The organism is Candidatus Aalborgicola defluviihabitans, from assembly GCF_016705985.1.
GTDB classification, from domain to species: Bacteria; Pseudomonadota; Gammaproteobacteria; order Burkholderiales; family Burkholderiaceae_C; genus Allorhodoferax; species Allorhodoferax defluviihabitans.
In genome coordinates, this window is sequence record NZ_JADJKN010000006.1 from 113434 (window position 1) to 344119 (window position 230686).

Genomic DNA, 230686 nt, shown 5'->3' on the forward strand with positions numbered 1-230686 from the left:
TAGCTGTGACGTCTCCACCACCGAGCGCCCTTCAAGCTTGACGTGCACTATGGGCAGCCGCTGCCGGTCGGGCAGACTGGCAAGCATTTGACCCAGGTCCTTGCGGGCATCTGACGCATCGGTGTCGGATGCGGCAAAGACTTCCAATTCGTCATCCAGCGGATCAGTCAGTGCCTCGCGCGTGGCACGGGCGCGCAGCAAATCCACCAGTTTGTAGCGCGCGATGGCATGCACCCAGGCTGTGAGTGGCTGGTCGCTGCGGTAAGTATGGCGCTGGTTGTGAACCGCCAGCAGTGTTTCTTGCACTAGATCCTCCACGTCGTCGGGTCGTTGAAAAAGCCTCTTTCTGTAGTAGGCCCGCAGGTGCGCGCTTAAGGCTTTCAGAAAACAGTGGTAGGCCGCAGCATCGCCCTGCAAACCTTGCAGTAACGACTCGCGCAACAGTCTCTCGCTTTGCGCGAACCGGTCATCCATTACTACTGTTCGTTCCATGCGGGCATTGGGTTACAGGAAGCGCAAAAAAAATATTTTTTGCAAATTGTTGTTCCAACTGTAACCGGCGGGCCGTGTGCGGCGAAGTACCTAGCAATTGGAACGCAAATCATGAATACAGACCGTTCAGTTCACAAACATGGCTTGGCGCTTTACACGGAATATCAATGAACCATCTCACACAAACCATTCACCCAGCGTGGCTGCGCGCCATGCACTGGCTCAATGCCGTGGCGGTGGTAGTGCTCATGATGAGCGGCTGGAGAATCTACAACGCCACCGCGTTCCTCGGCTTTGCGATCCCGAAGGACATCACGCTGGGCGGTTGGTTGGGTGGCGCCTTGCAATGGCACTTCGCGGCGATGTGGCTGCTGGCGGCCAATGGTTTGCTGTATTTGTCCTTCAATCTGGGAACCGGTCGCCTGTGGCGCAAATTCTTCCCCCTATCGGGCGCCGCCCTGCTGGCGGATGTTCGGGCGGCGCTTCAGGGCAGGCTGGCCCATGCCGACCCCCGCCACTACAACATGGTGCAAAAGCTGGCCTATTTGCTGGTGATCGCCGACAGCGTGGCGCTGGTGCTCTCCGGGCTGGTGCTCTGGAAGTCTGTGCAATTCCCTCTGCTGAGGGAACTGGTAGGCGGCTATGAAGGCGCGCGGCGGGTCCATTTTTTCGCCATGGCCGTGCTGGCCGCCTTTGTGCTGATCCACCTGCTGATGGTGGCGCTGGTCCCGCGCACTTTGCGCACCATGGTTCGTGGTTATTGAAAAAGTCCAAAGTATGAATATTAAGAACCCTGTGTGCCTGGCAGTCGATGGAGATCTGGTGCGCAAAGAAGCGGCCCGACGCAACTTTCTGCGCCACTCGCTCACGCTCGGCGGTCTGGCCATGCTAACGGGTTGTTCGCTGGTCGATGAGGCCAGTGTGGACACCGCCCTGAGCCGGATTTCACGCATCAATGACGATGTGCAGGGATGGCTGTTCGATCCCACCCGGCTGGCCCCGACCTATCCCGAGTCGATGATCACCGGCCCTTTCCCTTCAATGCCTACTATGGTGAAGACGAGATACGGGAAATTGAGGAGAGCAGCTACCGCCTGGAAGTTACTGGCCTGGTCGCCGACCGTCGCCAATGGACTCTGCGCGAGCTGCGCGCCATGCCGCAGATCGAGCAAGTCACCCGTCATATTTGTGTGGAAGGTTGGAGCGCGATTGGCAAATGGGGCGGTGTCTCGTTTGCCAGCTTTCTGCGTCGCGTGGGCGCCGATCTCAGCGCCAAATACGTAGGCTTCAAGTGCGCCGACGACTACTTCACCAGCATTGACATGGCCACCGCACTGCACCCACAAACCGTGCTGGCGCTGACCTATGACGGACAACCGCTGCCGCCCAAGTATGGATTCCCGATGAAGCTGCGCATGCCGACCAAGCTCGGCTACAAGAACCCGAAGCACATTCAAGCGATTTTTGTCACCAACACCTACCCCGGGGGCTACTGGGAAGACCAGGGGTACAACTGGTTCGGCGGCAGTTGAGCCTGACCGCCCGACTGCCCTGAAAACTCTGGCAATTCCGCCAATTCACCATCACTTCAATGGAATTCACTATGAAATCGATCACTACCGCCCTCTTGTCCGCCGCCCTGTTGATTTCGGGAGGCGCGGCATTCGCCCAAGACGCCATGCACAAGGACGCCATGTCCAAGGACGGCATGCAGAAAGACGCGATGGCCAAAGATGCCATGCACCAGGATGACATGTCCAAGGACGGCATGAAAAAGGACAGCATGAAGAAACCAACCGCCAAGAAGGACAATATGAAGAAAGACAGCATGGCCAAGGATGGCATGAAAAAGGATGCAATGGCCACCGACGCGATGGGCAAAGACGAGATGAAGAAATAGGGAGCGCCGCCATGCATGGTCGGTCTCCCCCAACCAGGCTTGGCCAGTTCGCCGCAGTCGCGGCGCTGGCTCTGACGACTTTGGCCCCGGCCTGGGCCAACCCCAGCTTGCCGGAAATACAAAGCAGTGCGCCCGTGCGACCGGCAAGCAATTTGCAGACTGCCGTCTTCGCGGGCGGCTGCTTCTGGGGCGTCGATGCCGTGTTCAAGCACGTCAAAGGCGTCTCAGACGCGGAGTCGGGCTATGCCGGGGGTCGCTCAAACACCGCGGATTACGAACAGGTCAGCGGCGGTGCAACCGGCCATGCGGAGGCGGTGCGCGTGCGCTTCGATCCGTCACAGGTTTCTTACCCGCAATTGCTGCAAGTATTTTTCAGCGTCGCGCACGACCCCACCCAGCTCAACCGACAAGGCCCGGACACCGGCACGCAATATCGTTCAGCAATCTTCTACACCAGCGCTGAACAGAACATGGCGGCGCTGGCCACCATCCGCCAGCTTGACGGTGCACACACCTTCGCCAGACCCATCGTCACGCAGCTGGCACCGCTTGCGCAGTTCTACCGGGCCGAGGAGTATCACCAGAACTACCTGGCATTGCATCCTCAACAACCGTATATCGTCTTCAACGACATGCCCAAATTGAAACAGTTGCGTCAACAATTTCCAGCCTTGTACAGATAAAAGAACCAACCCCTTTGGCGGGACAGTATGGAAAGGCATCCGCACCCTGTTCTTGCCCAGGTGCCGCGCTGGCACCATTTCAACACGCGCTGTAGGCACCTTCAATTGCACCGCAGCTTTGACAATGGCTTTGGCATCCTGCCCAAAGTCGCCGCGCAAGACCGCCCGACTATCGCGATGGCCTGCAGACAGGCGGCTTCATGGGTATCCCGGTACGGAGTCTGGTGATGGAAGGCGCGAGGTGCGAGATGCACCGCACGGTGCTTGTGGCCTATAACTTGGGGCCATGCGCGTTCTTGACCGGGCTTAACAACAAACTCCCTACTTCTGTGGCTGCTTTTGTCTAAGTCGGCGCAGCAATCGAAATATTGCCAAGCCCAGGCCGGCAACCAGCAGCAAGGCTATCAATGAAGCCAAGATCGCATGCTGAAGAATCCAACCAGCCGAACCAATGGCAACATTGAGCCAACGCGGAAGGAAATTGAGCGGCGTGCCATGCACTTGATGCAGAAATATCGCACCGTCGAAGTCATGGGACAGGGCGGTGTGCATACGCCCGGATGTCTCAAGGCGACTGAACCCGGGCTGCCCCCACGCAACAGGCGCTGACTTCAAGTCGATGAAAAAATCGGATGTTGACAGCCCTGCCAGTGCGCGCTCTACGCTGAAACGCGCATCATCTGGAAGCGGCTTGGCGGCCAGTGCCGTCACGACGGCCAGACCCTGGGCAGCGTCGGCTTCCGAAGTATCCATGGCGGCGCCGTCCAATGCGAATACGCCAATGGTGTAAAGCTGGTCCCCTAACGCGCTATGGAGGTGTTGACCCATTGAAGGAATCGATTCGCCCAATGAGTTGTAATGAAGGTGACTGTGATGAGCCCACAGGATCATCTTCGGAAAATGGCCTAGCAACGCCAATGCTAGTTTGGCATTGAGCGCATCGGGGGATTGCTGGTACACCTTCATGGACTTGTTGGCAGCCAACCAATCGCTGCATTGCTGCAGCCGGTAGCGCAACATCGTGGGCACGAGTTGGAGGGCGGCGACATGCCTTGCCGGTCGACGAGCGCCGACAGCGGTTGCTGCCGAGTCAACAATCCAACGCTCGATTTCCGACAATGCCTGCGTAACGGTTTGACTGCTTTTGCATTCGAGCGATGGACTCAAAATCTTGGTCCACTCGCGAATCTTCTGATCGCTGACGCTCGGATCGAGCGCCTGCACCGACGCGAGAAATGCACCTAGGCTTTTTTCCGCCGAACCACCATACGCGCGCGCCATACCGGGCTGCAGATCAAAACTGGTGAGGTAGATTGCCGGTGCGCCGGATTGTGGTTGCAAAGCTTCAGCAATCACCGCTTCCATTGGTGCGGTCTGCCACAGGCCGAACAACGCCTCACGGGTAAACAACTCCGCGACGGCGGCACCCGAAACGCCATTTGCATAGACATGTTCCTGGGCAGTCCAGGCATCAATTAGCGAACCTTCCAACGCGAGCACGTCGAATCCCTTGCGTTCGTGCAGATAACGCACAAACCTTTGACGGACCAGTGGCATTTCCTGCGTAACATGAATCGATTCGCCCAGGGCAACTGCCCTGCGCGATCCGACCGCTGCATCAAGAAATGAGTAGTCGTCTGTTCGATAAGGTTTGTCGAGGTCCAATGGTTGCACCTGCGAATCGGCCGCGCAAGCTTGGGTGAGGATGGCCAAGCCGAGCAAGCACGCACACTGGCAAACCAGCGATCTACCCATGCGCATGATTCTCTTCCCCTCAATTCCTGTGTATGAATGGCTGCATGACCCAGAGAACTCCGACGAGCCCCATCAGTGCGACGCAGATGGTGGCGACTCCAAGCTTATGCGAACGCATCCAGCCCCCGATGCCAAAACTGAAGAGCGTCAGGACGATGCCTAGTAGAAACAACGTTGTGAGAGGTTCCTGTTGCGCCTGAAGAGCTTCTGGCAGCGTCGCGGTGTTCAAAGTAACCGTCACCGAGAAGGTAGAGCCCAACGTGACAATCAGAAAACAGATACCTGCGCAGGCCGCCAACAGGGCCGCCCAGCTGCCAATCCGGCGCGTTGACTGAGAAATCAGCAACGTCCCGTAGAAAGCAAACGCAAAACCGGCGAGCACTGAACTGACGAAAGCGAGCTGTTGATATCCTGTCATGGTCGTCACTTCAACGTTGGGAGGCTGGGCACCGGATCATTACTTTGCGTTCGACGAGTAGGCTAACTGCCTGTGCAAAAGTATCGCACCCTGGAACCATCCTGATACAACGGGTTTCCCCTGAGATGAATATCTGGTTTCCCAAGAATTTGCGTCACATCGGCTCAAATCACCGTGCGCATGCTGCGCGGCCACTCGTCCGGCTTGCCTGGCACCGATTGCCGCAACAGTTTTACCTTCGAGCCAATGCCAAGCTACGCCGACGACATGCGCCAAGCGCTAGCGTCTGTGCAGCTAAAACATCTGCCGGGCGAAATGGCGGTGTATTGCAACGACGGCGTCACCTCAATCGAACTGCTGGTGGCTGCGGTCACAGGCCGCCAACGGTGGCCGAAATGGGTCGCGATCAGACCACCAACTTGCCCTTCAGCTCAGCCCCGGGGCAGCACTACCTGGTCAACCAAGTAGCACCAGGATTCGGGCATTATCTCCAGGCAATGCCAACAGGGCAAAAGATCGAACCAGGGTCACCGCTGACGGGTCCGTGGCAGGCACGGGTGGGACACGTTTCTCCATCGACGCCGCCCCCGGCCTGCCTGGCTATATCCTGGCCAATGGGCAGATCGTTGATCCAGCGGCCAGCGATACCGTGGCAAACCTGTTCCTGAAAATAGAACAGCATGGAAAGGAAGAATGGCTGCGCTTCGGTAGCCAGCTTTATCGTCCGCAGGCGACGGTTATGCGCAATAGTACAAGCTGCCCGCCAGCGGTACGGTCTGCATCAACGGTGCAATTTCTTGCATGCCCAAACGGCTAGCACCTTAGATCGTTTGGCGCGGCACGCTTGGTCGAACTTGTATCGGCTTTTCTCATTGACCTGAGGCAGTACCGAAAACGCCCCGTCGCCATTGGGGCGACGCGCGCTGCTGTGCCGCAACTGGCCTACCTACTGCCAGGTCTAGCAGCCGAGTGAACCGGCCACCACCAATGCCAAATTCTGCAGTGACATTCACGCACTTATGACTGGGTCATCGGCAACTGCGAGGCAGCTTCTCATTTTGCAATCGCTCCCGAATCGACACAAATTCGGGAACTCATTTTTAAGCACCCGGGGACACTGCTTCTTCCACCCGATTGCGGCCCATTTGCTTGGCGCGATACAGCCCCGCATCGGCTCGCCCAATCAAGGCAGTCAGACTATCCGTCTGTGGGTCACCCAAGCACGCAACGCCCACACTAACGGTACAAACAGGCAAGCCAGTTTCGCTTGTATTGCATTGCCGGATCCGCTCAGCCGCCAGCAGCGCGTCCTCGCGGCCGGTGTCGGGCAGCAACACTAGAAACTCCTCTCCCCATAGCGTCCCAGAATGACAGGCCGCCGCAGCACGCCCTGTACGCGTTGTACAAAATCAATCAACACCTTGTCGCCTACTGGGTGTCCATGGGTGTCATTGATGCGTTTGAAATGGTCCAGATCCAGCATCAAAGCGGCTAGCGCTGTACCATGGCGTTTGCAGCGTGCGATCTCGCTTTCGCCCAGTTCAAACAAAGCACGGCGGGTGTAGGCGTTCGTCAGACTGTCTTTGCTGGCCAGCTGACCCAGTTCAATGTGCAGCCGTTCTGAAGCCATGAGGATTGCGCCAATGGCAGACAACAACAAACCAAAATTCAAACTACCCAGGTAAATGGCTTGCATGGGGGAGTTGGCGTACAGCCCAATCGGCAACGGTGACGCAACTGCGGTGTATGCGCGCAACAGCATAACGGCACTCAGTCCAACCAAAACCACCAGGCTCAAGTTAGCCCCCAGCTTTCGGTCACCAAATCGCCCGATGATTACGGCCTGCCATAGCAACATGGCAGGCAGGGCTACGCAAATGATGGTCAAACGGTAGTGGTAATAGGTGCGGTCGGTACTGAGCCAGGCAAATGCCGGCACCGAAAAGCACAACAGTGCCGGAAATAGCCAGCTCGGCAAAACTCGACCGTGTAGCGCAGCAGCGCCTGCCAACGCATAGGCGCCAGTCAGCAACAGCAGCACATTGGCCAAGCCGACGGTAATCAAGGGATGCAAGGTGTTCTGCAAGCCACAGTACGGTTGCAAAAAACGCCAGAAGATAAGCGGTAGCCCATTCCCGGAGGCCGTGAATGGACTTGGGATACGAACGGGATTGGGAATACAAGACCAATGCCATCAAGCATCCCATGACGCCGTTGATGAGGATGAACACCCGCAAATCCAACGCAGACCTAGTCATTCTTGTAAGCCCTTGCTTCCGCAAATCATAGTGTAAAAGTATTATTCACACGCTTTTTCAGAGGAAAGCGATCTGTTTGGGGTTCGGATTTGGACTGTGAATTGGGTTCAGTCACCTGCGCAATGCTGACCGCATCCACCCCAAAGTACCCCCGCAAAGCCGCCCGTGTATCACTACGCCCAAAGCCGTCGGTGGCGGCGATGATGGGGCCGGAGCCTAAGAGCGTAACTTCCTTAAGAAAATTAGGGATGTAGCCCTCGTCGAATCTACATAAATAGCTATCACAATTATAGCAAACCTTCACCACATCCGCCCCTGCACCCGCTGGCAAATCCGGCTGGGTGTAGTTCTCGTTCATCAACGTGATGTAGTAAAAACGTCTTTTTGCTCCACCAACATTTCGCGCGCACCGTAGTCGACGATGAAGGCCATCTCGCCCGCTAAGGCCAGGTCATAGGCCTTGCATTTACGCCTTTTTTACACCGCCAGCTTAAAACTCATCCCCATTTTTACGCCCCGTTAACCACACTCCTTCATCAATGTGATGCAGGAGAGAATGATGGAAACAGTGAACACACTTCACGTGGTGTATGGCTTGGGCGGCATGTGTGCTGCCTTGTTGCTGGCGTATTTGGTCTATGCGCTGATCCGCGCGGAGGAGTTTTAATGAGCAGCTCGGCTTGGGGCTGCTGGCCCTGTTTTTAGTCTTGCTCTTGGCCGTATCGTGGCCTTTGGGCATTTGGATCACGCGCATCTGCAATGGGAATCTGCCCGGTTGGATGCAGCGCACCGAAGCGCCGCTGTACCGCTTGGCAGGCGTATCACCCGACCAGTCCATGGGCTGGGCCCGCTACGCGCTGGCCCTGCTGGCGTTTAACGTCTTGGGCTTCCTGGTCCTTTATCTGTTGCAGCGCTGGCAAGCAGTGTTGCCGCTTAACCCGGCGGGTATGTCTGCGGTGTCGGTGGATTCGTCCTTCAACACGGCCATCAGTTTCGTTACCAATACCAATTGGCAGGGCTATGGCGGCGAGACCACCATGAGCTACCTGACCCAGATGCTGGGCTTGGCGGTACAGAACTTTCTGTCAGCCGCCACGGGTATTGCGGTGATATTCGCGTTGGTCCGCGGGTTTGTCGCACGCTCTACCAGCGTGATTGGCAACTTTTGGGTGGACATGACGCGCATCACCGCTTGGTTACTGGTGCCGCTGTCACTGGTGGTGGCCTTGCTGTTTGTGGGTCAAGGTGTGATCCAGAATTTTGACGCCTACAAAGACGTCAACACGCTGGAGAGCACCAGCTACCAGATCGCCAAAAACGGCCCCGATGGGCAGCCGCTCGTGGACGCAAAAGGCAACCCCGTCATGGAGGATGCCAAAACCCGCACGCAGACCTTGGCCATGGGCCCCGTGGCATCGCAAGAGGCCATCAAGATGCTGGGGACCAATGGCGGTGGTTTCTTCAATGCCAACTCATCCCACCCGTATGAAAACCCCACGGCGCTTGCCAACCTGCTGCAGATGCTGTCAATTTTTCTGATCCCGGCTGCGCTGTGTTTCACCTTTGGCCGTGTGGTGGGTGACCAGCGCCAAGGCTGGGCCGTGATCGCCGCGATGACGGTCATGTTTGTGGTGTCCGTTATGGTCGTTACCCCCGCTGAACAGGCTGGCAACCCCTTGCTGACACCGCTGGGCGTGGACCAGACGGCCAGCGCCCTGCAGTCGGGCGGCAACATGGAAGGCAAAGAGACACGCTTCGGCATCAACGGCACCAGCCTCTTTGCTGCGGTGACCACCGGCGCGTCATGCGGTGCGGTGAACGCTATGCACGACTCTTTCACCCCGATCGGTGGAATGGTCCCACTGGTCGAGATGCAGCTCGGGGAAGTCATATTTGGTGGCGTAGGCACCGGCCTGTATGGCATGTTGATCTTCGCCATCTTGGCCGTGTTCATTGCCGGCTTGATGATTGGCCGCACGCCAGAATACCTGGGCAAAAAGATTGAGTCGCATGAGATGAAACTCACCTCGATTGCCATTCTGGTCACCCCCATTGTGGTGTTGGCGGGTACCGCCATTGCGGTGGTGAGCACCGCCGGCCAGGCGGGCATTGCCAACCCGGGCGCCCATGGCTTCTCGGAGATTCTGTATGCGTTCACGTCGGCCGCCAACAACAACGGCAGCGCCTTTGCAGGGCTGTCGGCTAACACGCCGTTCTACAACATCATGTTGGGCTTGGCCATGGCGCTGGGGCGCTTTGGCGTGATCGTGCCAGTGCTGGCCATTGCCGGTTCGCTGGCGGCTAAGAAGCGCCTGTCGGCCAATGCCGGCACCTTCCCGACACACGGCCCGCTGTTTGTGGTGCTGCTGATTGGCACCGTGCTGCTGGTGGGGCTGCTGAACTATGTGCCATCTCTGGCGCTGGGTCCGGTCGTTGAGCACCTGATGTTGTGGATCACGCGTTGAGCCGTCGGCACCGCACGCCCCTATTGAGTGAGTAACTTATGTCAAACAAAAATTCTTTGAACCTGATGGATCCGGTGTTGGTAAAGCCCGCTGTGCTGGCTGCCTTCACCAAATTGAACCCTGCTGTTCAGTTGCGCAACCCGGTGATGTTTGTGGTCTACATCGGCAGCATCGTCACCACGCTGCTGGGCTTTGCGGCCCTGAGCGGTGACGGGCCTGACCGCCCCGCTTTTATTCTGGGCATCTCACTGTGGCTGTGGTTCACCGTGCTCTTTGCCAACTTTGCCGAGGCGTTGGCCGAGGGCCGCAGCAAGGCCCAAGCCGATTCGCTCAAGGGCTTGAAGAAAAGCACCTGGGCCAAGAAGCTCAAAGACCCGGTGCACGGTTCTACTTGGCTACCTGAGCAGGCCGAAAACCTGCGCAAAGGCGATGTGGTGCTGGTGGAAGCGGGCGATATGATTCCTGTCGATGGTGAGGTCATCCAAGGCGTCGCCACCGTGGACGAAAGCGCCATCACCGGCGAATCGGCACCCGTGGTGCGCGAATCGGGCGGCGACTTCGGCTCGGTCACTGGCGGCACCCGCGTGCTGTCCGACTGGCTGGTGGTGCGCATCAGCGTGAACCCCGGCGAGTCATTTTTGGACCGCATGATTGGCATGGTGGAAGGCGCCAAACGCCAGAAGACCCCTAATGAAGTAGCGTTGACGATTCTGCTGGTGGCATTGACCATCGTGTTCTTGGTGGTGACCGTCACACTGCTGCCGTTCTCTATCTTCAGCGTGCAGGCCGCCGGCAGTGGCGCGGTGGTGGGCATGACGGCGTTGATTGCGCTTTTGGTCTGCCTGATTCCCACCACCATTGGCGGCTTGTTATCGGCCGTGGGGGTGGCCGGTATGAGCCGCATGATGCAGGCCAATGTGATTGCCACTTCGGGCCGCGCTGTAGAGGCTGCGGGCGATGTGGATGTGCTGCTGCTGGACAAAACCGGCACCATCACCCACGGCAACCGCCAGGCCACTGTTTTTATTCCCGCACCCGGCGTGTCACCCGCACAGTTGGCCCAGTCCGCCATGCAGGCCTCGATGGCCGATGAAACGCCCGAAGGCCGCAGCATCGTGGCACTGGCCCAGCGCCAAGGCGTTACCGAGCCACGGCTGGCCCACAGCACAGAAGTGGCCTTTACCGCCCAAACCCGCATGAGCGGTATGGACGTGCAAAACGACGATGGCAGCACCCGTCCGTTGCGCAAGGGCGCGGTGGACGCGATTCGCAAATACGTGGAACCCATGGGCAGCACGATGCCTGCAGAAGTGCTGCGGGCGCCCGACGACGTTGCGCGCCGCGGCAGCACGCCGTTGGCCGTGGCAGCCGGCAGCGTGGTGCTAGGCGTGGTAGAGCTCAAAGACATCGTCAAGACCGGTATCAAAGAGCGCTTTGGCGAGCTGCGCCGCATGGGCATCAAAACGGTGATGATCACCGGCGACAACAAGCTCACCGCAGCCGCCATTGCGGCCGAGGCCGGCGTAGATGATTTCTTGGCCGAAGCAACGCCCGAAGACAAGCTCAAACTCATCCGCCAGTACCAAGCGGAAGGCCGCCTGGTGGCGATGACCGGCGACGGCACCAACGACGCGCCCGCCCTGGCCCAGGCCGACGTCGCGGTGGCCATGAACAGCGGCACCCAAGCTGCCAAAGAGGCCGGCAACATGGTGGATTTGGATTCAACCCCACCAAACTGTTGGAGATTGTGGAGACCGGCAAGGCGCTGTTGATGACACGCGGCTCCCTCACCACCTTCTCCATCGCCAATGACGTGGCCAAATATTTCGCCATCATTCCGGCGATTTTTGTGAGCACCTACCCGCAGTTGGGTGTACTGAATGTGATGCGTTTGGGTAGCCCCAACTCGGCCATCCTGTCGGCGGTGATCTTCAACGCGTTGATCATCATGTTCTTGATTCCGCTCGCCCTCAAAGGCGTGAAGTACCGGCCGGTGGGCGCTGCAGCCTTGCTGCGCCGCAACCTAGCCATCTACGGTCTGGGCGGTTTGATCGTGCCGTTTATCGGCATCAAGCTCATCGACATGGTACTGGTCCTCGCCAGACTCGTTTAATCATCCGAAGGAACTACAAACCTTCTGTTTCCCGGTGCCCCCCGCCCCGCGCGCCCGCCCGCCACTCCTTCGCCGGCGAAAGGGCCGATTTTGCGCAAAACGTTTTACGTGGCTCGGGCTCCACTACTTGGATTGGACTATTTGGGTGCACTGACGGATCGACCGGGGGGGGACCGCGGGGAAAAAAAAAAGGGGGCCCCGACGGGGGTTGAGCGTGGCTACCGGTCTGGCCAACCAGCGGACGTGGGGATGCCACACTAGGCGCGCTAACGTTTGGCATTGTTACGGCGCAAGCCAGCCAGGGCCCCCCCCGCCCCGGGAAGACGTTTGATCTGGGCAATGGTTTGGTACTGCGTGATGGCAAGCCGGTAGGCTCCCACCGTTGGAGCGAGGCAAACCGACTGGTGTGACCTGACCAAGGACTTTGGCCCTGAGGGCTCTGGGGCCGCCCCTCGGCCACCTGGGCACAATGCCCTAAACGCAGCAGCCTCTGAAAGCGGCTCCAACCAGGACCGCCGCTGAACCGCTGCGCTGATCGCGCCTGATCGTCAGGCGCCGACAGGTCTTGTTTCCGCATCGCATGGCATTTGCGCGTTGGCAACCAGTTGCACCCTCAGCAATACGGCCTGAAAATTTGGGGGCGCCCCCCCCCGGGGCCGGCCCGGGGCCCGGGGGGGCGGGGGCCCGGCGGGGGGGGGGGGGGGGGGGCCGCGCTGGTTCCTACGGACCTGGTGACCGCGTCGTCTAGCGGATTAGACCCGCACATCAGCCCCGCAGCGGCCAACTACCAAGTGGCCCGCGTAGCGCGCGCCCGCAAGCTGCCAGCAGACCAGGTGCAGGCCCTAGTCGCGCAGCACACGCAAGCACCCCTGTGGGGAATTTTGGGCGAGCCGCAGGTCCATGTTTTGCAACTGAATCTGGCGCTGGCCGCTTTGCGTTAACAATGCAGCATGGCAAGCACTTTTGACTCCCGGCAAGACCCTGATGCGCTGATGGCGCGCCTGAAGGAAGAAAGCCAGGCCGGCGCACGCGGCAAGCTGCGCATCTACTTTGGCGCCAATGCCGGCGTCGGCAAAACCTACGCCATGCTGGCCGCTGCGCAGCGTGCCCAACACGCTGGCCAGCGGGTGCTGGTGGGCGTAGTGAAACCCATGGCCGCAAAGACACCATGGAATTGCAAGCCGGTTTGCAGGTGCTGCCCTTGCAGAGATTGCATACCGTGGCCAGGTGCTGTTGGAGCTGGATATTGATGCCGCACTGGCCGCCAAGCCGGATGTGCTGCTGGTCGATGAACTGGCCCACAGCAACGCACCGGGTTCGCGCCACCCCAAGCGCTGGCAAGACGTGCAAGAGCTGCTAGATGCCGGCATTGATGTGTGGACCGCACTGAACGTACAGCACCTAGAAAGCCTGAACGGCACGGTGTGTGGCAGCACCGGTGTGCGCGTGACTGGAACCGTGCCCGACACCGTGCTGGACAACGCAGATGAGATTGTGTTGGTGGATGTGACCGCCGACGAGTTGCTGGCCCGCCTCAAGGCCGGCAAGGTCTACATCCCCGCGCAGGCCGAGCGTGCCACTCAAAATTTCTTTCGCAAAGGCAACCTGATTGCACTGCGCGAGATTGCCTTGCGCCGCACCGCCGAGCATGTGGGCGACGATGTGCGCAGCTACCGCCAGCACATGATGCAAAGCTCCCGCCAGACGAATGGTGCCGACCATTCCGCCTGGAATACGTCGGGCGCCCTGCTGGCCTGTGTGGGCCCACAGGCCGGGGCAGAGCACGCCGTGCGCACTGCTGCGCGCCTGGCCGGGCAGCTCAACGTGCGCTGGCACGCCGCTTATGTTGAAACCCCCGCGCTGCAGCGGCAAGCGCCCCAAAGACCGGGACCGTACGCTGGCCGTGCTCAAGCTGGCCGAAGAACTGGGTGGCAGCACGGCGGTGCTGACCGGCGACAACATTGCCCAAGCGCTCTTGCAGCACGCCCGCACGCTGAACTGCGCCACGTTGGTGCTGGGCCGTCCAATACCGCGCCCCTGGAGCGGCCTGTGGCGCGTGCTGATCCCGACGCTGACACGGCAGCTGGCCACGCTAGCACCGGCACTGGATGTTATGGAGGTGGGTTTTACCGAGAGCGTGCGCAAGTTGGCGCAGCCTTTAGGACGTTTGGCAGAAGAGGCCCCCGTCACGTCTGTCTGGGAGTCGCAATGGGCTCGCTATGGCGGCGCAGTCGCAGCCTGTTTGCTGACCACGGTATTGACGCAACCCATGCTTCCCCGGTTTGATCTGGCCAACATCGTCATGCTGTTTCTGCTGTGCGTGGTGCTGGTTGCCGTCAAGCTGGGGCGTGGCCCGGCCAGCTTGGCTGCGGTGCTGGCGGTCGCGTCGTTTGATTACTTTTTTGTGCAACCGCGCATGTCGCTGGCCGTGAGTGATGTGCAGTACCTGGTCACCTTTGGCGTAATGCTGGTGGTGGGTTTGTTGATCGGTCAGCTCACGGCCAATCTGCGTTTTTCGGCCAATGTGTCGGCCAGTCGAGAGCAGCGCGCACAGGCCCTGTTTGAACTTTCGCGCGAGTTGTCGGCTGCGCTGCAGTGGGAGCAAGTCGTTGGCATGGGCGAGGCCGCCGTACAGCGCACCTTTGGCGGTCAGGCCAAGGTGCTGCTGCCAGATGCCCACGACCGGCTCATCTTGCCAAGCGATCTGCCGGCGGACCTGGACAGCAGTGTTGCAGACTGGGTGCTGCGCAACGGCCAGCGTGCGGGTATGGCGACCTCGACTCTGCCGTCCAACGCGTGGCACTATGTGCCGCTGCAAGCGCCCATGCGTTTGCGTGGGGTGTTGGCGCTGAAGCCCGCTCAGCCACGCTGGTTGCTGATTCCCGAGCAGGTGCAGCAGTTGGACACTCTGGCGCGGCAAATCGCCATTGCGCTAGAGCGTGTGCACTACGTCGAGGTGGCGCAGGGCGCTGTGGTTCAAATGGAATCCGAACGCCTGCGTAACACCCTGTTGGCGGCTATGTCGCACGATGTTCGCACGCCGCTCACCGCATTGATCGGGCAGGCCGAATCACTGGCCAACTCTTTGCCACTCACGACAGACCAGCACGCTTCAGCCAATGCCATCAGCCACGAGGCCCGCGAGCTCAGTACCTTGGTGGGTAACTTGCTGGAAATGGCCCGGCTGGAGAGTGGCCAGGTTGAGCTGCACCTAGAGTGGCAATCGGTGGAGGAGGTGGTGGGCAGCGCCATTCGCGCCGCGCGCCACGCGTTGGGCGCGCTGTCGGTGCATACCGTCATTGCGGCCGACCTTCCTTTGGTGGAGTTTGACGCCGCTTTGATGGAGCGCGTGTTGGTTAATCTGTTGGAAAACGCCGCAAAGTATGGCGTGGGCACCCTGCTCCATGTGCCCGCCATTGAGCTGACCGCGCAGGCCAAGCCCGATGCACTGGAGCTGCGGGTGCGCGACTACGGCCCCGGCCTGCCACGCGCCAGTTCGGGCAAAGAAGTTGATCTCTTTGAGAAATTCACCCGCGGCAAGAATGAATCATCCACCCGGGGGGTCGGCTTGGGCTTGGCTATTTGCAAGGCCGTGGTAGATGCGCACAGCGGCCGCATCAGTGCCCGCAATGCCGATGGCGGTGGTGCAGAATTCACCATCACGCTGCCACGGCGTGCACCGCCCTTGCACCTGACGAATCTACCGAACCTGTCGAAGCCTGAGCCCATGTCCACCCCATCGCCCGTTGCTGTACTGATTGAAGACGAGCCCCAAATTCGCCGCTTTGTGCGTGCGGCACTGGAGGCCGAGGGTTGGCAGGTGTTTGAGGCCGACACCGCGCAGCGTGGCCTGACCGAAGCGGGCACCCGCAAGCCCGACCTGCTGGTGCTGGACCTGGGCCTGCCCGACGGCGATGGTCTGGAGGTGATCCGCGATGTGCGCGGCTGGTCGGCCGTGCCTATCGTGGTGCTGTCAGCCCGCAGTGATGAAGCGGACAAGATCGCCGCGCTGGATGCCGGTGCCGATGACTACCTGACCAAGCCCTTTGGCGTGGGCGAGCTGCTGGCCCGCGTACGCGCCAACCTGCGCCGCCCACGCGCCGCGAGTGCCGATGGCAAGGCCGACGAATCGCTGTTCTCGTTTGGCGACGTAGTGGTAGACCGCAAAGCACGCTTGGTGCGCCGCGCCGGCGTAGAGGTACACCTGACTCCCACAGAATACCGGCTGCTGCTGGTGCTGGTGGCCAACGTGGGCCGCGTGTTAACGCACCGCCAGTTACTGCGCGAGGTGTGGGGCCCGTCGCATGCGGACCAAAGCCACTATCTGCGTATCTACTGGGGCACTTGCGGCAAAAGTTGGAATCGGATCCCGCACAGCCGCAATATTTATTGACAGAAACAGCTGTTGGGTATCGACTGGTTGTGCTCTAAATTGCGCTTATTGCAGTCGCCTGAATCGCTGCGGGCGGTACCAAGACAATCTGCAAGCCTTTTCGGCCGCTTCGGCCAATGGTGCAACTGGATGCGCCAACCGCTGATGTGGGTAAGCACACCGGAAGCGGTACACGTCGGTTTTCAAAAAGCCAGGTGCCTTTGAAAATTCTGCGCGTGTCGGCCAGCAGGTCAGGCCATTTTGTCCCAAAGCCGCACGCGCAATGCTGGCCGAATCAACCCCAAAGTAGCCGCGCACGGCGCTGGACGAGCCCACGCTTGATCAGACACCGACGATGGTCGATGCTGCTGGCGCGCTCCAGCTTCATTTCGTGAGCGTCGGGACGACAGGCAAGACGAGAACACCGCAGGCCCTTGAGGCGACACGTGACCGGGTGGCGCCGGTCACGATCTGAGCCAAATTTTCTATTTTTCAGTCAAGGAGTAAAAAAGTCAGATATGTCCATGCTAATCAATGGCGTCAAGGTTTCAGCCAATTTATTGCTCTAGTGCACTAGGCGGTTTTTAAAGTTGAAACGCCAGCCATCGCACCATGCCCTCCACGAAAGCATAGGCTATGCCAGGTTGGCGGGCAATATAGCGCTTGGCACCCGCACGCTGGCGCGCGACCCATTGTGAGAAATCTTTTGACATCGCCTGGGGCAAAAAAGGCCACCATCATTTCGTAATTCAGGAACAGGCTGCGTTCATCCAAATTGGCCGAGCCCACCAGGGCTAAATCTTCGTCAAACAAAACCGCTTTGGCGTGAACCATAGCGGTACAGAGCCAAATATCTGCACCAGCAGCTGCCATGTCTCGCAGTGAAGCGTGACGCGCGATGTCTGCCAGCCGGTGATTGGAGCGGGCGGGCAGCACCACATCCACCGCCACCCCACGGCGCGCCGCCAGGTCAGCGCCATCAGCAACGTGGCGTCTGGAACAAAATACGGCGTCACGATGGTGATACGTCGCTGCGCGCCAAAGCAACTGGAGATTAGTAGTGAGTAAAGTGTGTCATCGGCTTGGTCGGGGCCGCTGGGTAGAAACTGGGCCACAGGACGCGCGTCAATCGTGGCCCCGAGTGGTGTAGGCGTGGACTTTACCGTGGACGCAGCAGTGACCTGGCCAGTCTTGGAGAACTGCCAGTCTTGGTCAAATTGTGATTGCGTCTGGGTCGCAAGCGCGCCGCTACACAAAGGTCAAATCAACCCATGCCGTTTTGGGCGGAAGGGCAATGGGATCACCCACAAAGTACTCTGCTGCCAGATTACGCCCACCCATCCATACGGTCTGGCCATCGGCGATGGCCATTTTTCGGTGGTTGCGTAAATTGGTACGCCCAGGCAGTACGGAGCGCAGAGGCGATACAAACAACTCGACCACTACGCCCGCTCGACGCAAGTGGCCCAGCGCTGCAACGCCGCCAAAATAGACACCAACCCCGTCAATAAGCAAACGCACCTGCACGCCCGCTTGTGCACGCTCCATGAGGATGGCGCTCAACTCGGCTCCCAGCGCATCACGACCCAACAGAAAGGTACTGACATCCAGCGTACGGGATGCCTGGTACATCAATTTGCGCAGAGCATCCAGAGATTCGCGTCCGTCCTCGTGAATATCGAGTCCGTCATAGGTGGCTGCAGGTGGTAGCCCCATTGCGGCCGATAGTTGCCGAAACTTCTCTGCCAGCGTCGTGCAAGCCATTCCCATTCCGAGGGCATCAGGCCTTTTAGCCACCGCTGCTGTACTAAGGGACTTGCGCCCGCCAAAAAGCAAATACAAGGGCAGCGCCAAGTACGGCAGCATGGCAAGCGAGACCACCCAGGTCAGGGCCGCCGCAGGGTGGCGACGTTGTTTTCGGGCATGGGTTGTCACGCCATAAATGACCAGGCCCACCGTCACCAAGACGCTGTGCAGCGAAAACCAGTGTTGGGAAATAAGTTGCTCGAACATTTTGAACTGCCACAGCGTATCGCACTTCGGTTAGTCTAAGCCGGTTCAGATTGAAAGCCGCGCCATGCAAACACCAACCCAGAGTCCCTCCACCGAAAAGGTCAAATCCGGCGTGGACCACTTGCGATTTCATCGACCCAATGCACATTTGGCGTCCACCTTCGGCAACGATGCATTTGCCCTGCGTGCAGAGGCGTTTGCCCGATTTTTCGGCACACCGCTATTCTTGGGTGCACAAACACTCATCGTCGCGGTATGGATTGGGCTCAACGTAGCCGGCCTAACGACCTTTGACGTCTACCCTTTCATTCTCTTGAATCTAGCGTTCAGCTTGCAGGCGGCTTATGCGGCCCCATTGATCTTATTGGCCCAGACCCGACAGGCAGCGCGCGACAAGGTCCAAACCGAAGCCGACGCTTTGCACCGCGAAGCACTGGCCATTACCAACGAAAGACGGCAGGAAGATGCAGCGCGCAATACAGCGCAGGTGATGTTGCTATTGGAGCAAAACACCCGCCTGACCGAGCTCACCAAGCAGTTGACGGAGCGGATTGAGATATTGACGGTGGAGATGCATGCGCACTTCACGGCAAGCGTGAAAGGTACCCAGTAACACGTGACTTTTGGATGTTGGCGCTGAATGTGATTGAGACGATGATGCCCATCTGGCCCCCGCAACACCGCCTGCATATCGCGGTAGCAAAAGCCGTCGGTACCCAGCGTGAGGTAGCCAGGCTCTGCCGGCAGGCGCGGACTTGATGATCTCAGTCAAGTGGGCAACGGAGCCTGACAGCGTAACTTCTTTAAGAAAATTCAGGTTGTAGCCCTCGTCGGATTTACGTGAGTAGCTAGCAAACTAATAGCAACCCTTCACCATATCTGCCTCTGTGCCAGCTGGCAAATCCCGCTGGGCGTCGTTCTCGTTCATCAGCGTGACGTAGGCCTTGCAGTTGGGGATGGTCGCCCCCAGCAGGAAGCCGCGCGAGCGCTGGCCGACGCTGCTTGAACAAATTGGCCAGGCCAGGCGCTCAAGAATCATCCACAACCTGAAGGGCAGCAGCCTGTGGCCACTGTGCCCATCTTCACTACCCAGTCATGGGGGTTAGCGGTTGAAAGGAATTCTGATTTGTCGGCGGGGGGGAGGACGTTTACCGAGCCATTTCAACCCTGACTGGTTGTCAACAAAAAAGCTGGTTGACACGGCCAACGGCTATCGGTTATACCGAGCTCAGGGAGGACAAAGGCTCACCAGAATACTGAGGCACTTTGTTGCAATGTCTCGTTGGGTCAGACGCAGGCCCAACGGGAGCGGTGATAGAAAAAAAATTGACCGGCTTTGGTTATGCAAACTTCAACACGTCCTTTCCATCCAACGCGCTGGCTCACGCCCCTGCGCGCGACACTGCTCTATGCCGCGCTTGCTGCGTTGTGGATCGTCGCATCCGGCTACCTGCTGAGCCTGACCACCGCCGATGCAGCGCTGCTTGCGCACTTCGAACAGTTGAAGGGCCTGGCTTTCGTCGTCGCCACCAGCATCCCGCTCTATCTGTTGCTCCGGTTCCATGCCGCCCGCTCTGTCCGTCTAAACGAAGCCGCCGAACAGTTCCCCGGCAAGCCCCGTTTTGGAGCTATTTTCCTCGCCCTCGCATTGATCGCGCCACTCATCGGTTTCGGCATCGTCAGGCTGTACGGCCCACACATTGAACAAGAGACCTTCGATAACTTGCACAGCATCGCCGAGCTAAAAACCAAACAAATCGAAAACTGGGTTAGCGAGCGCATCGGCGACGCAAAAACATTGTCCGAGAGTAAAGGATTCATCATTGCTGTCGCCGACCTGCAACACGACGGCAGTGCGAAGCATGCCGAAGTCGTCCGCAACCACTTGGAACTTCCGATCAAAATTTTTGACTACGGGTCGGTGGTTCTACTCGACGCTACCGGTCGGCCGCTGGTGAGCCTGGGTAAGCCACATCTCCTTAACGATGCAACCCTGCAGCAACTGCATGAAGCCTTGACGATCGGCAAAGTACAACATGGCCCGTGGCGCTCCGACAGCGGCGGTGAGCAGCACATGGACTTCATCGCGCCTTTAACGCTTGACGCGGATGGGCAAAGCAAGCCCATCGGTGCTGTGCTGCTGCATGTCGACCCTTTGCGTTTTCTGCAGCCCTACATTGACAGCTGGCCGGGGGTGAGTACGAGCGCGGAAACCCTGTTGGTACGCCAGCAAGGGGACCGGCTGGATTACTTGAACGAGCCGCAGCGCCGAGCGGGAAAGAACATAGTCGCCGGTGTCGCCGGTGTCGCCGGTGTCGCCGGTGTCGCCGACTGATAGTGCACTGCCAGCGGCGATTGCATTGCACGCGGGCCACTCTGGGAATGTTAGCGGTGTCGATTACCGCGGCGTACCGGTGCTCGCCGCCTATCGCCCGGTCAAGGGAACCGACTGGTATCTTGTTGCCAAGATTGACCGCGACGAGGCGTTCGCGTCCGTGCGCGCGCTGGCCATCTGGATCAGCCTGGTCGTCTTCATCGCCGCTGCTTCCATCGGCGTGACGGTGCTCTTGCTGTGGCGACAGCAACAGCAGGCAAACCAGCTGAAACTTCAGCTCAACACTTCGGCGCTCGTGCGACAAAGCGAAGCCCGCTATCGCGCGGCGACCGAGTCGGTGGTAGATGCCATCGTCAATGCCGACTCTGCGGGCAACATCATCAGTTGGAATCGCGCGGCGGCACGTCTTTTTGGCCACACCGAAGCTGAGGCACTTGGCCAGCCGCTGACCCTGCTCATTCCCGCACCGCTGCAACACCGCTGTGTTGATGGGCTGACACGTCTGCGCACGGGTGGCACACCCCACGTCATCGGAAAAACGGTTGAGCTGACCGCGCGACACAAGAATGGAACCGAGTTTCCTGTCGAGCTGTCACTCGCACGCTGGCAAACCGATGAGGGCGTTTTTTATACGGGCATCCTGCGTGACATTGCCGAGCGTAAGCGCGCGGACCTTTTGCTGCGGCGGCAAAAGGATCTTTACAACATGCTGTCGCAAACCAACCAAATGATCGTGCGCTGTGACAGCCCGGAGTACTTGTTCGAGAACACTTGCCGCGTCGCCGTTGAGCAGGGCGGTTTCCGCTTCGCCTGGATCGGCCAGTACGAAGCCAAGAGCAACCAGGTAAAGCCAGTAGCCCGATTTGGTGAGGACCACGGATACATCGATAAGGTGCATGGCAGCGTCGCTGCAAATGAAGTGGACCAACGCCGATTGGCCTCTGACGTTATGCGCTCCGGCACGTACATCATCATCAACGATTTCCTGGCGGATTCCACTGTCACACCATGGCTTGATGTTGCCGCGTCGGCGGGCGTGGGTTCTGCAGGCGCTTTTCCCATTCGTCACGGCGACAAGGTGGTTGGCGCACTGAGTCTGTATGCTGCTGAACCGGGATTCTTTAGCGCTGATGTTCTGAGCACACTCAGCGAGATGGCCTCCGATATCACCTTCGCCCTCGACAACCTGGATCGATCGGCAGCAATGGCCGCAGCCGCTCAGGTGGTAGGGGCGAGCCCGGTGGTGGTGTACCGTCTGGTACCAGAGGATGGCGGCCGAATAGAGTACATCTCGGAGAACGTCAGCCGCTGGGGCTACACCGCGGCGGAAATACTGTCTGGTGCGGTCAATTACCAACACATCGTGCATGCCGACGACATGGTACTGCTCAGTGCTGAACGCGAGCGACATGCGCGTGAGGGGCATGATAATTTTACGCAAATCGGCCGTATTGTTACTGCCACAGGGGACACGCTGTGGGTCGAAGTCCATGTACACATCGCGCGCAATGCCGACGGGCAGGTGCTGTGCTACGAGGGCACTGCAACCGACGTTTCCGAGCGCGAGCAAATCAATGCCACGCTGGCGCAGCGCAATGTGCTCATTGAAACCATTCTGGAGCACGCTCCTATCGGTTTCGCTGTAAACACCATGGATGACGGCAAGGTGCTCTTCGTCGGCCATAACTTCGAGTCTTTTTACGGCTTGCCGAAAGGGGGCTGAGTGAAGTATCGGATTTTTTGATAAGGTTTATCTTGACCCGGATTTGCGAGAACGGCTGCGTACCCGCGTGATGGAGGATATCAACTCCGGTGATCTGACACGTATGCACTGGGACAATATCGAATTCAAGGGCCTTGATGGCAAGAAGCGCGTGGTCAACGCCATGAATATTCCGCTGCCAGAACAAAACCTGACGATTTCGGCGGTACAGGACGTGAGCGCACAGTTTGAGGCACAGGCAACGCTGCGTGCGGCCGAGGAGCAGTTTAGAGGATTGGTTGAGCAGGCCATCGCCGGCATCTACATCATGCAAAACGGCCACTTGGTCTACGTCAATCAGCGCTGTGCTGAAATCTTCGGGTATGCCACAGCTGAGGCCCTCAGGGGGGTTGATCCTCTTACGCTGGTAGTCGAATCCGACCGCGCCAAGACGCTGGAGCACATGCAACAACTGGCCGATGGTACGGTGCAGCATATGGCTTTTGAATTCACCGCCACGCGGCAGGATGGCAAGATGATGACCATTGGGCTGCATGGCGCCCGCGCCACGCATTGCGGGCGGCACGCGACGATTGGCCTGTTGCAAGACATTTCTGAGAAGAAGCGTGACGAAGAGCAAATTGCACGTTATGTGAAACAACTCGAAGGCGCCGTCATGCGCACCGTGGAGGTGGCCACCACGCTGAGCGAGATGCGCGACCCCTACACAGCCGGTCATGAAAAGCGCGTGGCGCAGATCGCCGTCGCCATCGGCGCCGAGATGGGCTACAACGGACAACGGCAAGAGGGGTTGCGCGTCGCCGGCTACCTGCACGACATCGGAAAAATTACCATTCCTACCGAGATACTCTCCAAACCAGGGCGCCTGAGCACCATCGAGTTGGAGCTAATCAAGGGGCATGCACGGGCCAGCTACGAAGTTCTAAGAAATGTAGAGTTCCCCTGGCCGGTGGCCGAGATCGCCCTGCAACACCACGAGCGCATGGACGGCACTGGCTACCCGCAGGGTCTGAAGGGAGAGGCAATCCTGCCCGAGGCCAGAATCATGGCTGTTGCGGACGTGATCGAAGCGATGGCTTCCCACCGGCCTTATCGTGCTGGGCTTGGTATCGAGGCAGCGATGCAGGAAATCTCGCGCGGGCGCGGGACGGCTTACGACGTTGCGGTAGCTGATGCCTGCCTGCGGTTGTTTCGGGAGAAGGGATACCAAATACCCGCCTAATTGGTGACCAGTTCCCATGGCTGCGCATCGATAGTGTCACTTGCGCACTGGCGCCGTATCAACATGCTATCAAATCGTCGTCATCTGCACAGCAGCGATGTTGGGGCCGCTGCTGGCTTGCAATTGCTGCGTGATAAATGGCATCGGCGCGGTTGTGTCACCGGCCAGTTGGCGCTGATGGCAGGCGCGTCCACGATGACCGCCGCCTGCTCCGTCACGATAATATTGCTACTAATTGAATAGCAATAAATCTTTATTTCCAGAGGGCTATAGTCACCTCTTGCAATCGGGGCAAACTTATCCTCTGACTGAAGGCACCTCTTTAAGAAACCGCTGACATAGGACTATCACCATGACCCATGCACTTGCAGCCCCTGAATGGGACATCTCCGAGTGGCTCAACACCGCCCAACCCCTGCAACTCTCGGGCTTGCGTGGGCGGGTGGTAGTCATTCATGCCTTTCAGATGTTGTGCCCCGGTTGCGTCTCTCACGGTATTCCGCAGGCGACCGAGATACACAACACGTTTGCATCCGACGACTTGGTGGTGGTTGGTTTGCACAGTGTGTTTGAACACCATGCAGTCATGGGGCCTGAGGCCCTGAAGGTATTTGTGCACGAGTATCACCTTCAATTTCCCATCGGCATAGACCGGCCCGTGCCGGGCAGCGCCCTACCCAGCACCATGCGCAGCCTGGGCCTCAAAGGCACACCAAGCCTGATCGTTGTTGATCGACAGGGTGTGATTCGGTTGCACCACTTTGGTCGCGCCTCGGATTTGGGGGTCGGTGCGTTGCTGGGCAGATTACTGGCTGAGGACGCTGCGCCGGTGGCGGGCGTGCAAGCCATGTCGGCCCAAACGCACCCGCAATCCGGCCAACCGTGTTTACCCGACGGATGTCCGGTGGGGCGCTAGGTTGTAGTGCGGGTAGGCAACAGCGACTCCTCGATCTTGACCGCCTGCAGAAGAACGCCAAGTGCGTCGCGCACCAGGTCGCCCGGACAGACGCCGCACCATGGTGTGGTACGCGTTGCGATGCGCGAGCCCCAAGAGACGAGGGCGTGGTCGGAGTGATCGCCAGCGTGGTTGATCTGGTCACCGGTGCGGCACGAATCATGCCGTACAGCAGGGTGCGCTCGGGGTGGCGAGGCATGCTGGTGCCCACACGGGTGCAGGTGAAAACGCTGTTGTGATGGATGGGGCGGACCTTGCACTGGGACAGCCAGTTCGGTGGAGACCGCCACTGCCACTATAGCTGTGTTTGTATGCAGCTTTCCACTATAAGCGCCTGTCTGTCGGGGTTTGTCCGGAATCAGACTGTTATCTCAGCGCAAGCCCGTTTTGTCAGGATGATCCACCGGTCCGCCATTGTCAACGCCCGGGTGATCGCCACCGTCTCGCGAGTCATGCGCGGCCAGGCCAGTGTGAAGATCAAGGGCTGCCCCGAAAACCTGGCGGTAAGCCGCCCGTTCTCCCCTCTGTTCTAGTAGATTTTCAAGCAAATGTAAGCACGGTTTGCGGGCTGAGTACACTTATCGCCCATGTCCACACAATTTCACATGCACAAGGCGCGCCTGGAGACTCTGGTCGATGGAGTCTTTGCGATTGCCATGACGATTTTGGTCCTGGAAGTCAAAGTTCCCGAGATTACGGATGGCCGATCGACCGACGCCTTGCTGCATGCCTTGGCACACCACGGCTACGTCATTGGCGCCTATTTTTTTAGCTTTGCCATGCTGGCGTTGTTTTGGGTCTGGCACCACCGCCTGGTCGAAAAGATTCGCGAGTTTGACCTCCCCTTGCTGGTCTGCACGCTCGTATTTTTGGCGCTGGTCTGCTTCTTTCCTTTTGCCGCCGCCTTGCTCGGCCGCTATCCACTGAACCTTGGCGCCCTGTTGGTCTACGTTCCCTTGACGGGCATGATCGTCTTGCTACAGACCTTGTTGTTCGCATTGGCCGTGCGAAGACAGCTCTTGGTGGACAGCGTTTCGGCCGACGACGTGCTGGCCACGCAAAGGCGCAACTTTCGCGGCTCCGCCATCTTCTTTTTTGCCAGCATTCCCACCGCCTTGCGCGTGCATGTTGCATGGATTGGCGTGTGTGTCGTTTTGGGTGTGTTCTTTTTGTGGTTGGCACGCGCGCGCGTCAAACACACCCAGAAGGCTGCCTGACTCCAGGGCCGCAGGGCGTCTTTGCTCGGCCAGGCGATGGTCTGAATCCCCAAGAATCAGCGCCCCGTCGTCGCAAACCACGCGCCGGGCTGCCGAAGAACACAGCCCTACCCCCAAGGCGGACGGGTGATTGGTTTGCCAGATCACAGTCTGGCCCGCCCCCCCCCCCCCCCCCCCCCCCCCGCCGCCCCCCCACCAGCGGTGGCCCGCGTGCCGGGGCGATGCGGGGGAGCTTGCGTCTCGACTCCGATGTGATCCAGTATCTTTGGATGTCGGCACTGAAGGTGATGAACGCGATGATGCGCATCTGCCCTCCGCAACGCCGCCTGCATATCGCTGCAGCCACAGCCATCGGCACCCAGGGTCAGATAGCTACGGTCAACTGGCAAATCCGGCTGGGCGTAGTTCTCTTTCATCAGCGTGACGTAGTAGAAAGCGTCCTTCACTGCCCAGCGTGGTGCGCCCAGATGTGGCGCCTAGCTGGAAGCCGCACAACCGTTGGTCGGAGGATGCCCAAGGCTTCGCGGTAGCTCAGGCCTCCGTGTGCGTGCAAGCGCGTGCGCCGTCGTACATTTGGCGGCTGGCGTGGGGATGCATCTGCCTTTTCGGGATGCTCGTGCTGGCTATATGTCGCGGGTAGTTCCGCCCTGCGCGCTGGCCTGACGGTTCATCTGTGCCGACAACGCATCCCGACTAGACTTAACCAGGCAGTTCAATCCTTAGCCGTCACAATTTTGGAGCCAAGTCATGAAATCGAAAGCTCTCCTCGTCGCCGCACTGTTGTTCATGGCCATACAAGCATGCCATGCGGCTGATCATCCCATCGACCAGTATCAAAGCAAATGCATAGCCAAAGACTCAACCACCTCTGGAATGACGAACTGCACCAATGGCGCGATCTCTCGATGGGATAAGGAGCTAAACAGCGTCTACGCCAATTTGATTTCGTCGCTTGCACCGAGCGAGCAACAGGCCCTTCGCGCGGCGCAGAGGCAATGGATTTTGTATCGAGACGCCGAGTTCAAGCTAATCGATGAGATGTACAAAACCAAGGACGGCACGATGTATATCCCGATGCGCGCAGCGGATCGTCTTGAAATTATCAAGACGCGCGCCTTGCAATTACAGGCCTATCGTGATCTGCAAGGCCTCTAACGCGAGCCCCTGGCAACTACGACTGTTCCCCACCCACATCTCCACTATCCGTTTGACGATCTACAGGTAAAAACCTTGCCACTTACAGTGCAGTTTGAACGTTCTTTTGGTGGATATGCTTTCCATGGTAGATACCCATTATTGAGAAGATAGCCACACATCAGTTCGGTAGTTGATCCATTGACATTCACTTGGGCTGTTGCGAAATTAATGGTGAACTTTCCACCGTCTGGAGCCTTAAATCCGTTTACAACCTCTTGATCTGCTGTAAGAGAAACCGAGTTTGGACATGTATAAATGACTGACTGAGCATTCGTAACATTTGGAGCTAATGTGGTCATTGCTCCACCAATTTTTGAAGTTCCCACATCCGCCGAAACCCCACTCCGTTTCATTACTGATTGTGCGTATCCGACACTTGTAAACATCAAAGCGATTGCGCAGACCATGGAGTAATTAGAAAAGGATTTCATAAGCTAGATCTTCCATTTCAACTATTAGATCTATAAACTGGGGTTCACTTTAAACACGGATAGGCGTTTCAACCTCATGAAGCCAAGTATCACAACCCAAACCATTAGAAAAATGCGGGTTTTCCCTAGTATGACAATTTGAATCCGCCAGAATTTGCGCCCTGTCATCGCAAACCAGGCTCTGGGCTGCCGATGGACACAGGCTTCTCCAACTCCTGCGCAGAGAAGTCATCCCACAACGATGGCCGACTTGCTTGCGGAATGCGCGGAGCTTCCGGTTCGACTCCGATGTGATCCAGCATCTTGTGGATGTCAGCACTGAATGTGATGAACGCGATGATGCTCATCTGGCCCGCACACCGGGCACTGGACCGGGAACACCTCGTAGATGCGGGCGATTGGCGTGGCGCGCCAACTAGTCGCTCAGGCCAGCTGCTCCAAGGCTGCACGCACAATGCTGGCCGCATCCACCCCAAAGTACCCGCGCAGCGCAGCTCGCGTATCGCTGCGGCCAAAGCCGTCGGTACCCAGGGTCAGGTAGCTACGGTCAGCGGGCAGGAACGCGCGCACGCTTTCCGGCACGGCGCACACATAGTCGGTGGCGGCGATGATGGGGCCGCTGCTGGCTTGCAATTGCTGCGCGATGAACGGCATGGGCGCAGATGCGTCACCGGCCATTTGGCGATGCAGGCAGGCGCGGCCTTCGCGGGCCAGTTCGCTCCAGCTGGTGACGCTGTACACAGTCACATTCACGCCCTGCTCGGCCAGTAGTTGCGCGGCCTCGACGACCTCGGTCAGGATGGCGCCAGAGCCCAGCAGCGTGATTTCCTTAAGAGAATTCAGGCTGTAGCCCTCGTCGGATATACATATATAGCTAGCAAACTTATAGCAACCCTTCACCACATCAGCCTCTACGCCTGCTGGCAGATCAGGCTGGGCGTAGTTCTCGTTCATCAGCGTGACGTAGTAGAAAATGTCTTTTTGCTCCACCAACATCTCGCGCATGCCGTGGTCGATGATGACCGCCATCTCTCCCGCAAAAGCCGGGTCGTAGGCCTTGCAGTTAGGGATGGTGGACGCCACCAGGTGGCTGGTGCCGTCCTGGTGTTGCAAGCCCTCACCGCCCAGCGTGGTGCGGCCAGACGTGGCACCCAGCAGGAAGCCGCGCGAGCGCTGGTCGGCGGCGGCCCAGATGGCATCGCCCACACGCTGGAAACCGAACATGGAGTAGTAGATATAGAACGGCAGCATGGCCAAGCCGTGCACGCTGTAGCTGGTGGCGGCTGCCGTCCAGCTGGCGATGGCGCCCGCCTCGGAGATGCCCTCTTCTAATATCTGGCCGTCCATGGCTTCGCGGTAGCTCAGCACCGAGCCAATGTCTTCGGGCGCGTAGCGCTGGCCGACGCTGCTGTAGATGCCCACCTGTTTGAACAGATTGGCCATGCCAAAGGTGCGCGCCTCGTCGGCCACGATGGGGACGATGCGCGGGCCAAGTTCTTTGTCCTTCAACAGGTTGCCGAGCATGCGCACAAAGGCCATGGTGGTGGACATTTCTTTGCCCGCCGCAGCGGTGGCAAAGGCTGCATAGCTGGCCAAGTCCGGCACCGGCACCACATCGGCTGTCGTCTCGCGGCGTGGCAGGTAGCCGCCCAACTGCGTGCGCCGCTCAATCAGGTAGCGCATCTCGGCACTATCTTGCGCTGGCTTGAAGAATTCAAGGTTGGCGGCCTGCGCGTCGGTGAGCGGCAGGTTGAAGCGGTTGCGAAACTCGATCAGCGCCGCCTCGTCGAGCTTCTTCTGGCTGTGCGTGGTCATCTTGCCCTGCCCGGCCTGGCCCATGCCATAGCCCTTTTTGGTGTGGGCCAGGATGACGGTGGGCTGGCCAACGTGTTGGGCGGCGGCGGCATAGGCGGCGTGGATCTTGACGATGTCGTGGCCGCCGCGCTTGAGGCGGTCGATCTGCTCGTCGGTCATGCCCTGCGCCAGCTTCTTCAGTTCTTCGTTCTGGCCAAAAAAGCTATCACGGTTGAAGCGCCCATCCTTGGCAGCAAAGGTCTGCATCTGGCCGTCCACCGTGTTGGCAAAGGCCTTGACCAGCGCACCGGTGGTGTCGCGTGCAAACAGGCCATCCCAATCGCTGCCCCAGACCAGCTTGATGACGTTCCAGCCTGCGCCACGGAAGAGCTTTTCCAGCTCGTCGATGATGCGGCCATTGCCGCGCACCGGGCCGTCCAGGCGCTGCAGGTTGCAGTTGACCACCCAGACCAGGTTGTCCAGCTTTTCGCGGCTGGCCAGCGTCAACGCACTCATGCTCTCGGGCTCGTCCATCTCGCCATCGCCAAACACGCCCCACACTTTTCGGCCAGCACAGTCTTGCAACTGGCGGTGCGACAGGTAGCGCATGAAACGCGCGTGGTAGATCGAGCTGATCGGGCCAATGCCCATGGAGCCGGTGGGGAACTGCCAGAAGTCCGGCATCAGCCAGGGGTGCGGGTAGCTGGAGAGGCCACGAGCGCCTGCGCGGGGGCCGTAATCTCTTGGCGGTAGTGGGCCAAGTCAGCCTCATTCAAGCGCCCTTCCAAAAACGCTCTGGCGTACACACCGGGTGCACTGTGCGGCTGGAAGAACACCAAGTCACCACCGCGTGATCCTTTGAAGAAATGGTTAAACCCCACCTCAAACAAATCGGTCGCGCTGGCATAGCTGGCAATATGGCCGCCCAGCTCACCATAGGCGCTGTTCGCACGGGCCACCATGGCCAGCGCGTTCCAGCGCATCAGGGATGCCAGCTTTTCTTCAATGGCCAAATCACCGGGGAAGCTGCCCTGTTGGTCCACCGCAATGCTGTTGACATAGGGCGTGGCCAGTTCGGGCGACCAGCCTATGTGTGCCGTGTTGGCCGCACGCACCAGTTGGTCCAGCACAAAGCGGGCGCGCTCGGGGCCTTGCGCAGCCACCAGGGCGGCAAAGGCGTCCGTCCATTCGGTGGTTTCTGTGGGGTCGGGATCGCCAGCGGGCGTGGAGAGGTGCGTAGAGTTCATGGAGCGGTTTATACCGCCAATGCAATGTCCAGCGCCTGGGTGATGTCCGCCAGCACGTCCTCTATGTCTTCCAGACCGACCGACAGGCGCACCAGACCTTCGCTGATGCCATGGGCAGCGCGCTCTTCGGGCGTGTAGCAAGAGTGCGTCATGCTGGCGGGGTGTTGTGCCAGCGACTCGGCGTCGCCCAGGCTCACAGCACGGGTTACCAGTTGCAGTGCGTCCATAAAGCGTATGCCGGCCTCCATGCCGCCTTTGAGTTCGAACGCAATCATGCCGCCAAACTGGCGCATCTGGCGTTTGGCCAGATCGTGCTGGGCAAAGCTTTTCAAGCCGGGGAAATGCACCGTAGCGGTGGCAGCGTGGGCCTGCAGAAGTTCGGCCACGGCCTGGGCGCTGCTGCAATGGCGGTCCATGCGCAGGGCCAGGGTTTTGAGGCCGCGCATGACCAGTTGCGCGTCGGGCGCGGACATGACGGCACCGGTCATGTCCTTGAGGCCAACCAGGCGCACGTGCTGCGCCAGCTCGGCATCGGCAAAGATGGCCGCACCCGCTGTCAAATCACCATGGCCGCCCAGGTATTTGGTCATGGAGTGCACAGACACATCGGCACCCAACAGCAAAGGTTGCTGCAGATACGGTGTGCAGTAGGTGTTGTCCACAATCAACTTGGCACCACCTTGGTGGGCGATTTGGGCCACGGCGGCAATGTCTACCAGGCGCATATTGGGGTTGGCCGGGGTTTCGCAGTACACCACCTTGGTCTTCGGGCCCATGGCAGCCTGCACCTGCGCGGGGTCGGTCATGTCCACATGGCGCACGGTCACGCCAAAGCGGGTCAGGCCGTGGTTCATGAAAGCATAGGTGCAGCCATAGAGCGTCATGTCGGCCAGCACCTCGTCGCCCTGCTCCAGCATGGACCACAGGGTGGCGGTTATGGCACCCATGCCAGAACCAAATACCACCGCACCGGCGCCTTGCTCCAGACTGGTCAGGCGGGCTTCCAGCAAGGCCAGAGTGGGGTTGGCAACGCGGGTGTAGAAGTAGCCCGGCTCGGTGCCGGCAAAGCAACGCGCGCCATAGGCCACATCGGGAAAGGCAAAGGTGGACGTGGCGTAGGTGGGCGGCACCAGTGCGCCTTGGTGATCAGCCGGGTTGTAGCCCCAGTGGATGGCTCGTGTGGCAAAACCGCCAGCCTTGTGCTTGGCTGCTGCGGGAATGGAATCGAGTGGCAAGTCGTTGGCTTTCATGGCGTTGTCTCCTACTGGTGTTATGTAGAACAATTTTTGTCCACATGCATCAGAATATTTTGGCAAAATTGCGGCTTCAATCGACAACAAATGATTAAATTAACCAAAATTATTGAATTTGTCGGCAAAATTCACCCATGAAACCATTTGACTCCATTGACCAGGCCATTTTGCTGGCCCTGCAACGCGACGCCCGCCAGACCATGGCCGAGTTGGCCGAGCAGGTATCACTCTCGCAATCGCCATGCTGGCGACGGGTGCGGCATCTGGAAGAGTCGGGCGTCATACAGGGCTACCACGCCAGTTTGAGCCGCAAACACCTGGGCTAGGCGTCACCGGGCTTTATCCACCTGCAAATGCAAAACCACACGCCAGAGGTAACAGCAGCGTTTGAACGCGAGGTCGTCGCGCTGCCCCAAGTGGTGTCTTGCCACAACCTGTCCGGCAATTACGACTTTTTGATCGAAGCCGTCGAGGTGGATTTGGAAAGCCTTTTCGGCACTGGTGCGCAACAAGATCCGCAGCCTGCCCGGCGTGAAAGAAATCGCCACCAGTTTTTCGCTCAAAGAGGTCAAGGCGGCGGGCATTTTGCCGGTGGGTGGCTAGCGCAGCAGTGTTCGCGCCCACACCGCGATTTGGCTCAATACACCGGCCGGGTGCCGAAGCGCGTGGTCTTCGCTCTTGCCAGTAACTTGACCAGTTTCATTTTCGCTTTCATGGCCTTGAACTCAACCCTGGCGATGGTTTCGCGGTCCATCGTGTCAGCGTCCCGGATGATGCCGATGAAGCAGGATGCCACTTTGGGCAGACGCTCGCCCATCACCCAAGAGTAGTCGTCTTCCGCATTGAGCAGGTACACCGGATTGCTGATCATGTTGATCAGCGGCACACCGGCCTCATACCAATCACCGCCGTCGGTTGGCGGGAAATCACCCAGCGGGCCTTCCGCAGGCAGGATGAATACGCGGTGCACATCGTTCTCTTCCAGATTCTTCAGAATGCTGCGCACCATATCGCCATTGAAGGGGGCAAATACGCCAGTTCCTTCAGGCAAACCGCTCTCAACCAGGTTGCCCGCGCTGTCTTCCACGGCTTCTTTCGCTACATGTTCAACGGTCATTTCCAGAACCACTCTGGGTACCACATCGTCCTTGTGATCCCGAATGAATGTCCGGGTGCCGATGGAGCCATAGAAGTGCCCTGCAGTGAGCAGGATGGTCAGGTTTCTTTTCAACTCCTTGCTGGCCGCAAAATGCTTTGCCACGGCCAGCACCACGGCGCACCCGGACGCGTCTTCGACCGGTGAGACAAAAGGGGAATCGTGGTGACTGTGCATGACCATCACTTCCTCGCCAGCGCCTGCGGCATTGCCACGAATTTCGCCCACAATATTGTGGGTAACACCGGGCTTGCGGGTTCCGCACAGCGTCAGTTTGGCGGTCGCGGCTCCAGAACGCGCCATCTCGATCAGGTCAAGCCTGTCCTTGCGGCTCACCCAGCATCCCGGCAGGGGCTTGTCCAGAATGTTCTTTTCCTTGAATCCATACGGTGCGTACATCTTGCACGATCCCCCCGGTTGGTCTTTGAGTATTCCGATAAAGCCCACCGCGCCTTTCTCGCGCGCCATTTTGTAGAAATGCCATCCCATGCGGACCCAGGTCGCGGGGTGATTGACCCGCATGATCGTGTCGTGGGGATCGTATGCACCCAGTGAAAACCTTTGCAGCAACTTGAGGTCGAGATCCGGAAAACTGATATCCGTCACCACAATCTTGCCTTTCCAGTCACCCCCCTGGAACAGCTTGCCGGGGTCGGCATAGACCAGCGCAGCGGTCAGCCCGGCCTCCGGGGTAAATGCGCAATGCGGAATCCACTGGCCTTCGATTTCCCGGTATCCGCCACCGTTATTCACTTCGAGTGAAAAACGGTTGACCTCGTACACCTCGACCGGGATGGCTTCCTTGCGCACATCCGTAATGCCAAAGGATTGCAGCTTGCTCACCAGGTAATCTTCGCACTGGTGTCCCGCTTGCGATCCGGCACGCCGCGGACCCCAGGCCGTCATCTCGTGTATCCATATGGTCATGGCGGCTTCGTCGAAGGCCCCATCGGCTGCGCTGGAACTGTCTTTCATTTGGATTTCCCCTGGTTGGTGATGAACGGCAACGCTGCTGATGCGGCGACAACATGACGGAACATAACAGTTAGTGGCCCGGCCTTGGGCGTTAAATGGACCTCAGTTGCGGCCAAGCCCGCCTGCCTACAATGCAGGCCTTGCCATCGGCCAAGCGCCATGGCCCCGAAAGACTTCACATGACCGACCAGCCCACCCCCACCGCAGCACCTGACGCATCCGACCCTTCCGACGCAGTGGATGCACCCGTCAAGCCCTTCATGCGCACCATCAAGAGCTTTGTGAAGCGGGCCGGGCGCACCACCACCGGTCAGGCCAAGGCGTTTGAAGAACTCGGTCCCAAGTTTCTGGTTCCCTACCAGCAAAACGCTATTGATTTCGAAGCGCTTTACGTAGATTCCACGAGGGCTAGCGGCCGAAAAGACTTAAACATTTCACCCATCGTGCTGGAAATCGGTTTTGGCATGGGCGAGGCCACGGCCCACATTGCCGGTGTGCTGCCCGACACCCGCTTCCTGTGCTGCGAGGTGCACGAGCCCGGCGTGGGCGCGCTGCTCAAGCGCATTGGCGAGCAAAACCTGACCAACATCCGCATCTGCGCCCACGACGCGGTGGAGGTCATTGACCACATGCTGCCGCTGCAAAGCCTGGACGGGGTGCACATCTTCTTTCCCGACCCGTGGCACAAAACCAAGCACAACAAGCGCCGCCTGATCCAGTCGCCCCTGGTGGCCAAGCTGGCGCGCCGGCTCAAGGTGGGCGGCTACCTGCACTGCGCCACCGACTGGGAGCCCTATGCCCAGCAGATTCTGGAAGTGCTCAGCGCCGAACCGCTGTTGAAGAACCGCGCTTTGGCAACCCACCCCGAGCTGGCCGGCTACGCACCCAAACCGCATTACCGCCCGCTAACCAAGTTTGAAAACCGGGGCATCAAACTGGGCCACGGCGTGTGGGATGTGGTGTTTGAACGCATCTAGCTTCACCTGCAGCGCTGCATGAGCCTGTACCGCCCCAACCCACCGCCTGCGCGCAACGGCGTGGGTGCCAGTTGTGTGGTCTTGGCGCCTGGCCCCTGGGCCACCATGCTGGACTATCTGGTGCAGCGCTTTCCCGGCGTGGCTGCCGCCACCTGGGCACAACGCCTGAACAACGGCGACGTGGTGGACGACCACAGCCAGGTGATAACGTCCGATACCGCGTTTGAAGCCGGTCGGCGCCTATACTACTATCGCGCCGTACCCAGTGAGCCACCCATTCCCTTTGAAGCCGTGGTGCTGTGGCAGGACGCGCACCTCATGGTGGTGGACAAACCGCACTTTCTGCCAGTGATGCCGTCCGGCAAGTATCTACAGGAAACCGTGCTGATCCGGCTGAAAAATGCGCTGGGGCTGGACGCCCTGTCGCCCATCCACCGCATCGACCGCGATACCGCCGGGCTGGTGCTGTTCTCCAAACAGGTGGCCAGCCGTGCGGCCTACCAAAACCTGTTTCGCTCACGGCAAGTGGACAAAACCTACGAATGCATTGCCCCCTGGAACCCGGACCTGCCCTGGCCCGTCACCCGCCAAAGCCGCATCGAGCCCGCAGCGCACTTCATGCAACAGACCGAAGTGGATGGCGCACCCAACGCCCTGACCCACATCACCCCAATCGAGGTGCAGGGCGCACTGGCCCGTTACGCACTCAAACCCGTAACCGGGCAGCGCCACCAGCTGCGGGTGCACATGGCGGCACTGGGCCTGCCCATTGTGGGAGACGGCATCTACCCCACGCTCACGCCCGAAGGCAGTGCCGACTACAGCCAGCCCTTGCAACTGCTGGCAAAGTCCATTGCATTTACCGACCCGTTGACGGGTGAGCCACGCCAGTTTGAAAGCGCCAAAAAACTGCGGGGGCTGGCCGAAGTCTCCTTAGAAACTACCTTCCTGCCCCCGTGAAATGGCGACGATACGCTACTGATTCTGCAGCATTCCGGCGGACAACCCGTGCATCCTGTTGTTGATGGAGCATTGTAAGATTCCGGCTTCGCTGCATCGATCATCCACCGACACAATCTGCCATGCATATTCCGCCACGCGACGTCAAACTGGAAGACTGTGATTTTTACCATTCGTTCACACTGGGTGGGCGTGACGTAATCGGACATTGGGACCTGCGTGACAACTGGGAGCCCTATCTGGGGCACGTCAATTTTTCCGGGCGCTCAGTGCTTGAGATCGGACCCGCCAGCGGATTCCTATCATTCTGCATGGAAAGTGCCGGCGCACAGGTAACCGCTTTAGAACCGCCGATGTCGCATCTCTGGGATGTGGTGCCGTCGCAAGGCATTGACCTCGTTGCCTGGCGCAACGGGTTTTCCAGACAGATCGAACGTGTGCGCAACTCGTTCTGGTACGCCCACGCCGAATTGAAGTCGTCAGTTCGCATGATTGAGGTGGATCCGTACCAAATGACAGACACCATAGGAAACTTTGACATTGGTCTGCTGGCAGCTGTGCTGCTGCATTGCAGGCGACCATTTGACCTGCTCGAAAGCGTCGCTGCACGAACCCGTAAAACCATCATCGTGACCGAGGTCTACAACGCGTCACTGGGAGAACAGGCTGCCTGCGCATTTCTGCCGCATCGCGGTGTTGATCAGGTGGACACCTGGTGGCATTTCACACCGCAATTTTTTGTCTCCGCACTGGGGCTTTTAGGTTTTACCGAAGCACGGGTTATTTTTCACACCCAGCGACAACCTTCTGTAGAGGGTCGGATTGTTGAACTTTTCACCGTCGTTTGCGAAAAACCGGGTAATACCTGACGACAACTTGTCAACCAGGCTCGCCACCACCTGGGGTGTCCAGCTGGACGGGCGAACCGCGCCAGTTTCAAGGCGCCAAAAACTGGGGGACTAGCCGCAGTTTCAACAGAAACGAGCGTCCAGCCCCCGTGAAATGGGCTATCAAGCCCACTGCACCTTGCCCTTGCCGGAGTACCAGGTTTCGACCTTGGTATCCACATCGCTCTCGATGCGGCTGCGCTTGATCTTCATGGTGGGCGTGAGGCACCCGTTTTCGATGGACCAGGGTTCGCGGGCGATAACCAACATCTGCAGCTTCTCGTGGCTCGGCAACGTGGCGTTGACGTCAGCCAGCAGTTCGGTCATCGCGGCCTCGACCTGGGCACGCACAGCGGGGTCTTTCTGCTTGGGACGCAGTTCCTCGTTGAGCACCACCAAGGCGTAGGCAGCGGAATGCCCCGCACCAGAGACCATGCAAGCCTCAATCATGGGGTGGGCATTGAGCTTGTTCTCAATCGGCGCGGGTGACACGTATTCGCCCTTGGAGGTCTTGAAGATTTCCTTGACCCGCCCGGTAATCTTGAGCAGGCCGTCCGCACGGCGCTCACCACGGTCACCGGTGCGGAAAAAGCCATCCTCGGTAAACGATTCGGCATCCAGGTCGGGGCGTTTGTAGTAGCCCACCAGCTGTCCGGGCGATTTGATGAGGATCTCGCCCTCTTTGCTGATGCGCACCTGAACGCCAGGCAGCGGGGCACCCACTGCGCCCGGCGCATTGACTTTGGGTGTGGACATATGGGAATAGGCCATGTCTTCCGACATGCCGTAACCTTCCATCAGGTTCAGCCCCAGACGGCGATACCAGGAAATCAATTCGCCCGGAATGGGCGCAGAGCCACTGCCAGCCAGCAGGACCTGATCCAGGCCTAGACCCTTGAGAACCTTGCGGCCAACGATCTTGCCAAGAATGGGAATGCTGAGCAGGCGGTCAAGCTTTTTGGGCGGCATCTTGGTAAAGACACCTTGCTGAAACTTGAGCCACAAACGGGGCACCGAAATAAACACATTGGGCCGTGCCCGGTTCAGATCCGCCAGGAAGGTGTCCAGCGAATCGGCGAAATACAAATGGGCATTGCCGCTGATCATCGTGCTGAACTCCAGCCACGCACGCTCAAATACGTGCGCCAACGGCAGGTACGACAACGCACGAATCTCAGTGTCGGCACCAATGTAGGTCTTCAACTCCTGCAGCATCCCCTCTCCGACTTTGGTCACACGCTCAAAGCTGTGCATAACGCCCTTGGGCGTGCCGGTGGAGCCCGAGGTGTAAAGCAGGACGGCAATATCGGTGCCAACACGACCCACGCGACCAGTGAGCGGCTTGGTTTTCTCAACAATAGCGTCCCAGCTGTCGTAGCTGGTTTTGGGGGCCAATGGGAAGGCAATGCAAGGCAAGTCGCTTGGTACACCTGGCTTTTGCGCCGGCCAGATATCGAGCTTGCCAACAAACAGCAGGCTGGCACCGCTATGTTCCAGCACGTAGCTGATAGTCTCTGCGGTCTCGGTGGGGAAGATGGCCACGGTGGTGCAGTCGGCCATCCAGATGGCCAGCTCGGCGATGACAAAGTGGGCACAATTCTTGGACAGCACGGCAACACGTGCACCCGGCTCCAGTTTCATGGCCTTGATGTGGGCGGCCATGCGGCGCGCCTGATCCACTGTCTGGCGCCAGGTGTAATCGACGACCTGCCCGCCTCCCACGGGCTGGGTCATGTAGACCTTGTCCGCCTGCTTGGCTTCGTTATCGTAGATGTAATCCAGTATCAGTTTGGGTTTGGCCACCGCAGATCTCCTTCTTGTGTAGAAGTCGAAGAATACCGCAGCAGGGGTCCAAACCACCTAGGGGAAAGTCCCCAATGAAACTAGGTTCAAACCTTTAATTCCTGCGCCGTGATCTGGTATTTGAAGCTGTCTGGCTCGTGGGAGTCGAATCGCCCCTCGGAATCTTCAGCCACGGGGTACATAAAAAAGCCCAGCTGGGGGCCCTTGGCATGCGGCAAAGACACGTCGTGCGCCACGTTGTAGCCAATCCAGTTGCCTTCCCAGCCGCCAAAAAGGTGCTGGTTTACGGGTGCAACCAATGGGTTTTGAGCGGATTTAATCCATTCAGACGTCTCCTGGCGCATGACCTTGGCTACGTCGGCCGGATCCATGGCCACCCAGCCATAACCGGCCAGATAGACTTCACTGCGGCAATGCTGCGCACCCTTGAGGCTGGCCGGGTTGCCACCCAGCTCACGGTAGCCAAAGGCACTGGGGCCACACGCAAGCCATACACGTCGCGTGCGGGTACACCCACCGCGCGGCACAGGCCCACAAACAGCGCGTTCAAATCGGCACACTTTCCGCCCAGGTTACCGGTTTCCAGCATGGTGGCAATATCGCCCGCGCCGCAGCCGCGCACCTTGGGTTCGCGAAAGGTGTTAACCACAATCCAGTCGTAAATCTTCTTGACCTTTTCCACATCGGTATGCGCGCCACGGGTTGCAGCCAGCGCGGTCTTGCGCACCAGACCATCGGTGGGCAGCAATTCGGTCGGCTGCGTCCAGAATTTCAGCGTAGCGGGGTCTTGCGGGGTGGCGATCTTGTGGGCCCAGTTTTGGGCACGGTTCTGGGTGCGCACCTGGCTGGTCAGCTCCACATAGGGCGCGGCCTGGTTGGCGGCAAATTCCACACAGAGCATGCGTGCACCGTAGTGGCCATCGTCTTCAAGGCGGGTGGTGCCGTTGCTGGCGTAACTGCTGACAAGGGACTCCTGCCAGTCCGTGTTAACCGACGGAATGGGCACCCACAGGCGAGTGGCGCCCTTGGCTTTCTGAATATCGACCCGGGTGGTGACTTCAAACGTGCGCCAGGTGCCAGGCTCGGGGTTGAAGCGGCGCGGGGATTGCGCCGTAGACTGTGCAAAATTAATAGCGGGAAACGTAGTTCCGACGAGGGCTACAGCCGAATTTTTCAAAAAAGTTCGGCGCGAATCGGCACACGCGGTGGCGCAAACGGTGGTCATACAGAGAACTCCGGATTAGATAAAAAAACGGGCGCAATCGGCGTAGGTCAAAATACCCCGAAGTTGGCACAGGCTGCTGCCGCATGAACCGGCAACGGCCACCCATTATCGCCCGCCCCTATCTGGAACCTTGCTTTTGAGCTCTGATGCATTGGCCGACCTGTCGCTGGCCGTTTTTGAAAAAGTGGTGGGCTCCACCCCTGGCTTTCGCCCCCGCGCAGGCCAGCATGACATGGCCGCCTGCGTTGCCACCACCCTGGCCCAAGGCGACCTGGGTGAGCACTCCACGCCCACCAAAGCCATCGCCGTCATCCAAGCCGGCACCGGCGTGGGCAAATCGGCCGCGTATGCGTCCACGGCTATCGCGCTGGCGTTGGAACGCAAAACCCGGGTGCTGATCTCCACTGCCACGGTAGCGCTGCAAGAGCAGCTCATGGGTAAAGACCTGCCGGCGCTAGCCCAAACCATGGACAAGCCCTTTGTATTTGCCCTGGCCAAGGGCCGTGGGCGCTATGTGTGCAAGCTGAAGCTGGAGCGCCTGGTGGGCAGCGGCGGCAGCCCCGACGACCTGTTTGATGCCGACAACGACGCCCCCAAACCGTCCCCCTTTGCAAAAACCCTGTCGCAGGAAGAGGCTGAAGAGCGCCGCATTCAGTTGTACGAAACCATGGCCACCCTGCTGGCAACCCAGCAATGGGATGGCGACCGCGACAGCTTGCCTGAGGCGCCCGACCCGCGCGACTGGTCCACGGTAGCGGCCGAGCGCCACACCTGCACGGTGCGCCACTGCCCGCGCTTTCGTGACTGCAGCTACTACGAGGCGCGCACCCGCCTGGGCGAAGCCAACGTGATCGTGGCCAACCACGACCTGGTGCTGGCCAGCCTGGGCATGAAGACCCTGCCCGAGCTGGACAACTGCCTGGTGATCTTTGACGAGGGCCACCACCTGCCCGCCGTGGCGCTGGATCAGTTTTCCAGCAGCATGGACCTGTCCAACCTGCGCTGGATGGACAAGTGCCCCAAGATTCTGCAAGAGGTGGCCAGCACCCTGCAACTGCAAGTGGGTGAAGATGTGACCACCATCACCAGCCAGCTCAAAGGCGTGCTCACCCAGCTGGCCCGCATGGCCATGGAGATGATGTGGGAGCATACCGGCCGCAATGCCGATGGCGCAGGACAAGACGGCACCCTGCGCTTTGCCCATGGCGTTCTGCCCGAGGCGTTGGTGGAACCCCTCACACAGATTTTGGCGCAAGCCACGGGCCTGTCCAAAGCGCTGGAGGCGCTGGGCCTGGAGGTCAAGGCGGTTGCCAAGGAAGACCCCTCGCAGGCTGTGCTGTGCGCCCAGCTCTACGCCAAACTGGGTAGTCTGGCGCCCCGGTTGGGGAGCCTGGTATCCACCGCCGCCCTGTTACTGGAACACGGCGAGCAACCGCTGGCCAAATGGCTGCAGGCCCAAAGCGAGCACGGCTACCTGACCATGACGGCACACGCCTGCCCCATCGTGCCCGGCGACTTGCTGCGCCAGTTTTTGTGGAGCCAGGTGCGGGCGGCGGTGGTGACATCGGCGTCACTCACCAGCTGCGGCAGTTTCGACTACTTTTTGCACGAGGCGGGGCTTTACAACAACCCCAATGTCACCGCGCTGGAAGTGGCCAGCCCCTTTGACTACGCCAAGCAGGGCACGCTGACCGTGGTGCACACCCGCGCCGACCCCAAGCAGGCCGAGGCCTACACCCGGGAGATGGTGGCCGAACTGATGCAAGACCTGGCACAGGTGGAGCATGGCGCCTTGGTGCTGTTCACCTCACGCGCCCAGATGCGCACCGCCACCGAGACGCTACCGGCCAAGCTGATGGAGGTGGTGCTGGTGCAAGGCACGCAATCGCGCACACGCCTGCTGGCCTCGCACATGGCGCGGGTCGAGGCCGGCTTTCCCTCGGTCATTTTCGGCATGCAGTCCTTTGGCGAAGGGCTGGATTTGCCCGGCACGCTGTGCGACACGGTGTTCATCACCAAGCTGCCCTTTGCTCCGCCGTCTGACCCAGTGGACGAAGCACGGGCCGAATGGCTGCGCACGGTGGGGCGCGACCCATTCAACGAGCTAGTGATTCCGGCCACCGGTATCAAGCTGCTGCAATGGACCGGCCGCGCCATCCGCACCGAAGACGACCACGCCGCCGTGATTTGCTACGACAAACGCCTGTTGCTACAGAGCTATGGCAAACGCATGCTGGCGGGCCTGCCGGCGTACCGGCTGGAGCAACGCAAAAGTCGCAGCGATATTTAGTCCGGAGTTGGCTCCTGATCTGCCGTGTTTCTTAACGCGTGTGCTGCAGGAAGCCGGCCTTGATGTCGGCCACGGTCTGCTTACTCAAGCGATTGCCATACTGACTCACCACGCGGCCTGCCGCATGGTTAGCCAGCCAGGCGGCCTGCGCATGGCTGTGTCCGTGGGTCACTGCATACAAAAAGGCACCGGCAAACATGTCGCCCGCACCATTGGTGTCCAGCGCTTTCACGGGGGCGGATGGCACTTCGGTGCGTTGGCCGTTTTCCAGCACCAGGCAGCCCTTGGCGCTGCGGGTCAGGCACACGGTGCGCGCCAACTGGCCCATCTGGCGGCAAATGGCGTCCAGATCTTGCGTACCACACCAGACCTGTGACTCTTCTTCATTGCAAAAGAGAAAATCCAGACCGTTACCCACCATGGCATCCAGGCCAGCACGGCAGAAGTTGATCATGCTCATGTCGCTCAGGGTGGTGGCCAACGCCACGCCCGCGTCCTTGGCCATGGCACGCCCTTGCAGCGCGGCATCGAGCCCGGTGGGTGAAGCGGCCAGGTAGCCTTCCATGTAATAGATTTTAGAGCGCGCTATGTCGTGCGGATGCAGGGCGGTGTGGTCAAGGTCGGCGGTGGCACCCAGAAAGGTACTCATGCTGCGCTCAGCATCGGGGGTAACCATCACCATGCAGCTACCGGTTTGTCCCTGGGGCGGCTGGGTGTGGGTCAGGTTGGTGGCCACACCGTTGGCCATCAGGTCTTCACGGTAGAAGGCACCCAACTCGTCATCGGCCACACGGCAGGAATAAAAAGCACTTCCACCCAACTGGGCCAGCGCCACCACGGTGTTGCCGGCCGAACCACCGCCGGTGCGCCGCGCGTGCAGTCCCTGAACATGGGCCAGCAGGTCCGTTCGGCGGGGCGCGTCGATCAGCGTCATGTGGCGCTTTTCCACGCCCATGGCCTGCAACTGCGCGTCGCTCACCTCGTATTCAGAATCTACCAGGGCATTGCCGATGGCGTACAGGTCGTAATGGTGTGTCATGCAGCTGGTTATTGTTCAACAAAAGCGCGCTCGACCACATAGTCGCCAGGCGTTGTGGTGCTGCCCTCGACAAAGCCGCGTGCATCCAGCAGTTCGCGCATGTCCTTGTTCAGCGCCGGGCTGCCGCAAATCATGATGCGGTCACGGGCGGCATCCAGCTTGGGCAAGCCCAGATCCGCCTCCAGCTTGCCGCTGGCCAACAGGTCGGTAGCGCGACCCCGGTTCTTGAAAGGTTCGCGTGAAACACAGGGGTAATACAACAACTGCTCTTTGACGAATTCGCCAAGGTATTCATGGTTGGGCAGGTCTACCGTGATGTATTCGGCGTAGGCCAGTTCATTGACCTCGCGCACGCCGTGGAACAGCACCACTTTTTCGAACCTCTCGTACGTGGCCGGATCGCGGATGAGGCACATGAAAGGAGCCAAGCCGGTGCCGGTGCCGATGAGGTACAAGGTCTTGCCAGGCAGCAGGTAGTCAATCAGCAAGGTGCCCGTGGGCTTGCGGCCTACAACGATCTTGTCACCCACCTGGATGTGCTGCAGCTTCGAAGTCAAGGGTCCATCCTGCACCTTGATGCTCAAGAATTCCAGATGCTCTTCGTAGTTGGCGCTGACGATGCTGTAGGCCCGCAACAGTGGTTTGCCGTTTTCCTGGCGCAGGCCAATCATCGTGAAATGTCCGTTGGAAAACCGCAATGACTGGTCCCGCGTGGTGGTGAAACTGAACAGACGGTCTGTCCAGTGGTGAACGCTCAATACGGTTTCGTCCTGAAATGCACTCATGGGGGGCCCTTGCAAAGATTTAAAACAGACTAGGGGGAAACCCCTTAAGTGTAAATCGTTCGCAAGGGGCCTCATTCACCGCGTGAATGTGCTCCATTGGCCACGGCCAAGGCCGTCATATTCACCACCCGGCGCACCGTTGCCGAGGGCGTCATGATGTGGGCAGCGGCCGCAGCACCCAGCAAAATGGGCCCCACCGTGACGCCATGGGCGGATGTCATCTTGAGCACATTGAACAGGATGTTGGCGCTGTCCAGGTTGGGGCAGATCAGCAGGTTGGCCTCGCCGTGCAGCGTGGTGTCGGACAAGGCCGAGCGGCGCACCGTCTCAGACAATGCCGCATCGCCCTGCACTTCACCATCACACTCGATATCGGGTGCCATTTGGGCGAACAGCTCGCGCGCCAGGCGCATCTTGCGCGCCGAGGGGCGATCGGACGAACCAAAGTTGGAATGCGACAGAAACGCCACCTTGGGTGGCATACCAAAACGACTGACCTGGTGCGCAGCCATCAGGGCGATGCTGGCCAGTTGCTCGGCGTTGGGGTCTTCGTTGACATAGGTGTCAGCGATGAACAGGGCATACCGGTCCAGCATCAGGGCATTCATGGCGGCCAGGCCGGGCGCACCGGCTTTGAGGCCGATGATGTCACGCACATGTTGCAGATGGGTGTCGAACCGTCCAACCATGCCGCACAGCATGGCATCGGCATGGCCCAGCTTCACCGACAGCGCGGCAATCGTGGTGTTGGAGCGACGCACGGCGGCCTTGGCCGCTTCGGGCGTCACGCCATGGCGACCCATGATCGTGTGGTACAGCTCCCAGTACTGGCGAAAGCGCGGATCGTCCTCCGGGTTCACGCAGTCCACATCGCGCCCCAACTGGATACGCAGCCCAGCCTTGGCCAAGCGAGCCTGAATCACTGCTGGGCGACCAATCAGGATGGGATAGGCCAGGCCTTCGTCCACCGCCACTTGCGCAGCACGCAGCACGCGTTCGTCTTCACCCTCGGCATAAGCGATGCGCTTGGCAGTTGCAGGCACGGCCTTGGCAGCGCCAAACACCGGGCGCATGAACATACCGGTCTGGTAAACAAAGCGCGAGAGGTGCTGGCGGTAGGCGTCCATGTCTTTGATGGGACGGGCCGCCACCCCCGACTCCGCCGCTGCCTGGGCCACGGCCGGGGCAATGCGCAAAATCAGGCGCGAATCGAACGGTGTGGGGATCAGGTAGTCCGAGCCAAACACCAGCTCTTTGCCGGCGTAGGCGTTGGCCACTTCCTCGCTGATGTCGGCCTTGGCCAGGTCGGCAATCTGGCGCACGCAGGCCAGCTTCATCGCCTCGGTGATCTTGGTAGCGCCACAGTCCAGTGCGCCGCGGAAGATGTAGGGAAAACACAGGACGTTGTTGACCTGGTTGGCGTAGTCTGATCGACCCGTAGCGATGATGCAGTCCGGGCGCACGGCCTTGGCCAATTCGGGACGAATCTCAGGCTCGGGGTTGGCCAGCGCCAGAATGATGGGCTTATCGGCCATCGTCTTGACCATGTCCTGCGTCAGCACACCAGCGGTGGAACAGCCCAGGAACACATCGGCGTCGCGCACGATGTCGGCCAAGCTACGGGCATTGGTCTTTTGTGCAAAGCGGGCCTTGGATTCGTCATAGCCACCGGGGCGGCCTTCATAAATCACGCCCTTGGAGTCGCAGGCATAGACGTTTTCTACGCGCACACCCAGCCCCACCATCACACCCAGGCAGGCCAACGCTGCAGCACCGGCACCCGAGACCGCCACCTTCACATCCTCAATGCGCTTGCCCACCAGTTCCAGGCCATTGATCAATGCCGCGCTGGAGATGATCGCCGTGCCGTGCTGATCATCATGGAAAACGGGAATGCCCATGCGTTCGCTGAGCTTTTTCTCGATGTAAAAACACTCGGGCGCCTTGATGTCTTCGAGGTTGATACCGCCCAGCGTGGGCTCCATAGCGGCGATGATTTCCACCAGCTTGTCAGGGTCGTTCTCGGCCAGTTCGATGTCGAACACATCCACACCGGCAAATTTTTTGAACAGACAGGCCTTGCCCTCCATCACCGGTTTGCTCGCCAGGGGGCCAATGTTGCCCAGGCCCAGCACGGCTGTGCCGTTGGTGATGACCCCCACCAGGTTGGCGCGCGACGTGAAATCCGCTGCCAAACTGGGGTTGGCCTGAATGTCCAGGCAGGGGTAAGCCACGCCGGGCGAATACGCCAGCGACAGGTCACGCTGGTTGGACAACGCCTTGGTCGGGGTGACCGAAATCTTGCCGCGTGTGGGCATACGGTGGTATTCGCGGGCTGCTTCGCGCAGAGCCAGTTCGGCAGGGGACAGTTCGTTCATGGTGGTGTTCTCCAGATCATTCGTTAATGGGCAATGCGCGCCAATTCAGTCGCCAAGGCAAATGCCCAGATCGCGTGCAGTTTGCAGCGTGTCGCTGTCCATGGGCACTGCCTTCATGCGACCGGCCACCTCTTCCAGAGGAATGTAATTCACATTTGGAAAGGCCAGTGCAACCATGACGCCAGTCAGGCCTTCATCCAGCGCACGAACCGCCGCTGCACCAAAACGCAAGGCCGCCAGGCGGTCAAAGGCGGTGGGGCTACCACCGCGCAACAGGTGCCCCAACACCACGACGCGCGCATCTTTTCCGGTACGTTCCTGCAGGGCCTTGGCCACATGTTCGCCCATGCCACCCAGACGCTCAGCATGGCCGATTTCGGCAGGAGCCAGCAGCTCGGTGTGGCCATTGCGGGGGGCGGCACCTTCGGCCACGACGACCACAGAATAGGGATGCCCCTGAGCCTCACGCGCCAGAATATGGCTGGCAACTATGTCCAGATCAGATGGAATTTCCGGCAGCAGGATGGCATGGGCATTGCCAGCAATGCCGCTGTGCAGGGCAATCCAGCCAGCGTAGCGACCCATCACCTCTACCACCATCAGGCGGTGGTGGCTCTCGGCCGTGCTGTGCAGGCGGTCCAGGCAATCGGTGGCAAAAGACACGGCCGTATCAAAGCCAAAGGTGGTCATGGTCTTGTCCAGGTCGTTGTCAATGGTCTTGGGGACACCCACCACGCGCAGCCCTTTTTTGTGCAGTGCGTCGGCAATGGTCAGGGAACCATCGCCCCCCACTGACACCAGGGCGTCAATTTCTTTCTTGCCAAAGTACTCCAGAATTTCATCGGAGCGATCCAGATCGCGCACGCTGCCGTCGGGCATACGGGTTGGAAAATGGAAGGGATTGCCCTTGTTGGTGGTGCCCAGCATGGTGCCACCCAAGTGCCCAATGCCGTGCACCCTCTCCCGAGTGAGGCGCAACACACCGCCGTCAACATAGCGCTCTGGGAACAGGATGCCGTTAAAGCCATCACGGATGCCATAGCACTCCCAGCCCCGGTTGACGGCAGCAATCACCACCGCCCGGATCACCGCGTTAAGACCTGGCGCATCACCGCCACCGGTACAAATGGCGATACGTCGAATGGGGGTGCTTGGCATGGTGGCTCTTTCATCAATACTCTTGGATGCAAGCATTATGGCCACTTGGTCTGGCCTGTAATTCCCAATCGTTGCACCCATCGTGGCATCTGCGATCATTGGGCCATGGTCCACGAATTTTCCGCTACCGACAACACCCTGCTGGTGGCTTGCCTGTGCGCCGATTGGTGCGGTACCTGCCGCGAATATCAGCCACTATTTGAGCAATTGCAAATCCGGTTTCCCGGCACCCGCTTTCTATGGATCGACGTCGAAGAATCGTCCGAATTGATGGGCCCCATTGAGGTGGAGAACTTCCCCACCGTGTTGATAGCGCGTGGCGCTCAGTCCGTATTTTTTGGCACCGTCACACCGCACCTGCAGACACTGGAGCGGTTGCTACGCAACGCCATGGAGCCGGGCGCGGCCACATTGGCTTCAGAGTCACAACGCGACGGCTTGGTGCAGCGCCTGTGGCTGCATAATTTTTAGATAAATAGATCTCTAGCCCTCGTTGAATATACGTAGGCAGCTATGAATTTTGTAGTGAATCATGGGTGACCCATTCACTTACAACTTACCAGCCACCCAGGCCTGAACACTGGCCAGCGCAGCGGGCAGCTTGGCAGGCTCTGTACCACCGGCCATGGCCATATCGGCTTTGCCGCCGCCCTTGCCACCCACTTGCGCGGCAATGAAGTTGACCAGTTCACCGGCCTTGACTTTTGCCGTGGTGTCGGCAGTGACGCCAGCAGCAATCTGAACCTTGTCACCATCGACCACACCGAGCACGATGACCGCAGTCTTGAGCTTGTCCTTGAGCTTGTCCATGGTTTCGCGCAGGGTCTTGGTGTCGGCACCGTCCAGGCGTGCCACCAACAGCTTGACACCGTTGATATCCACTGCCTGGCTCAGCATTTCGTCGCCCTGGGCGGATGCCAGCTTGCCCTTGACGGCGGCCAGCTCTTTTTCCAGATCGCGCACCTGGGCCTGCATGGCTTCCACCCGGGCATGCACCTCGGAGGTGGTCACGCGCAAGGTACCGGCCACACCACCCAGTGTGGTTTCCATATTCTGCACATAGGCCAGAGCGTTCATACCGGTCACCGCCTCTACGCGGCGCACACCAGCAGCCACTCCGCCTTCGGCCAAGATGCTGAAAAAGCCAATGTCGCCCGTGCGTGCCACGTGGGTGCCGCCGCAGAGTTCGCGGCTACTACCAATATCGAGCACGCGCACCGTCTCGCCATACTTCTCGCCAAACAACATCATGGCACCGGTCTTTTGGGCCGATTCAATGTCCATGACACGCGCTTGTGCGGCGGCATTGGCCAGAATCTCTGCATTGACGCGGTTTTCGATCTCTCGGATTTGTGCATCGGTCACCGGGGCGTTGTGAGCAAAGTCGAAACGGGTGCGCTCGGCGTTGACCAAGCTGCCCTTTTGTTGCACGTGGTCACCCAGCACCTCGCGCAGGGCTTTGTGCATCAAGTGGGTGGCGGAGTGGTTGCGCACGGTGGCTGCGCGCTGCTCGGCATTCACTTGGGCGCGAACCTTGTCGCCCACCTTCAGGCTGCCGCTTTGCAGGACGCCGTGGTGGCCAAACACGTCAGACTTGATTTTTTGCGTGTCGCCCACGGCAAACACACCGGCAGCCGCAGTTAGCAGGCCCTCATCGCCCACCTGGCCGCCGCTCTCGGCATAAAACGGCGTGCTATCGAGCACCACCACACCGGTCTGGCCGGCCTGCAGGGCTTGCACGGGCGTGCCTTCAGCGTACAGCGCTACGGTGCTGTCATTGTCCAAATGCTCATAGCCCACAAAGGTGTTGGCCGCGCCGGTGTAATCGAGCGCCTTGTCCATCTTGAACTTGCCGGCTGCGCGGCCCTTGGCCTTCTGTTGCTCCATGGCGGCAGCAAAACCTTGCGCGTCCACTTCCACACCGTTTTCACGGCACACGTCGGCACTCAGGTCCAATGGGAAGCCAAAGGTGTCGTGCAGCTTGAATGCCACTTCACCGGGCAGTACTTTTACGCCGCCGGCCAGCGCTTCATCCAAGATTTGCATGCCAGTGGCCAGCGTCTCAAAGAAACGCTCTTCTTCCACCCGCAGCACCTCGGTGATGCGCGCTTCTTGCGAGGCCATGTGCGGGTAGGCGGCACCCATCACCTGCACCAGGTCTTTCACCAGTTTGTGGAAAAACGGTGTCTTCTTGCCCAGCTTGTAGCCGTGGCGAATGGCACGGCGGATGATGCGGCGCTGCACATAGCCGCGGCCTTCGTTGCTGGGGATCACGCCGTCGCTCACCAGGAATGCGGTGGCACGGATATGGTCGGCAATCACGCGCAAAGACTTATTGTCCAGATCGGTGCAGCCAGTTTCGCGCGAAGCGGCCTTTATGAGCACTTCAAACAGATCAATCTCGTAGTTGCTGTGCACATGCTGCAGGATGGCGGCCAGGCGCTCCAGACCCATGCCGGTGTCCACGCAGGGGGCGGGCAGCTTGTTCACGCTGCCATCGGGCTGCATGTCGAACTGCATGAACACGTGGTTCCAGATTTCGATAAAGCGGTCGCCGTCTTCACCAGGGCTGCCGGGTGGGCCACCGGGGATGTGCTCGCCGTGGTCGTAAAAAATTTCGCTGCAAGGGCCGCAAGGCCCGGTGTCGGCCATCATCCAGAAGTTGTCACTTTGGTATTTCTTGGCACCCTTTTTGTCGCCAATGCGGATCACACGCTCGGGCGGCAGGCCAATCTCTTGTGTCCAGATGTCATAAGCTTCCTGGTCGTCGATGTAGACGGTGGCAGTGAGCTTGTCTGCGGGCAGCTTGTAGACCGTGGTCAGCAGCTCCCAACCCCACTTGAGCGATTCGCGCTTGAAGTAGTCGCCAAAGCTCCAGTTGCCCAGCATTTCGAAGAAGGTGTGGTGGCGGGCGGTATAGCCCACGTTTTCCAGGTCGTTGTGCTTGCCACCGGCACGCAGGCAGGCCTGCACAGACGCGGCGCGCACATAACTGCGCTTGTCAGTGCCCAAAAACACGTCCTTGAACTGGACCATGCCCGAGTTGGTAAACATCAGCGTGGGGTCGTTACCCGGCACCAGCGGGCTGGACGCGACCACGGTGTGACCCTTGGAAGCAAAGAAGTCGAGGAAGGTCTTGCGAATGTCAGCGACACTCATTACGGCTTGGGTCATGGCAGTGCTACTCAGTACAGATTCAATACAGCCGACTATTATCGCTGGCCCTGCGAAGCCTAACCGGCGGCTCGGTTGGCGTCGCGCTGGGCTTGCAGGAAGGCAAAAACGGCTGGATCTTCACAAAAAGCCACGTTAAAGCGCGTCCACGGGCTGGGCGCCAGCGACGAATCCAGAGTGAACAGCGCGCCAGGGCCCAGCAAAATGTCGTGCTCGCCGCCCTTGTAGGCCAGTTCAGTGGCATTGGGTATGTCTGGATGACGCGCCCACAAGAACACCCCGGCCTTGGGTTCGCAGAACAACTCGAAACCGATCTTGAGCAGCCCGGCCGCCGTGAGCTCATGGGCACGCGCCAAGCGCTCGCGCAGGCCCTTGATGTGCTTGCGCCAACGCCCGTCGATCAGCGCGCCGTAGGCCAGACGCTCGTTGAACTCGGAGGATGTGAGGCCGGAGATCATCTTCAACTGCGCCAGATCTTCTAGCAGGTCCGGGTTGGCGGCCAGGTAGCCGACCCGAATATTGGGCGAAATGGTCTTGGAAAAACTGCTGATGTACACCACGCGGTTGAGCTGGTCTAGGCTGGCCAGTGAAGGGCGTGGCTCCGGGTCCAGGTCGGCATAAATATCGTTTTCCACCACTACAAAATCGTACTTGTCGGCCAAGTGCACCACCCGGTGCAAGTGGGCCAGCTGCGCCACCGACCCCGTGGGGCTTTGCAGACGCGGCTGGGTGAAAAACACCTTGGGCTGGTGCTCGATGATCAGGCGTTCCAGGGTCGCCAGGTCGTAGCCGCTGGGCGTTCGCGGCACACCCAACAGGCGCGCACCCAGAAAACGCAGTGAATACTGCAGGTTGGGGTAGCCGGGATCGTCCACCAGCACCGCGTCACCGGGGCGCACCAGCCGACGTGCCGCCAGGTCCATGGCCTGGCTGGAGCCGTGGGTGAGCAGTACATGCTCGGAGGTAAGGGCAATCTCCTGTTCGGCCAGCATGTCGCGCACCAGCTGGCGCAGGGGCAAGTAGCCCTTAGGCTCGCCGTAGCCGCCCAGGTCCACGTTGTCGTTGGCCAGAGAACGCAGGCTGCGGCGCACGCCCTCGCCAAACAGCCATTCGCCTGGAATCCAGCCACAGCCAGGTTTGAGACGTAAGGCACGGTTCTCGAAAATGCGGCGCAGGTACCACATGGAATCGAAGTTGAAATTCGGCCCAGCACCGGTTGATACCAAAGCCGATACGCGCCGTTGCCGCACGAAGAAGCCCTGGTGCGGGCGCGATGCGAAATACCCTTGCGCTACCAGGCGGTCATAGGCGTCCACCACCGTGTAGACACTGACGCCATGGGCATGGGCGAACTGGCGAATGGACGGTGCCTTGGAGCCCGCGCGCAACCCGCCTTCGTCCACCAGCTGGCGAAAACCATCGACGATTTGCTGCACCAGGGGAATGGGGCCATCCGGATTCAAGGAGAACATGGTTGTTCCAACGAAACCGTACTAGGGTTTCTCTGTAGTGGGCGGCGCAACTGCACAGTACACCCGCAAACCGCACTGTGTGTATATGGTAGCTGCGCCGAGCGGGCCCTACAGTTGCGAGCAAGTGGCCTGCGGGCCTTTTTATCGCAACGACACAGAAGCCAACCACCATGCAACGCGAATCCAACCTTAAAAACGCCGCCCTAATGGCCCGCCGCCAAGCCGCCCTGCCCAAGGGCTTGGGCCAAACCTTTGAAATTTTGTGGACCGTGCCGAAAACGCCGAGGTCTGGGACGTGGAAGGCCGCCGCTACATCGACTTTGCCGGCGGCATTGCCGTGCTCAACACCGGGCACCGCAACCCGGTTCTGGTCCAGGCCATCACCGAACAACTGGGCCGCTTTACCCACACCTGCTTCCAGGTGTTGGCCTACGAGCCCTATGTGGAACTGGCCGAGCGGCTCAACGCTCTGGCACCGGGCAATTTCCCCAAGAAGAGCTTTTTTATGACCACTGGCGCAGAAGCTGTGGAAAACGCTATCAAGGTGGCTCGCGCCTACACCAAACGTTCCGGCGTGATCGCCTTTGGCGGCGGCTTCCATGGCCGCACCATGATGGGAATGGCACTCACCGGCAAGGTGGCCCCTTACAAGGCGGGCTTTGGTCCGTTCCCGGCCGAGGTGTACCACGCCAAGTTCCCTTGCGCCCAGCACGGTGTGAGCGTGGACGATGCCATTGCTTCCATTGAAGCCCCTGTTCAAGTACGACGTGGAACCGAGCCGCGTGGCGGCCATCATTCTGGAGCCGGTGCAAGGCGAAGGCGGCTTCTACATTGCGCCGCCCGATTTCGCCCGCCGTCTGCGCGCCCTGTGTGACCAACACGGCATTGTGTTGATTGCTGACGAGGTACAAACCGGTGCCGGGCGCACTGGCACCTTCCTGGCGTGCGAACAGTGGGATGTGGCGCCCGATGTGATCACCATGGCGAAATCGCTGGCCGGTGGCATGCCCCTGGCGGCCATCATCGGAAAGGCCGAGATCATGGACGCTGCAGCGGTGGGTGGCCTGGGCGGCACCTATGCGGGTAACCCGCTGGCCTGTGCCTCGGCGCTGGCGGTACTGGATGTGTTTCAAAGGACAATCTTCTGCAACGCAGCCGCGATCTGGGCGAACGTCTGATGGCCAACCTGAAAACACTGGCCGCCAAGAACAACGCCGTGGGTGACGTGCGCGGCCTGGGCTCCATGGTCGCCATTGAGCTGTGTAAAAACGGCGACCTGCACCAGCCCGATGCCGATTTGACCAAACGACTGTGCGCCCAGGCCATTCAGCGCGGCCTGGTGTTGCTGTCTTGCGGCACGTACAGTAACGTCATTCGCATTTTGGTGCCATTGACGGCCAGCGATGCACTGGTCGACGAAGGCCTGGCCATCATCGAAGCATCCCTGGCTGCGGCACAGGCTGCGTAATTTCACCCCTGAAACGGATAGCCATGGCCACCAATTCCCTTGTAAAGTTTGCGGGGGTTCAGAAGACCTACGACGGCATTGCCCTCGTGGTGCGTGACCTGAACCTGGACATCCAGAGCGGCGAGTTTCTCTCGCTGCTCGGGCCCTCGGGCTCGGGCAAGACCACCACACTCATGATGCTGGCCGGATTCGAGTCACCCACAGCCGGGGAGATCTTTCTGAGTGGTGCCTCCATCACGCGCACCCCACCACACAAACGCAACTTTGGCATGGTGTTTCAGAACTACGCCCTGTTCCCGCACATGACCGTGGCCGAGAACGTGGCCTATCCGTTGATGGTTCGCAAGAACCTGGCCGCTGACCGCGATGCCAAGGTCAAACGGGCGCTGGAGATGGTGCAAATGGGAGGCATGGGCAGCCGCTATCCGGGCCAAATGTCGGGCGGCCAGCAGCAACGCGTGGCACTGGCCCGCGCCCTGGTATTTGACCCCCAATTGGTGTTGATGGACGAGCCACTGGGTGCCCTGGACAAGCAGTTGCGCGAACATATGCAGATCGAGCTCAAGGAACTGCACCGCCAGTTGGGGTTGACCTTCGTGTATGTGACGCACGATCAGTCCGAGGCGCTGACCATGTCGGACCGTGTGGCCGTATTCAACGACGGCGCCATTCAGCAAATCGACGTGGTGACTGCGTTGTACGAAGCGCCAGCCAACCGTTTTGTGGCCAACTTCGTGGGCGACAACACGGTCTTCAACGGCACCGTCACCACCACTGTGAATGACCGCTGCGAGGTGCGCCTGCCCTGCGGCACCCAATTGCAAGGGCTCAACGTGAATGGCGTGCACACCGGCACGGCCGTTCAGGCCTGCTTGCGCCCCGAGCGCATTGTGGTTCACACCGTGGACGAGAAGCCCTGCGACAACAGCATCCGCGCCGTGCTCAATGACGTGATCTATTTTGGCGACCACCTGCGACTGCGTTGCGCGCTGATGGACCAGGTACAGGCCACCGTGAAGATTCCCCTGTCCAGTATTGAAGTGCCGCAATCAGGGCAAGCCCTGTGGCTGCACTTGCCACCCGAGCATCTGCGTGTCTACCGCTGACGCGCCTGCAAATCCCAGCAACGTTATTCATAATTTCCCCCGGAGACAAACCATGAAACTCAAACCCATCGTCGTTGCAGCCACGCTGCTGACGTCCCTTGCCGCCTTCGCACAAACCCAGATCACCGTGGTGAACTTTGGTGGCGCAAATGGCAATGCCCAGAAGAAGGCGTACTTTGAGCCGTATGAGAAGGCGTCTGGCAACAAGATCGTCAGCGTGGAGTACAACGGCGAGCAGGCCAAGATCAAGGCCATGGTGGAAGCCAAAAACACCACCTGGGATGTTGTGGAAGTGGAAAGCCCGGACGTGACCCGTGGCTGCGACGAAGGCCTGTTTGAGAAGTTGGACTACAGCAAGATTGGCAACAAGGCCGACTTCCTTCCCGTAGCGGTGCACGAATGCGGTCTGGGTGCCTTTGTCTGGTCCACCGTGATGGCCTACAACGCCGACAAACTGAAGACTGCTCCCGTGACCTGGGCTGACTTTTGGGATACCAAAAAATTCCCCGGCAAGCGCGGCATGCGCAAAGGCGCCCGCTACAACCTGGAATTTGCCTTGATGGCCGACGGCGTCGCCGTGCAGGATGTCTACAAGGTGCTGGGCACCAAAGAGGGCGCAGAACGCGCCTTCAAGAAGATGACCGAACTGAAATCCAGCATCCAGTGGTGGGAAGCCGGCGCGCAGCCGCCCCAGTTCCTGGTGGCGGGTGATGTGGCCCTGACCACGGTGTACAACGGCCGTATCGACGCTGCACAACGCGAAGGCAAGAACCTGGCTATTACCTGGACCGGCGGCATTTATGACCTGGACTACTGGGTCATGCCCAAGGGCGGCAAGAACCGTGAAGCGGCGCTGAAGTACATCTCCATGGCGGCCAGCGCCAACGAGCAAAGCGAATACGCCAAGCTGATTTCCTACGGACCAACCAACACCAAGGCCCTGGCCAAACTGGACGCCAAGACACTGGCTCTGTTGCCCACATCACCAGCCAACTCCAAGACCGCACTGCAATTCAACGTGGGCTTTTGGGCTGACCAGGGCGAGGCGCTGGAAAAGCGCTTTGCCGCCTGGGCTGCCCAGTGATGTGAGCTGAATACGAGATCGCGAAGACCATGACGTCCACGACCGCCCTGCCCGCCTCTGCCGTTGTGCCCTCGGCTGGCACATTGCCCGCCAATTTGGCGAGCCAGTTGAAACGGGCCGAGCGCCGCAAACGTCTCTTCTCGATCTCGCTCACCCTGCCCTTGCTGGTGTTTTTGGTGGTCATCTTCATCGTTCCCATTGGCGCGCTGCTGATTCGCGCCGTGGAGAACCCGGAGGTGGCCAACACCCTGGGGCGTACCGGTGCCGCACTGGCACAGTGGGACCGCAAGTCTGCGCCGCCAGATACGGCTTATGCATCTTTGGCGCAGGACCTGGCCGGTATCCAGGAGCAATCTGACGCCGGTGCCCTGGCGCGTCGGCTCAACAGCGAAATCAGCGGTGCGCGATCGTTGGTGATGAAAACCTACCGTGCCATGCCACTTGCCAGCGGGCTTACCGCACCCCAGGTGCACCAGAGCTTGGTAGAAATCGATCCGCGTTGGGACGACATCACCTACTGGCAGGCAATCGCCAAAAACAGCGCGCGCTGGACACCAGACTACCTGCTGGCCGCCGTGGACTTGCAGCGCAACGCCCAAGGCTCCATCGAACGCGTGCCCCCTGACGCCGCCGCCTTTGGCCGCATTTTGCTGCGCACCTTCGAGATCAGCGCCGTGGTCACCCTGTTCTGCTTGCTGCTGGGTTACCCGCTGGCCTATTGGCTCTCCACGCTGTCGGCTCGCAAGGCCAATATGCTGATGATTCTGGTGCTGGTGCCGTTTTGGACCTCTATTTTGGTGCGCGTGGCCGCCTGGATCGTGCTGCTGCAATCCAACGGGCTGGTGAACCGCGCGCTGATGGGCATCGGGGTGATCGACGAACCACTGCCCCTGCTGTTCAACCGCCTGGGCGTGATCATTGCCATGGTGCACATTCTGTTGCCCTTCATGATTTTGCCGCTGTACAGCGTGATGAAAACCGTACCGCAAACCTATCTGCGCGCCGCCGTGTCGCTGGGCAGCGCGCCGCTGGCAGCGTTCTTCAAGGTGTATGTGCCGCAAACCTACCCCGGCGTGGGCGCGGGCGGCCTGCTGGTATTCATCCTGAGCATCGGCTACTACGTCACGCCAGCCCTGTTGGGGGGCGCCGACGACCAGATGTTGAGTTACTACGTTGCCCAGTACACCAACGTCACCGTCAACTGGGGTATGGCTTGTGCCTTGGGTGCGGTCCTGCTGTTCACCACGCTGGCCCTGTACGGTGTGTACCGCAAGGTGGTCAAGTCGGAATTGAGCCTAGGGTAATTGAACGAGGACTATGCCCAAATGTTGAACGCTTTCTTCCCCGTTTTCCCCGCCTACGCCACCTGGCTCGACAAGCTGGGCTGGTACGCACTGCGCCTCGTGTGCGTGGGTGTGCTGCTGTTTCTGTTGTTGCCCATTTTGGTCATCATCCCGCTGTCGTTTAGCAACAGCACATTTCTGTCGTACCCCATACCCGGCTGGTCGATGCGGTGGTACGACAACCTGTTCTCGTCGGACGACTGGGCCCGCGCCACCCGCAACAGCTTCATCGTCGCCCCACTGGCCACGCTGCTGGCCACGGTGTTGGGCACCATGGCGGCGGTCGGTCTGGCTCGCGTCAACTTTTTGGGCAAAAGCACACTCATGAGTTTGCTGATATCGCCCATGGTGGTGCCCATTGTGGTGGTGGGGGTCAGCACCTACTTGTTCTTTGCCAAGATTGGCCTGGCCGATACCTACACCGGCCTGGTCCTGGTACACGCCGCCTGGGCGCACCCTTTGTGCTGACTACGGTGCTGGCCACCTTGCAGGGCTTTAACCACAACCTGGTGCGCGCCTCCCTGAGCCTGGGCGCCGGGCCGCTGGAGACCTTCTTTCGCATCACACTGCCCATCATTGCGCCGGGGGTCATCTCGGGTGCGCTGTTTGCATTTGCCACGTCGTTTGACGAGTGGTGGTGACACTGTTCATTGCCGGCCCCACCCAGGTCACGCTGCCGCGCCAGATGTTCACCGGCATTCGCGAAAACATTTCACCCACCATTGCCGCAGTCGCCACCCTGCTGATCATCTTCACCACGCTGTTGATGCTGGGTCTGGAGTGGCTGCGCGGACGCCGCCGCTGAAACGCGGCAAGGAGTTCACATGCCCATGAAGAACCAACCCCTTTCGGGTAACGCCATGCCACGTTTTGGTGGTATCGCCAGCATGATGCGCCTGCCAGTGGTCAGCTCCGCACAGGGACTGGACGTGGCATTTATCGGCATACCGCTGGATACGGGAACCTCGCACCGACCAGGCGCACGCTTCGGTCCGCGGCAGATCCGGGCCGAATCCAGCCTGCTGCGGCCCTACAACATGGCCACGGGTGCCGCCCCGTTTGACGCCCTGCAAGTGGCTGACCTGGGTGATGTGCCGATCAACACCTATTCACTGACAAAGTCGCTGCCCATCATCACCGACTTCTACGATGAGGTCCTGGCCAGCGACTGCATTCCGCTCACGCTGGGTGGCGACCACACCATTGCCCTGCCCATCTTGCGCGCCATGGCCGCCAAGCACGGCCCGGTGGCCCTGGTGCACGTGGATGCCCATGCCGACGTCAACGAGGACATGTTTGGCGAGTCCATTGCCCATGGAACGCCCTTTCGCCGGGCAGTAGAAGAGAACCTTCTGGTCTGCGACAAGGTGTTCCAGATCGGTCTGCGCGGCACCGGGTATGCGTCGGATGACTTTGACTGGCCACGCAGCCAGGGCTTCACCATCGTACCGGCGCACGAGGTCTGGTACCAGTCCCTGGCGCCGTTCATGGCTCAGGTGCGCGAACGCATTGGCAACACGCCCTGCTACCTCAGCTTTGATATCGACGGCATCGATCCCGCCTATGCCGGCGGCACCGGAACACCTGGAAATTGGGGGCTTACGGTGCCGCAGGCGCTGGAGATCGTGCGCGGCTGCCGTGGGCTTAATATCGTGGGTGCGGACTTGGTGGAGGTGTCACCGCCCTACGACCCGTCGGGCAACACCGCGCTGTTGGGTGCCAACCTGCTGTTTGAGATGTTGTGCGTCCTGCCCGGAGTACTCATCCGCTAAGTTGTTACCGTATAGCTACTGTTTTAATAGCTAACTACGCTTATTCGACGAGGGCCAGAGCCCTATTTTTCTTATACGATTAGGAGTTTTCATGTCTGCATCGCCTCTCTCCCTGCTCAAGGACCCGAGCCTCCTCAAGACCGACGCCCTGATCAACGGCCAGTGGCTCAAGGGTGCCAGCCGCTTTGACGTGCTGGACCCGGCCACCGGCCAAAAACTGGCCGACGTGGCCAACCTGACCGCTGCCGATGCGCAGACCGCCATTGCCGCCGCCAACGCCGCCTGGCCAGCCTGGAAGGCCAAGACCGCCAAAGAGCGCTCCACCATTTTGCGCAAGTGGTTTGACCTGTTGATGGCCAACCAGGAAGACCTGGGCCGCATTCTGACTGCCGAACAAGGCAAGCCTTTTGCAGAAGCCAAAGGCGAGATCGCCTACGGCGCCAGCTTTGTCGAGTGGTTTGCCGAAGAGGCCAAGCGCCTCAACGGCGAAACCCTGCCCCAGTTTGACAACAACCGCCGCCTGATGGTCTTGAAGCAACCCATTGGCGTGTGCGCGGCCATCACACCGTGGAACTTCCCAATGGCCATGATCACCCGCAAGGTAGCGCCCGCCCTGGCCGCTGGTTGCCCGGTCATCATCAAGCCGGCAGAATTGACACCGCTGACCGCACTGGCAGCGGCCGAGCTGGCCATCCGTGCCGGCATTCCTGCTGGTGTGCTCAACATGCTCTGCGCCGACAGCGCCAATTCCATCGCCATCGGCAAGGTGCTGTGCGAAAGCGATGTGGTGCGCCACATCAGCTTCACCGGCTCCACCGAAGTGGGCCGCATTCTGATGGCGCAGAGTGCGCCTACGGTCAAAAAGTTGTCGTTAGAGCTGGGTGGTAACGCGCCTTTCATTGTGTTTGACGATGCCGATATTGACAGCGCGGTCGAAGGTGCCTTTGCCAGCAAGTACCGCAACGCTGGCCAAACCTGCGTCTGCTCCAACCGCTTCTATGTGCAGGAAGGCGTGTACGACCAGTTTGTGGAGAAGTTCGCAGCCAAGGTGCGCACCGCCAAGGTCGGCAACGGCTTTGAAGACGGCGTCAACCAGGGCCCGCTGATTGAAGAAGCCGCGCTGGAAAAAGTGCAGCGCCATGTGGACGACGCACTGGCCAAGGGTGGCCGTGTGCTGGTGGGCGGCAAGCGCCTTTCAAGCATGGGTTCGGGTCAGTTTTTTGAGCCCACGCTGGTGGCCGACGCCACACCCGACATGCTGTGCGCCAAGGAAGAAACCTTTGGCCCGTTTGCGCCAGTGTTCAAGTTCACAACGGAACAAGAGGCCATTGATGCGGCCAACAATACCGAGTTCGGGCTGGCCAGCTACTTCTACAGTCGCGACATAGGGCGCATCTACCGCGTGGGCGAGGCGCTGGAGTACGGCATGGTGGGCATCAACGTGGGCATTCTGGCCACCGAGCACGTGCCCTTTGGCGGCGTCAAGCAATCCGGGCTGGGCCGCGAAGGTTCGCACTTTGGCATGGATGACTATGTGGAGATCAAGTACCTCTGTATTGGAGATATTCAACGCTAGAATTCACCCAATGCGGGCGTCGTTCAATGGTAGAACTGTTGCTTCCCAAGCAAATAACGTGGGTTCGATTCCCATCGCCCGCTCCAAGCCGTTCATGTCAACGGCTTCAATCTATGGAGATGATCTTTTGTCCTATCGCCCACTCATCCTGATCGCCTGTCTACTGGCGCTGGTTGCCTGCAGCAAGGTCAACCAGGACAATTACGCCAAGCTGCAATTTGGCATGGCTAAAAGCGATGTCGAAGCTCTGCTGGGCGCGCCTAAAGAGTGTTCGGGCGCGCTGGGCATGGCTAGTTGCACCTGGGGCAATGAGGCACAGACCATCAGCGTGCAGTATGCGGGTGACAAAGTCATCTTGTTTTCCGGCAAAGGCCTGAAGTAGCCGGATCGATCCGATCTAGTCCCGATTACCTTTGCCGTGGCCTCGCCCACGGTCATGGTCATCGCGGTCATGGCCGCGGTCATTGTCCCGGTAACCACGCCTCTGGTAACCACGGCGTTCTTCGTAGCGTTCCCGCACCCATTGCTCCTGCACAAAGTAAACCGGCTGGCCGCAGGCGTTGTAGCGCGCGCAGTGCTGGGCCCAGTTCTTCTGGTGCCCGGGTGGTACATACAAATAGATGGGTTGCTGGTACACCGCGATAGGCGACTGCCGAATCACCATCGGTTGCGGATAGATCAATCGCGGTTGGGGAAAACCGCCAATGTCAATGCGGCCATACACACCCGGCTGATTGATGCCGATGGACATGCCTACTGAGGTTTGCGCCAGCGCCAGCGCTGGCACCAGGGAGCCGGCCATCAGCGCCAAAACCACAAATTTCTTCATCTCGTTTCTCCAGTAGAGTGAGTCTACTTAACGTCCGCACCTGCCTGCGCGACGACCCGCCAGAGAATTTGAGGTAACCAAAGGTAGCCAAGCCGCCATTGACCCAGTCACGGTGGGTGCGTGGCTGCTATTGACAGCCCAGCCTGTCCATCCTAACTGGGCAATCCAGGTAGCGCTCCAAAATCTGTTTGTAGGTGCCATCCGACACCATGGATTCCAGGGCGCCGTCAAAGCGTTTGACAAAAGCGGCGTCATTGGTTGCCTTGCTGAAAGCGATGCGGTCTGCGTCCTCGGAGACAACTACCTTGCTGCGTTTTATGCTGTCTTTTAGCCCCATTCTGTGGACGCGGTCAAAGCCCGACAGTTCGTCACCCAGAAATCCTTCCACACGGCCTGCCGACAGCATCCGCACGGCGGATTCTTGCGAAGTAACAAAGGTGAGACGTTGGACGAACTCGGGCTTTTTCAGCAGAATGTCGTAAACGGGGCCATAGGTGGAACCGCGCTGAACCGCCAAGCGAAAATCGGTACCGATGATGTCGGCCAGCGCATTCGGGTTGTAACGGGCCTCCACCTGGGTAGCTATGAAGAGCACATTGCGGGCGCTGTTGGTGGGGCGGGAAAACAAGGCAAAGGCGGCGCGCTCTTGCGTGTCTGCGGTACCTGGCAGCAGGTCCAGACGCCCCCTTTGCAGTTCTACTACCGCCCGCACCCAGGGCATTTCTACCAAGCGCACATCACAGCCCACGCGTTTAAGCGCCACTGTTGCCAACTCAACATGCAAACCGCGGATCTCGCCGTCAGAGTCCTTGAACGCGTAGGGAGGAATATCCACCCAACGCAGCGACTTCACACAAGTCGCAGCCCATGCGCCAGAGCCAATCAGGCCGCTGCACAACCCAATGATTGTCAACACGCGCACGCGAAATGGGGCGAAATGCATGCACTTATTATCAACGAAGCGTTGTCAATGTACCGGCTCTGTGCCCGCCACAATGGCCTCGTCGCGGGCGATGCGGCCATCGACCAGTTCAACCAAGCGGTCGCAGCGAACGGCCAGACGCGGGTCGTGCGTGACGACGATAAAGCTGGTGCCGCGCTCTTCGTGAATGCGGCGCAGCAGTGCAAATACATCCGATGAAGTTGCGGTGTCGAGATTGCCAGTGGGCTCGTCGGCCAGCACCAACGGCGGCTCCAGCACCAGCGCACGGGCAATGGCCACGCGCTGCTGCATACCGCCAGAAAGCTCGCCCGGACGCTTGTCCATGGCATTGGCAAGGCCCACAGCATCGAGCAGGCTGCGGGCGCGTTCATTCTGCACGCTGTTCACACTGCCCTCACTCATCAGCGCAGGCAAGGTGACGTTCTCCAGCGCCGAGAACGCCGGCAGTAAATGGTGAAACTGAAACACAAAGCCCAGTGTCTGCCGGCGTAACAACGTGAGCTGGGCGTCATCCAGGTCTTGCACCGCCTGGCCTTGCAGCAGATATTGCCCCGCCGTGGCGTGCTCAAGCAGGCCAAGGATGTTGAGCAGCGTGCTTTTACCCGAACCAGACGGCCCCATGAGCGCAATAAATTCGCCCGTAGCTATTTGCAGGTCCAGCCCATGCAGCACCTCAGCTTCGCTGGGGCGGCCAATGTTGTAGCTCTTCTTGATGCCCGACAAATCTATCAGGCCACCGCCAGTTGGGGGTGCAGGCATGGCCATTCTCAAATGCGAATGGCCTGCGCCGGATCGAGCCGGGCAGCGCGCCGTGCAGGCGCAATGGCAGCCAGCACGCCACACACCGTTGCAACCAGCGCAACCTGCAGCGCGGTGCCCGGCGGCAGGCTGATGTCAAACAGCGGCAGGCCGTCGGACCCACGCACATAGCGGGTGAACAAAAAGATCAGCACCACCGCCAGCAGAATCCCCAGCGCCGAGCCTACCGCGCCCACCACGGCGCCCTGCACCAAAAACAGCCGCATCACCTGCCCGCGCGTGGCGCCCATGGCGCGCAGGATGCCGATCTCGCGCTGCTTTTGCACCACCGACACCACCAGCACGCTGGCAATGCCCAACACCACCACGGCCAACACCACACCGCGAATGATGCTGGTACTGACCGACTGAGCGTTGAGTGCGGAGACCAACTGGGCATTACTCTCCTGCCAGCTCTCGATCTTGTAGGGAAACTGCGCACGCAGATCGCGCGCCATGGTCTGCGCCACCCACACGTCATTCAGCGTCAGGTCCAGGCTGGTGGCTCCTCCGGGCAGCGCCAGCAGGTTTTGCGCCGCGCGCAGCGGCACGATGACGGTGCGGCGGTTCAAGTCTTTCACGCCGAGGTCCACCAATGCGGTCACGCGCAACGACTCACTGCGCTGCCCCGTCTGCACCGTGAGCCGGTCGCCCACACGCACGCCCAAGTCTTGCGCCAGCTCGCGCCCCAGAATAGATTCGCCGGGCTCCAGCCGGGCAGTACCGCTGACCACCTTGCTGCGCAGGCCCACCACCCGGTCGTAACGGTCCAGGTCCACACCCATCAGTGCGATGGCCTGCACCGCTTCGCCGCGCAACGCCAACCCTGCGCCCGAAACCATGGGCGACACGCCAGCCACATTGGGTAGCTTTTCAAGGAGCGGCAGCAGCGCCTGCCAGTTGGCGATGGAACGCAAGCGCTGGGCGCGCGGCTGGGTTTCGCTCAGAACCGTGGTGCCCGGCAGCAATACAGCAGCGGGCAAGACCAAATCGTCGGGCGCCTTGAGCGTGATGTGCGCTTGCGCGCCCAGCGTCTTGGCCAGCGTGTTGGCCTGCAGGCCGTTGATCAGCGCCGAGATATAGGCAATCACCGCCACACCAGCGGCAACGCCCACAATGATCAGCACCGTCTGCATGCGCCCCTCGCGCAGAAAGCGCAGCGCCACGCGGAATTCAAAGCCAGGCCAGAGCATGGGATTCAACGCCCCATGGCGTTGGCCATAGCCCCGCCAGCATCTTCCGCTTTGGCTGCCAGTTGCGTGGCGGCTGGATGCCAATCCACCACATGGGGACGCACACGCCCACCCGCTGCCGCGCCGCCACTTTGCAGCACGGCATCACCCTCAGTCAAACCTTCTTGTACTTCCACAGCGCCAAGGGTGCGCAGACCCAAGCGCACGCTGCGCGCAACCGCACGACCATCCTGCACCACCAACACCTCGGCCTGATTGCCTTGCGCAGGCGCACGCAGCGCCGATTGCGGCAACACCAGAGCGGCATCCACCCGGGCAGTTTCAACCTCTACGGACAGCGTCATGTCTTCCCGCAGAAAAGCTGGCACATCGCCGGTGAGCGCAAATTTCACTTCGATGGCGCCGCGCTGCGCGTCCACAGCAGGCGCCAAACTCAGCACGCGTGCCGAGAAGCGCTGGGCAGGAAAGGCGTCTGCCAGCACGGTGGCGCTCTGGCCGGGCCGCAACTGCTCCAGGAACCGTTCGTCCACTTGCGCAACAAGTTGCGTCGGCCCGACCAACGCCAGACTCAGCAAGGCCTTGCCAGGCTGCACGATCTGGCCCGGCTCTACGGCGCGAATCAGCACGCGGGCATCGGTGGGGGCGCGCAGTGTGGCCTGCGCAAGGCGCGCCTGCGCCGCTGTCTTGGCCGCGTGGGCGGCTTCCAACTGGGCCTGCGCTTGTACCAGGTCGGTGCCCCCATCGGCATTGGCCTGCACCTGGGCACTGGCGCTGCGCACCTGCTCCTGCGCCACGGTCGCAGTGCGGCGTACCTCGTCGAGCTGCGCGGGGCTGTAAAAACCCTGACTTACCAGTTGCTGCGCCCGCGTCAAGGCCGCCTGGGCGGTGCGCTCGGTGGCTTGGGCTTGTGCCAAAGTTGCTTGGGCCGTTGTGCGGGCGCTGCTGCGCAACCCGGCCAGGCGCGCACGCGCTTGCTGCTCTGCGGCCTCGGCCTGCGCCAGCGCGGCGCGTCCTTCCTGGTCTTCGAGCTGCACCAGCACATCGCCTGCGTGCACGGTGGCGCCTTCCATCACGCGTACCTCGGCCGCGCGCCCCGTCACGGTGCTACCAACGTCCACGCGCGAGAGTGTGGCCACACGGGCAGAAAACTGCAGGGTGCGCACCAAGGGCGCGCGGTGCACTTCAATCACATCGACCTGCGGGCCGCGCAGCCAGACCACTGCGGCCAGTGCCAATGCGCCCAGCACTACTGCAGCGGCCACCGCCAGAATCTGGCGACGGCTGTGGTGGTTGGTTTGTGGGTTCACGAGACGTAGTGTAGTGCCGGCCCAGCACCAAGCAGAAGCCAAAGGTCTTGGGCGAATTGCGTAAAACTCGCTACCTTCTTTCTAGCATTCCTATTGGACGTAGGGGTTGTTCGGAGCGCGGTCCTTGCCGTTGCGCACGCCGTCGTGGTCATTGTCGCCACGGTTCCAGTGCCCACGGCGCAGTTCCCAGCGGTCGCCATTCTGCGTCCAGGTGGGTTGGTTCATGTAATAGCCACGGCGGGCCCGTTCCCAGTGGCCTGCACGCCAGACGTGCCGATGGCCGCGGAGGTCCCAATAGCCGGCAGACCAGACATAACCACGGCGTGGCGCGGGAACCACTTCATAGCGGGGTTCCGGAGGTGCATTATTGAAATAGACGCGCACTTGAGCGGTGGCAGTCAGCGGCGCGCCGATGCCCACAAGCAATCCAACGCAGATGGCGGCGAGCATGGTTTTGCGAAATTTCATCATGGAGTTTTCCCTTTTTCCGAAATAGTTACCGTGGCCTGCACGCGTTGCAAATGGAAACGCACTGACCTGGATCCCAAGATAACGGACACCACCGCACCAGTCTGTGCGGCACGACACGCAGCCTAGACAGTGGGATCCGGTTGATTTTGACCCTTCAGAAACATCTGAAGGAAAGTCGGCCTCTAGCCCTCGAATAATATGAATATATTGCTATATTTTTAATAGCATTCAAGCGACTTGATCACTGGCACTGGCCCCGCTCTCATGGGAGCCAACACCTTGATTGGCAATGATGTCTACAACGGAAAAGGTGAAGACCTGGGCGACATCAAAGAAATCATGCTCGACACACGCACAGGCCGCGTCGCCTATGCCGTGTTGTCATTCGGCGGATTTTTGGGAATGGGCGAGAAATTGTTTGCAGTGCCATGGAGCGCATTGACCCTGGATACAACCAACAAGCGCTACACAATGAACGTCGAAAAAGAGCGTCTCAAAGACGCACCCGGTTTCGACGCCGACAATTGGCCCAACATGGCTGACTCTACCTGGGAAAAGAACATCCATGACTACTACGGCGCAACGCCGTATCGTGCCTAAAAAACCGCATTGTTATGCGCCGTATTGATCATTTCAAATACGACGGGCCCTGGGCGTTCAGTCTTCTACTGTGATTAGCTCAGGGTCGTCCGCGTGGTCGATCAACATGGCGCGCACCCAGCCTTGCCAGGTCTGCCCAAAGGCATCAATCTGGGCGGTGGTTGCCTGGGGTGCCAGCGCGGCCTGCATCTGCATCCGCAATTCCGCCGGGCGTGCCGCTGCCTCGGGGTGGTGCGACACCTCGACACTCTGGCCGTTGTCCAACCGCGTGAAGCGCATCTCGCCACGCATTGGCACGCCGTAAGTCATCAGGTCCCGCCGCGTATGGCGACCGGCCAAGCCCTGAAACCCTCCGCTGCCGGCTGCGCCGGTAACCAACCCGGCCACGCTGGCGATCACGCCGACTACACCCTCGTCTTGCGGCCCGCGCATGGCAACGCGCACTTCACCACGGTGCGGCGTCTGTCCGGGGTAAAGTCGGGCCAGCGCCACGCGCGTCATCAACCAGGCACCTGCCACAGTCGGGCACGAATGCCCAGCCAGCTTGACGGCGTCCAGGTAGCAGTATTCGATGACGCCGCCTTGCGCAGCGCCCAAGGTCCGCGCCAGCGCGTCGACCATGACGATGGATGGCGCCTGGTCGAAGAATTCCGGCGTCTGCATCAACGACGCGGTCACGTCGCCACCCTGTGATCGGTGCACTGCAAAGAGAACGGGTTGGTGAACTTCATGATCTGCTCCTTGTGATTTCTTAACCTGTCGCATTGGACGGTCCCAGCTTACACAAGTCCAGGCACCGCGTCTGCGCGTTGACAGGCAATTTGCCGATGCAAAGCAAACAGTTGCTCCTGCCCCCGTTCTGTGCAAAGATCATCCTGCAAACCAGTTCGCACTTGTCCCTAAGCCCGACGTGAAGCACTTAATCGATTCATTGCGGCCGCAACGCCCCATGTTTCTGAACCTGACGCAGATCGCAATGCCGGTCGGCGCGCTGACTTCTATTGGGCACAGGATCAGCGGCGTCATTCTGGCGATGACCGTTCCGGCGGCGATCTATCTGTTTGCAATGTCACTGGGTGACGAGATCGGTTTTGCGCGTGTCGCAGAGCTATCGGAGCACTTCGCTTTCAAGGCTGCGGTGGTGATTGCCGTCTGGGCGCTGGCACACCACCTTCTCGGTGGTGTGCGGCACCTGCTCAGCGATTTCGATATAGGCTCTCCATTGCGTTCGGCGCGTAAGAGCGCCCTGTTCGTGAATCTGGCGGGCGTGGCAGTGGCACTACTCGCTGTCGTGGTGGTGTGGTGAAGGGCATGTCAGCCAGCCCAAACCACCGTTCGCGCAGTCGGTTCACCGGCCTGCGCGCCTGGTGGGTGCAGCGTGCAAGCGCTGTCTGCATGCTGGTCTTTCTTATCTTTGTCCTGGTATCCATGGCTGTCCATCCGCTGGCAGGCCATGCGCAGTGGCGGGCTTGGGTCGCGCATCCGGGCATCACGCTCGCTTTTCTTCTCTTTTTTGCTGCTTTACTCAGTCACATGTGGGTTGGCCTTCGCGATGTTCTGCTCGACTACGCCAAACCGACCGTCGTGCGCAACGTGTTGCTTGCGCTGGTCGCCTTGGGCCTGTTCGGTCTTGGCGTCTGGGCTTTGGTGATCCTGCTTCGCTTGCATAGCTGACCCGCAACGGCCTAACGGAAAAGCCTCCCATGAAATTTTCGATTTCCCGCTATGACCCTGACCACGACGAGCGCCCCTACTTGCAGGACTTCGACATCGTGCTTGCCGACTCCGATCGCATGCTCCTGGACGTTTTGCTGCGCCTGAAGGAACAGGACAACTCACTTTCCCTCAGAAAGTCCTGCCGCGAAGGCGTGTGTGGGTCTGATGCGATGAACATCAACGGTCGCAACGGTTTGGCATGCATCACGCCCGTGCGCGGATTGCACGAGCCAGTCGTTATTCGGCCACTGCCAGGTTTCCCGATCATTCGTGACCTGATTGTCGACATGACGCAGTTCTTCAAGCAGTACGAATCGATCACGCCCTATCTGATCAACGATGAGCCACCGCCCGAGAAGGAGCGCTTGCAGTCGCCGGCCGAGCGCGAGAAGCTGAACGGCGCCTACGAGTGCATCCTCTGCGCATGCTGTACCAGCCAGTGCCCGTCGTATTGGTGGAACCCTGAGAAATTTGTCGGCCCGTCGGGCCTGCTTCAGGCTTACCGCTTCATCTTCGACAGCCGCGACCGGGGCACCGAGCAGCGGCTTGCCGACCTCAACCACGACCCCTACCGACTGTTCCGCTGCCGCACGATCATGAACTGTGCCGAGGTTTGTCCGAAGGGGCTAGAGCCCGTGCACGCTATCGAGCGCATTCGCCTGAAAATCGCCGGTATTGAGGAAGGTGCTGGCGGCCTCGATGTCCATCCGCCGATTTCGCCAAAATGAAATGACCCGGAGGTCTACATTAGGAGCACACCGCCATGCCTGTCAAAAAAACAGCCACGTTCAAGGCCATTCCCAAGGGCACTTCCGTAACCTGGCATTACCGCAGTGCAATCGGCCACGGCACCGTCACCGGTGTTCACAAGCTGGGCACCAACGCTGACAACACCATGTATTCGATCGCCGAACACGACCACCATCCAGGCGAGCCCGATATCGTTTTTCATTCGAAAGGCTGCTGCGGCAAAGTCAACCGAAGGAGGCCTACATGGCATCTGCTGCAAGTAGCCCGGCGAAAGCAACAAGCTTCCGCGATCAAAGCGTGTTCGTCCAGCAACTGCTACCGGCATCGCGTGCGCGGCTGGTGACAATTTCGGACAAGGCGCCGTTGCATGAAGCAGCCCGGCTGCTTTGCGCAGGAACCGATCTCGTCATCGTCTGTGGGGAAAATGGTGCCATGGTTGGCGTCATCACAAAGACTGATGTCGTAGCCCGAATCGGGGAGTGCCAAGGCGCCGCCTGCACGACTGCAGCCGCCTTGGTGATGAGCACTGAGGTCTTGCAGTGCGCTCCGGGCGACCTCGTGCACGAGGTGTGGGCGAAGATGAAATCACGCAATTTGAAGAACATTCCGATTGCTGACGCGGATGGCCAACCGGTCGGTGTACTCAATGCGCGCGACGCACTTGGCGTTCTTCTGCAGGAGGTCAAGATCGAGGAGTCGCTGCTACGCGACTACGTGATGGGGGTTGGATACCACTGATCGCTCTGACCAACGCCGGATTCTAGGTATACGCTCCATCAAAGCTGCGGAACTAATGGCTGTGCTGGTGGTGGATGTCCGGGTAATGCGGATGTCTATGGTTGACGGTGGCATGCCGATGCAAGTGCATATGCGGCGTATCGCCATCCCAGGCAAAGGCGTGCGTGTGCTGGTGGTGCGCATCATGCACATGTGAATGCAAATGCTCCATCGGTTCATGGGTATGGACATGTTCATGGTTTTCGGTCAAGTGCAAGACCACGCCAATGGCCATCAGCAGCGCAGCCACCCAGAAAGCGGGGGAAGCAGACTCTCCAAACACGACAAGCGCAACCATGGCACCCAAAAACGGCGCCGTCGAAAAGTAGGCGCCCGTGCGCGCCGTGCCCAGGCCGCGCAGGGCCAACACAAACAGCACCAGACTGACCCCATACCCCAACAGGCCTACCGCCATGGTGGCCAGAGTGATGGAAATTTCCGGCAGGCTAGCGCCCTGACTAAGGGCCAATACCGTGTTCACCAGCCCCGCAATCATCCCCTTGCTGGCGGCGATGAACAGTGCATCCGACGCCGATACCTTGCGGGTCAGATTGTTGTCGATTCCCCAGCACAGGCAGGCCAGTGCGACCAGCAGCGGGCCACTCCAATTCGATGACGAGGATGCAGTGCCGGGCCACGCCAGCAACAGGCCACCCGCCACAATGGCAGCCATGCCAAAAATCATGCGGCGCCCGGCGTTCTCACGGAAAACCACCCAGGCAATGACTGCGGTCAGCACCGCCTCCAGATTCAGGAGCAGCGACGCGGCAGACCCACTGGTGGTGCGCAGACCCCACATCATGGCAACCGGGCCTACAACACCACCCAACAAAATGGCGCCCAGTAACCAGGGCCATTCCGATCGGTGCAAACGCGGTGATTGCCAACCGCCATCGCGAACAATTCGCGCAATCGACAGCCCAACGCCACTACCCAAATACAACAGCCCAGCCAGTAAGACCGGCGACATCTCTCCATCCAAGCGCTTTGCAAACGGCGTGCTGGCGCCAAACAGCGCAGCAGCAGCCAAGGCATAGAAAATAGTGCGGTTCATGGTCCAATTGTCGACGTTCTACATGACTACAATTGCTATCATTTAAATAGCTTTATACGTCTATTCGGCGAGGGCTACAGGCTGATTACGTCTCGATCAGTGAATCCAGCGCGCAACTAGCCCCCACCAAGGCTGGCGTGGACGCTGTAATGACCCACACCGGAATGTCGACCAGCATCTGCCGGTAGCGGCCCTTGTCCTCAAAGCTCTGGCGAAACAGCGCCTCGTCAAACGCGGCACCCAGTCGGGGCACGATGCCCCCTCCAACGTAGACACCACCCAGTGCCCCCAGCGTCAACGCCAAATTGCCGGCTACTCCGCCCAGAAATTGGGTGAAATAACGCACGGTTTGCACACACTGCTCGTCCGAAGCGGTGATGGCGCAATCGGTCACATCGGCGGGCTGCAGGTCCCGCGTCGCGCAGCCGTGCAACGTGCACAGCGCCTGGTACAGGTTCACCAGCCCTGCGCCCGACAGTACCCGCTCAGCGCTGACATGCGAAAACCGCTGACGCAGAATGCCCAGCAGTTGGGCCTGCTGCGCATCCATCGCCGCAAGGGTGGCGTGCCCGCCTTCGCCGCTCAGCGCGGTATAGCCGCCGCCTGCACCGCGTACCAAACCGGATATCCCGAGGCCAGTACCAGGACCCAGCAATGCAATCGCAGCCCCAGGCATTGCCACACCCCCACCCACAGCCCGAAGGTCCACCGGTTTGAGGGCTGGCAAACTCAACGCCAACGCCGTGAAATCATTGATGACTAGGCAGCGCTCCAGCCCCAGCGCCTCCTTAAATTCCGAAATCGAAAAACGCCAACTGCTGTTGGTCATGTGCACAGCATCACCCGTAACGGCCGCTGCAATCCCAATACAGGCCCAGCGTGGCTGCTTGCGCCCATGGGTAAGGAGATAGCTCGAAGCCGAGTCTTGTAGCGAAGCGTTGGCCTCACAGGGTTGCACCGAAATGTCTTCCAGATCGGCACCAGCAGACTCCTGCCACGCCCAGCGCGCATTGGTGCCGCCAATGTCTCCCAACAACCTCGGGTAACCCTGATTCATGCCCAATATCCTTATCATCAGCCGGCAGGGCTTTCGCCACCCGGCGTCACATGGGTCACGCCTGCGTGAACAGCGGTAGCGCGATGCGCTCCGCTTGCACGACTAGACTTAAACCAGCGGCACACCCGTCTTGGCTTGCAACTCTTCACGGGTCACATCAGGCGCCAGTTCCACCAGCTTGAGGCCCAGCGGGGTCACATCCATCACCGCCAGATCGGTAATGATGCGGTCCACCACGCCCACGCCGGTCAGTGGCAAGGTGCATTGGGGCAAAATTTTCAGGTCGGTGCTGCCGTCTTTCTTTTTGGCCACGTGCTCCATCAAGACGATGACGCGCTTGACGCCCGCCACCAGATCCATGGCACCACCCATGCCCTTGACCATCTTGCCGGGAATCATCCAGTTTGCCAGGTCGCCCTGCTCGCTCACCTGCATGGCACCCAGAATACTGAGGTTGATCTTGCCACCACGGATCATGGCAAAGCTTTCGTGGCTGCCAAAGATGCTGGAGCCCTTGAGTGTGGTCACGGTCTGCTTGCCGGCGTTGATCAGGTCGGCATCCACTTCGTCTTCGGTTGGGAACGGGCCAATGCCCAGCATGCCATTCTCGGATTGCAGCCACACCTCTTTGTCGGCGGGTACAAAATTGGCGACCAGCGTAGGAATGCCAATGCCCAGGTTGACGTAGAAGCCGTCTTCCAGCTCCTGAGCAGCCCGGGCCGCCATTTGGTCTTGTGTCCATGCCATGATCAAAATCTCCTAATCAGTTGGGGACAGAGCTAAAGGTCTGTCCCGCAAAGTTATTTGTTAGCGGTAACTGTGCGCTTCTCGATGCGCTTCTCGGGGTGGGGGTTGTGCACGATGCGGTGCACGTAAATACCGGGCAGGTGCACCTGATCGGGCACCATGTCACCCACTTCCACCACTTCTTCGACTTCCACCACACAGATCTTGCCGGCCATGGCCGCAGCAGGGTTGAAGTTGCGTGCCGTCAGGCGGAACTGCAGGTTGCCCGACTTGTCGGCCCGGTGCGCCTTGACCAGCGCCACTTCGGGCACCAGGGCGTGTTCCATGACATACATCTCACCGCCAAACTCGCGCAACTCTTTTCCATCCGCCACGATGGTGCCCACACCGGTCTTGGTAAAGAATGCGGGAATGCCGGCACCACCGGCGCGCAGTTTCTCGGCCAGCGTGCCCTGGGGCGTAAATTCCAGCTCCAGTTCACCTGCCAGGAATTGGCGCTCGAACTCTTTGTTCTCGCCCACGTAGCTGGAAATCATCTTCTTGATCTGGCGGGTTTCCAGCAGCTTGCCCAGGCCAAAACCATCCACGCCGGCATTGTTGGAAATCACCGTCAGGTTTTTCACGCCCGTGTCCTTGAGCGCCTCAATCAGCGCCTCGGGTATGCCACACAGACCAAAACCACCAACCGCCAGCATCTGGCCGTCTTTGACAATGCCCTCAAGCGCGGCGGCCGCGCTGGGATATACCTTGTTCATTACACCTGTCTCCTGTGAAGAATCAATTACCGTACGATACTACTTATCTGTCTACGTAGTTTTTCGTAAAGCCCAACCCGTATCAGTTGAGTCAGAGCATGTCGTTGCACGAGTGGTCTGACCCGCATTGCCCATGAACATTGATTACCGCATCGCCTTTGATCTGGCCCCCGTGGGGCTTGCCCTTTCGCGCAACCGCACCATCATGGACTGTAACCAGCGCCTGTGTGAGATGTTTGGAACCACACGCGAGCAGCTCATTGGACAATCATTTTTGGTGCTCTACCCCAGCGCAGACGAGTTCGAGCGCACGGGCGCACGCATCATTCCCATTATCAACCGCAACGGCACCTATGCGGATGACCGCATCATGCGCAGGGTCGACGGACGCCTCAAGGGCGAGGCCTTTTGGTGCCACGTGACCGGCAGCGCTCTGAACCGCGATGAACCACACGAGTCCGGTATCTGGTGTTTTGAAGATCTGAGCGAGCGCCGCCCGGTCAAGGCAGAATTGACCGCCCGCGAACGCGAGGTAGCCGCCTACCTGATGCAGGGCCTGACGTCCAAACAGATAGGCAAAACTCTGGACATTAGCCACCGCACCGTGGAAATCTACCGTGCCCGATTGATGCGCAAGTACAAAGCCGCCACCGCCGCCGATCTGGTCCACAAATTGCTTACATTTTGAGTTACACAACCATGCGTTTTAGTCACACTGCAGCCTTCATCATCACCCTGCTGCTGGGTACAGCCGTCACCCACTCTTCCCTGGCCCAACAACCACCAGCTTCTGCTGCTGGCAACAGCGCCGCCAAGCCGTCGTTGACGGTAACCGCTGCGCACCCCGCCCTGAGCACGCTGCCACTGCGCCTGGCGGCCAACGGCAATATTGCAGCCTGGCAGGAAGCCAGTGTGGGATCTGAAGCCAACGGATTGCGCCTGTCTGAGGTACGCGTCAATGTGGGCGACCCAGTGCAACGTGGCCAGGTGCTGGCCGTGCTGGCGTCAGAAAGCGTAGCCGCCGATGTGGCGCAGGCCAAGGCCGGCGTGGCAGAGGCGCAGGCCATGGCCGCCGATGCCGCAGCCAACGCCGAGCGAGCCCGCGCGTTTGAAGCCAACGGCATGATGAGTAAACAGCAAATCAGCCTATTGCTCACCGGCGAGCAAACTGCCAAAGCACGGCTGGCAAGCGCCCGCGCGCTGCTGGCCGTGCAGCAAATTCGGCTCAAAAACACCCAAATTGTGGCGCCAGACAACGGCATCATTTCCGCCCGCATGGCCACCGTTGGCGCGGTGGTCGGTGCCGGTACCGAGCTGTTTCGACTGATCCGCCAGGGCCGCCTGGAGTGGCGGGCCGAAGTGATCTCCAGCGAACTGGCACGCATCAAACCCGGCACGCCGGTGAGCGTGACAGCCGCCAGCGGCACCAAAGTGGAAGGCAAAGTCCGCACTGTGGCACCCACAGTTGATCCAGTGAGCCGCAACGCGCTGGTTTACGTGGACCTGGCGACAACACCTGCCACTGCAGCCACCGTCAAGGCTGGCATGTTTGCGCGCGGCGAGTTCGAATTGGGCTCATCGGCTGCGCTAACCGTGCCACAGCAGGCGGTGGTGGCGCGGGATGGCTTTAACTACGTGTTCAAGGTCGACGCCAACAACCGCATCAGTCAGCAGAAGGTCGAGGTGGGTCGGCGCATTGGCGAACAGGTGGAAATCAGCCAGGGCCTGACGGCGGATACCACCATCGCCGTGGTCGGTGCCGGTTTTCTCAACGACGGCGATACGGTACGGGTTAATAACGCTCTAGCCCTCGTCAAACCTGCGCAAGCTGCTACAAAGTAAGGAGCACTTGCCATGAATGTTTCTGCGTGGTCGATCAAAAACCCGATTGCCGGGGTGATGCTGTTCGTGATGCTCACCTTTGCGGGCATCCTGTCCTTCAATGCCATGAAAGTACAGCAGTTTCCCGATCTGGACCTGCCCACCATCGTGGTGGTGGCGTCCCTGCCTGGTGCTGCGCCAGCGCAAATGGAGACCGAAGTGGCGCGCAAGCTGGAAAACAGCATTGCCACGCTGGAAGGTCTCAAACACATTTACTCCAAGGTGCAAGACGGTGGTGTCACCGTCACTGCCGAGTTCCGGCTGGAGAAGTCCGGCCAGGAAGCGCTGGATGATGTGCGCTCGGCTGTTTCCAAGGTGCGTGGCGACCTGCCGGCGGACCTGCGCGACCCCATCGTCAACAAGCTCAACCTCTCGGGTCAGCCAGTGCTTGCCTTCACCGTGGGTTCCAAGCGCATGGACGATGAAGCCCTGAGCTGGTTTGTGGACAACACCATCACCAAACGGCTGCTCTCGGTGCGGGGCGTGGGCGCTGTCAACCGCGTTGGCGGTGCCGATCGCCAGGTGCAGGTGGCGTTGGACCCGTTGCGCCTGCAAGCGTTAGGGGCCACGGCTGCCGATATCTCGCGCCAATTGCGCCAGGTGCAGCAGGATTCCACGGGCGGTCGCACCGATCTGGGTGGCAGCGAACAACCCGTGCGCACGCTGGCTGCGGTGTCCTCCGCCAGTGAACTCGGCGCGCTGGACCTGGCCCTGAGTGATGGCCGCCACGTGCGCCTGGACCAAGTGGCCACCATCATCGACACCATTGCCGAGCCACGCTCGGCCGCCCTGCTCAATGGCCAGCCGGTAGTGGGCTTTGAAGTGGCCCGCAGCAAAGGCTCCAGCGAGGTCGAAGTGGGTGCCGCCGTGCAACAGGCGCTGGCCGAATTGCGGCTGCAGCACCCCGAGATCGACATCACCGAGGCATTCAATTTTGTGACGCCAGTGGAAGAGGAATACACCGGCTCCATGCACCTGCTGTATGAAGGCGCCGCGCTGGCGGTGCTGGTGGTGTGGCTGTTTCTGCGCGATTGGCGCGCCACCTTTGTATCGGCTGTGGCGCTGCCGCTGTCGGCCATTCCGGCATTCATCGGCATGAACTACCTGGGTTTTTCCATCAACGTGATCACGCTGCTGGCGCTATCCCTGGTGATCGGTATTCTGGTGGACGATGCCATTGTGGAGGTTGAAAACATCGTGCGCCACCTGCGCATGGGCAAGACGCCCTACCAGGCGGCCATGGAAGCGGCCGATGAAATCGGCCTGGCCGTGATTGCTACCACCTTTACCCTGATTGCCGTGTTCCTGCCCACCGCCTTTATGAGCGGCATTGCCGGCAAGTTCTTCAAGCAATTTGGCTGGACCGCTGCGTTGGCGGTGGCGGCATCCCTCTTGGTGGCGCGGGTGCTAACGCCCATGATGTCCGCCTACATCCTGCAGCCCATCGTCACAACTCCGAAAGAGCCGCGCTGGATGACGCTCTATATGCGCGGCGCCGCCTGGTGCGTGAAGCACCGGCTCATCACCTTGCTGGCTGCTGGCGCTTTCTTCATTGGCTCGCTGATGCTGATTCCCCTGCTGCCCAAGGGCTTCATTCCGCCCGACGACAACTCGCAAACCCAGGTCTACCTGGAGCTGGCCCCTGGCGCCACGTTGGCCCAGACCCAAGACACTGCCGAAGCCGCGCGCCACCTGATAGCTGCCGTGCCCCATGTGCAAAGCGTCTACACCACCATTGGCGGCGGCACGGCCGGTGGCGACCCGTTTGCACCCCAGGGCGCGGCAGAAACCCGCAAGGCCACGCTGACCATTCTGCTGGATGAGCGCGGCAAGCGCCCCCGCAAGCAGGGCATTGAGCAGGCACTTCGCACGGCACTGGAACCCTTGCCCGGCGTGCGCAGCAAGGTTGGCCTGGGCGCCTCGGGCGAGAAGTACATTCTGGTGCTCACCGGTGACGATGCCGCCACACTTGCCACAGCCGCACTGGCAGTGGAAAAAGACCTGCGCACCATCCCCGGCCTGGGCAACATCGGAACCAGTGCCAGCCTGGTACGCCCGGAAATTGCCGTGCGCCCCGACTTTGCCCGCGCTGCCGACAGCGGGGTTACCAGCACCGCCATTGGCGACACCTTGCGCATTGCCACAGTGGGCGACTTTGATGCCGCCTTGCCCAAACTCAACCTGAGCCAGCGCCAGATACCCATCGTGGTCAAGCTCGACAGCGCAGCTCGCACCGATCTGGACCTGCTGGGCCGCCTGGCCGTGCCCGGTGTCAAAGGCCCGGTAATGCTCAGCCAGGTTGCCACGCTAAGCCTGTCCAGTGGGCCAGCCGTGATCGACCGCTACGACCGTTCGCGCAACATCACCTTTGAGATCGAGCTCTCCGGCATGCCGCTGGGCGACATCACCACCCTGGCCCAGAACCTTCCGTCCATCAAAAACCTGCCCCCCGGCGTGAAGGTTGTGGAAGTGGGCGACGCCGAAGTCATGGGGGAACTTTTTGCCAGCTTCGGCCTGGCCATGCTGACCGGGGTACTGTGCATCTACATCGTGCTGGTGCTGCTGTTCAAGAGCTTTTTGCACCCTGTCACCATCCTCACCGCCCTGCCGCTGTCGTTGGGCGGCGCCTTTGTGGGGCTGTTGCTGGCGGACAAGAGTTTTTCCATGCCATCGCTGATCGGGCTCATCATGCTCATGGGTGTGGCCACCAAGAACTCCATCCTGCTGGTGGAATACGCCATTCTGGCGCGCCGTGAACACGGCCTGAGCCGCCTGGACGCCCTGCTGGATGCTTGCCACAAGCGCGCCCGACCCATCATCATGACCACGCTGGCCATGGCCGCCGGCATGATGCCCATTGCGGCCGGATTTGGCGCCGCCGACCAGAGCTTTCGCTCGCCGATGGCGATTGCGGTGATTGGCGGCCTGATGACCTCGACCGTGCTGAGCCTGTTGGTGATTCCGGCCGTTTTTACCTATGTGGACGACGTCGGCCAGTGGTTCGCCGGCCTGCGCAAACGCCAAGGGCCTAAATAATGACCCGCCATCTTGCAAACGCCGGCGCGACCGCTACACTGAAACGACCCATTTCAACCAACCAGAGAGGAATCGTGGATGTTTGAATTTCTTGGTCGCCACAAAAGCAAAGGGGGCAAGACTGCTCCAGACCATGGCCCATCGACCATGCCCCAGACCGTGCAGTCTGATGTCACACAACGGGACTTGGCCCGGCTGACGCTGCACCACATCCTCAAAGGCCACGGCATTCCGGCCGACTGGGTGACCGCAGACCTGGCACCTGTCCACGTCCCCGGTCAAGGTGACGCCCTTTTGATGCAGCTGGAAATCATGCATTGGCACGATGCCTTGGTACTGCATGCCCCAACCCTGCAACAGGAAATGCTGGACGGCCTGCTCCGTTTCGACCCAACATCCAATAGCGCGCACTACCTGTTCACCTGGAAGTTTTCGCCCGATTGCGGCTGCCCCCATACCCACATGCCTGATCCGGATTTTTGGATCAAAGAGGGTGCATTACAAGCCGCGAAGACTGCACCGGCCGCCAACATTCCAGTTGAGCTGCCAACGTCTGATGAAAATGACGATGACGACCATGGCTTTGCACCAACGCAAATCCCCGATCCCGGCTAATTGGCTCTACAACACCACTATGTAATTCATAGCTGCTTACGTATATCCGACGAGGGCTAGAGGCCAATTTAGCTTTGAATGTTGGGCGTAACCACCTCATTGGCGGTGCGAAAAGCTTCCACCGCTGCCGGCACGCCGCAATAGATGGTGGCGTGCAGCAAAACCTCTTGCAACTCTTCCACCGTAACGCCATTGTTGAGTGCGCCGCGCACATGGCCTTTGAGCTCGTTCTGCTTGCCAAGGGCCGTGAGCATGGCCACCGTGATCAGGCTGCGGGTTTTCAAGTCCAGCCCAGGGCGCTGCCACACATCACCCCAGGCGGCACGGGTGATGTGCTCCTGAATCGGTTGGGTAAACGGCGTGGCATTGGCCAAGGCAGTGGCCACAAAATTCTCGCCCATCACGGCCTTGCGCGTGGCCAGGCCTTGCTCATATGGTGTGCTCATGAAAACTCCAAATCAAAGAACGACAGCCGCAAGGATAATGGCTGTAAACCACCCACAGGAGACCCCATGGCCCGCTACCCTCTACCCGATCTCAACACCCTGCCCGCCGACATCCAGGCCAAAATTCTGGAGGTGCAGGAAAAGGCGGGCTTTGTGCCCAATGTCTTCTTGGCCTTTGCCCGCCGGCCCGCCGAATGGCACGCTTTTTTTGCCTACCACGATGCGCTGATGCTGCGCGAGGGCTCCGGCCTCTCCAAAGGCGACCGCGAGATGATCATCACCACCACCAGCGCCGCCAACCACTGCCTGTATTGCGTGGTGGCGCACGGTGCCATCCTGCGCATTTACGAAAAGAAACCGCTGGTGGCCGACCAGGTTGCCGTCAACTACCGCAAGGCCGACATCACACCGCGCCAGCGCGCCATGCTGGATTTTGCGATGAAGGTCTGCCTGCACTCCGGCACCATTGAAGACGCTGATTTCACCGCCCTGCACGTCCATGGCTTCAATGACGAAGACATCTGGGACATTGGCGCCATTACCGCCTTCTTTGGCCTGTCCAACCGCATGGCCAATATGTCGGGCATGCTGCCCAACCCCGAGTTCTATTTGATGGGCCGCGTGCCCAAGCAAAAATAGGCCTTCCTGTGCGCCCACTGCTCCTTGCCCCGCTGCGCTTAGCCACGCTGCTAGCGGCCACATCCCTGTGCCTGCTGGCCTGCACCAGTCCGCCACCGCAACCCGAAGGTGCCAGCGGCTGGGTACACAAGCCCGGATGGGCCACCCACACCTACGCGGTAGCCGCAGCCAATCCTTTGGCTACCCAGGCAGGCCAGCAGATGCTGCAAAAGGGTGGCAGCGCGGTGGATGCCGCCATTGCCGTGCAAATGGTGCTGGCACTGGTAGAACCACAAAGCAGCGGCCTGGGCGGTGGCGCCTTTCTGTTGCACTTTGATGGTCATCGGACCCAGGCTTTTGATGGCCGCGAGTCGGCGCCTTCGGGCGCCACGCCCGGGCTGTTCCTGGGCCCGAATGGCAAGCCCATGGCATTCAACGACGCCGTGGTGGGTGGACGCTCGGTCGGCGTGCCCGGCACGCTGCGCATGCTGGCCCTGGCGCACCGGCAGCATGGGCGCCTGCCCTGGTCCGCGTTGTTTGAACCCGCTATCCGCCTGGCGACGATGGGCTTTGCCATAAGCCCGCGCATGGCCACTTTGTTGGCTGACGAGCCGGCGCTAAAAGCCGATCCGGTGGCCGCCGCCTACTTCTTCAACCCACATGGCCAGCCCTGGCCGGCCGGCCATGTGTTGCGCAACCCTGAATTGGCAGCAGTGCTAACCGATATTGCCCAACGGGGCCCAGATGCGCTGATGACCGGCGCCGTAGCCCGATCTATCACCAGCGCCGTACAGCACCACTCCAGCAACCCGGGCACGCTCTCGGAGCACGACTTGGCCACCTATAGCGCCGTGGTGCGCGAGCCGCTGTGCTTTGACTACCACGCCCCCATCGAGCAGCGGGACTACCGCCTGTGTGGCATGCCCCCACCCAGTTCGGGTGCCATCGCCATCGGTCAGATTTTGGGTCTGCTGAACCACACGCCGGCTGCCACACTGCCCCTGCAAAGCGGCCTGCCTTCCGGCGACTGGCTGCACTTCTACACCGAAGCCTCCCGCCTGGCCTTTGCCGACCGCGCCCAATTTGTGGCCGACCCGGACTTTGTGCAACCCCCTGCGGGCGATTGGAATAGCCTGCTGGACCCCAACTATCTGGCCGAGCGTGCCGGTCGCATCGACAACAGTCCCGCCGCCAAGGCCATGCCATTTGCGCCAGCGGGCCAACCCGGGGGGCTGAGCGTGGGCTACGCACCTATGCCCGATCAGGTGGAGCACGGCACTTCCCACATCTCGGTGGTGGACGCCTATGGCAATGCCCTGGCCATGACCACCACCATCGAAGGCGGCTGGGGCGCGCATCTGATGGTCAACCGGGGCCAAGGCCTAGTGGGTGGCTTTTTGCTGAACAACGAGTTGACCGACTTCAGCTTTCAACCCTTTGACGCCAGCGGCAAGCCCATTGCCAACCGGGTAGAGCCGGGCAAACGCCCCCGCTCCAGCATGTCTCCCACGCTGGTGTTCGACAAGGCCACCGGGCAACTGCTGGCCAGTACAGGCAGCCCGGGGGGTGCATTCATCATCCACTTCACGGCCAAGACGCTGGTCGGCATGCTCAATTGGGGCCTGAACGCCCAGCAGGCGATCAACTTGCCCAATTTCGGCACGCTGGGTGGCCCACTGATGCTGGAAGATTCGCGCTTTGCACCCGCCACCGTGCTGGCCCTGCAGGCACGCGGCCATACGGTCGTGCAAGCACCGCTGCCCAGCGGATTGCAGGCGATTGAGCGCACGGAAACTGGCTACTTTGGCGGCGCCGATCCCCGGCGCGAGGGCGTGGTACTGGGGGACTGAGTTCCTACAATCACCTTATGGCCATCCCGCAAAGCTTTCTCCAGGAACTCCTCGCCCGCGCGGACGTGGTGGAGATTGTGGGCCGCTACGTGCAGCTCAAAAAAGGGGGCGCCAATTTCATGGGGCTGTGCCCGTTCCATGGCGAAAAATCGCCTTCGTTTTCGGTCAGCCCGACCAAACAGTTCTACCACTGCTTTGGCTGCGGCAAAAACGGCAACGCCATCAGCTTTTTGATGGACCACGCCGGCATGACCTTTATCGAGGCTGTGAAAGACTTGGCGCAGCAATACGGCATGCAAATCCCTGAGGATGAAGCCTCGCCCGAAGACCGGGCCCGCGCCCAGGAACAAAAGCAAAAGCAAACCACCCTGACCGATGTACTGGAAAAGGCCGGCGAAGCCTACCGCAAGCACCTCAAGGATTCACCCCGCGCCGTGGCCTACTTCAAGGGGCGCGGCCTGTCGGGCCAGGTTGCCAAGCAGTTCGGCCTGGGCTATGCACCGGAAGGCTGGCGCAGTTTGGCCAGCGTCTTCGCGCACTACGACGACCCGCTGCTGGTGGAGAGCGGTCTGGTCATCAGCAATGTTGAAGACGGCAGTACCGAAGAGAAACGCTACGACCGCTTCCGCGACCGGGTGATGTTTCCGATCCGCAACATCAAAGGTGAATGCATTGGCTTTGGCGGGCGCGTCCTGGGTGATGACAAACCCAAATACCTCAACTCGCCAGAAACCCCGGTCTTCAGCAAAGGCCGCGAGCTGTACGGCCTGTTTGAAGCGCGCAACGCCCTGCGCGAGGCCGGCTATGTGCTGGTGACCGAAGGGTATATGGACGTGGTGGCACTGGCGCAACTGGGCTTTCCCAACGCGGTAGCCACCCTGGGCACAGCCTGCACCGCCGAGCATGTGCACAAACTGTTTCGTTTTACCGATGCCGTGGTGTTCAGCTTTGACGGCGACAGTGCAGGGCGACGCGCTGCCCGCAAGGCGCTGGACGCCGCCCTGCCATACGCCACCGACGTGCGTTCCATAAAATTCCTGTTCCTGCCCGACGAGCACGACCCCGACAGCTTTATCCGCGCCCACGGCAAGGAGGCTTTTGCGCAATACGTGAAAGAGGCCACACCGTTGTCCCGATTTTTACTGGAGGCCGCGCGTGAGGACTGCGATCTGGACAGCGCCGAGGGCCGCGCCCACATGGCCAGCAATGCCAAGCCGTTGTGGAACCTGCTGCCCAGCGGCGCCCTCAAGCTGCAGCTGCTCGGCGAGATCGCCAACCACGTTCAGCTTGGCAGCCAAGAACTCGGTGCCCTATGGGCCCAAACTGGCCCACCCACCAAGGCCTCCCCTGCCGCGGGACGGCATAGCGATGTCCCACCCGATCACTACGACGACTATGCATCCGCTGGGGAGACCTGGGGCCACCCACTCGACGGAGCGTCACCTGCATCCTGGAACCATAGCGGCACTCGCAAATGGGAAGGGAAAGGCAAGTGGCAGGGCAAAGGTAAATGGGAGAGCACGCGCCCCGTTCGCCCGCCCTTGCGCGGCCCACTGGCCACCCGTGCCGACCACGCCACGCGTATCCTTTTAGCGCACAGTGGCCTGTGGGAGACCCTGAGCGGCGAAGACCACGCCTTGCTCTGCGAACTACCTGCCCCCCATGGCCCGTTAATGGCCTGGCTGGAAGGCCAATTGCACGAGCACGGCCCACTGGCGTGGGGCGCCCTGCGCGAAGAGTTGATCGGCCATGATGCCGAAGATCTGGCGCTGCGTCTGATGGCCGATCCGACGATAGCCAGCACACCAGCGAGTGAGGTATTGGGCGAGTCCGACGCGGAGCTGCGTGGTTTGCTGAACCGTATGTTGGTAGACCGCATCAAGGAGCAGGAGACGCTGGCCATTGCCGCCTCCACCACCGACCCGACGGCGCTGGAGCGCTACCGTGCACTGCACGCGCGGCTGTTGCAACTGGAACTGGCGATCCGCCCTGTCACCTGACGACGTGCTGCACGGGTACAGTAAAAACTGGAAATTTTGTAAATTCGCGGTATAATCCAAGGCTGTTTCGGCAAGAGCGACAGCAGCACCTCCGGGCCAGGCCAAGCGTTGAAAAAAGTACAACCGGCCACCTTACCGCAAGGACTGCATCCCAAATGATCGCCCTCCCATCTTGCCAGCATGGGGAATAGTCTTTTGTATTCCCTGCCATGCCAACTGCCCGCACCACCTGCGGTGTAGACGGCACCCGCTCTGTTCGCCTGTTTTTTTTGATGTCCTGAGGTTCTCGCATGCCTGCTCAAAAATCTGTCAAAGCTGTTCAGTCTCCGTCCAAGTCCGATAAGAAAGCCAAGCCTGTGCCAGCATCCAAACCTCCCGTCGCCAAGTCCAAGGCTCAACTCCTGAAGGAGTCCGCCGACGCCCTGCTTGCCACCAGCGCAACCGCCAAGAAGAAGCCCGGTCGCCCCCCCAAGGCTGCCGCAGCAGCGACTGAGTCCAGCGCACCCCCAAAAACGGGCGCCAAGCGCGGTCGCAAGCCCAAGGTAGCCGCTGAAGGCACCAGTGACGAAATGGACATGTCGGACATTGAGGCCGACTTGGTGGGAGAACCCGAAGCCGCTGCAGCCCCGGGCGAAAAGGTCAAGCCGCTGCGCATGAAGATCAGCAAGGCCAAAGAACGCGCCTTGATGAAAGAGTTTGGACTGGACGAAACCGTTCTATCCGAAGAAGACATTGCCAAGCGCCGCCAGCGCCTCAAAGCCCTGATCACCCTGGGCAAAACCCGTGGTTATTTGACCCACGGCGAAATTTCTGACCACTTGCCCGACAAGCTGGTGGATGCCGAGACACTCGAAGTCGTCATCTCCATGCTCAACGACATGGGTGTGGCCGTCTACGAACAAACTCCGGACGCCGAGACCCTGTTGCTCAACAACAATGTCTCGACCGCCGCCACGCCTGAAGAAGCCGAAGAAGAGGCCGAAGCCGCGCTCTCCACTGTAGACAGCGAGTTCGGCCGTACGACCGACCCCGTGCGTATGTATATGCGCGAAATGGGCACCGTCGAGTTGCTGACCCGTGAAGGCGAAATCGAAATTGCCAAGCGCATCGAAGGCGGCCTGATGGCCATGATGGAAGCGATCAGCGCCTCACCCGCCACCATTGCGGAAATCCTGCGTCTGGGCGAAGACATCCGCGAAGGCAAGGTGGTCATTACCACCATCGTGGATGGATTCTTCAACCCCAACGAGGCCGACGACTACGTGGCCGAAGAAGACTTTGACGAGTTTGATGCCGATGACGACGACGACGGAAAAGGCGGCTCGAAAGCCCTGACCCGGAAGCTGGAAGAACTCAAGAAAGAAGCCCTGTCCCGTTTCGATCGCCTGCGTGAACTGTTCGAAAAGGTCCACAAGATCTACGACAAGGAAGGTTACGGCACGCCCCACTACGTTGCTGCGCAGCGCTCCCTGAGCGAAGAGCTGATGTCCATCCGCTTCACCGCCAAGGCGATTGAAAAGCTGTGCGATATGGTGCGTGGTCAGGTGGACGACATCCGCAAGAAAGAGCGCGAACTGCGCCGCATCATCGTGGACAAATGCGGCTACCCACAAGAGAACTTCATCGCTGATTTCAGCGGCCGCGACAAAAATGGCAACAAGGTTGCAAGCCAGTTACTCAACCTCAAATGGATCGAAAAACAGGCCGCATCAGGCAAATCCTGGGCATCAGTCATGGGACGCAATATTCCGCCCGTGCAGGATTTGCAGCAAAAACTAACCGATCTGCAGTCTCGCGTTGTCGTGCCGCTGGATCAACTCAAAGACATCAACAAGCGCATGAACGCAGGCGAATACGCCTCACGCGCCGCCAAGAAGGAAATGATCGAGGCCAACTTGCGCCTGGTGATCTCCATCGCCAAGAAGTACACCAACCGTGGCTTGCAGTTCCTGGATTTGATCCAGGAAGGCAACATCGGTTTGATGAAGGCAGTGGACAAGTTCGAATACCGCCGCGGCTACAAGTTTTCGACCTACGCTACGTGGTGGATTCGCCAAGCTATCACCCGTTCCATTGCGGACCAGGCGCGCACTATCCGTATTCCGGTGCACATGATCGAAACCATCAACAAGATGAACCGCATCAGCCGCCAACACTTGCAGGAGTTTGGTTTTGAGCCCGATGCATCCGTCTTGGCCGAGCGCATGGAGATTCCGGAAGACAAGATCCGCAAGATCATGAAGATCGCCAAGGAGCCGATCTCCATGGAAACGCCCATCGGCGACGATGACGACAGCCACCTGGGCGATTTCATCGAAGACGGTGCCAACACCGCCCCTATGGAAGCCGCGATGCAAGCTGGTCTACGCGATGTGGTCAAGGACATTCTCGACAGCCTGACCCCACGCGAAGCCAAGGTGCTGCGCATGCGTTTTGGTATCGAGATGACTTCCGACCACACCTTGGAAGAAGTGGGCAAGCAGTTTGACGTAACGCGCGAGCGCATTCGCCAGATAGAAGCCAAGGCGCTGCGCAAGCTCAAGCACCCAAGTCGTTCGGACAAGTTGCGCAGCTTTACTGACAACCTGTAGTCTGTGGCCCCCACGCTCCACCGCTGCGCGGGTCGCTGCCCCCCGAGGGGGCTGAATGCGCTTGGGGCGGCCCGGCGCGGATTTGTGGCCCCCACGCTATGGCAATAGAGACCCACTACAAATTGGCAGGGGTCATGGGCTGGCCGGTGGCGCATTCGCGCTCACCGGTCATCCACAACCATTGGATAGCAGAACATGGCCTACGCGGGGCCTATGTGCTGTTACCGGTACAGCCAGACCAACTGGCACAGGCGCTACGCGCCCTGCCGGTGCTCGGCTTTGCTGGTTGCAACCTGACCATTCCGCACAAAGTGGCGGCCCTGGATCTGGTGGACCGAGTCGACCCGCTGGCGCGGCGCATCGGCGCCATCAACACCATTGTCGTGGAGGCCGACGGCACTTTGGTCGGGCGTAATACTGACAGTTTTGGCTACATACAAAGTCTGCTGCAATCCCAGCCCGATTGGCGCGCCACACACGGACCTGCGGTGGTCGTGGGTGCCGGTGGTGCATCGCGTGCTGTGATTGTGGGCCTGATGGACCAGGGCGTTCCCGAAATTCGTCTGACCAACCGCAGCTGGGCCAAGGCCCATGACCTGGCGCAGGAGTTTGGTGGGCCGGTTCAGGCAGTTCCCTGGGCAGAACGGCATGCAGCATTGGCCGGCGCTGCCCTATTGGTCAACACCACCAACCAGGGTATGTACGGAGAACCGGAACTGGACCTGTGTTTGGACGACTTGCCAACCCATGCATTGGTGTCGGACATCATCTATGTGCCGCTGGAAACACCCATGCTGGCGGCTGCGCGCCAACGCGGCAACGCCACCGTCGACGGACTTGGCATGCTGTTGCACCAGGCCCGAGCGGCCTTTGAAGCCTGGTTTGGTGTATTGCCGGCAGCGACTCCCACGCTGCGCGCGAAGGTGCAGGCCACGCTGATTCCATAGCACGCCTTCCCGCAGCCTTGGTATCTCCACCGCATGCTGACGAGCGACTGGTAGTTGTAACTCCAAGCTATGAAACTTGTAGCAAGATAAAAACTACGATATAGTTTCGCCTGATGTAATATTCGGTGAGCCGGATTGCGATGTCGGCCAATGTGGCCGAGCAGTGGGTCACCTAGAAAAACCGAATCGAGGAGAGGTAATCAATGAGTTCGAAAGAATCTGTCGCCATCGGCCAGCTGCTGAGTCTGCTGGAATCACGCTATGCCATGCGCGTACTGTGGGCCTTGCGCGACGGCCACGCCCAGACATTCCGTCTTCTGCAAGACAGTGTTGGCAGCATCACACCGAATACCCTCAATACCCGCATCAAAGAACTGCGTGAAGCCGGCCTGATGACGCATGGCAGCGATGGCTATTGCGTGACGACCGCCGGCGCCGATCTGCTCAAACGCCTAGCCGACCTGCAAGCCTTTGCCGGAAAATGGGCCAGCAGCCAAGCCAGAAAGGCCAGCTAAGACGCTTTTCGACGACCTTTCGGTCACCCAGGAACGAGACAGGCGCTGCCTGTCTTTTTTTTGTCTGCTGGCATAATGCCAGCCTTTGCCGTTGAGCAAGTTCCCAATCGAACTGCCCCAGTTGGCGATGCTTCGCGATGCCGGCCAATGAATTTTTAACTTGAAGGAGCTTCCATGATCACCACCTCCACCGGTTTGCAATACGAAGACACCACCGAAGGCACCGGCGCGGTTGCTGCCAAAGGCCAGAGCGTGAAAGTGCATTACACCGGCTGGCTGTACAACGACGGCGTGCAAGGTGCCAAGTTTGACTCCAGCAAGGACCGCAATGATCCGTTTGTGTTCCACCTGGGTGCCGGCATGGTGATTCGCGGCTGGGACGAAGGCGTAGCTGGCATGAAGGTCGGCGGCGCCCGCACCCTGATCATCCCCGCCGATTTAGGCTATGGCGCCCGTGGTGCTGGCGGTGTCATTCCCCCCAATGCCACCCTGAAATTTGACGTGGAATTGCTGGGTACTCCGAGTTGATTTAGGTCAAAAACATGGGACCAAACCCAAAGAGTCCCTCAAAAGCCCTTGAAAAGCAGGAATGAGCCCCACCTACTGGGCTCATCCTCTTGAACCAGAAGCCCGTACTTCACTCACTTCATGTCCGACAAGCCCACTACTCCCCCAAGCGACGCCTTCGACGCGGCCTACCAAAGCACCGACGACATGGCATCACCAACCGACTCTGACGCCAACACCCTAAACCAGGTTCAGGCAGATCTGGCGGCACTTCAGGCCAAGAGCGCTGAATTGGCCGACCAATACCTGCGCGCCAAGGCCGACGCTGAAAACGCCCGTCGCCGCGCCGAGGACGAAATCAGCAAGGCCCGCAAGTTTGCAGTCGAGAGCTTTGCCGATAGCATGCTGCCGGTTGCGGACAGCCTGGAAGCGGGTTTGCTCATCAAGGACGCCACTGCAGAGCAGATCCGCGAAGGATCACAAGCCACCCTGCGCCAACTGATCGCCGCCCTGGAACGCAACAAAGTGATTGCCATTGCGCCAGCCGCTGGTGACAAGTTCGACCCGCACCAACACCAAGCCATCAGCGTGGTGCCCTCCGAGCAGGAAGCCAACACGGTCGTTGGACTGCTGCAAAAAGGCTACTCCATTGCGGATCGCATCCTGCGCCCCGCCCTGGTGACCGTGTCCGCTCCCAAATAAGCGCTGCACAAAACCCCTACAAAAGCACTTGAAATCCGAAAAACCGGCTTCAAGTGACGTTCATCTGAATTTTTAAAATAGCAGGAGTAAATCATGGGAAGAATTATCGGTATTGACCTTGGCACCACCAATTCATGTGTGGCCATCATGGAAGGCAACACGCCCAAAGTGATCGAGAACGCCGAGGGCGCGCACAACCCCGTCCATCATCGCCTACCAGGAAGATGGCGAAGTATTGGTCGGCGCATCCGCCAAGCGTCAGGCCGTGACCAACCCCAAGAACACGCTGTACGCGGTCAAGCGCCTGATTGGTCGCAAGTTTGCGGAGAAAGAAGTGCAAAAGGACATCGACCTGATGCCCTACAAGATTACCGCAGCAGACAATGGCGATGCCTGGGTGGAAGTGCGGGGCAATCGCATGGCGCCCCAGCAGGTCAGCGCCGACATTCTGCGCAAGATGAAGAAAACCGCCGAAGACTACCTCGGTGAAGAAGTGACCGAGGCCGTGATTACGGTACCTGCCTACTTTAACGATGCCCAGCGACAAGCCACCAAAGATGCAGGTCGCATTGCCGGCTTGGACGTCAAGCGCATCATCAACGAGCCTACTGCTGCGGCCCTGGCCTTCGGCATGGACAAAAACGAAAAGGGCGACCGCAAGATCGCCGTGTATGACTTAGGCGGCGGCACATTCGACGTGTCCATCATCGAAATCGCGGATGTCGATGGCGAAAAGCAATTTGAAGTGTTGTCCACCAACGGCGACACCTTCTTGGGCGGCGAAGACTTCGACCAACGCATCATCGACTTCATCATCACCGAGTTCAAGAAAGAACAAGGCGTTGACCTGTCCAAGGACGTGCTGGCTCTGCAACGCCTGAAGGAAGCCGCTGAAAAGGCCAAGATCGAGCTCTCCAGCAGCGCGCAGACCGACATCAACCTGCCTTACGTGACCGCTGATGCATCAGGCCCCAAGCACTTGAATATCAAGCTGACCCGCGCCAAGCTGGAAAGCCTGGTCGAAGAGCTGATCGAACGCACCATTGCCCCGATCCGCACCGCCTTGAAAGACGCTGGCGTGACCGCTGCTGACATCCATGACGTGATTTTGGTCGGCGGTATGACCCGCATGCCCAAGGTGCAGGAAAAAGTTAAAGAACTGTTCGGCAAGGAGCCGCGCAAGGACGTGAACCCGGATGAGGCCGTTGCCGTGGGCGCAGCCATTCAAGGCCAGGTCTTGAGCGGCGACCGCAAGGACGTGCTGCTGTTGGACGTGACACCGCTGTCTCTGGGCATTGAGACCATGGGTGGTGTGATGACCAAGATGATCACCAAGAACACCACCATTCCAACCAAATTTGCACAGACCTTCTCAACGGCTGAAGACAACCAGCCGGCTGTGACCATCAAGGTGTTTCAGGGTGAACGCGAGATTGCTTCGGGCAACAAGATGCTGGGCGAATTCAACCTGGAAGGCATTCCACCCTCATCGCGTGGTACACCCCAGATCGAAGTGTCGTTTGACATTGACGCCAACGGCATTCTGCACGTGGGCGCCAAAGACAAAGGCACCGGCAAGGAAAACAAGATCACCATCAAGGCCAACTCCGGTTTGTCCGAGGCTGAAATCCAGCAAATGGTGAAAGACGCCGAGCTCAACGCGGAAGACGACAAGAAGAAAGTGGAACTCGTGCAGTCTAAAAACCAGGCTGATGCCAGCGTGCACAGCGTGAAAAAGAGCCTGACCGAGTACGGTGACAAGCTCGAAACCGGCGAAAAGGAAAAGATCGAGGCGGCCATCAAGGACCTGGAAGACGCCATCAAAGGCGACGACAAGGCAGCGATCGATGAAAAGAACACAACGCTGATGACGGCCAGCCAGAAGCTGGGTGAGAAGATGTATGCCGACATGCAGGCCAAGCAAGGTGCCGAAGGTGCATCAGCAGACGGTGCAGAGCAGGCACACCCCGGTGGCGGCGCATCGTCTGCCGGCCATGCTGCTGACGATAACGTGGTAGACGCAGAAGTCAAAGAAGTTAAAAAAGGCTAATACAGGCTGCTCGGCACGCACGCCGCGTGCTGATTTGGCGCGCCGCGCCCGAACGATTCGTCCAGAATCATCGGCGCGGCGTTTTGCATCAAGTTTGCGCAACGAATCAAAGACCTACACAGTCTTGCTACCATGGCAAAAAGAGATTTTTACGAAATTCTGGGTGTCACCAAGAACGCCTCTGACGAAGACATCAAGAAGGCCTATCGCAAGCTCGCGATGAAGCACCACCCCGACCGCAACCAGGGCGACTCGGGCAAAGCGGCCGAAGATAAATTCAAGGAAGCCAAAGAAGCCTACGAGATGCTGTCGGACCCGCAAAAGCGTGCGGCCTACGACCAGCATGGCCACGCCGGTGTGGACCCGAATATGCGCGGCCCCGGTGATGGCTACGGCGGTTTTGCCGAAGCCTTTGGCGATATTTTTGGCGACATGTTTGGCCAACAGCGTGGTGGGCGCCCCGGCGGCGGTGGCCGCCAGGTGTTCCGTGGCAGCGATCTGAGCTACGCAATGGAAGTCACGCTGGAAGAAGCGGCCAGTGGCAAAGATGCGCAAATCCGCATTCCCAGCTGGGACTCCTGCGAGGTCTGCAAAGGCACAGGTGCCAAACCGGGCACCCAGGTCAAGACCTGCAGCACCTGCAGCGGCTCTGGCTCGGTGCAGATGCGCCAAGGCTTCTTTAGCGTGCAGCAAACCTGCCCTACCTGCCGCGGCACTGGCAAGGTCATTCCCGAGCCCTGCAATTCCTGTCACGGCCAGGGCAAGGTCAAGAAGCAAAAGACGCTCGAAGTCAAAATTCCAGCTGGCATCGACGGCGGCATGCGCATACGCAGCACCGGCAACGGCGAACCTGGCACCAATGGAGGTCCGGCGGGCGACCTCTACATCGAGATTCGCCTCAAGAAGCACGACATCTTCGAGCGTGACGGCGATGACCTGCACTGCTCCGTCCCCATCAGCATGGTGACGGCGGCGCTGGGTGGCGAGATTGATGTACCCACGCTGGCAGGCAAAGCCGCCATCGACATCCCCGAAGGCACCCAAACTGGCAAGCAGTTCCGTCTGCGCGGCAAGGGTATCAAGGGCGTTCGCGCCAGCTATCCCGGCGATCTGTACTGCCACATTACGGTGGAGACACCTGTCAAGCTCAGCGAGCACCAACGTCGCCTGTTGCGCGAACTCGATGAATCCTTTAAAAAGGGCGGTAACAAGCATTCCCCCTCGGGCGATAGCTGGACCGACAAGTTAAAGAGCTTCTTCAGTTAAACCCCTTCACCACACATGAGCGTCAGCATTACTTTCTTGGGCGGCGCCGACACTGTCACCGGCTCCAAGTATCTGGTACGCCAGGGGGATCAATGCCTGATGGTCGATTGCGGCCTGTTCCAGGGCTACAAACAGCTGCGCCTGCGCAACTGGACACCCTTGCCGATTGCACCCAACACCGTCAATGCCGTGGTTCTGACTCACGCCCATCTGGACCACAGCGGCTATTTGCCGCTGCTGGTGAAGGAAGGCTTTACCGGTCGAGTGTATGCATCGCCGGGCACGCAGGATTTGTGCAAGATTTTGTTACCCGACAGTGGTCATATCCAGGAAGAGGACGCGGCCTTTGCCAACCGCCATGGCCTGTCTAAACACACACCCGCCTTGCCCCTGTACTCTCGCCAAGACGCGCTGGACTGTCTGCCGCAAATCAAGACGATGGGTCTGGGCAAAATTTTTGAGCCCATTCCCGGCTGGAAAGTAACCCTGAGTACTGCCGGGCACATCCTGGGCGCCTGCAGCGTGCTGTTGGAAGTGGCCGGGCGGCGCATCCTGTTCTCTGGCGATTTGGGGCGCCCGGACGACTCGCTCATGTACCCGCCGGACCCGCCTCCCGTTGCGGACACAGTGCTGATCGAATCCACCTACGGCGACCGCCAGCACCCCCCTGAGGACTTGATGGCAGAGCTCGGCCCGGCATTGCATCGCCTGGCCGCACGGGGTGGTGTGGCGGTAGTACCGGTGTTTGCGGTGGGGCGCGCCCAAGCGGTGCTCCACGCCATTGCGCAACTCAAAGCCAGTGGACAGGTGCAGCGTTCGCTGCCGGTGTTTCTGGACAGCCCCATGGCGGTGCACACCACCCACTTGTTTGAGAAGCATATGGGCGAACACCGTCTGACGGCCAAAGAAGCCCATGCACTGACCCACAGCGCCGTCATGATCAACAGCACCGACGAGTCCAGGGCCCTGTCCGCCCGCCACGGCCCGATGGTGATCCTCTCGGCCAGCGGCATGGCCACCGGTGGGCGCGTACTGCACCACCTGGAGCAGCGCGCCGGCGATCACCGCAACATGATCATCCTCACCGGTTACCAGGCACCCGGAACCCGGGGTGCCAAACTGGCCAATGGCGACAAGTCCATCCGCATCCACGGGCATGATGTGGACGTTAAGGCCGAAGTGGTGCAACTGCAATCGGCATCTGCCCACGCCGATGCCGATCAACTGCTGAACTGGCTGCGGTCCATGCCGGGTCGCCCAGACCAGGTGTACGTGGTGCATGGTGACCAAAAGGCCTCAGACACCCTTCGGGGGCGCATTGAGCACGAGCTGGACATGCGCGCCATGGTGCCCGAGCACGGTTCAACCTGGCCCAGCTAGGGAAATTCAGGCACGGCACAATGCGCGCATGCCCAGTTCCCGTTACCTGACCGCCGCCTTCTACAAATTCGTTGCCCTGCCTGATTACGTGCAGCGCCAGGCACCACTGCTGGAGCTGTGCCAGCAGCGCAATGTCAAAGGCACCATTTTGCTGGCCGCCGAGGGCATCAACAGCACCATTGCCGGCGCGCCAGACGACATCCATGCCGTGCTGGCCTATTTGCGCCAAGACCCGCTGTTGGCCGATCTGGAACACAAGGAGTCCTGGGCTAAAAGACCCCCGTTTAACCGCATGAAGGTACGCCTCAAGCGCGAAATCGTCACCATGGGCGTGCCCGGCGTAGACCCCACGCGCATGGCCGGCACCTATGTCAAACCGCAAGACTGGAACGCCCTGATTGCCGACCCCGACGTGGTGTTGATTGACACACGCAACGACTACGAAGTGGCCATCGGCACTTTTGCGGGCGCCATCGATCCCCACATTCGTACCTTTGGTGAACTGCCGGCGTGGGTGGAGCAGGCGCAGGCCCTGCAAGCGCAGAACGGCAAAAAGCCCAAGGTGGCCATGTTCTGCACCGGTGGCATCCGCTGCGAAAAATCGACCGCTTTCATGCGTGCCCAAGGCTATGACGAGGTCTACCACCTGGAAGGCGGCATTCTCAAATACCTGGAAGCCGTGCCACCCGAGCAAAGCCAGTGGCAAGGCACCTGCTTCGTGTTCGACGAGCGGGTCTCGGTGGACCATGGCCTGACACAAGGCACCCACAAGCTGTGCCGTGGCTGCCGCATGCCACTGGAAGAAGGCGACTTGCTGTCCCCCCAGTATGAAGCCGGTGTCAGCTGCCCGCGCTGCTTTGACGCCACCAGCGCCGTGCAGAAAAGCCGGGCACGTGAACGGCAACGCCAGTGGGAGCGGGAAAAGGCGCGGGCCAAACCGGCGTGAACCCAAGCGCCCTGCCCATTCTGTATTCGTTTCGGCGCTGCCCCTACGCCATGCGGGCCCGCATGGCCCTGGCCGCCAGCGGCACGGTGTGCGAACTGCGCGAGGTGGTACTGGCGCACAAACCACCCGCACTGCTACAGGCATCATCCAAGGGAACTGTGCCGGTGCTGGTGCTACCCGACGGCACAGTGCTGGAGCAAAGCCTGGACATCATGCTGTGGGCCTTGCACCAAAGCGACCCGCAACAATGGCTGCCCGTTACCGCAGCGGCGCTGGACGCCGTCCTGTTGCTGATTCAGCAATGTGATGGCGACTTCAAATACCACCTGGACCGCTACAAATACCCCAACCGCTACGACTTGGCCGATGGCGTGGCCCACCGGTGCGCAGGCGCGCAATTTCTGCAGATGCTGGATGCCCGACTGCACCCAAGCGAGATGCTGCACGGTGACCACTTTGGCCTGGCTGACGCCGCCATCGCCCCCTTTGTGCGCCAATTCGCCCATACCGACCGCATCTGGTTTTCCAGCCAGCCCTGGGCCAAATTACAGCAGTGGCTAGCCGCTTTTGAAGCGTCCGACAGGTACCGAGGGGTTATGGACAAGCATGTACCGTGGGAGTCCGGTCAGACTCCGGTGGCTTTGCCCTGTACCCAATAGCTATTACTTTCATAGCTGCTTACGTATATTCCACGAGGGCTAGCGGCCAATTTTATGCATGAATATTGGTTACCAGCGTTCCATGTACGGCCGCAGGTCCAACTCAAAGGTCCAGGCGTCGCGGGGCTGGCTGTGCAGGTACCAGTAGTTTTCGGCAATGTGGTCGGGGTTGAGGATGCCGTCCTGGTCTTTCAGCGCATAGCGCTCAGGGAAGCTGGTGCGGATGAAGTCGGTGTCAATAGCGCCGTCCACCACCACGTGGGCCACGTGGATGTTCTGGGGGCCGAGCTCGCGCGCCATGCTTTGCGCCAGGGCGCGCAAGGCGTGTTTGGCACCCGCAAAGGCAGCAAAGTTGGCGGAACCGCGTAGCCCAGCTGTGGCACCCGTGAACAGAATGGTGCCGCGTCCACGCTTCACCATGCGCCGGGCCGCCTGCTGAGCGTTGAGGAAGCCGCTGAGGCAGGCCATCTCCCAAATCTTGAAGTACTTGCGCGCTGTCTCTTCCAAAATGCTGCACGGCACGTTGGCGCCGATGTTGAACACCATCACCTCGATGGGGCCATGCTCGGCTTCGATCTGCGTGAACAACGCCGCCACGTCGTCTTCCTTGCGCGCATCACTGGCATAGCCAAAGGCCTGCCCGCCCTCAGCGTGGATGCTGTCCACCAGTGGTTGCAGTTTGTCCGCACTGCGGCGTGTCACACAGGCGATGAAACCTTCTTTGGCAAAGCGCTTGGCGATGGCGCCGCCGGTGGAATCGCCCGCGCCGATGACCAGCGCGACTTTGGATTGGGATGCGGGTGTGGTCACGGTTGTCTCCTGGGTTGAACTAAACAGTGGCGTTGTTGGTGGCGCTGCCGCTGGATTTTCTGGCGGGCAGTGCCTTGTCCAGAAACCGGCGGCTGGCCGCCAAAATCTCTTTGCGGGTGCGCTCACTCTCCACTGCGCGCGCCAACACCAAGGCGCCTACGCATTGGGCGATCAGTGCCCAGCCCGCGTCGGGGTCACCGGTGCGTTGGCTCCAGCTTTTTTGTGTGCGCTCAAGGGCGGCCTCCACCATGCTGCGCACCTCGGGACCAGCCTGTGCAATCTCCGCACCCAACGTGGGCAACACGCAGCCTAGTTCAGGGTTGGCTGCATGGAAGCTGCTCAGGTAGTCGCGCAGGCACTTGGCCACGTGGTTGTCAGGCGAATCCTGGTTGCCAGCCAGCATGGCGCTGCTGTTGTCCATTTCCTGTGCAACCAGGGCCTCGAACAAGGCCTGCTTGGACGGAAAGTGACTATAAAAAGCGCCGCCCGTCAGACCAATGGAGGCCATCAAGGCATCGATCCCCGTGGCCTTGAAACCTCCCTTTTTGGCAATGGCACGGCTGCTTTCCAGCAGCTTTTGGCGAGTCTCTTCCTTGTGGGTTTTGGCGTAGCGCATGGCGGGCTCCGGAAAAAACGTATTTGACTAGCGTAGTTGACAGTTTATAGTCGTTAGCATAACGTACGTTTATTAAACGATCATTTACCCATGGAGCCAACAATGCCAAAAACTGCAGAATTCTTCTTTGATGTGGGCAGCCCCGCCAGCTACCTGGCGTGGACACAACTACCGGCCTTGTGCGCGCAGGCCGGTGCCACGCTGGTCTACAAACCCATGCTGCTGGGCGGCGTGTTCCAGGCTACCGGCAACGCATCACCCGCAACGGTGGCGGCCAAGGGGCGGTACATGGTGGTGGACCTGGGTCGCTTTGCCAAACGCTACGGTGTGAAATTCAGGATGAACCCGCACTTTCCCATCAACACCCTGCAACTGATGCGCGCTGCCATCGGCGTGCAGCTGCGCCAGCCTGAGCGTTTTGCACTTTTTCTGAATGCAGTGTTCACGGCCCTGTGGGTCAACGGCGCCAACCTGAACGACCCAGCGGTGACAGCCGCGACACTGGTGGAAGCCGGTTTTGATCCGACAGAAATATTCGCGTTGATCAACGATGCCGACATCAAGGCCGCTTTGAAAGCCAACACGGAAGACGCGGTTGCTCGCGGGGTGTTCGGTGCGCCCACCGTGTTCGTGGGCGATGCCATGTTCTTTGGTCAGGACCGGCTGGATTTTGTGAAAGAGGCGCTGGCCTGAACCACGCGCCAGCTATCGGGTACGCATCTCGCAGGTTGCGCTTCCATACCCGGAAATATCAGCAAGGTGACTCCTGCATTCAATTATCAGAACGCTATTCAATTCGTAGCAATATTTTCATATTGTACGAGGGCTAGAGGTCGATTTGATCATCAGTCTTTTCTGTAAACAGCAACAATACCCAGGAGTTACACCAGCTGCAGCCGCGCCCGCGCGGCGGCGTATTCGCGCTTGAGTTGGGCCACATACTCGGCTGTGCCTTGCACCTTGTGGATGGCACCAATGCCCTGGCCGCAGCCCCAGATTTCCTTCCAAGCTTTGGCGGCACCGGCGCCGCCAAAGTTCATTTTGCTGGGGTCGCTGACCGGCAGATTCTCCGGGTCCAGACCGGCGGCGCGGATGCTGGGGGCCAGGTAGTTGCCATGTACACCGGTGAACAGGTTGCTGTAAACGATGTCGTCCGAAGTACCTTGCGCAATGGCTTCTTTGTAGGCATCAGCCGCGCGGGCCTCTTCGGTGGCGATGAAGGCCGAGCCGATGTAGGCAAAGTCCGCACCCATGGCCTGGGCCGCCAGCACGGCGTCGCCGGTGGCGATGGCGCCGGACAGCACCAACGGGCCATCAAACCACTGGCGAATTTCCTGCACCAAGGCAAACGGGCTCTTCACGCCCGCGTGGCCGCCGGCACCGGCTGCCACAGCAATCAGGCCGTCAGCACCCTTTTCGATGGCCTTGTGCGCATGCTTGTTGTTGATGACATCGTGCAGCACCACGCCGCCATAGCTGTGGGCGGCGGCGTTGATGTCTTCGCGCGCGCCCAGGGATGTGATGATGATGGGCACCTTGTACTTGACGCACATGGCCATGTCGTGTTCCAGCCGGTCGTTGCTCTTGTGCACGATCTGGTTGATGGCAAAGGGCGCGGCAGGCGCATCCGGGTGCGCGGCGTTGTAGGTGGCCAGTGCTTCGGTGATCTCGATTAACCACTCTTCCAACTGCTCGGCCGGGCGGGCATTGAGCGCGGGCATAGAGCCCACCACGCCGGCTATGCACTGGGCAATCACCAGCTTGGGGTTGCTGATGATGAACAGCGGCGAACCGATGACAGGGAACGAGACGTGCGCCAGCGCGCCAGGGAGTTTGGTCATATGTTTAGTCAGTTGAGGACAGAGCTAAGGATCTGTCCAGCAAGTTTTTAAAAAGAATCTAGCGCCAAGGCTGTAACGCAGTCTGCGCCTTCAACGATACTGTCGCGCGTGCCAGGCGCCTTGACCAACAAGTGGTCCGCATAGAAACGTGCGGTGGTGATCTTGGCTTGCATAAAAGGCACATCGTTGCCAGCGGCGATCTGTTCTTGTGCCACCAACAATGCACGCGCCATCTGCCAACCCGCCATCACGTTGCCGGCCAACATCAGGTAGGGCACGCTGCCTGAAAACACAGCATTGGGGCTGGCCTTGGTGTTGCCCGCCACAAAGTTCACCACATCAACAAAGGCCAGGCGTGCTGCCTTCAGGCGTTTGGCTACGGCCACTGCATCTGCCGTGCCGCTCTTGAGCAATTCGGCTTCGGTCGTTTCAATTTGAGCCGCCAACGCCTTGCCGGTCTGGCCGCCATCACGTGAGGTTTTGCGGCCCACCAGGTCATTGGCCTGGATCGCGGTCGTGCCTTCGTAGATGGTCAAAATCTTGGCATCGCGGTAGTACTGGGCCACGCCGGTTTCTTCAATGAAACCCATGCCGCCGTGCACCTGCACGGCCAGCGAGGTGACCTCCAGACTCATCTCGGTGCTGTAGCCCTTAATCAGCGGCACCATGAATTCATAGAAGGTCTGGTTGACCTTGCGCACTTCAGCATCGGGGTGGTGATGGGCTGCGTCGTAGGCACTGGCGGCCACACTGGCCATGGCACGGCAGCCTTCCACGTAGGCGCGCATGGTCATGAGCATGCGACGCACATCAGGATGGTGAATGATGGACGCACCGGCTGCGATGCTTCCGTCCACAGGGCGACTCTGCACGCGCTCGCGCGCGAAACGCGCTGCGGTCTGGTAAGCACGCTCGGCGATGGCAATGCCCTGCACGCCCACGCCATAACGGGCCGCGTTCATCATGATGAACATGTACTCCAGGCCGCGGTTTTCCTGGCCCACCAGGTAGCCTCCGGCACCGCCAGTGCCGTCGCCAAACTGCAGGACGGCAGTGGGGCTGGCCTTGATGCCCATCTTGTGTTCGATACTGACGCAATGCACGTCATTGCGCGCACCCAGGCTGCCGTCTTTGTTGACCATGAACTTGGGCACCACAAACAGGCTAATGCCCTTCACGCCTTCGGGTGCGCCCTGCACGCGGGCCAACACCAGATGGACGATGTTTTCGGCCATGTCGTGCTCACCCCAGGTGATGAAAATTTTGGTGCCAAAAATCTTGTAGGTGCCGTCGGGCTGGGGTTCGGCGCGGGTGCGCACGGCGGCTAAATCGCTGCCGGCCTGGGGCTCGGTCAGGTTCATGGTGCCGGTCCACTTGCCGGCCACCAGGTTTTCCAGATACGTGGCCTTGAGCTCGTCGGAGCCAGCGGTAAGCAGCGCTTCAATGGCGCCATCGCTGAGCAGCGGGCACAGGGCGAAACTCATATTGGCGCTGTTGAACATTTCACCGCACACCGAGCCAATGGTCTTGGGCAAGCCCTGGCCACCAAAGTCCGCCGGATGTTGCAGCCCTTGCCAGCCGCCTTCGGTAAACATCTTGAAGGCTTCTTTGAATCCCGGCGTTGCAGTGACCACGCCGTCTTTCCAGCTGGAAGGATTTTTGTCGCCTTCCCAGTTCAGGGGAGCCAAAACGCCTTCGGTGAATTTGGCGGCCTCTTCCAGCACCGCCTGCGCTGTGTCCAGACCCGCATCCTCAAAGCCAGGAATCTGGGCAATATGGTCGATCTTGGCCAGATGCTCGATGTTGAACAGCATGTCTTTGACAGGGGCGACGTAGCTCATGGGGTACTCCGGAAGAAGCGCAAACGCAAAAATTCAACTCAAACGAAAAAAGGGCATCGCAAGCGATGCCCTTTCAGGATCCGCACTTACAGTGCAGCAACCAGCTCAGGCACGGCCACAAACAAATCAGCCTCCAGGCCATAGTCGGCCACGCTGAAAATGGGCGCCTCAACGTCCTTGTTGATAGCCACGATTACCTTGGAGTCCTTCATGCCGGCCAAATGCTGGATGGCTCCGCTGATGCCCACGGCAATATAAAGCTGGGGTGCGACGATCTTGCCGGTCTGGCCCACTTGCAGGTCGTTGGCGGCATAGCCGGCATCCACCGCAGCGCGGCTGGCGCCAATGGCCGCGCCCAGCTTGTCGGCCAGCGGGGTCATGACTTCGTTGAACTTCTCGCTGCTGCCCAGGGCACGGCCACCGGAGACGATGATCTTGGCGGCGGTCAGTTCGGGGCGGTCGTTCTTGGCGATCTCGGATCCGACATAGCTGGCCTGGCGCTGGCGGCCACAGCGGCCAGTGTCTCGACCGCGGCGCTGCCACCGGTGGCGGCAGCGGGGTCAAAGCCGGTGGTGCGCACGGTCATCACCTTGGCGGCGTCGCTGCTCTGCACCGTGGCAATGGCGTTACCGGCGTAGATAGGGCGCTCAAAAGTGTCGGGGCTGATCACCTTGGTGATGTCGCTGATCTGGCCCACATCCAGCTTGGCGGCCACGCGCGGGGCAACGTTCTTGCCGGAGGCAGTAGCAGGAAACAGGATGTGGCTGTAATTGGCGGCAATGGCCACCACCTGGGCCATCACGTTTTCCGCCAGGCCATGTGCCAAAGCGTCGCTGTCGGCGTGCAGCACTTTGGCTACACCCGCAATTTGGGCGGCGGCGGCAGCGGCGGCGGCCGCATTGCTACCGGCCACCAGGACGTGGACGTCGCCACCGCACTGCAGGGCGGCGGTAACGGTGTTGAGGGTGGCACCCTTGATGGATGCGTTGTCGTGTTCGGCAATAACGAGTGCGGTCATGATCAGATTACCTTTGCTTCGGTCTTGAGCTTGGCTACCAGGGTGGCCACATCGGGCACCTTGATACCGGCGCTGCGCTTCGGTGGCTCAACGACTTTAAGGGTCTTGATGCGCGGGGCCACATTGACGCCCAGGGCCTCGGGGGTGAGGGTCTCCAGGGGCTTTTTCTTGGCCTTCATGATGTTGGGCAGTGTCACGTAGCGCGGCTCATTCAGGCGCAGGTCAGTGGTAACAACGGCGGGCATACTTAGGGACAAGGTCTCGGAGCCACCATCCACTTCGCGGGTGATGTGGGCTTTGCCAGCGACAATTTCAACCTTGCTGGCAAAAGTGCCCTGGGGCAGGTCGGCCAGCGCGGCGAGCATTTGACCGGTTTGGTTGCAGTCGTCATCAATGGCTTGTTTGCCCAGAATGATGAGGCCGGGTTGCTCTTTGTCAACCAAAGCCTTGAGCAGCTTGGCCACGGCCAAAGGCTGGAGTTCTTCACTGGTTTCAACCAGGATGGCACGGTCAGCACCAATGGCCATGGCGGTGCGCAGGGTTTCCTGGCATTGCGCCACGCCGCACGAGACAGCGATGACTTCGGTCACCATGCCTTTTTCCTTCAGACGAACCGCTTCTTCAATGGCAATTTCGTCAAAGGGGTTCATGCTCATCTTGACGTTGGCGATGTCCACGCCACTGCCGTCCGACTTGACACGGACCTTGACGTTGTAATCGACCACGCGCTTTACGCTTACCAGGACTTTCATTGCTGCCGCTCCAGATAGTTACTAATTAGTTGGACTTGACGTAGACGTCAACCTTGGGATTCTATTCTGTGCCACCCCTGCCATTCCTCGCTTGGATGACCTTCATGCACGCAACACAAAATAGAACGATCGTGCTTTTTTGAATTATAACCCCACATTCAGAAATTGAAACGGGATTTTGTCGCCGCAAAATCAGTGCATGTGGACCACCCGTTGCGGGAAGGGAATCTCGATATTGTTGGCCCGCAGTGCCGCCAAAATAGCCAGATTGACCAATGAACGCAGATTCATCTGGCCGTTTTCAGGTCACCAATCCAGTAGCCCACCGTGAATTCAAGCCCGTCCGCACCAAATGCGGACAGGGCCACGCTGGGCGCGGGGTCGCGCAACACGCGCTGCTGCGCCAAAGCGGCGTCCAGCAACAGTTGCATGACCACATTCACATCACTGTCGTACCCGACCGAAACAACGGTGGACTGCCAAACTCTGGTATCGGCAAGGGAATAGTTCTCGACCCGGCTGGTAATGAGCAACTCATTGGGAACAATGGATTCCCGCCCAGTCAACGATCGAATCACCGTGTAGCGGGCGTTGATTTGCGTAATGATGCCCTCGAAGCCATCCACCCGAACGCTGTCCCCAATGCGCATACTGCGCTCGGCCAGAATCACAAAGCCACTGATGTAATTGGCCGCCAGCTTTTGCAAGCCGAAGCCAATACCCACCCCAATCGCGCCGCCCAACACGGAGAGGGCCGTCAGATCAATGCCAGCCGCCGACAGGGCCAGCATCAAGCCGACAAACATCAACAATGCGCGGGTGGCATTGCTCACCGCCATGCGCAGCGACAATTCGCTCCCGGTGGCTGCGCGCAGCAAGCGCGTCTCCAGTGCCGACGAAATCCACAGGGCGATGATGAGCACCCCACTGGCCGTGAGCAACCCCTCGATAAGGTTGCGCACCGACAGCGTGCCGCTGCCCACCTTCCAGGTGATCTGGTCCAACTCATTGAGCACCACGGGCAGCAGGCCGCTAACCCACAACACCATGACCAGCCAGGCGACCCACGATATGGTGTGTTCTAGTGAACGCGCCCACCGTGCTTCCCTAAAAGCAGCCCGCAGCACCTTGACCCCGATGCGAATAACCACCAGCGCAACCAGCGCGGGAATCACCACCTTGAACACCGCCAGCGGCACCATTTGCTCGGTCAATCTGCGCGCTACAAAGCCAAGGCACAGCAGCACCAGCGGAAACAGCACACCATCCACATTGCGTTTGCCGAACCAGATCGAGCGCTCGCCGGCCGGACTAAACGCCCGGCGCAAGCCTGCAACCAGTAGCCAAGCCATGCCGACACAGGCCAGCAAAGCCAGTTCCACCAGCACCGTGGGTTGAACAAAGGCGCGCAGCCAGCCTTCCAGATCGTCGATGGGCTGAGGCGTTGGAATTTTCAAGGCACTGGTCATATTAAATGTCTGCCAGCACGCGCACATGCGCTTCCACGCTGCGCGCCAGTGCGTCCAGGCTGTAACCACCTTCCAGGCAGGACACGATACGCCCCTGCGCATGGCGGTCGGCAACACGCATGATGCACTCTGTCATCCAGGCGTAGTCCGACTCCACCAAGCCCATTTGCCCCATTTCATCCTCGCGGTGGGCGTCAAAACCGGCACTGATAAAGATCATCTCCGGCTGGTAGGCCTCCAGCCGGGGTAGCCAGTAGGTTTCCACCAGTTCGCGCACCAGCGGCCCCTTGGTATAGGCGGGCACCGGCAGGTTGACCAGGTTGCTGGCGTGCGAATGGGCACCGCCTTCCGGGTAGAACGGATGCTGATAGAAACTCACCATCAGGATACGCTGGTCACCGGCCACGATGTCTTCCGTGCCATTGCCGTGGTGCACATCAAAATCCACAATGGCCACACGCTTGAGGCCATGGCGCTCCAGCGCGTACCGCGCGGCGATGGCCACGTTGTTGAAAAAGCAGAACCCCATGGCCTTGTTGCGGCAGGCGTGGTGGCCCGGTGGGCGAACGGAGCAAAACGCGTTGGCCAGCTCGCCGGCCATCACCGCATCGGTGGCGGCGAGGGCGGCACCTGCTGCGCTCAGGGCGGCATCCCAAGTGTGGACGTTGATCGAGGTGTCGGGGTCAATAGGCGCGTGGGCCGGGCCGCCGGCATTGATGTCGTCACGCAGCCCGTCGGTCAAACCACGCAACGCGGCCACATGCATGCGGCCGTGGGCCAATTCAATATCGTTCACCGGGGCTTGGGGGCCCTCGCGTCGATCCAGCAGGTCGGCCAACCCGGTGATTCGCAGACGGTCTTCAATGGCGACAGCCGCTCGGGGCATTCAGGATGACCGACGCCCATTTCATGTTTCCAGCAATCGGGGTGGGTAAAGTATCCGGTCTTGTTCGCCACAGTACTCGCCTATCAAAATTTTCGGGTAACGTCCTGCTATGGACGCTCAACACAAACTTAAATCCTTGCTGGATCAGCTTAACACGGTGATCGTGGGCAAACCGGCGCAGATCCAGGACTGCGTCGCCTGCCTGCTGGCCGGTGGACACCTGCTGATTGACGACGTTCCCGGCGTCGGCAAAACTACCCTGGCCCACGCGCTGGCCCGCACCTTTGGGCTGCAGTTCTCGCGCGTGCAGTTCACCTCCGACCTGATGCCCAGCGACCTGTCCGGCGTGTCCATCTACGAGCGCGGCAAGGAAGCCTTTGTTTTCCACCCCGGTCCCATCTTTGCCCAGGTGCTGCTGGCCGACGAGATCAACCGCGCCAGCCCCAAGACGCAAAGCGCGCTGCTGGAGGCCATGGAAGAAAAGCAGGTCACCATCGAAGGCGAAACCCGGGCCTTGCCCCAGCCGTTCTTCGTCATCGCCACGCAAAACCCGTTGGACCAGATGGGCACCTACGCCCTGCCCGAGTCGCAGATGGACCGCTTTTTGATGCGCATTTCGCTGGGATACCCGGACCGGCCTGGCCGAGCGCGAACTGCTGGCCGGCCATGACCGCCGCGATATTGTGGAGCGACTTCCGGCCCTGCTGTCACTCTCCGAATTGCAGCAATTGCAGCAATTGGTGTTGGCAGTGCATGCCGCAGCTCCTTTGCTGGACTATGTGCAAGACCTGATTGCCGCCACCCGCAGCGGCCAGTGGTTTCTGCAAGGCCTGTCGCCCCGTGCCGGCATTGCGGTGGTGCGGGCCGCCAAGGCCCAGGCGCTGCTCAGTGGGCGCGACTATGTGGCCCCGGACGACGTGCAGGCCATCCTGCCGCAAACCATTGCCCACCGACTGATTCCGGTGGGCGACTCAGGCCGGGGCGCAGTTGAGCAAGTGCGCGCCATGCTGGCGACTGTCCCCCGTGAGCGCCGCCAGGGCCGCCCAAGGCGGGGCCCTGGGGCAGCGACCCGGCACCGGTGGAGCGTGGGGGCCAGATTTCAGCTTGGTGCACGTCACGCATTCCCCTGCGCGACAGCACGACGCTCACGCAGCGCAACGTCTACATCCTGCCCACCGCACCTGGCTTCATGTTGGGCCTGACCCTGCTGGTACTGTTGATGGCCAGCATCAACTACCAGCTCAACCTGGGCTATGCGCTGACCTTTCTGCTGGCGGGCAGCGCCGTCGTGGGCATGCATGTGTGCCACGGCACCCTGCGTGGAATGACTATGAATTTGGTAGCGCCTGAAGCACAGTTTGCGGGGGCCAACGTTACTATTGGCATCAACCTCTTGAGCCAGCGGCGCACCCCGCGCTATGGCATCGGTCTGGCAGTGCTGGGCACCGACCACTGGAGCTGGACCGATGTGCCAGCCCAGGGCGCTGCCCGGGTGCAGATTGCATTTCAGGTGCACCACCGCGGTCTGCATCCGGTGCCGGCACTCACTGCCGAGACCCGCTTTCCGCTGGGTACATTTCGGGTCTGGACCGTGTGGCGCCCGGCAGCCAAGGTGCTGGTCTATCCGGCGCCCGAACCGCATCCACCACCGCTGCCTCCTGGCGAGCCACGGCCAGGCGGCGCGGCCACCGTGCAACGCCAGAGCACCGGCGAGTTTGACGGTGTGCGCGCCTACCGCAGAGGCGATCCGCTCAAGCTGGTGGTCTGGAAGAAGGCCGCCAAGAGTGACGAGCTGGTCAGCCGCGATGCCCAACAGGTACAGCGCTTTGAGTTGTGGCTCGATTTGGCCCACACCGGCATTGCTGGCGCCAGCGCGGGTGGGGCACCACTGGAGCAAGCCTTGTCGCGCCTGTGCGCCTGGGTGCTGGCTGCCGACAAGCAGGGGCTGCAATATGGTTTGCGCCTGGGCGGCCAGGAAATCGCGCCCGGCAGCGGTGAAGCCCACCGCAAGAATTGTCTGCAAGCACTGGCGCTGGCCTGGCAACCGGCGGCACCTGCACCAGCCAGCGCCGTTCAAACACCTCCCCGTGAAGCACGCGACACGCTTTTCCTGCTGGCTGTGATCGCCTGGATCATTGCCCCGCAGGTGGGCAATTTGCCGGTTTGGTGCAGTGCCATGGCTGCGACCATTCTCTTGTGGCGGGCCTATCTGGCGGTGCGCAGCCTGACCCTGCCCTCGCGCTGGTGGTTGCTGGGCCTGCTCTTGGTGGCTACCGCGGCCACCTATGCCACCCACCGTACGCTCATGGGGCGCGACCCGGGCGTGACTTATGTGGTAGTGCTGCTCAGCCTCAAAACCCTGGAGATGCGCACCCGGCGCGACGCATTTGTCATCTTCTTTCTGGGTTTTTTTACCCTGCTGGCCAACTTCTTTTTCTCGCAAAGTCTGCTCACCGCCGCGGCCATGCTGCTGGGGTTGCTGGGCCTGCTGACGGCCCTGGTCAACAGCCACATGCCGGTGGGCCGTCCGCCCCTGTTGCAGGCCGCCAAAACGGCAGGCTGGATGGCCTTGCTGGGCGCACCCATCATGGCGGTGCTGTTCGTGCTGTTTCCGCGCGTTGCGCCGCTGTGGGGTATGCCAGGCGATGCAATCGCCGGGCGCAGCGGACTGTCCGCCACCATGCAGGTGGGCACCATTGCCAGTCTGGCACTGGACGACAGCGTGGCCATGCGCATCCGCTTTGACGGCACGGCGCCCCGCATGAACGACATGTATTTCCGGGGGCCGGTGCTGTCCACCTTCAATGGGCGCGACTGGGTGCCACTGCAGTCGGCATTTCCACTCTGGAACCAGCTGGGCGCCGACCTGCAGCCGCAGGGCGATCCCGTCACCTACCAGGTGACCCTGGAAGCCAACAGCCGGCCCTGGATACTGGTGCTGGATGCCACCCCCCAGAAGCCTGCCTTGGCAGACCGACGCGTGACCATGACGCCGGATCTGCAGTGGATTTCGGACCGGCCTGTCACCGATTTGACGCGCTATACCGCCACCAGCTACACCGACTTCCGCTATGGCCCGCTGCGCAGTGTCACCGGCTTGAAAGACTACCTGGCACTGCCACCTGACTACAACCCACGCACGCAGCAACTGGCCAACACCATCCGCAGCGACCCTGCCAACGCCGGTGCCGACACCCCCGCATTGGTAGAGGCCGTGATGGAACGTCTGCACACGGGGGGCTACACCTACACCCTGGAACCCGGCGTCTTTGGCACCCACACCGCCGACGAATTCTGGTTTGACCGCAAGATGGGTTTTTGCGAGCACATTGCATCGAGCTTTGTGGTGCTGATGCGCGGCATGGGCATCCCGGCGCGCATCGTCACCGGTTACCAGGGCGGCACCGTCAATGGCGTGGATGGCTACTGGACCGTGCGCCAGAGCGATGCCCACGCATGGGCTGAAGTCTGGGTCGCCAACCAGGGCTGGGTGCGGGTGGACCCCACGTCAGCCGTAGCACCTGGGCGCACCGGCAGTATCGCGCGCCTGGAAGCACCGCGCGGCGTAATTGCCACGGCGCTGAGCCGGGTCAGCCCGCAGTTCAGCATCAACCTGCGCGCACTGTGGGACGCGGCAAACAATGGCTGGAACCAGTGGGTGCTGAACTACACCCAGAGCAAACAACTCAACCTGCTGCGCGACCTGGGGTTTGAATCACCGAGTTGGGAAGACCTGAGCTACCTGTTGATCGGCCTGGTGGTGGCTGCCAGCCTGGTGGGTGCCGCCTGGACGCTGTGGGAGCGCCACCGCCAAGACCCCTGGCTGCGCCTGCTGCATAGCGCAGCCCTGCGCCTGCGCCGTGCCGGCCTGGAACTATCCGACAACACCCCGCCGCGCCAGATGGCCAGCCTGCTGCGTCAGCACAGCGCAGGCCAACCGGCACAGTTGCAGCCCATTGGCGACTGGCTGCTGCGCATGGAGGCCTGGCGCTACGCACCACATTCCGACGCCCACGCGCGGCGACTGGGTACACTGCAACGCGAATTCCGACAACTGCCCTGGCCCCAACGCATTCCGTGAAACCCCACTCTACCGTCATCCGCATACTTTTATCAATAGCTATCTTTTTGATAGCTTCTTACGTAGCTCCGACGAGGGCTAGCGAGTCAAAAGACCTTAAGAAATCACAAACCAGTGCGGCCAAGGCGCACACCAGCGCCACCCACCACGTCAAGCGTGCGCGCGCCAGCAAGCGCCTGATCGAGACCCAGGGCCCACCGTACGCCACGCGCGCCGACGCGATGCAGGCCGCCGACGCCATCGCGGCCCGCCTGGTCCTGGATGCGCAGTGGGTGCGCGAGGCCATCGGCCAATCGCGCTACATGCCCGGCATTGCCCGCGCCATTGCGCCACCGCCTGTGGGCACGCCCAAGAACTGGGCGGTGTACCGCAGCCGCTTTGTCGAGCCCATGCGCATCCGCGCCGGCGTGAAGTTCTGGCTGAACAACCGCGAAACCCTGGAGCGCGCCGAGCAGCAGACCGGCGTGCCGGCCTCCATCATCGTTGGCATCATCGGCGTGGAAACCATTTACGGTCAGCAAACCGGCACCTACCGGGTCATGGATGCGCTGACCACGCTGGCGTTTGACTTCCCGCCAGAACACCCGCGCGCTGCTGAGCGCGCAGCCTTCTTCCTGCGCGAACTGGAAGCCTTTCTGGAATTGACCCACCGCACCCACACCGACCCGCTGGCACTGCGCGGCAGCTATGCTGGCGCCATGGGGCTGCCGCAGTTCATGCCGTCAAGCTGGAGCAAATACGGCATCGACTTTGATGGCGACGGCCGCGTCGACCTGTTCCACAGCACCGCCGACGTGATTGGCTCTGTGGCCAACTACTTCAAGGCCTTTGGCTGGAAGCCCGGCATGCCCACGCACTTTCCCGTGCATCTGGTGGCCAATGACGCCGACAAGGCCGCCCTGCTGGCACCCGACATCCTGCCTACCTTCACGGCAGCTGCCATGGCCGCCAAGGGCGCCGAACTGGACGCCACGGCCCTGCAGCACATTGGCCCGCTGGCGCTGGTGGAGCTACAAAATGCCGACGCCCCGCCCTTGTACCTGGCCGGCACGGAAAACTTCTATGCCATCACCCGCTACAACTGGAGCAGCTACTACGCGCTGGCCGTGATTGAACTGGGCCAGGCAGTGGCCGCAGCCATGCCAAAATAGTGTATGACTACCGCCGCCAACTTCACAGCCGCTCAAGCTCAGGAAGAAGACGTCACCACTTCGTTGTACCGGGCGGCTATCGGTCCGGTCAGCACACCCTATTACCTGCCCATCTTCACCCGGTTTGAAGAGGCGGAACACGCAGGCATCAGCTGGAACACGGCCGCCAGCCTGACCACTTTGAATTGGCTGGTGTTTCGCAAACTGTGGGGCGCGGCCTTGGCCTACGTGGGGATTGTGGTCGCCATCGTGCTGCTGGTGTTTGGCATTGGCAGCCTGGAAGTCCAGTATTCCGAAACCCTGATGGTCGCGCTGGGCCTGGGCTTCATCCTGGCTGCCTTTGTGCTGCCCGGCCTGTATGGCAATGCCGTTCTGCACAGGGAAAGCCGCAGGCGCATGGCGGCAGCGGCAGAGGCACACGCCGATGTGCAAGACGCCCGCACCCAGCTCACGCGACAGGCCAGCACACGCAACCGCGCCATTGCGATTGCCGTGGCCAATGTGGCGTTCTGGTTGCTGGTGCTGTTGGCCTATCTGCAGTTCACTGCGGTGGACAATCTTGCGGTGATGCCCCAGAGCGCGCTGGAGCCGGGCAACGTGGTAGTTGGGCGGGCGGTCGATGCTACGGCTTCCGCCAGCCTGCCCATTGCCGACGCACCCACATTGGCTCCAACCTCGGCCCTCGAAACGACGGCCAGTGCCGTCGAGCCCACGCCTGTGAAGGCCACTACGGTCACTGAGGCCGCAACGGCCGACAAGGTGGAAAAGCCCTATTTCGTCAATGTCGGACTGTTCGCCAAACCCGAAAACGCAGCGGGTGCCCACACCAAGTTGCTGGCAGCCCAGCTGCCGTCGGTCACCAAGAAACTGAAGACCTCTAAAGGCCTGTTGACACGCGTGCGCGTGGGTCCATTCAACAGCCAATCACAAGCGCAAACTGCCGTAGAAAAAATCAAGGCCCTGCAACTTGATGCCGTCATCGTGCAGCCCTGATCAGCCTGCGCCATTGTTTGAAAGTGGGGGATTCACCGAGGATGCCTAACTCGGTTCACAAAGTTCGCCAATGGGCGGCAAATTCTTACTCGTCGTGCAAGTGTGGCGTGCTTTGCCCTTCGGCCAGTTCGCCCGTATCGGGATCAATCCAGTCGGAAACGCCGATTTCGTCTTCGGCTTCCTGCAGGGTCTCACCGGGCTCGGCGCTCTCTTCGCCAGCGGATTCCATATCGGCCAGCGCGGCCTCCACGGTGTCAAATGGTCCAAACTCGCTTTTGCCATCCGGTGACTGCCAGTGGTAACCGTCGGGGCGCAGCATGATGCTGCCCATCTCGATTTCGGTGACGGACTCATCACCGTCCTCCAGCAACTCATCATCTACCTGTGGCGTTGCGTCTTTATCCGTCATGGTGCTTCTCCAAATGTGTTCATTGTCAATGTCCTGTCACTACGGCGCAACTATGGCACACGATGGTGCCAATAGCGAAGTCCCTGCACCCGCATGCATGCGCCATTCTGGGCCTGCCACGACTGCCAGGTGTAGGCACCACAGTGGGGCGAATCCACGACCGTGATGCTGCGCTCCTGGTAGCGCTCCAGCACCAGCGGCGCAGGGTGGCCAAAACGGTTGCGGTAGCCCGATTGCACAATGGCCGTCTGCGGTGCTACGGTGTCCAAAAACGCTCCACTGCTGGACGTCTTGCTGCCATGGTGGGGCACCAACAACACTGTCGCTTTCAGGTTTGCGCCCTGCCCCACCAGCCGCGCTTCTTGCGGTTGTTCAATATCGCCTACCAGCAAGGCGGTCTGCGCCCCGTTGGAGATGCGCAGCACGCACGACATGGCATTGGATTTGGCAGGCGTGTCGTAGTCCGCGTCTTGGGGATGCAGGATGTCGAACGCCACGCCATCCCACTCCCAATGCTGCCCGGCCACGCAACGCTGAATGGCACGCTGGGTCTGCAACGGGTTGTCGGCTTCGATAGAACTGATGACTGTCGCCTGCGGCTGCTGGGTGAGCACCGCGCTGGCACCGCCCACATGGTCCATATCGCGGTGGCTGAGCACCACCGTGTCCAGCCGCACCTGCAGCGCCTGCAACAGTGGCGCCAGCACGCGGTGGCCGGCATCGCTCTCCAGGCTGTAGCGTGGGCCGGCGTCGTACAGCAGGGCATGGCGGGCGGTACGCACCAATACAGCATTGCCCTGGCCGATGTCGGCAGCCAGCAGTTCAAACTGGCCCGCCGCTGGCACGGGCGCACGCCATAGCAACACGGGCAGCAACAAAGGCACACCCAACAGTCGCATGCTCCACTGCCAAGGCAACACCAGCGCCACACCGCCCAGCACGCCGGCAACCGCCACCCACAGGGGCGGCACAGCGACCGTCACCACGGCCCAGGGCCAGCTTGCCAGCCACTGCAAATAGGCCAACAACCAGCCCATGGCGCCAGCCGCCACATCCCACAACCAGGGCAGAACTACACCCGCCATCGCCAGAGGGGTCACCACCAGCGTGACCCAGGGAATGGCCAGCGCGTTGGCGGCCAGCCCCACCACCGAGACCTGGCCAAACAGCAGCAACGTGAGCGGCGTCAGCGCCACGGTAATCACCCACTGCTCTCGCAAACCAGAAAGTAGTTTGCCTTTTAGGCCGATAGCCCTCGTGGAATGGTCGTTATACGCTCCTGAATCTGTAGCAAACAAGACCCCCACCGCGACAAAGCTCAACCAGAAGCCGCTTTGCAACAAGGCCCACGGATCGAACGCCACCACCACCGCGCAGGCCAGCATCCACACCATGGTCCAGGGCCAGCGCGCACCCGACAGCCGCAACAGCGCCACCGTGGCCAGCATCAGGCAGGTGCGCTGCGCCGGCACGCCCCAACCGGAAAACACCGCATAGCCGGTCGCCAGCAGCACGCCACCCAGCAGTGCGGCTTGCGGCGCCGGCAACACGGTGCACAGCGCACCGGAGCGCCGCCACAGCCAGCCCACCAGCAGTGCCGCACCCCAGGCGAACATGGTGATATGCAAGCCAGAGATCGATACGAGGTGGGCCACACCCGTCGCGCGAAACACATCCCAGTCCGCGCGCTCTATGGCAGCCTGGTCGCCCACCACCAGCGCGGCCAACACCCCAGCGGTTTGGTGCTGCGCCACCTGGGCGTTAATGCGCTCCCGCACGGTCTGGCGCGCCAGCGCAACCGGGTAACGCCAGGTCTGCGCCAGGCGTTGCGGCGCGGGGTCTTTTGCCCCCGCACGCACGTAGCCGGTGGCCTGCACACCCTGCTCCCACAGCCACAGTTCGTAATCAAAGCCATGGGGGTTGCGGGTGCCATGCGGGGCCTTCACGCGCAGCGTCATCGCCCAGCGCTCGCCGGCTTGCACGTTGGGCAGAGGGCGACTCAATCCGGCTACGGACAAGGCGGATTCGCCATACCAGGCAACATCCAAGCGCGGCGGCAAGTGGGCTCTCTGGCCATCCAGAGTAGCGGACTCCACTTCAAAGCGAAAGCGCAGACCAGCCTCGCTGCGCTGCGGCAAATTGGTCACCACCCCAGTCACACGCAGGTCGCGCCCCTCCAACGCCGGGTCCAGCGCATCTGCCAGGTACGCGTTGGCGCGCAGGCCAGTAGCACCAAACCCCAGCAGCGCAAGCGCCACCAATGCCAGCCCCATGCGCTTGTCGATTGCTATTGTTTTGGAAGCTGCACACATATAGCCGACGAGGGCCAGCAGCACAAACACCATATAGATTTGCCATGCAAACAAGTCTATTTGCTGCAACTGCAACGCCGATCCCAGCACCAAGCCCAAAAGAGCCAGGAACCCGTTCCGGGCCTGACCCGGTGAGAGCGTGGAATCGGTGTGCACGGCTTCATGCTACAGCGCCCTGACGCAGCAAACGTCTATAGTCACAGCCTTGAACAAAAAAGGGGTTCCATGCGCACACTGGGCAACATCTTCTGGCTGATCTTTGGTGGTTTCCTGATGGGACTGGGCTGGTGGCTGGCCGGGCTGTTGTGCGCCATCACCATCATTGGCTTGCCGTGGGCCAAGGCCTGCTTTGTGATTGGCCAGTTTGCGTTTCTGCCGTTTGGGCGTGAGGCCGTCAACCGCGCGGTGGTCACAGGCGTGGAGGACATCGGCACCGGGGCGCTGGGCACCGTGGGCAACGTTATATGGTTTCTGGTGGCCGGCATTTGGCTGGCAGTGGGCCATCTGATTGCCGCAGTGTGCTGCTTTGTCACCATCATCGGCATTCCGTTTGGTGTACAGCACCTCAAGCTGGCTGGTTTGACGTTGGCGCCCGTGGGCAAAACCATCGTGCTCAAAGGCAGTGTTTCACGCAACGGCAGTTAGCGTTACGGGGCGGGCCAACCCAGCGTAGCGCCTGCGCCGCCAAAATGTCCCAGACCACCAATCAGGATACTCGACCCCACGAAGAGAAAAGCAATACCCACCACAGCGCCTGCCAGCAGGTAGACAGCGTTGAAAATCTCGCCCAACTGCAACTCCTGCGCCAAGGTGTTGAAAACCGGCGGTGGCCTGGCAAAGAAGTTTTTTGCGGTGAATTGCGCACGCACCGCTGGACTGTCCAGCGTGCGCAGCGTGGTGCTTTTGAGCAGCCGTACCGGCAGGCACACAAGGGGAACAATGCCCGCCGCAATACCCACCAGCGCCCATGCCAGTGATGCAGCCAGCGCGCTGGCAAACAGCCCCAGTACCATCCGTCCCTGCGTGTCGGCCTGCACAAAGAGACTCCACGCCTGGACCGCAATGCGCGGTGCGTTGCGCAGTACATTCAGCACAAAAGGAATCATCGCTGCATAGGGCGCCGCGCGGTGGGAAGCGGCTTCGGACGCCTCCAGCGTCTTGTCCAACACATCCAGAAAATCCTCGACACCGGTTTCATACTGGCCACGGGAAAACGCCGGTACCACCTGCTCGGCCAACAAACGCTCGGCCAGCGCATCGGGGATTACCGCCTCCAGTCCGTAGCCCACTTCCAGTCGCAGCAGGCGTTCATCGCGAAAGATGAACAGCAGCAGGCCGTTGTCCACACCCGCAGCCCCCAGCTTCCAGGCAGTGGCAGCGCGGATGGTGAAATCTTCCACCGAGCCACCGGGTACGCGCGGCAAGATGACCACGTTGATCTGCGCAATCTTCATGGTGCGCGACAAGTGCTCGATGTATTGGTTCTTGGCAGCGACAAAGGCCGGCGACAGCAGGCCAGCCTGATCGTCCAGGTACTGCGCGGGCGGCGCCAGGGATGCCTCTGCGGCGGGCCGCTGTAGCAGCAGCGGTGCCAACACGGTCAGCAAAGAACCACGACAGCAACGGCGACCGTAGCTATCCAGCGGGTCCGGCTGTGTGCCGGTAGGGTTTGTTTGCGCACACAATGCCTTCGCGAATGGGTGGCCGATGATGATTCGCGCGCCCGGATAAGTCAACGCCGTGGTGTTCTTTATGCTTGATAAACTCTTCCATGACCTGTCTCCCCAATTTCGGCTCTACGCCGTGTGTTGAAAGACCCCAGCGTGATCCGCGTCGCTTGAACTGGGCAGGTCAGTACATGCCGTCTAAAGGAAGGAATCCCCATGACCACCGTTCAAGTTGAATTGCCCGATATGTTGGCACAAAGCGCACAAGCCGCTGGCTTGCTGACACCGCAAGCCCTGGAGGCCATGTTGCGCGAGCAGCTCAAGCGCCAGGCGGGCGATGCACTGCGCGCCATGTGGGCCAACGCGCCCGCCAAGGAATTGACGCCAGAGATGGAACGGATGATTGATGACGAGGTGAAGGCCGTGCGCGCCCAGCAGCGCAAGCACGCGCTCATTTGATTGCTTCGGGCGATCAGCATTTGCACAGCCTGGGCGGCAACTACCAGGGTGTGCGCATCGTGACGCCGGCCGAGGCGACGCTGATGCTGGAAGCGCTGTAGCCAAGCAGACCAACCGGCTAAAGAAGAAGCCACCCGAACCCCCACTGTTGGCGCCGACGTTAGATTGACCCAGTCTGCCAACTTTCAGTGACCCAGCGCGCTGTCCTCGGAATCTTGGCTGCGTGCGGGTTGGCGGTCAGTAAGAGTGGATCAGCCCAAAGTCGGCATCTGGGTCAAATTCGCGTCGGCTCCAACAGCCGCCGGCAAGAAGACATAGCGGCCACCCTGCGGCTAAAAGAAGAAGCCCCCCTTACCCCCACAGCTTTAGCGGCTGGCAGGGGTTGTGGGTGGCTTTTTTAATGAACTAAAGACGTCTGCGAGCCGAACTTATTGTGGCCGCACCGTGGTCGTTTGCGGGTGCGCGAGCACTGCGTCCGGTGTGTAGTTCCACAGGGCTGTTTTACAGTGGCATTTTTCAATTGCCCGCAGGGAACTTCATACTATGGTTGGAATATTGCGATTCCCAGTTTTTGCGGCACCAAAGGAAGAAGCCACTTCACCATGTTGGAGGCGCCGGCTCGTCAAAGCGTTGCAACACGAACGCACATTTGTATCCATCTGCTATCTCCGCAAGGTATTCGCGGAATTTGTCTGTCTCGTCTTCTTCGCTCGCAATAAAACGCGGGAGCATTTCGGCATAGTCAAGGATGCCCCCCAAGTCGCGCGCAGACGCGCTTTGGTAAGCCATCTCTTTGGCTTTGATGAGGACACTCTGTAGCGCATAAAGCGCATTGGGCATTTTTTCAGGTTTGATCATGTTCAATGTCCAACTGGATCTAGGGGCACATTAAATACGCGTCCCATTCGCACCGGGTGTGACGGTGATTGGTGGTGGAGCGGAGCCAGCTTTCGTCTGTTTGAGCGTCTCCATAAAACGGTCCATTTTTGCTCCGCTACTCACATTGATACTAGCCTTGGGAGACAAAAGCTGGCTGATCGGAATTTGTTGAGTGCTCACGACCTTTCCTTCCACGTTGAGGATTTGAGCAGGAATTGTTGAGTGGCCTACAAGATCAGCGGCCTTTGATCGTAGAACGCCATCCATGATTTCAAACGTTTGCTCTGCCGTCTTTGCCCCATTTCCAAGATTTTGGATCGCTGCAATCGCGCCCATAGCAGCACCTTCTGCTGGGCCAAGCGCTTGGAGACCGCGTAACGCCGCTGCCCCCGCGCTCTCGGACTGAAACCCGGCGAAGAGCTGGGCTTGCAGTTCGAGGCGGTCAGCCAGTTGCCGCCCGATGAACAGGCCATCGTGCGCGAAGTGTTGGAGAGCCTGATCATCAAATACCAGACTCGGCGCTGGGATGTGTCGCGCGCCACGGCCACAGCCGCTGCGGCGACAACCACCAACAAAGCCGCACCACCCACCAAGACCCCTACGAAGCGCGCCGCGCACGCGGCACGATGAGCACGGCGGTAGTGGTACCCACCGCGCCAGCGGTGGAGAGTATTTCGCTAAGCATCGCCACGCTGCGTGCGCAGCGGGTGATTCTGGATGCCGACCTGGCAGCGCTGTACGGCGTCGAGACCAAGCGGCTCAATGAGCAGATCAAGCGCAATGCAGCGCGGTTTCCGCAAGACTTCATGTTCCAGCTCACGCCCGAGGAGTTCGATTCTTTAAGGTCGCAATTTGCGACCTTAAAGACCGGCCGGGGTCAGCATCGCAAGTACCAGCCCTATGTTTTTACCGAGCACGGCGCAATCATGGCGGCGATGGTGCTCAACAGTGCGCGCGCGGTGGAGGTGTCGGTCTATGTGGTGCGGGCGTTTACGCGGCTACGCCAGGCCGCCGCCATTCATGAGGACTTGGCCAAGCGCTTAACCGATTTGGAGATGAAGACGGAATCGCTGGACATGCAGCACGACACCTTTAGCCGCAATACGCGCAACCAGTTGCGCCAGGTGTTCGACGCGTTGCAGGAACTGATGACGCCACCCAATCCACCCAAGCGGCCTATCGGGTTTGTGACGCAAGACGACACGCCCAGCAAGCACAAGGCCACCAAGGCAAAGGCCGCTGACAAGAAGGCGTAGCGCGCCACCCTGCGGCTAAAAGAAGAAGCCACCCGGAACCCCCACAGCTTTAGCGGCTGGCATGGGGTTGTGGGTGGCTTTTGCTTAGAGATAGAAGGAAACGGGCTGCTAGCCCTCGTGGATATTGCGTAAGTAGCTATAAAAGTTGCAGCGTTCGTGTGTTTTCAAGCATGAACTGCAACCCATTTTTATGGGTGTGGGTAGTTTTCATGAAACGTCAGCAATAGCGTTTTGTAGCCAAGATTTCATGCCTTTTTGTTCACATCGCATTTCTAACCAATCGACCACTTCTTGGTAACTTCCATTGCCACCTTGGATTCGCTCGAGTTGATACGGCACATTGTGAAAAACATCTGCGATTTCAAATGCCATTTTTGGATTTCCCTCAAGGCTGGCAATGCGAATGTCAAGTAAGGCACGTGCCAACAATTTGAAAACCAAAGTTTCGCTATTCATAGATTCTTTCAAGATCATCATTCAATGAGAGAACATTGAGCGGTCAGGTGTGTGAAGTTCTACAGGCACTTGTGTGTTGGGCGTTATGCTGCTTTTCGGATCGCCTGCTCTGCGTTGCAATTCTTGAACCCTTGAGTTTCCATCTACCACCTTACCTGACTCTGTACTGATTTTTATCTTGTCTCCATTGGACGGATTGGTAACCGACCTCATCAATTCTGAATCGGAAAGCTTTGCTAAATCTGGTCTGCTCCCGATAGTCTCTTTTGGATGAAGGAGCTTCAATTCTCCTACGCTTCGTGTGTTACTTCGCCCCATTGTCGCCAACATACCGACCGCCTCAATATTGGCCTGCCGACTCTCTGCCATTCCTTGAAGAGCTGCGTTCTTCAGACTTTCATTGCCGCTTGTAACGCCTACGGCATATGCAGCTAACGCCCCAAACGCATTTCCGATCACCACAATCGGCGCCTCTTTACCCAACAAGTTTTCAACGGCCTGATGGCCATCCGGGTCCACGAACTTGTAGGGGTTGTTGTTGGCGTATGTATACCGATTGAACGCATGAATGTTGCCTTCCTTGAAGTCAACAGGATCAACGCCCATGTATATCCCCCCAGGACGTGCATCCGCCGTAATGGAGGGCGTTTTCCTGAGCCGAATCAAGGGCTTGCGCCGCCCGCGCAGGGGCGCAATCGGCGTTCAAGCTGGCAATTTTTTCCAGAGGCGCGTTTTGCATCGCGCGCGCGCAGCGCGCCCAACGCCAGCACGCACAGGGCGAGCCAGCGCATAGCTTTTATGAACAGCATGGGTCTGTAATGCCTCACCGCTTTAGCGGCTGGCAGAGGGTTCCGACGTTGGAGCGACCCTACTTGCGTCTAACGCAAAAGTTTGTCCAGCTTAGCTTCAACTACACCCGATCCGAATTGCGCGTCCTCTGGAAGGCCCGCGACCTCCCTCGCTGGCAACACTTGTTCAGAAAGCAGGTCTAACTTTTCATCGTACTCTGACACAAAGCAAAGTTCAGGGTTGTCGTGACGCCGAAAGAATTTAGACACCGGCCAGGGGTTTGCACTCCAGTTTGGAATTGAGCCCACGACGGGCCATCGCTGGGTATGCAAACCATAGTCCCCGAAACGACACACAAGCACGGCATTCTCAAGTCGAAGATCGGAGATTTCAACATCGGAGGAGCCTGAGACTCGTGGGCCAAAAAATGCTCCACAAGCCCGCCCTTTACCGTCGGCGCGCATAAGCACACCGATACCGAACCCACCCGTTGCCAGTGGAATGAGGAAGACAGATCCAGTTAAAACTACAAGTTTTTTTTTCATGGCAATTCTCGCCCCGCTCCCAAATATTCATTTCGTCTGGGGTTACTTTTACTTATGCCGTTCATCTTATCGAGCCCCCCATTTTCGGCATGAGCACTAGGGTGTGCGTCATGCAGGTCTTGCTCACGCCCCCTCTGGGCTTCGTAGCGGTCAGTACGTTTGTCGACTTCAAACGTTTTGTCAGGGTGATTGCGACCATGCTCGGCTTCCCGACGAGCTAGGTCTTTTGATCGCCCTGTTTTCACAACAGTACCTTCCACATCTTTTAGAACATACGTTCCGCCCTTTGCAACCGCACCACCCTCAGCCACAGCCACAGCCTTGATACCAAGCTCCGCACCCCGCGCCGCCTCCACGCCATGCTCTACCGCACGTGCTGCCTTGAGCGCCTGACCGGCCCCAGGAATCGGACTAGCAACGCCCACCGTGCTTAGTGCTACGTCTACCAGTGCGTGCCCGACACCAACGCCGGTGTATACAGCCACGCCGAGCTTACCCAAGTCGTAAATCAGGAACGCTACATCAATCGGACTATGCCCGTCCGGATCAACATACTTGTACGGGTTGTTATTGGCGTAAGCGTACCGATTGAAGCTGTGAACATTGCCTGGATCGACAGTAGCGGGATCAACGCCCATAAACCGCCCCAGCACCGGGTCGTAGTACCGCGCTCCCATGTAAGACAGCCCCGTGGCCGCATCAAAGGGCTTGCCCGCAAACCACAGCTTGTTGTTGGCGTTGCTGCTGGCCGGGTTGTTGATGCGCTCGCCGTAGGGGCGGTAGTTTTCTTTCCAGACCACGGCACCACTGGCGTCGGTGGCCAGCATGGGGCTGCCGGAGATGTCGTTGTGGAAGTAGGTCACTTCCGAGGTGCTGATCACTACGGCGCCAGATGCGTTGGACCAGGCGCTGACGCCTGCGGTGGTGAAGGTCCTGACCTTGCAGGTGGTGCTGGCGCCGGGCGTCAGGCCCGTTACGGTGATGGGTGATGCGTTGCCATTGGCGCTGATGCCGCTGCAGTCTGCGGTGTAGTTGATCAGGGTGCCGCTGCCCTGTGCGCCCCGGTGACACAAGCCAGCTCTGAACGCACGCCCGTTGCGCCGAGCCGGTAGTGCCCATTTTTCTATGACTCTTCAAGCGATAGTCGGGGCGGCCAGAAACGATGGCACACACCACACCCTTACAGTGGGTGTGACCGTGCTAGATCAGTCACAATCCCCATTTCTGCTACCCGGCCCATTACCGTTTCCAACGCAACTTGCTATTATTAGTATAGCTATTTACGCATATTTGACGAGGGCTAGAGGCCATTTTTACACTCAACTATTCCGATGGAGCGACCATGAGCATTTACGACACCCTGACCAGCCTGAACATCACCCTGCCACCCGTATCCATTCCCGCCGCTGCCTATGTGCCGTTTGTGCAAACCGGCAACCTTGTGTTTTTGAGTGGCCACATCGCCAAGAAGGACGGCAAGCCCTGGGTTGGCCAACTCGGCAAGAACATGACCACCGAAGAAGGCAAGGCCGCCGCGCGCGCCATCGCCATCGACCTGATGGGCACCTTGCACGCTGCGGTGGGCGACCTGGGTCGCATCAAACGCATCGTCAAGCTGATGTCGCTGGTTAACTCCACCGGCGACTACACCGAGCAGCACCTGGTGACCAATGGCGCCAGTGAACTGTTTGGCCAGGTCTTTGGCGACAAGGGCGCACACGCCCGCAGCGCCTTTGGCGTGGCCCAGATTCCCATGGGGGCGTGCGTGGAAATCGAGCTGATCGCCGAACTGGTCTAAACGAGCCCGCCATGCGCCTGCTGCGGTTCGGCTTGTGGTTCTGGCTGCTGGCCGTTGCGGTGGGCTGGCCCTTGCAAGCGGCTGCACAAGTTGCACAAGAGGCCAACTTCCCAGTGCAGGCACTGACATCGAGCGCGCCCTCGCGTATAGAGGTGGGAGCACGCATGGGTGTGCTGGTGGACCCGACCGGCACGTTGTCCATCGAGCAGGTGCAGTCGCCTGCGCAAGCCTGGCAGCGCATTGACCGGCAGTCACCAAACTTTGGTTTCACCCACGACAGCTACTGGTTTCGTTTCCAGATCGACAATCGGGACGCACAAACGCTGGCCCGTTTCATCGAGCTGCCCATCCCCTACCTGGAAGACGTGCAGCTCTACCAATACGTGGGTGGCGTGCTCCAGATTCACTACACACTGGGCGCCCAATCGCCGTTTGCGCAGCGCGTGGTGCGGCACCCCAACTTCATCATGCCGGTGCAACTGGTGCCCGGCATCAACCAGATCTACCTGCGCCTGGCATCGGCTGGCACCATAGAAGCACCGCTGCGCATCTGGGACCCGGTGCGTTTTTACGCAGCCAGCAACGATGAGAACCTGGCCCAGGGCTCGGTCATCGGCGTGCTGCTGGTCATGGTTATCTACAACCTGTTCGTGTTCTTTTCCACCCGGGACATCAACTACATCTACTACATCGGTTTTGTTGCAAGCTACCTGATGTTCCATTTGTCGCTGACCGGCTACGCCTTTGCCTACGTGTGGCCGCAGGCGGTGCGCTGGAACAGCCTTGCCATTTCTACTTTTGTTGCCAGTTCCGCCTTTTTTACCTGCCTCTTCACCGAGAATTTCTTGCGGCTGCGTTCGTTTTCCAAACCCGCGTTCTACCTGGTGCGCAGCCTGAGCTGGTTCTATGCATTGTTGCTGTTGGTGACCTTTGTGCTGCCGTATAGCTGGACCATCCGCGTGGGCGCGTCCGTGGCAGTTCCCACCGCGGCCATAGCCTTGTTTTTGGGCTACTGGCGCTGGTTGCGCGGCGCCAAATTTGCGCGGTTCTATTGCCTGGCCTGGACCGCCATCCTGATCGGGCTGGCGGTGCTCAGCGCCAGCAAGCAAGGCTGGATTGCATTCAACGGCTGGACCGAAAACGCTTCGCAAATTGGCATCATTTTGCTGGTGGTGCTGCTGTCGTTCACCCTGGCAGACCGGATCAACAACGATCGCACCCTGCGCCTCAACGCGCAGGCCGTGGCCCTGGGCCACGAGCGCAGTGCCCGCGCCAGCCAGCAAGCGCTGATCCAGGCCACCGAACACGCGAACCGGGAGCTCGAGCAACGCGTGGCCTCACGCACCAACGACCTCAACGCCACGCTGGAGCAACTGAAGTCCGCCAATGACCGCCTGCAACTGCTCTCCACCACCGACAGGCTTACGCAAATTGGCAACCGAGCGTTTTTTGACACCAGCATCGCCAGCGAGCTGCGCCGGGCTACCCGCCAAGGCACGCCGTTGACGGTCATGATGCTTGACATTGACCATTTCAAGCGTGTGAACGACACCCATGGCCACTTGGCCGGGGATGCCTGCCTGCGCGCCCTGGCCGACCTGCTGCGCACGCGCATCCACCGCGCAGGCGACATCCTGGCCCGCTATGGCGGTGAAGAATTCGTGATTGTCTTGAGCGCGACCAGCATGGCGCAATCGCTGCACATGGCCGAGGAACTGCGGGCCGCCATCGAGTCGATGGAAATACGGTTTGAGGAAAAGCTGCTACGCATCACCGCCAGCTTTGGCGTGGTTTGCGCTGTGCCACATCCTACACAAACCGTGCAAAATTTCCTGGCAGCGGCCGACCATGCCTTGTATGAAGCCAAGGGTGCGGGACGCAACTGTGTGCGCACCGCGACGCTTGGTTGAAAGTTCAGAGGTGATTGCGGTTGGCCTTGGTCTCGGTCATACCACTCATACGCGCTACCAACCGATTCGTTCGATAGCCTGATCCAGCGCGGCGCGCAAAATCTCTGTCGGAACACGTTGGGGCGCGATTTCGGCCAGTGGAGCCAGTACAAAGGCGCGCTGCCACATGCGCGGATGCGGTACCGTCAGCGACGCACTGTGAACAATCCCATCGCCATACAGCAAGATGTCCAGATCGAGAGTACGCGGCGCGTTGCGGTAGGGCCTCTCCCGCCCAGCGGCGGCTTCAATACCTTGCAGGCACTGCAACAGGGCCGGTGCGGTGTGGGTGGTGCTGATTTCCAGCACAGCATTCACATAGTCAGGCCCACTGGAATCGATCGGGGCCGTGCGGTACAGCGCAGATTGGGCCGTCACGGTAACGCCGGGACAGTGGCTCAAAGCCTGAATGGCGGTGCGCAGCGTGGCCTGCGCATCACCCAGATTGGCACCCAGGCCAAGGTAGGCGGTTACCGGTGTGCGCATGGCCAGCAGTATTAGCTGTTGCTGCTACCCGCTCCGGATTCGGGATTGCCCCCACCCTGCGTTCCACCCTGACCACCACTGGGGCGACGGCGGCGACGGCGTTTGCGCGCAGGGGCTTCACCACCGGCTTCGCCATCCAGCAACGGCGCGTCAAGGCGCGGCGATGGAGCGGTACCCGGTGTTGCCGCGCTGGCAGCGGAATCGACCGGTGTTTCACCACGCGGCACGCGGTGCACGCGCGGGGCGCGGCGCTGCTTTTGCTGTTCTTCACGGACCTGGTCCACCAGGTCCTGGCGCAGGTTGTCGTCGGCCATGCTGAACTCCTGCCACCAGTCTGCCAGCACTTCATCCACCTCGCCAATGTCGGCGCGCAGGCGCATGAAATCGAACGCGGCCCGAAAACGCGCCTGGTCCACCATGCCAAAGGGGCTGCTGCCCACGCGCTTCTCGAAGCGCGGTTGCATAACCCAGATTTCGCGCATGTCACCGGCCAGCTTGCCGCCACCGGACACATCGCCAATGCGGGCGTGGAATACATCGTCAATGGCGTCCATCAGTGCCGGGTGGGAGGCTTGCTGCTGTTCCATACGGCGAGCCCAGCCATCGCGCACGTCGGCCCACAGCACGCAAGCCAGCAAGAAGCTGGGCGCCACCGGCTTGCCTTCGCCCACGCGGCGGTCGGTATCTTTGAGAGCGGCGTTGACAAAGGGCTGCCCGGCACGTTCCACCACCACATCCAGCAGCGGATAGATACCTTTGGCCATGCCCAACTTCTTGAGGGTCTCGATGGACGCCATCGAGTGACCAGTCTGCAGCAACTTAAGCATTTCATCAAACAAGCGGCTCTGCGGCACATCGGCCAACAGGGTCTGCGACTTGATTAAAGGCCCCGCGGTTTTAGTCTCCAATGTGAAACCCAGGGCGCTTAACTTGGCGGCAAAGCGCACGGCGCGGATGATGCGCACCGGGTCTTCGCGGTAGCGCGTGGCCGGGTCGCCGATCATGCGGATGACGCGGTTCTTCACGTCCTTGAAACCATTGTGGTAGTCGACCACGATCTGGGTCTGCGGGTCGTAGTACATGGCGTTGATGGTGAAGTCGCGGCGCACAGCGTCTTCTTCCTGCGGGCCCCAGACGTTGTCGCGCAGCACGCGGCCCGTGCTGTCCACGGCGTGCTTCATGCCGGCAAGCTCACTCTTGCTGGTGCGCTCATTGCCAGCCACCTGCTCGGCGGCAGCGTTGTCCAGGTAGGCGCGAAAGGTGGAGACTTCAATCACCTCATGCTCGCGGCCCCGGCCATAGACCACGTGAACGATGCGAAAACGTCTTCCAATAATGAAAGCCCGGCGAAACAAGCCCTTGACCTGTTCGGGCGTGGCGTTGGTGGCCACATCGAAGTCCTTGGGTCGCATGCCCACCAGCAGGTCGCGCACGGCGCCACCCACCACGTAAGCCTCGAAACCGGCTTGGTGCAGGGTGCGCACCACGTTGATAGCGCGTTCATCTACCAGGTTCGGGTCAATGCCGTGGGTGGCCACGGGCACGTCCACCCGTTTGCCAAATTTGGGTTTTTTGCCAGAGGCGGTTGCGGGTGTTTTACCCAGGAGGCGGTCGATAAATTTTTTGATCATGGATGCGGGCGCGGCGTATTCTTCAAGGCAGGCGCTTTTTTAGGCGCCAAACAACTCAAGTATGCGCCATCCGCGCTCCTGCGCCACGGCACGAAGACGCGCGTCGGGGTTGGTGGCCACGGGCACATCCACTTTCTCCAGAAGCGGCAAATCGTTGGGTGAGTCGGAGTAGAAGGTGGTGTGCACCGTATCCCAATCCCAGCCCCGCGCATGCAGCCACTGCTCCACCCGGGTGACTTTGCCACCCTGGTAAGACGCAACCCCTTTAATGGCCCCGGTGTACCAACCGGTGCCATCCAATGCCCCGTCACGCTCCAATTCCACGGCAATCAGCTCGTCAACGCCAAACGCCTTGGCAATCGGACGGGTAACAAATTCGTTCGTAGCGGTGACGATCAACACCGCGTCACCCGCCGCCTGGTGCTGGCGAACCAGCTCCCGCGCCTGGGGCTTTATGGCATTTTGAACCACAGCCCTCATGAAACCATCGTGTGCAGCTATCGAATTGCTAGCGCCTTGAAGAACAATGGGGGCCGTGGAGAAGCGAATGTATTCGTTCAGGTCGAGCCGGCTGGCTTGGTAGTCGGCATAGAACGCGTCATTGCGACGCTTGTGCTCCAGCGCATCAACCCAGCCCAGGCTAATCAGGTAGTCGCCCCAGGCATGGTCCGAGTCCATGGGCAGCAGGGTATGGTCCAGGTCAAACAGGGTTACGCGGGGCTTCGCGTTGCTTACAGGGATTGGCAGCATCAATGGTTGTCCATCATGGATTTGATCAATGGGACGGTGATGACGCGCTGGGTCTGCAGGGCGTAGCCGTCCATCAGTTCCAGCAGTTCCATCAGGCTACCCAGGTCGCGGCTGAATCGGGTGAGCATAAAGTCCATCACCTCGTCGCTCAAAAACACGCCACGGGCATCCGCCGCCTTGCGCAGAACGGCGCGCCGTTCGGGTTCGCTCAAAGGCTGCAGATTGAATACATGGCCCCAACCCAGCCGGGTACGCAAATCATCACGCAGCTTGAGGTCAATAGGGGCGTATTCGCCGGCAGCCAGCACCGGACGCTGGTGGGTCTGGGCATTCACAAACCAATTGAAAGCCATGTGTTGCTGTTGCGCGGTATACAGGTGCACATCGTCAAGCACCACAGCGGCCCAGGATTCGCTGAACTCTGCTGGCTCCAGCACGCCAGCGTCCAGCCAGCCCACACGCGCACCTTGCTCACGCAGGGCCTCGCGGGCGGCCTTGAGCAGATGGCTTTTGCCGCTGCCGGACGCTCCCCAAAAATAGGTTGGCACGGGGGATCGCGTTGGCAATTCTGCACCAGCACCCGATTTGGCCCCCACCCACAACTCCATGTGGCGCAAAGCAGCCTCATTGGGCCCGGCGCAAAAATTGGCCAACGTAGGGCCGGTAGGCAGTCCGATGTCCAGCGCAATTTGCTTCATGGTCAAACCATCAGCCCTTGAACAACCGGCTCGACAAATAGCCCGATTTGGCACGCCGAATGGCCACCAGCAGCACGGCACTTAACGGCAGTGCCACCAGCACTCCCACAAAACCCAGAATTTGGCCAAACGCCAGCAAGGCAAAAATGACCGCCAGCGGATGCAGGCCAATACGCTCGCCCACCAGGCGCGGCGTGAGGAAAAACCCCTCCAGCACCTGACCACCACCGTACACCACCGCCACCATCACGACGGCGCGCGCCATACCCACTGTGGCGGAAAATTCCAGCAAACCGGCAAAGGTTGCCAGCACCAGACCCAAGCCAAAGCCAACGTAGGGCACAAACATGGCCAAACCGGTGAACAGACCAATAGGCAGCGCCATTTCCAACCCGAACAAGGACAGGCCCACGCTGTAAAAAACCGCCATCACCAGCATCACCAGCAACTGCCCACGCAGGTACTGGCCCAGCACGGCGTCGGACTCGGCCAGAAAGCTGTCGCTGCCTGCACGCAAGCGGGGTGGAATCAGATTGCGCAATTGGTCCATGAAACGCGGCCAGTCCATCAACAAATAGAACAGCGCCACCGGAATCAGGATCGCATTACCGATGATGGTGAAGGCCACGCTGCCACCCATCTTGAGCGAGGTCAGCACCGACGTCAGCGCGTCTTCCACATTCGCGTTGAAATACTTCATGGCAAATGATTTGATGCTGGCAACATCCAACGACAGGTGAATGCCAAACTGCCGCAGCCAGGGCTTGACCGCCGAATTGACACTCTCCAGCACCACGGGTAGTTGTTCGCGCATCAGTGGCAATTCCTTGGCGAAGATAGGAATCATCAGCAGGAAGATGCCTACCAGAACAAAGATGAACAGCAGCTCCACCACCAACACGGCCAGCAGGCGTGGAATCCGCCCGCGCCCCAGGTCGTCGATCCAATTGACCAAAGGCGTCAGGGCATAGGCCAGCACACTGGCCACCCCAAAGGGGGTGAGCACGGGCGCCAGCAACCACAACACAAGGCCCAATAGCGCCGCTATCAGGCACCAGGTGGCGAATCTTTTCTGGGTCAGGTTCAATTGCATACAGGAATGGCAGGGCGAACCCTTAAAATCTGGGCAAATTCTATCGGGCTTGGCCCGATCAGCCTCGGGCTTGGCCCGATCAGTCTTTGTAAGCCACTTTTCATGACCCAATCCAGCTCCCCCACTCCCCTGTCTTACAAAGACGCCGGCGTCGATATTGTCGCGGGCGATGCCTTGGTAGAACGCATCAAACCGCTGGCCAAAAAAACCATGCGCGAAGGCGTGCTGGCAGGCATTGGCGGCTTTGGCGCGCTGTTTGAGGTGCCCAAGCGCTACAAGGAGCCAGTTCTGGTGAGCGGCACCGACGGCGTGGGCACCAAGCTCAAACTGGCCTTTGAATGGAACATGCACGACACCGTGGGCATCGACTTGGTGGCCATGAGCGTCAACGACGTGCTGGTGCAGGGCGCCGAGCCGCTGTTCTTTCTGGATTACTTTGCCTGCGGCAAGCTCGATATCGATACCGCTGCTGCGGTGGTCGGTGGCATCGCCAAAGGCTGCGAGCTATCGGGTTGCGCCCTGATTGGCGGTGAGACCGCCGAGATGCCTGGCATGTACCCTGCCGGCGAATACGACCTGGCCGGTTTTGCCGTGGGTGCGGTTGAAAAATCCAAAATCCTGACTGGTGCCAACGTACAACCGGGCGACGTGGTGCTGGGCCTGGCGTCCAGCGGTGCGCATTCCAACGGCTTTAGCCTGGTGCGCAAATGCATCGAACGCGCCGAACAGGCGGGAACGGTGCCAGCCACCCTGGACGGCAAACCTTTTAAGCAAGCCATCATGGAACCGACCCGCCTGTATGTGAAAAACGTGCTGGCGGCGCTGGAAGCACACCCGATCAAGGCCCTGGCCCACATCACCGGCGGCGGCCTGTTGGAGAACATTCCCCGCGTGCTGCCAGAAGGCATGGCCGCCCACCTGACCAAGGGCAGCTGGCCCCAGACCGAACTCTTTGCCTGGCTGCAAAAGACCGCCGGCATTGACGACATCGAGATGAACCGCACCTTCAACAACGGCATCGGCATGGTCGTGGTCATTGACTCCGCCCACGCCAGCGCTTGCACCGACACCCTGCGTGCAGCGGGTGAAACGATTTACACCATCGGCCGTATTGCTCCTCAGGGCAGTGCTGCCAGCGTGGTCGTTGCCTGAAGCCAAGCTTTCCCGCACGGCCTTCTGGCCCCACCGAGGGTAGCGTATCACGTGAAAATTGCATATTCTTGCTAGTAAATCAATAGCTTCATACGCCCTGTTTACTGGACATTTGACACTTTTTACTACACACTGCTGGTTCTGTTGGCAAAACAATTGGATCCTCCATGCCGGTGATCGCAGTAATCAACCGCAAAGGTGGCAGCGGTAAAAGTACCCTGGCTACCCACCTCTCCGCCTGGCTGGCCCGCCAGGGCAAGGCAGTCATGCTGGGCGACGTGGACCGCCAGCAGTGCGCCCGCGCCTGGCTTAAACGCAGGGACGCCAACCTGCCAGCCATTGCGGCTTGGGCGATTGATCAAAGAAATATTCTCAAAGTGCCCGCGGGTGTCACCCATGTGGTGCTGGACACGCCCGGCGGCATGCAGGGCTTCGAGCTGGCCAAGGTGGTCATGTCCACTGACGCGATCATCATGCCGGTATGCAGCTCCCTGTTTGACCGTGAATCGGCCAGCTCCTGCCTGGCAGAACTATTGGCCCTGCCGCGCATTGCATCCGGACGTTGCCGTCTCGGGGTGGTTGGCATGCGCATTGATGCCCGTACCCACGCCGCGCAAGTGCTGCGTGACTGGGCACACGAACAGCATGTGCCATTTTTGGGTGTGCTACGGGAAACCCAAACCTACGTGCGCAGCCTGGAAAACGGCCAAACCGTATTTGATCTGCGTGCCACCAGCAGTGCCGCTGACCTGCTGCAATGGGAGCCAATTTTGGAGTGGCTGTTTCCAGTTGCCAATGCCACACCAGCGCCAACAGCAACCATGGCACCCGCAAAGCCCATCCCGGCAAATTCGCCACCATTGCAGCAAGACTCAACGGCCGAGCGCCTCAACACGCCACGGGCGGTTAGTTTGATGCCGGCCCAGGAATCCATGGTGCATGGCAACCGTTTGTCGGTTTTTGCCACATCCAATCCAGTCTCTTCGCAGCAGGGAGCCGAGTTGCCCGCAATGCCCCGCAACGCATCGCGCGAGCGCACTGGCGTGCCGCAGTTCCTGCTGCGTCACTGACATCCGTTGATGGTGTCCTGATTTGGGCACCCCATCGGGCAACCAGCGCAGCACCGTTCATCCAGCACGGTTGCAGCCTTTCGCTCACACCTGCCATTCGTCGCAAAGTGAGTGCCAAGGGACGACTGCCAACCTACAGTGCATGCAACGGGCTGCAGTGGCCTGGCACTGGAGACACATATGCGCGACGCCCTCCCCACTCGGCGGCAAACCCTGACCGCTCTGGCAACGTTGGCCGGCGGCAGCTATTTGCTCGGTGCCAGTACGCCCGCACTGGCCTGGCCATTTTCAGACAAGCCATCCATCCGTGGATCGGGCCGGGTGGTACAGGACAAACGTCCCGCAACGGGCTTTCATGCCGTCGCTGCGAGCCTGCCGTGCACGGTAAAACTGGTGCAGGGCAATAGTGAAGGTGTCGATATCGAGGCCGATGACAACCTGCTTGCAGCGATTGAAACCGTAGTCGAAGAGGGAGAACTGCAGCTGCGCTGGGCCAAAGGTTATCGCGTAACCGGAACCAACCAGATTCGCCTGACGGTGTACCTGCGGCAGGTGGACAGCCTATCGGTATCGGGGTCAGCCGACCTATCGGCAAACAGCCTGCAGGCACCCCGGCTGGATGGCTCCATCGCCGGTTCGGGCCATATTGCGATCCAGGATTTGCGCAGCGAGCGCCTTTCGGTGTCCATTGCCGGCAGTGGAGACTTTGAAGTCCATGGTACCGGGCAGGCTCTGAAGGTCAGCATCGCCGGTTCGGGCGACTTCCGGGCTGCGCACTTCGCAGCCCAGCAAGCCACCGTGGACATTGCCGGGTCTGGAAATGCCAACCTGTGGGTTCGTCAAGCACTCACCGTCAGCATCGCCGGTTCGGGCGATGTGCGTTACTACGGTGAGGGCATCAATCCAACGGTTTCAGTGATCGGCTCAGGCCGGGTCCAGGCCTTGGGCGTCAAGCCGCCGGTTGCGTAAACAACGTGGCGTTTACACCTCGCCACGCGCCATGGCCAACAAACGGCCCAGTACCGCGCCGCCATCGGCCCGCAGGCCGTTGTGCTCGTATTCGTTGGTAACCCACAGCCGCATATTGGGCACCCATCGGGCCGTTTCCTGCGAAAACTCGCACGGCACGTACATATCGTCATAGTAGACGGCGGCGGCCACGGGCACGGTGTTGTGGCTCAGACGTTCCAGGTCATACAGGGCGGGCCAGGCGTCGGTCTGCGCCAGCAATTCGGCCACCGCTTTCAGTGGGCGCAACTGCGTGTAGCAGTCAAACATCCACGGGTACACCATTTCACCCGTGAACAGGACCGGGCCAGTGCCTTCCAGGGCAAATGCGGGAAACTCTGGAAGCAGCCGCTCGGCCGACCACTGGCTGGCCATACCCTGGGTGTAACAGGCCTCTTGCAGCAAGGCATAGATCGGGTTGGTATCGAAATTCTGCATCTGCTCCAGGTGACACAAAAAGTTCCAGTTGAGCAACGCTTGCCCCTGTGGACCGGCCACAAAGGCATCTTCCAGCAGGTAGTGCACGGCCTCATAGCCGTCGCTCATGCCAAATTGCAAACCCAGTTGCAGGAAGCGGCGCGCAGTCAACTGCCCACCACCGGGCAGGTGCACATCGTTTTGCAGCAAATGGTCCACGATGGCGCGCACCCGCACCACGTCACCGGGGTAGCGCTGGTAATACAGGTGGTTCTTGTCGGCTACACGCCGGTAGGTGGCGCGGTAAACATCATCAGTTGGCCGCCACAGCGAGGGAATGCCACCAGTGATCAACACTTGGCGCAGACCCTGGGGCGCCGCGCTCAGGTAGTGCATGGCACAAAAACCGCCATAGCTTTGACCCAGGATGGTCCAGGGCTGCTCTCCAATCAATTGCTGGCGAATGGCCTCGGCATCGCGCACGATGGAGTCCGCGCGAAAGTGCATCAGGTAATCGGCTTGCGCCTGGGCATCGGGCAGATACGCCAGCGTCTGCGCCGTGACCGGTGTGGATCGCCCGGTGCCACGCTGGTCCAGCAGCAGCACGCGGTAGTCTTGCAAGGCGCGCCCCAGCCAACCCGAGGGACTTAAGGGGCGCGGTGAACCCGACCCCGGTCCGCCCTGAAAGTACACCAAATACGGCAGGTTGGCATCTTCCCTGCCAGGGGCAACCACCTCCCGCACATAGACCTTGAGGGTCTGCCCGGGGTTGGCGTAATCCAGCGGAAGGTCAAAACTGTGTTCACGCAGAACCAAGCCGGGAATGTGGTGCGTGGCAAGCATCATGACAGGGCGTCCTTGGTTACTGCTGTCCGGAAATTTCCTTGAAAAAAGCATCCGGCGACGGTTTGCGCTGCAAGAAAGCCTCCACCAGTTCGGACGGTGCACGTTGGCCGCCGTTTTCCAGAATCAGGTGGCGATAGCGAGCGCCCACAGCGGGGTCCATCACGTTGTCACCAAAGGCCGAGCGCATGTCCAGCGCCAGCACTTCAGACCACATGTAGCCGTAATAACCCGCTTGGTAGCCACCCATGACGTGGCCAAAACCGGCTGGCACCATGGTGCCGGGCACGTAACCCAGCGGTGTCTTGCTTTCCAGGTCGATCCAGGCCTGCATCGGGTCCACCAGAGTGGGTGTGTGCAGGGACATATCCCACGCCGCGTACAGGCGCTGGCGTGCATATTGCAGGCCCTTGCCAAAGGCACGCGAAGCGTTCATGCGCTCGATCAGCTTGGGGTCGATCGGTTTGCAGGTCGGGCAAACCTCAGCAAACAAGGCCAAGGTCTCGGGGCGACGCGACCACTCTTCGTACATCTGCGAAGGCGCTTCAACAAAGTCACGTTTCACCCCTGTGCCGGCATTGAGCACGTAACGGGTTTGCGACAACACGCCGTGCATGATGTGGCCAAACTCGTGGAACAGCGTTTCCAGCTCGCGCTGATCGAACCCTTCGCGGCTAAAGTTGGTGACCAGCACGGACACTGGTGTGCGCCCCGCCAACACGGACACACCACGCACCGGGAATGCAGCGGCGTGTTTGTACTTGCCATCACGCGGGAACAGGTCGAGGTAAAAGCTCGACAGGTACCTGCCACTCTTGTTGTCGAACACGTCGTAGGCACGTACATCGGCCTGCCATACGGGCAATGTCTTGTTGGGCTTGAATTGCACACCGTACAACTGACTGGTGACCTGCATCATCCAGGCAATGGTGGGATCGGTGGGGAACTGGGCGCGCACTTCGTTCTGGTCCACGCTGTAGCGTGCCTTCTTGAGGCGCTGCTGCATCAACGACACATCCCAGCGCTTGAGCACGGCGTCCTTGTCACCGGTCAGAGACACCTTTTCAACCCGCAAGGCGTCGAGTTCCTTGCGCTCCAGTGCCTCTACGCGGCCGTTCACATCATCCAGGAAGCGGCTCACCGCCTGGGCAGAACCGGCCATCTTGCGTTTGATGGTCCAGTCGGCAAAATTGGTTTCACCCATCAACTGGGCCAGCTCCAGGCGTAGCTGCACGGCTTCCTTGAGCAAATCCAGATTGGGCTGGCCGCCGCGTTGCTGAAAGGCCATCCAAAAGCTCTTTCGCGTGCCATCCACCACCACGTTGTTCATGATGGCGTCGTATTCGGGATAGTCCAGACCAAACAGGTAGTTGCCCTGGGCATCCTTGGCCCGGCCAGTCAGCGCACTGGGCAGTACGCCTTGTAGTTCTGCCTCAGAAAACGCCAGCGTGGTCTTGGTATCACGCACGTTGCGGGCAAAGTCCTGCGACAGCTTGTCCAGGCGCTCGAAAATGACCTTGGCCCGCTCGCGCTTGACTGCTGGCAGGCTCACGCCGCGCTCCTCAAAATCGTCAAGGATGCTTTGCCGTGCCATGGCGTCAATCGGATCCGTGGTTTGCAAGGCCTTGACGCGCTGGAACAGCGCCTCGCTCTGCAAATATTCATTGGGCAGGGCCGACAGCAGCAGGTCGCAGGCCTCGGCGGCCTTGCGCACAGCGGGGTCCGTGCTGGTTTCGGACAGCAGGCCGATGGGGCCACCAATGTCTTGCAAGCCCATATCCAGCGCATTCCAGGCATGCAGCACGGTCTTGGCACTGACTTGCTGCAAAGGCAGCTTCTTGATCTTTGCAATGCGGGTGCGGGCCTGGGCAATGCTTTGCGCGCACAGCTTCGGAATCTGCTGGGCGCTGGGCTGGGCGATGGCGCCGCGCTGAGCTGCCATGGTGGGTGAAAAAACCAACGCGGCCAGGGCCGCAAGCAATGGGGTCTGAAGCTTCATGGGCAATCCTTAAAAGTCCCACTTCAACCTTCTGGGTTCGCGGGCTGCGGGATTATAGGCAGCAACCCGCGTAGCGTGGAGCCAGAGGCTTCAGGAACGGCGCAGGGCATCCACCCAATCGACAATGGCGTCCAGGTTGATCTGGTCGTCGGCATGCACCAGGTAGCATTCCAGATCGGCCAGGGCTTGCTCGGTGTGCCCCAGCTCGGCGTGGGCCAGGCCACGGTCGCGGAATTCGGACCAGGACTCGGGTAGCAAGATGATCAACCGCTCCTGCACAGCCAGCATGCGCTGCCAGTCGCTTTGCGAGCGGTAAATTTCCTTGAGGTTGCGCAGCATGCGGGCAATGGTGTCGCGCGCGGGAGCGGTCTGTAGGTACAAACCCAACGGAGTCTCCAGCTCGTCCAACAGGCCGATGCGCTGACGGTAGGGCTCCAGCCGCTCGGACAAATCCTCCCGGCTCAGTGACTTGCCACTGATGGGATCAATCACCACCTGGCCCATGGGCAGGTTCACCTTGATCAAAAAGTGGCCGGGGAACGCCACGCCGCGCACCGACAACCCCAGCCCCTGCGCCAACTCCATCCACAGCACCGCCAGCGTAATGGGGATGCCACGGCGGGTGTGCAGCAGGATGTGGATTAAGCTGTTGTCCGGGTCGTAGTAGTCGTTCAGGTTGCCGGCAAAGCCCAGGTCCCGGTAGAAGAATTGGTTGAGGGTGCGTAGCTTCTGTACTGGCCCGGCGTCAAGCGCCATGCGCCGGCGCACGCGGGCCAGCAGCTGGTCCACCTCGCCCAGCACGGTTTGCACATCCAGGTCGGGATATTCGTCGTGTCCCAGACTCACCGCCGCTTCAAACAGCGGGAACTCGCCATCGCTTTCCACCAGGGAGGCGAAATAGTCCAGCGCAGTAGGGGGATCAAAGGACAGATGCATGGAGTCAACCCTCACGGATTTACCGTCGCATGAATTGTCGCAGTTTTAACCCAGCAGCCCAAATCGCTATGAAATAGATAGCTACACCACTAGAAACGACGAGGGCTAGCCACCCCATTCGCTTTAACTTCTCGGCCTTCATGGCCAGCCAGGGCAGCGACGCGCTGGACCACATCAAAAACACCGCCAGCAGGGCACTGGCCGCCAGCACTTGCAAAGCGAAACGACCCCATCCGGGTTGGGGAATATAGGTGCGGTTACGCAAAAGTCCAATCAACAGCCATAGCGCGTTGACCATGGCGCCCACACCAATCGCCAAGGCCAAGCCAGCATGCGCCAAAAGCGGCACAAACACAAGATTCAACGCTTGGGTAATGATGAGTACCGCGAGTCCAATCAGGGCCGGGCCCTTGATGTTTTGGCTAGCAAAGTAGCCAGGGGTCAACACCTTAATAGCCACCAAGCCGAGCAAGCCTGAGCCATAGCCCATCAACGCAACCGTGGCCTGCATCGCGTCACTGTCCGAGAATTTGCCATTGTGGAAAATAACCGCCACCAACGGCAGGGCAAAGGTCACCAAAGCAACCGCGCTGGGCACCGCCAACAACACGACCAAGCGCAGACCCCAGTCAATCATCTCGGAAAACTTGTCGCTGTCGTTAGAAGCCTTGGCGGCGGCTAGCTGCGGCATCAGTACCACGCCCAGTGCAACGCCCAACATGGCAGTGGGGAACTCCATCAGCAAACTTGCGCTGGTTAACCAGCTCACAGAACCAGTGGGCAGGTGCGAGGCAATCTGCGTATTAATCAACAACGATATCTGCGCCACGCTCACACCCAACAACGCCGGTCCCATCAGATAGACTATCTTTTTGGTAGCGGGCTGTGCCCACGCGGCGCGGGCGGCAGTCCAGCTAAGCCTGATTCTTGGCGCTAAACCCATGCGCAACAACGCGATCAAAATAGCACCCAGCTGCAACAGCCCTCCCAGCATCACGCCACCGGCCATGGCGTAGATCGGCTCGATTCCCATCTGCTTGAACCACGGTGCCCCGAGCCATGCCGCTGTAATCATGGCCACGTTCAACAACATCGGCGTGGCGGCGGGAATGGCGAAGTTCTTCCAGGTGTTTAGCACCCCTGCACCAAGCGCCACCATGGACATACAGGCAATGTAGGGGAACATCCAGCGCGTCATCAACACCGCCGCGTCAAAACCCTCGGGCTTCAAGCCGCTGGCCAAGAGGTAAACCAAGACCGGGGCGCCGACGATCCCCAGCACACACGTGACCAGTAGCGTCATGGTCAGCAAAGTGGCGACCGCGTTGATCAGCCCGTGGGTTGCCTCATCCCCTTCTGTGGTCTTGCTGCCCGCCAAAACGGGCACAAAAGCCTGGCTAAAGGCGCCTTCGGCAAACATGCGACGCAGCATGTTGGGGATGCGAAAGGCCACCCAAAACGCGTCTGTCATGGCGCTCACCCCGAAGGTGGAGGTCATCAGCATGTCGCGGACCAACCCGGTAATGCGCGACGCCAGGGTTAGCAGGGAAACGGTGGAGGCGGATTTGAGGAGGCTCACGGCACCAAGTGTAGCCGGGGTATAATCTTCGGCTTTGCTGGCATCATCCTCAAACACTAGGAATTAAACAATGGCATCTACAAAACCCAAGAAAAAGAACCCGCGCCTGGCGTCGGGCCGCAAACGCGTCCGTCAGGACGTCAAAATCAATGCAGCAAACACCTCTTTGCGTTCCAAATACCGCACCGTTGTAAAGAACGTCGAGAAGGCAGTTCTGGCCGGTGACAAAACCCGCGCCACTGAACTGTTTGCGAAGATGCAAGCCGTGGTGGACACCGTGGCTGACAAGGGTATCTTCCACAAGAACAAGGCCGCTCGCGACAAGAGCCGCCTGTCTGCCAAGGTGAAAACCTTGGCCCTCGCCGCCTAACTCACTTCAACACGAGTTAAGCAACCGCACGGATCTTTCGGGATCTGCCGTTTGTACCGGGTGCGCTGCCAGCAAAGCAAAAAAGCCGTTCCTTGAACGGCTTTTTGTTGGCGCTTCACCGCAAACTCATGCCACCATCTTGCGGCACATGCAGTAAACGAACTGCTGGTCGGTGCCAAAAGGGGTGTGGTGCAACTGTTCTTCGTGCGCGAGCAGAGTGAAGGCATCGCCAAACTCAGCGTGCAACTCGTCGGGTGCATAACGCATCACGGGCAGGCCGCTGCACTGTGTGGGGCCGTCACTGCCAAAAGTCGCCATGATGACGTGGCCACCGGGCTTCACCGCCTGCAAGACCTGCCGCACATAGGCGATCCTGTCCTTTTTCGTAGTCAGGAAATGGAAAACTGCACGGTCATGCCAGAGGTCAAAACTGTGGGGTTCGAATTCCGCGCAGGTGATGTCGGCTTCCATCCAGCGCACCGTCTCTCCGCGCACACCCAGACGGCGGCGACTTTCCGCCAGCGCCGCGCTGGACAGGTCCAGCACCGTCACGTTGGGATAGCCGTCGTCGAGCAGTTCATCCACCAGCGTGGACGCCCCACCACCCACATCGATGATGGCGGCATCGCGCCGTGGGCAACTCTCGCGGATCAGGCGCATGGACAGTTCCGCGTGGGCCTGAAACCAGCTCACGTTGTCCGCTGCCTTGGTGGTATAGACCTTTTCCCAATGATCCTTGCTTTGCATGGCAATCTCCAATCGATTCTCGACGGCATTCCTCAACGCTTGCAGGATTGTGACACCGAGGCCAGACCGGAGCGGGAGTGCTTACAGCGGTTCTGGGCGCGTCTCACTCACCTGCAAGTCATTGTCTTTGGCAAAGTTGACACAAAAATCCCAAGCCATGACATCGTGATCACGCAGATCGCGGTGGATGATGACGCACTTGGTCGCCCCAATCGATGTGGGCACGCACCAAGGGGAGTAACCCAGGTGGCTCCCGGGTTGGGGTCCACCCGGGCGAAACTGGCTCATCACGCCTGCCAGCCGCTCGGCCCAATCGCTGGGGCGAAACGTCTTTCCTTGGTGGTTGATGCCCAGTATGTAGAGCTCTTGGGAGGGTGGTGTTGCCATCGTTTGGACGTGTTGCAGCGCACAAGAATTCTAACCATGATGCTGTCGTGAACTTGACAACCGGGAAGGATGCACTGGATTGCCACCCGAACATCCACGCCAACCACCACCAGCACCATCGCGGGTGGTTGATGCGCCTAAAATCAGGCTTCAACGGCCCAACCATCGTTGGGCCGCCTTCTTTTGTAGCCAACTCCGGAGTTACCGCATGACCGCCGCACCCGCCACCACGCCGTCTTCACCCCACGTGATGAACACCTACGGTCGACTGCCCATCGCCCTGAGCCATGGCCAAGGCTGCCGCGTGTGGGATGTGAATGGCCGTGTGTACCTGGATGCGCTCGGTGGCATCGCCGTCAACACCCTGGGCCACAACCACCCCGAGTTGGTGGCGGCCCTGCAGGACCAGGTGACCAAGCTGATCCACACCTCCAACTACTACCACATCCCTTTGCAAGAAGAGTTGGCCAAGTTGTTGGTCGAACGCTCGGGAATGACCAATGTATTCTTCTGCTCTACCGGGCTGGAGGCTAACGAATGTGCCCTCAAGCTGGCGCGCAAATTTGGCCACGACAAGGGCATTGAGCGCCCCGAGATCGTGGTGTACGAGAAGGCCTTTCATGGCCGCTCCATTGCTACCCTCAGCGCCACCGGCAACCCCAAGGTGCAGGCCGGCTTTGGCCCGCTGGTGGAAGGGTTTATTCGCGTGCCGATCAACAACATCGATCAGCTCAAGGCCGCCACCGCCAACAACCCCAATGTGGTGGCCGTGTTCTTTGAAGCCATCCAGGGCGAAGGCGGCGTCAACCCCATGCACATGGACTACCTGCGCGATGTGCGAGATCTGTGCGATGCGCGCGACTGGCTCTTGATGATTGACGAGGTGCAGTGCGGCATGGGTCGCACCGGCAAATGGTTTGCCCACCAGTGGGCGGGCATTAAGCCCGACGTGATGCCACTGGCCAAAGGCCTGGGCTCGGGCGTGCCCGTGGGTGCGGTGGTGGCTGGCCCCAAGGCTGCCAAAATCTTTGCACCAGGCAACCACGGCAGCACTTTTGGCGGCAACCCACTGGCCATGCGCGCCGGGGTGGAAACCATCCGCGTGATGGAAGCACAGAACCTGCTGGCCAACGCGGCAACAGTAGGCGCCCATCTGAAAGTAGGCCTGGAGAATGCCCTTGCCGCCGAGCTGGCCAGTGGCGCGGTGAAAGAAGTCCGTGGCATGGGCCTGATGCTGGGCATCGACCTGTCCAAGCCCTGCGCCGCCCTGGTGCAGCGCGCCGCCGACGCGGGCCTCTTGATTAGCGTAACGGCCGACAGCGTAATCCGGCTGGTGCCCCCGCTCATCATGACCGCAGCGGAGGCCGACCAAGTGGTCGCGATTCTCTGCCCACTGATCACGACCTTGCTCAAGGAATCGGCATGAACCCCAAGGCCATCCCAAGCACCCTGCCCCAAGGCGCGCCGCCAGTTCGCCACTACCTGCAGTTTGCTGACTTCACTGAGGATGAATACCACTACCTGTTCACCCGTGCGGCGCTGATCAAGCAGAAGTTCAAGACCTTCACCCGGCACCACACCCTGGGTGACCGCACGCTGGCCATGATTTTTGAGAAGGCCTCCACCCGCACACGCGTGAGTTTCGAGGCCGGCATGTACCAAATGGGTGGCAGCGTGGTGCACCTGACCACCGGCGACAGCCAGTTGGGCCGCGCCGAGCCCATCGAGGACAGCGCCAAGGTCATCAGCCGCATGACCGACATCGTGATGATCCGCACCTTCGAGCAGACCAAAATTGAAAGCTTTGCTGCCAATTCACGCGTGCCGGTCATCAACGGGCTGACCAACGAGTTCCACCCTTGCCAGATTCTGGCGGACCTGTTTACCCTTCTGGAGCACCGTGGCACCGACGCCAACGGACAGATCGACCCCAACTACCTGCGCGGCAAAACCGTCACCTGGGTAGGCGACGGCAACAACATGGCCAACACCTGGCTGCAGGCCGCAGCCACCCTGGGTTTCCACTTGCGTGTGAGTACCCCCAGCGGCTACGAGTTGGATGAAAAAGTGGCCGTTACCCCTCATGGAATGGGCGCAGGTAGCTATAAAATTTATAGTAATCCACTGGAAGCCTGTGCCGATGCTGATCTGGTCACCACCGACGTTTGGACCAGCATGGGCTATGAAGCCGAAAACGAAACCCGCCGCAAAGCCTTTGCCGCCTGGTGTGTGGACACCGAGATGATGGCCGTTGCCAAAGCAGATGCCCTGTTCATGCACTGCCTGCCCGCCCACCGGGGTGAAGAGGTGCAGGCCGAGGTGATCGACGGGCCACAAAGCGTAGTCTGGGACGAGGCCGAAAACCGCATGCATGTGCAAAAGGCGCTGATGGAATACCTGCTGCTGGGCCGCAAGGACTGACCGCCATGAGTGCCTGCACCAGCTGCGGCGCCTGCTGTGCGAGTTTTCGGGTGGATTTTTCGGTGTTTGAAACCCAAGAACGCGGCGGTAGCGTGCCCGATGGGTTGGTCGTAGAGGTTACGTCGAGCACCCGCCGCATGCGTGGCACCGACCACACACCACCCCGCTGTGCGGCGCTGACAGGCAAGATCGGTGCAACCATTGCTTGCGGCATTTACGAGTGGAGGCCCTCGCCCTGTCGCGAGTTCGCCGAGGGCAGCGATGCATGCAACCGGGCACGCAATCGGCACGGGTTGGCGGCGCTGGAAGGGTTTTAAACACCCAATCTCAGAGTATGGTGGCCGCAAACTGCCCGGCGAGGACCAGTGGGGAAATTCGCGCGATCAGCCTGTGCGCATGCAGCGTTAAACGCACCGGCGCGCCAAACTCGCTCAGCCACGATACAACCAAGGCACATCCAGCAGGCGCTGGCCGAACAGGCTCATGGACATGTCACGCCCCCAACGCACCAACCCCGTGGCATGAAAGATTTGCCCGTTGCGGATAGACCTTGACTGCACCCGGGCGTTGCGCCGCCAGCGCTGCTTGGCGTACTGCGCCAGTCGCTTTTCCATGGGCATGTCGGACGCTGACAACACCTTCTGCAGGCAGGCCGCATCTTCAACGGCCATACCGGCACCCTGTGCCATATAGGGGCGCATGGGGTGCGCCGCATCGCCCAGCAGGGCCACCCGTCCCTGCGCATGCTGGCGCGCGCTGGTCATGGGCAAGCGGTCGCAAAGGGCCCACAGGCGCCAGTTTGGAATGGCGCTTATCAAATCCTGCAACCGGTTGCAGGTGGCACCCATGGCCAGTTGCAGGTCGCGCGCATGGGCCTCGTGGTCCCAGTCATCCACCTGCCCATTGACCTCGCCGTTGACGATGGCCACCACATTGAGCCAGTGGCCCCGGCGCACCGGGTACTGCACCACGTGCAGGTTTGCCCCCATCCAGACCGTCACCTGCTGGCTGCGCAGGTAGCCGGGCAGATCGCGCTGGGCAATCAGCGCCCGATATGCCAAGTGGCCGGTCACGCGGGGAGCGTTGTCATTGAGCATCAATTGCCGCACCGTACTCCAGAGACCGTCGGCACCAATCAGCGCCTGGCCTTCAAGCTCGATACCGTCCAGGGTGCGCAGGTGTACGCCGTAATCGCTATCGACGTAATTTTCTACCCACTGGCCCAGGTGCAATTCGGCGTCCGCATTTTGTTGCACTGCCGATAGCAAGAGCTTGTGGGCATCGGCGCGGTGGATAGTGGCATAGGGCGCGCCATACAACGTGCGTGAACGCTCGCCCAGCATCAAGCGCCCCAGCTCTTCGCCCGTTTCCGCGTTGCGTACGCGCAGCATGTCTGGAAATGCTGCCAAGCGGCTTAATTCTTGCCCCAGCCCCCAATCGTGCAGCACGCGCACAACATTGGGGCCCATCTGAATTCCGGCACCCACTTCACCAAACTCATGGGCCCGTTCCAACAACTGCACGGTCCAGCCAGCACGCGAACAGGCCAGCGCCGCCGCCAACCCGCCGATGCCGCCACCGGCGATCAGTACTTGTTTTTGCATGCTGGTATTGTGATGCCAAACTTGCAGATGCGTCGGCACTCACGCACTGCGGGACAATACGGGGATGAGCCTCAAATCCCCCGAACTCCTACTGCCCGCCGGCTCCCTGGACAAAATGCGTGCCGCCTACGAATTTGGCGCCGATGCGGTCTATGCCGGCCAGCCCCGCTACAGCTTGCGCGCCCGCAACAACGAATTCCGCCTGGAACAAATTCAGACCGGTATTGAAGAGGCCAATGCGCGTGGCAAAAAGTTCTTTCTGACCAGCAACCTGCTGCCGCACAACGACAAGGTGCGCACCTACTTGCGCGACATCACCCCCGTGCTGGAGATGCGCCCCCACGGCATCATCATGGCCGACCCTGGCCTCATCATGATGGTGCGCGAGGGCATGGAAAAAGGCCACTTCCCCGAAGTGCCCATCCACCTCTCGGTGCAGGCCAACACGGTGAACTACATGGCCGTGAAGTTCTGGCAAAAGGTGGGCGTGACGCGCATTATTTTGTCGCGTGAACTTAGCCTGGACGAAATTGAGAAAATTCGCCAGGAATGCCCCGACATGGAGCTCGAAGTGTTTGTGCACGGCGCGCTGTGCATTGCCTATTCGGGCCGGTGTTTGCTGTCGGGCTACTTCAACCGGCGCGACCCCAACCAGGGCACCTGCACCAACGCCTGCCGCTGGAACTACAGCACCCAGGCCAGCAACACCGACCCCAACACCGGCGAGGCCATTGCCGTCAAGATGGAGGCCGAATTCAGCTTCAACGAAGCACAGCAAGAGGCAGAATCCTCGTTTGCCGCCTGCGGTGGCAGTGAACGCCACCCGGCCGCCGACCAGGTCTATCTGCTTGAAGAAGCCGGACGCCCCGGCCAGCTCATGCCCATCATGGAGGACGAGCACGGCACCTACATCATGAACAGCAAGGACCTGCGCGCGGTGGAGCACGTGGAGCGCCTGGCGAAAATTGGTGTGGACTCGCTCAAGATCGAAGGCCGCACCAAAAGCCTGTATTACGTGGCCCGTACTGCACAAACCTACCGGCGGGCCATTGACGACGCCGTGGCCGGGCGCCCCTTCAACCCCAAACTCATCACCGAACTCGAAGGCTTGGCCAACCGCGGCTTTACCAGCGGTTTTCTGGAGCGCCGCCCTTCACAAGACTACCAAAACTACGAAACCGGGCACTCGGACATTGGCCACAGCCACTTGGTGGCCGAAGTACGCGGTATCACCGACGGCTGGGCCGAAGTGGAAGTCAAAAACAAATTTCTGGTCGGCGACCAGATCGAGGTGATTCACCCCAGCGGCAACCATATCGTCACTCTGGAGCAGATGCGCAACCTGGATGGCGAGGCCATCACAGTTGCGCCCGGAAGCCCGCTACAGGTGCGCATTCCGCTGGAAGAACGCTATGCCGGAGCCCTGCTGGCACGGCTGATTCCGAGTTGATAGCTCCTATTCTGATAGCTGCTTACGTAGTATTTAAGAGGGCTATAGGTCTATTTAGTAAGTAATGACCAGGGAATCGGCATCCACATTGATCACCTGCTTGCCCAGTACGGCACTGGCTGCCTGGGCAAAGGCCATTGCCCATTGCGCATCGGCAAACTTGTCTGGGCCTGCAGCTTGGGCCACGACCACCACGCGGTCGGCCATCAGCAGTTTTCCGGTGGCCCGCAAGGGCTCGCACTCCATGGCGGTGAACTGTTCGTCCAGCCACTGACGCGCAACTTCGCGCTCCAACGCCTGTTCGGGGTTCAGTTCAATGCGAAAGGGGGCGGTATTCTTGAAGCTGACGCTGACTTGGCTACGCATAATTTACTCCTGTTGCTGCAATGATAGAACCAAAAATCACCCCGACATGTGAACTGAGGCCTGATTCCCAGTCTCATTGACAACACCTTGATCTGTCGCACCAGGTCACCCAAGCCCAACGGGAGTTGCAACGCGCGCCCAACATCGAACTGCGCCAAGTCACGTAAGACGAGACTGCTCCCCAACCAATCCCAGTCTTTGCAATGGGTGCCGCGGATTGGCTCCGCTAGTTCCGCCCTCAGCGCAGAAGGTAGCTGCCATTTTAAGGAGGCATACTCGTATAAGCGCTAAACCGGGTGCTCCCCACCGCACCTTTCTTTTCCACCGGAGATTTCATGAAAGCCTTTCAAGACTATTACCCTGACAATGTGTCGCACTGCTACGGCTGTGGCCAGCACAATGCACATGGTCATCAGATCAAGACGTACTGGGAAGGCGAAGAGACGGTCACCCGTTACAAGCCCGAGCCCTACCACACGTCGGTACCCGGCTATGCGTATGGTGGCCTGATTGCATCGCTGATTGATTGCCACAGCACCGGTACCGCCGCTGCAGCCATGTACCGGACCGATGGGCGCGAGATGGATACGCTGCCGCCGTTTCGCTTTGTCACTGGTTCGCTCCACGTGGACTTTCTGAAACCAACGCCTTTGACTGACCAGATCGAGATTCGTGGTCGCGTCAAGGAAATCAAGGGCCGCAAGGTGATTGTTGAGACCACTGTCATTGTGAATGGCATAGTCACTGCACGCGGCGAAGTGGTGGCCGTGCAGATGCCAGACAGTTTTGGTGTCACCTTGCCAGCCTGAATGGGGCAGCGTCAAATCTGGCGGGCGGGCTTCATGACCACAAATGCCACCATCGCCAACAAAGACAACAACGCTGCCAGGCCAAAGGCCAATGCGGGTGACAGTGCCCACAGCGCGCCGGCCAGCAGCGAGGCAGGCACATACAGCAGACCGGTCACAAAGTTGTAGACGCCCATTGCGGTAGCACGGCGGTCTTGCTCCAGGTCGGCAATGAATGCCTTGCTCTGCGAATCTTCGATGGCGTAAAAGAATCCGTAAAAGGCAAATGCCACCACCATCTCCCAACGTGTGCTGGCAAAGACCAGCCCCAGGCAGATGGAGCCATACAAGGCGTAGCCCAGCATCACCACATGGCCGCGGCCCACGGCATCGCCCAGCTTGCCCGCCATCGGCGCCACCAGCACGCAGGTAATGTTGAACAGGGCATACAGCAGCACGATTTGCGCAGCGCTAAAACCCACGTCGTGGGCCTTGAGCAACAGAAAGCCCAGGCTGAAATACGCCAAGGCAAACACACCCGCCGGAACCAGGAAACGCTTGAAAGCCGGGGCTAGCAGGCGCCAGTTGTCCTTGACGCCTTCGTGTGCGCGGCTGACCGCCGGTTGCTCTGGAACCCGCATCAGCACCAGCAGACTCAGCACCGCCGGCACAAAAGCCACCCAAAACAAGATTCGGTAGGTGCCAGGCGACTCACCCAACCAGGACAAAAACCCGTAGGCCAGCAAGGGGCCTAATACCGCACCCGACTTGTCCAGCGCCTTGTGCACACCAAAGGCGTAGCCCCGCGACTCTTTTGGAGCAATGGCCGACAGCCAGGCGTCACGCGGCGGCCCGCGAAAGCCCTTACCCAAGCGCTCGATCACGCGAAACAAGCTCATGCCCAACACCGTGTTGCTAACCAGCAATATCAACTTGGCCAGCGTGGAAAAGCCATACCCTGCCACGGCAAACACCTTGCGCTTGCCGCCCCGGTCCGACAACCACCCGGCCAAGTAGTTCAGCGAAGATGCGGAAAAATCCGCCAGCCCCTCAATCAAGCCCAAGAGCGAGGCCGATGCCCCCGCCACCGTGGTGAAAAAGATGGCGAACACCGAGAAGATCATTTCCGAACTCAGGTCGGTCAAAAAACTGACGATACCGAGTTTGATGATGTCCGGGTGCAGTCGTTCTTTGGGAAGGTTGGATGCCATCAGCCCCCGTCTCCCCGGCGTCGCTCCTTTTGTTGCTCCAGTTCTTCTGCCTGGCGTGCCAGTTCCTGTCGCGTGCGGGCGTTGCGTTCCTCGTCCTGTGCAATACGGGCACGTTCGGCTTCTGTCAGACGCATGGCCTCCGGCAAAGGCACACTGCAGGACTCACAGGTTGGCAGCCGCCGATTGAATACCGTGAAACCACAGGCCGGACAGCGAAATCGTGGGTTGGGTGTCATGATCACGAATTGTCGGCGAATACACGGCAAAAAGTGTTGTGTCGAGCCCGCTAGACAGGTTGCTCCAGCAAAATGGACCCAGACCAAGTATCCTTGACTCTGTAGCGATCAAATATCAAAATATGGGGACCGTCCTCGACGGCCGGGGGCGGGAGCAACTAAGATTGACCGAAGTACTTGAAACCGACCAAGGGGCGCAGCTCTGGCCGTTTTTCATTGAAAAACAGCCGATTGTTGACGCCGAAAAGACGATTGTCGGCTACGAGCTCTTCAACCGTTCTCAAACTGATCAAGTGCATTCACTGGCCAGCGACGTGTCCATGGTGCTGCATTCTCTGGTGCAAAGTGGCAAAACCATTGCCGACCGTCGCTCGGACCTCTTTATTAACACCACGCATGAAGGGCTTTCCGGCTCGCACTGGGACTTCCTTTCGACCAAGCGCACAGTGATCGAGGTGCCACCGGTCCAGAATCACGACGCCGAGACAATCCAGGCGTTGCAACCGGTGCTGTTCGCATTGCGCAAGCGTGGCTTTCGCTTGGCCTTTCATTACACCGTGGTGGCGCCCCAGTACAAGGCCTGGCACGCATTGGCGGACTTTGTCAAAGTGGATTGCAGCGCCGTTGCAGCGTCCAAGCTAAAGCCGCTGGTCAATGCCATTCACACCCGTACCGGCGCCTTGTCAGTTGCAGAGAAGGTCGAAAGCACGGCCCAGTTTGAGGCATTGCGTGAAATCGGCTTCCTGTTTTTCCAGGGGTACTGGTTTTCAAAACCGGAACTGGTGCAGACCAAGGTGCTCAACCCCAGTCAGGTGAGTGCACTGCAGCTCTGCGACTTGTTGCACGATGATCCAACGATCGAAGACGTCGAGACGGCCATCAAGAAGGACATTGCCTTGGGCTTCAACCTGCTGCGTATCATCAATTCATCCGCCTTTGGTAGCGAACAAAAAGTTGCCTCCATCGGGCAAGCCGTAGCTCTCTTGGGCCTGGAAAAGCTTCAAAAGTGGGCGGCCATGCTGATCAGCGCCAAGCTTGGTGGGCGCCCTACCGCGGTCGGTACCGCCGCCGTGGTGCGCGCACGGATGATGGAGCTGCTGGCCAAGGACCTGCTTGCACCTGATGAGCGGGAGCCTGCGTTCCTGATTGGTCTGTTTTCCCTGCTGGACCGGTTGCTAGGCTGTTCCATGCAAGAAGCATTGGCACTGGTGTCCGTGAATGACGTCGTGACAGATGCGCTGTTGACAGGAGAGGGCCCGTTCACCAACCTGTTGAACATGACCATTGCCTGTGAAGGCGACGATGGAGACGCGTTTGCCCTGGCAGCCTCTCAGCTACAGCTCTCCTACCGGCAGATCAATATTGCGCAGATGGAAGCGCTGATTTGGGCGGATCAAACCCAGGCTTAGCCGCTCCCAGACCCATCAGGTAGGTATTGAGTGCCTGCATGCCAACGACTTCCAGATCAAACGCCAGCGGATCCAGCAACCAGTTGTGCGCCAATCCGTCAAGCAGCGCATGCAAACCCACGCCTGCCTGGGCAACCGGGGTGGCATGCCCCAGTTGACCTGCTGCAACGGCAAGCGCCAGCAGGCGCTCCAGATTGGCCACGAACCCTGCCCGCTCCGTCAGATGCCGGTCACGCCCGGCCTGTAGTTCGTCCACATATTCCACCTTGTGTGAGGCAATTTCGAACACGCGTCGCACCCGCGGATCGTGCACCGTCTGGTGAAAGGCACTGGCCACAATCTTGCGCAAACGTGCCAGTGCGTCGGCGCAATCCACCAGTGATTCACTGGTCAGACTGGATGTCATGGGCAACGTGACCCGCTGCATCATGCCGTGGAACACATCGACTTTGTTCTGAAAGTGCCAATAAATGGCGCCGCGCGTGAGACCGGCCTCTTGCGCAATCTCCTGCAGGGAGGTTCGCGACACGCCCCGGCGCTGGAAAACGCGTTCTGCCGCATCCAGAATCTGGTCGCGAATGATCAGTGCGTCTTCTTTGGTACGGCGGGCCATTTTCCATTCGTCTTTTCAAAAATTGGTATACATACATTCAACAACGTATGTATAATAAACCAAAATTCGCCATGGCCAGCAGTATTTGTTGTGCTCATCTAGACTGACGCCACCACGCCAGTCCCGTATGGCGCCCCGGTTTCCCCTATCTTTGTCAAAAGGATTTTCCATGTCCTCGTCATGCACTGTTGCTGTTTCCAAACGCCGTACCGGCGCCATATACCCTGCCCTGTTGACTTTATTGCCCATTGCGGCCATTTTGGCCGCCTGCGGCGCCAAAGATGGTGCACCCGCTGCCGGTGGCGCCGGCGGCCCGCCTCCCGCCACGGTTGGTGTTGTCACCATGGCCAACGAAGTCGTCGCCCTGCAAACCGAGCTACCGGGGCGCGTCAGCGCCGTGCGCGTGGCACAGGTGCGTGCGCGCGTTAACGGCGTCGTACAGAAACGTCTGTTCCGCGAGGGCAGCGAGGTCAAGGCAGGCCAGTTGCTTTACCAGATCGACTCTTCACCCTACAAAGCCGCTTTCGACAGCGCCCAGGCCACCATGGCCCGTGCCCAAGCCAATCTGGCCCAGGCCAGTGCGCAGGTAGAGCGCAACAAACCACTGGTAGAAGCCAATGCCGTCAGTAAACAGGAATTCACCACCCTGGTAACGGCGCAAAAGCAGGCCGAAGCCGATGTGGCCGCTGGCAAGGCCGCCGTGCAAACAGCCCAGATCAACCTGGACTATGCCGCGGTGACCGCCCCCATCTCCGGCCGCATCGGCCAGGCCTTGGTGACCGAGGGCGCGTTAGTGACTGCCGCCGAAGCCACGCAATTGGCCGTGATCCAGCAAACCGGCACGATGTACGTGAATTTCACCCAGAGCAGCACTGACGTGCTGCTCCTGCGCAAGGCGATGGCGTCCAAACAATTGCGCAGCGCCGGTGACGGGTCTGTGGCCGTGCGTGTGGTACTGGAAGACGGTACCGAACTGCCCCAACCAGGCAAACTGTTGTTCACTGACCTGACGGTGGACCCCACCTCTGGCCAGGTCACACTGCGCGCCGAAGTGCCTAACCCGGACGGTTTGCTGCTGCCCGGCCAGTACGTGCGGGTGCGTTTGTCGCAGGCCGAACTGCCTTCGGGCATGCTGCTGCCCCAACAGGCTGTCACGCGCACCAACCAGGGTGACACGGTGTTGGTGGTGGGCGCAGATGGCAAGCCCGCACCACGCCCCATCAAGGTGGGCAATGCCCAGGGTAACCAGTGGGTCGTACTAGACGGACTCAAACCCGGTGAGCAAGTCATCGTTGACGGCTTCCAGAAAATGATGGTGCCCGGCGCACCAGTCAAGACCGTGCCGTGGAATGCCAGTGCCGCATCAGCACCGGGTGCACCCGCATCGGCAGCCTCGGCTGCGGTCAGCAAATAAGGGGCACCGTATATGGCCCAGTTCTTTATCAACCGACCCATCTTTGCGTGGGTGATTGCCCTTTTCATTCTGGTTATGGGCGGCGTGGCCATCACGCAGTTGCCCATTTCACAGTACCCTCCGGTGGCGCCGCCATCTATCGTGATTTCTGCCGGCTACCCCGGTGCTTCTGCCCAGACGCTGGAGGACAGCGTACTGAGCGTGATCGAACGCGAGATGAACGGCTCGCCCGGCCTGATCTACATGGAGTCCGTGGCCCAGGCCAATGGCACAGGATCCATCACCGTGACCTTTGAGACGGGCACCAACCCGGACCTGGCGCAGGTTGATGTGCAAAACCGGCTCTCGCGCGCTGCACCACGCCTGCCAGCCGCCGTGAACCAGCAAGGGGTGCGCGTGGACAAAGCACGCTCCAACTTCCTGTTGTTCACCATGCTTTCCAGTGACAACCCGGACATCGACATCGTGCAACTGGGTGACTTTGCCTCACGCAACATCCTGCCCGAAATCCAGCGCCTGCCCGGCATTGGACAAGCGCAGTTGTTCGGCACCGAGCGTGCCATGCGCATCTGGATCGATCCGGCCAAGCTCAACGGCTTCAACCTATCCGCGGCGGATGTGAACAACGCCATCCGCTCGCAAAACGCCCAGGTGTCCTCTGGCGCGATTGGTGACCTTCCCAACATCACAGGCCAGTCCATCTCTGCCACTGTGGTGGTCGATGGGCAGTTGAACAGCGTCGAGCAGTTTGGCAACGTGGTGTTACGCGCCAATGCCGATGGTTCGTCCGTGCGCCTGAAAGACGTGGCCCGCATCGAACTGGGTGCCCAAGGCTATGCCACCTCGGCACGCCTTAATGGCAAACCAGCCACCGGTATTGGCGTTCAGCTCTCGCCCAGCGGCAACGCCCTGGCGGCGGCCAAGGCAGTACGCAACCGCATGGCCGAGTTGCAGCCCTACTTCCCCAAGGGCGTGAGTTGGAGCATCCCATTTGACAGCTCGCGCTTCGTCAAAATTTCCATCACACAGGTGGCCGAGACCTTGGTTATTGCGGTGATCTTGGTGTTTTTGGTGATGTTCCTCTTCTTGCAGAACTTGCGCTACACCATCATCCCGACCATTGTGGTGCCTGTGGCGCTGCTGGGCACTTTTGCCACCCTGCTGGCACTGGGTTTTTCGATCAACGTGCTGACTATGTTTGGCATGGTGCTGGCCATCGGCATCGTGGTGGACGATGCCATCGTGGTGGTGGAAAACGTCGAGCGCATCATGAGCGAAGAAGGCCTGCCTCCGCTGGAGGCTACTCGCAAGGCCATGGGCCAGATTTCGGGCGCCATCATCGGCGTGACGGTGGTGCTAATTGCGGTGTTTGTGCCGCTGGCCTTCTTCAAGGGCTCTGTGGGCAATATCTACCGCCAATTCTCGGCTGTGATGGTGGCATCCATTGCCTTCTCGGCCTTCATGGCACTGTCGCTTACACCTGCGCTGTGCGCCACCCTGCTCAAACAGGTGGAGGCCGGTCACCACCATGCCAAGAGTGGTTTTTTTGGCTGGTTCAACCGTGGCTTCTCCAGCACGGCCAAAAACTACGAAAGCCTGGTGGCGCGCATCTTGCGCCGCGCAGCGCGCTACCTGCTGATTTACGGCGCCATCATTGCCGTGGTGGCAGTGGTGTACCTGCGTTTACCAGCGTCCTTCCTGCCCAATGAAGACCAAGGCACCATGCTGGTCAACGTGCAACTGCCCCCCGGGGCAACTCAAGAACGTACTCTGAACGTGATGCAGCAGGTTGAAGGATTCCTCCTCAAACAACCCGAAGTGCAAAGCATGGTTGGCGTGCTGGGCTTCAGCTTCTCCGGCCAGGGGCAGAACGCCGCGCTGGCATTCGTGACGCTCAAGGATTGGTCCGAGCGTAAAGGCGAGACCCATTCTGCACAGGCGCTGGCTGGCCGTGCCTTTGGTGCAATGATGGGCATCCGTGACGCATTCGTCTTCCCCTTGAGCCCGCCACCCATTCCTGAATTGGGCTCAGCATCGGGCTTTACCTTCCGACTGCAGGACCGCGGTGGCAAGGGCCATGACGCACTGCTGGCCGCACGCAACCAGCTGCTGGGCATGGCGTCCAAGAGCAAGGTTCTCACCCAAGTACGCCCCGATGGTCTGGAAGATGCGCCGCAGTTGCAGATTGACATTGATCGTGAAAAAGCCAGTGCCTTGTTGGTAAGTTTTGACTCCATCAACAGCACTATCTCCACCGCGCTGGGTTCGACCTACATCAACGATTTTCCTAACCAGGGGCGTCTCCAACGAGTAGTGGTGCAGGCCGACGCCACGGCCCGCATGCAGCCCCAGGACATTCTGCGTTTGACTGCGTCCAACGCCCGGGGTGTACCAGTGCCACTATCCAGCTTTGCCAGCACCCGCTGGATCAATGGTGCCATGCAAACGGTGCGCTACAACGGCTACCCTGCCATGCGCATCGGTGGCAGCGCGGCAGCCGGCTACAGCACGGGCGATGCCATGACAGAGATGGAGAAGCTGGCCGCCCAGTTACCCGATGGCTTTGCCTTTGAGTGGACTGGCCAGTCCCGCGAAGAAAAACTCGCCGGCTCCCAAGCCATGGTGTTGTATGGTTTTGCGATTCTGGCGGTGTTCCTGTGCCTGGCGGCGCTGTACGAGAGCTGGTCCATCCCCATGGCCGTGATTTTGGTGGTGCCGCTGGGCGTATTGGGTGTGGTACTGGCAACGTTGATGCGCGGCTATGCCAACGACGTGTACTTCCAGGTTGGCCTAATCACCATCATTGGCTTGACGGCCAAGAACGCCATCTTGATCATTGAATTTGCCAAAGATCTGCAGGCCCAGGGCAAAACCGCAGTGGAAGCAGCCCTGGCCGCCGCACACATGCGCTTTCGCCCCATCCTGATGACCTCGATGGCCTTCATGCTGGGAGTGCTGCCATTGGCCATCGCTTCTGGCGCAGGCTCGGCCAGCCAGCGCGCCATTGGTACCGGCGTGATCGGTGGCAGCCTGTTGGGCACGGTGCTGGCGGTCTTCTTTGTACCGATCTTTTTCGTGGTGGTGCGCGGCCTGTTCAAAGGCAGTGAACGCCAACACCAGTTTGAAATGGAACATGCCCACCAAGTCGGCATCGAGACCCACCATGAATAATTTGCCCATGACCCCATCCCGTTTCTTCCGGCTGGCAACCGTATCAGCTGCCGCTTCCCTGGCAGGGTGCAGTTTCATCCCGACGTACGAGCGCCCTACTGCACCCGTAGCGGATCACTACAGCACTTTGGCGGGAACAACTGCCGACAGCAGCGGCCGCATCGCGGCTGAGATTGCCTGGCAGGACTTCTTCCAGGATGCACGCCTCAAGCGCCTGATCGAGTTGTCACTGCAAAACAACCGCGATCTGCGCGTGGCGGTACTTTCCATCGAGCAAACGCGGGCCCAGTTGCGCCTGCGTCAGGCCGACCAGTTGCCTACCGTCAACGCCGGTATCACGGGTACTCGTGGACCCGTTGCCTCGGGCGCAATCACGTCGACCTATTCCGCCGGTCTGAGCGTTACATCCTACGAACTGGACTTTTTTGGTCGCGTGCGCGCCCTGAGTGAAGCTGCACAAGCCCAGTTACTTGGCACTGAAGAAGCCCGCAGAACGGTGCAAATCAGCCTGATCGCTTCGGTTGCCAACACCTACTTGACCATGCTGGCCGATGACGAACTGCTGCGCGTGACCCGCGAGACAGTCACCACACGCCAGGAGTCCCTGCGGCTGACGCAACTCAAGTTTGACAACGAAGTGGTCTCGCAACTGGACCTGAGCCTGGCCCAGTCCCTGCTCGAAGGCGCCAAGGCATCGATGGCCCAGGCTCAGCGCCAGCGCGCCCAGGACGAGAATGCACTGGTACTGCTGGTGGGCCAGAGCCTGCCAGGCGATTTGCCAGCAGGCCTGCCTGTCACTGCCCAGGGTCTGGTGCCGGACCTGCCAGCCGGCGTACCGTCTGACTTGTTAACCCGCCGCCCCGATGTGCGCCAGGCGGAGCAGCAGTTGCTGGCCAACAATGCCAATATCGGTGCCGCCCGTGCCGCCTTCTTTCCACGCATCACGCTCACAGGCAGTGCTGGCGTTGTCAGCAGCGATCTGGACAAACTGTTCAGCGACGGCACGTCCGCCTGGACCTTCGCGCCACAACTGCTGCTACCCATATTCGATGCGGGGCGTAACCAGGCCAACCTGGAATCAGCCAAGGTCGCGCGCGACATCGCTGTGGCACAGTACGAGAAAGCTATTCAGACGGGTTTTCGCGAAGTTTCCGACGCCCTGGCCGGCCGCGCCACGCTGACCGAGCAGTTGCGTGCGCAAAACGCCCAGTTAGCCGCCGAGCAAACGCGTATGCGACTGACGGACCTGCGCTTCAAAAATGGCGCTGCCAGCGCCTTTGAGGTGCTGGACGCCCAGCGCAGCCTGTTTGGGGTGCAACAGGCTGCCGTGCAGGTGCAGGTGCAGCAGGTGCAAAACCTGGTAACGCTGTACAAGGTTCTGGGCGGTGGGTGGGATTAGTCCGTTTACCCTTAGATACAAAGGGTTACATGCCCTATAGAATTGAAGCGAGATCATCGAGTCTCACCCTGCTAGCTTCCATTCAAGGCCACTGCATATGTCCAAATTACTCGACTACCTTAACCTTCTTGATAGTGACGCGACTGCACGCGAGGCACATCAGCAAGATCCACAGGCATCCATGACACAGTTTGGCTTGAACGCGGAAGAGCAGCAGACGCTCATGTCGGGCGACATCGCAGCCATAGCAGCCTTGGCAGGCGTTGACGCCAGTGATCTTCCAAAGGTCAACGTAACCAATACCGACTTGACCTATTAGTCGTTGGACAGCGCACACATAGCGACGTTGATGGTGCGCACCTACATCGTTCAATCGCTTGCAGTACTTGCGATTGGGTTTCTTTGTTCGTTTGCCACGATGGCTGCGGAACAGGACACGTTCGAGACCTTGTTTTCCGAGGCCCGGAATTCATTAGGTACGTCCCCAAAAAAAGCCGATGCGGCACTGGAAAAGCTCAAGGCATTGCAACCGACGTTCACCCCGGAGCAAAACGAAAAGTATCAGCTGTCTTATGCCCATTCCTTGGGAGATCGGGGGAGGAATGAGGAGCGTATTGCTCTGGTGAATTCGCTGATCGCTCAGGTAAAGACCCCAGGGCGACGCGCAAGTTACCTCTACGAGTTGATTGATGGATACACAGCACTGGGCCGGTACGAAAAGGCGCTGCAAGCCATGAATGAATCCATTCTTTTGCTACCGGCCATTGAAAAACCTTCACAAAAGATTGTTGTTTTGCAGGGCGCACTGAACCTGTTGCGATCACTGCATGCCTATGACGAGACCTTTGACCTTGCCGAGCGCATCTATGCCTTGCGTGGCGACATCGTCGGGTCTTACGCTGCCTGCGTGGGACTAGCCAACAAAGTCGAAATCAGTTTCGAGCGAGGAAAGGAGCCGCTGGCCGACTCATTGGTGCAGGATGCCGTTAAAGCCTGCGATGCAAACAAAAATCCGTTCTTTGCGCTGATCATCAAAAGCCTGGCCGCGATTTATTTGATTGACACTGGCAACTATGCAAGGGGTATCACCGCCAGTTTGCCACTCACACAAGAGTTCGTCGTGCTCAGTCCGGATTCAGACTACGCAGTGCAGCTCGACGAGGCTCTGGCCCGCGCCTACCTCAAGACCGGCAACACACAACGCGCAGAGCACTTCGGCTTACGCGCGTATCAGAGGGCCCAATCCGGGCGTCTTCTGCTGCTGCACGAGAAGACCAGCGAGACCATGGCCGCCATCAAGCACGCGCAGGGACAACTGGAAGCAGCCATCAGCTATTACGACACTAACCTAACACTTAAGAAAAAGTGCTGGACGATCAGGTCATAAAGAGCCTGGCCTACCAGCGCGTCAAATTCGAAACGCAAGACAAGGCCAATCAACTGGCCCTGCTGGAACAGAAAAACCAGAACCTGCGCATGGAAAAAACCTTACAGGAACACCGGTACGAAAACCTGATCCTGCTAGTGACGCTGGGCCTGATCGTACTCACCAGCATGGGGGCTTGGCTGGTCAGAACGCTGAGAAGAATGGACGCGTTTCGCCATTCAGCCCAGGTAGACGGACTCACACAGGTCAGCAACCGCGCCTATTTCACGGCCTGTGTGCAACAAGCTTTCAAAGATGAACGCCACACCCAGAGTTTGGTGCTGCTTGATATGGATTTTTTCAAACATATCAATGACAGTTACGGCCACGCCACGGGGGACTGGGTGTTGAAAGCCATCTGTGAAGCAATCAAAACCCATTTGCGCAAGACCGATCTGTTTGGACGCCTCGGCGGTGAGGAGTTCGCCCTGTGCCTGACCGACCTCACTCCCGAGGAAGTATTGACTTTGGCAGAGCGTTGCCGGGTAGCTGTTTTGTCGATTGACACCCGACCCAGCGGCTTTAAATTCACCATCGCTGCAAGTTTTGGTATTGCCACACGTGCTGTTGGCGAGTCCTCGCGCTATGAAGACCTGCTGGCGGCCGCAGACAAGGCGTTGTACGTTTCCAAAAACACTGGGCGCAACCGCGTCTCGGTGTACCAACCCTCGAATGCAGGCGAGACATGAACGCGATAAAAAAAGGCAAACTCATTTGTGTTGGCACCGGCATGCGCATGGCGGGGCAAGTCACGCCACTGGCGCTGAGCTACATCGAAACTGCCGATGTGGTGGTTTCAGCCGTTCCCAACATCTTCACGCGCGACTGGATCAAAGGCATTGCAAAAGACTTCATCTGCGTGTTGGACCATTACGACGACTGCAACATGGACGGGAAAAACCGAGGTGATACCTACCGCCGTATGGCGGACACCATTTTGGAGCAGGTGCGCGCGGGCAAGACGGTGTGCGCGGCGTTCTACGGCCACCCTGGTATTTTTGCCTGCATCGCGCACATCGCCATCAAGGACGCGCGGTCCGAAGGGTACGGCGCCGAGATGTTGCCCGGCATCTCCGCCGAGGACTGCCTTGTGGCCGATCTGGGCATTGACCCTGGTCGCACAGGCATGCAATCCATGGAAGCCACGCAGTTCATGATCTATGAACGCCGCATTGACCCCAGCGCGCTGCTGATCCTGTGGCAACCGTTCCTGGCCGGTGAACTCAGCCTGAAACGCTTCGAGACTACGCAGGCCCGCGTGCAAGTACTGGTAGACAAACTTGCCCGGGACTACCCGTTGGACCACGAAGTGATCCTGTATGAAGCGGCCACCCATCCGCTGGAAAGAACCCGAATAGACCGCCTGCCACTGCGCGAGCTTCCCACCGCCACCATGGTGGGCGCTACCACGCTGGTCATTCCCGCAGCGCAGGCGCTCAAGCGTGACCAGGCCATCGTGGACCTGTTGAACGCACTGCCGGAGGCACCCCTGATGCCACTGGCGCAGGCTGCTTGATCGCGTTGATCATCCGTAGATTGCTATTTAAACAATAGCCTGTTACGTATATTTCACGAGGGCTAGAGGCCTAATTGATTCATAACCATTTTGCTACTCGACACGGGTCACAGCATTTGGTTTGAAGCCCAAGTCCGCTGCCTTGCCCTTGCGGGCACGGGCTGAACGGGCGTTGTTGAGGCTGCGAATTTCCAGCGTTTCATCGCGCGCCTTGCCACCCCGGCCAATGCCGTCAATGCGTATGGAGCGGGTGTAGGCCGCCGCGCCGGCCAGGGTGTCTTTAGCTTCCAGGTCGATCAGCATCAGCCCTCGCCCGCCCTTGGCCATGGCTTTGAGTTCGGTCAGCTCGAAGGTCAAAATACGCCCACCGGCAGAGGCGCAGGCCACATGCGTGGCCGGCGCCACTAACACAGCAGGGGTGCCTAGGGATACGACCTTGCCCTGCGCCCCCGCCACCAACGAGGGGCAGCACAAGGTCTCGCCAGGGTTCACCGTAACGAATGCCTTGCCTGCCTTCTGGCGTGAGACCATGTTCTCCACCGTGGCCATAAAACCGTAACCCGCACTGCTGCTCAGCAACAGCGTGGCGTTGGCCGGCCCGGCAAAGTAATACAGCAACTGGGTACCGGCTTCTAGCTCCAGCAAAGTAGTGACCGGCTGGCCATCGCCGCGGCCACCGGGCAACAGGGACACATCAATGGAGTAGACCCGTCCATTGGAGCCAAACACCAGCAAGGTATCGACGCTGCGGCATTCAAAGGTTCCGTAAAGTGCATCCCCTGCTTTGAAGGCAAAAGTAGATGCCTCATGACCATGGCCGGTGCGGACACGCACCCAACCCTTGTTGCTCACCACCACGGTGACGGGTTCATCCACGACTTTGACCTCAGCCACGGCCTTCTTTTCGGTCTGAATCAGGGTACGGCGCGCATCGGCAAAGGTTTTGGCGTCAGCCTCGATTTCTTTAATCATCAAGCGGCGCAGCGCGGCGGGACTGCCGAGAATTTCTTCCAGCTTACTTTGCTCCGTGCGCAATTCAGACAGCTCTTGCTCAATCTTGATGGCTTCCAGCCGGGCCAGTTGGCGCAGGCGGATTTCCAGAATGTCTTCTGCCTGTCGGTCCGACAGGTTGAATCGTGCAATCAGCGCAGCCTTGGGCTCGTCCGCCTGGCGGATGATGGCAATCACCTCGTCGATGTTCAGCAACACCGTCTGGCGGCCTTCCAGAATATGGATGCGGTCCAGCACCTTGGACAGGCGGTGCTGCGAACGCCGCTCTATGGTGGTCTGGCGAAACGCAATCCACTCGATCAGCATCTGGCGGAATGACTTTTGCGTAGGCCTGCCATCCAGCCCAATCATCGTCAGGTTGATAGGCGAAGAGGTTTCCAGGCTGGTGTGGGCCAACAACGCGGTGATCAGCTCCTGGTGTTCAATGCGGCTGGTTTTGGGCTCAAACACCAAACGCACCGCAGCGTCCTTGTTGGACTCATCGCGCACTACATCCAACACACTGAGGATACTGGCCTTGAGCTGGGTCTGGTCTTGGCTTAGCGCCTTCTTGCCAGCCTTGACTTTCGGGTTGGTCAGTTCTTCAATTTCTTCCAACACACGCTGGCTGCTCACGCCGGGTGGCAGCTCGGTCACCACCAGTTGCCACTGGCCACGGGCCAGGTCTTCAATCTTCCAGCGGGCGCGCACTTTGAGCGAGCCACGACCAGTGCGATAGGCATCTGCAATATCGGTGGCGCTGCTGATGATCTGCCCACCACCGGGATAGTCGGGGCCGGGCACCATGACAAACAACTCAGCGTCGGGCAAGGACGGGGTTTTGATCAGCGCCACGCAGGCGTCGGCAATTTCGCGCAGGTTGTGGCTGGGGATCTCTGTGGCCAGACCCACTGCGATGCCGCTGGCACCATTGAGCAGGTTAAACGGCAGGCGGGCCGGCAACTGGCAGGGCTCTTCGGTGGAGCCATCGTAGTTGGGCCGAAAGTCCACCGTGCCCATGTCGATTTCGTCCAGCAGCAGGCTTGTGATCTTGGACAGGCGTGCTTCGGTGTAGCGCATGGCGGCGGCGCCGTCACCATCGCGGCTGCCGAAGTTTCCCTGGCCGTCGATCAGCGGATAACGCTGGGAAAAGTCCTGCGCCATGCGCACCAGCGCGTCGTACGCAGCCTGGTCGCCGTGGGGGTGAAAGCGGCCCAGCACATCGCCCACCACGCGCGCGCTCTTGACCGGACGCGCACCGGTGTTGCCGTTGGGTCCGCCAAAGCCCAGGCCCATGCGCGACATGCTGTACAGAATGCGCCGCTGCACCGGTTTTTGGCCGTCGCACACATCGGGCAGCACACGGCCTTTGACCACACTGAGGGCGTATTCCAGGTAGGCGCGCTGTGCATAGGTGGCCAGGTTCAGTTCATCGTCTCCGCCATCGCGGGGCGGTTCGGGGGCCAAGTCAAGAATGGGTTGGTCGGTCATGGGATCGGGAGCTTATTCAGTAGAGGCCGTGGGCACGTCGGCGGCGGGAATGGTTACGCCGTGAAACTCGCCGCGCACACGCGCGGACTCGGCGGCTACCACCTTGGTGGTCTGGTACGGGGTGGAAGCGCTAAGGCGACTGTATAGCTGCATGACTGAACGCACGTAATTCTGCGTTTCTTTGTAATTGGGAATGCGGTTGCCCGCCTTTTGTACCGCACCTTCCCCCGCGTTGTAGGCAGCCACAGCCAGCTCCAGTTGACCGGGGAATAGGTTGATGAGGTCACGCAGGTAGCGGGCGCCCGTGTGGATGTTTGTTTTGGGGTCGGTCAGCTTGGCGGCCACGGTGCCGCTGTGGTCACTGGTCAGCCCATAGCGTTGCCCGGTGGCGGGCATAACCTGCATGAGACCTACCGCACCCTTGGGCGACACGGCCGTGGCATTAAAACCGGATTCAGTGGCGATCACCGCTTGCAGCAGCGCCATGTCGAGCTGGTTGACGTCCGCCGCTGCGCGTACATGGGGTTTGACGGCCAGAAAGCCCGGCGATAGTTCCAGGCGACTGATGGATTTGGCCGGCAAAGTGGCGCTTACCAGCCGCGACACGCCAGGAATGGCGCCGCCGGCGCTGGCTGCGTCGGGGGCTGGCATGCCATGGAACATGAGCTTGTAATGACTGTCCAGCTGGCTCGAGGCAAAGTGCTTGACCCCTCGCGCATCCACATAGGTCCACATATCGGCTTGCGCCACCTGCGTGACGCAGGCCAGCAGTCCGAACAAAAACAAAGAGCCTAGTCGGAACATCAGACGTCCACCTCAACGGAGTCGCCATGCAGCTCCATGAGCTCGCGCCGGGCCGCCGCTTCGCCCTTACCCATCAGCTTGGTGATCAGCGCCTCAGTGGCACCGAAGTCGATGGCGCCGAGCGCGACGGGCAGCAGGCGGCGGGTGTCCGGGTTCAGCGTGGTATCCCACAATTGCTCGGCGTTCATCTCACCCAGGCCTTTGAAGCGGCTGATGGTCCACGCGCCTTCGCGCACACCTTCTTTGCGCAGCTTGTCCAGAATGGCCGTCAACTCGCCATCGTCCAGCGCATAAGCCTTGCTGGCCGGTTTTTTGCCGCGCGCCGGGGCATCGACCCGAAACAACGGAGGGCGTGCCACATACACGTGGCCCGCCTCGATCAGCTTGGGGAAATGGCGGAAGAACAGCGTGAGCAGCAGCACCTGGATGTGTGAGCCGTCCACATCCGCGTCGCTCAGGATGCAGACCTTGCCATAGCGCAGACCCGTTAAATCCGGTGTGTCGTTGGGGCCATGCGGATCTACGCCAATGGCGACTGAAATGTCGTGAATTTCGGTGTTGGCAAACAGGCGGTCACGGTCCACTTCCCAGGTATTCAAGACTTTGCCACGCAGGGGCAGAATAGCCTGATTTTCCTTGTCGCGGCCCATCTTGGCACTACCGCCGGCCGAGTCACCCTCGACCAAAAATACTTCGTTGTAGGCAATATCTTTGCTCTCACAATCGGTCAGCTTACCCGGCAGCACGGCCACGCCAGAGCTCTTGCGCTTCTCGACTTTTTGCCCGGCTTTTTGCCGGCTCTGCGCGGCCTTGATTGCAAGCTCGGCCAATTTTTTGCCGTATTCCACGTGCTGGTTCAGCCACAGCTCCAGCGCAGGGCGGACAAAGCTGGACACCAGGCGCACCGCGTCGCGCGAGTTCAGGCGCTCCTTGATCTGGCCCTGAAACTGCGGGTCGAGCACTTTGGTGGACAGCACGTAGCTGGCGCGAGCAAACACGTCTTCGGGCATGAGCTTCACGCCCTTGGGCAAGAGCGAGTGCAATTCAATGAAATTCTTGACAGCAGTGAACAGGCCATCGCGCAGGCCGCTTTCGTGTGTGCCACCGGCGCTGGTGGGAATGAGGTTGACGTAGCTCTCGCGCACCGGCTGGCCGTCTTCGGTAAAGGCGACGCACCAGGCAGCGCCCTCGCCTTCGGCAAAGTTGTCATTCTGGCCATCGGCAAAACCGTCGCCCTCAAACAGTGGGATAACTGGGTCACCGTTAAGCGTTTGGGTCAGGTAGTCGCGCAGGCCACCTTTGTACAGCCAAGTTTGTGTCTCCTTGGTCTTCTCAATCAACAGAGAAACACTGACGCCAGGCATCAACACGGCCTTGCTGCGTAGCAAATGCGTGAGTTCAGCCATGGGCAAGATGGCAGACTCGAAGTATTTGGCATCCGGCCAGGCACGCACCGTGGTGCCGGATTTGCGATCACCGTCCACAGTTTTGCGGCTCTCCAAGGGCTGTGTCACATCCCCGTTCTCGAACACGATGGTCGCCACCTGGCCTTCACGGTAGCTGGTGGCCTCCAGCCGTTTGGCCAGGGCATTGGTCACGCTCACGCCCACGCCATGCAAACCGCCAGAGAAGCTGTAGGCGCCGCCCTTGCCCTTGTCGAACTTGCCGCCGGCGTGCAGGCGGGTGAACACCAGCTCAATCACCGGTGCTAGTTCTTCGGGATGCAGGCCAAAAGGAATGCCGCGCCCGTCGTCTTCAATCGATACCGAGCCATCGGTGTGCAACGTAACCTTGATCTTTTTGCCGTAGCCACCCAGTGACTCGTCGGCTGCGTTGTCCAGCACTTCCTGGATGACGTGCAGCGGGTTGTCGGTGCGGGTGTACATGCCCGGGCGCTGTTTGACCGGCTCCAGTCCTTTGAGAACGCGGATGGAACCTTCAGAGTATTCGGGGGTGGGTTTGACTGCCATAGGGGGCGCATTGTAATAGCTGCGCGCCATGTAGCTGTATACATACACAGGAATATCATTTGGGCAATGTACCTGCGCTGCAGGGTTAACCCGAATTTGTGACAATCACACCATGCACCGATCCGACCACAGGCCTCTCTCCACCGTGCAAGTGCTGGCCTGTGGCGCCGCCATCGTCACATTGTCCATGGGCATTCGACATGGCTTTGGACTGTGGCTGCAACCGATTACCCAGGCGCAGGGCTGGACCCGCGAGACCTTTGCACTGGCCATAGCTATTCAGAACCTGGCCTGGGGTATTTTCGGTATCTTTGCCGGCATGGCCGCCGACCGGTTTGGCGCCTTTCGGGTCATCATTGTTGGCGGGGTCCTTTATGGCCTGGGATTGGTTGGCATGGCGCAGGCCTCCACGCCGCTGCAGTTTTCTTTGAGTACGGGTGTGCTGATTGGCACGGCACAGGCCGGCACAACCTATGCTGTTATTTACGGCGTGATTGGCCGTAATGTCAGTGCCGACAGACGCTCCTGGGCCATGGGTGTAGCGGCCGCTGCGGGATCGTTCGGCCAATTTCTGATGGTGCCGACCGAGGGCTTTCTCATCAGCCATTTCGGCTGGCAGCAGGCCCTGGTGTTGCTGGGCTTGGCAGCCCTGCTGATGATTCCTCTGGCCTGGGGACTGCGCGAGCCAGGCTTTGGCAGCGTTTCGACGCAACCGCGTGAGCAGACCATTCTTCAAGCCCTGCGTGAAGCTTTCAAGTACCCCAGCTTCCAGCTTTTGATGGCCGGATATTTTGTCTGCGGCTTCCAGGTGGTCTTCATCGGAGTGCATATGCCAAGCTACTTAAAGGACAAGGGTTTGTCGCCCCAAGTCGCCAGCTACGCCCTGGCACTGATTGGCCTATTCAACGTGTTTGGCACCTACGCGGCCGGTGTGCTGGGTCAGAAGTTGTCCAAGAAAAATATCCTGGCGTTCATTTATTTTGCGCGCGCCGTGATCATTGCCGTTTTTCTATGGACCCCACTCTCACCGACCAGCGTGTATGTATTCTCGGCGGCGATGGGGACTTTGTGGCTGTCCACCGTGCCCATCACAACCGCAACCGTGGCACAGATTTTTGGCGTGACGCATCTGTCCATGTTGGGTGGCTTTGTGTTTTTCAGCCACCAGATTGGCTCCTTCATGGGGGTGTGGCTGGGCGGCTATTTGTATGACAAGACGGGCAGCTACGACATCGTCTGGTATATCGCTATCGCCCTGGGTGTGGCGGCCGCACTCATCAATCTTCCGGTCAAGGAGGCGGCCATTGTTCGCAACTTCTCACGGGGCGTGGCCACGCCATGAAGCTGTTCTGGCACGGAGTTTGGTGGGCAGTTGCGGCGGCGGTGTTGGCGGCCGTATTCCTGCTCTATACCCAGCCAGAGTTCATGGTGCAAATGGCTAACCAGCTGTGGTCATGCTTCTGAATCCCTCAGACTGGATCGTGCGCTGGTCGCACTTGCTGACCCCTGGTGCAACGGTACTGGACGTGGCTTGCGGCTCCGGTCGCCATCTGGCCTGGTTTGCCGGGCGAGGCCACCCCGTAACCGGCGTGGACCAATCCATTGCCGCTGCACAGGACCATGCTCCGGGTGCTGAATTGGTTTGTGCCGACATTGAAAAAAGCGACTGGCCCCTGTGCACAGAAGGCGGGCAGGTGCGCACCTTTGGCGCCGTCATTGTGGCCAACTACCTGTGGCGCCCCCTGCTGGACACACTGGTGGCCAGCGTCGCCCCGGGCGGCGTGTTGCTGTATGAGACCTTTGCCGATGGCAATGCCCAGTTTGGGCGGCCGTCCCGCGCTGATTTCTTATTGCAGCGCGGCGAACTGCTGAAGGTCTGTGAAAATCTGGACGTGGTGGCCTACGAGCACGGCTACCTGCAAACCCCACCCAGGGTCGTGCAACGCATTGCAGCGAAGCGCGCCACGCCGGTCTGCGCGCACACGCCGGATTGGGTGCGCCAGACACTCTAGGTAGAATCATTGATTACCGAACATATGACTGATATGAACTCATCTCAAGGCCCCATCAAAGGCAGCATCGTGGCCCTGGTCACTCCGATGCAGGACGACGGCTCCGTGGACTACGCAGCGCTACGAAAGCTGATCGACTGGCACATTGCTGAAGGCACCGACTGTATTGGCGTGGTCGGCACCACGGGTGAGTCCCCCACGGTCAATGTGCAGGAGCATTGCGAAATCATCCGCGTGTCGGTCGAACAATCGGCCGGGCGCGTACCCATCATGGCTGGTTGCGGCGCCAACTCAACGGCTGAAGCCATTGAACTGGCCCGCTTTGCCAAGAAGGTCGGGGCGGATTGCCAGTTGCAGGTGGTCCCCTACTACAACAAGCCCACGCAAGAAGGCCAGTACCTGCATTTCAAATCCATTGCCGAGGCAGTCGATTTACCCCTGATCTTGTACAACGTGCCGGGTCGCGCCGTTGCCGATCTGCAGCACGACACCGTGTTGCGCCTGGCCCAAGTGAGCGGCATTGTGGGAATCAAGGAGGCCACCGGCAATATCGAACGTGCCCAGTGGCTGATCAAAGAAGCACCCAAAGGCTTTGCCATCTATTCCGGTGATGACCCCACAGCTGTGGCTCTCATGCTGTGTGGCGGACATGGCAACGTGAGTGTGACGGCCAACGTGGCTCCCCGCCTGATGCACGAACTGTGCATGGCAGCCATTGCAGGCAATGTGCAGCGCGCTATGGAGATTCAGCTCCAGTTGCTACCCCTGCATAAAGCTTTGTTCGTAGAATCCAACCCTATTCCAGTCAAGTGGGCCGTTGCACGCATGGGGCTGTGCAGCCAGGCGCTGCGCCTCCCCCTGACCGTGCTGACGCCCGCTAACCAGCCGGCGCTGGAACGCGTGATGCAAGCCACCGGTCTGCTATAAGTAGCCATTCCATTTTGAGGATTTCTGTGAACCCCCTATTCAAACTGACGCTCATCAGCACGGCAATCGCGCTGTCAGCCTGTACCGTTCTCGAAGCCGACAAGGTGGACTACCGCAGTTCCAGCAGCGCCAAGACCCCCTCACTGGAAGTTCCGCCCGATCTCACCCAACTGTCCAAAGATACCCATTACGCCGTGATCGGCGGCACGGTATCGGCGTCGGGACTTAAATCAGGGCAAACCACAGCGACCGCGACGCCAAACGTTGCCGCCGTCGCCATGGGTGACGTGCGCATTGAGCGCTCCGGCAACCAGCGTTGGTTGGTGGTCAACCGCCCGGCTGAAAAGCTGTGGGAGCCCGTAAAAGACTTTTGGCAGGAGAACGGATTCTTGCTGGCCATGGACCAGAAATCCCTGGGCATCATGGAGACTGACTGGGCCGAGAACCGCGCCAAAATTCCGCAGGACTTTATTCGCGCAACCCTGGGTAAGCTACTGGACTCGCTCTATTCCACAGCCGAACGTGACAAGTTTCGCACCCGCCTGGAACGCAATGCCAATGGAGAGACAGAGATTTTCATCAGCCACCGCGGCATGGTGGAAACAGTAAACAACGCACGCAAAGACAGCACTATCTGGCAACCCCGCCCAGCGGACCCGGAACTGGAAGCAGAGTTTTTGCGCCGTCTGATGGTCAAGCTCGGCGTTAATGAGGCCCAATCCAAGACTTTGGTCGCCGACAGCATTGTTACCAAGAAAACAGCAACCGTTGTCACTGAAAACGGCCAGCCGGCGGTTCGCATCGAAGAGGGTTTCGACAACGCCTGGCGCCGCGTTGGATTGGCCCTTGACCGCACCGGTTTCACCGTGGAAGACCGTGACCGCAAACAAGGCATTTACTTTGTGCGCTATGTGCCGCTGGACGCCGCCAATTCCGAGCCTGGCTTTTTTGCCAAGCTGTTCAACAGTGCGTCCAAGAACGAAGCGGCCAAGTTCCAGATTACCGTGCGCAGCCAGGGTAATGTGAGCACCGTGTCCGTGCTGGACGCCAAAGGGGTACCAGAAGCCTCTATCACAGCGCAGCGTATCGTCAAAGTGATTGCCGACGATATCAAATAGTGCTCGGAATGGCAGGATCACAAACTGCCAAACCTGTGCCGGCATAAAAAAAGCCACCTTGCGGTGGCTTTTTTTTGCTTGCCAAGAATTACTTGGAAGCGCCTTCCGCAGGAGGCGCAGCAACAGGAGCAGCAACGGGTGCCGATGCGTCAGCGGCAGGTGCCGATGCTTCAACAACGGGAGCAGGTGCTACGACAGCAGGAGCCGGTGCGGCAACAGGTGCTGGCGCGGGTGCAGGCGCTTCTTCTTTCTTACCGCAAGCAGCCAAGGCAGCGGCAGCGATAACGGCTGCCAAGACGAGTGATTTGTTCATTTTTAATAACTAGAGTGAGTTAACGAAACAATTTTTGGAACTTGTCAAAGCAGCACGCCGCCCAGACTCAGACAAAAAGCATTCGATCTCTTTTTGCCTAACCTATGAGTATACAGGAACTTGCAAAATACACTGGGGAAAACCCTCTAAGTCCCGACTACAAGCCCAAAGTGCTGGCAGCGAACCCCGGACTGCTCTGGCGATGGCACTCGTCCAGCTCTTCCTTGAGCATGACACGCCGTTGGGGCTCCAGCCCGGCAATCCCGGTACTGCGCACCACGTCCAGCCGCTGCATGGCCCAGTGGGGACTCCACAGTGCACTGGGCATTTCGCTGGCATCCCGGCTGCGGCACAGCCTGCATTCGATGATATGCCCCCAAGTCTTGCGCCATGTGACCAGGCGCGGCTGCAAGCGCACCAGAGCGTCATAGCTGTGGGCCAGCATCAGCAGCTGACGTCCCTTTCCTGCCCATGCGTTTAACGAGTCCACCACGGCACGCTCGCCCAAGGGCCAGTCGGCAAAGTTGGCATCACTCCAGACCATGCTGGACCAGCCCTCACGCGCGGCACAGGCCAGCGCTTCGCGCACCACATTGGCAAATTCTGTAGGGCCAGAATATGCGCCATTGAGGCGGCCACTCTCGGATTCACTGTTCGACATACATCCACCCCGCTTCACACCAATCAGCCACCAGTTCCCGTGCAGGCGCACTCAGACGTTTTTTGTCCGAAGCAGGCAAGCTCCGCCCATCCGCCAAGTGCCGCATCAATTGGGCATCTCGCCCGGTTGCCAAAAAGCTTTCCCCATTAAGAAAAATATGCTGCGCGTCATACAGCATACGGGTACGGCGATCCAGCACCAACGCCCCATCCAGCGATTCAACCTGCCCATTGTCAAAGCGGACATGCTCCTTGGGTTCACTTAAGTATTCGCCCAGAACTCGCTGCAGTGCCAGCGGGTCGCGCAGGGCGTCGGCTAAGGCGGTCTGGGCAAATTCAAACAGCGCCCCGGGGATTGCCCCGCTGTGAGCCACAGCCTCTTGCTTGGGGTCACGGTACAGGTTGACACTTTCCGCGTCCAGAGCCTCCTCGGCCAGTCGCTGCAACAACTCACTGGTCAATTCTGCGCGGCTGGGTGCGCGAAAACCGATCGAATAGGTCATGCACTCGCCCACCGCAATGCCGTCATGGGCATAGCGCGGCGGCAGGTACAGCATGTCGCCCGGCTCCAACACAAACTCCATCTCCGGCTCGAAATTCGCCAGAATCTTAAGAGGCATATTGGGCTGCAGGCTCAAGTCCTTTTGTCGTCCAATGCGCCAGCGGCGCTGGCCGTGGGCCTGCAGCAAAAACACGTCGTAGCTGTCAAAGTGTGGGCCCACGCCACCGCCATCAGTGGCGTAGCTGATCATCAAATCATCCAGACGCGCATCCGGCACAAAGCGAAACTGGTTCATCAGCGCGTGCAACCGCGCATCCAGCAAATCCACCCCCTGCACCAACAGGGTCCAGCCCGGTTGTTTGAAGGCTGGCAACGCCTTGCGGACAAACGGCCCGTGGCGAAAACGCCAAGGCCGAGCCCCGTTTGCACCGGGTTGCACCACCAGGCGCGACTCCACTTCATCCTGCGCCGCCAGGTCCAGCAATTCGGCACGCGCCAAGAGGGGCGCAAAGCCAGGAATGGCCTGGCGAATCAACAATGGCTTTTTCTGCCAGTGGCGGCGCATAAAAGTCGCGGGCGTCAATCCACCCAGGAGTTGCAGGGGTTCATCGGTGTTCATGGGACAATTCTCCTATGGAAATCACTGAACAATGCGTCGTTGCCCTAACCTGGACGCTGAAAGACACTTTGGGCGAAGAATTGGACATCCTGGACGAGCCGGTGGAATTTTTGCTGGGCGGCAAAGACTTGCTCCCCGTGATCGAAGCGGCTCTGCTGGGATACAGCGCAGGCGCCACGGTGCAACTGCAGATTGAGCCCGAACTGGCCTTTGGTGACTTTAACGACCAATTGCTGTTTCTGGAACCACGCCACCTGTTTCCCGATGAATTGCAGGAAGGCCTGACCATGGAGGGCAGCGCCCTGCCCGAGGGCTGCAACCCCAACGTTCCACGGGATACGCTCTACACCATCACCGACATCTACCCCGACCACGTGGTGATTGACGGCAATCACCCGCTAGCCGGCATTGCGATACGTTTAAGCATGAAGGTCGAATCTGTGCGCGAAGCCACCGAAGAGGAAATCGACAGAGGCAGTTGCGGCACCGGATTTTTTAATCTGCAACTGGTTGGCACCGGTGACCCGTCGGATCGCACATTGCACTAGTCCTTAGTGCTTCCCGGTCGAGCCGTAGCCGCCTTCACCACGGTGGCTGGCGGCAAACTCCGTGACCAGGTTGAACTGCGCCTGCACTACCGGAACGATGACCAGTTGAGCGATGCGCTCCATGGGTGCGATGGTGAAGGCCACATCGCTGCGGTTCCAGGCGCTGACCATGAGCTGCCCCTGGTAATCGCTATCAATCAGACCCACCAAGTTACCCAGCACGATGCCGTGTTTGTGGCCCAGGCCCGAGCGCGGCAAGATCAGCGCCGCATAGGCCGGGTCCTGCAAATAAATGGCCATGCCGGTGGGCACCAGCTGCCACGCATTGGGCTCCAGCGTAAGCGGGTCATCCAGGCAGGCCCGCAGGTCCAGTCCGGCGCTGCCAGGCGTGGCGTAGTTGGGCATCTGGTCGATCAGGCGGCTGTCGAGAATTTTGACGTCAATTTTCATGGCAGTTTGGAAAAATCAGGGCAGGCGTTTGGCAATTTCGGCGATCAATTGACGACCCAGCGTCAGCTTGGTGTTGTGGGGTAGTTCAAGGGTGCCATGGGCATCGATCAGCAACAGCGCATTGTCGTCCTTGCCAAACGTTGCCGGGCCGATATTGCCCACCAGCAGCGGCACGCTCTTTCGGATGCGTTTGTCCGTAGCGTGGGCCAGAAGATCATGGCTTTCGGCGGCAAAACCCACACAGAACAGGCTGCCGTCTCGCGCACGCGGTGACTGGGCCAACGTGGCCAGAATGTCCGGGTTTTCAAGGAAAGTCAGTGTGGGCGTTTGACCCGAACCATCCTTCTTGATCTTCTGCTCCGAAGCCTGGGCGGGTCGCCAGTCGGCCACCGCAGCACACGCCACAAAAATAGTCGCAGTTGGGGCGGCGTCCACACAGGCTGCCAGCATGTCGGTTGCCGATTGCACATCAATGCGGCGCACCCCACGCGGTGTGGGCAATGACACCGGCCCAGCCACCAAAGTAACCTGCGCACCCGCCTCCTGCGCGGCCCGGGCCACGGCAAAACCCATCTTGCCGCTGGAATGGTTGGTCAAGCCGCGCACCGGGTCAATGGCCTCAAAGGTTGGCCCGGCCGTGACCAACACCTGTTGCCCCGCCAGCAACTTGGGTTGGAAGAAGGCAATCACATCCTCCAACAACTCCTGCGGTTCCAACATGCGCCCGTCACCCGTCTCGCCACAGGCCTGATCACCATTACCTACGCCCAGAATGGTAGTGCCGTCGGCTCGCAGCTGCGCAAGGTTGCGCTGCGTAGCGGGGTGAGCCCACATTTCGCGGTTCATCGCGGGCGCAACCAGCAGGGGCACCGTGTCGATAGGGCGTGCCAGGCACATCAGACTCAGCAAATCATCGGCGCCACCATGCAGCAGCTTGGACAGAAAATCGGCACTGCACGGCGCAATCAGAATGGCATCGGCATCACGGCTGAGGTTGATGTGGGCCATGTTGTTGGGTTCGCGCGCATCCCACTGCGAGCCATACACTGGCCGGTTCGAGAGCGCCTGCATGGTCACCGGGGTGATGAACTGGGCGGCAGCCTCGGTCATCACCACCTGCACGGTGGCGCCTTCCTTGACCAGCGCCCGACACAGCTCAGCCGCTTTGTAACAAGCAATGCCTCCGGTGAGGCCCAGGACAATATGTTTTCCAGCGAGGTCGTTCATCGTTTGCAATGTAGCAGACCCGTATAATCTCCGTTTACCACCTCCCTGAGCTTCTCGCTCCCCCTGACATGACCAAATTTGTCTTCGTCACCGGCGGTGTGGTGTCTTCCCTGGGTAAGGGAATCGCCTCAGCCTCCCTTGCTGCGATACTGGAATCGCGGGGCTTGACAGTCACCCTCATCAAGCTCGATCCCTACCTCAATGTTGACCCCGGCACCATGTCACCCCTGCAGCACGGCGAGGTATTTGTTACCGACGACGGCGCAGAAACTGACCTGGATTTAGGCCACTACGAGCGATTCATCGAATCGCGCATGCGCAAGGCCAACAACTTCACCACCGGCCAAATTTATCAAAGCGTGCTCGACAAAGAGCGCCGCGGTGACTACCTGGGCAAGACCGTGCAGGTCATCCCCCACGTCACCAATGAAATTCAGGAGTTCGTCAAACGCGGTGCGCGTTTTGGTGAACCCGACGCGGTGGATGTGGCCATAGTGGAAATTGGCGGCACCGTGGGTGACATCGAATCCTTGCCGTTTCTGGAAGCCGTGCGCCAGATGAGCCTGAAGCTCGGCCCCAACAACAGCGCCTTTGTGCACCTGAGCTATGTGCCCTGGATCGCTGCAGCAGGCGAACTTAAAACCAAACCGACCCAGCACACCGCCAAACAGTTGCGCGAAATTGGCATTCAAGCCGATGCACTCGTGTGCCGCGCCGACCGCCCGATTCCGGACGAAGAACGCGCCAAGATTTCTCTATTCTCCAACGTGCCCGAGTGGGGCGTCATCAGCATGTGGGATGTCGACACCATCTACAAGGTGCCGCGCATGTTGCACGAGCAGGGCCTGGACGGCCTCATTTGCGACAAGCTGCGCCTGAACACGCCGCCGGCCAACCTCAAGCGTTGGGATGACCTGGTCTATGAGATCGAGCACCCCCAAGGCGAAGTCACCATTGCCATGGTCGGCAAATACGTCGATCTGTCAGACAGCTACAAATCGGTCAACGAAGCCTTACGCCACGCCGGCATGAAGAACCATGTGCGCGTGAAAATTGAGCATGTGGATTCGGAAACCATCACCGACGACGCGGTTTCTTGCTTGGCGAAGTACGACGCCATTTTGGTGCCCGGCGGATTTGGCAAGCGCGGTATTGAAGGCAAGATCAGCACGGCCCGCTTCGCCCGCGAAAACAAGGTGCCGTACTTGGGCATTTGCTTGGGAATGCAGGTTGCCACCATCGAGTTCGCCCGCCATGTAGCAGGGCTGAAAGATGCCAACAGCACCGAGTTCGAACCCGACACACCCAACCCCGTCATCGCCCTCATCACCGAGTGGAAAGATGCCGACGGCACGATCAAAACCCGCGATGCCAATTCAGATCTGGGCGGCACCATGCGCTTGGGCGCGCAGAGCTCCGACGTGGCCAAGGGCACCCTTGCCCACCAAATCTACGGCGACGAGGTCACCGAACGCCACCGCCACCGCTACGAAGCCAACGTGAACTACCTAGACACATTGCGCAAGTCCGGCTTGGTGATATCGGCACTGACTCAGCGCGAGCATTTGACTGAAATGGTCGAATTACCGCAGGCCGTCCACCCCTGGTTCATGGGCGTGCAATTCCACCCCGAATTCAAGTCCACACCCTGGAACGGCCATCCGCTGTTCAACGCCTTCATCAAGGCAGCGCTGGAGCGCCAGGCTGTGGGCAAGAAACTGAAGGTCGTTGCCTGATATGAACCTTTGTGGCTTCGATATCGGCCTGGAGCACCGTTTCTTCCTGATTGCGGGCCCTTGCGTGATTGAGTCCGAGCAGTTGCAGATGGACACGGCCGGCACGCTCAAGGAAATCACCACGGCACTGGGCATCCCTTTCATCTTCAAAAGCAGCTTCGACAAGGCCAACCGATCCAGCGGCAGCACCTTCCGCGGCCCCGGCATCGACAAGGGCCTGGAAATTTTGGCCAAGGTCAAACGTGAGCTGGGCGTCCCCATCCTGACTGACGTGCATGACGAAGTGCAGATTGCGCAGGTGGCTTCGGTGGTGGACGTGCTGCAAACCCCGGCCTTTCTGTGCCGCCAGACTGACTTCATCCGTGCAGTGGCCCAGTCGGGCAAACCGGCCAACATCAAAAAAGGCCAGTTTTTGGCGCCGCATGACATGAAAAATGTCATCGACAAGGCCCGCGCCGCCGCCAAAGAAGCGGGTTTGCCGGAAGACAACTTCATGGCCTGCGAGCGCGGCGCCAGCTTTGGCTACAACAACCTGGTGAGCGACATGCGCAGCCTCGCCATCATGCGGGAGACGCAGGCACCCGTCGTGTTTGATGCCACCCATTCGGTGCAGCTACCCGGTGGCCAGGGCACCAGTAGTGGCGGCCAGCGCGAAATGGTGCCGGTGCTGGCCCGTGCTGCCGTGGCAGTGGGCGTGGCAGGTTTGTTCATGGAGACGCATCCCGATCCATCCAAGGCCATGAGTGACGGCCCGAACGCCGTGCCGCTGAAGCACATGCGGGCCCTGCTGGAGACACTGGTTGCTTTGGACCGGGTCACCAAAGCCAATGGCTTTCTTGAAAACAGTTTCAACTAATACTTGCTCAACACCACCATGGAAAATCCTGTGCCCGTTGCCTACATCATTGTTGACATGCAAATCTCCGACCTGGAACAATACAAAAAGTACATGGCAGAAGCGCCTGCTGCCGTGGCCAAGGCGGGTGGTGAATACCTGGTTCGGGGCGGCAAATTTGAAACGCTGGAAGGCACCTGGCAGCCGGCACGCATTGCCATGCTGCGGTTTCCCAGTTTTGAGGCCGCAAAGACGTTTTACGATGACGAAATGTACAAGGCGGCACGTGCCAAACGTTCGGGCGCAACAAGCTTCTTCAACATGGTGCTGGTAGAAGGCGTGGCCGCCCCGGTTTAGTTTTCAAACTTCCTAGTTTTTTCACATATTTTCAAAAAGGCAAAAAATGAGTGCAATTGTTGACATCGTCGGCCGCGAGATTCTGGACTCACGCGGCAACCCCACCGTCGAATGCGACGTGCTGCTGGAATCCGGCACCATGGGCCGCGCAGCAGTACCTTCTGGCGCATCCACCGGTTCACGCGAAGCCATTGAGCTGCGTGACGGCGACAAAAAGCGCTACGGCGGCAAGGGCGTGCTCAAAGCGGTCGAGCACATCAACACTGAAATTTCCGAAGCGGTGCTAGGCTTGGATGCGTCTGAGCAGGCCTTCCTCGACCAGACCCTGATTGACCTGGACGGCACTGACAACAAGAGCCGCTTGGGCGCCAACGCCATGCTGGCCGTCTCCATGGCTGTGGCCCGCGCCGCAGCAGAAGAGTCTGGTCTGCCCCTGTACCGCTACTTTGGCGGCATGGGCCGCATGCAAATGCCCGTGCCGATGATGAACGTCATCAACGGCGGTGAACATGCCAACAACAACCTGGACATCCAGGAGTTCATGATCATCCCCGTTGGCGCACCGAGCTTCCGCGAAGCCCTGCGCTACGGCGCCGAAGTGTTCCACGCCCTGAAGAAAATTCTGAACGACAAGGGCATAAGCACCGCTGTGGGCGACGAAGGTGGTTTTGCACCCAACGTGGCCAACCACGAAGCCGCCATCCAGATGATTCTGGAAGCGATTGACAAAGCAGGTTTTGTCGCGGGTGAGCAAATTGCTCTGGGCCTGGATTGCGCCGCCAGCGAGTTTTACAAAGATGGCAAGTACCACCTGGAAGGCGAGGGCTTGACGCTGAACGCCGAAGAGTGGACCAACATTATGGCCACTTGGGTCGACAAGTACCCCATCATCAGCATCGAAGACGGCATGGCCGAGGGCGACTGGGACGGCTGGAAACTGCTCACCGAACGTCTGGGCAAAAAGGTACAAATCGTGGGCGACGACCTGTTCGTCACCAACACCAAAATTTTGAAAGAAGGCATCGACAAGGGCATAGCCAATTCGATTCTGATCAAGATCAACCAAATTGGTACGCTGACCGAGACTTTTGAAGCCATCGAAATGGCCAAGCGTGCCGGTTACACCGCCGTCATCAGCCACCGCTCGGGCGAAACTGAAGACAGCACCATTGCCGACATCGCTGTGGGCTGCAACGCGGGTCAAATCAAGACCGGCAGCCTGAGCCGCTCCGACCGCATGGCCAAGTACAACCAGTTGTTGCGCATTGAAGAAGACTTGGGTGATGTGGCCAGCTACCCCGGCCGCGCCGCCTTCTACAACCTGAAATAATGACCCCATGGGCAACCGCTTCGTCCCTGCTGCACTGATCGCCTTGCTGGTGATCGTGCATGGCCAGCTCTGGTATGGCAGGGGCAGTGTGCCCAATGTAGCGAGTCTGACACGCCAGCTCGCCGATCAACAACAGCACAACGTGGCGGCCGCGCGTGCCAATGAGCGGCTGGCGGCCGAAATTGCGGACCTGCGCGAAGGCCTCGAGATTGTGGAAGAAAAGGCCCGCTCGGAACTGGGCATGGTCAAGGCCAACGAGATCTTCGTGCAGATCGCCAAATAGCCCAAACCCGTCAGTGCGGGCCTGAGCCGCCGCTGGCCTGCTGTGCTGGCGCCAAAAACAACTGCGCTGCGTCCACCGGATCAAAATGGTACTGCTGGCCACAAAATTCGCACGCTACTTCAATACTGTTTCGCTCGGCCAGAATACTTTCAGCCTCCTCGCGGCCCAGCCCCACAATCATGCGGCCCACGCGCTCACGGCTGCACGAGCAGGCAAAGCGCGGCGCGGTATCGCCCTGCAACGGCTCAAAGCGGACGACTTGCTCCTCCCAGAACAGGCGATGCAGGATGGTGTCCACGTCCAGCGTTAGAAGCTCTTCACGCTTGAGGCTCTTGGCCAGGATGGCAATGCGGTTGTAGTGTTCATTCAGGCCAATCTGGTCCTCGTTTTCCTGGCTGACCAAACTGCCCGACAAGTTGGCCGTGCCCTGCATGGGCAGGCGCTGAATCAGCAAGCCCGCAGCCACCGTGTCGTTGGCGGCCAGAACCATCGTGGTGTCGAGCTGCTCGCTTTGCAGCATGTAGTGTTCCAGCACCTCGCTGATATTCTCGATCTTGTGGCGTCGGTCATCAAACAACGGCACCACGCCCTGGTAGGGCTGCTGACCGGGGAATTTGGTCGTGGGGTCCAGGGTGATGGCGCAGCGTCCAACATTACCCACGTTCACCATTTGGCTCAATGTGGCGTGCGTAGACACGTCTCCTACCACCGTGGCCGTGGCACGCAAGGCAAGGTCAGGCTGAACCTCCACCACCGCAAGCTTGACCGGCCCGTCACCAAATATCTGCAGCACCAGCGCACCGTCGAACTTGATGTTGGACTGCATCAGGGCGGCGGCGGCCACCATTTCACCCAGCATATCGCGCACCGGTGGTGCATAGGCACCGGTCGTGGTGTTGGCGGCGCGCCGCCGCAGAATTTCGGTCCAGGCGTCCGTCAAACGTACCACCATGCCCCGCACCGGCAGGCCTTCAAACAGGAATTTATGGAGTTCAGACATACGCAACCTTGAAACTTGCGGTTCAGACCACTCGTAAAACGACGTGCTCTGACCCCAACGGATTAACCAATTTTCTTCAGCCCGTTTTTGAAACGGCGGGCATTCGCGGTGTACTGCACCGCGCTCATCTTCAGCGCATCCTGTTGCTCGGGTGTGAGTGCGCGCACTGCCTTGGCGGGGCTGCCGAGGATCATGGATCCATCCGCAAACTCTTTGCCCTCAGTCACCAAAGAACCCGCGCCAACGATGCAACCGTTACCAATTTTGGCGCCATTAAGCACCACGGCGCCGATGCCGATGAGCGAGTTGTCGCCAATGGTGCAACCGTGCAGCATCACCTTGTGGCCCACGGTCACGTTTTCACCCAGTGTCAGGGGCTTGCCGAAGTCGGCGTGCAGCACGCTGCCGTCCTGAATGTTGGAGCCGCGCCCAATGCGGATGAGCTCGGTGTCGCCACGGATCACCACACCAAACCAGACGCTGGTGTTTTCTGCCAATTCCACATTGCCCATGACTTGGGCGCTATCAGCCACCCAGGCGGAATCCGCGATGCGGGGTGCGACCAAATCGAGTTCATAAATTGCCATGTCAATCCCCTATCCAATCCGAGTGCGTGCAGGCCTTGTGTATTGCCTAGAATTGTAAGGATGGAACTGAGATTGCACTGCCTTGAGGTTTTTCGCCTCACCGATCCCGTACAAAAGGCCGCCGCCGTGCTGGCACTGGCACCACCGCCTGCGTGCTTGCTGGATTGCACTGCTAGTTTGACCCACGACGGCCCCCCCGGTCGCCCGCCACGGCCCGAGCTGGTGCAACCCCAGGATGTGCCACGGCGCTCCCCGTTTACCCTGGAAGGCCACTGCGCCTTGGTGCATGCCATTGCACACATCGAATTCAACGCCATCAACCTGGCGCTGGATGCGGTCTGGCGCTTTGCCGACATGCCCGTCGCCTACTACCTGGATTGGCTGCGCGTGGCCCAGGAAGAGGCCAAGCACTTCACCCTGCTGCACAACCACCTGCGTACTCTGGGACACGACTACGGTGATTTTATGGCGCACGACGGTCTGTGGAACCTGTGTGAGGCCACACGCCACGATGTTGTTGCCCGCATGGCCCTGGTGCCGCGCACCTTAGAGGCCCGTGGGCTGGACGCCACGCCCATTATCCAGGCCAAGTTGCGCAAGGTCGGCACACCACACGCACTTGCCGCCGTGGCGATTCTGGACATCATTCTGGAAGAAGAAGTGGGCCATGTCGCCATCGGCAACCACTGGTACCACTGGCTGTGTCAACGCGATCAACTCGACCCCCTGGCGTTCTACCGGCAAGTGGCCGAACAGCACGGGGCACCAAGGCCCAAACCGCCCTTTAACCTCAGCGCGCGCCGGCTGGCCGGATTTTCCGACACAGAGCTGGCGGCGCTACCCACAGTTACTTCTGCGTGACGCTATTACTTTGATAGCTACTTATGTATATTTCACGAGGGCTAGCGCTTGATTTTACTTATAAAATATTGCAAACGCCCTGGCCTGCATATTTCCCTACACAAGCCCGTGAGTGGCAGGCACAATCTTTCACCATAGCCCCCATCCCACGTCACCCAGATACTAGCCAGCGATGACCAAACGCCTCCCTTATGCCACGCCGTTCTTTGAACGTCCGCTTGCGGTGGCATGGCTGGTATTTGTGGTGGCGGCACTGGTCGCCGGCGCGGTCATCTGGAAATTGGAGCAACGCAGCCACAGCGCCGAGCGCATGCGCATCAATGCGCTGGCCAGCGATCGCGCAAATGGCATCCAGGCCACCATCGAGCACGCACTATCAGCCACTTATTCCCTCGCCGCCATGGTGCGCCAGGGCAAGGGCCACGTGCCCGACTTCGAAGGCGTGGCCACTGAAATGCTGCACTGGTATCCGGGCGTGTCCATACTGGGCCTGAGCCCGGATGGTGTGATTGCGCGCGTAGCGCCGCTCACAGGCAACGAAAAATCGCTTGGTTTTGACGCGCTAAAAGACCCGGCGCAGGGCAAAGAGGCGCGCGTGGCGCGCGATACCGGCAAGCTCACCCTGGCTGGCCCGGTGCAGCTGGTGCAAGGCGGCCTGGGCGCGGTGGGGCGCATGCCAATATTTCTGGACGACGCGGATGGCAAACCCGTGTTCTGGGGCCTAACCTATGCAGTTATCCGCTTTCCACAGGCGCTGTCCAGCGTGCGACTGTCGCAACTGGCCGAAAGCGGGTTGGACTATTCACTGTGGCGCAACAACCCGGATACTGGCACCAAGCAAATCATTACTGCGTCCTCCAACGCGCTGTCCGACCCGGTCGAGCAAAGTTTGACCGTGCCCAATGGGCAATGGACACTCAGCGTGGCGCCCCGCAACGGCTGGGACGATCACGCCGCGCTGGCCTTCAAGGTCGCCTTAGGTCTGGCTTTCAGCCTGATGCTGGCCTATGCCAGCATGCTCTTTGTGGACCTCAAGAACCAGAAAGCAGGGCAAGAAAGCCTGGTATTACAGCGCACCAAGGAGATTGCGGCCTCCCAGAGCCAGCTCGAGGCGACGCTGGAGGCCATCCCCGACGTCATGCTGGAGATGAGCCTTGACGGCACCTACCACGATTACCACGCACCGCGCGCCAACACCTCGTTTCCACCAGCTGAATTTTTCCTGGGCAAGCGGGTAACGGACGTACTGCCGCCAGACGCGGCAGCCTCGGTCATGGCGGCACTGGAAGAAGCCAATGCCCAGGGTCATTCCGAGGGCAGGGAATTTCCGCTGCACACATCAAAAGGTGATTTCTGGTTTGAAATCTCGCTGACCCGCAAGGTAGACCCCACCAGCACGGAGCCACGCTTCATCGTTCTCTCGCGCAACGTCACCCAGCGCAAAGACTCCGAGGAGGAAATCAACAAGCTGGCTTTTTATGACCCGCTGACCAGTCTGCCCAATCGGCGCCTCATGGTGGACCGATTGCGCCAGGCACTGGCCGCCAGCTCGCGCAGTGGCCGTTTGGGCGCCCTGCAATTCATTGATCTGGACAACTTCAAAACCCTGAACGACACGCAGGGTCACGACATGGGCGATCTGCTGTTGCAACAGGTGGCACAGCGCCTGTGCGATTGCGTGCGCCAAGGCGACACGGTGGCCCGCCTGGGTGGCGACGAATTCGTGGTGATGGTGGAAGAGTTGAGCGATATCCGTGAGGATGCCGCAACCCAGGCCAAGATGATTGGCGAGAAAATTCTGGCCGCTATCGGCAAGCCTTACCGCTTGGGCGGACTTGACTATGAAATCACACCCAGCATTGGCATCACGCTGTACCGCAACCACGACCAATCCACCGAAGAATTGCTCAAGCAGGCCGACTTGGCCATGTACCAGGCCAAGTCGGCCGGGCGTAATACGCTGCGCTTCTTTGATCCGGCCATGCAGGCGGTTATTACCACCCGCGTAGGTCTGGAATCCGATATCCGCCAAGGCATTCTCAAAAGCGAGTTTGTGCTGTACTTCCAGCCCCAGATCAACCGCAACAACCAATTGATCGGTGCCGAAGTATTGCTGCGCTGGCCACACCCGCAACGCGGCATGGTGTCACCGGCCGAATTCATTCCTGTGGCCGAAGGCAGCAGCCTGATCCTGCCCCTGGGGAACTGGGTGATGGAGGCCGCCTGTACCCAGCTGGCGCAGTGGTCCAAGGATGCCCGGTTTCAACCCTTCACCTTGGCTATCAACGTCAGCGCCCGCCAATTTCACCAGCCTGATTTTGTACCCTATTTGGTGGACCTGATCAGCTATACCGGTGTCAACCCGCGCCATCTCAAGCTCGAACTGACCGAGACCTTGCTGGTGGACGACATCGAAGAAACTACCGCCAAGATGATCAAGCTCAAACAACTCGGCGTGGGTTTCGCGCTGGACGATTTCGGCACCGGCTACTCGTCCCTGTCCTACCTCAAGCGGATGCCGCTTGACCAGTTGAAGATAGATCAATCTTTTTGTGCGCGACCTGATGACCGACCCCAACGATGCAGCCATTGCATTGGCCGTCATTACCCTGGGCCATAGCCTGGGATTGGCCGTCATCGCCGAAGGCGTGGAAACCCAGGCCCAACACGACTACCTGCACGGTCAAGGATGCGACGCCTACCAAGGCTATCTGCTGGGGCGCCCGATGCCGCTGGAAAACTTCGAACAATACGTCCTATCACGCTGACCTCTCTGCAACCACGACAGCCTAACCGGCGGCCATTTGGACTTGGTCACCCCGCAGGCGGTGGTGCAGGCAATCCCACCCGTGCCAGTGTCCGGCGAAGACCAAAGTGCCAGGCTTGGAAACAATTGTTTCTTTTTGTATTTATGTGTGATACAAACGAACTGTGTCCACCTCCTTTCTTTTCGCCGACATTCCGCCTGAGGGTTTGAGTCCGGAATTGCTGCGCGCCGCGCGCTGGATCGAAGCCCATCCGCGTGAGGTGGCCTTGCACTCCATGCGCGAGTGCGCACGCCGGGCAGAGCTGGCACCCGCCACCTTTACGCGACTCTCTCAAGCGCTCGGTTTCGATGGTTTTGAGGCCATTAAGAGCCTGTGCCAGGACTCTTTTTCAGTGCAAACGGGGTACGCCGGACGTGCTGAGGTGTTGCAGGCCAACGCCAAGCGCAGCGACGAGTGGTTCGCGCAACTTAATGCCGCACAGTGCACCAACACCGGATCCATCGTTGCGCTGAATGAACCCCAGCAGCTGGAAGCGGCTGCGGACGCTTTGCTCAAGGCACGGCGTGTCTATTTTCTGGGCCTGCGGGCTAGCCACGGCTTGGCGCTGTCGCTGCACTACACCTATGGGCTGCTGGCACCCAACGGAGTTTTGGTACAAGGCGTGGGCGGCACACTGATCGACCAGATCGGCGCCATGGGAGCCGGCGATGTACTGGTCGCGGTGTCGTTCGCCCCGTACACCCGCCAGACAGTCATTGCCACTACACAGGCATTGGCACAAGGGGTTGTCCTGCTGGCGTTAACTGATAGCGCCTTGTCACCAATTGCCCGGTCTGCCAGCCACACACTGCTTTTTCGGACGGACAGCACCTCCTATTTTCAGTCCATGGTCGGCGCATTGGCGTTGGCGGAGGCTTTGGCCGCCGCAGTGACAGTGCGAGGAGGCCGCAAGGTTTTGGCGCATCTGCAATCCCGGCAAGATCGTCTGGACAGCGAGGGGGAGTACTGGGAAAAACGCGCGGACAAGCCGTCATTGCTGCGTCTGCCAACAACCAATTCAGAGGAGTCAGAGTGATATCCACAGCCTCTACGCAGGTGTTTCATCGGCACTTGCAGCGCACACCCCCGGTCGCAGTCAGTGGCAAAGGCATTTACCTGACCGATGCACAGGGACGACGCTACATCGATGCATCCGGCGGTGCAGCCGTTTCCTGCCTGGGCCATGCACATCCCGACGTGCTTGCGGCCATGCATGCGCAAATCGACAAACTGGCCTATGCCCACACCAGCTTCTTCACGACCGAAGTAGCAGAGACGCTGGCCCGCAAGCTGATTGAAACGGCGCCTTCCGGCATGAGCCATGTGTATTTTGTGAGCGGTGGCTCCGAGGCGATGGAGGCCACCCTGAAGATGGCGCGCCAGTATTTTGTCGAAATGGGTCAACCCCAGCGACAGCATTTCATTGCACGCCGGCAGAGCTACCACGGCAACACGCTCGGTGCGCTGGCCATAGGCGGTAATCAATGGCGGCGTGAGCCGTTTGCACCGATTTTGATACCAGTCACCCATCTGTCCCCCTGCTACCCCTATCGGGAACAGCAATCGACCGAAACGCCTGAGCAATATGGCCAGCGTCTGGCGCACGAGCTGGAGCAAGCCATTCTTGAACAAGGCGCCGACCAGGTTATCGCATTCATCGCGGAGACCGTGGGGGGCGCAACGGCCGGTGTACTGGTGCCAGTGCCCGGTTACTTCAAGGCAGTGCGTGAGGTGTGCGACCGCTACGGCGTATTGCTGATCCTTGATGAGGTCATGTGTGGCATGGGCCGCACCGGTAGCTTGCATGCTTGCGAACAAGAGGGTGTTGTTCCCGATTTGCTGGCGGTGGCCAAAGGTCTAGGCGGCGGTTACCAGCCCATCGGGGCCGTTCTGGCGCAAGCAAAGATTGTAGAAACCATGCGACAGGGCTCCGGCTTTTTCCAACACGGGCACACCTATCTTGGACATGCTGTCGCCTGTGCTGCCGCTCTGGCTGTGCAACAGGTTTTTGAGCGAGACCAACTCATCCCGCAGGTGCGCACGCGGGGTCAATTCCTGCAGCATTTGATGCGTGAGACATGGCGTGATCATCCGCACGTTGGTGATATCCGCGGGCGTGGACTTTTTTGGGGCATCGAGTTGGTGCAGGACCGTGCCACCAAGTCTCCATTCGATCCGGTACGCAAACTGCACATAGGAGTCAAAAGGGAAGCAATGGCGCGCGGCCTTATGGTTTACCCGATGGGCGGAACCGTAGATGGCCGCATGGGCGATCATGTTTTGCTGGCGCCTCCATTTATATCCAGCGAAGCGGAGTTGGAGATGGTGATCGAACGGTTGCGTTCGGCGATAGATGCTGCCATCGCGGCAGCCTGAAGAGTGTTCGTGAGTGAAATTGACTTAACTACTAGGAGACTACATGCCAAAGAAATTTACCTTGAACGCATTGCGCACAGCAAGTGCAGCCAGCGTCGCTATTGCGATGACAGCTGCCTTGGTGTCCGCACCAGCGCTGGCCCAGCAAAAATTTGTCACGATCGGAACCGGGGGCGTGACGGGCGTTTACTACGCCGTCGGTGGCGCCATCTGCCGTCTGGTCAACAAGGACCGCGCCAAGACCAATCTGCGCTGCTCGGTCGAATCCACGGGGGGATCTGCCTACAACGTCAACACCATCAAAGCCGGCGAACTTGACTTTGGCATGTCGCAATCCGACGTGCAATTTCAGGGATACAAGGGCGTAGGCTCATTCAAGGAACCGTTTGCCGACATGCGCTCGGTGTTCTCTGTGCACCCTGAGCCGTTCACTCTGGTGGCCCGCAAGGACTCCGGTATCCACAGCCTTGCAGACTTCAAGGGCAAACGCTTGAACGTAGGTAATCCGGGCTCGGGGACACGGGCCGCGATGGATGAATTGCTGGTAGCGTTGAACATGAAAATATCGGACTTTTCGCTGGCGTCCGAGCTAAAGGCCGATGAGCATGGCGCCGCATTGTGCGACAACAAGATTGATGGCTTCTTCTACGGTGTTGGCCATCCGTCAGCCAACATTCAGGATCCAACCACTGCCTGCGGTGCCCAGCTGGTGCCCATTACAGGACCCGCCATTGACGCATTGGTGAAGAAAAACTCGTACTTCGCCTACGCCACGATTCCGGGCGGAATGTATGCCAACAACCCACAACCCACCAAGACCTATGGTGTGCTGGCCACGATGATCACATCGTCCAAGGTGCCCGCAGACACCGTGTACGTGATTACCAAGGCAGTCTTCGAAAATTTCGATGAATTCAAAAAGCTGCACCCGGCTTTCGCCAACCTCGATCCGAAACAAATGATTTCCGACGGCCTGACAGCTCCGCTGCATGAAGGTGCACTGCGCTACTACCGCGAAAAAGGCTGGATGAAATAGATCAAACCAAACGCATTTTTCGACCCCGGAACCGCGTACCTGAGAACTCCATGACAGCAGCAACCTCTTCACCCTCAGGCGTGGACCTGCAACAGCTCGTACAGGAAGCGGATATCGGTGGGCGCAAGCCCATGGGGTTTGTCCGCACACTCATGTTCGCAGTCTGTATCGGTTGGTCTGTTCTGCAACTCTGGTACGCCTCCCCGTTGCCTTTTGCGCTACGCATCTTTGTGCTCAATGACACGGAGATGCGTGCGTTGCACTTGGCGCTGGCCCTGTTCCTGGCTTTTTTGGCCTATCCGTTTGGCAAACACTCGTCGCGCACCAAAATACCGCTGCTGGACTGGGTATTTGCGGCACTAGGTTGCTTTTGTGCCGCCTACCTGTTTATTTTCTATCGCGAGTTGTCGACCCGGCCAGGGCAACCGACCGTGGTCGATATGTTCGTCGCGGTCGCGGGAGTGGTCTTGCTGATCGAAGCCACCCGCCGTGTGGTGGGTCCAGCAATGGCAATCATTGCAGCCCTGATGCTGATCTTTGCGTTTGCAGGGCCCTACATGCCGGATGCGGTGGCGCACAAAGGTGTATCCCTGTCCAAAGCGGTGTCACATTACTGGATGTCGACCGAGGGTGTGTTTGGTGTCGCCCTGGGCGTTTCGTCCAGCTACATTTTCCTGTTCGTATTGTTTGGCGGATTGCTGGAGAAAGCTGGCGCGGGCAGTTATTTCATCAAAGTGGCCTATGCGTTGCTAGGGCACTTGCGCGGCGGTCCGGCCAAGGCGGCCGTGGTGTCGTCGGGCCTTATGGGCATGATCTCCGGCTCGTCGGTGGCCAACGTTGTGACCTGCGGTACGTTCACCATTCCGTTAATGAAGCGGGTCGGCTACCCCGCGCACAAGGCCGGTGCGATTGAAACCGCAGCAGGTGTCGATGGCCAGATCATGCCTCCGGTGATGGGCGCCGCGGCGTTCCTGATGGCTGAATACGTCGGGGTGCCATACGCCGAGATTTGCAAAAACGCGGCGCTTCCGGCCGCCATCTCCTACATCGCCTTGTTTTATATCGCCCACCTTGAAGCCCTGAAGATGGGTCTTCACGGTCTGCCACGCGCCAAAGGCTCAACCTCCATGGGACGCCTCACCGGGTTTGGCCTCACGGTTTGCAGCGTCATTTTGCTGTCCAACGCCGTGTTCTACGGCTTGGGCTGGCTCAAGGGACTCATGGGCAGCAATGCTATTTGGGTTATTGTTCCGGCCATTTTTACCGCTTATGTTGCCATCATCTGGCAAGTGTCGAAAGAGCCAGACCTGACGATTGACGACCCAGAAGCGGCGATGCTTGCCCTGCCGCCAGTCAAGGAAACCATTTTGGCGGGCTTGCATTACCTGTTGCCCGTTGTGCTGCTGATCTGGTCCTTGCTGGTGGAGGAACTGTCCCCCGGCCTGTCTGCGTTTTATGCGTCTGTCTCTCTGATCGTGATACTTTTGACCCAAAAGCCGCTACTGGCGTTCTTCAGAGGGCAGGCCAATCCATTAATGCGCATCCGGGACGGTTGGGGCGACCTGATCGAAGGTCTGGAGCTTGGCGCGCGCAACATGATCGGCATCGGCATTGCCACAGCCTGCGCGGGCATTATTGTGGGCACGGTTTCGGTGACCGGTCTGGGTCTGGTCATGACTGACCTGGTCGAAGTCGTCTCAGCCGGGAGCCTGATTGGCATGCTGGTTCTGGTAGCCGTCGTGTGCCTGATCCTGGGCATGGGCATGCCAACGACGGCGAGCTACATCATTGTGTCGACCCTGATGGCGCCAGTCATCGTGGAGCTGGGCTCGCAAACCGGGTTGGTCGTGCCGCTGGTGGCCGCACATATGTTTGTTTTTTACTTTGGATTGATGGCTGATGTAACTCCACCAGTGGGACTGGCCTCGTTTGCAGCCGCCGCCATTGCCAAGGCGGACCCTATCAAGACCGGCGTTACCGCGTTCTTTTACAGCATTCGTACGGGCATCCTGCCCTTCATGTTCATTTTCAATACCGATTTGCTGCTAATTGGCATCACCTCTTGGTGGCACCTGTTGCTCACGGTTGGCACTGCCATCGTGGCCATGCTGGTGTTTGCCGCTGCCACACAGGGCTGGTTTGTCAGACGAAGCCGTTGGTATGAGTCGGCCGTATTGCTGGTGGTCACTTTCACCCTGCTGCGCCCAGGATTCTGGCTCGACATGGTGATGCCGAAATACCGTGTCGAGGCAGGTACGCAACTGGTTCAACTTGCCGGTGATGGAGTTGCTGGAAAAGGGCTACGCGTTCGTATAGAGGGCACTACTTTGGAAGGAAAGTCAGTGAAAAAGACAGTTCTCCTGCCCCTGAGTTCGGAAGGCGATGGTACGCAACGGATCAAGAAAGCGGGGCTGACGGTGATGACCACACCCGAAGGCCCAGAGGTCATGGCCGTGGGCCTGAAAAGCGGAGCCGACAAGGCCGGTTTCGAGCAAGGGTTCAAGGTGACCGGTGTGGAAGTGCCCGCCGATCGCCCAGCCAAAGAGTGGATGTACCTGCCAGCGCTGTTACTTTTGGCGGCAGTGAGCTTGGCGCAGAGGCTGCGTCGCCCCATAGCACCGATTCGGGCCGGTACTGCAGCGACTTGACGTCACGAACCGCCAGAGACAAATGCCCGCATCTACCGTGCAATTTCGCCCCCGAATCGCGCTGATTCACGCCTTGGCGCATTCCGTTGCACCGATCAACCAGGCGATGGCCCGGAGCTGGCCCGAAGCCACACGCATGAACCTGCTCGACGACAGCCTGGCGGCAGACCTCGCCGCTTCCGGCTCTTCGCTTGATGCGGCTATGCACGCGCGCTTTGAGCGCTTGGGCGACTATGCAGTGGACTGCGGCAGCGACGCCATTCTCTTCACCTGTTCTGCCTTTGGTCCCTGCATTGAAGCGCTGGCTCGCAAGTATCCCGCTATACCGGTACTCAAACCCAATGAAGGCATGATCCAGGACGCCGTAGCACTGGGCATGCGCGTCGGTCTGTTGGCCACCTTTGCTCCGACCCTGGCATCAATGCCACCCGAATTTCCGCCAGATCTGGTCATTGACACCCTGCTGGTGCCACACGCGCTTACGGCATTGGATGCGGGTGATCACCAGCGCCACGATGAGCTGATCGCCCAGGCCGCTGTCGAATTGGCGGCACGCGGCTGCCAGGTCATTGCGCTGGCGCAATTCAGCATGGCGCGCGCACGCGCCATGGTGGTACAGCGCACGGGCCTGCCGGTGTTGAGCACGCCCGACAGTGCCGTGGCACTGCTGCGCAAAAAAACTCTGGCTCAGGCGCCGTCGCATACCTAGGCCGTTGAACTAGCCAACTTTATTTATGAACCCACTTCCTTGCCTGCCGTGCTACCTCAATGGTGACTACACGGACCTCCCCAACGCCAAGATCAGTGTCATGGATCGCGGGTTTATCTTCGGCGACGGTGTATACGAGGTCGTGCCGGTCTATGGCGGCCATTTGTTCCGCTTTGAGCAGCACATGGACCGACTCGACCGCAGCCTGGGCGAGCTGCGTATTGCCAACCCGCTGAGCCGTTTGCAGTGGGCTGAAATTGCACATCAATTAATAACCGCCTACGCCAATTTCAGCAAAGAGCGCATCGTGGATACGCATCAACTGATCTACATCCAGATCACCCGGGGCGTGGCCCTGCGTGAGCATGTCATGCCGCAAAACATCACACCGACCGTGTTTGTCCTGGCCAATGCCATGACCATGCCCAGTGCGGCCCAGCGCAGCGCCGGCGTAGCCTGCGTGACGGCGGATGATTTCCGCTGGGAAATGGCCCATATCAAGAGCACCAGTTTGTTGGGCGCGGTGTTCGCTCGCCAGATCAGTTTCGACGCCGGAGCTGCAGAAACCGTAATGTTCCGCCATGGTTTCCTGAGTGAGGCCGCCGCCAGCAACGTCTGGGTTGTCAAAAACGGCACAGTCATCGGCACGCCCAAGGATCACTGCGTGCTTGAGGGCATTCGTTACGGATTGATCGAGGAATTGTGCCGGGCCAATCAGATCGGATTCGAGTTGCGCCGAGTGTCGCGCGATGAGGTTTTTTCGGCGGACGAAATTCTGTTGTCATCCGCCACCAAGGAAGTGCTGGCGGTAACCCGGCTGGATGATCGGGCAGTCGGCTGCGGAACGCCTGGGCCGGTGTATCACAAGCTGTACGCGCAGTACCAGGTCGCCATTGCGCAGGCCCGCGAGCAGAAGGCGCCGACAACCGAACCTGACCGCATCCAGTAAATAGCAGGCTGCGGCCATAACTCGCGATTGGGTTGCTAATAATTTTTACCAATCGGGGTTCAGCCCTCGTCAACACTACACAACCTACTATAAATTCAATAGCATTCGCTCACCCCCGTGGGTGGTGCTGCTTGTGCAACACCGCCAGCCGCTCCCGCGCCACATGGGTGTAGATGGTGGTGGTCGAAATATCGGCGTGCCCCAGCAACAATTGCACCGCCCGCAAGTCCGCACCGTGGTTGAGTAAATGCGTGGCGAAAGCGTGGCGCAGGGTGTGCGGTGACAGGGGTACCCGGATGCCCGCTGCCAAAGCATGCTTCTTCACAATCATCCAGAACATCACCCGCGACATGGCGCTACCGGCATTGGCGCCACGCGCTGTGACAAACAAGTCATCGGTCTGCTTACCGGCCAACAGTTCGGGCCGGGCGGACGCCAGGTACTGACGTAACCACTGGCTGGCCACTTCGCCAAACGGCACCAGGCGCTCCTTGCTGCCTTTGCCCATCACGCGCAGCACGTTGTCATTAAGGCCGAGGTTCAGGGTTTTGAGCGTCACCAGTTCACTCACGCGCAGCCCACTGGCATACATCAACTCCAACATGGTGCGGTCCCGTACACCCAACGCCTGTGAAGTATCCGGCGCTGCCAGCAGCGCTTCCACCTGCGCTTCCGTCAGGGTTTTGGGCACCCGCAGCGCCTGCTTGGCGGACTGCAGGGTGAGTGTGGGATCTTCCTGCACCACGCCCTCGCGCAGAGCCCAGCGGAAATAGCGTTTGAACACTGTCAGGCGCCGGTTGGCGGTAGTGGCGCGGGTCGTGGCATGTCGCTCGGAAAAATACAACTGCAAATCCAGTGCCGTGGTCTGGTTCAGCTCCCGGGCCTTGCCAGCCAGCCAGGTGGCGTACAGGGTCAGGTCGCGCCGGTAGGCCGTCAGCGTGTTTTTGGATAGCCCTTCTTCCAGCCAGAGGGCATCCACAAAGGTATCAACGCCATTCAGGCTGGAAGCAGTTGTTGCCATCAATTCATTTGCATTTTGATAACCCGGTTGGGATAACCTTTTGTCATCGCTATCCCTGCGATCTGGACACGATCCAGCGCAAATAGTAACCGCAGCACACGCCCGTCGCACACGGTTTTGGCTGGTATTCTTGCGCGGTGAACTACGCCCAACTGCTACTCCCGGATTTTTCCCTCATTCTGTGCGGCTACCTGGTTTGCCGATTCACCGCCTTGCGCCGGCCGTTGTGGGAACATGTCGAAACCCTGGTGTATTTTTTTCTGTTCCCGGTGCTGCTGTTTCAATCCATTGTCAAAAGCCCGCTGGACGTGCATGCGGCCTCCCTGCTGATGGGAGCAGGATGGACGCTGGGTTTGAGCGGCATTGCCATGGCCTATGCGCTGCCCCACGTTCCAGTTCTCAAACGCTGGATCGATGGGCGTGACCATGCCAGTAGCGCGCAGGTGGCGTTTCGCTTCAATTCCTTCGTTGGCCTGGCCCTGGCCAATCGGTTGGCCGGACCACAGGGCGTGCAATTGATTGCCGTACTCATCGGCGTCTGTGTGCCGCTTTTCAATGTAGCTGCCGTGTGGCCCATGGTGCGCCACGCGCGGCGCAACCTGGCGCGTGAGCTGCTGCGCAACCCGCTGATCATTGCCACCGCTTCTGCTTTGGTAGCCAACCTGCTGGGCTTTTCCATTCCACCGTGGCTGGAGCCATCGGTCACGCGCATTGGTGCGGCATCATTGGCTCTGGGCCTGATGGCAGCCGGCGCAGGCATGCAGTTGGGCGCGTTGAACCGCGCCAAGGCGCTGGGGGTAGCGGTGCTGGCCATTCGGCACCTGATGTTGCCTTTGGTGGCGATGGTGATCGCGCGTCTGTTCGGCCTCAGTGCGGTAGAGGCCACCATTTTGTTGGTCTTCTCAGCCCTGCCCACGTCGTCCAGTTGCTACGTGCTGGCCACGCGCATGGGCTATGACGGCGCCTATGTGGCGGGGCTGGTGACGGTGTCTACGGTACTGGCCATGGTAAGCTTGCCAATGGCACTGGGGCTGCTACGCTAAATCATCAACGCGCCCCCACCTCCATCTGCTTCCAGGGCTGCGCGCCCAATTGCAGCAGCAACACGCCCGCCAGCACCGCCACTCCCAACATGGTGTTGTTCACGCCTGCCACGAAGCTGGCGGTGTCAACCCCCGCAGGCAACCAACTGGCAATGACATCCAGGTAGTAGCGGACGTACAGCAAGATCAACAACGGAGCAACCCAAACGCCAAGCCGCGCTGTGCGACCGCCCGCATCTCCCAGCACAGCGCGCCCGGCCAGCAGGAACAACGCCGACGCGATGAAGATCACCGTAAACAGCGTGCCCACAATGGGCTTGCCAGCCCCAAAAACCTCACTCCAGATGCTTGAAGGCACCCAGGCCAGACACAGCAAGCCGAGCCCCGTCGCCAGACGGCGCGCGCGCTTCGGGCCCAGGGCATCGGCAAAGCCAGCCGCACTGCCGGATTGCCCTGCTTCAACCGCGGCCGCATCACTGTCACGTTTGAGCCACGGCAAGACCAGCAAGCAGGCCAGACCGAAAATGCCATCCACCAGCATGGTGGTCGGGTAGCCCCAGGCTTCGATGGCAATGCCCTGCCAGGTGGCCGAGTACGAAATAGCCAGGTTCATCAGCGCCATGTAGGCGGTGAACTGCGTGGCCGCCACGGCCGGGTTGGTCACATCCATCATGATGGCCGAGCGCGCGCCATACATCAGCCCCTGGAACACCGAATACGCCAGCGTGGCAATCCAGAAGGCGGTTAGCAAGGCTGCGGGCACCTGCGGACGATTGGCAACCGTGGTGCTGACCGGCATGATCCACCCGTACCGCGTGAGTTCGTTCATCAAATAGAACACCGGCACGCTCATCAGTGCCATGTAAACGAGTAGTGTGCGCCGACGGCCCCAGCGGTCCGACAGGTAGCCCCCCAGCACACAAAATGCAGCGCCCAAAATGGATGAGTAGAAGTTCAGCGCGGCCACCTGGTCGTCATCCATGCCCAGTTCCACGGCCAGGTTGGACTGCAAGGCCAACCCCAGGCACATGGCACCAGCTGGCAACAGCGCAAACAGCAGCCCGCCAAAGGCACCGGAGCTACCCAAAAAGGAGCGGAATGAATCAATGGCAAAAACCCGCATCTCGCGCCCGGCCTGCGCCAGTTTGGAGCCCGCAACCCGCTCGCGCACCGGGCCAGGCGCCTCTTGCATGGGCAACACCACAAAGGCCGTCACCGCCAGAATGCACGCGGCCACAAAGAAGAAAGTTGGCTGAAAACCGGTGTAGCCGCTGAGGAACATGACACCGCTGCCGCCCACCATGCTGCCAATGGTGGCGCCGGCAAACATCATGCCGTTGGCCACGCCCCGCTCGTTTTCCTGCAACGTACTGCAGGCCAGCGCGTCAATGGCCACATCCTGCATGGCACCAAAGGTGTTGTGCACCAACAGGATGATGGTGAACAAGCCCAGTTGCGCGGGCAGGTCCAGCATCACCGTGGACAACAGCGTGAGCGCCATGGCAACCTGGGTGAACAAAATCCAGCCACGCCGTCGACCCAGTCGCTCTGACGAAAACACGTCGATCACGGGGCCAAAAGCCCATTTGAACGCCCATGGAAGGTAAAACGAGCCGACAAAGGCGCCGATCTCGGCCGGACCTACATCCAGCCGCCGCAGCCGCGTGGCTACGGCGGTGGCCGCAAAGCCAAGCGGAATACCCTCGGTGACGTACAGCAGAAAGAACGCCATCAGTCGGCCATTTTTGGTGGCCAGCAGGTTGGGGAGTCGCATAAAGGTTTTGCCTCTGTGGTGTGGGCGGGATCATCGCACAGGGGCGGGGGCAGTGAAAGGAGCAATCAGCTAGTGAAGCGGGTACGCGGCTTTATCGCGCAGCGTCCGATTGAGCGCCGGGTTGGGCATTTTCGAGAGGCAATATGTAACGGTGCCACCCCCAACGTTCGCGAAGCATGTAGACAACGAGTGCGACGCATCCCAAAACCAAAAAGTCCTATAGCCCAAGGGACCAGCCAACCCATTGGCGGAGAAAATATGGCAACCGCAGAAGTAATAACTCCTGGAAGGACAAATCGCATCCATAGCCAGTTGTTGGCGATTGCTGGATGCTGGCGGCAAATGATTTCACCGTGGCATTGAGGGCAGGCACAAAGACAGTTTGGTGATCCCAAGCTTTCGGCAACTCCTCGACTCGCCGGAATCTTAACGAGGAACTACACCGCGGGCACCTGAAGTCAATAAGTGGATCAAAAATCGAAAACATACCGAACTCCTTAGGCCCAACGTTGGTGATGACCAGCGCACAGCAACTGCTGCGCAGCAGCCTTTTGATGCTGCGTGTCTGAGTCGATCAACCGGTTAGGCCCCGCTGAGCCGCGCTGCGAGTTCATGTAGGCCAACTCGATTCAAGACCTTGAGTGTTCCGCGCTTCTGCAAGATATTCAGGCCGCGAAACCACTTTGTCGTGTGATTCATATCAAATCGAGCTGAGGCACTTTTGATGCGGTTCTCGACTTCGATGGCAAAGGCCGCAGCAGCAGGCCCGCCCTGTTCCTTTGCTACGTTCTTCTTCCTTCGTTCTGCTGCCTCGGCGCCGATGAATTGAATGCCGTTCAAACAAGTACCGCAAACGAATTGAATGTATCCATCACGGTCCTCTGATCCGCGCTCGCCGAAGTGCTTCCAACGTATGAAAGCTGCTTCCTCGTAGCTATAGGTTGCCCACACTTGCTCAACTACTCGGTTGTGACAGTGGTCGCATGTGATGGTGGCACCGTAGCCGATAAATTCTCGAAGCCCAGTTCCCCAGCCTGCAGACATTTTCTACCTCAAATATTGTTGTACGGATTTAACCGGGACTTCTTGCACATATGGGCAAATTGGACAGTGATAGACGGCTTTCCGCCAGGTCCATCCAAAACCGAAGAGGAATCGCTCACCGTCCCAGGCGAGCCTGAATTCCCCGGGATTGTTACACCGTGGGCAGGTGACCTTCAGTGTCGGCGCGGAGTCAACGAAGTTCCAGATGTGTGAGCGGCTGTAGCGCATTTTATCGAGGTGGAGCGAGGATCGCTTTGGGACTTAACGTTGGAGGCCACTGGCACGCGACATACGCCGCGCAGCGGCAACTTCATGTTGCGTGTCCATGTGGGCCGACCAATTAAACCGATGCATCACGAAATGCCCGCAGGACGGTGTTGATTCTGGTCTGGTAACCAGCGCCTTGTGCTTTAAACCATTCCAAAACATCCTGATCCACGCGCAGTGAAATGGATGCCTTTGATGGCAGGGGCTGAAGCCCGCGACGAACAATGCCGCGAACAATGTGCTTTACGGTAGTTTCTGGGTGCTCTGGGTTTGCCATGCCGTCGTCGGCCTTGAGGCGAGCCCAATCAGTTTTGGATTGCATCGAAGTAGATTTGCGACTCGCGCTTGGTGGCTTTGCGGAACGAGATGATGCGGATTTCATGTTCATTCTCCGTATGCACGACTGAGACTGTAATTCCGGCGAGCAAGCCCAGCGTGACAAAGCGTTGCTCTCCGTAGGAGAAACGATCATCTTCAAAGGTGTAAGTCATGCCTTCGAACACGCTTTGCGCGTCAATGAAATCAAGCCCGTGGGCTTTGATATTTGTGGCACGCTTCGCTTCTGACCAAGTGAACTCCATGTCACAAGTGTATATACAGAACGTAGGTGCGTCAATGACGCATTTTCAGCGGTTTAACACCTGAGTTAAGCCGCGCCGCGCAGTGGCGAAAGCTTCGCGCTAGCGTAGCGCAGGCGCAAAGGTGAAGCTACGAAGCGGTGGCGGCTTGAATGATGGGATGGACTCCCCCGTCTTTTTGCGCAACAGTGGCGCTCTGGTCGTCATGGGCATGGGGATCAGGTCTTTCAACGTAAGGAGTCCGACATGAATGCTACTACCGTTGCCGTCGATCTTGCAAAGTCCGTCTTTCAACTTGCTGTGGCTGATGAACACTGGAAGATTATTGAAACCCAGCGCCTGACGCGCACCCAGTTCGAGCGTTGGTTTCTCAACCGGGAAGTAAACCTGGTCATCATGGAAGGCTGCGGCTCAGCCCACCACTGGGCGCGCTGGCTCAATGGCCTGGGTATCGAGGTTCGCCTGCTGCCCGCCCAGTACATCCGCGCCTACGTCAAGCGCAACAAGACCGACGCGGCCGATGCTGCCGCACTTCTGGAAGCGGCGCGCGCGTCTGACATGCGTCCCGTGCGGGTGAAGTCCGTCGAACAACAAGCGCTGCAAGGTATGCATCGCATACGTTCCTTGTGGATGGGCACACGCACTTCGCGCATCAATGCCTTGCGTGGCTTCTGCCGTGAGTTTGGCATTGCTATCCCTGTAGGTGCACGCACGGGCATGGAAGCAATCAGCCGCGTGCTGGCTGACCCCAATACGGCAGTGCCGGATTTGATTCGTGGCACAGCCAAACTACTGATTGAAGAAATTCGACTGCTCGAAGCCCGCATTGCGCAGCTGGAACGTGAACTCGCTGCCATTGCCAAGCTCAGTCCAGCTTGCACGACGTTGCTGTCGATCCCAGGCATTGGCTTGCTGACCGCCACGGCGCTGGTGGCAGCCACCTCTGGCGATGTGAGTCACTTCAAGGATGCGCGGCATTTTTCCAGCTGGTTTGGTCTGACGCCCAAGGAGTACAGCTCGGGCAGTAGCCGCCATCTGGGGCGTATCTCCAAGAAGGGGGATCGCTACTTGCGCATGTTGCTGACCCACGGGGCCAGGAGCGTGCTGCGTGCGTCCAAGGTGGCGCAGGACGCCGGGCGCGAGGTGTGTGGCGTTCGGCGCTGGGCATTGGATGTGCAGAGTCGAAGCAACCACAACAAGGCGGCTTGTGCACTGGCCAATAAGTTGGCACGGATTTGTTATGCCACGCTGCGGGACAAGGAGCCGTTTGGCGAGAGTGCCAGGCTGAACAAGAAGATCAATAGGGAGAGCTTTGTGATGCCAGCGTAGACCGAAAATATCCAAAACAGCCGTCACCAAGAAGAAACTGAACACCCATCACGCGTTGCGACGAGATTGATCGACCATCATGGCCAACCGGGTTCACCCCACACCGATAGACGCCGATAACTCTTCCGGCTCATTTGCAGCCGTTTGTAACGATTGGCGCATCGGTGACGCAGATTCCATGTCGGCACGGACCATTGCGAGTCCACACCAGATGCCGGATATACGACTGCATGCGCTTCCCAGACAGCCAAACTATCGATTAGTTTCTTGAACTTGTGGGGGAGTCCATATACGAATAGTTAGACGCGGCTCCTGAGCGACCAAAGCCACGGCGCAAGTGCGAAGAACACTAGGTTCAAAAAGTAAACAGCTCCTGACACAGGATCCTTGGCTAAGACGTAGCTGGCTGGGGAAAGGTCAGACGTAGCAACCGCAACGCCGAGCTCAGCCACGATCATGAGCAAGAACGCATTGCCACCGATTGCCAGGAGGTGCGTGCTTGAAAGGTGAGGATTGCGCTGTTGAATCCAACGAGAGCTAAGCCCAATCACCAGAAGCATGACGGGCATCTCCATGAGCTCGGCCGTCCTGACGCCGTAGTGAGGCACGAGAAACGGTATGCGAATGAACGCCAGTGCGAAGCCTGCGGCGAAGACGATGCTGAAGTAGGTGATTGCTTGTGAAAGATCGCGCATGGCTTCCTCCGCGTCTAACAATCAGCGTTTATCCGCCGCGCCACAAAGCTGGCACAAAGCGAGGACGTCATTCGCGGCAGATAAACCATGTTGGACTGAACCGCCTGCGAGACGGTGGCGTGTGTTCTGGGCAATAGGGGGTTTGAACCAATCCCCGCTTGTGTCAATAGATTATGACCCAGCCCAGTGTCGTTGCGCCGTGCGCGGATTGCCTTTACATTGCGGGGCTGGGCACTGCTCTTTGCTGGATCGCTCGGGTATTGTTCTGCACGCAGTTGCCAGCCAGCGTGCGGCGCAACACTGCCTGACACCACTGGACGTGGTGCGAATTTTTGATCCCTGGCATCCCCTGGGCACCTCACGGTGGCCCCCTGGTTGCCCGCCACACGCTACCCGGTGTCGGCACGTGTACCCTGGCAGCGTTGCCACCACCTGAGTGTGCCCGCCTTGCAGCACGGACACTGCATAGTCTCAATCCTGCCACCCTCGCCATGAACGCCTGTGCCGACTCTGGGCCAGCGGGTTGGTGCGGGCATCTGTAGTGCCAGCCTTGCGAGCGAGCTTGTCCGTCTTGCATGCACTGGCCAGAACTCCGTAGTGGCGAATCCGCTTGATACCGTGGGCAAGACGTGACAAGAGCGCCGTATGAATTCACAGCCGGGTAAATGTTCTGTGCGCTTACCCCCTTGGTCATCCGCTCTGACGGTAAAAACCACTTCACTGTGCGTGAGCGCCTTGATGCGCTCGTTGCCAATGGCCTGCGGTGTGTGTAGCGGCTGAGGTACTCCAGCGTTTGTGCTGGACCACCCAACGGCGTCTTGGCACACCACCCAGTCGTGGCGGTATAGATCTCTTTGGCGTTGTGCCCAGGCCTGGCACCGCCCTGCGGATCATTGGCGATGTCTGTTTTGATGGGCCCGGCCCAAGGCTGCCAGAAACTTGCCCCGAAACACCTTGGACAGGGCCTGCACCGGGAACAGAAAGTCGGGCTTTCGGATCGGCGGTGCCAGCGGCCTTGACCCTGATCATCTTGCACCAGCACCGCAGGCCATCACCGCATGCACATGGATGTGCAACCGCAAGTCCTGGGTCCAGTGCAGTACAGGCTGAAGGCCGGGTGCCACCACCAACCCCCATCCAACGCGCATTGGCCGCGAACTCAGACAGTGTTTGGGCGGTGCTGGCAAACAGGGTGTCGATGACCCAGCGCGGGTGGTACTGGTACAGGGCATTGAGGCTGTGCGGCAGCGTGAACACCAAGTGGGCACATTCAACACATCCGCTGACGCCCCTGCAGCCAGGCGTCCTTGGCACGCGATCCGCACTGGGCAGTGTCGATTGCGGCAGGAGTGGTATTGCCAGTGGCTGTGGCCACAAGTCTCACAGGCCAGCTGTGGCCCCCAGTGCCGCCGTCCTGCACGCGACGATGCCGCGCCAGGCCTTGGCCTGGGGTGTGGACAGGGTGGCTTTACCAGATGTGCCGCACCATGCTGGCGCAGCACATCGGCCAGGGTGGCCACGCGCTCAGCCCCGTGATCGTTTCAGGTCTTGGGCAGGCCCGCCAGCAGGTCCAGGGTCCACGTCTTTGGGTGGTTTGAACTGCGGGCTGATGAGGTGCAGATAACGGCTGGTGGTGCTGATTGGCCGTGGCCCAAGAGCGGCTGATGGTGTACAGGTCCACGCCACCTTCGAGCAAGTGGGTGGCAAAGCAGTGGCGCAGGGTATGGTGCCACCATGCTTGACGATGCCGGCGCAGTGTCGGGCCGCTTGGTAGGCGCGTTGCACGGCTTCGATGTTGACGCACGTCGTGCCATTGGCGTTGGCAAACAGCCAGCGACCTGGTGCTGCGGAGCAGGGGCTGTATTGGCGCAGCAACGCCAACAGGCTTGACTGAGGATGCTGTAGCGGTCGGCACCGCTTTGCCGGCCGTAACCCGCACGCACATGCGATCTGGCGCTGTCGATGTCATCCACGCGCAGCGCAGGCTTCGGAGATACGCAGACCGGCCGCATAGATGGTTTGCAACACGGTTCGGTAAACCGGATGCGAGCAGCAGGCAAACAGGTGCGTGACCTCTTGGCGCGCGAGCAACTCGGCTGCTTCTGTGGCACACGGGCCATGGGCGGGCGCAGGTGGACGATGGCTGGCGCGCCCCAGCACGGTCTCAAACAAGAAGCGGCTGGCGCTGGCGGCGTGGTTGACGCTGCTGTAGGAGAGCTTGCGGTCTTTGACCAGGTGCAGCATGTAGGCCTCGATCTCAGGCGGCTCAACAAGTCGGGACTGCGGTGGTAGTGGCGTGCCATTCGGGCGACGGCATCGGTGTAGCACTCCTTGGTCCGTTCAGCCGGCCGCGCACGGTCATGGCGTCGAGCATGCGTTGACGTAAGGGTGTCATGCGGTTCTCCTCAAAGCCGGGGAACATTCCCCAACTCCAAGGCTTTACCTCAAGGCCCGTCTATGCAAGTAGCCCCGAAACACAAATGCAGTGGCGGCGCACCGTGCACTAGCCACCGCGTAGCGGTTTAGTTCAACTTAATATAGCCGAGCGCCTATCTTGACATTCCCAAGCTAGACGACGAAATAAACTGGCGGGCTGGTTTTGACGGTACCACGGGCAACCGGCTAACCAGTATGAACGATCAATTCTTGGCAACATTGCTGGGTACTTTTGCATGACAACCATTGTATGAACCTGTCGCATATCCTGGCCAATCAAAGCCAATGCCTGCTATGAAAGAGCTGCATGGGGTCGACTCCGTGCCGGCTCCTGCCCTGAATTACACATTGCTGACCAGGCCATTTCTGCTCTGCCACACATCGAAGCAACTGACATATCACAGCCAAGGCAAGACACCGAATCTCATCGCCCCTGCGCCAACGCCCACAGCACATGCTCCCGCACCAACCCACTGGGATGCTGCACATGCCGCTGCAAAAACGGCCCCACATCGGCACCAGCACGCAATGCATTTCCCAGTGCCACCGCAATGTTGCGCTGCCAGCGCTCGTGACCGATACGCCGAATAGGACTGCCTTCGGTGCGCTGCAAAAACTCAGCCTCGGTCCACTCAAACAGCGCTACCAACTGCTGGCCACTCAAACCCTCGCGCGGATCAAAGTCGGGCAAGGGGCTGCGCTGGGCAAACTTGTTCCAGGGGCAGACCAATTGGCAATCGTCACAGCCGTAGATGCGGTTGCCTATCGGCGCACGCAGCTCCAACGGAATGGCGCCAGCATGTTCAATGGTCAGGTAAGAAATGCAGCGCCGCGCATCCAGCCGGTGCGGTGCCACGATGGCCTGCGTGGGGCACACTTCGATGCAGGCATTGCAGGTGCCACAGTGCTCTTGCACCGGTTCGCTTACCGGCAAGGGCACATCCACATAAATCTCACCCAAAAAAAACAGCGAACCGGCGTCGCGGTTGAGCAGCAGCGTGTGCTTGCCGCGCCAGCCCTGCCCGCTGCGTGCGGCCAGTTCGGCTTCCAGCACGGGTGCGGAATCGGTGAACACGCGGTGGCCAAACGGGCCTATGGCCTGTGCAATGCGGTCGCTCAATTTTTGCAGGCGGCTGCGCAAAACCTTGTGGTAGTCGCGCCCCCGTGCGTAGACCGAGACAATACCTTCGGTGGGGTGGTCCAGGCGCACCCACTCCACCGTCTGCCAGCCATCGGGCGTGTCACGCGGCAGGTAATTCATGCGGACCGTGATCACGCTCAGGGTGCCGGGCACCAGCTCGGCCGGGCGTGCGCGCTTGAGGCCATGGTTGGCCATATAGGCCATGTCGCCATGGAAGCCCTGCTCCAGCCAGGCCAGCAATCCGGCCTCTGCTGACGATAAATCCACACTGGCCACGCCAATTTGGGAGAATCCAAGTTCCAGGGCCCAGGCCTGAACTTGAGAAACCCATTGGTTGCCATCGAATTGAGTGCTGTTGATTGTCACGACCCTATTGTAAAAACCTTGCGCTGGCGCGACGAGGCGGCTACTCACGCATACGCCGTGGCGCTGGCGGCACAGCCTGCGTTGGCCAATGCCTTCATTGCCCTGCACGGCGACCTGGGCGCGGGCAAGACCACGCTGGTGCGCCATCTGTTGCAGGCATTGGGCGTGCAAGGTCGCATCAAAAGCCCTACCTATGCAGTAGTGGAGCCGTATGAACTGCCGGCGCTGAATGTGTGGCATTTTGACTTTTACCGCTTTGCCGACCCGCGCGAGTGGGAAGACGCGGGTTTTCGTGACATCTTTGCCAGCCCCGGACTCAAGTTGGCAGAGTGGCCCGAAAAAGCTGCTACCTTTCTGCCCATGGCCGACATTGACTTGACACTGCACACCTTGGGCGAAACAGCCCGCCAAGTCACCCTGCGCGCGAATACACCCACTGGCGCGGTACTGCTGCAAGCCATCAACCGGCAGGAACACTAGCCTTGAAACGCCGCACCCTCTTGCAAACCGGCAGCGTGGTCCTGACGCTGGGACTGGCGGAGCTGGCCCGGGGCGCAACCATTCTTACGGTGCGTATCTGGCCGGCACCCGAATACACCCGCATCACGATTGAATCGGACGGCGCGCTGGTCGCCAAACCCATCTTTGTGCCCAGTCCGCCGCGCTTGGCTGTGGACCTGGAGGGCATCACCCTTAATCCAGCGCTCAAAGAGCTGGTGGCCAAGTTGCGGGCCGACGACCCCAACATTGCCGGCATCCGGGTCGGCCAGTTCTCCCCCACGGTGGTGCGGCTGGTGGTGGACCTGAAGCTGCCCATCCGGCCCCAGGTGTTTTCACTTGCGCCAGTGGCTGCCTACCAGAACCGGTTGGTGATGGACCTGTATCCGGTGAACCAAATCGACCCTCTGGAAGCGCTGATTGCGGAGCGCTTTCCGGGCAGCCCGGCAACTCCGACTCCTGCGCCGCAAGCTGCCAGTGGGCCCCAGCCCACTACGGCAAGCGCTGATCCGCTGGGCGAACTGATCGTTCAGCACAGTCAAAAATCGGCCTCGGTTGCGGTTGCATCCAACTCCATTAACGCTACGAAATCAGGAGCGTCTTACGTAGATTCGACGAGGGCTAGTGGCCAGAATGGCACTAAGCTTTCTGGCAAAACCGATGTACCGCCACCTGCCGCAACCGACCGCCTGATCATCATCGCCCTGGACCCTGGCCATGGCGGTGAAGACCCCGGTGCGGTTGGCCCGGGTGGCACGCGCGAGAAAGACGTGGTGCTGCGCCTGGCCCACCTGATGCGCGAGCGCATCAATGCCACCAGCGTTAACGGCAACACCATGCGTGCCTACCTGACACGCGACGCCGATTTTTTTGTGCCACTGCAGGTGCGGGTACAAAAGGCGCGCCGGGTTCAGGCCGACTTGTTTGTGAGCCTGCACGCCGACGCTTTTTTTACCCCCGACCCGCAAGGCGCCAGCGTGTTTGCGTTGAGCCAGGGCGGGGCATCGAGTAGCGCAGCGCGCTGGATGGCCGCCAAGGAGAACAAGGCCGACCTGATTGGCGGGCTCAACGTCCAGACCAAAGACGCCACCGTGCAACGCGCCCTGTTGGACATGAGCACCACCGCCCAGATCAACGACAGCCTGAAGCTCGGCGGCTCCCTGCTGGGCGAAATCGGCCGCGTGGGCAAGCTGCACAAGGCCAAAGTGGAACAGGCCGCCTTTGCGGTGCTCAAGGCCCCCGATATTCCCAGCGTGCTGGTTGAGGCCGCCTTTATCAGCAACCCACGGGAAGAGGCCAAACTCAATAGTGCAGAGTTTTTGAACCAGCTGGCCGATGCGCTGATGCGCGGGATTGAGCGCTACTTCTCCAAAAACCCGCCGCTGGCGCGCAACCGGATCAGGAGTTAGTCCCTGCGCCGCGTGAACGACTACGCCAGGCGCCCCACAGAATGACCAGTCCAGGGACCAGGATCATGGCCCAGATGATTTTGTCCAGATGCAGCTTGACCCAGGGGAAGTTGCCGAAAAAGTACCCAACCGTGATGATCCCACCCACCCACAACGTGCCGCCCAACACGTCGTACAACGCAAAGCGTGCGCGCGTCATCTGGGCCACGCCGGCCACAAAGGGCGCAAACGTGCGCAAGAACGGCATAAAACGCGCCGCCACAATCGTGATGCCACCGTAGCGCTCATAGAACGCATGGGCCTGGTCAAAAGCGTTCTTGTTGAAGAAGCGAGAGTTGTCCCACTGGAACACACGCGGCCCGATACGCCGGCCAATGGCGTAGTTGGACTGGTTGCCCAAAATGGCGGCTGCCAGCAAAAGCCCCACCGACAGGGGATAGCTCATCAACCCCACGCCACACATAGCGCCCACCACAAAAAGCAGGGAATCACCCGGCAGGAATGGCATGACCACGACGCCGGTTTCCACAAAAATCACCAAAAACAGCAGGCCGTAAACCCAAAGGCCGTAGGTCTGCACAAAGGCTTCCAGGTATTTGTCTACGTGCAGGACAAAATCAATCAGAAAGGTGACAAATTCCATGGGTAGAACTACAGCGCCCATGCGTGGCGCCGGTTAAGGGGTATCAATTAAAACAACAATGCAAAAAGGCCTCCAAGTACTTCTCCTTGAAGGCCTTTTGCACCGGAAAGGGTGGTGTGCGGACCTGGGTTCAAATCCACGCTTCCAATAGTGGCGGCAAGTTTAAGTTATTTGCCCCGGCATTTAGGAACTTGTCTTTTTCAGATCGCCGCTTTCCCCATTGAGTGCCCCGTGGGTTGCTTGTGCCGGAGAAAGTGATGCGCCAGCCAAAAGGGCTTCAAGCCGCTCGATGCGATGGCGGTTGGGCGTTGTGATCGCATAAAAATTTTCCTGCATTTCCGTCAATTGGCCCACCTTCAATAGGCTGCCTGAACGCAACTCGTCTTGTACAACCACCTCGGGCAGAACCGTGAGCCAACCACTGTCCCGCGCGATCAGACGCAGCATGGCCATGTCATCTACTTCAGCGCGCAGTCGCGGCTTCACACCGGCCGTAATGCACAAAGCATCGAACTGGGCTCGCAGTGCATGCCGTGGCCCTGGCAAAGCGATCTCGACACCGTCCAGATCTTCTGGAATACGCAGTGTGCGATCCTTCCATGCGCCTGCAGGGCCAACCAATGCGATTGCCTGGCTACCCAAAAAGCGGCAATGCAAGGGGCGACTCGATTCAGCCGGTACGGTTTCGTTGGCCAGCACCACGTCGAGTTGGTGCTGCAGCAGCCGTTCCAGCAGCCCCTCCAACAAGCCTGACTCCAGGGTCAAAACAACGGATTGATCCACCAACAGAGGCCGAATCCAGTTTTCCTGATAGTTCCTGGACAAGGTGGAAACGCTGCCAACCCGCAATCGGATCATTCCCTCGCTGCGGCCTTGTAGCCTCCCCAGCATTTCCTGTCCCAAACCAAAAATGTCTTCCGCATACGAAAACGCCAGTCTGCCTGTAGCGGTGAGTACAAGGCGTTTACCTTCGCGTTCAAACAGTGGCTCGCCCAGTCGCTCTTCAAGCTGCTTGATCTGAGCGGACAGCGCAGACTGCGACGTGTGAACCTCCTGCGCGGCACGGGTAAGGTGCCCGATCTTGGCGACACGCCAAAAGTAAAACAGGTGGTGAAAGTTCAGCTGTTCGAGATTTATCATTCTGTTAAAACTATTAAATCGATCTAATCAATGTATTTTACAGAATGATCTGAGCCAAGCACCATTGCACCCATTCATTTAGGGAGTGCGCGGCATGGATCGATTGGGCTTATTTTTTTCACTTTGCGCGCTGGCACCAGCTGCTCTAATGGCAACAGCCGTGCTCGCGGCCAAGGTTGAGCAAACGCGCGAGCCCCAGCTTTGGAAGCGGTTTGGCTGGCTGTCGGCAGCTGCGTTGCTGTGTGCGCTGGCTTCACTACTTTGGCAGTTAGCATCAAACACGTCCGCACCAGATGCAAGTTTGTTGGGCACTTGGCTTGCGGTACTGGTGCAACTCTTGGGCACCACCATCAGCGCTTTCTCATCGCGCTATTTACAGGGTGAGCCCGGTCAATCCCGCTATATCTCTGCGCTGGCGGGGGTACTGGCTGCTGTGCACCTGCTCCTTTTGGCTAACCACTGGTTGGTCTTGATTGCCGCTTGGGCCTTGGTTGGCGCGGCTCTGCGGCCATTGCTCTGCTTCTACCCAGATCGCCCATTTGCGTTGCTGGCCGCACACAAGAAGCGTGTTGCTGATCGTTTGGCAAACATCTTGCTCCTGATGGCTGCCGCATTGGCGTGGCATGAAGTCGGTAGCGGCTCGCTTTCTGTTCTTTGGCAACACCTGGAACGTCATGGCGCTTCCGTGGCGTTGCAGCTGAGTGCCGTGTGCGTGGTCTTTGCGGTAATTTTGCGCACCGCTCTGCTGCCAGTGCATGGCTGGCTGATCCAGGTGATGGAGGCACCCACGCCGGTATCTGCGCTACTGCATGCCGGTGTGGTCAACCTCGGCGGCTTTGTGCTCATCCGGTTCGCCCCACTACTGGAAACTGCAATCCTGGCACGCTGGCTACTGATTGCATTCGGACTGGGTACCGCCATGTTTGCAGGCTTGGTGATGCTCACCCGCATCAGCATCAAGGTTCGCCTGGCATGGTCCACCGTGGCACAAATGGGCTTCATGCTGCTTGAATGCGGCCTGGGCCTCTACACCTTGGCCGCGCTGCATCTGATCGGACATTCGCTCTACAAGGCGCACGCTTTCCTTGCAGCATCTTCGGCCGTACAAGTCAGCAAGCTGCAAAGAATGCGCACCACCGCAGTGCCTTCTGCGTTCAGCCTGATTGCCGCCCCGTTGGCAGCACTGTTGGTCTTAATACTGGTTCAAATCCTAACCACGGCAGCGGTCTGGCCTTGGTGGTGGAGCGGTGTACTGGCTTTGGCTTGGGCGCCCTTGCTCTGGATTCCGGCGTTGCGCGGTGCCGACGGTAATGCGGGATGGTCGCACACGCTCGCTGGATTGAGCATCGTTGCAGCCCTAACGGGGGCCACAGTGGTGGCGCACACACTGCCGCTGGGGTTACGCGACAGCCCAAATCAACCTGCCGGCCTTTTTGCCTTGCTGGGCATGGCCACCCTATACCTGTGCCTGATTACTTTGCAAATGCGACCGTATGCCTTAACCGGTTTGCGCCGCTGGAGTTATGCAGGCTTTTATATCGATGAGCTTGTCACCCGTCTGGCATTGGCACTCTGGCCAACACGCTGGACGGTTACTCCCGGCCCCCAAAGGAAAACCCCATGAATACCAGCTTAGAAACGCTAACGTGCTTTGAATTTCCCAACGCCGAGACGGCTGTGGTCAAAGCACCGCCGCTCGAAGAAATTGAAGCCGCCTGCGAGCAAGCCTGTCAGTCAATCGCCCCCGCGTGGCCACTGGATCGCGCGATAGCGGTAAATCCACATTGGTGTCGGATTGGTCGCCCAGTGCGCGAGGTAGCAGCCCGCATGGCCGTTCTGGGTGATATTCGTGTTTTCCCCTCCCGAAGCTATGTGCAGCAAGCCTGGCGCGAAGGACGTATCAAACCGCAGGACTTGCACTACGCATTGAGCGTACTGCCCGCTGCTCAGGCGCAAGCGCTGAGCGCAGCGCAATGCATCGACGCGTTATCGACCACAGCGAACGTTTCGCGCCTGCCGCTTCTGATTGATGTACTGGATAACGATCTTGCGCGGCACACCCGACTTTCGTGGCGGCAGGCAATCACCCATCAAGTGAGTCAAACCTGCGCGTCATACTTCGATGAAAACCAGGCCGATTGGCAGCCGGCACGGGGTGCGGGCTTGTATGCGTTCTGGCGTGACACCTTGACGCACGACCATGGGATCGGCGTACTGATGGGTGTGCCAGATCTGGGCAAGTGGCTCAATGCATTGCCAGCTACCCGGCAAGATGCCGAGCGCTGGGCGTTGCAGCGCTTGGGACTACCCGAACCAGCGTGGGCAGATTATTTGGAAGCCGTACTGCTGACAGTGAATGGTTGGGCATCCTGGTGTGCCTACCTTGGCTGGCAGGCAGGGCAAGAAGGGCGTACCGACCCGCACTTGCGCGACTTGTTGGCTATTCGCCTTGCCTGGGGCGCAATTTTGCTGGAATGCAAGGATGAATCAGTCACCCGAACAGCATTCAACGCCTTGCAGGCGCATTGGCGTCACGCGGCTGAGCGACTGACGCAAGTGCAAGAGATGCTGGTCGTTGATGAGGTCTGGCAAGTCGCGCTCGAAGCAGGCTATCAGCGCCAATTGGCAGGTAAGCTCACAATCGCACCCGGTGCCGGGTCGGTTGTCAGCGCAGCGCAGGCTGTCGAAGTACAGGCGGCCTTTTGCATTGATGTGCGCAGTGAGCCATTGCGCCGCGCACTCGAAGCGGTTTGGCCGGCCATTCAGACCATCGGCTTTGCCGGATTCTTCGGTCTACCGGTGGCTTACACACCGCTGGCCACTACAGCTCGGCGCCCTCAATTGCCAGGTCTGCTGGCACCAACGATTGAGGTAACAGACAACATACGTATCGCTGGCACCGATAGTGGTACCAATCAAACCGAGTTGAACAATGCTGCCCGTCATGCCCGGCAGCGGCGATTTGCCTGGACAGAGCAATGGCGTTCTGCCAGTCGGTGGCCTACTTCAGCCTTCTCCTTTGTCGAAGCCGCTGGTGTGGGATATGTCAGCAAGCTTGCCCACTGGTTAAAACCCACAACGCGTGCGCGCATGTCCGATGATTTGGCTGGCCTGCCGCCTCGCTACCGGCCAATGTGTCGTCCGGGCCTGACTGGAATGGATATCGATGCAAAAGTTGCTTTGGCCGTACGCGTACTACACGCCATGGGTCTGGATAGGCAGCTTGCGCCACTGGTATTGCTGGTGGGGCATGGCAGTCAGAGCAACAACAATGCGCAGGCCGCTGCACTCGATTGCGGTGCCTGCTGTGGCCAAACCGGCGAAGTCAACGCGCGCGCGCTGGCGCAATTGCTCAATGAACCCGCCGTGCGCCACGGTTTACTGTCCAGTGGCGTCAACATTCCAGCCAAAACGGCGTTCGTCGCTGCCTTGCACAACACCACAACGGATGAAATCGAAGGATTTGATCTTGATCTGTTGACCCCTGATGCACGCGTGCGTTGGGAGCAGGTGGAAACGGCCTTTACCCGTGCCGGCGATCAGGTTCGCCGCGAGCGTGCTCCCAGCTTGGGACTTAACCCACGCGCAGTACAGGATGACCTGCTTACCCAGTTGCGTCGCCGCGCGAACGATGGTGCGCAGACCCGACCTGAGTGGGGGCTGGCAGGCAATGCCGCCTTCATCATCGCGCCCCGACACCGCAGCCACGGCGTGGTGCTGGACGGGCGCAGTTTTCTACATGACTACGACGCCGATCAGGACGTTGATGGCAGCGTGCTCGAATTGCTGATGACCGCACCGATGCTGGTCACGCACTGGATCAATTGGCAATACCACGCGTCAAGCTGTGACCCGGTGCATCTGGGCAGCGGCAACAAGGTTTTGCATAACGTAGTGGGTGGCCACATCGGCGTATTCGAAGGCAATGGGGGCGACCTGCGCATCGGTTTGTCCAAACAGTCCTTGCATGATGGCGGACGTTGGGTGCATGAACCGCTGCGTTTTACCGTGATCATCGACGCACCCAGCCAGGCGATTGAGCGCGTCATTCAACAACACGCAGTGGTGCGTCAACTAATCGACAACGGCTGGATGCACCTGTGGCGATTTGATGCAGCACGGTTGACGCGCTACGACAATGGCCGCTGGGAACCGGTGGGAATGGGGTAGCAAAATGGGCCAGGTGGCCGTTGGTCAGGTCAACATTAACTCGCACACGTTTAGTTGCCAGGCCGCATCAATCGCAAGCCGTTAAATACAACAATCAAACTTGCGCCCATGTCGGCAAAAACAGCCATCCACATGCTGGCCTCGCCAAAAATGGCCATCCCGAGAAACGCTGCCTTGACCGCCAGCGCAATCACGATGTTTTGCGTCAAAACCGAGTGGGTCTTGCGCGAAAGACGGATAGTTTCAGGGATGCGGCGCAAATCATCGTTCATGATGACAATGTCTGCGGCTTCCATCGCGATGTCTGTACCGGCTCCACCCATCGCGAAACCAATATCAGCACGCGCCAGCGCAGGAGCGTCATTGATACCGTCGCCCACCATGGCGACGCAGCCATGGCTTGTTCGCAACGCTTCTATGGCGGCAAGCTTGTCATCGGGCAACATATCTCCGCGCGCATCGGCGATGCCTGCCTGGGTTCCAATGGCTTTTGCGGTGGCTGCGTTGTCGCCGGTTAGCATGGAGACTGAAACGCCCAGAGCATTCAGATCGGCGACGGCTTCGCGAGAGGAATCCTTGATAGTGTCGGCCACCGCAAACAGGGCAATGACCTTCTCGGGGCTGGCAAGCATGGTGATAGTCCGGCCTTCATGCTCGTACACAGCCAGTCGCGCTTCGATCTCCGGGCTACAGATACCCATCTCTTCAATGAGCCGATGGTTGCCCAGGACGAGTGCGGTGCCATGGGCCTGCGCCTGGATGCCGCGGCCTGGCAGTGCGGTGAAACTATCCAGATCACCATCGCACTGGTAACCATCGAGCCCGAGAGCAATGGCTTGCGATACGGGATGATCCGAATGCGCAGCCATATCGGCGGCCCAATGGAAAACTTGCTGTTCAGGATGCGCAGTGTCCAGTATCTCAGTGGCTACGAGCTTGGGTTTACCTGACGTAATGGTGCCGGTCTTGTCCAACGCGATCGCTTTGATCTTGCGTGCATTCTCCAAGTGGACCCCACCTTTGATGAGGATGCCCCTGCGCGCAGCGGTGGCCAAGCCACTCACCACGGTAACCGGAGTCGAAATCACCAAGGCACAGGGACAAGCAATCACCAACAGGACAAGGGCCTTATAGATAGCCTGCACAAACGTCCAATCCTGCAGCCACGGGCCTAGCGCCGCCACCGCCAATGCGAGAACGAAAACTGCAGGGGTGTAGATGGCGGCAAACGCATCAACGAATTGCTGGGTCGGAGCGCGTGAGCCTTGTGCTTGCTCCACGGCATGGATGATTCGCGCAAGCATCGTGTCGCCCGCAATCGCCGTCACTTCGGCCTCGAAGCTGGACGTACGATTGATGGTTCCCGCAAAAACGGGGTCACCAATACTCTTGTCCACCGGAATGCTTTCACCGGTTACCGATGATTGATCCACGGCCGTTTCACCCACGACGATTACGGCATCCAGCGGAACACGCTCACCAGGCTTGACGCGAACGATTGCACCCATGGCGATATTTTTGACATGCGTTCTGGCCCATGTGCCGTCCGCGTTGCGCGTCTGGGCCTCTTCGGGTGTGAGATCGAGCAAACCCTTTATGGCGTTTCGGGCTTTATCGACGGAACGTGCTTCGATCAACTCCGCGATGGCATAGAGGGCCATGACCATGGCGGCCTCTGGCCACTGACCGATGAGAAATGCCCCTGTTACAGCAACCGTCATCAAAGCATTGATGTTGAGGCGGGCATTACGCAACGCAGCGATGCCTTTTACATAGGTAGAGAGGCCAGACAAGGCAATCGCCATTGCCGCCACAGCCATACCCGCAAGGCTTGTGGTCAAAGTTGCTGGAGCAAAGAATGCGATCGATTCTGCTGAGAACGCAAGCACCAACGCCAAGGCGTAACGCAGTGCGCCTTGCGGCATCCAAGCCGATTCGCTGTGAAAATGAGTATTGGCATGTTCGTGGTGACCATGGCCATGGTCGTCTTGGAGCCCTGCGCCTTCGTTAGTCAAAGGTGTTGGCTTAAATCCCGCCTTGCGAATAGCTGCCAATGCTTCGGGCAGGGACTCGCTGGGCGCATCGATAGCAATCGTGCGCGCGCCAAGTTGGAAACTCAGGCTGCGCAGTCCAGGAAGCTTGGCAAGGGCATGTCGAATTTCCGCTTCCTCTGCGGCGCAGTCCATCGTCGGAATGCGAAAGAGCGCAACGCCAGACTTCGCCGGCTCCGTTGGAGTTTGCTCGACTGGTTGAATGTGCGCATGATTGTGACCACAGCAAAGGTTGGAGTCTTTTGTTGGTGGGGTGTTGTCGGATTCCATGAACAGGCCTCAAATTTGTTTCGCAATGCGTTACAGTGATTAAAAACCCTATAGTTGCTACAGAGTCAAGCCTTTTTGTGGGCATGCTGTCGCGTATACAAATCGAGATCACAAGGAGATTTCATGAAGATTGGCGAATTGGCAGCAAAGGCGAACACGCAGATAGAAACCATTCGGTATTACGAACGACAAGGTTTGCTTCCCGAGCCTGCGCGCAGCGAATCCAACTACCGGGTGTATGGCGATACCCATGCCGAGCGGCTGTCCTTCATCCGCCATTGTCGGGGGCTGGATATGACACTCGATGAAATTCGGGTGCTTTTGAAGTTCAAGGACGCGCCGACTGAGAACTGCGGCGAGGTCAACGAGTTGCTCGATGCGCACATTGGCCATGTGGCCGAGCGCATCAATGAATTGCGCTCACTGGAAACACAGCTCAAAGGTCTGCGCTTGGCTTGCAAGCGAGCACAGGACGCCGAGCATTGTGGAATCCTCAACGAACTGACTGAAGTCTCACGCCATGCGACGCCGTCACGAAGCCGCGCAGGGCATGTGCATGGAGCGCATAACTGACTCCAAATGCCCAGACTCCTTAATGCTCACTACCGCGTAAGTCATTGATTTTTCAAAGAAAAAGGCCGCTAAGTGGTTATCCTTAGCGGCCTTTAAACAGGGGTATGGTGGAGCTGGGGGGATTTGAACCCCCGTCCGCAAGCCTTTTTCGAGCAGTTCTACATGTGTAGCCGTCTGATTTGGATCTCGCTCCTTGCATCGCGCAGTGGCACGCTATGCAAGACGCCAGCAACCTATTTTCTTGATCCACCCTAAGTTACCCAAGGCAGACCCAGCCGAATGAAATTACCCCACAGCCTGGACGGACTGACCTTGCGATCTGACCACCCTTGCCCAGCCTATCGGCTTGCTGTTGTGAGGCTCACGCGCAATTAAGCGGCGAGTGCGAAACGTTCGTCGTTTGCAGTTAGTTTTTTTCTGCTGTTTTACGAGGTGACAGAACCTCGACATGCCCTGCTGCGCGTCCGAACCCACGTCGAAACCAGTGCAGCCCCAGAACCTCTATTTTAGGCGTTTGCCAGCAATTGCAATAGGGCCAACGGAGAATTTATCTCAGCATGGGCTCCCCAGGCGCGGACTTCGGTCTTGTTACCAAGATATCCGTAGGTTGCCGCCACGGTTTGCATGCCAGCCGCCAGTCCCGCCACCACGTCCCGCTCATCATCACCCACGTACAGGCATTGGCTGGCAGCAACCCCCAGGCGGCTCGCCGCTTCCAGCAGTGGCGCTGGGTGCGGTTTGGGGTGCGGAGTCGTATCGCCGCTCACGATTGCCCGTGCGCTGGCAAACAGGGGCATGGCGGTCGTCAGGGGGTCGGTAAAGCGGGAGGACTTATTGGTAACGACACCCCACAACAATTGGCGCTGGTTTAGCTCGGCGATTAACTCAGGAACACCATTGAAAACCGAGGTGCGCTGGGTCATGCAACGGGAGTAATTAACAAAAAACTCCTCCCGCATCAACTCATAACCGGGATCATCCACACGCATATCGAAAGCCACGCCCAGCATGCCCCGCGCACCGGCGCCGGCCATTGGGCGGTACAGATCCAGAGGAAGCGACGGTAAACCACGGTTCAGACGCATTTGGTCAGCCGCCGCACCCAAGTCAGGCGCACTATCAATCAACGTACCGTCCAGGTCAAACAGGACGGCGGCAATGCCCTCGAAAATCACACCCGACATATCTATATAGGCTTTCGCGTGGCAAACAGGTAGTTAACACCCGTGTCAGCACTCATGGAATAGCGCTTGGTCAGCGGGTTGTATTCCATGCCGCTGGTCTGCTGCACATCCAGTTCCGCTTGGCGGCAATAGCTGGCCAGTTCGCTGGGACGGATCATCTTGGCGTACTCGTGGGTGCCGCGCGGCAACAGGTTCAGGATGTATTCCGCGCCCAATATCGCAAACAAAAAGGACTTGGGGTTACGGTTCAGGGTCGAAAAGAAAACCCAACCGCCTGGTTTGACAAGGTCTGAACACGCCCGCACAACGGAAGCGGGGTCGGGCACATGCTCCAGCATTTCCATGCAGGTGACCACGTCAAAGCTGCCTGGCGCCTCCGCAGCCAGGGCTTCCGCACTGATTTCGCGATAGGCAATGCGCGGGGTCTCAGCTTCGAAGGCGTGCAACTGGGCTACTTTGAGCGCCTTGGTGGAGAGATCAATCCCAGTCACGTCGGCCCCCTTGCGCGCCATTGAATCCGCCAAGATACCGCCGCCGCAACCTACATCCAACGCACGCAAGCCGGCAATGGGACAAAGGGATTGGATCCAATCCAGCCGCAGCGGGTTGATCATGTGCAGCGGACGAAACTCGCTGTCCATATCCCACCAGCGATGGGCCAATTCGGAAAATTTGGCCAGTTCGGCCGGATCTGCATTCAAAATAGTGCTCATGCTGCAATTATCGCGGCTTTCGACGGGCAACAAAAAACCCGCCGAAGCGGGTTTTTTGGGAGATTGGCTAAACCAGTCGAATTAGTTGGAAGAGCGGGTACCCACTACTTCGATTTCAACGCGACGGTTCTTGGCGCGACCTTCCTTGGTCTTGTTGTCAGCAACAGGCTGCTTCTCGCCCTTGCCTTCGGTGTACACGCGGCTCTTTTCGATGCCCTTTGACTCCAAATAGGCCTTGACAGCTTCCGAACGCCTTACCGACAGCTTCTGGTTGTATGCATCGGTACCGATGGAGTCAGTATGACCCACGGCAATGATCACTTCCAGGTTGATGCCCTTGACCTTGCCGACCAGGTCGTCGAGCTTGGCCTTGCCTTCGGGCTTCAAAACAGCCTTGTCGAAGTCAAAGAATGCGTCAGCAGCATAAGTTACCTTCTGGGCGACTGCGGGAGCTGGCTTTGGTGCAACTACGGGAGCGGGAGCCGGTGCTGGCGCCACTACGGGAGCGGGAGCCGGTTCCGGTGGAACAATTGCGCCATCGCAGCCGGGAGCGGCGGTAGCAGGTGTCCAGCTGGAATCGCGCCAGCATTGGCCCACGGAATTCTTCCAGACGTCACCAGCGGTGCTTCTCCAGTTGTGGATTTCTTGAGCACCGGCAACCGTTGCAAGCGCTGCAGCAGCGAGGGCGATTGCTACTCGATTCAATTGTTTCATGATTTTCCTTTTGCGTAACAAACTGCAGCTTCGCTGCGAATAATTTGAGGACGCCACATATTGCGACGTTCACACCATTGTGCCATAGCCAAATGCCGTTTTCTTGCGCCAATTGGCTTGAAACCCAATGTGGGTCCGACTAAAGCGCCGACTGTTGCCAACATGCGACAGCTGCAGGGTCGTAGAATCCCCGGTTGTCCCTGACACCGCCTAGGCATTCATTCCATGACCCAGTTCGCCAAAGAAACCCTGCCCATCAGTCTTGAAGAGGAAATGCGGCGGAGCTACCTCGATTACGCGATGAGCGTGATCGTGGGGCGCGCCCTTCCCGATGCGCGCGACGGTTTGAAGCCTGTGCATCGGCGTGTGCTGTTTGCGATGCACGAGTTGAACAACGACTGGAACCGGGCCTACAAGAAGTCTGCCCGTATCGTCGGTGACGTCATTGGTAAATACCATCCACATGGCGACAGCGCGGTATATGAAACCATTGTGCGCATGGCACAGGACTTCTCCCTTCGCCATATGTTGGTGGACGGACAAGGCAACTTCGGCTCGGTCGACGGTGACAACGCAGCGGCCATGCGGTATACAGAAATCCGCATGTCCAAAATCGCCCACGAGTTGCTGGCCGATCTGGACAAAGAAACAGTGGATTTCGGTCCCAACTACGATGGCAGTGAGCAAGAACCGTTGGTCATGCCCGCCCGGTTTCCCAATTTATTGGTTAATGGATCGTCCGGTATCGCCGTGGGCATGGCTACCAACATTCCTCCACACAACCTGAACGAAGTGGTTGATGGTTGCCTGCATTTGCTGCGCAACCCCGAGGCCAGTGTGGACGAATTGATGGAAATTATCCCGGCACCGGATTTCCCCACTGCGGGCATTATTTATGGCATCAGTGGTGTGAAAGACGGCTACCGCACCGGCCGTGGCCGCGTTGTCATGCGGGCCAAGTGCCACTTTGAAGACATTGACAAAGGTCAACGTCAGGCCATCATCGTTGATGAGCTGCCTTATCAGTGCAACAAGAAAACGCTGCAAGAGCGCATGGCAGAGCTGGTGCACGAGAAGAAGATAGAAGGCATCAGCCATATTCAGGACGAGTCCGACAAGTCCGGCATGCGCCTGGTGATCGAGCTCAAGCGCGGCGAAGTGCCCGAGGTGGTGCTCAACAACCTGTACAAGCAAACCCAGTTGCAAGACACGTTTGGCATGAACATGGTGGCATTGGTCAACGGCCAGCCCAAGTTGTGCAACCTGAAGGACCTGATCGAGGTGTTTCTGGAGCACCGCCGCGAGGTTGTCACCCGTCGCACGATCTACAACCTGCGCAAAGCCCGCGAGCGCGGTCATGTGCTGGAAGGCCTGGCTGTGGCGCTGGCCAATATTGACGAATTCATAGCCTTGATCCGCAACGCGCCTACGCCGCCCGTTGCAAAAGCCGAGTTGATGAGCCGTCCGTGGGACAGCAAGTTGGTGCGTGAAATGCTCACCCGAACCCGCACAGACGGTGGCGTTATCAATGCAGACGACTACCGGCCAGATGGCCTGGAAAAAGAATTGGGCATGGGCGCGGATGGCTTGTACCGCCTGTCCGAAACCCAGGCCCAGGAAATTCTCCAAATGCGCCTGCAGCGCCTGACCGGGCTGGAGCAGGACAAGATCGTGGCCGAATACAAAGAGGTGATGGGCGAGATCGAAGACTTTTTGGACATTCTGTCTAAACCCGAGCGCGTATCCACCATCATCAGCGAAGAGCTTACCGCCGTTAAAACTGAATTTGGCCAGACCAAGGTGGGCGCACGCCGAAGCCTGATTGAGTATTCATCGCATGACCTCAGCACCGAAGACCTGATTACCCCCACCGACATGGTGGTTACCATGAGCCACACCGGCTATATCAAAAGCCAGCCCTTGGGTGAATACCGTGCACAAAAGCGCGGCGGTCGTGGCAAACAGGCCACGGCCACCAAAGAAGACGACTGGGTGGACCAGTTGTTTGTGGCCAACACGCACGACTACATTTTGTGTTTCTCCAACCGTGGACGCCTCTATTGGCTCAAGGTTTGGGAAGTACCCCAAGGCTCGCGCGGCTCGCGCGGTCGCCCCATCGTCAATATGTTCCCGCTGCAAGAAGGCGAAAAAATCAACGTTGTGTTGCCACTAACCGGGGAAGCGCGCAGTTTCCCGGCCGACCAATATGTATTTATGGCCACCAGCATGGGCACGGTCAAAAAGACGGCTTTGGACGATTTCAACAATCCGCGCAAGGGCGGCATCATTGCAGTCAATCTGGACGATGGCGATTTCTTGGTGGGCGCCGCATTGACCGATGGCAAACACGACGTGATGCTGTTTAGCGACGGCGGTAAGGCGGTTCGTTTTGACGAAGACGACGTCCGTCCGCTGGGGCGCACCGCACGTGGCGTGCGCGGCATGATGCTGGACGATGGGCAAAGCGTCATCGCTATGCTGGTCGCACAAGACGAACAACAAAGTGTGCTCACAGCGACCGAAAACGGTTACGGCAAACGCACCAGCATCACCGAGTACACGCGCCACGGTCGTGGCACCAAGGGCATGATCGCCATCCAGCAAAGCGAGCGCAACGGCAAGGTCGTTGCCGCCACGCTGGTGCGGGCGGACGACGAGATCATGCTCATCACCGACAAGGGCGTTTTGGTGCGCACCCGGGTCTCGGAAATCCGCGAATTGGGCCGTGCTACACAAGGCGTGACCCTGATCGGCTTGGACGAAGGCTCCAAGCTCAGCGGCCTGCAGCGCATTGTGGAAAACGATGCGAACGCAGCAGGCGAAGACAACGCGGACGACAACACATCGGATACAGAGGCTTCTTAAACCCATGGCAAGAACTCTCCCCGAAATTCGCACCCGGATTGATTCGGTTGATCAGGAACTGCTGCACCTGCTCAACCAGCGGGCGGCCCTGGCCAATGAGGTGGGTGAAATCAAACGCATCGAAGGCTCCGCAGTCTTTCGCCCGGATCGCGAGGCTCAGGTCATCAGCCACTTGCAGCAGACCAATGCCGGCCCGCTGAAAGGCGGCAGCGTGGCCAAGATCTGGCGCGAAGTCATGTCGGCTTGTCGCGCCCTGGAGGCGCCGCAGCGCGTGGCCTATCTCGGGCCCGCAGGCACCTTCAGCGAAGAAGCCTCGTTGCGCTTCTTTGGATCCAGCATCCAGCACATTCCTTGCGGCAATTTCGATGAGGTTTTTCACTCCACCACGTCGGGTGCGGCCGAATTTGGCGTCATTCCGGTAGAGAACAACACCGAGGGCGTGGTAACCCGCTCTTTGGACCTGTTGCTGCACTCGCCCCTGCACATCATTGGCGAAATCAGTCTGCTGGTACGCCACCATTTGTTGCGCACGACCGCTTCCCTGGAGGGTATTGACGTCGTGCTGGCCCATCCGCAGGCATTGGCCCAGTGCCAGCAATGGCTTAACACCCATCTGCCCAATGCTGAGCGGCGTGCCGTGTCCAGCAACGCCGAGGGCGCTCGCCTGGCGGCCGACCACCCCAACTGGGCCGGTATCGCCAGCGAACGCGCAGGCTCCGAATTCGGCCTGCACATCGTATCGCATGCCATCCAGGACGACGCCTACAACCGCACCCGCTTTGTCGTGGTGTGCCTGCCAAGCACCATGCCTGCACCCGAGGCCACTGGCCGGGATTGCGTAAGCCTGGTGCTATCCGTACCCAACAAGCCAGGCGCCGTGCACGACATGCTGGTTCCACTGAAGGAACATGGCGTGTCCATGACCCGCTTTGAATCCCGCCCGGCGCGCTCTGGTCAATGGGAGTACTTTTTCTACATCGACCTGCAAGGCCACCCTTCGCAACCGCACATTGCGGCCGCCCTGAAAGACCTGCAGAACCTGTGTGCCTTTTACAAGGTGCTGGGTAGCTACCCGCTGGCCGATTGATGGCATCCACAGGAACACCCATGTTTGAACAGCTCGGATTGATTGGATGCGGCTTGATGGGCGGCTCGTTTGCTCTGGCCCTGAAGCGGGCCGGGCTGGTCAAGCGCGTCGTCGGTTACAGCAAATCCCCCAGCACCACGGAACGCGCGCGCCTGATGGGGGTTATCGACGTCGAGGCGCCGTCGGCCCTGCTGGCCGTCTCGGGTGCCGATATTGTGCTGATTGCCGTGCCAGTTGCCGCCACCGAGGCAACCTTCAAGGCCATCAAACACCTTGTCACCGACAAAATGCTGCTCATGGACGTGGGCTCCACCAAGCGCGAAGTGATTGACGCTGGCAGACGCGCCCTGCGCGAGCACATTGGCTCGTTCGTACCGGCCCACCCTATCACCGGCAAGGAAGTCTCTGGCGTCGAAAACGCCGACCCCGATCTGTACGCCGGGCGTCAGGTCATCCTCACGCCGATTGAACGCACGCTGACCGCACAACTGCAAAAGGCGGTGGACGTGTGGACCGCCCTGGGTTGCCGGGTGCTGAAGATGGCACCCGAACAGCATGACGCCGCATTTGCGGCGGTTAGCCACCTGCCGCACCTGATTGCATTTGCCATGATGAATGCCATTTCCGGTCAACCTCAAGGGAACGATTTCCTCTCGCTGGCTGGTCCAGGATTTCGGGATTTCACCCGCATTGCAGCCAGTGACCCCAAGATTTGGCGCGACATTCTGGTCTCCAACCGCGAAGAGTTACTGGCTCAGTCCAAGATTTTTCAACGCAATCTGCATGCCCTGGAGTTGATGATTTCCAGCGGAAACACCGAGGCACTTGAAGGCCTGCTGGAACAAGCCAGCAACACCCGAAGCTCCTGGAGCATGACTTCCCGCCACAACCCCTGATGTACGCAACCGAATTTCTGGACCTTCCCCCACTGGGTCACGCCGCCGGCACCGTCACCCTTCCAGGCTCCAAGAGCATCTCTAACCGGGTTTTACTACTGGCCGCGTTGTGCCAAGGCACCACCACCATCCATGACCTATTGGATTCCGACGACACCCGCGTCATGCTGGTCGCCCTGCGCCAATTGGGCTGCGGCATTCGCCAAGACGGCGCGCAGGTGCAAGTGGATGGACTGAACGGTCAACTCAGCGCCAAGGTAGCCAAGCTGTTCCTGGGTAACGCCGGCACCGCCATGCGCCCACTGACCGCAGCTCTGGCGGTGTTGGGTGGCGACTTTGAGTTGAGTGGCATCCCGCGCATGCACGAGCGCCCCATCGGAGACCTGGTGGACGCGTTGCGCCAACTAGGTTGCCATATCGACTACTTGGGGCAAGACGGCTACCCACCACTGCGCATTGGAAAGTCTTCGCTGCAACTCGACACTCCGATCCAGGTCCGTGGTGATGTGTCCAGCCAGTTCCTGACCGCGCTGCTCATGGCCTTGCCTCTGGTGGCCCGTAAAGACATCGTCATTGACGTCGTAGGCGAGCTAATTTCCCGCCCCTACATCGAAATCACCCTGAACCTGCTCGCACGCTTTGGCGTGCACATACAACGCGACGGATGGCAGCGCTTCACCATTCCCGCCGGTTGCAAGTTGCAATCGCCGGGCGACATCCATGTCGAAGTCGACGCCTCATCTGCTAGCTATTTTATAGCGCTTGGTGCAATTGCGACGAGGGCTAGCGGCCAGAATTCCATAAGGATTTTGGGTGTAGGGGCTGATTCCATCCAGGGTGACATCCGCTTCATGGAGGCCGCCCAGATGATGGGCGCCTCAATTGAGAGCGGCCCCAACTGGTTGCAGGTGTCACGTGGGGTCTGGCCACTCAAGGCGATCGACCTGGACTGCAACCACATTCCCGATGCCGCCATGACGCTGGCTGTGATGGCCCTGTATGCCGACGGCACCACCACCTTGCGCAACATCGCCAGTTGGCGTGTCAAAGAGACCGACCGCATAGCAGCCATGGCCACCGAGCTAAGCAAACTGGGTGCCACCGTGGTGGAAGGCGCCGACTTCATCCAGATCACTCCGCCCGCTGGCGTGCACGACTGGAAGGCCGGCACGATCCATACCTACGACGACCACCGCATCGCCATGTGCTTCTCGCTGGCAGCTTTCAACCCGGCCGGTATTCCGGTGCGAATTAAGGACCCGAAATGCGTGGCCAAAACCTTTCCTGACTACTTCGAGGCACTGTTCTCGGTTTGCCAGACCCCGGTAGCGTCCATTCCGGTCATTTGCGTTGATGGTCCCACGGCATCTGGCAAGGGCACGCTGGCCGCAGTGCTGGCCCAAAAGTTGGGTTACCACTTTCTGGACTCCGGCTCGCTGTACCGCATCACCGCCTTGGCGGCCCTGCGTGCTGGATTGACGGTGGATGCCGCCAGTGAAGCCGCCATTGCCCAGCTGGTCGCAGGCCTGCACATCCGCTTCATGGATGGCCGGGTCCTGTTGGACGGCGATGACGTCAGCGACACGATCCGCACCGAAGAAGCGGGCATGAACGCCTCCACGGTGTCAGCGCTTCCCCAGGTACGCACCGCCCTGATTGGCCTGCAACACAGTTTTCGTCAATTGCCGGGCTTGGTAGCCGATGGGCGCGACATGGGCACAGTGATCTTTCCCGACGCCCCGCTCAAGGTTTTCCTCACCGCTAGCGCCGAGCGCAGAGCCGAGCGGCGCTATAAGCAGTTGATTTCTAAGGGGATTTCAACTACACTCCCATCTCTTCGCGCGGACCTGGAGGCACGTGACGCTCGGGATTCATTCCGAACCGTTGCACCACTGAAGCCCGCAGAAGACGCCCAGTTGCTAGACAACTCAGATTTGACGGTTGAAGAATCGGTAAATTTGGTGTTGGACTGGTGGCAAAGCAAACAGCCTTTTTAAACCGTCGTTTGGAAAGGCTGATGGCAGGTAGACAAAAGCGCCTGCTTTTGTCAGGTCCACATTACCCCTCTCGCGCAGCAGCGCACTGGTGGTGTGGTTCAACAACTTAACCCCGCAGCTTCGGTTGCAAAAAAAATGTCAGAATCTTTCGCAGACCTATTTGAAGAGTCACAAAAACGCTCGGAAACCCGTATTGGTGAAGTCGTTACCGCTGAAGTCGTTCGTATCGAACACAACTTCGTCGTTGTGAACGCCGGCCTGAAATCCGAAGCGTATGTTCCATTGTCCGAATTCAAGAGCGACAAGGGTGAACTCGAAGTTCAAGTAGGTGAGTTTGTTTCCGTCGCCATCGTGGCCATGGAAAACGGTTACGGCGACACCATCGTCAGCCGTGACACCGCCAAGCGCCTGGCTTCGTGGATGTCTCTGGAAAAATCTCTCGAATCCGGCGAGTTCGTCACCGGTACCACCAGCGGCAAGGTCAAGGGCGGCCTGACCGTTCTGGTCAACGGCATCCGCGCCTTCCTGCCAGGTTCGCTCGTCGACACACGTCCTACCAAGGATCTGTCCCCGTACGAAAACAAGACCATGGAATTCAAGGTCATCAAGCTGGACCGCAAGCGCAACAACGTTGTGTTGTCACGCCGTGCTGTGGTCGAAGCCTCCATGGGCGAAGAGCGCGCCAAGCTGATGCAGACCCTCAAAGAAGGTTCTGTGGTTCAGGGCGTGGTCAAGAACATCACCGAATACGGTGCGTTCGTGGACCTGGGCGGTATCGACGGCCTGTTGCACATCACCGACATGGCATGGCGTCGCGTGCGTCACCCATCCGAAGTGGTGACCGCTGGTCAAGAAATCACAGCCAAGATCCTGAAGTTCGACACCGAAAAGAACCGTGTCTCGCTGGGTCTGAAGCAAATGGGTGACGATCCATGGATGGGCGTGAACCGCCGCTACCCCAGTCGACCCGTATGTTCGGCAAGATCACCAACATCGCCGACTACGGCGCATTTGTGGAACTCGAGCCAGGCATCGAAGGTTTGGTGCACGTGTCCGAAATGGACTGGACCAACAAGAACGTTGCACCTTCCAAGATCGTTGCCCTGGGTGACGAAGTCGAAGTCATGGTTCTGGAAATCGACGAAGACAAGCGTCGCATCTCCCTGGGCATGAAGCAGTGCAAGGCCAACCCATGGCAAGAGTTCGCTCAGAACACCAAGCGCGGCGACCGCGTCAAGGGCCCGATCAAATCCATCACCGACTTCGGCGTGTTCGTCGGTCTGGCTGCTGGTATCGACGGTCTGGTGCATTTGTCTGACCTGTCCTGGAACGAAACCGGCGAAGCCGCTGTGCGCGAATTCAAGAAGGGTCAAGAAGTTGAGGCTTTGGTCTTGGCTGTGGACGTGGACCGCGAGCGCATCTCCCTGGGTATCAAGCAGTTGGATTCCGATCCTTTCACCACCTTCGTGTCGATCAACGACAAGGGCCAGGTTGTGACCGGTAAGGTCAAGACTGTGGATGCCAAGGGCGCTGAAATCGACCTGGGTGACGACATCATCGGTTACCTGCGCGCTTCCGAAATCAGCCGTGACCGTGTTGAAGACGCACGTAACGTTCTGAAAGAAGGCGACGAAGTAACGGCTGTGGTGGTGAACGTGGATCGCAAGACCCGCAACATCCAGTTGTCCATCAAGGCCAAGGACATGGCTGACCAAGGCGAAGCCATGGCTGCGCTGAGCCAAGCTTCTGCCCGCGAAAACGCCGGTACCACCAGCCTGGGCGCCCTGCTGCGAGCCAAGCTGGATAACAACAACTAATCACTACGACTGTTGACATGCTGTTGAATTGAACGGCCGGCTGCCCCAAACATGTGTTGGGAACCGGTCGTTTTTCTTGGATAAACATTCATGGCTCCCATGACACGCTCTGACCTTGTTGAAGAACTCGCCAACCGGTTTGGCCAGCTCACCCATCGCGATGCCGAATTTGCCGTCAAGGCCATTTTGGACGCTATGAACGACGCATTGGTGGCAGGGCACCGTATCGAAATTCGTGGTTTTGGCAGTTTTTCCATCAACCACCGTCCACCCCGCATGGGTCGCAACCCCCGCAGCGGTGAAAGCGTGGCCATTCCAGAAAAGCGCGTTCCGCATTTCAAACCTGGCAAAGCCCTGCGGGAGTCCGTGGACCAACGTACCGCCGAACTGGAGTTGCAAAGCAAGCGCTAAGGCGCGCGGTGGCCATTAGAATCCATAGCCACCGGGGGGATTGATGAAACAACTTGCATGGTTCTTTAAGTGGATGCTTAAAGCAGCCATTTTTTTTACCCTTTTTGCATTCGCGCTAAACAACCAGCACGATGCCACCGTGCGCTTTTTCTTTGGCCAGCAGTGGACCGGCCCGCTGGTTCTGGTGGTCTTGAGTGCATTTGCCCTGGGCCTGGTCATTGGCGTGCTGGGCATGGTGCCACGCTGGTGGAGCCACCGCCGTTCTGCTGCACTGGCCCGCCGCACAACAACCGAAGTCACCGTCAGCGCCGAAAAGCCATCTACCATGCCACCGCCTTCACAGCCACCATATGGAATTTGACCTCAGCCTGATACTGCTGGCACTGCCGATTGTTTTTGTCCTGGGCTGGATGGCTTCGCGATTCGATGTGCGCCAGTTGCGCATGGAGAACCGCCAAGCGCCCAAAGCCTACTTCAAGGGCCTGAACTTTCTGCTCAACGAGCAGCAAGACCAGGCCATTGACGCCTTCATCGAAGCTGTACAAAGCGACCCCGACACCTCGGAGTTGCATTTCGCCCTGGGCAACCTGTTCCGTCGCCGTGGCGAATACGAGCGCGCAGTGCGTGTGCACCAGCACCTGCTGTCGCGGGCCGACTTGAGCCAGGATGACCGCTACCGGGCCCGACACGCACTGGCACAGGATTACCTCAAGGCTGGTCTGCTTGACCGCGCCGAAGAAGCCCTGCTCAAACTCGAAGGCACACGCTTTGAAGGCTCGGCCCGTCTGGCCCTGCTGGCCAATTACGAACGCTCGCGCGACTGGGAACATGCGGCCCAGATTGCCCACAAGCTCGAATCTGGCGGCCAAGGCAGCTTCAAGGGACGTCTGTCCCACTACCTGTGTGAGCAAGCGGCCAGTTGCATGGCCTCTGACGACCTGCCCCAGGCCCAGGTCTACCTCACGCAGGCCATGCATATTGCTTCTGATGCCCCACGCCCACGCATCGATCTGGCGCGCTTGCAAATCCGCCAAGGTCGGCCGGCACAGGCCTATGAAACGTTGACCCAGGCCTTGGTAACGGCTCCGGCCGCCATCGCATTGCTGGCCCCACTCTTGGTTGAGTCCTCCTTGGCTTGTGACCAGGGCCCGGGTGCGCTGGAGCGGTTGAAGGCGGTCTATGAAGAAACTCCATCACTGGATGTGCTCGATGCCATCGTGGCACTGGAAGCAGCCAGTGGAGCGCCCAGTGCGACCGCCCGCGAGTGGTACGCACATCATCTGGAGAGCGAACCTTCACTGGTAGCCGCCGCCAAGTGGATCGCCGGCGAAAAGCTGGAACACGAGCAATTTCATCCCCAAGTGCAACGCGCACTGGACCAAGCGGTCAAACCCCTGACCCGCTATCGCTGCGCGGCCTGCGGCTTCGAGGCCAAACAGCACTTCTGGCAATGCCCCGGTTGCCAGACATGGGACAGTTATCCCGCGCGCAGAGTAGAAGAACTATGATAATTTCCAAAGAACAAATGGCCCGCGCGCGGGTGCTGGTGGTTGGCGACGTCATGCTGGACCGCTACTGGTACGGTGCAGTGGACCGCATTTCGCCCGAGGCACCCGTCCCTGTTGTGCGCATTACCCGTGAGGAAGAGCGCAATGGTGGAGCTGCCAACGTGGCGTACAACGTGGTTACCTTGGGTGCGCAGGCCTCATTGTTAACTGTAGTGGGTGACGATGAAGCCAGCCACAAGCTCGAAGCCCTGGTGGCTCAAACCGGCATTCAGCCTCACTTCGGGCGCGACGCAGACCTCAAGACCACGGTGAAGTTGCGCATCATTGGGCGCCAACAGCAGCTGCTGCGGCTGGACTTTGAAAACACCCCCAAGAGTGAATTGCTGGCCTCGCAAACCGCTGCGTTCGAGAACTTGTTGCCTCTGCACGGCGCAGTGCTTTTTTCCGACTACGGCAAAGGCGGCCTGGGGCATATCACCGACATGATTGCGCGCGCCCGTGGCATTGGCAAACCGATTCTGGTGGACCCCAAGGGGGACGATTACGCCCGTTACCAGAACGCAACCGTTATCACACCCAACCGCGCTGAACTCCTGCAAGTCATCGGTGCCTGGAATGACGAGGCCACCCTGCGCAACAAGGTCCACAACTTGCGCACGCAACTTCAGCTGGACGCTGTGCTGCTAACCCGCAGCGAAGAAGGCATGACACTGTTCGATGCTGAAGGTGAACTGCACGTCAGCGCACAAGCGCGCGAAGTGTTTGATGTCACGGGCGCTGGCGACACCGTGATCGCCACCCTGACCGCCTTGGTTGCAGCGGGTATCAGTCTGCGCGACGCCGTGCCGATAGCCAACCAGGCTGCCAGCATTGTGGTGGGCAAGTTTGGTACTGCCACCGTCAGCTACGATGAACTATTTGCATCGCGCTAGAAAGGTAAGAGGATCACCATGACCCGCATCGTAGTCACCGGCGCCGCCGGCTTCATTGGCAGCAATATCATCAAAGGCCTCAATGCACGCGGCATTGACGACATCATTGCCGTGGACGACCTCAAACAAGGCGACAAATTCCGCAACCTCGCTGCCCTTCAAATTTCCGATTATGTGGACGTCGACACCTTCTACGACGCCTTCTCCAACGGATCGTTCGGCCAGGTCGAAGCCATCTTCCATGAAGGCGCGTGCAGCGACACCATGGAGCAGGACGGCCATTACATGATGGATAACAACTACACGTTGTCGTGCCAGTTGTTCCACGCCTGCCAGAAGCGCGGAGCGCGCTTGCTGTACGCCTCGTCGGCCGCAACTTACGGCGGCTCCAGCACCTTCCGCGAAGACCCTGCCTTTGAATTGCCGCTCAACGTTTATGGCTACTCCAAGCTGCTATTCGACCAGCGTATGCGCCGCGAGTGCGGTCACGACTTTCACCGCACCAAGGCCGGCAAAACCAGCCAGGTAGTGGGTTTTCGCTACTTCAACGTCTATGGACCGCATGAACAGCACAAGGGTCGCATGGCCAGTGTGGCGTTTCACCAGTTCAACCAGTTCCATGCCGAGGGCAAGGTCAAATTGTTTGGCGAATATGGCGGCTACCCCGCTGGCGGACAAATGCGCGACTTCGTTTACATAGACGACGTGGTGGCCGTCAACCTGTGGTTCTTTGACCACCCGACCGAATCCGGCATCTACAACCTGGGAACTGGCCAGGCGCAGCCTTTCAATGACGTGGCCATCACGGTGGTCAATACGCTGCGCGAGCAACGCGGCGAAAGCAGCCTCACGCTGGCGCAGGCGGCAGCCGGTGGCTTTCTTGAGTACATCGCCTTTCCGGACGCCCTGCGCGGCAAGTACCAAAGCTATACTCAGGCAGACCTCAGCGGCTTGCGCAGCACCGGTTGCGACCATGTGTTTGCCACCGTTCAACAAGGTGTGCGCAGCTATGTGCAGGCCCTGTCGACGCTGCGCTAAGTGCAACAGCAAAGGGTTTATCCGTTACAAGCCAGACGTAATTGCAGTCAACCGCGGCATACCAAACGGCGTTATGAAGGAGCATCAGTTTCTGGTGCATCATTTTTTCACTCAAGAAGGACAGTACATGTTGAAAAAAATTCTGGTGATTATCGCCATGCTCTATGCTGCGGTCGCTTTCGCAGCCGTTGAAGTCAACAAGGCCACTTCAGCCGAGCTTGACGGTATCAAGGGCATTGGCCCAGCAATCTCCGCCAAGATCATTGAAGAGCGCAAGAAGGGCAACTTCAAGGACTGGTATGACTTCATTGAGCGCGTCAAGGGCGTGGGCGACGTCAATGCTGCCAACTTTGCCAATGCAGGCCTGACCGTGAACGGCGCAGCTTTCAAAAGCGCATCTGCAGCAGCGACCGCCAAGCCCGCTGTTGCTGCACCGGCTCCTGCCGCCAAGGAAGAGAAGAAAGACCCCAAGGCAGAAGCCAAAATGAAGACTGACGACGCCAAGAAGGCCAAGGCTGAAGAAAAGGCCAAGAAGGCAGAAGAAGCCAAGGCCAAGAAAGAAGCGGCCAAGCAGGCCAAAGAAGACGCTAAGAAGGCCAAGGCCGAAGCTGCCAAAGGCGCCGCCAGCGCTCCCAAGAAGTAGGCGCTTCGCGTTCCACTTCACACAACCCGCTTCGGCGGGTTTTTTTGTGTCCGTTTACCAAAAGTTTGCAATTCATGCCTTGACAACAATTGCCTAGGCAAATAATATTTGTCGTCATGAATTGCGCCCCCTCTCCTCAAGGCACCCCGGCCCCACCCGCGGCAGTCGCCTTCTATTGCGCCAAAGACTACCGGCCAGAAGAAAGCGCCGGCTACCTGATGCGCCAGATCCTTACCATGGTGAGCCAGGAGGTGGAGCGCCAACTGGCCCATACCGGCTTGACCAATGCACAGTGGGTTCCGTTGTTCAAGCTCTATACGGGCCAGGCGTCCACCCCAGCCGAGCTGGCGCGTGAATGCCAACTCGATGCGGGTGCCATGACACGCACGCTGGACCGCATGGAGGCGAAAGGCCTGTGCCTGCGCGAGCGCTCGGTCACCGACCGCCGTGTGGTCACCATCACGCTAACGGCCGCCGGGCACCAAGCCGCCAAGGTCATCCCGGAAGCTTTGAGCAGGGTACAAAACGCCCACTTGGCGGGTTTCTCGGAAGAAGAATTCGTACTGTTAAAGAACTTGCTGCGGCGCATCCTGACCAACGCCCGCGCCATCCACTCTGCCCAACTCCAAAACACCAATGCCCAACCCACCAAAGGCCCCCATGCCGCCTGAAACCTCCTATCCATCCACCTCCCGCTGGCCAGCCTGGGCTTTGCAGGCGGTGGTCTTGGCCAGCCTGGGCGCTTGCGCCAATTACGCCGGCATCACCCCCCAAGCCCAGTCGCTCAATGCCGACGCATTAGGCCTGAAAGCTGACGCAACCGCACAACCAGCTGCAGCCCCCACCATTGATCCCCAGTGGTGGCATGCGTTTGGTGATGCCCAGCTCAACCAGTTGGTCGAGCAGGCCCTGGCCAACAACCCCACCCTGGGCGTAGCCCAAGCGCGACTGGCGCGGGTGCAAGCCGCCAGCGATGCAGTTCATGGTGCCGATCTGCCGCAGGTAGCTGCCAGCACCGACCTGACGCGCCAGCGCTTCAGCGCCAACAGCATCTACCCACCACCACTGGGTGGCGCCATTCTCAACACCGGTGACCTGCGTGCCAGCGCCAGTTGGGAGCTGGATTTCTTCGGTAAAAACCGCGCGGCGCTGGACGCATCCCTGGGCCAGGTGCGCGCAGCACAGGCAGACGCCGAGGCCGCCCGCATGCTGCTGGCCAGTTCCGTGACCCGCAGCTACTTCAGTTTGGTACGCATCCAGGCCCAGTTGGATGTAGCCGAACGCACCTTGGCGCAGCGCACTCAGTCCAGGCTACTGGTGCAAGACCGCGTGAACGCCGGTCTGGACACCCAACTCGAACTGCAGCAAAGCGACAGCGCCCTGCCCGATGCCCGCCTGCAAATTGAAGCACTCAAAGAACAGCAGGCCCTGGCCCACAATGTCCTGGCGGCCCTGACTTCACAGACAGATAGGCCTCTAGCCCTCGTGTTACCTACGCAAGCAACTATAAAAACAGTAGCAACGGCAACATCGATTCCGCTCGACCTGCTGGGTCGCCGCGCCGATATTGCCGCCGCACGCTACCGCGTCGAAGCTGCTAGCGCCGACGTGGGCAGTGCCAAAGCCCTGTTCTACCCCAACATCAACCTGGTCGGATTTATTGGCTACTCCAGCATCGGTTTTGACAAGCTGCTGCAGTCCGGCAGCGACCAGTGGGGCGTGGGCCCAGCCATCCGCCTGCCGCTGTTTGACGGTGGCCGCCTGCGTGCCAACCTGCGTGGCAAGACCGCCGATCTGGATGCCGCTGTTGAGTCCTACAACCACTTAGTGATAGAGGCCGTGCATGACGTAGCCGACCAGCTGGCCTCTGGCCAGGCCATCACCCGCCAGCAAGCCGAACAGGCCGCAGCCCAGTCCTTTGCCGAGACGGCATACTCCATCGCCCGCCAGCGTTACCAAGCCGGCCTGGGCAACCACCTGCAGGTCTTGAGTGCCGAAACCGCCGTGCTGGCTCAACGCCGCCTCGCTATCGACTTGGCAGCCCGCGCTCTGGATACCCAGGTTCAGCTCATTCGCGCATTGGGCGGCGGTTATGCCGCACAAGCCATAGCAACCGCCAGCCTCTCTACTTCAAACCCCTCGTCGTCTGTCACACCATGAACGCACCCACCAATACCTCCGCCGCCATTCAGCCCACGCCTTCCAACGGCGCTCGCCGCAAGGCCCTTACCGGGGTCAGCATCGCCGTGCTGATCGGTCTGACCTGGGGTGGCTACGAGTGGTATATCGGCCGCCATGAAGAGAGCACCGACAACGCCTACGTACAAGGCAACGTGATACAGATAACCCCCCAAATCGGCGGCACGGTCACGGCCATCCTGGCCGATGACACCGACTTCGTCAAGGCCGGATCACCCCTGGTGCAACTCGATCCCGCTGACGCCAAAGTGGCCTTGGATCAAGCCGAAGCCAACCTGGGTCAAGCCGTGCGCCAGGTGCGCACCCTGTACGCCAACAATGGCATGTTGAGCGCCCAGATTGGTGTGCGCGAATCGGACATCGCCAAGGCCCAGACCGAAATTGCCCGTGCCACCGACGACTTGAACCGCCGCCAATCCCTGGTGGGCAACGGTGCGGTGTCCAAAGAAGAATTGAACCATGCACAGTCGCAACTGGCCAACGCCCAAAACGCTTTGGCTTCGGCCCAGGCTGGCGTGGTCACTGCGCGTGCGCAACTCACCAGCAACCAGGCCTTGACCGAAGGCACCCGCATTGAATCCCACCCCAGCGTGATGGCTGCAGCCGCCAAGGTGCGCGAGGCCTACCTCGCCCTGCACCGTGCCGCCCTTCCCGCCCCGGTGGACGGCTACGTGGCCAAGCGCACCGTGCAACTGGGCCAGCGCGTGGCTGCTGGTACGCCGCTGATGTCCATCATTCCCCTGAACCAATTGTGGGTGGATGCCAACTTCAAGGAAATCCAGTTGCGCAACATCCGCATTGGCCAGCCAGTGACGCTGACCGCTGACGTGTATGGCAACAAGGTTGAGTACAAAGGCACGGTCGCTGGCATGGGCGCTGGCACCGGTGCTGCATTTGCCCTGCTGCCGGCGCAAAACGCCACTGGAAACTGGATCAAGGTGGTGCAGCGCGTACCCGTGCGCGTAGCGCTGGACCCGCAACAGGTTGCAGCCAATCCACTGCGCGTGGGTCTGTCGATGGAAGCCCTGGTAGACGTCACCGACCAAAGCGGCAAAACCCTGGCCGATGCCCCCCGCAGTACACCCAGCGCCCAGACCCAGGTCTATGCCGCTCTGGATGACCAGGCCGGTGCCGAGGTCAACCGGGTGATTGCTGCCAACGCTGGTGCAGCCATTAAAAGCGCCCACTAACGCCAACACACGCCTGCCATGAGCACTGATCCTTATACGCCCCCAGCACCGCTGCAGGGCTCGGCCCGCATGTGGGGCACGATTGCCCTGTCGGCTGCCACATTCATGAACGTGCTGGACTCGTCCATTGCCAACGTGTCCTTGCCCGCTATTGCCGGTGACCTGGGCGTCAGCCCCAACCAGGGTACCTGGGTCATCACCAGCTTTGGCGTGGCCAATGCCATCGCGCTGCCACTCACCGGCTGGCTGTCGCAA

General features: G+C 59.6%; 207 protein-coding genes, 1 tRNA gene, 1 other RNA gene and 20 pseudogenes (2 of these 229 running past the window's edge). 130 read left to right on the forward strand and 99 right to left on the reverse strand.

What is annotated here, in order from left to right; genetic code table 11:
* Window positions 1-492, reverse strand: partial view of a sigma-70 family RNA polymerase sigma factor gene (locus IPI80_RS08120; RefSeq protein ID WP_413858942.1) — the 5' portion only. It extends 84 nt beyond the left edge of the window; the window shows 492 of its 576 coding nt (coding positions 1-492); its start codon is at window positions 490-492; the stop codon falls past the left edge of the window.
* Window positions 493-659: 167 nt separating this feature from the next.
* Here IPI80_RS08120 and IPI80_RS08125 point away from each other — a divergent pair, with 167 nt between their 5' ends.
* The 4 genes and pseudogenes from IPI80_RS08125 (at window position 660) to msrA (ending at window position 3075) form a co-directional block, all read left to right on the forward strand.
* Window positions 660-1256, forward strand: a complete 597-nt coding sequence (locus IPI80_RS08125) for a cytochrome b/b6 domain-containing protein (protein ID WP_413858944.1) — start codon at window positions 660-662, stop codon at window positions 1254-1256.
* Between the two features lie 13 nt (window positions 1257-1269).
* Window positions 1270-2024 (forward strand): annotated as a pseudogene (locus tag IPI80_RS08130) (molybdopterin-binding protein).
* Between the two features lie 71 nt (window positions 2025-2095).
* Window positions 2096-2392 carry a pentapeptide MXKDX repeat protein gene (locus IPI80_RS08135; RefSeq protein ID WP_413858946.1) on the forward strand — a complete coding sequence of 99 codons (297 nt, stop codon included), beginning with the start codon at window positions 2096-2098 and terminating at the stop codon, window positions 2390-2392.
* Window positions 2393-2403: 11 nt separating this feature from the next.
* A complete protein-coding gene (msrA, locus tag IPI80_RS08140; protein WP_413858948.1) occupies window positions 2404-3075 on the forward strand; it encodes a peptide-methionine (S)-S-oxide reductase MsrA in 672 nt (223 codons plus the stop codon).
* Window positions 3076-3396: 321 nt separating this feature from the next.
* Here msrA and IPI80_RS08145 read toward each other — a convergent pair whose 3' ends face one another.
* Both IPI80_RS08145 and IPI80_RS08150 read right to left on the reverse strand, forming a co-directional pair.
* Window positions 3397-4740 (reverse strand): erythromycin esterase family protein, encoded by a 1344-nt coding sequence (locus IPI80_RS08145; protein ID WP_413858950.1) that lies wholly within the window; start codon window positions 4738-4740, stop codon window positions 3397-3399.
* A 109-nt stretch (window positions 4741-4849) separates the two neighbouring features.
* Complete coding sequence (locus IPI80_RS08150; protein ID WP_413858952.1) at window positions 4850-5248, reverse strand: hypothetical protein; 399 nt, start codon at window positions 5246-5248, stop codon at window positions 4850-4852.
* A gap of 174 nt (window positions 5249-5422) precedes the next feature.
* Here IPI80_RS08150 and IPI80_RS08155 point away from each other — a divergent pair, with 174 nt between their 5' ends.
* On the forward strand, window positions 5423-5716 hold the full coding sequence (locus IPI80_RS08155) for a serine hydrolase (RefSeq protein WP_413858954.1): 294 nt from the start codon (window positions 5423-5425) through the stop codon (window positions 5714-5716).
* 632 nt (window positions 5717-6348) lie between these two features.
* On the opposite strand, the pseudogene IPI80_RS08160 reads toward IPI80_RS08155, so the two are convergent.
* Together IPI80_RS08160 and IPI80_RS08165 are read right to left on the reverse strand one after the other, a co-directional pair.
* Window positions 6349-7106, reverse strand: a pseudogene (locus IPI80_RS08160) (GGDEF domain-containing protein).
* A gap of 425 nt (window positions 7107-7531) precedes the next feature.
* Window positions 7532-7971, reverse strand: a pseudogene (locus IPI80_RS08165) (hypothetical protein); the annotation flags it as partial.
* Window positions 7972-8065: 94 nt separating this feature from the next.
* Between IPI80_RS08165 and kdpF the strand changes: the two are divergent.
* The 6 genes and pseudogenes from kdpF to kdpE all read left to right on the forward strand — a co-directional run bounded on the left by kdpF (window position 8066) and on the right by kdpE (window position 16515).
* A complete protein-coding gene (kdpF, locus tag IPI80_RS08170; RefSeq protein WP_413858956.1) occupies window positions 8066-8173 on the forward strand; it encodes a K(+)-transporting ATPase subunit F in 108 nt (35 codons plus the stop codon).
* Window positions 8173-9971 (forward strand): annotated as a pseudogene (gene kdpA, locus IPI80_RS08175) (potassium-transporting ATPase subunit KdpA). Before kdpF ends, kdpA begins: the two are co-directional and overlap by 1 nt.
* 38 nt (window positions 9972-10009) lie before the next feature.
* Window positions 10010-12084, forward strand: a pseudogene (kdpB, locus tag IPI80_RS08180) (potassium-transporting ATPase subunit KdpB).
* Window positions 12085-12800: 716 nt separating this feature from the next.
* Window positions 12801-13025 (forward strand): annotated as a pseudogene (locus IPI80_RS08185) (potassium-transporting ATPase subunit C); the annotation flags it as partial.
* A gap of 9 nt (window positions 13026-13034) precedes the next feature.
* Window positions 13035-15769, forward strand: a pseudogene (locus tag IPI80_RS08190) (DUF4118 domain-containing protein); the annotation flags it as partial.
* 42 nt (window positions 15770-15811) lie between these two features.
* A pseudogene (gene kdpE / locus IPI80_RS08195) lies at window positions 15812-16515 on the forward strand (two-component system response regulator KdpE).
* 514 nt (window positions 16516-17029) lie between these two features.
* Here kdpE and IPI80_RS08200 read toward each other — a convergent pair.
* A complete protein-coding gene (locus IPI80_RS08200; RefSeq protein WP_413858958.1) occupies window positions 17030-17407 on the reverse strand; it encodes a phospholipase D-like domain-containing protein in 378 nt (125 codons plus the stop codon).
* Between IPI80_RS08200 and IPI80_RS08205 the strand changes: the two genes are divergently transcribed.
* Entirely contained in the window at window positions 17345-17524 is a 180-nt protein-coding gene (locus IPI80_RS08205) for a hypothetical protein (protein ID WP_413859744.1), read from the forward strand. The two genes, IPI80_RS08200 and IPI80_RS08205, sit on opposite strands and share 63 nt — an antisense overlap.
* Window positions 17525-17704: 180 nt before the next feature.
* Here IPI80_RS08205 and IPI80_RS08210 read toward each other — a convergent pair whose 3' ends face one another.
* Complete coding sequence (locus tag IPI80_RS08210; RefSeq protein WP_413858960.1) at window positions 17705-18469, reverse strand: phospholipase D-like domain-containing protein; 765 nt, start codon at window positions 18467-18469, stop codon at window positions 17705-17707.
* A 64-nt stretch (window positions 18470-18533) separates the two neighbouring features.
* On the opposite strand from IPI80_RS08210, the gene IPI80_RS08215 reads away from it, so the two are divergent.
* Window positions 18534-19082: a DUF1003 domain-containing protein gene (locus tag IPI80_RS08215; RefSeq protein WP_413858962.1), complete on the forward strand. Its 549-nt coding sequence runs from the start codon at window positions 18534-18536 to the stop codon at window positions 19080-19082.
* Window positions 19083-19325: 243 nt separating this feature from the next.
* Here the strand turns inward: IPI80_RS08215 and IPI80_RS08220 are convergent, their stop codons facing one another.
* On the reverse strand, window positions 19326-19508 hold the full coding sequence (locus IPI80_RS08220; RefSeq protein ID WP_413858964.1) for a hypothetical protein: 183 nt from the start codon (window positions 19506-19508) through the stop codon (window positions 19326-19328).
* Window positions 19509-19811: 303 nt separating this feature from the next.
* Between IPI80_RS08220 and IPI80_RS08225 the strand changes: the two genes are divergently transcribed.
* From IPI80_RS08225 to IPI80_RS08255, 7 genes are all read left to right on the forward strand, one after another.
* Window positions 19812-20804 (forward strand): hypothetical protein, encoded by a 993-nt coding sequence (locus IPI80_RS08225; protein ID WP_413858966.1) that lies wholly within the window; start codon window positions 19812-19814, stop codon window positions 20802-20804.
* Window positions 20805-20883: 79 nt separating this feature from the next.
* Window positions 20884-22527 (forward strand): PAS domain S-box protein, encoded by a 1644-nt coding sequence (locus IPI80_RS08230; RefSeq protein WP_413858968.1) that lies wholly within the window; start codon window positions 20884-20886, stop codon window positions 22525-22527.
* A gap of 103 nt (window positions 22528-22630) precedes the next feature.
* Entirely contained in the window at window positions 22631-23749 is a 1119-nt protein-coding gene (locus tag IPI80_RS08235; protein ID WP_413858970.1) for an HD domain-containing phosphohydrolase, read from the forward strand.
* Between the two features lie 3 nt (window positions 23750-23752).
* Window positions 23753-23992 (forward strand): hypothetical protein, encoded by a 240-nt coding sequence (locus IPI80_RS08240; RefSeq protein ID WP_413858972.1) that lies wholly within the window; start codon window positions 23753-23755, stop codon window positions 23990-23992.
* A 109-nt stretch (window positions 23993-24101) separates the two neighbouring features.
* Window positions 24102-24665, forward strand: coding sequence for a redoxin family protein (locus tag IPI80_RS08245; RefSeq protein ID WP_413858974.1), 564 nt, complete (start codon window positions 24102-24104; stop codon window positions 24663-24665).
* 434 nt (window positions 24666-25099) lie between these two features.
* The gene (locus IPI80_RS08250; protein WP_413858976.1) at window positions 25100-25237 is read left to right on the forward strand and encodes a hypothetical protein; all 138 of its coding nucleotides are present in this window, start codon (window positions 25100-25102) and stop codon (window positions 25235-25237) included.
* A 54-nt stretch (window positions 25238-25291) separates the two neighbouring features.
* A complete protein-coding gene (locus IPI80_RS08255) occupies window positions 25292-25921 on the forward strand; it encodes a TMEM175 family protein (RefSeq protein WP_413858978.1) in 630 nt (209 codons plus the stop codon).
* A gap of 130 nt (window positions 25922-26051) precedes the next feature.
* Here the strand turns inward: IPI80_RS08255 and IPI80_RS08260 are convergent.
* Window positions 26052-26240 (reverse strand): annotated as a pseudogene (locus tag IPI80_RS08260) (IS91 family transposase); the annotation flags it as partial.
* A 428-nt stretch (window positions 26241-26668) separates the two neighbouring features.
* Between IPI80_RS08260 and IPI80_RS08265 the strand changes: the two are divergent.
* Entirely contained in the window at window positions 26669-27076 is a 408-nt protein-coding gene (locus IPI80_RS08265; RefSeq protein WP_413858980.1) for a lysozyme inhibitor LprI family protein, read from the forward strand.
* A gap of 44 nt (window positions 27077-27120) precedes the next feature.
* Here IPI80_RS08265 and IPI80_RS08270 read toward each other — a convergent pair whose 3' ends face one another.
* The 4 genes and pseudogenes from IPI80_RS08270 to IPI80_RS08285 form a co-directional block, all read right to left on the reverse strand.
* Window positions 27121-27549 carry a hypothetical protein gene (locus IPI80_RS08270; RefSeq protein WP_413858982.1) on the reverse strand — a complete coding sequence of 143 codons (429 nt, stop codon included), beginning with the start codon at window positions 27547-27549 and terminating at the stop codon, window positions 27121-27123.
* Window positions 27550-27713: 164 nt separating this feature from the next.
* Entirely contained in the window at window positions 27714-27896 is a 183-nt protein-coding gene (locus IPI80_RS08275) for a hypothetical protein (protein WP_413858984.1), read from the reverse strand.
* A gap of 76 nt (window positions 27897-27972) precedes the next feature.
* Window positions 27973-30590: pseudogene (gene mdeB / locus IPI80_RS08280) on the reverse strand (alpha-ketoglutarate dehydrogenase).
* 8 nt (window positions 30591-30598) lie between these two features.
* Window positions 30599-31840, reverse strand: coding sequence for a methionine gamma-lyase (locus IPI80_RS08285; protein ID WP_413858986.1), 1242 nt, complete (start codon window positions 31838-31840; stop codon window positions 30599-30601).
* A 137-nt stretch (window positions 31841-31977) separates the two neighbouring features.
* On the opposite strand from IPI80_RS08285, the gene IPI80_RS08290 reads away from it, so the two are divergent.
* Together IPI80_RS08290 and IPI80_RS08295 are read left to right on the forward strand one after the other, a co-directional pair.
* Window positions 31978-32169, forward strand: coding sequence for an Lrp/AsnC family transcriptional regulator (locus IPI80_RS08290; protein WP_413858988.1), 192 nt, complete (start codon window positions 31978-31980; stop codon window positions 32167-32169).
* Between the two features lie 27 nt (window positions 32170-32196).
* Window positions 32197-32274, forward strand: a pseudogene (locus tag IPI80_RS08295) (AsnC family transcriptional regulator); the annotation flags it as partial.
* A 206-nt stretch (window positions 32275-32480) separates the two neighbouring features.
* On the opposite strand, the gene IPI80_RS08300 reads toward IPI80_RS08295, so the two are convergent.
* Entirely contained in the window at window positions 32481-33974 is a 1494-nt protein-coding gene (locus IPI80_RS08300) for a M28 family peptidase (protein ID WP_413858990.1), read from the reverse strand.
* Between the two features lie 179 nt (window positions 33975-34153).
* On the opposite strand from IPI80_RS08300, the gene trmB reads away from it, so the two are divergent.
* From trmB to IPI80_RS08315, 3 genes are all read left to right on the forward strand, one after another.
* On the forward strand, window positions 34154-34951 hold the full coding sequence (gene trmB, locus IPI80_RS08305; RefSeq protein ID WP_413858992.1) for a tRNA (guanosine(46)-N7)-methyltransferase TrmB: 798 nt from the start codon (window positions 34154-34156) through the stop codon (window positions 34949-34951).
* Between the two features lie 18 nt (window positions 34952-34969).
* Complete coding sequence (locus IPI80_RS08310; RefSeq protein WP_413858994.1) at window positions 34970-35911, forward strand: pseudouridine synthase; 942 nt, start codon at window positions 34970-34972, stop codon at window positions 35909-35911.
* 122 nt (window positions 35912-36033) lie between these two features.
* Window positions 36034-36780: a hypothetical protein gene (locus tag IPI80_RS08315; protein ID WP_413858996.1), complete on the forward strand. Its 747-nt coding sequence runs from the start codon at window positions 36034-36036 to the stop codon at window positions 36778-36780.
* 141 nt (window positions 36781-36921) lie between these two features.
* On the opposite strand, the gene IPI80_RS08320 is transcribed toward IPI80_RS08315, so the two are convergent.
* From IPI80_RS08320 to IPI80_RS08330, 3 genes are all read right to left on the reverse strand, one after another.
* Window positions 36922-38601: an AMP-binding protein gene (locus IPI80_RS08320; protein ID WP_413858998.1), complete on the reverse strand. Its 1680-nt coding sequence runs from the start codon at window positions 38599-38601 to the stop codon at window positions 36922-36924.
* Between the two features lie 86 nt (window positions 38602-38687).
* Window positions 38688-38972, reverse strand: a complete 285-nt coding sequence (locus IPI80_RS08325) for a hypothetical protein (protein ID WP_413859000.1) — start codon at window positions 38970-38972, stop codon at window positions 38688-38690.
* Entirely contained in the window at window positions 38954-39826 is an 873-nt protein-coding gene (locus IPI80_RS08330) for a transglutaminase-like domain-containing protein (RefSeq protein ID WP_413859002.1), read from the reverse strand. The genes IPI80_RS08325 and IPI80_RS08330 overlap by 19 nt, the downstream gene beginning before the upstream one ends.
* Window positions 39827-39962: 136 nt before the next feature.
* On the opposite strand from IPI80_RS08330, the gene dinG reads away from it, so the two are divergent.
* Window positions 39963-42116, forward strand: a complete 2154-nt coding sequence (gene dinG, locus IPI80_RS08335; RefSeq protein ID WP_413859004.1) for an ATP-dependent DNA helicase DinG — start codon at window positions 39963-39965, stop codon at window positions 42114-42116.
* A gap of 31 nt (window positions 42117-42147) precedes the next feature.
* Here dinG and IPI80_RS08340 read toward each other — a convergent pair whose 3' ends face one another.
* The 4 genes from IPI80_RS08340 to IPI80_RS08355 form a co-directional block, all read right to left on the reverse strand.
* Window positions 42148-43155: an adenosine kinase gene (locus IPI80_RS08340; RefSeq protein WP_413859006.1), complete on the reverse strand. Its 1008-nt coding sequence runs from the start codon at window positions 43153-43155 to the stop codon at window positions 42148-42150.
* An 8-nt stretch (window positions 43156-43163) separates the two neighbouring features.
* The gene (locus IPI80_RS08345; RefSeq protein ID WP_413859008.1) at window positions 43164-43940 is read right to left on the reverse strand and encodes a ferredoxin--NADP reductase; all 777 of its coding nucleotides are present in this window, start codon (window positions 43938-43940) and stop codon (window positions 43164-43166) included.
* 71 nt (window positions 43941-44011) lie between these two features.
* A complete protein-coding gene (locus IPI80_RS08350; RefSeq protein WP_413859010.1) occupies window positions 44012-46318 on the reverse strand; it encodes an NADP-dependent malic enzyme in 2307 nt (768 codons plus the stop codon).
* A 45-nt stretch (window positions 46319-46363) separates the two neighbouring features.
* The gene (locus IPI80_RS08355; RefSeq protein WP_413859012.1) at window positions 46364-47476 is read right to left on the reverse strand and encodes a 6-phosphofructokinase; all 1113 of its coding nucleotides are present in this window, start codon (window positions 47474-47476) and stop codon (window positions 46364-46366) included.
* Between the two features lie 105 nt (window positions 47477-47581).
* On the opposite strand from IPI80_RS08355, the gene IPI80_RS08360 reads away from it, so the two are divergent.
* On the forward strand, window positions 47582-47947 hold the full coding sequence (locus IPI80_RS08360) for a thioredoxin family protein (RefSeq protein ID WP_413859014.1): 366 nt from the start codon (window positions 47582-47584) through the stop codon (window positions 47945-47947).
* 78 nt (window positions 47948-48025) lie between these two features.
* Here the strand turns inward: IPI80_RS08360 and alaS are convergent, their stop codons facing one another.
* Together alaS and IPI80_RS08370 are read right to left on the reverse strand one after the other, a co-directional pair.
* Window positions 48026-50650 (reverse strand): alanine--tRNA ligase, encoded by a 2625-nt coding sequence (gene alaS / locus IPI80_RS08365; protein WP_413859016.1) that lies wholly within the window; start codon window positions 50648-50650, stop codon window positions 48026-48028.
* A gap of 59 nt (window positions 50651-50709) precedes the next feature.
* Window positions 50710-52122 carry a PLP-dependent aminotransferase family protein gene (locus IPI80_RS08370; protein WP_413859018.1) on the reverse strand — a complete coding sequence of 471 codons (1413 nt, stop codon included), beginning with the start codon at window positions 52120-52122 and terminating at the stop codon, window positions 50710-50712.
* A gap of 170 nt (window positions 52123-52292) precedes the next feature.
* Between IPI80_RS08370 and gabT the strand changes: the two are divergent.
* The 9 genes and pseudogenes from gabT (at window position 52293) to IPI80_RS08415 (ending at window position 60853) form a co-directional block, all read left to right on the forward strand.
* Window positions 52293-53590 (forward strand): annotated as a pseudogene (gene gabT, locus IPI80_RS08375) (4-aminobutyrate--2-oxoglutarate transaminase).
* 23 nt (window positions 53591-53613) lie between these two features.
* Entirely contained in the window at window positions 53614-54696 is a 1083-nt protein-coding gene (locus IPI80_RS08380) for an ABC transporter ATP-binding protein (RefSeq protein WP_413859020.1), read from the forward strand.
* A gap of 52 nt (window positions 54697-54748) precedes the next feature.
* Entirely contained in the window at window positions 54749-55780 is a 1032-nt protein-coding gene (locus IPI80_RS08385; RefSeq protein ID WP_413859022.1) for an ABC transporter substrate-binding protein, read from the forward strand.
* Between the two features lie 29 nt (window positions 55781-55809).
* The gene (locus IPI80_RS08390; protein ID WP_413859024.1) at window positions 55810-57084 is read left to right on the forward strand and encodes an ABC transporter permease; all 1275 of its coding nucleotides are present in this window, start codon (window positions 55810-55812) and stop codon (window positions 57082-57084) included.
* 21 nt (window positions 57085-57105) lie between these two features.
* A pseudogene (locus IPI80_RS08395) lies at window positions 57106-57928 on the forward strand (ABC transporter permease).
* 19 nt (window positions 57929-57947) lie between these two features.
* Window positions 57948-58895 (forward strand): agmatinase, encoded by a 948-nt coding sequence (gene speB, locus IPI80_RS08400; RefSeq protein WP_413859026.1) that lies wholly within the window; start codon window positions 57948-57950, stop codon window positions 58893-58895.
* A 91-nt stretch (window positions 58896-58986) separates the two neighbouring features.
* Complete coding sequence (locus tag IPI80_RS08405; RefSeq protein WP_413859028.1) at window positions 58987-60471, forward strand: NAD-dependent succinate-semialdehyde dehydrogenase; 1485 nt, start codon at window positions 58987-58989, stop codon at window positions 60469-60471.
* Window positions 60472-60483: 12 nt separating this feature from the next.
* Window positions 60484-60557: transfer RNA gene (locus IPI80_RS08410), tRNA-Gly, on the forward strand.
* A gap of 41 nt (window positions 60558-60598) precedes the next feature.
* Entirely contained in the window at window positions 60599-60853 is a 255-nt protein-coding gene (locus IPI80_RS08415) for a hypothetical protein (protein ID WP_413859030.1), read from the forward strand.
* Between the two features lie 15 nt (window positions 60854-60868).
* On the opposite strand, the gene IPI80_RS08420 is transcribed toward IPI80_RS08415, so the two are convergent.
* From IPI80_RS08420 to IPI80_RS08445, 6 genes are all read right to left on the reverse strand, one after another.
* Window positions 60869-61300, reverse strand: a complete 432-nt coding sequence (locus IPI80_RS08420) for a hypothetical protein (RefSeq protein WP_413859032.1) — start codon at window positions 61298-61300, stop codon at window positions 60869-60871.
* A gap of 127 nt (window positions 61301-61427) precedes the next feature.
* Complete coding sequence (locus IPI80_RS08425) at window positions 61428-62243, reverse strand: substrate-binding periplasmic protein (RefSeq protein WP_413859034.1); 816 nt, start codon at window positions 62241-62243, stop codon at window positions 61428-61430.
* Between the two features lie 24 nt (window positions 62244-62267).
* On the reverse strand, window positions 62268-63002 hold the full coding sequence (locus IPI80_RS08430) for an ABC transporter ATP-binding protein (protein WP_413859036.1): 735 nt from the start codon (window positions 63000-63002) through the stop codon (window positions 62268-62270).
* Between the two features lie 8 nt (window positions 63003-63010).
* Window positions 63011-64234, reverse strand: coding sequence for an ABC transporter permease (locus IPI80_RS08435; RefSeq protein WP_413859038.1), 1224 nt, complete (start codon window positions 64232-64234; stop codon window positions 63011-63013).
* 5 nt (window positions 64235-64239) lie between these two features.
* Window positions 64240-65541 (reverse strand): efflux RND transporter periplasmic adaptor subunit, encoded by a 1302-nt coding sequence (locus tag IPI80_RS08440; RefSeq protein WP_413859040.1) that lies wholly within the window; start codon window positions 65539-65541, stop codon window positions 64240-64242.
* Window positions 65542-65631: 90 nt separating this feature from the next.
* Entirely contained in the window at window positions 65632-66012 is a 381-nt protein-coding gene (locus tag IPI80_RS08445) for a YXWGXW repeat-containing protein (protein WP_413859042.1), read from the reverse strand.
* A gap of 237 nt (window positions 66013-66249) precedes the next feature.
* On the opposite strand from IPI80_RS08445, the gene IPI80_RS08450 reads away from it, so the two are divergent.
* Entirely contained in the window at window positions 66250-66612 is a 363-nt protein-coding gene (locus IPI80_RS08450; RefSeq protein ID WP_413859044.1) for a PRC-barrel domain-containing protein, read from the forward strand.
* Between the two features lie 57 nt (window positions 66613-66669).
* Here IPI80_RS08450 and IPI80_RS08455 read toward each other — a convergent pair whose 3' ends face one another.
* Window positions 66670-67314 carry a hypothetical protein gene (locus IPI80_RS08455; protein ID WP_413859046.1) on the reverse strand — a complete coding sequence of 215 codons (645 nt, stop codon included), beginning with the start codon at window positions 67312-67314 and terminating at the stop codon, window positions 66670-66672.
* Window positions 67315-67522: 208 nt separating this feature from the next.
* Between IPI80_RS08455 and sdhC the strand changes: the two genes are divergently transcribed.
* From sdhC to IPI80_RS08470, 3 genes are read left to right on the forward strand one after another with little or no spacing between them, the layout of a single operon-like run.
* Window positions 67523-67918, forward strand: coding sequence for a succinate dehydrogenase, cytochrome b556 subunit (gene sdhC / locus IPI80_RS08460; protein WP_413859048.1), 396 nt, complete (start codon window positions 67523-67525; stop codon window positions 67916-67918).
* 5 nt (window positions 67919-67923) lie between these two features.
* Window positions 67924-68286: a succinate dehydrogenase, hydrophobic membrane anchor protein gene (sdhD, locus tag IPI80_RS08465; protein ID WP_413859050.1), complete on the forward strand. Its 363-nt coding sequence runs from the start codon at window positions 67924-67926 to the stop codon at window positions 68284-68286.
* A gap of 29 nt (window positions 68287-68315) precedes the next feature.
* Window positions 68316-69056, forward strand: a complete 741-nt coding sequence (locus tag IPI80_RS08470; RefSeq protein ID WP_413859052.1) for a succinate dehydrogenase iron-sulfur subunit — start codon at window positions 68316-68318, stop codon at window positions 69054-69056.
* A 14-nt stretch (window positions 69057-69070) separates the two neighbouring features.
* On the opposite strand, the gene IPI80_RS08475 is transcribed toward IPI80_RS08470, so the two are convergent.
* Complete coding sequence (locus tag IPI80_RS08475) at window positions 69071-69280, reverse strand: hypothetical protein (RefSeq protein WP_413859054.1); 210 nt, start codon at window positions 69278-69280, stop codon at window positions 69071-69073.
* A 41-nt stretch (window positions 69281-69321) separates the two neighbouring features.
* Here IPI80_RS08475 and IPI80_RS08480 point away from each other — a divergent pair, with 41 nt between their 5' ends.
* A complete protein-coding gene (locus IPI80_RS08480; RefSeq protein WP_413859056.1) occupies window positions 69322-69816 on the forward strand; it encodes a cyclic nucleotide-binding/CBS domain-containing protein in 495 nt (164 codons plus the stop codon).
* Between the two features lie 52 nt (window positions 69817-69868).
* Here IPI80_RS08480 and IPI80_RS08485 read toward each other — a convergent pair whose 3' ends face one another.
* The 4 genes from IPI80_RS08485 to IPI80_RS08500 form a co-directional block, all read right to left on the reverse strand.
* Window positions 69869-70909, reverse strand: coding sequence for an EamA family transporter (locus tag IPI80_RS08485; protein WP_413859058.1), 1041 nt, complete (start codon window positions 70907-70909; stop codon window positions 69869-69871).
* An 85-nt stretch (window positions 70910-70994) separates the two neighbouring features.
* Window positions 70995-71966, reverse strand: coding sequence for a glucokinase (gene glk, locus IPI80_RS08490; protein WP_413859060.1), 972 nt, complete (start codon window positions 71964-71966; stop codon window positions 70995-70997).
* A gap of 108 nt (window positions 71967-72074) precedes the next feature.
* Entirely contained in the window at window positions 72075-72713 is a 639-nt protein-coding gene (locus IPI80_RS08495) for a CoA transferase subunit B (protein WP_413859062.1), read from the reverse strand.
* Between the two features lie 53 nt (window positions 72714-72766).
* Window positions 72767-73468, reverse strand: a complete 702-nt coding sequence (locus tag IPI80_RS08500) for a CoA transferase subunit A (protein ID WP_413859064.1) — start codon at window positions 73466-73468, stop codon at window positions 72767-72769.
* Between the two features lie 133 nt (window positions 73469-73601).
* Between IPI80_RS08500 and IPI80_RS08505 the strand changes: the two genes are divergently transcribed.
* From IPI80_RS08505 to IPI80_RS08520, 4 genes are all read left to right on the forward strand, one after another.
* Window positions 73602-74156, forward strand: coding sequence for a LuxR C-terminal-related transcriptional regulator (locus tag IPI80_RS08505; protein ID WP_413859066.1), 555 nt, complete (start codon window positions 73602-73604; stop codon window positions 74154-74156).
* A gap of 11 nt (window positions 74157-74167) precedes the next feature.
* The gene (locus tag IPI80_RS08510; RefSeq protein WP_413859068.1) at window positions 74168-75310 is read left to right on the forward strand and encodes an efflux RND transporter periplasmic adaptor subunit; all 1143 of its coding nucleotides are present in this window, start codon (window positions 74168-74170) and stop codon (window positions 75308-75310) included.
* 12 nt (window positions 75311-75322) lie between these two features.
* Complete coding sequence (locus IPI80_RS08515; protein WP_413859070.1) at window positions 75323-78385, forward strand: efflux RND transporter permease subunit; 3063 nt, start codon at window positions 75323-75325, stop codon at window positions 78383-78385.
* 78 nt (window positions 78386-78463) lie between these two features.
* Complete coding sequence (locus IPI80_RS08520; RefSeq protein ID WP_413859072.1) at window positions 78464-79000, forward strand: hypothetical protein; 537 nt, start codon at window positions 78464-78466, stop codon at window positions 78998-79000.
* Window positions 79001-79068: 68 nt separating this feature from the next.
* Here the strand turns inward: IPI80_RS08520 and IPI80_RS08525 are convergent, their stop codons facing one another.
* A complete protein-coding gene (locus tag IPI80_RS08525; RefSeq protein WP_413859074.1) occupies window positions 79069-79446 on the reverse strand; it encodes a carboxymuconolactone decarboxylase family protein in 378 nt (125 codons plus the stop codon).
* Window positions 79447-79512: 66 nt separating this feature from the next.
* On the opposite strand from IPI80_RS08525, the gene IPI80_RS08530 reads away from it, so the two are divergent.
* From IPI80_RS08530 to IPI80_RS08590, 13 genes and pseudogenes are all read left to right on the forward strand, one after another.
* On the forward strand, window positions 79513-80085 hold the full coding sequence (locus tag IPI80_RS08530; protein WP_413859076.1) for a peroxidase-related enzyme: 573 nt from the start codon (window positions 79513-79515) through the stop codon (window positions 80083-80085).
* A gap of 8 nt (window positions 80086-80093) precedes the next feature.
* The gene (locus IPI80_RS08535) at window positions 80094-81914 is read left to right on the forward strand and encodes a gamma-glutamyltransferase family protein (protein WP_413859078.1); all 1821 of its coding nucleotides are present in this window, start codon (window positions 80094-80096) and stop codon (window positions 81912-81914) included.
* A 17-nt stretch (window positions 81915-81931) separates the two neighbouring features.
* Complete coding sequence (dnaG, locus tag IPI80_RS08540) at window positions 81932-83914, forward strand: DNA primase (RefSeq protein ID WP_413859080.1); 1983 nt, start codon at window positions 81932-81934, stop codon at window positions 83912-83914.
* A 290-nt stretch (window positions 83915-84204) separates the two neighbouring features.
* The gene (gene rpoD / locus IPI80_RS08545) at window positions 84205-86505 is read left to right on the forward strand and encodes an RNA polymerase sigma factor RpoD (RefSeq protein ID WP_413859082.1); all 2301 of its coding nucleotides are present in this window, start codon (window positions 84205-84207) and stop codon (window positions 86503-86505) included.
* Window positions 86506-86603: 98 nt separating this feature from the next.
* Window positions 86604-87452 (forward strand): shikimate dehydrogenase, encoded by an 849-nt coding sequence (locus tag IPI80_RS08550; RefSeq protein WP_413859084.1) that lies wholly within the window; start codon window positions 86604-86606, stop codon window positions 87450-87452.
* Between the two features lie 203 nt (window positions 87453-87655).
* Window positions 87656-87967 (forward strand): winged helix-turn-helix transcriptional regulator, encoded by a 312-nt coding sequence (locus IPI80_RS08555; protein WP_413859086.1) that lies wholly within the window; start codon window positions 87656-87658, stop codon window positions 87965-87967.
* 174 nt (window positions 87968-88141) lie between these two features.
* Window positions 88142-88495 (forward strand): FKBP-type peptidyl-prolyl cis-trans isomerase, encoded by a 354-nt coding sequence (locus IPI80_RS08560; protein WP_413859088.1) that lies wholly within the window; start codon window positions 88142-88144, stop codon window positions 88493-88495.
* Window positions 88496-88615: 120 nt separating this feature from the next.
* Window positions 88616-89176, forward strand: a complete 561-nt coding sequence (grpE, locus tag IPI80_RS08565) for a nucleotide exchange factor GrpE (protein WP_413859090.1) — start codon at window positions 88616-88618, stop codon at window positions 89174-89176.
* A gap of 93 nt (window positions 89177-89269) precedes the next feature.
* Window positions 89270-91226, forward strand: a pseudogene (gene dnaK, locus IPI80_RS08570) (molecular chaperone DnaK).
* 132 nt (window positions 91227-91358) lie between these two features.
* Window positions 91359-92492 (forward strand): molecular chaperone DnaJ, encoded by a 1134-nt coding sequence (dnaJ, locus tag IPI80_RS08575; RefSeq protein WP_413859092.1) that lies wholly within the window; start codon window positions 91359-91361, stop codon window positions 92490-92492.
* A gap of 15 nt (window positions 92493-92507) precedes the next feature.
* On the forward strand, window positions 92508-93872 hold the full coding sequence (locus IPI80_RS08580; protein ID WP_413859094.1) for an MBL fold metallo-hydrolase: 1365 nt from the start codon (window positions 92508-92510) through the stop codon (window positions 93870-93872).
* A gap of 28 nt (window positions 93873-93900) precedes the next feature.
* Window positions 93901-94818, forward strand: coding sequence for a rhodanese-related sulfurtransferase (locus IPI80_RS08585; protein WP_413859096.1), 918 nt, complete (start codon window positions 93901-93903; stop codon window positions 94816-94818).
* Entirely contained in the window at window positions 94815-95477 is a 663-nt protein-coding gene (locus IPI80_RS08590) for a glutathione S-transferase (protein WP_413859098.1), read from the forward strand. Before IPI80_RS08585 ends, IPI80_RS08590 begins: the two co-directional genes overlap by 4 nt.
* 69 nt (window positions 95478-95546) lie before the next feature.
* Here IPI80_RS08590 and IPI80_RS08595 read toward each other — a convergent pair whose 3' ends face one another.
* The gene (locus IPI80_RS08595; RefSeq protein ID WP_413859100.1) at window positions 95547-96287 is read right to left on the reverse strand and encodes an SDR family oxidoreductase; all 741 of its coding nucleotides are present in this window, start codon (window positions 96285-96287) and stop codon (window positions 95547-95549) included.
* Between the two features lie 19 nt (window positions 96288-96306).
* Entirely contained in the window at window positions 96307-96903 is a 597-nt protein-coding gene (locus tag IPI80_RS08600) for a TetR/AcrR family transcriptional regulator (RefSeq protein WP_413859102.1), read from the reverse strand.
* A gap of 102 nt (window positions 96904-97005) precedes the next feature.
* On the opposite strand from IPI80_RS08600, the gene IPI80_RS08605 reads away from it, so the two are divergent.
* Window positions 97006-97596: a 2-hydroxychromene-2-carboxylate isomerase gene (locus IPI80_RS08605; protein WP_413859104.1), complete on the forward strand. Its 591-nt coding sequence runs from the start codon at window positions 97006-97008 to the stop codon at window positions 97594-97596.
* Between the two features lie 188 nt (window positions 97597-97784).
* On the opposite strand, the gene IPI80_RS08610 is transcribed toward IPI80_RS08605, so the two are convergent.
* The 6 genes and pseudogenes from IPI80_RS08610 to IPI80_RS08635 form a co-directional block, all read right to left on the reverse strand.
* Window positions 97785-98744, reverse strand: coding sequence for an NAD(P)H-dependent flavin oxidoreductase (locus IPI80_RS08610; protein ID WP_413859106.1), 960 nt, complete (start codon window positions 98742-98744; stop codon window positions 97785-97787).
* A 47-nt stretch (window positions 98745-98791) separates the two neighbouring features.
* Window positions 98792-100585, reverse strand: a complete 1794-nt coding sequence (locus IPI80_RS08615) for an acyl-CoA dehydrogenase (protein WP_413859108.1) — start codon at window positions 100583-100585, stop codon at window positions 98792-98794.
* Window positions 100586-100671: 86 nt separating this feature from the next.
* Window positions 100672-101603 (reverse strand): annotated as a pseudogene (locus IPI80_RS08620) (electron transfer flavoprotein subunit alpha/FixB family protein).
* A 2-nt stretch (window positions 101604-101605) separates the two neighbouring features.
* Window positions 101606-102355 (reverse strand): electron transfer flavoprotein subunit beta/FixA family protein, encoded by a 750-nt coding sequence (locus IPI80_RS08625; protein WP_413859110.1) that lies wholly within the window; start codon window positions 102353-102355, stop codon window positions 101606-101608.
* Window positions 102356-102547: 192 nt separating this feature from the next.
* Window positions 102548-103824 (reverse strand): annotated as a pseudogene (locus tag IPI80_RS08630) (mechanosensitive ion channel family protein).
* A gap of 1 nt (window position 103825) precedes the next feature.
* Window positions 103826-104730, reverse strand: a pseudogene (locus IPI80_RS08635) (histone deacetylase family protein).
* Between the two features lie 89 nt (window positions 104731-104819).
* On the opposite strand from IPI80_RS08635, the pseudogene IPI80_RS08640 reads away from it, so the two are divergent.
* From IPI80_RS08640 to IPI80_RS08660, 5 genes and pseudogenes are all read left to right on the forward strand, one after another.
* A pseudogene (locus tag IPI80_RS08640) lies at window positions 104820-105732 on the forward strand (AAA family ATPase); the annotation flags it as partial.
* Window positions 105733-106040: 308 nt separating this feature from the next.
* Window positions 106041-106658 (forward strand): annotated as a pseudogene (locus tag IPI80_RS08645) (DUF58 domain-containing protein); the annotation flags it as partial.
* Window positions 106659-106742: 84 nt separating this feature from the next.
* The gene (locus IPI80_RS08650; RefSeq protein WP_413859721.1) at window positions 106743-108791 is read left to right on the forward strand and encodes a transglutaminaseTgpA domain-containing protein; all 2049 of its coding nucleotides are present in this window, start codon (window positions 106743-106745) and stop codon (window positions 108789-108791) included.
* Between the two features lie 47 nt (window positions 108792-108838).
* Complete coding sequence (gene mltB / locus IPI80_RS08655; RefSeq protein ID WP_413859113.1) at window positions 108839-109942, forward strand: lytic murein transglycosylase B; 1104 nt, start codon at window positions 108839-108841, stop codon at window positions 109940-109942.
* Between the two features lie 3 nt (window positions 109943-109945).
* A complete protein-coding gene (locus IPI80_RS08660; RefSeq protein WP_413859115.1) occupies window positions 109946-110935 on the forward strand; it encodes an SPOR domain-containing protein in 990 nt (329 codons plus the stop codon).
* Between the two features lie 85 nt (window positions 110936-111020).
* Here IPI80_RS08660 and IPI80_RS08665 read toward each other — a convergent pair whose 3' ends face one another.
* A complete protein-coding gene (locus IPI80_RS08665; protein WP_413859117.1) occupies window positions 111021-111344 on the reverse strand; it encodes a hypothetical protein in 324 nt (107 codons plus the stop codon).
* Window positions 111345-111394: 50 nt separating this feature from the next.
* Window positions 111395-113812 (reverse strand): DNA internalization-related competence protein ComEC/Rec2, encoded by a 2418-nt coding sequence (locus IPI80_RS08670; RefSeq protein ID WP_413859119.1) that lies wholly within the window; start codon window positions 113810-113812, stop codon window positions 111395-111397.
* A 69-nt stretch (window positions 113813-113881) separates the two neighbouring features.
* Between IPI80_RS08670 and IPI80_RS08675 the strand changes: the two genes are divergently transcribed.
* Window positions 113882-114301 carry a YccF domain-containing protein gene (locus tag IPI80_RS08675; RefSeq protein ID WP_413859121.1) on the forward strand — a complete coding sequence of 140 codons (420 nt, stop codon included), beginning with the start codon at window positions 113882-113884 and terminating at the stop codon, window positions 114299-114301.
* A 2-nt stretch (window positions 114302-114303) separates the two neighbouring features.
* Here IPI80_RS08675 and IPI80_RS08680 read toward each other — a convergent pair whose 3' ends face one another.
* Entirely contained in the window at window positions 114304-115254 is a 951-nt protein-coding gene (locus IPI80_RS08680) for a TPM domain-containing protein (protein ID WP_413859723.1), read from the reverse strand.
* Window positions 115255-115539: 285 nt separating this feature from the next.
* Between IPI80_RS08680 and IPI80_RS08685 the strand changes: the two genes are divergently transcribed.
* Window positions 115540-115782 carry a hypothetical protein gene (locus IPI80_RS08685; RefSeq protein WP_413859123.1) on the forward strand — a complete coding sequence of 81 codons (243 nt, stop codon included), beginning with the start codon at window positions 115540-115542 and terminating at the stop codon, window positions 115780-115782.
* A gap of 597 nt (window positions 115783-116379) precedes the next feature.
* Here the strand turns inward: IPI80_RS08685 and IPI80_RS08690 are convergent.
* Together IPI80_RS08690 and IPI80_RS08695 are read right to left on the reverse strand one after the other, a co-directional pair.
* The gene (locus tag IPI80_RS08690) at window positions 116380-116640 is read right to left on the reverse strand and encodes a hypothetical protein (protein ID WP_413859125.1); all 261 of its coding nucleotides are present in this window, start codon (window positions 116638-116640) and stop codon (window positions 116380-116382) included.
* A gap of 30 nt (window positions 116641-116670) precedes the next feature.
* Window positions 116671-116997, reverse strand: a complete 327-nt coding sequence (locus IPI80_RS08695; protein ID WP_413859127.1) for a hypothetical protein — start codon at window positions 116995-116997, stop codon at window positions 116671-116673.
* 90 nt (window positions 116998-117087) lie between these two features.
* Between IPI80_RS08695 and IPI80_RS08700 the strand changes: the two genes are divergently transcribed.
* Together IPI80_RS08700 and IPI80_RS08705 are read left to right on the forward strand one after the other, a co-directional pair.
* The gene (locus IPI80_RS08700) at window positions 117088-117291 is read left to right on the forward strand and encodes a hypothetical protein (protein ID WP_413859129.1); all 204 of its coding nucleotides are present in this window, start codon (window positions 117088-117090) and stop codon (window positions 117289-117291) included.
* Window positions 117288-117917 carry an ORF6N domain-containing protein gene (locus tag IPI80_RS08705; RefSeq protein WP_413859131.1) on the forward strand — a complete coding sequence of 210 codons (630 nt, stop codon included), beginning with the start codon at window positions 117288-117290 and terminating at the stop codon, window positions 117915-117917. The genes IPI80_RS08700 and IPI80_RS08705 overlap by 4 nt, the downstream gene beginning before the upstream one ends.
* A 207-nt stretch (window positions 117918-118124) precedes the next feature.
* Here IPI80_RS08705 and IPI80_RS08710 read toward each other — a convergent pair whose 3' ends face one another.
* The 5 genes from IPI80_RS08710 to IPI80_RS08730 form a co-directional block, all read right to left on the reverse strand.
* Entirely contained in the window at window positions 118125-118373 is a 249-nt protein-coding gene (locus IPI80_RS08710; RefSeq protein ID WP_413859133.1) for a hypothetical protein, read from the reverse strand.
* A 21-nt stretch (window positions 118374-118394) separates the two neighbouring features.
* Entirely contained in the window at window positions 118395-118979 is a 585-nt protein-coding gene (locus IPI80_RS08715; RefSeq protein WP_413859135.1) for a hypothetical protein, read from the reverse strand.
* Window positions 118980-119035: 56 nt separating this feature from the next.
* Complete coding sequence (locus IPI80_RS08720) at window positions 119036-119182, reverse strand: hypothetical protein (RefSeq protein ID WP_413859137.1); 147 nt, start codon at window positions 119180-119182, stop codon at window positions 119036-119038.
* Window positions 119183-119251: 69 nt separating this feature from the next.
* A complete protein-coding gene (locus IPI80_RS08725; RefSeq protein ID WP_413859139.1) occupies window positions 119252-119707 on the reverse strand; it encodes an Imm26 family immunity protein in 456 nt (151 codons plus the stop codon).
* The gene (locus IPI80_RS08730) at window positions 119704-120780 is read right to left on the reverse strand and encodes an RHS repeat-associated core domain-containing protein (protein ID WP_413859141.1); all 1077 of its coding nucleotides are present in this window, start codon (window positions 120778-120780) and stop codon (window positions 119704-119706) included. Before IPI80_RS08730 ends, IPI80_RS08725 begins: the two co-directional genes overlap by 4 nt.
* A 269-nt stretch (window positions 120781-121049) precedes the next feature.
* Here IPI80_RS08730 and IPI80_RS08735 point away from each other — a divergent pair, with 269 nt between their 5' ends.
* Entirely contained in the window at window positions 121050-121505 is a 456-nt protein-coding gene (locus IPI80_RS08735) for a RidA family protein (protein ID WP_413859143.1), read from the forward strand.
* An 11-nt stretch (window positions 121506-121516) separates the two neighbouring features.
* The gene (locus IPI80_RS08740; protein WP_413859145.1) at window positions 121517-123415 is read left to right on the forward strand and encodes a diguanylate cyclase; all 1899 of its coding nucleotides are present in this window, start codon (window positions 121517-121519) and stop codon (window positions 123413-123415) included.
* 54 nt (window positions 123416-123469) lie between these two features.
* Here the strand turns inward: IPI80_RS08740 and folK are convergent, their stop codons facing one another.
* From folK to IPI80_RS08765, 5 genes are read right to left on the reverse strand one after another with little or no spacing between them, the layout of a single operon-like run.
* On the reverse strand, window positions 123470-123940 hold the full coding sequence (folK, locus tag IPI80_RS08745) for a 2-amino-4-hydroxy-6-hydroxymethyldihydropteridine diphosphokinase (RefSeq protein ID WP_413859148.1): 471 nt from the start codon (window positions 123938-123940) through the stop codon (window positions 123470-123472).
* 11 nt (window positions 123941-123951) lie between these two features.
* A complete protein-coding gene (gene pcnB / locus IPI80_RS08750) occupies window positions 123952-125571 on the reverse strand; it encodes a polynucleotide adenylyltransferase PcnB (protein ID WP_413859150.1) in 1620 nt (539 codons plus the stop codon).
* A gap of 39 nt (window positions 125572-125610) precedes the next feature.
* Window positions 125611-126321 carry an HAD family hydrolase gene (locus IPI80_RS08755; protein WP_413859152.1) on the reverse strand — a complete coding sequence of 237 codons (711 nt, stop codon included), beginning with the start codon at window positions 126319-126321 and terminating at the stop codon, window positions 125611-125613.
* A complete protein-coding gene (gene hda, locus IPI80_RS08760) occupies window positions 126321-127019 on the reverse strand; it encodes a DnaA regulatory inactivator Hda (RefSeq protein WP_413859154.1) in 699 nt (232 codons plus the stop codon). The genes IPI80_RS08755 and hda overlap by 1 nt, the downstream gene beginning before the upstream one ends.
* A 10-nt stretch (window positions 127020-127029) precedes the next feature.
* The gene (locus IPI80_RS08765) at window positions 127030-128112 is read right to left on the reverse strand and encodes an AI-2E family transporter (protein ID WP_413859156.1); all 1083 of its coding nucleotides are present in this window, start codon (window positions 128110-128112) and stop codon (window positions 127030-127032) included.
* A gap of 102 nt (window positions 128113-128214) precedes the next feature.
* On the opposite strand from IPI80_RS08765, the gene purM reads away from it, so the two are divergent.
* The 3 genes from purM (at window position 128215) to IPI80_RS08780 (ending at window position 131303) form a co-directional block, all read left to right on the forward strand.
* On the forward strand, window positions 128215-129264 hold the full coding sequence (gene purM, locus IPI80_RS08770) for a phosphoribosylformylglycinamidine cyclo-ligase (protein WP_413859158.1): 1050 nt from the start codon (window positions 128215-128217) through the stop codon (window positions 129262-129264).
* Window positions 129265-129431: 167 nt separating this feature from the next.
* On the forward strand, window positions 129432-130334 hold the full coding sequence (locus IPI80_RS08775) for an AAA family ATPase (RefSeq protein ID WP_413859160.1): 903 nt from the start codon (window positions 129432-129434) through the stop codon (window positions 130332-130334).
* 180 nt (window positions 130335-130514) lie between these two features.
* Window positions 130515-131303: a head GIN domain-containing protein gene (locus IPI80_RS08780; RefSeq protein ID WP_413859162.1), complete on the forward strand. Its 789-nt coding sequence runs from the start codon at window positions 130515-130517 to the stop codon at window positions 131301-131303.
* Between the two features lie 12 nt (window positions 131304-131315).
* Here IPI80_RS08780 and IPI80_RS08785 read toward each other — a convergent pair whose 3' ends face one another.
* The 4 genes from IPI80_RS08785 to murJ all read right to left on the reverse strand — a co-directional run bounded on the left by IPI80_RS08785 (window position 131316) and on the right by murJ (window position 137116).
* Entirely contained in the window at window positions 131316-132605 is a 1290-nt protein-coding gene (locus IPI80_RS08785; RefSeq protein WP_413859164.1) for an alpha/beta fold hydrolase, read from the reverse strand.
* Between the two features lie 16 nt (window positions 132606-132621).
* Window positions 132622-134601 (reverse strand): M3 family metallopeptidase, encoded by a 1980-nt coding sequence (locus IPI80_RS08790; RefSeq protein WP_413859166.1) that lies wholly within the window; start codon window positions 134599-134601, stop codon window positions 132622-132624.
* Window positions 134602-134691: 90 nt separating this feature from the next.
* Entirely contained in the window at window positions 134692-135537 is an 846-nt protein-coding gene (locus IPI80_RS08795; RefSeq protein ID WP_413859168.1) for a SirB1 family protein, read from the reverse strand.
* Between the two features lie 19 nt (window positions 135538-135556).
* Entirely contained in the window at window positions 135557-137116 is a 1560-nt protein-coding gene (gene murJ / locus IPI80_RS08800; protein ID WP_413859170.1) for a murein biosynthesis integral membrane protein MurJ, read from the reverse strand.
* 70 nt (window positions 137117-137186) lie between these two features.
* On the opposite strand from murJ, the gene rpsT reads away from it, so the two are divergent.
* The gene (gene rpsT / locus IPI80_RS08805) at window positions 137187-137486 is read left to right on the forward strand and encodes a 30S ribosomal protein S20 (RefSeq protein ID WP_413859172.1); all 300 of its coding nucleotides are present in this window, start codon (window positions 137187-137189) and stop codon (window positions 137484-137486) included.
* 126 nt (window positions 137487-137612) lie between these two features.
* Here rpsT and IPI80_RS08810 read toward each other — a convergent pair whose 3' ends face one another.
* Together IPI80_RS08810 and IPI80_RS08815 are read right to left on the reverse strand one after the other, a co-directional pair.
* Window positions 137613-138233: a class I SAM-dependent methyltransferase gene (locus IPI80_RS08810; RefSeq protein WP_413859174.1), complete on the reverse strand. Its 621-nt coding sequence runs from the start codon at window positions 138231-138233 to the stop codon at window positions 137613-137615.
* An 81-nt stretch (window positions 138234-138314) separates the two neighbouring features.
* Window positions 138315-138620: a DUF3579 domain-containing protein gene (locus tag IPI80_RS08815; protein ID WP_413859176.1), complete on the reverse strand. Its 306-nt coding sequence runs from the start codon at window positions 138618-138620 to the stop codon at window positions 138315-138317.
* 208 nt (window positions 138621-138828) lie between these two features.
* On the opposite strand from IPI80_RS08815, the gene IPI80_RS08820 reads away from it, so the two are divergent.
* Genes IPI80_RS08820 through IPI80_RS08830 form a run of 3 tightly spaced genes read left to right on the forward strand, consistent with a single transcriptional unit; the run spans window position 138829 to window position 141358 of the window.
* Window positions 138829-140046: an aspartate aminotransferase family protein gene (locus tag IPI80_RS08820; protein WP_413859178.1), complete on the forward strand. Its 1218-nt coding sequence runs from the start codon at window positions 138829-138831 to the stop codon at window positions 140044-140046.
* Window positions 140043-141041, forward strand: coding sequence for an ornithine carbamoyltransferase (argF, locus tag IPI80_RS08825; RefSeq protein WP_413859180.1), 999 nt, complete (start codon window positions 140043-140045; stop codon window positions 141039-141041). The genes IPI80_RS08820 and argF overlap by 4 nt, the downstream gene beginning before the upstream one ends.
* Window positions 141042-141046: 5 nt before the next feature.
* Window positions 141047-141358 (forward strand): YkgJ family cysteine cluster protein, encoded by a 312-nt coding sequence (locus tag IPI80_RS08830; RefSeq protein ID WP_413859182.1) that lies wholly within the window; start codon window positions 141047-141049, stop codon window positions 141356-141358.
* 114 nt (window positions 141359-141472) lie between these two features.
* Here IPI80_RS08830 and IPI80_RS08835 read toward each other — a convergent pair whose 3' ends face one another.
* Window positions 141473-142645, reverse strand: coding sequence for an FAD-dependent monooxygenase (locus IPI80_RS08835; protein WP_413859184.1), 1173 nt, complete (start codon window positions 142643-142645; stop codon window positions 141473-141475).
* A gap of 64 nt (window positions 142646-142709) precedes the next feature.
* Between IPI80_RS08835 and yegQ the strand changes: the two genes are divergently transcribed.
* On the forward strand, window positions 142710-144095 hold the full coding sequence (gene yegQ / locus IPI80_RS08840; RefSeq protein WP_413859186.1) for a tRNA 5-hydroxyuridine modification protein YegQ: 1386 nt from the start codon (window positions 142710-142712) through the stop codon (window positions 144093-144095).
* Window positions 144096-144149: 54 nt separating this feature from the next.
* On the opposite strand, the gene IPI80_RS08845 is transcribed toward yegQ, so the two are convergent.
* Window positions 144150-144461, reverse strand: coding sequence for a hypothetical protein (locus IPI80_RS08845; RefSeq protein WP_413859188.1), 312 nt, complete (start codon window positions 144459-144461; stop codon window positions 144150-144152).
* Between the two features lie 335 nt (window positions 144462-144796).
* On the opposite strand from IPI80_RS08845, the gene IPI80_RS08850 reads away from it, so the two are divergent.
* Complete coding sequence (locus IPI80_RS08850) at window positions 144797-145270, forward strand: PaaI family thioesterase (protein ID WP_413859190.1); 474 nt, start codon at window positions 144797-144799, stop codon at window positions 145268-145270.
* 11 nt (window positions 145271-145281) lie between these two features.
* Here the strand turns inward: IPI80_RS08850 and IPI80_RS08855 are convergent, their stop codons facing one another.
* Window positions 145282-146460, reverse strand: coding sequence for an MFS transporter (locus tag IPI80_RS08855; RefSeq protein WP_413859192.1), 1179 nt, complete (start codon window positions 146458-146460; stop codon window positions 145282-145284).
* Window positions 146460-146594, reverse strand: a complete 135-nt coding sequence (locus IPI80_RS08860; RefSeq protein WP_413859194.1) for a hypothetical protein — start codon at window positions 146592-146594, stop codon at window positions 146460-146462. Before IPI80_RS08860 ends, IPI80_RS08855 begins: the two co-directional genes overlap by 1 nt.
* Window positions 146595-146860: 266 nt before the next feature.
* On the opposite strand from IPI80_RS08860, the gene IPI80_RS08865 reads away from it, so the two are divergent.
* On the forward strand, window positions 146861-148105 hold the full coding sequence (locus IPI80_RS08865) for an EAL and HDOD domain-containing protein (RefSeq protein WP_413859196.1): 1245 nt from the start codon (window positions 146861-146863) through the stop codon (window positions 148103-148105).
* On the opposite strand, the gene IPI80_RS08870 is transcribed toward IPI80_RS08865, so the two are convergent.
* A complete protein-coding gene (locus IPI80_RS08870; protein ID WP_413859198.1) occupies window positions 148053-148718 on the reverse strand; it encodes a TetR family transcriptional regulator in 666 nt (221 codons plus the stop codon). The two genes, IPI80_RS08865 and IPI80_RS08870, sit on opposite strands and share 53 nt — an antisense overlap.
* Window positions 148719-148887: 169 nt before the next feature.
* Between IPI80_RS08870 and IPI80_RS08875 the strand changes: the two genes are divergently transcribed.
* From IPI80_RS08875 to IPI80_RS08905, 7 genes are all read left to right on the forward strand, one after another.
* Window positions 148888-150132 (forward strand): efflux RND transporter periplasmic adaptor subunit, encoded by a 1245-nt coding sequence (locus IPI80_RS08875; protein WP_413859200.1) that lies wholly within the window; start codon window positions 148888-148890, stop codon window positions 150130-150132.
* Between the two features lie 12 nt (window positions 150133-150144).
* Entirely contained in the window at window positions 150145-153303 is a 3159-nt protein-coding gene (locus IPI80_RS08880; protein ID WP_413859202.1) for an efflux RND transporter permease subunit, read from the forward strand.
* A 7-nt stretch (window positions 153304-153310) separates the two neighbouring features.
* On the forward strand, window positions 153311-154702 hold the full coding sequence (locus IPI80_RS08885) for an efflux transporter outer membrane subunit (RefSeq protein WP_413859204.1): 1392 nt from the start codon (window positions 153311-153313) through the stop codon (window positions 154700-154702).
* Between the two features lie 97 nt (window positions 154703-154799).
* Window positions 154800-155021, forward strand: a complete 222-nt coding sequence (locus IPI80_RS08890; protein ID WP_413859206.1) for a hypothetical protein — start codon at window positions 154800-154802, stop codon at window positions 155019-155021.
* A 30-nt stretch (window positions 155022-155051) separates the two neighbouring features.
* Window positions 155052-156089, forward strand: coding sequence for a tetratricopeptide repeat protein (locus IPI80_RS08895; RefSeq protein ID WP_413859208.1), 1038 nt, complete (start codon window positions 155052-155054; stop codon window positions 156087-156089).
* The gene (locus tag IPI80_RS08900) at window positions 156068-156817 is read left to right on the forward strand and encodes a GGDEF domain-containing protein (RefSeq protein ID WP_413859210.1); all 750 of its coding nucleotides are present in this window, start codon (window positions 156068-156070) and stop codon (window positions 156815-156817) included. The genes IPI80_RS08895 and IPI80_RS08900 overlap by 22 nt, the downstream gene beginning before the upstream one ends.
* Window positions 156814-157644, forward strand: a complete 831-nt coding sequence (locus tag IPI80_RS08905) for an SAM-dependent methyltransferase (protein WP_413859212.1) — start codon at window positions 156814-156816, stop codon at window positions 157642-157644. The genes IPI80_RS08900 and IPI80_RS08905 overlap by 4 nt, the downstream gene beginning before the upstream one ends.
* A 93-nt stretch (window positions 157645-157737) precedes the next feature.
* Here IPI80_RS08905 and parC read toward each other — a convergent pair whose 3' ends face one another.
* Genes parC through IPI80_RS08920 form a run of 3 tightly spaced genes read right to left on the reverse strand, consistent with a single transcriptional unit; the run spans window position 157738 to window position 162899 of the window.
* On the reverse strand, window positions 157738-160125 hold the full coding sequence (gene parC / locus IPI80_RS08910; protein WP_413859214.1) for a DNA topoisomerase IV subunit A: 2388 nt from the start codon (window positions 160123-160125) through the stop codon (window positions 157738-157740).
* 12 nt (window positions 160126-160137) lie between these two features.
* Window positions 160138-160929: a lytic transglycosylase domain-containing protein gene (locus tag IPI80_RS08915; RefSeq protein ID WP_413859216.1), complete on the reverse strand. Its 792-nt coding sequence runs from the start codon at window positions 160927-160929 to the stop codon at window positions 160138-160140.
* Window positions 160929-162899, reverse strand: a complete 1971-nt coding sequence (locus tag IPI80_RS08920) for a DNA topoisomerase IV subunit B (RefSeq protein ID WP_413859218.1) — start codon at window positions 162897-162899, stop codon at window positions 160929-160931. Before IPI80_RS08920 ends, IPI80_RS08915 begins: the two co-directional genes overlap by 1 nt.
* Before the next feature lie 112 nt (window positions 162900-163011).
* Here IPI80_RS08920 and IPI80_RS08925 point away from each other — a divergent pair, with 112 nt between their 5' ends.
* From IPI80_RS08925 to bamC, 5 genes are read left to right on the forward strand one after another with little or no spacing between them, the layout of a single operon-like run.
* Window positions 163012-164241 (forward strand): MFS transporter, encoded by a 1230-nt coding sequence (locus IPI80_RS08925; RefSeq protein WP_413859220.1) that lies wholly within the window; start codon window positions 163012-163014, stop codon window positions 164239-164241.
* On the forward strand, window positions 164238-164363 hold the full coding sequence (locus IPI80_RS08930; RefSeq protein WP_413859222.1) for a hypothetical protein: 126 nt from the start codon (window positions 164238-164240) through the stop codon (window positions 164361-164363). The genes IPI80_RS08925 and IPI80_RS08930 overlap by 4 nt, the downstream gene beginning before the upstream one ends.
* The gene (locus IPI80_RS08935; protein ID WP_413859224.1) at window positions 164354-164911 is read left to right on the forward strand and encodes a class I SAM-dependent methyltransferase; all 558 of its coding nucleotides are present in this window, start codon (window positions 164354-164356) and stop codon (window positions 164909-164911) included. The genes IPI80_RS08930 and IPI80_RS08935 overlap by 10 nt, the downstream gene beginning before the upstream one ends.
* A 33-nt stretch (window positions 164912-164944) precedes the next feature.
* Window positions 164945-165838: a 4-hydroxy-tetrahydrodipicolinate synthase gene (dapA, locus tag IPI80_RS08940; protein WP_413859226.1), complete on the forward strand. Its 894-nt coding sequence runs from the start codon at window positions 164945-164947 to the stop codon at window positions 165836-165838.
* Window positions 165839-165864: 26 nt separating this feature from the next.
* Window positions 165865-166956: an outer membrane protein assembly factor BamC gene (gene bamC / locus IPI80_RS08945; RefSeq protein WP_413859228.1), complete on the forward strand. Its 1092-nt coding sequence runs from the start codon at window positions 165865-165867 to the stop codon at window positions 166954-166956.
* Between the two features lie 88 nt (window positions 166957-167044).
* Here bamC and IPI80_RS08950 read toward each other — a convergent pair whose 3' ends face one another.
* The 3 genes from IPI80_RS08950 to IPI80_RS08960 all read right to left on the reverse strand — a co-directional run bounded on the left by IPI80_RS08950 (window position 167045) and on the right by IPI80_RS08960 (window position 169050).
* Window positions 167045-167269, reverse strand: a complete 225-nt coding sequence (locus tag IPI80_RS08950; RefSeq protein WP_413859230.1) for a hypothetical protein — start codon at window positions 167267-167269, stop codon at window positions 167045-167047.
* 157 nt (window positions 167270-167426) lie between these two features.
* The gene (locus tag IPI80_RS08955; RefSeq protein WP_413859232.1) at window positions 167427-167930 is read right to left on the reverse strand and encodes a hypothetical protein; all 504 of its coding nucleotides are present in this window, start codon (window positions 167928-167930) and stop codon (window positions 167427-167429) included.
* Complete coding sequence (locus IPI80_RS08960) at window positions 167917-169050, reverse strand: JmjC domain-containing protein (RefSeq protein WP_413859234.1); 1134 nt, start codon at window positions 169048-169050, stop codon at window positions 167917-167919. Before IPI80_RS08960 ends, IPI80_RS08955 begins: the two co-directional genes overlap by 14 nt.
* A gap of 14 nt (window positions 169051-169064) precedes the next feature.
* On the opposite strand from IPI80_RS08960, the gene IPI80_RS08965 reads away from it, so the two are divergent.
* Complete coding sequence (locus IPI80_RS08965; protein WP_413859236.1) at window positions 169065-169598, forward strand: FKBP-type peptidyl-prolyl cis-trans isomerase; 534 nt, start codon at window positions 169065-169067, stop codon at window positions 169596-169598.
* Window positions 169599-169601: 3 nt separating this feature from the next.
* Here IPI80_RS08965 and dut read toward each other — a convergent pair whose 3' ends face one another.
* Both dut and coaBC read right to left on the reverse strand, forming a co-directional pair.
* Complete coding sequence (dut, locus tag IPI80_RS08970; protein WP_413859238.1) at window positions 169602-170048, reverse strand: dUTP diphosphatase; 447 nt, start codon at window positions 170046-170048, stop codon at window positions 169602-169604.
* A 15-nt stretch (window positions 170049-170063) separates the two neighbouring features.
* Window positions 170064-171275, reverse strand: a complete 1212-nt coding sequence (gene coaBC, locus IPI80_RS08975) for a bifunctional phosphopantothenoylcysteine decarboxylase/phosphopantothenate--cysteine ligase CoaBC (protein WP_413859240.1) — start codon at window positions 171273-171275, stop codon at window positions 170064-170066.
* A 68-nt stretch (window positions 171276-171343) separates the two neighbouring features.
* On the opposite strand from coaBC, the gene IPI80_RS08980 reads away from it, so the two are divergent.
* Genes IPI80_RS08980 through IPI80_RS09000 form a run of 5 tightly spaced genes read left to right on the forward strand, consistent with a single transcriptional unit; the run spans window position 171344 to window position 175816 of the window.
* On the forward strand, window positions 171344-173011 hold the full coding sequence (locus IPI80_RS08980) for a CTP synthase (protein ID WP_413859242.1): 1668 nt from the start codon (window positions 171344-171346) through the stop codon (window positions 173009-173011).
* 1 nt (window position 173012) lies between these two features.
* Window positions 173013-173867 carry a 3-deoxy-8-phosphooctulonate synthase gene (gene kdsA, locus IPI80_RS08985; RefSeq protein ID WP_413859244.1) on the forward strand — a complete coding sequence of 285 codons (855 nt, stop codon included), beginning with the start codon at window positions 173013-173015 and terminating at the stop codon, window positions 173865-173867.
* A gap of 18 nt (window positions 173868-173885) precedes the next feature.
* Window positions 173886-174203, forward strand: a complete 318-nt coding sequence (locus IPI80_RS08990; RefSeq protein WP_413859246.1) for a DUF1330 domain-containing protein — start codon at window positions 173886-173888, stop codon at window positions 174201-174203.
* A 46-nt stretch (window positions 174204-174249) separates the two neighbouring features.
* On the forward strand, window positions 174250-175533 hold the full coding sequence (gene eno / locus IPI80_RS08995) for a phosphopyruvate hydratase (protein ID WP_413859248.1): 1284 nt from the start codon (window positions 174250-174252) through the stop codon (window positions 175531-175533).
* Between the two features lie 7 nt (window positions 175534-175540).
* Window positions 175541-175816, forward strand: coding sequence for a septum formation initiator family protein (locus IPI80_RS09000; RefSeq protein WP_413859250.1), 276 nt, complete (start codon window positions 175541-175543; stop codon window positions 175814-175816).
* Between the two features lie 10 nt (window positions 175817-175826).
* Here the strand turns inward: IPI80_RS09000 and IPI80_RS09005 are convergent, their stop codons facing one another.
* Both IPI80_RS09005 and IPI80_RS09010 read right to left on the reverse strand, forming a co-directional pair.
* Window positions 175827-176816, reverse strand: coding sequence for an Hsp33 family molecular chaperone HslO (locus IPI80_RS09005; RefSeq protein ID WP_413859252.1), 990 nt, complete (start codon window positions 176814-176816; stop codon window positions 175827-175829).
* Window positions 176817-176878: 62 nt separating this feature from the next.
* Window positions 176879-177403, reverse strand: coding sequence for a gamma carbonic anhydrase family protein (locus IPI80_RS09010; RefSeq protein WP_413859254.1), 525 nt, complete (start codon window positions 177401-177403; stop codon window positions 176879-176881).
* Between the two features lie 60 nt (window positions 177404-177463).
* Between IPI80_RS09010 and IPI80_RS09015 the strand changes: the two genes are divergently transcribed.
* From IPI80_RS09015 to IPI80_RS09055, 9 genes are all read left to right on the forward strand, one after another.
* A complete protein-coding gene (locus tag IPI80_RS09015; RefSeq protein ID WP_413859256.1) occupies window positions 177464-178264 on the forward strand; it encodes a ferritin-like domain-containing protein in 801 nt (266 codons plus the stop codon).
* 172 nt (window positions 178265-178436) lie between these two features.
* On the forward strand, window positions 178437-180884 hold the full coding sequence (locus IPI80_RS09020) for an EAL domain-containing protein (protein WP_413859258.1): 2448 nt from the start codon (window positions 178437-178439) through the stop codon (window positions 180882-180884).
* Window positions 180829-181032: an EAL domain-containing protein gene (locus tag IPI80_RS09025; protein ID WP_413859260.1), complete on the forward strand. Its 204-nt coding sequence runs from the start codon at window positions 180829-180831 to the stop codon at window positions 181030-181032. Before IPI80_RS09020 ends, IPI80_RS09025 begins: the two co-directional genes overlap by 56 nt.
* 163 nt (window positions 181033-181195) lie before the next feature.
* Window positions 181196-182107: a MurR/RpiR family transcriptional regulator gene (locus tag IPI80_RS09030; protein ID WP_413859262.1), complete on the forward strand. Its 912-nt coding sequence runs from the start codon at window positions 181196-181198 to the stop codon at window positions 182105-182107.
* Entirely contained in the window at window positions 182107-183447 is a 1341-nt protein-coding gene (locus tag IPI80_RS09035; protein ID WP_413859725.1) for an aspartate aminotransferase family protein, read from the forward strand. Before IPI80_RS09030 ends, IPI80_RS09035 begins: the two co-directional genes overlap by 1 nt.
* A 43-nt stretch (window positions 183448-183490) precedes the next feature.
* Window positions 183491-184483, forward strand: coding sequence for a TAXI family TRAP transporter solute-binding subunit (locus tag IPI80_RS09040; protein WP_413859264.1), 993 nt, complete (start codon window positions 183491-183493; stop codon window positions 184481-184483).
* Window positions 184484-184533: 50 nt separating this feature from the next.
* A complete protein-coding gene (locus tag IPI80_RS09045; protein ID WP_413859266.1) occupies window positions 184534-187131 on the forward strand; it encodes a TRAP transporter permease in 2598 nt (865 codons plus the stop codon).
* Window positions 187132-187153: 22 nt separating this feature from the next.
* Window positions 187154-187840 (forward strand): aspartate/glutamate racemase family protein, encoded by a 687-nt coding sequence (locus IPI80_RS09050; RefSeq protein WP_413859268.1) that lies wholly within the window; start codon window positions 187154-187156, stop codon window positions 187838-187840.
* A 25-nt stretch (window positions 187841-187865) separates the two neighbouring features.
* A complete protein-coding gene (locus IPI80_RS09055) occupies window positions 187866-188789 on the forward strand; it encodes an aminotransferase class IV (RefSeq protein ID WP_413859270.1) in 924 nt (307 codons plus the stop codon).
* A gap of 109 nt (window positions 188790-188898) precedes the next feature.
* On the opposite strand, the gene xerD is transcribed toward IPI80_RS09055, so the two are convergent.
* Window positions 188899-189810, reverse strand: a complete 912-nt coding sequence (gene xerD / locus IPI80_RS09060; RefSeq protein ID WP_413859272.1) for a site-specific tyrosine recombinase XerD — start codon at window positions 189808-189810, stop codon at window positions 188899-188901.
* Between the two features lie 137 nt (window positions 189811-189947).
* On the opposite strand from xerD, the gene IPI80_RS09065 reads away from it, so the two are divergent.
* Window positions 189948-190853, forward strand: a complete 906-nt coding sequence (locus IPI80_RS09065) for an AEC family transporter (RefSeq protein WP_413859274.1) — start codon at window positions 189948-189950, stop codon at window positions 190851-190853.
* Window positions 190854-190857: 4 nt separating this feature from the next.
* Here the strand turns inward: IPI80_RS09065 and IPI80_RS09070 are convergent, their stop codons facing one another.
* From IPI80_RS09070 to IPI80_RS09085, 4 genes are all read right to left on the reverse strand, one after another.
* Complete coding sequence (locus IPI80_RS09070; RefSeq protein WP_413859275.1) at window positions 190858-192627, reverse strand: MFS transporter; 1770 nt, start codon at window positions 192625-192627, stop codon at window positions 190858-190860.
* A gap of 582 nt (window positions 192628-193209) precedes the next feature.
* Window positions 193210-193671 (reverse strand): hypothetical protein, encoded by a 462-nt coding sequence (locus IPI80_RS09075; protein WP_413859277.1) that lies wholly within the window; start codon window positions 193669-193671, stop codon window positions 193210-193212.
* 340 nt (window positions 193672-194011) lie between these two features.
* On the reverse strand, window positions 194012-194326 hold the full coding sequence (locus IPI80_RS09080; RefSeq protein WP_413859279.1) for a BrnA antitoxin family protein: 315 nt from the start codon (window positions 194324-194326) through the stop codon (window positions 194012-194014).
* Window positions 194244-194519, reverse strand: a complete 276-nt coding sequence (locus IPI80_RS09085) for a BrnT family toxin (protein WP_413859281.1) — start codon at window positions 194517-194519, stop codon at window positions 194244-194246. Before IPI80_RS09085 ends, IPI80_RS09080 begins: the two co-directional genes overlap by 83 nt.
* Before the next feature lie 243 nt (window positions 194520-194762).
* Between IPI80_RS09085 and IPI80_RS09090 the strand changes: the two genes are divergently transcribed.
* Window positions 194763-195845, forward strand: coding sequence for an IS110 family transposase (locus IPI80_RS09090; protein WP_413859283.1), 1083 nt, complete (start codon window positions 194763-194765; stop codon window positions 195843-195845).
* 299 nt (window positions 195846-196144) lie between these two features.
* On the opposite strand, the gene IPI80_RS09095 is transcribed toward IPI80_RS09090, so the two are convergent.
* The 7 genes from IPI80_RS09095 to queG form a co-directional block, all read right to left on the reverse strand.
* Complete coding sequence (locus tag IPI80_RS09095; RefSeq protein ID WP_413859285.1) at window positions 196145-196540, reverse strand: hypothetical protein; 396 nt, start codon at window positions 196538-196540, stop codon at window positions 196145-196147.
* A 389-nt stretch (window positions 196541-196929) separates the two neighbouring features.
* Window positions 196930-197370, reverse strand: coding sequence for a transposase (locus tag IPI80_RS09100; RefSeq protein WP_413859287.1), 441 nt, complete (start codon window positions 197368-197370; stop codon window positions 196930-196932).
* Between the two features lie 195 nt (window positions 197371-197565).
* The gene (locus IPI80_RS09105) at window positions 197566-197688 is read right to left on the reverse strand and encodes a hypothetical protein (RefSeq protein ID WP_413859289.1); all 123 of its coding nucleotides are present in this window, start codon (window positions 197686-197688) and stop codon (window positions 197566-197568) included.
* A gap of 376 nt (window positions 197689-198064) precedes the next feature.
* Window positions 198065-198421, reverse strand: a complete 357-nt coding sequence (locus tag IPI80_RS09110; protein WP_413859291.1) for a hypothetical protein — start codon at window positions 198419-198421, stop codon at window positions 198065-198067.
* 84 nt (window positions 198422-198505) lie between these two features.
* A complete protein-coding gene (locus tag IPI80_RS09115; protein ID WP_413859293.1) occupies window positions 198506-198784 on the reverse strand; it encodes a hypothetical protein in 279 nt (92 codons plus the stop codon).
* A gap of 22 nt (window positions 198785-198806) precedes the next feature.
* Window positions 198807-198935, reverse strand: a complete 129-nt coding sequence (locus IPI80_RS09120; RefSeq protein WP_413859295.1) for a hypothetical protein — start codon at window positions 198933-198935, stop codon at window positions 198807-198809.
* A 465-nt stretch (window positions 198936-199400) separates the two neighbouring features.
* Complete coding sequence (queG, locus tag IPI80_RS09125) at window positions 199401-200483, reverse strand: tRNA epoxyqueuosine(34) reductase QueG (RefSeq protein ID WP_413859297.1); 1083 nt, start codon at window positions 200481-200483, stop codon at window positions 199401-199403.
* On the opposite strand from queG, the gene tsaE reads away from it, so the two are divergent.
* Window positions 200463-200963 (forward strand): tRNA (adenosine(37)-N6)-threonylcarbamoyltransferase complex ATPase subunit type 1 TsaE, encoded by a 501-nt coding sequence (gene tsaE, locus IPI80_RS09130; protein ID WP_413859299.1) that lies wholly within the window; start codon window positions 200463-200465, stop codon window positions 200961-200963. The two genes, queG and tsaE, sit on opposite strands and share 21 nt — an antisense overlap.
* Window positions 200964-200965: 2 nt before the next feature.
* On the forward strand, window positions 200966-202390 hold the full coding sequence (locus IPI80_RS09135; RefSeq protein WP_413859301.1) for an N-acetylmuramoyl-L-alanine amidase: 1425 nt from the start codon (window positions 200966-200968) through the stop codon (window positions 202388-202390).
* Here IPI80_RS09135 and IPI80_RS09140 read toward each other — a convergent pair.
* The gene (locus tag IPI80_RS09140; protein WP_413859727.1) at window positions 202380-203033 is read right to left on the reverse strand and encodes a VTT domain-containing protein; all 654 of its coding nucleotides are present in this window, start codon (window positions 203031-203033) and stop codon (window positions 202380-202382) included. The genes IPI80_RS09135 and IPI80_RS09140 overlap by 11 nt on opposite strands.
* A 183-nt stretch (window positions 203034-203216) precedes the next feature.
* Window positions 203217-204170, reverse strand: coding sequence for a LysR family transcriptional regulator (locus IPI80_RS09145; protein WP_413859729.1), 954 nt, complete (start codon window positions 204168-204170; stop codon window positions 203217-203219).
* A 97-nt stretch (window positions 204171-204267) separates the two neighbouring features.
* Between IPI80_RS09145 and IPI80_RS09150 the strand changes: the two genes are divergently transcribed.
* Both IPI80_RS09150 and IPI80_RS09155 read left to right on the forward strand, forming a co-directional pair.
* Window positions 204268-205797 (forward strand): NADH-quinone oxidoreductase subunit L, encoded by a 1530-nt coding sequence (locus tag IPI80_RS09150; RefSeq protein WP_413859303.1) that lies wholly within the window; start codon window positions 204268-204270, stop codon window positions 205795-205797.
* The gene (locus tag IPI80_RS09155; RefSeq protein WP_413859305.1) at window positions 205794-208343 is read left to right on the forward strand and encodes a YbcC family protein; all 2550 of its coding nucleotides are present in this window, start codon (window positions 205794-205796) and stop codon (window positions 208341-208343) included. Before IPI80_RS09150 ends, IPI80_RS09155 begins: the two co-directional genes overlap by 4 nt.
* A 50-nt stretch (window positions 208344-208393) precedes the next feature.
* On the opposite strand, the gene IPI80_RS09160 is transcribed toward IPI80_RS09155, so the two are convergent.
* Complete coding sequence (locus IPI80_RS09160; RefSeq protein ID WP_413859308.1) at window positions 208394-210664, reverse strand: heavy metal translocating P-type ATPase; 2271 nt, start codon at window positions 210662-210664, stop codon at window positions 208394-208396.
* A gap of 123 nt (window positions 210665-210787) precedes the next feature.
* Between IPI80_RS09160 and cadR the strand changes: the two genes are divergently transcribed.
* Window positions 210788-211237 (forward strand): Cd(II)/Pb(II)-responsive transcriptional regulator, encoded by a 450-nt coding sequence (cadR, locus tag IPI80_RS09165; RefSeq protein WP_413859310.1) that lies wholly within the window; start codon window positions 210788-210790, stop codon window positions 211235-211237.
* 105 nt (window positions 211238-211342) lie between these two features.
* Here cadR and ssrA read toward each other — a convergent pair.
* From ssrA to ompA, 4 genes are all read right to left on the reverse strand, one after another.
* Window positions 211343-211731, reverse strand: a transfer-messenger RNA (tmRNA) gene (gene ssrA / locus IPI80_RS09170).
* Between the two features lie 12 nt (window positions 211732-211743).
* Complete coding sequence (locus tag IPI80_RS09175; protein WP_413859312.1) at window positions 211744-212421, reverse strand: HAD-IA family hydrolase; 678 nt, start codon at window positions 212419-212421, stop codon at window positions 211744-211746.
* Window positions 212422-212423: 2 nt separating this feature from the next.
* The gene (gene ubiG, locus IPI80_RS09180; RefSeq protein WP_413859314.1) at window positions 212424-213134 is read right to left on the reverse strand and encodes a bifunctional 2-polyprenyl-6-hydroxyphenol methylase/3-demethylubiquinol 3-O-methyltransferase UbiG; all 711 of its coding nucleotides are present in this window, start codon (window positions 213132-213134) and stop codon (window positions 212424-212426) included.
* Between the two features lie 81 nt (window positions 213135-213215).
* Complete coding sequence (gene ompA, locus IPI80_RS09185; RefSeq protein WP_413859316.1) at window positions 213216-213848, reverse strand: outer membrane protein OmpA; 633 nt, start codon at window positions 213846-213848, stop codon at window positions 213216-213218.
* A gap of 225 nt (window positions 213849-214073) precedes the next feature.
* Between ompA and gyrA the strand changes: the two genes are divergently transcribed.
* The 15 genes and pseudogenes from gyrA to IPI80_RS09260 all read left to right on the forward strand — a co-directional run.
* Complete coding sequence (gyrA, locus tag IPI80_RS09190) at window positions 214074-216713, forward strand: DNA gyrase subunit A (protein WP_413859318.1); 2640 nt, start codon at window positions 214074-214076, stop codon at window positions 216711-216713.
* Between the two features lie 4 nt (window positions 216714-216717).
* Window positions 216718-217800, forward strand: a complete 1083-nt coding sequence (pheA, locus tag IPI80_RS09195; RefSeq protein ID WP_413859320.1) for a prephenate dehydratase — start codon at window positions 216718-216720, stop codon at window positions 217798-217800.
* A gap of 20 nt (window positions 217801-217820) precedes the next feature.
* Window positions 217821-218696 carry a prephenate dehydrogenase gene (locus IPI80_RS09200; RefSeq protein WP_413859322.1) on the forward strand — a complete coding sequence of 292 codons (876 nt, stop codon included), beginning with the start codon at window positions 217821-217823 and terminating at the stop codon, window positions 218694-218696.
* A complete protein-coding gene (locus tag IPI80_RS09205; RefSeq protein ID WP_413859324.1) occupies window positions 218696-220693 on the forward strand; it encodes a bifunctional 3-phosphoshikimate 1-carboxyvinyltransferase/cytidylate kinase in 1998 nt (665 codons plus the stop codon). The genes IPI80_RS09200 and IPI80_RS09205 overlap by 1 nt, the downstream gene beginning before the upstream one ends.
* Before the next feature lie 135 nt (window positions 220694-220828).
* A pseudogene (rpsA, locus tag IPI80_RS09210) lies at window positions 220829-222510 on the forward strand (30S ribosomal protein S1).
* Between the two features lie 99 nt (window positions 222511-222609).
* Window positions 222610-222921: an integration host factor subunit beta gene (locus tag IPI80_RS09215; protein ID WP_413859327.1), complete on the forward strand. Its 312-nt coding sequence runs from the start codon at window positions 222610-222612 to the stop codon at window positions 222919-222921.
* Window positions 222922-222964: 43 nt separating this feature from the next.
* On the forward strand, window positions 222965-223282 hold the full coding sequence (locus IPI80_RS09220; protein WP_413859329.1) for a LapA family protein: 318 nt from the start codon (window positions 222965-222967) through the stop codon (window positions 223280-223282).
* Window positions 223272-224429, forward strand: coding sequence for a lipopolysaccharide assembly protein LapB (lapB, locus tag IPI80_RS09225; protein WP_413859331.1), 1158 nt, complete (start codon window positions 223272-223274; stop codon window positions 224427-224429). The genes IPI80_RS09220 and lapB overlap by 11 nt, the downstream gene beginning before the upstream one ends.
* Entirely contained in the window at window positions 224426-225361 is a 936-nt protein-coding gene (gene rfaE1, locus IPI80_RS09230; protein WP_413859333.1) for a D-glycero-beta-D-manno-heptose-7-phosphate kinase, read from the forward strand. Before lapB ends, rfaE1 begins: the two co-directional genes overlap by 4 nt.
* An 18-nt stretch (window positions 225362-225379) precedes the next feature.
* Window positions 225380-226399 carry an ADP-glyceromanno-heptose 6-epimerase gene (rfaD, locus tag IPI80_RS09235; RefSeq protein ID WP_413859335.1) on the forward strand — a complete coding sequence of 340 codons (1020 nt, stop codon included), beginning with the start codon at window positions 225380-225382 and terminating at the stop codon, window positions 226397-226399.
* Between the two features lie 127 nt (window positions 226400-226526).
* Window positions 226527-227042, forward strand: a complete 516-nt coding sequence (locus IPI80_RS09240) for a ComEA family DNA-binding protein (protein WP_413859337.1) — start codon at window positions 226527-226529, stop codon at window positions 227040-227042.
* Window positions 227043-227158: 116 nt separating this feature from the next.
* Window positions 227159-227713 carry a MarR family winged helix-turn-helix transcriptional regulator gene (locus IPI80_RS09245; RefSeq protein ID WP_413859339.1) on the forward strand — a complete coding sequence of 185 codons (555 nt, stop codon included), beginning with the start codon at window positions 227159-227161 and terminating at the stop codon, window positions 227711-227713.
* Entirely contained in the window at window positions 227703-229202 is a 1500-nt protein-coding gene (locus IPI80_RS09250; RefSeq protein ID WP_413859341.1) for an efflux transporter outer membrane subunit, read from the forward strand. The genes IPI80_RS09245 and IPI80_RS09250 overlap by 11 nt, the downstream gene beginning before the upstream one ends.
* On the forward strand, window positions 229199-230431 hold the full coding sequence (locus IPI80_RS09255; protein WP_413859343.1) for an HlyD family efflux transporter periplasmic adaptor subunit: 1233 nt from the start codon (window positions 229199-229201) through the stop codon (window positions 230429-230431). The genes IPI80_RS09250 and IPI80_RS09255 overlap by 4 nt, the downstream gene beginning before the upstream one ends.
* Window positions 230432-230449: 18 nt before the next feature.
* Window positions 230450-230686, forward strand: the 5' portion of a protein-coding gene (locus IPI80_RS09260; protein ID WP_413859345.1) for a DHA2 family efflux MFS transporter permease subunit. 1338 nt of this gene lie beyond the right edge of the window; only the first 237 of its 1575 coding nucleotides appear in the window; its start codon is at window positions 230450-230452; its stop codon lies beyond the right edge, outside the window.

Excerpts from the sequence above, each read along its gene's own strand:
- IPI80_RS08125 (WP_413858944.1), top strand. The coding sequence starts at position 660 with ATGAACCATCTCACACAAACCATTCACCCAGCGTGGCTGCGCGCCATG.
- IPI80_RS08135 (WP_413858946.1), top strand. The coding sequence starts at position 2,096 with ATGAAATCGATCACTACCGCCCTCTTGTCCGCCGCCCTGTTGATTTCG.
- msrA (WP_413858948.1), top strand. The coding sequence starts at position 2,404 with ATGCATGGTCGGTCTCCCCCAACCAGGCTTGGCCAGTTCGCCGCAGTC.
- IPI80_RS08150 (WP_413858952.1), bottom strand. The coding sequence starts at position 5,248 with ATGACAGGATATCAACAGCTCGCTTTCGTCAGTTCAGTGCTCGCCGGT.
- kdpF (WP_413858956.1), top strand. The coding sequence starts at position 8,066 with ATGGAAACAGTGAACACACTTCACGTGGTGTATGGCTTGGGCGGCATG.
- IPI80_RS08210 (WP_413858960.1), bottom strand. The coding sequence starts at position 18,469 with ATGTTCGAGCAACTTATTTCCCAACACTGGTTTTCGCTGCACAGCGTC.
- IPI80_RS08215 (WP_413858962.1), top strand. The coding sequence starts at position 18,534 with ATGCAAACACCAACCCAGAGTCCCTCCACCGAAAAGGTCAAATCCGGC.
- IPI80_RS08220 (WP_413858964.1), bottom strand. The coding sequence starts at position 19,508 with ATGATTCTTGAGCGCCTGGCCTGGCCAATTTGTTCAAGCAGCGTCGGC.
- IPI80_RS08225 (WP_413858966.1), top strand. The coding sequence starts at position 19,812 with ATGCAAACTTCAACACGTCCTTTCCATCCAACGCGCTGGCTCACGCCC.
- IPI80_RS08235 (WP_413858970.1), top strand. The coding sequence starts at position 22,631 with ATGCACTGGGACAATATCGAATTCAAGGGCCTTGATGGCAAGAAGCGC.
- IPI80_RS08245 (WP_413858974.1), top strand. The coding sequence starts at position 24,102 with ATGACCCATGCACTTGCAGCCCCTGAATGGGACATCTCCGAGTGGCTC.
- IPI80_RS08250 (WP_413858976.1), top strand. The coding sequence starts at position 25,100 with ATGATCCACCGGTCCGCCATTGTCAACGCCCGGGTGATCGCCACCGTC.
- IPI80_RS08255 (WP_413858978.1), top strand. The coding sequence starts at position 25,292 with ATGTCCACACAATTTCACATGCACAAGGCGCGCCTGGAGACTCTGGTC.
- IPI80_RS08265 (WP_413858980.1), top strand. The coding sequence starts at position 26,669 with ATGAAATCGAAAGCTCTCCTCGTCGCCGCACTGTTGTTCATGGCCATA.
- IPI80_RS08270 (WP_413858982.1), bottom strand. The coding sequence starts at position 27,549 with ATGAAATCCTTTTCTAATTACTCCATGGTCTGCGCAATCGCTTTGATG.
- IPI80_RS08275 (WP_413858984.1), bottom strand. The coding sequence starts at position 27,896 with ATGAGCATCATCGCGTTCATCACATTCAGTGCTGACATCCACAAGATG.
- IPI80_RS08285 (WP_413858986.1), bottom strand. The coding sequence starts at position 31,840 with ATGAAAGCCAACGACTTGCCACTCGATTCCATTCCCGCAGCAGCCAAG.
- IPI80_RS08290 (WP_413858988.1), top strand. The coding sequence starts at position 31,978 with ATGAAACCATTTGACTCCATTGACCAGGCCATTTTGCTGGCCCTGCAA.
- IPI80_RS08300 (WP_413858990.1), bottom strand. The coding sequence starts at position 33,974 with ATGAAAGACAGTTCCAGCGCAGCCGATGGGGCCTTCGACGAAGCCGCC.
- trmB (WP_413858992.1), top strand. The coding sequence starts at position 34,154 with ATGACCGACCAGCCCACCCCCACCGCAGCACCTGACGCATCCGACCCT.
- IPI80_RS08310 (WP_413858994.1), top strand. The coding sequence starts at position 34,970 with ATGAGCCTGTACCGCCCCAACCCACCGCCTGCGCGCAACGGCGTGGGT.
- IPI80_RS08315 (WP_413858996.1), top strand. The coding sequence starts at position 36,034 with ATGCATATTCCGCCACGCGACGTCAAACTGGAAGACTGTGATTTTTAC.
- IPI80_RS08325 (WP_413859000.1), bottom strand. The coding sequence starts at position 38,972 with ATGGATCCGGCCGACGTAGCCAAGGTCATGCGCCAGGAGACGTCTGAA.
- IPI80_RS08330 (WP_413859002.1), bottom strand. The coding sequence starts at position 39,826 with ATGACCACCGTTTGCGCCACCGCGTGTGCCGATTCGCGCCGAACTTTT.
- IPI80_RS08340 (WP_413859006.1), bottom strand. The coding sequence starts at position 43,155 with ATGACACACCATTACGACCTGTACGCCATCGGCAATGCCCTGGTAGAT.
- IPI80_RS08345 (WP_413859008.1), bottom strand. The coding sequence starts at position 43,940 with ATGAGTGCATTTCAGGACGAAACCGTATTGAGCGTTCACCACTGGACA.
- IPI80_RS08350 (WP_413859010.1), bottom strand. The coding sequence starts at position 46,318 with ATGAACGAACTGTCCCCTGCCGAACTGGCTCTGCGCGAAGCAGCCCGC.
- IPI80_RS08355 (WP_413859012.1), bottom strand. The coding sequence starts at position 47,476 with ATGCCAAGCACCCCCATTCGACGTATCGCCATTTGTACCGGTGGCGGT.
- IPI80_RS08360 (WP_413859014.1), top strand. The coding sequence starts at position 47,582 with ATGGTCCACGAATTTTCCGCTACCGACAACACCCTGCTGGTGGCTTGC.
- alaS (WP_413859016.1), bottom strand. The coding sequence starts at position 50,650 with ATGACCCAAGCCGTAATGAGTGTCGCTGACATTCGCAAGACCTTCCTC.
- IPI80_RS08370 (WP_413859018.1), bottom strand. The coding sequence starts at position 52,122 with ATGTTCTCCTTGAATCCGGATGGCCCCATTCCCCTGGTGCAGCAAATC.
- IPI80_RS08380 (WP_413859020.1), top strand. The coding sequence starts at position 53,614 with ATGGCCACCAATTCCCTTGTAAAGTTTGCGGGGGTTCAGAAGACCTAC.
- IPI80_RS08385 (WP_413859022.1), top strand. The coding sequence starts at position 54,749 with ATGAAACTCAAACCCATCGTCGTTGCAGCCACGCTGCTGACGTCCCTT.
- IPI80_RS08390 (WP_413859024.1), top strand. The coding sequence starts at position 55,810 with ATGACGTCCACGACCGCCCTGCCCGCCTCTGCCGTTGTGCCCTCGGCT.
- speB (WP_413859026.1), top strand. The coding sequence starts at position 57,948 with ATGCCCATGAAGAACCAACCCCTTTCGGGTAACGCCATGCCACGTTTT.
- IPI80_RS08405 (WP_413859028.1), top strand. The coding sequence starts at position 58,987 with ATGTCTGCATCGCCTCTCTCCCTGCTCAAGGACCCGAGCCTCCTCAAG.
- IPI80_RS08420 (WP_413859032.1), bottom strand. The coding sequence starts at position 61,300 with ATGAAGAAATTTGTGGTTTTGGCGCTGATGGCCGGCTCCCTGGTGCCA.
- IPI80_RS08425 (WP_413859034.1), bottom strand. The coding sequence starts at position 62,243 with ATGCATTTCGCCCCATTTCGCGTGCGCGTGTTGACAATCATTGGGTTG.
- IPI80_RS08430 (WP_413859036.1), bottom strand. The coding sequence starts at position 63,002 with ATGCCTGCACCCCCAACTGGCGGTGGCCTGATAGATTTGTCGGGCATC.
- IPI80_RS08435 (WP_413859038.1), bottom strand. The coding sequence starts at position 64,234 with ATGCTCTGGCCTGGCTTTGAATTCCGCGTGGCGCTGCGCTTTCTGCGC.
- IPI80_RS08445 (WP_413859042.1), bottom strand. The coding sequence starts at position 66,012 with ATGATGAAATTTCGCAAAACCATGCTCGCCGCCATCTGCGTTGGATTG.
- sdhD (WP_413859050.1), top strand. The coding sequence starts at position 67,924 with ATGTCAGCCAGCCCAAACCACCGTTCGCGCAGTCGGTTCACCGGCCTG.
- IPI80_RS08470 (WP_413859052.1), top strand. The coding sequence starts at position 68,316 with ATGAAATTTTCGATTTCCCGCTATGACCCTGACCACGACGAGCGCCCC.
- IPI80_RS08475 (WP_413859054.1), bottom strand. The coding sequence starts at position 69,280 with ATGAAAAACGATATCGGGCTCGCCTGGATGGTGGTCGTGTTCGGCGAT.
- IPI80_RS08480 (WP_413859056.1), top strand. The coding sequence starts at position 69,322 with ATGGCATCTGCTGCAAGTAGCCCGGCGAAAGCAACAAGCTTCCGCGAT.
- IPI80_RS08485 (WP_413859058.1), bottom strand. The coding sequence starts at position 70,909 with ATGAACCGCACTATTTTCTATGCCTTGGCTGCTGCTGCGCTGTTTGGC.
- glk (WP_413859060.1), bottom strand. The coding sequence starts at position 71,966 with ATGAATCAGGGTTACCCGAGGTTGTTGGGAGACATTGGCGGCACCAAT.
- IPI80_RS08495 (WP_413859062.1), bottom strand. The coding sequence starts at position 72,713 with ATGGCATGGACACAAGACCAAATGGCGGCCCGGGCTGCTCAGGAGCTG.
- IPI80_RS08500 (WP_413859064.1), bottom strand. The coding sequence starts at position 73,468 with ATGAACAAGGTATATCCCAGCGCGGCCGCCGCGCTTGAGGGCATTGTC.
- IPI80_RS08505 (WP_413859066.1), top strand. The coding sequence starts at position 73,602 with ATGAACATTGATTACCGCATCGCCTTTGATCTGGCCCCCGTGGGGCTT.
- IPI80_RS08510 (WP_413859068.1), top strand. The coding sequence starts at position 74,168 with ATGCGTTTTAGTCACACTGCAGCCTTCATCATCACCCTGCTGCTGGGT.
- IPI80_RS08515 (WP_413859070.1), top strand. The coding sequence starts at position 75,323 with ATGAATGTTTCTGCGTGGTCGATCAAAAACCCGATTGCCGGGGTGATG.
- IPI80_RS08520 (WP_413859072.1), top strand. The coding sequence starts at position 78,464 with ATGTTTGAATTTCTTGGTCGCCACAAAAGCAAAGGGGGCAAGACTGCT.
- IPI80_RS08525 (WP_413859074.1), bottom strand. The coding sequence starts at position 79,446 with ATGAGCACACCATATGAGCAAGGCCTGGCCACGCGCAAGGCCGTGATG.
- IPI80_RS08530 (WP_413859076.1), top strand. The coding sequence starts at position 79,513 with ATGGCCCGCTACCCTCTACCCGATCTCAACACCCTGCCCGCCGACATC.
- dnaG (WP_413859080.1), top strand. The coding sequence starts at position 81,932 with ATGGCCATCCCGCAAAGCTTTCTCCAGGAACTCCTCGCCCGCGCGGAC.
- rpoD (WP_413859082.1), top strand. The coding sequence starts at position 84,205 with ATGCCTGCTCAAAAATCTGTCAAAGCTGTTCAGTCTCCGTCCAAGTCC.
- IPI80_RS08550 (WP_413859084.1), top strand. The coding sequence starts at position 86,604 with ATGGCAATAGAGACCCACTACAAATTGGCAGGGGTCATGGGCTGGCCG.
- IPI80_RS08555 (WP_413859086.1), top strand. The coding sequence starts at position 87,656 with ATGAGTTCGAAAGAATCTGTCGCCATCGGCCAGCTGCTGAGTCTGCTG.
- IPI80_RS08560 (WP_413859088.1), top strand. The coding sequence starts at position 88,142 with ATGATCACCACCTCCACCGGTTTGCAATACGAAGACACCACCGAAGGC.
- grpE (WP_413859090.1), top strand. The coding sequence starts at position 88,616 with ATGTCCGACAAGCCCACTACTCCCCCAAGCGACGCCTTCGACGCGGCC.
- dnaJ (WP_413859092.1), top strand. The coding sequence starts at position 91,359 with ATGGCAAAAAGAGATTTTTACGAAATTCTGGGTGTCACCAAGAACGCC.
- IPI80_RS08580 (WP_413859094.1), top strand. The coding sequence starts at position 92,508 with ATGAGCGTCAGCATTACTTTCTTGGGCGGCGCCGACACTGTCACCGGC.
- IPI80_RS08585 (WP_413859096.1), top strand. The coding sequence starts at position 93,901 with ATGCCCAGTTCCCGTTACCTGACCGCCGCCTTCTACAAATTCGTTGCC.
- IPI80_RS08600 (WP_413859102.1), bottom strand. The coding sequence starts at position 96,903 with ATGCGCTACGCCAAAACCCACAAGGAAGAGACTCGCCAAAAGCTGCTG.
- IPI80_RS08605 (WP_413859104.1), top strand. The coding sequence starts at position 97,006 with ATGCCAAAAACTGCAGAATTCTTCTTTGATGTGGGCAGCCCCGCCAGC.
- IPI80_RS08610 (WP_413859106.1), bottom strand. The coding sequence starts at position 98,744 with ATGACCAAACTCCCTGGCGCGCTGGCGCACGTCTCGTTCCCTGTCATC.
- IPI80_RS08615 (WP_413859108.1), bottom strand. The coding sequence starts at position 100,585 with ATGAGCTACGTCGCCCCTGTCAAAGACATGCTGTTCAACATCGAGCAT.
- IPI80_RS08625 (WP_413859110.1), bottom strand. The coding sequence starts at position 102,355 with ATGAAAGTCCTGGTAAGCGTAAAGCGCGTGGTCGATTACAACGTCAAG.
- IPI80_RS08660 (WP_413859115.1), top strand. The coding sequence starts at position 109,946 with ATGACTACCGCCGCCAACTTCACAGCCGCTCAAGCTCAGGAAGAAGAC.
- IPI80_RS08665 (WP_413859117.1), bottom strand. The coding sequence starts at position 111,344 with ATGACGGATAAAGACGCAACGCCACAGGTAGATGATGAGTTGCTGGAG.
- IPI80_RS08675 (WP_413859121.1), top strand. The coding sequence starts at position 113,882 with ATGCGCACACTGGGCAACATCTTCTGGCTGATCTTTGGTGGTTTCCTG.
- IPI80_RS08685 (WP_413859123.1), top strand. The coding sequence starts at position 115,540 with ATGACCACCGTTCAAGTTGAATTGCCCGATATGTTGGCACAAAGCGCA.
- IPI80_RS08690 (WP_413859125.1), bottom strand. The coding sequence starts at position 116,640 with ATGATCAAACCTGAAAAAATGCCCAATGCGCTTTATGCGCTACAGAGT.
- IPI80_RS08695 (WP_413859127.1), bottom strand. The coding sequence starts at position 116,997 with ATGGGCGCGATTGCAGCGATCCAAAATCTTGGAAATGGGGCAAAGACG.
- IPI80_RS08705 (WP_413859131.1), top strand. The coding sequence starts at position 117,288 with ATGAGCACGGCGGTAGTGGTACCCACCGCGCCAGCGGTGGAGAGTATT.
- IPI80_RS08710 (WP_413859133.1), bottom strand. The coding sequence starts at position 118,373 with ATGAATAGCGAAACTTTGGTTTTCAAATTGTTGGCACGTGCCTTACTT.
- IPI80_RS08715 (WP_413859135.1), bottom strand. The coding sequence starts at position 118,979 with ATGGGCGTTGATCCTGTTGACTTCAAGGAAGGCAACATTCATGCGTTC.
- IPI80_RS08720 (WP_413859137.1), bottom strand. The coding sequence starts at position 119,182 with ATGCTGTTCATAAAAGCTATGCGCTGGCTCGCCCTGTGCGTGCTGGCG.
- IPI80_RS08725 (WP_413859139.1), bottom strand. The coding sequence starts at position 119,707 with ATGAAAAAAAAACTTGTAGTTTTAACTGGATCTGTCTTCCTCATTCCA.
- IPI80_RS08735 (WP_413859143.1), top strand. The coding sequence starts at position 121,050 with ATGAGCATTTACGACACCCTGACCAGCCTGAACATCACCCTGCCACCC.
- IPI80_RS08740 (WP_413859145.1), top strand. The coding sequence starts at position 121,517 with ATGCGCCTGCTGCGGTTCGGCTTGTGGTTCTGGCTGCTGGCCGTTGCG.
- folK (WP_413859148.1), bottom strand. The coding sequence starts at position 123,940 with ATGCGCACACCGGTAACCGCCTACCTTGGCCTGGGTGCCAATCTGGGT.
- pcnB (WP_413859150.1), bottom strand. The coding sequence starts at position 125,571 with ATGATCAAAAAATTTATCGACCGCCTCCTGGGTAAAACACCCGCAACC.
- IPI80_RS08755 (WP_413859152.1), bottom strand. The coding sequence starts at position 126,321 with ATGCTGCCAATCCCTGTAAGCAACGCGAAGCCCCGCGTAACCCTGTTT.
- hda (WP_413859154.1), bottom strand. The coding sequence starts at position 127,019 with ATGAAGCAAATTGCGCTGGACATCGGACTGCCTACCGGCCCTACGTTG.
- IPI80_RS08765 (WP_413859156.1), bottom strand. The coding sequence starts at position 128,112 with ATGCAATTGAACCTGACCCAGAAAAGATTCGCCACCTGGTGCCTGATA.
- purM (WP_413859158.1), top strand. The coding sequence starts at position 128,215 with ATGACCCAATCCAGCTCCCCCACTCCCCTGTCTTACAAAGACGCCGGC.
- IPI80_RS08775 (WP_413859160.1), top strand. The coding sequence starts at position 129,432 with ATGCCGGTGATCGCAGTAATCAACCGCAAAGGTGGCAGCGGTAAAAGT.
- IPI80_RS08780 (WP_413859162.1), top strand. The coding sequence starts at position 130,515 with ATGCGCGACGCCCTCCCCACTCGGCGGCAAACCCTGACCGCTCTGGCA.
- IPI80_RS08785 (WP_413859164.1), bottom strand. The coding sequence starts at position 132,605 with ATGATGCTTGCCACGCACCACATTCCCGGCTTGGTTCTGCGTGAACAC.
- IPI80_RS08790 (WP_413859166.1), bottom strand. The coding sequence starts at position 134,601 with ATGAAGCTTCAGACCCCATTGCTTGCGGCCCTGGCCGCGTTGGTTTTT.
- IPI80_RS08795 (WP_413859168.1), bottom strand. The coding sequence starts at position 135,537 with ATGCATCTGTCCTTTGATCCCCCTACTGCGCTGGACTATTTCGCCTCC.
- rpsT (WP_413859172.1), top strand. The coding sequence starts at position 137,187 with ATGGCATCTACAAAACCCAAGAAAAAGAACCCGCGCCTGGCGTCGGGC.
- IPI80_RS08810 (WP_413859174.1), bottom strand. The coding sequence starts at position 138,233 with ATGCAAAGCAAGGATCATTGGGAAAAGGTCTATACCACCAAGGCAGCG.
- IPI80_RS08815 (WP_413859176.1), bottom strand. The coding sequence starts at position 138,620 with ATGGCAACACCACCCTCCCAAGAGCTCTACATACTGGGCATCAACCAC.
- IPI80_RS08820 (WP_413859178.1), top strand. The coding sequence starts at position 138,829 with ATGACCGCCGCACCCGCCACCACGCCGTCTTCACCCCACGTGATGAAC.
- argF (WP_413859180.1), top strand. The coding sequence starts at position 140,043 with ATGAACCCCAAGGCCATCCCAAGCACCCTGCCCCAAGGCGCGCCGCCA.
- IPI80_RS08830 (WP_413859182.1), top strand. The coding sequence starts at position 141,047 with ATGAGTGCCTGCACCAGCTGCGGCGCCTGCTGTGCGAGTTTTCGGGTG.
- IPI80_RS08835 (WP_413859184.1), bottom strand. The coding sequence starts at position 142,645 with ATGCAAAAACAAGTACTGATCGCCGGTGGCGGCATCGGCGGGTTGGCG.
- yegQ (WP_413859186.1), top strand. The coding sequence starts at position 142,710 with ATGAGCCTCAAATCCCCCGAACTCCTACTGCCCGCCGGCTCCCTGGAC.
- IPI80_RS08845 (WP_413859188.1), bottom strand. The coding sequence starts at position 144,461 with ATGCGTAGCCAAGTCAGCGTCAGCTTCAAGAATACCGCCCCCTTTCGC.
- IPI80_RS08850 (WP_413859190.1), top strand. The coding sequence starts at position 144,797 with ATGAAAGCCTTTCAAGACTATTACCCTGACAATGTGTCGCACTGCTAC.
- IPI80_RS08855 (WP_413859192.1), bottom strand. The coding sequence starts at position 146,460 with ATGGCATCCAACCTTCCCAAAGAACGACTGCACCCGGACATCATCAAA.
- IPI80_RS08860 (WP_413859194.1), bottom strand. The coding sequence starts at position 146,594 with ATGCGTCTGACAGAAGCCGAACGTGCCCGTATTGCACAGGACGAGGAA.
- IPI80_RS08870 (WP_413859198.1), bottom strand. The coding sequence starts at position 148,718 with ATGGCCCGCCGTACCAAAGAAGACGCACTGATCATTCGCGACCAGATT.
- IPI80_RS08875 (WP_413859200.1), top strand. The coding sequence starts at position 148,888 with ATGTCCTCGTCATGCACTGTTGCTGTTTCCAAACGCCGTACCGGCGCC.
- IPI80_RS08880 (WP_413859202.1), top strand. The coding sequence starts at position 150,145 with ATGGCCCAGTTCTTTATCAACCGACCCATCTTTGCGTGGGTGATTGCC.
- IPI80_RS08885 (WP_413859204.1), top strand. The coding sequence starts at position 153,311 with ATGACCCCATCCCGTTTCTTCCGGCTGGCAACCGTATCAGCTGCCGCT.
- IPI80_RS08890 (WP_413859206.1), top strand. The coding sequence starts at position 154,800 with ATGTCCAAATTACTCGACTACCTTAACCTTCTTGATAGTGACGCGACT.
- IPI80_RS08895 (WP_413859208.1), top strand. The coding sequence starts at position 155,052 with ATGGTGCGCACCTACATCGTTCAATCGCTTGCAGTACTTGCGATTGGG.
- IPI80_RS08905 (WP_413859212.1), top strand. The coding sequence starts at position 156,814 with ATGAACGCGATAAAAAAAGGCAAACTCATTTGTGTTGGCACCGGCATG.
- parC (WP_413859214.1), bottom strand. The coding sequence starts at position 160,125 with ATGACCGACCAACCCATTCTTGACTTGGCCCCCGAACCGCCCCGCGAT.
- IPI80_RS08915 (WP_413859216.1), bottom strand. The coding sequence starts at position 160,929 with ATGTTCCGACTAGGCTCTTTGTTTTTGTTCGGACTGCTGGCCTGCGTC.
- IPI80_RS08920 (WP_413859218.1), bottom strand. The coding sequence starts at position 162,899 with ATGGCAGTCAAACCCACCCCCGAATACTCTGAAGGTTCCATCCGCGTT.
- IPI80_RS08925 (WP_413859220.1), top strand. The coding sequence starts at position 163,012 with ATGCACCGATCCGACCACAGGCCTCTCTCCACCGTGCAAGTGCTGGCC.
- IPI80_RS08930 (WP_413859222.1), top strand. The coding sequence starts at position 164,238 with ATGAAGCTGTTCTGGCACGGAGTTTGGTGGGCAGTTGCGGCGGCGGTG.
- IPI80_RS08935 (WP_413859224.1), top strand. The coding sequence starts at position 164,354 with ATGCTTCTGAATCCCTCAGACTGGATCGTGCGCTGGTCGCACTTGCTG.
- dapA (WP_413859226.1), top strand. The coding sequence starts at position 164,945 with ATGAACTCATCTCAAGGCCCCATCAAAGGCAGCATCGTGGCCCTGGTC.
- IPI80_RS08950 (WP_413859230.1), bottom strand. The coding sequence starts at position 167,269 with ATGAACAAATCACTCGTCTTGGCAGCCGTTATCGCTGCCGCTGCCTTG.
- IPI80_RS08955 (WP_413859232.1), bottom strand. The coding sequence starts at position 167,930 with ATGTCGAACAGTGAATCCGAGAGTGGCCGCCTCAATGGCGCATATTCT.
- IPI80_RS08960 (WP_413859234.1), bottom strand. The coding sequence starts at position 169,050 with ATGAACACCGATGAACCCCTGCAACTCCTGGGTGGATTGACGCCCGCG.
- IPI80_RS08965 (WP_413859236.1), top strand. The coding sequence starts at position 169,065 with ATGGAAATCACTGAACAATGCGTCGTTGCCCTAACCTGGACGCTGAAA.
- dut (WP_413859238.1), bottom strand. The coding sequence starts at position 170,048 with ATGAAAATTGACGTCAAAATTCTCGACAGCCGCCTGATCGACCAGATG.
- coaBC (WP_413859240.1), bottom strand. The coding sequence starts at position 171,275 with ATGAACGACCTCGCTGGAAAACATATTGTCCTGGGCCTCACCGGAGGC.
- IPI80_RS08980 (WP_413859242.1), top strand. The coding sequence starts at position 171,344 with ATGACCAAATTTGTCTTCGTCACCGGCGGTGTGGTGTCTTCCCTGGGT.
- kdsA (WP_413859244.1), top strand. The coding sequence starts at position 173,013 with ATGAACCTTTGTGGCTTCGATATCGGCCTGGAGCACCGTTTCTTCCTG.
- IPI80_RS08990 (WP_413859246.1), top strand. The coding sequence starts at position 173,886 with ATGGAAAATCCTGTGCCCGTTGCCTACATCATTGTTGACATGCAAATC.
- eno (WP_413859248.1), top strand. The coding sequence starts at position 174,250 with ATGAGTGCAATTGTTGACATCGTCGGCCGCGAGATTCTGGACTCACGC.
- IPI80_RS09000 (WP_413859250.1), top strand. The coding sequence starts at position 175,541 with ATGGGCAACCGCTTCGTCCCTGCTGCACTGATCGCCTTGCTGGTGATC.
- IPI80_RS09005 (WP_413859252.1), bottom strand. The coding sequence starts at position 176,816 with ATGTCTGAACTCCATAAATTCCTGTTTGAAGGCCTGCCGGTGCGGGGC.
- IPI80_RS09010 (WP_413859254.1), bottom strand. The coding sequence starts at position 177,403 with ATGGCAATTTATGAACTCGATTTGGTCGCACCCCGCATCGCGGATTCC.
- IPI80_RS09015 (WP_413859256.1), top strand. The coding sequence starts at position 177,464 with ATGGAACTGAGATTGCACTGCCTTGAGGTTTTTCGCCTCACCGATCCC.
- IPI80_RS09020 (WP_413859258.1), top strand. The coding sequence starts at position 178,437 with ATGACCAAACGCCTCCCTTATGCCACGCCGTTCTTTGAACGTCCGCTT.
- IPI80_RS09025 (WP_413859260.1), top strand. The coding sequence starts at position 180,829 with ATGACCGACCCCAACGATGCAGCCATTGCATTGGCCGTCATTACCCTG.
- IPI80_RS09040 (WP_413859264.1), top strand. The coding sequence starts at position 183,491 with ATGCCAAAGAAATTTACCTTGAACGCATTGCGCACAGCAAGTGCAGCC.
- IPI80_RS09045 (WP_413859266.1), top strand. The coding sequence starts at position 184,534 with ATGACAGCAGCAACCTCTTCACCCTCAGGCGTGGACCTGCAACAGCTC.
- IPI80_RS09050 (WP_413859268.1), top strand. The coding sequence starts at position 187,154 with ATGCCCGCATCTACCGTGCAATTTCGCCCCCGAATCGCGCTGATTCAC.
- IPI80_RS09055 (WP_413859270.1), top strand. The coding sequence starts at position 187,866 with ATGAACCCACTTCCTTGCCTGCCGTGCTACCTCAATGGTGACTACACG.
- xerD (WP_413859272.1), bottom strand. The coding sequence starts at position 189,810 with ATGGCAACAACTGCTTCCAGCCTGAATGGCGTTGATACCTTTGTGGAT.
- IPI80_RS09070 (WP_413859275.1), bottom strand. The coding sequence starts at position 192,627 with ATGCGACTCCCCAACCTGCTGGCCACCAAAAATGGCCGACTGATGGCG.
- IPI80_RS09075 (WP_413859277.1), bottom strand. The coding sequence starts at position 193,671 with ATGTCTGCAGGCTGGGGAACTGGGCTTCGAGAATTTATCGGCTACGGT.
- IPI80_RS09080 (WP_413859279.1), bottom strand. The coding sequence starts at position 194,326 with ATGAACATGAAATCCGCATCATCTCGTTCCGCAAAGCCACCAAGCGCG.
- IPI80_RS09085 (WP_413859281.1), bottom strand. The coding sequence starts at position 194,519 with ATGGAGTTCACTTGGTCAGAAGCGAAGCGTGCCACAAATATCAAAGCC.
- IPI80_RS09090 (WP_413859283.1), top strand. The coding sequence starts at position 194,763 with ATGAATGCTACTACCGTTGCCGTCGATCTTGCAAAGTCCGTCTTTCAA.
- IPI80_RS09095 (WP_413859285.1), bottom strand. The coding sequence starts at position 196,540 with ATGCGCGATCTTTCACAAGCAATCACCTACTTCAGCATCGTCTTCGCC.
- IPI80_RS09105 (WP_413859289.1), bottom strand. The coding sequence starts at position 197,688 with ATGCGCGTTGGATGGGGGTTGGTGGTGGCACCCGGCCTTCAGCCTGTA.
- IPI80_RS09115 (WP_413859293.1), bottom strand. The coding sequence starts at position 198,784 with ATGCTGCACCTGGTCAAAGACCGCAAGCTCTCCTACAGCAGCGTCAAC.
- IPI80_RS09120 (WP_413859295.1), bottom strand. The coding sequence starts at position 198,935 with ATGACACCCTTACGTCAACGCATGCTCGACGCCATGACCGTGCGCGGC.
- IPI80_RS09140 (WP_413859727.1), bottom strand. The coding sequence starts at position 203,033 with ATGGAATTTGTCACCTTTCTGATTGATTTTGTCCTGCACGTAGACAAA.
- IPI80_RS09150 (WP_413859303.1), top strand. The coding sequence starts at position 204,268 with ATGGATCGATTGGGCTTATTTTTTTCACTTTGCGCGCTGGCACCAGCT.
- IPI80_RS09155 (WP_413859305.1), top strand. The coding sequence starts at position 205,794 with ATGAATACCAGCTTAGAAACGCTAACGTGCTTTGAATTTCCCAACGCC.
- IPI80_RS09160 (WP_413859308.1), bottom strand. The coding sequence starts at position 210,664 with ATGGAATCCGACAACACCCCACCAACAAAAGACTCCAACCTTTGCTGT.
- cadR (WP_413859310.1), top strand. The coding sequence starts at position 210,788 with ATGAAGATTGGCGAATTGGCAGCAAAGGCGAACACGCAGATAGAAACC.
- IPI80_RS09175 (WP_413859312.1), bottom strand. The coding sequence starts at position 212,421 with ATGTCGGGTGTGATTTTCGAGGGCATTGCCGCCGTCCTGTTTGACCTG.
- ubiG (WP_413859314.1), bottom strand. The coding sequence starts at position 213,134 with ATGAGCACTATTTTGAATGCAGATCCGGCCGAACTGGCCAAATTTTCC.
- ompA (WP_413859316.1), bottom strand. The coding sequence starts at position 213,848 with ATGAAACAATTGAATCGAGTAGCAATCGCCCTCGCTGCTGCAGCGCTT.
- gyrA (WP_413859318.1), top strand. The coding sequence starts at position 214,074 with ATGACCCAGTTCGCCAAAGAAACCCTGCCCATCAGTCTTGAAGAGGAA.
- pheA (WP_413859320.1), top strand. The coding sequence starts at position 216,718 with ATGGCAAGAACTCTCCCCGAAATTCGCACCCGGATTGATTCGGTTGAT.
- IPI80_RS09200 (WP_413859322.1), top strand. The coding sequence starts at position 217,821 with ATGTTTGAACAGCTCGGATTGATTGGATGCGGCTTGATGGGCGGCTCG.
- IPI80_RS09205 (WP_413859324.1), top strand. The coding sequence starts at position 218,696 with ATGTACGCAACCGAATTTCTGGACCTTCCCCCACTGGGTCACGCCGCC.
- IPI80_RS09215 (WP_413859327.1), top strand. The coding sequence starts at position 222,610 with ATGACACGCTCTGACCTTGTTGAAGAACTCGCCAACCGGTTTGGCCAG.
- IPI80_RS09220 (WP_413859329.1), top strand. The coding sequence starts at position 222,965 with ATGAAACAACTTGCATGGTTCTTTAAGTGGATGCTTAAAGCAGCCATT.
- lapB (WP_413859331.1), top strand. The coding sequence starts at position 223,272 with ATGGAATTTGACCTCAGCCTGATACTGCTGGCACTGCCGATTGTTTTT.
- rfaE1 (WP_413859333.1), top strand. The coding sequence starts at position 224,426 with ATGATAATTTCCAAAGAACAAATGGCCCGCGCGCGGGTGCTGGTGGTT.
- rfaD (WP_413859335.1), top strand. The coding sequence starts at position 225,380 with ATGACCCGCATCGTAGTCACCGGCGCCGCCGGCTTCATTGGCAGCAAT.
- IPI80_RS09240 (WP_413859337.1), top strand. The coding sequence starts at position 226,527 with ATGTTGAAAAAAATTCTGGTGATTATCGCCATGCTCTATGCTGCGGTC.
- IPI80_RS09245 (WP_413859339.1), top strand. The coding sequence starts at position 227,159 with ATGAATTGCGCCCCCTCTCCTCAAGGCACCCCGGCCCCACCCGCGGCA.
- IPI80_RS09250 (WP_413859341.1), top strand. The coding sequence starts at position 227,703 with ATGCCGCCTGAAACCTCCTATCCATCCACCTCCCGCTGGCCAGCCTGG.
- IPI80_RS09255 (WP_413859343.1), top strand. The coding sequence starts at position 229,199 with ATGAACGCACCCACCAATACCTCCGCCGCCATTCAGCCCACGCCTTCC.